The sequence below is a fragment of the Empedobacter sedimenti genome (assembly GCF_030005555.1).
In the GTDB taxonomy this organism is placed as follows: domain Bacteria; phylum Bacteroidota; class Bacteroidia; order Flavobacteriales; family Weeksellaceae; genus Empedobacter; species Empedobacter sedimenti.
Map to the genome: position 1 here is coordinate 57,247 of NZ_JASCQG010000004.1, position 183,568 is coordinate 240,814.

Here is a 183,568-nt window from a genome sequence, read left to right on the forward strand (position 1 = left end):
GAATCGTGAAACAGTTACAGAAGAAAATGTAGCGGAAGTTGTTTCGTTGATGTCCGGTGTTCCTGTGCATCGTGTAGCTGAAAAAGAATTGAAAAAATTAGCTCAGATGAATGAGTTAATGAAAGGAAAAGTAATTGGTCAGGACGAAGCGGTAACGAAAGTTGTGAAAGCAATTCAGCGTAATCGTGCTGGATTGAAAGATCCAAATAAGCCAATTGGTTCATTCATTTTCTTAGGAACTACGGGTGTTGGTAAAACACAATTAGCGAAAGTTTTGGCGAAAGAAATCTTTGATTCTAATGATGCGTTAATTCGTATCGATATGTCAGAATACATGGAGAAATTTGCCGTTTCTCGCTTGGTTGGAGCACCTCCGGGCTACGTTGGTTACGAAGAAGGTGGACAATTAACAGAAGCAGTTCGTCGCAAACCATATGCAGTAATTTTGTTAGATGAGATAGAAAAAGCACATCCAGATGTATTTAATATCTTATTACAAATTTTGGACGATGGTCATGTAACAGATAGTTTAGGTCGTAAAGTTGATTTCCGTAACACGATTATCATTTTAACATCTAACATTGGAACAAGACAACTGAAAGAGTTTGGAGATGGTGTTGGATTTGGAACTTCTTCTAAGAAAGATTCTGCTGATGAACGCGCAAAATCAACAATTGAAACTGCTTTGAAACGTGCCTTTGCTCCAGAATTCTTAAATCGTATTGATGATATTATTTTCTTTAATTCATTAACAAAAGAAGATATCATGAAAATCATTGATATTGAATTAGCAAGTTTATTTGATCGTTTAACTGCGTTAGATTATCATTTAGAATTAACTGAAGAAGCAAAGAATTTTATTGCAGACAAAGGTTTTGATAAAGATTATGGTGCTCGTCCATTAAAACGTGCTATCCAGAAATTTATTGAAGATCCAATGGCTGAGGAAATTATTAATGCAGAAATTAGTGAAGGAGATCATTTAATCTTAGATCTTAATGAAGCTAAAGATGGAGTTAAGATTTCTGTAAAAGGAAAAACCGAAGAAGAAAAATCTTAGTATTTTCTAAGTTTCTATAAATTAAAGGCTTGAACATTTTTGTTCGAGCCTTTTTTATTTCGTTAACTTTTGCCGTACATTTGCGCTCAGCAAGCCACTTTGTCGCTTCATGTATGTGAAGAGGAAAGTCCGGGCTCCAGAGAGTAAGCATAGCGGGTAACGCCCGCCCGTCGAGAGGCGAGGACAAGTGCAACAGAAAGTATGTACAGTTCGGCTGTAGTGAAACCAGGTAAACTCTATGCGGAGCAATGCCATGTATACCAGCAGTTAAGGGCTACTCGTCCGTTGCTGGGGGGTAGGCAGATTGATGTTTTGGGTGACTAAAATACTAGATAAATGACAAAGCATTTTAATTTATTAAGATGACAGAACCCGGCTTATCGGCTTGCTTTTTTTACTTTTTGAAGTAAAGACTAAACAATTCTGACGTATTAGAACAATCGTTCTTCTTCAAAATATTTCTACGATGTGTATCAATTGTATGTTTGCTCAAACCAATTGCATCAGCAATATCTTGACTCGTATAACCTTTGATAAGATATTCAATAATCTCAGTTTCTTTTTTAGTAAGTTGTAAAGACGAATTTGTCTTAGAATTAAGGAGATTATTTAGACCATCTTTGATACTATAAATATGCATAGATGGAGTTCCTCCAACTTTTATAGGAGTGATATCAGTTGCTAAACAAAAAACTCGATTTGGTAAAAGATTTTTACTCAATTCATAAAAAAAGTGCTGAAGATGAATTTGATGAATTTCTCCTTTTTTGTCAATGACACGAAAGTCGTAGTTAAATTTATAATTGACTCTTTCTTCAGGAACAATTTCCATACTGAAATTTGCAATTTTTTGCTGAATGTCAATTACATAATCTAAATCGTCAGGATGAACAATTTGGACACATAGCTCAGCTGTATATTCATCAGGATGATAACCTAAAATAGATTCACATTGTGGTGAAACATACTCAAAAATAGCCGAATTAGGATTAATAACATACATGAAATACTCGCCTACAGATAGGTTTCCGAATAATTGTAAAAACTCTTCAGTTGATTTAAAATTCTCTTTATCATCATCTGAGATTCTACTATCTGTATTCTCACTCCAAAGTTTTTTTACAATACTTGTGTATTCTTCAAAAGTTTTTTGATTTGATTTTTCCATTAAGCTATTTATTCTCGTTGGTAAAGAAACTGATTAATGAGTATTTTTTGAATTGACAATATAAACTAATTTTGCAAAAGACCTATAGGATTAAAACAGCTATGTTCTTAATCTACCAACCTAAGTAATATGATTGTCATATTCTATATTAAAAAAAGGAGCTTTATATAAAGCTCCTTTTTATTTATGAAGTGTTGATATTATAATAATGATTTTACTTTCTCGATAACTGCAGTAGAATCGATTCCGTATTTTTTCATTAAATCTGAAGGTGTACCAGATTCACCGAATTTATCATTAACTGCAACAAAAGCTTGTTTTGTTGGTAGTTTTTGCGCTAAAACTCTTGCAACAGATTCACCTAAACCACCTAAAATATTGTGTTCTTCAGCTGTTACAATTTTTCCTGTTTTCTTTACAGAGTTTAAGATAATTTCTTCATCCAATGGTTTGATTGTATGAATATTGATTACCTCACAAGAAATTCCTTCTTTTTCTAACTCAGCAGCAGCAACTAAAGATTCCCAAACTAAGTGACCAGTAGCAACAATAGTTACATCTGTACCTTCGTTCATTAAGATACCTTTACCAATTTCAAATTTTTGATCAGCAGGAGTAAAAACGGGTACAGCAGGACGTCCGAAACGCAAGTAAACAGGACCTTCATACTCTGCTGCAGCAATTGTAGCCGCTTTTGTTTGATTGTAATCACAAGGATTGATAACCACCATTCCTGGTAACATTTTCATCAAACCAATATCTTCTAACGTTTGGTGAGTTGCACCATCTTCTCCTAATGTTAAACCTGCGTGAGATGCAGCGATTTTTACATTTTTGTTAGAGTATGCGATAGATTGACGAATTTGATCGTAAACACGTGCAGTAGAAAACTCAGCGAAAGTTCCTGTAAAAGGAATTTTACCACCAATTGTTAAACCTGCAGCAATTCCCATCATGTTTGCTTCTGCAATACCAATTTGGAAAAAACGCTCTGGATTTTCTTTGATAAATTGATCCATTTTTAACGAACCAATCAAGTCAGCACATAATGCAACAACGTTAGGATTTGTTCTTCCTAGCTCTGTCAATCCGTCTCCGAATCCACTACGTGTATCTTTTTTTTCTGTGTATGTTAAGTCTATCATTGTTTTTGTTTGTTAAATGTTAATCTAAAGAATTAAGGAAAGTTGTTAACTTTTCTTTGTCTTCTTTTTTCAATTTTTCGTATTTATTATTAATTTCTAAAACACTTTTGCGTAGCGCATCAATTGTTCCATTTAAACTTACATTACCGCTATTGTAAATGTATAAGTCGCAAACTTGTCCTGCATAATTGTAAACTAAGTTTCCTAAATCTTTATCAGAGAAAGTTGGGATTTTTGTTTTCAAATCTTTACAATACTCTGGCGCTATTTTCATGTACGATTCTAAGTATTCATTATCTATTGCTAAACTTACAACACTAATATCAGATGTTTTGTAAGACGAGCTGTATGGTTCGTAAGCTTCAGCGTAATCTGTAACAGCTACGGCAGAATCTACTGCAACAGCCGCATAATCAACATCAGGATTTTCTTCTAGTTTGAACTCTTTAGCATCTTGATAATATTTTTTGAAAAGCTTATTTAATTCTTTTGTTTCCTCGCCATTTATCAAACCATTTTTTTTGTATTGTTTGATAATTTGTTTTGTTGATGCTTCAGCTGTTTTCAATGCTTTTGTACGATCGTAATCAAAAACACCATCATAATTATCATCTTTTTGTACCATATTATAACCCAAAGATGCAATTGTGTTAAATGCAGAATTTACATTTTCATTGTCAGAAGTTGCATAAGAATAATACGAAATTAAAGGATCGTTGTAACGATTATCAGCGTAAACAGCCTCTGCAGCAACGGCAGAATCAACTGTGCTACCAGCGTATAATTTTTCGTATTCTTCTTTTCTTTTTGTCGCTTCTTGCGTAAATCTTTCAATTTCTTTTTTCTCATCAAAACTTATTTTCGCACTAGAGTTAGAAATTTTATCAATCGTAAAACCATTGAAATCTCCAGCATCTAAGCGAACCAAAAGTCCTTTCAGATTTGATTTTGGAAGTAAGTAATTTACGTTACTGATTGCATTTTTTTCGTCAACACAAACTGTGATTGCTTTTTCTTCGTATTCATTTTTTGTAAGTATCTCAAATTCATTACACTTATAACCATTGATTGTTTGTGTGGAATTAAGATTTTTGATTGATGAAAAATCTCCTAAAAAACTATTATCGTAAGGTTGTAAGTATTTGTCACCTACACCTTCATAATAAGAAGGAATTTTTATACTCAATCTATTTTCTAATGAATTAGTAAAAACATCAAAAACACGATTGTTTTGAATAAAAAATGATTCTTGATTAAATGTATTTGCAGAAGAAGTATATTCGTTAACATAACCATCAAAAGTACCTAATAAAGCATCTTTTGAGATATAATTGATAAAATACATTTCTTTTGTACCTAAATAATCAGAATATTCGTCAGGAACACTGATTTTGTAGCTTACTTTTTTATCAAAAGAATAAGTTTTCTCTTGACCAAATGCAGTTACTGAACAAAGTGCGATTATAGAATAAAATAAGTTTTTCATAGTATAGCGGTTGTAATATTTATTGCGATTAATAATCTGTTAATTCAGTTTCAGGATTTTGCTCTAATGCAGAAGCTAATTGCTCATCGTTAGGTGCTTTTCCGTGCCAAGAGTGGCTTCCCATCATATAATCAACTCCGTTACCCATTTCTGTATGTAATAAAATTGAAACTGGTTTTCCGTTTCCTGTTAATGCTTTAGCTTCTTCTAAAATTGAAATTACTTTTTCTAAGTCATTTCCATCTTTTTCTTCTAAAACAATCCATCCAAAAGATTCTAATTTAGCTCTTAAATCGCCTAATGGTAAAACTTGGTCCGTATCACCATCAATTTGACGACCGTTATAGTCAATTGTTGCAATTACATTATCTACATTTTTACCTGCAGCGTACATAAAAGCTTCCCAAACTTGACCTTCTTGTAATTCACCATCACCATGTAATGTGTAAACTAATTTATCGTCATTGTTTAATTTTTTAGCTTGAGCAGCACCTAAAGCAACTGATAAACCTTGTCCTAAAGATCCAGAAGCTATACGAATACCTGGTAAACCTTCGTGTGTAGTTGGATGACCTTGTAAACGAGAGTCTAACTTTCTGAAAGTAGCCAATTCACTTACTGGGAAAAAACCAGAACGAGCTAATGTGCTGTAGAAAACAGGTGAAATGTGTCCGTTTGATAAGAAGAATAAATCTTCTCCTTTACCGTCCATAGAGAAATCTGAAGAATACGTCATTACTTTACCGTATAATGCAGCAAAGAATTCTGCACAACCTAATGATCCACCTGGGTGTCCACTATTTACGGCATGCACCATTCTCAAAATATCTCTCCTTGTTTGTTGTACTTGTGTTTGAAGTTCTTGAAGTGTCATTGTTTGTTTATAAAAATTTGAACAAAAATAATTCTTTTTTGTACGGCAAAAAAATCGTAGAACATAAATCACTACAAATAGGGAGGAGTTTTTTGTTGAGGATAAAAATAAAAAAAGACGAAGAAATTCTCCGTCTTTATATTTTATTCATTGTCTACGTGCCATTCGCCTCTATGAGGGATCAAAGCATCGCGAACTTGTATCATTTCCGATTCTACAACTACCAAATAAGCAACAGCATATTCAGGCTCAACTTCTACAAATTCGGCAAGTGTACTTTGTAGTTTTTCTTTCTCTGCATATTGTTTTAAATGAATCGCGTGATGCTTAGCAGTTGGTATAGCATCGGGACCATAAAAATCCCAGATTAATTTTAATTTCTTTTCCATTTCTTAAATTTTTTCAAATGAAGTTTTAATTCCTTTGATTAATGAAGAACTAAAACCTTGATGTTCCATTTCGTTTAATCCAGCAATTGTACAACCTTTTGGTGTTGTAACTTTATCAATTTCTTGTTCTGGATGCAAACCATTTTCTATTAACAATTCGGCTGCACCTTTTACAGTTTGCGTCACTATTTTTGAAGCAGTTTGCGCATCAAAACCGATTTCTATTCCTCCCTGAATCATAGCACGTATAAAGCGTAAAACATAAGCAATTCCGCAAGCACCAATCACAGTTGCTGCGTTCATTAATTCTTCGTTAATAACAACAGTTTCACCAATTGGATTGAAAATCGTTTTAATTTCCTCAATTATATTTTCATCTTTATTGTTACCACAAATACATGTTATTGATTCTTCTACAGCTGCAGCCGTATTAGGCATTCCTCTGAAAATTGTAATTCCTTTTGGTAAAATATTTTCATAGGTTTTAAGTGAAATACCTGTTGCAACCGAAATCAAAATTTTTGATGAAGTAAAATCAGCTTCTAATTCTTCTAAAACTTCGGTCACTTTGTAAGGTTTTACACAAAGTAAAATGTAATTCGCTTCTTTTACAGCAAAGTGATTGTCTGATGTAATTGTAACTCCTTGTGATTTTAGATGCTCTATTTTTTGCAGATTATTACGTGTTGCAATAATTTGTTCTGGTAAAAAAGCTTTATTTTTTATTAAACCTTCTGCGATTGCAATTCCTAAATTTCCTGCTCCAATTATGGCGATTTTTTTCATTTTGTGGCTTTAATTAAAGTGTTTTAAGCACTTAAGTTTACTTCTTTTTGTTTTGTAGAACTTACTAACCATAAACCTATAAATGTTAATAAACCATTTAAGATGATTAATTCAACCCCAATTTTGTAATCCGTAAAATTGATGACTAACTCATTGATAATATAGGTAAAAATAGGTGCCAAAATAGCAACTGCTATGATTGAATATTTTTTGTAAATGTTACGTTTAGTTAAAATTCCGAAAGCGAATAAACCTAACAATGGTCCGTATGTATAACCTGCAACCTCCATTACAAGATAAACAATCGATTTATTGTTGATTGCTTTGAAAACCATGATTAAGATAAAGAAAACAACTGTAAAAATTAAGTGAACACGAATACGGATTTTCTTTTTCTCTTTTTCAGATTTTTCTTTGTCTTCGTTGATGTTTAGTAAATCAACGCAATAAGAACTTGTAACAGCTGTTAAAGCACCATCGGCAGAAGGAAATAATGCTGAAATTAATCCAATAATAAAGATAATAGAGATAATCATTGGGAAATGACTTCCTGATAACGATAATGCCGGAAACATATCGTCACCCATAATACTTTGCCCATTTTGAGCCATTAGAAAGCCATCAGCAGTATAAAAACCACCTTCGCTCATTGCGTACAAATAAAGTAAACCTCCTAAGAAAAGGAAGGCTAAATTGACAATCAACAGCGTTCCGGCGAATGTCAACATATTCTTTTTAGAGTTGTGAAGATTATCAACTGAAATATTTTTTTGCATCATTTCTTGATCAAGACCTGTCATCGCAATTGTGATAAACATTCCACCCAAAATTGTTTTCAAGAAAAATGTTTTTGAGTTAGGATCAAGGTTAATGAAATGTGTATAATTTTTGGCTTGCATCAAATCATAAGCTTCACCAACAGACAGATTAAGATGTGATAGAATAAACCAAATACATGCAATCAAACTAATAATCATAAAAGAAGTTTGTAATGTATCTGTTACAACAATTGTTTTTACACCTCCTTCAAAAGTATATAATAATATCATTAATAGTAAGATAAACGTTGTAACCCAGAATGGAACGCCTAAATTATCTAACAAAAATATTTGTAAAACATTTACTACTAAATACAAACGTGCAGTTGCTCCAATTCCTCGCGAAATGATGAAGAAAACCGAACCTATTTTGTGCGCTTCGACATTAAAACGTTTTCCTAAATACGTATAAATCGAAGTCAAATTCATGCGATAATACAACGGAAGCAGAACTCCAGCTACAATAAAGTAACCAAGGAAAAATCCGATTACCATCATATAATACTCGAATCCCCCGTAAATGTATTCAGATCCAGTTAGTTTTCCGACAGTTCCCGGAACAGAAATAAATGTTACACCACTAAGACTTGTTCCAATCATCCCGAAAGCAACCAACCACCATTTACTTTTCTTATTCCCGTTAAAGAATGATTGATTATCCGAGTTTCTGCTGGTAAAGTAAGAGATAACTAATAGTCCTACAAAGTATACAATTACACAAAGCAGTAAAATTGTTGAGTTCATAATTTTTAGAGTAAATATGCCCAAATTTACTATTTTTGATGATACCAAGACATATAAATTTTGAGTAGATAAAAATCGTAATTTTGTTGTCCTTAATTTTTAGAAATGAATTACCCAAGCAAAGTGTTAGAGAAAGCTGTAGATGAAATGTCTAATTTACCAGGAATAGGTAAACGAACGGCTTTGCGTTTGGTTTTGCATATGCTAAATCGTCCAAAATCTCAAACTGTAGCTTTGTCCGAAGCACTTTCTCATTTGATGGAAGATGTAAAATATTGTCAACACTGTCATACAATTTCTGATCAAGATGTTTGTGAAATTTGTAATAATCCTTTGCGCGACGAATCGTTGATTTGTGTTGTAGAAGATGTTCGTGATGTGATGGCGATAGAAAATACAGGTCAATTTAAAGGGAAATATCACGTTTTGGGAGGTAAGATTTCGCCAATGGAAGGAATTGGTCCTGGACAATTAAATATTCAGACTTTGATAGATCGCGTAAAAACAGATGAGGTAAAAGAGATTATTTTTGCATTGAGTTCTACAATGGAAGGCGATACAACCGTATTTTATTTGTACAGACAATTAAAAGATGTTGATCTAATTTTTTCTACAATTGCGCGAGGACTTGGAGTAGGAGATGAGCTAGAATATGCTGACGAAGCAACTTTGGTACGATCTATACAATATCGTGTTCCTTACTCTGAAAACAAGTTCTAAATGAAGATTTCGATTGTTATCGTTAGTTATAATGCTCCAAAACATTTGGATATTTGTCTTGATTCTTGTCACGAAGCAATAAAAAATGTAAACGGAGAAATTATTGTGGTAGATAATAATTCGAGTGAAATTGTTTTTGAAGAATTAAAAAAAGTACATCCTAACATAAAGTTTCTACTTCAGAAAGATAATTTAGGCTTTGCAAAAGCAAACAATATTGGCGTTGAGAATGCTTTGGGCGAATATGTATTAATTCTCAATCCAGATACTATTATTCCAGAAAATATTGTTCAAGAATTAATTGACTTTCATCAATCTAAAGAAAAAATAGGATTTGTTGGAGTTCGGTTAATTGATACAAACGGTAATTTTCATCCCGAATCTAAACGAAATATTCCGACAGCAAAAAATTCTTTTTCAAAGTTATTTAAACGGAAACATTCTTCAAAATCAAATAATTATTATAAGTTAGAAGTTGATGAGTTTTCTACAGCTCCTTGCGAAATTTTGGTTGGTGCTTTTATGTTTACAACAAAGCAAATTTACCAAGATTTAGAAGGTTTTGATAACCGATATTTTATGTATGGCGAAGACATTGATCTAAGTTATAGTGCAGAATTAGCTGGATACAAAAATTATTACAAAGGCGATATTACGGTATTACATTATAAAGGAGAAAGTACGCATCGAGATAAAAAATATTATAATATGTTTTTTGAAGCAATGATGATTTTCTTGGCAAAATATTACAAAGAAAATAAATTAAATTATTTTGTTTTGAAAAGTGGAATTTTACTTAAATATTGGATTGAAATTATAAAGTATAACTTTTCAAGAGAAGTTAAAGTACCTATGATTGATGGTAATGAAACGAACTACATTCAGCTAAAAGATCAAATAGAATTGCGTAATTTATATAATCAAAATGTAGTTTTAAATGCCGAAAAATTCAGCTACAAAGAAATTTTAGAAATGATTTCGCAACATTCTAAACAATCAATATCATTTTACATTCAACCCAAAAAAAAGAAGTATTGGATAGGTGATAATAAAAAAATAATTGAAAAAAAATAAAGCTGGATTAATGTCCAGCTTTTGTTTTTATTGAATCTTTTACCTCTTTAGCAGGTGTTTCTACAGTTTTTGTAGAATCTTTAACTTCTTCATGTTTCTCTTCAGCTTTCTCTGCGTGTTCTGCATGCGCTCCATGAGCAGCTTCAGCTTTGTGATGCATTTCTTCTGCAGTTGCAGGTTCATGTACAACTGGAAGAACTCCGTGGTTTACACCAGCTTTAGAGTTACAAGAAGTAGCAAATGCTGCAACAGCTACTAAAAGAATTAATTTTTTCATGACGTACAATTTATTGTAAGGGTATATTATTAAATAATTATTTTGACAAAATTAGTTAAAAACATTGAGTTCAACTAACTGATTTATTTCAATTGTGCAATTTTTTGAATTCCACCTTTTGTTTTATCACCAACTTTTACGTTGATTTCAGTATCAAGAGGTAAAAAGATATCTACACGAGATCCAAATTTGATAAAACCATATTCTTTTCCAGCAACTGCAGCATCATTCTCTTTACTATAGCAAACAATTCTACGTGCAACTGCACCTGCAATTTGTCTGAATAAGATTTTTGTATGATCTGCATTTTCTACGACAACAGTTGTTCTTTCGTTCAATTCAGATGATTTTGGATGAAATGCAACCAAAAATTTACCTGGATGATATTTAGAATAAATTACTTTTCCATTTACAGGATAACGCGTCACGTGTACATTAAGTGGTGTCATGAAAATAGAAAGTTGAATACATTTCTGATTAAGAAATTCGCTTTCATAAACCTCTTCTAAAACAACAACTTTTCCATCAACTGGTGCTATTACACAGTTTTCAGAAGAATCAGATTCTCTGATTGGGTTTCTGAAAAACCAAACGATAAATCCATATAAAATCCATAATGGTAAGGCGAAATAAAACCCATAAACAGGAAAAAAGTAATGTAATACTCCTGTTGCGATTGCAAATAAAACTAAGCAACCGATTAAAATAGCTGTTCCTTCTCTGTGAAGTTTCATAAAGTGTATACTAATAAATAATATAAATAGACAAATGGTACGACAAATATAAAACTATCTAGTCGATCTAAAAAACCGCCGTGACCTGGAATTAGGTTAGAGCTATCTTTTACATTGAAAAATCGTTTTATTTTAGATTCTGTCAAATCTCCAAACGGACCTAAAGCTGCAACTATCAAACCGATAATCATCCAGTTACCGTGTAAGTTTTCGCCGTAATATTTTTGAATTAAAAATCCTGCTAAAAGTGTGAAAACTATTCCTCCAAGAAATCCTTCCCATGTTTTTGCACCAGAAATTTTTGGAGCAAATTTATGTTTTCCGATCAAATTTCCTGTTAAATAGGCAAATGTATCACTACACCAAAGTAACAAAAAGACAAAGAAAACTTCGTAATGCATTACTTTTTCTCCCAAAGCATAATCAAAGCTTGGTAGAGTTAAGGCAAGGGCAAATGGAGCAATAATGTAAGTTAAACCTAAAGTTGCTTTTCCGAAATCGTTTAACAATTCGTTTGTAGATTTAAATATGGTATAAATACTAAACAAGAAAAGTACTGGTACAATGAAAAAAGCACTTTTTAGGTAAAAGAAATAATGATTAGAAGTTTCAAATGCTTCTAAAAAATTTTTACTATAATATCCAAATATCAATAATGAGGCTAATAAAACACCTAATTGATAGATTTTTTTTGAAAGATTAGTAATTTTTAGAAATTCGTACAAACAAAACAGTCCAAAAACCATCATTAATACGATAAGTCCTTTTGGGTGAATGGTTGTTCCTAAAAATATGATGATGGCGTATACAAGCCCCGAAGAAGCTCTAACAACTAAATTTTTCATGGCTATTCTTCAACCAATAACAAATAAATATTCTTCGCATTCTGTATGTTAGGAAATTTGTGCATGTTTTTTCCTCGAATCGAAGTAATTTTAGATGGAAGATTGTCTTTTTTTAAAGTTCGTAATTTTTGCAATGCAGCTCCAACATTCTCTACAAGTTGAGAAGGACGAGCATAAATAATAAAGTTTGATGGGAAATCGTCGATATTTCTTCCACAAGTTTGATGAGCAGATAACATAATACTACCATCAAAAGCGATTAGAAATTCGCAATTCAAAAAACTTAGTGTATATCTAGAATCACTAGGATTTTCTACATATGGAATATTCACAGCTTGTAAAGCTTGTTGCAAACTAGGATCTAAACAGATTAATTCGCTTACATTTTCGTAGTTAACAATTTCTTTTAAGTTACGGAAAGCTTCTTCGTTATTATCACAAAATAAAAAATGCCCACCACCAGCGTTAAAGTTTGTTGCAAAAACTTCATCCATTGATAAGTTGTTCTCAGAATAATTTGGATGAAATAAATCAATTTGATTTTCCTCATCATTATTCTCAGTTTGGTGAGTGGCTTTTTTTAGTAGGTTTTTAATTGCTTTCCACATGAATACTCATGATTTAATGCGAAATTACATAATTTAACCCTAAAGGTAACAAAAATTGTCTATATAATAATATGTAAAAAAAAAATCGCCTATAAAAAGCGATTTTTTTTTAAGATTTATCTATTTTGATTAAATATCATTTCCTGATTCTGGTTGAATGACTTGCTGTGGACCAGCTTCAATAGCTTCTTCCTGCTTTTCTTCAACTTGATCTAACTCATTTGTAAATTTTCTTGGTCCAAAAATTTCTTCCAAATCTTCGCGGAAGATAACTTCTTTCTCAATTAATTTTTGAGCTAAAATATCTAATTTATCACGATTATTGCGTAAAATTTCTTTTGCTCTTTCGTATTCATTCTCAATTATTGCTTTTACTTCTTTGTCAATGACTTGAGCTGTTTGCTCTGAATAAGGTTTACCAAAACCATATTCGTTTTGTCCAGATGAATCGTAGTAAGAAACATTTCCTATTTCTTTATTCAGACCATAAATACTGATCATCGCAGAAGCTTGCTTTGTTACTTTTTCTAAATCACTTAAAGCTCCAGTCGAAATATTATTGAAAACAACTTCCTCTGCAGCACGACCTCCCATTGTCATACACATTTCGTCTAACATTTGTTCTGTCGTTGTGATTTGTCTTTCTTCTGGTAAATACCAGGCGGCACCTAACGAACGTCCACGTGGAACAATTGTAACTTTAACTAACGGAGCTGCGTGCTCTGTTAACCAACCAATTGTTGCGTGTCCAGCTTCGTGATAAGCAATACGTTTTTTCTCAGAAGGTTTAATCACTTTGCTTTTCTTCTCTAAACCACCAATAATACGATCTACAGCGTCTAAGAAATCTTGTTTTTCTACAACTTCTTTGTTTTTACGGGCAGCAACTAAGGCAGCTTCGTTACATACATTAAAGATATCAGCACCAGAGAAACCTGGGGTTTGTTTAGCTAAGAAATCAATTTCGACATCTTCTCCTAATTTAAGAGGACGTAAGTGTACAGCAAAGATTTCTTTACGTTCGTTTAATTCAGGTAAATCTACATGAATAATACGGTCAAAACGACCTGGACGCATTAAAGCTTTATCTAAAACATCTGCACGGTTTGTTGCAGCAATCACAATTACATTAGATTCTGTTCCAAAACCATCCATTTCTGTTAATAATTGGTTTAATGTATTTTCGCGCTCATCGTTTGATCCTGTGAAATTTGATTTTCCACGTGCGCGACCAATTGCATCAATCTCATCAATAAAGATAATTGAAGGAGATTTTTCTTTTGCATTTTTGAATAAATCTCGAACACGAGATGCACCAACACCAACAAACATTTCTACGAAATCTGATCCTGATAAAGAAAAGAATGGAACTTTAGCTTCTCCAGCTACAGCTTTTGCTAATAATGTTTTACCTGTACCTGGAGGTCCTACTAATAACGCTCCTTTTGGGATTCGTCCACCAAGTTTAGTAAATTTATCTGGGTGTTTTAAGAATTCTACAATTTCTTCAATTTCTTCTTTTGCACCTTCTAATCCAGCTACATCTTTGAAAGTAGTTTTGATGTGATCATCACCTTCAAATAATTTAGCTTTTGATTTTCCGACAGAAAAAATTCCACCACTTCCACCTGCAGATCCACCAGCACCCATTTTTCTGAATAATAGGAAATAGATTAATCCGAAGAAGAATAAAGTAATGAATAAGTTCATAAATAAACTTCCAAATCCACTTGATACGATTGTATTAAGTTTGGCTGTTTTATTTGGGCTCTTTTCTACGTTAGCATAAAAATCTTTCTCAAAATTACCTGCATCAGCAACATTGAAAGTGAAGTTTGGAGAACCAGTAGACAAAGGATTAATACTTTCAGATTTTTTGAATTTTTTGAATTCTTCAGTATTTAATGCAGCATCAGTCAAATAAACTGCTACTCGTCCTGTTTCTTTTTCTAAATCAGCCTCTTTTACGTAACCTTTTTCTACATATGACAGAAATGTTGTGCGATCAATATTCTTTGTCGCAGCTCCCATTCCGCCAATATTATCCGAAAATAATAAAAAGGCAATCAGCAATAATCCTATAATGGCATATATCCATGTAGGATTAAAACCAGATGGTTTAAAATTATTTTTTTTCAATTTTTTTTGGTTTCAGTTATGATTAATATTCCATTTCGATACGTGTTTCTATGGCATCACCCCATAAACTCTCGATATCGTAATATTCTCTGTATTCTTTTTGAAAAACATGGACAATAACATTTGTGTAGTCTAATAATATCCATTGATTATTTTGAGTTCCTTCTACATGAAATGGTCTTTCTCCCATCTCAGTTTTTACAGTTCTTTCTACAGAAGCAGCTATAGAACTAACTTGTGTATTAGAGTTTCCTGTACAAATTACAAAGTATTGGCAAAATGCATTTTCAATTTCTCTTAAATCTAAAATAGTAATTTCTTCTCCCTTAACGTTTGTTATTCCATCTACAATGCTATCTAGCAAGTCTTTTGTATATTGAGTATCTATCATCTTATATTTTGTAATTCGCAAATTTAGTGAATCCTAATTAAAGTTTGAACTTTTTAAAATAACTTTAACCACTAGATAAAAGTAATAAAAAAAATGTACTTAATTAGTTTTGATTCTTTACCTAATACGAATGAATTTTTAATGGATTTGTCCAAAAAAGATGCCAATAGTTGGACTGTCATACATGCTAAAAATCAAACAAAAGGAAAAGGTTACGCAGGAAATGAATGGAAAGTTGTTGCTGGAGAAAATTTAACCTTTAGTTTTTTGCTGAAAACAGATTATAGTTTTCAAGAATTAATTTATTTTAACGAATGGATTTCGAATGTTATTTGTCTATTTTTAAAACAATTTCATCCAAAATCTAACGTAAAATGGCCAAATGATATCATTTTAAATGATAAAAAGGTTTGCGGAATTTTAATCGAAAATCATCGTTCCAATGGAATAATGAATTCTGTAATTGGAATAGGAATTAATGTCAATCAAGCTGATTTTAATCACTTGCCAAAAGCAACTTCACTAAAAGTAGTGACTGACAAAACGTATGACATAGAGGAAATTTTGGCAGATTTGATGATTTACTTCGAAAAAGAATATACTATTTTAGAACAGAAAAATTTTGAACAAATTCATCAAACTTATTTAGATAATCTCTTCAGAAAAGATGAAATTTCACGTTTTAGATTGGATGGAGTAGAAGTGGACGGAATGATTAGAGATGTAAATGAAGCGGGAAATTTAGTGATTGAAATCAATCAAGAATTGAGAGAATTTAAGCACAAAGAAATCGAACTTCTTTTTTAATCCTACATAAATGGTTATTTTTGTTTTATGGAAGAATTTGTAGTTTTAGTTGATCAGGACGATCAAAAATTAGGATTGATGGAGAAGCAACAGGCTCATGTAGCTGGTTTGTTGCATCGTGCATTTTCTGTTTTTGTATTCAATTCCAAAGGAGAATTGATGATTCAGCAACGAGCTGCGAGCAAATACCATTCGCCAACGTTGTGGACGAATACATGTTGTAGTCATCCACGCGATAACGAAACTTACGAACAAGCGGCGCACAGACGTTTGGAAGAAGAAATGGGATTTGATTGCGAATTAGAATATAAATTTAATTTCATCTACAAAGCACATTTAGAAAATGATTTGATTGAACATGAATTAGACCATGTTTTTATTGGAACATTTGATGACGAACCAAAGCTAAATCCTGATGAAGTGATGGCTTATCGTTGGGTAGAGTTGGATGATTTGAAAAAAGATATGGAAAAAAATCCTCAGAATTATACAGCCTGGTTCAAAATAATTTTTGAACATTACGTTTCGTATATCGAAGAATAAAAATTTATACAAATGAAAGTTACTGTCAATAGAAAAGCACATTTTAACGCTGCGCACCGATTGTTTAACAAGAATTGGAGCGATGAACAAAATTTTGAAGTTTTCGGAAAATGTTCTTACCCAAATTATCATGGACATAATTATGAAATTATTGTGGCGGTAAAAGGTGAAGTTGATCCAGAAACTGGTTTTGTAATGAATTTGGACGAATTACGAAAAATTATCGAGGTTGAAGTGGAAGATTATTTGGATCATAAAAATCTGAATGTTGATATTGAAGAATTTCAAAATGTTAATCCAACTGCCGAAAATATTGTGATTTTGATTTGGAATAAAATTCGAGCAAAATTAGCGACCGATTTAGAATTAAAAGTAACCTTATACGAAACTCCACGTAACTTTGTAGAATACGCAGGCGAATGAAATTAGGCGATCACATACCAACTTTTTCGTTGGAAGATAACAAAGGAAATTGGTTTAATTCGGACGAATTTTTGTACAAAAAATATTTTGTCTTGTTCTTTTATCCGATGGATTTTACGCCAATGTGTACAAAAGAAGTTTGTCAATTTCGTGATGTAAATGCAGATTTTAATGCTTTAGATGCTGTGATTGTTGGAATAAATGGACAATCAACTTCTTCTCACGAAAAGTTTTATACAAAACATCAACTAAACTTTCCGTTGCTTTCTGATAAAGGAGCAAAGTTGTCGAAATTGTTGGGAATTAAAAAGAAATTTGGTTTAGTAACGCCGCGAGAAACTTTTGTATTCAATAAACAAGGGAAATTAATCAAACACATTGTTTCGAATGTTGCAGAAACACATATAGAAGAAGCAATGCAAGCAATAAAAAAAGACCAAGGAAATTAGTTTTCTTGGTCTTTTTGTTTGTATAATAATTTTCTTACAACAACGCGATAAATAAAAAAGATAACTGTTCCAATTGCCGAATAAACCAACATTGTTTGTACATCGCTTTTATCGAACAAATATTTTAGTCCAAATAACACGAAAAAGAAAATGATACTATAAATTATATTTTGTTTCATATTGTAAAAGTAGGGATTAATCCCATTTCATATTAGTTTTTTTCATATCGTCTGTTGGTTCATCAATTTCTATTATATTTACTGTTATCCAAATAGAATAATCACAATTTCTAAATATTTCATTTTCTTTCTGTTTTTCTTGGGTTATTACTTTCGCATTATCTAAATCTTCTTCATCTAAAGTTAAATGTATTGTTGATGAATTATCAGTAAAATAATATGATTCATTTTTGTCTTTTAAAACTTTACCATAATATATTTTTATGTCATCTTCTTTATTTGAATTTTCTAGGATTAGGCAGATAGATTTGTTTAGTAGTTTTTTACAATTTCTCATTTAATAATTTATGATGTTTAGGGTTGTCTTAAAACTTCAACTCTCTAATTAGAACTTCGAAACTTGTTTCTTTTGCGGTTAATGAAAAGTAAAGGTTAGAAACTAGATATTTGTTATTGCGTCATATTACTTTCTAATATAATACCCTTTTTCATTGGTTTGATTATTTTTTATAATTAAAATATATCCAAAACAATACTGAGTTTCATTGTTAGAAACATCTTTAGATTTATCTAAAATGTCTCCAATATAATACCCATTTCTATATTTCCAATTCTGATTATTTATATAATAATTAGAATTAAAATAGAGAGATGTGCAGCATATAATTAGAAATATAACTCCTATTATTTTTTTCTTTTTCATAAAATCACCTCCCCAACCTTAATTAATTTCTTAGAAGTTGCCAATTGATTTGGATTTGTTCCAGGTTCATCTTGCGGAACTTTTTTTCCTTTTTTACGATAAAAATCTATCCAAAAATCATCAATAATTCCGGTTTCTTTGTTTTTGAAATTCATCGGAATTAGTTCAAAAACTTTATCATCACGAAAGGCTCTTTCTATAAAATCGGAGCAATATAATTCGTCATCATTCAAAATATATAACCAATTATAAGGTTTTCCGAGCATTGTTTTAGCTTTTTTAATTGCATGAGGAATCGTTGATTGATATTCATTTTTGAGACGATAAATGACAATTTTATTGTTTTTTTCGGTTTGAGAAGTATAAAAATGATGAATTTCTTCTCGTTGTGATCCGCCCATTGGAGCGGCGTGTAAAACAAAAATAGAATCATCAGTTTTTTCAATCAATCCAACATGATCAAAATTTGTTTCATCATTTATTTTTGTTACTCTATTTATCGCGCCCGAAAGTTCTTCTGTTTGCGCACCAACAAAAATCAAATCTCCATTTTGGATATTTTTGAACGTAATAATTTTTCTTTCAGTTATACTTTTTGTTTGTGTACAGCTATTCATTGTCAATGTAAATAGGAGTAAAAAGATAGGAAATAAAACGAATATTTTTTTCATTCGGAATGAATTATTACTTTTAAACTACGAATTAACCAAAAAGATGGATTTTAAAAAAATTTTGACCCTATCAATTGTTATTTTATTGATATTAGTTGGTGTTGCGATTATCATTGGAAGCAATAAAGATCGACGTGTTTTTTTTATAGATGATTTTGATAAACCGATTGAAAATGTTATTAATTCTCGTTTGGATACAGATTATTCGTACGAAATTGTAAAAGTAAAAGGTGAAACAAATGACACCATTATTATAAAGGCTTGTGAAGATTGTCAGCCAACAAAACTTGTAGGGAAAATCAATGAAAAATTTCAGACCAAATTTATCAAAGGAAAATCAATCATGCGATTTGAGCCTTATAAAGCAACTCAAGGAAATCTAAAAATCATTCACAAAATTAGATAAACTAACTTCTACTCATTTTCTATTTATAAATTCCTTATTTTTGGGAGAATTATAAACTTATCAAAGCAAACAAACAATGAAAGTAACTGCATTAAACCAGAAGCACAAAGATTTAGGTGCAAAAATGGTTCCTTTTGCTGGATATGAAATGCCAGTACAATACGCAGGTGTTAACCAAGAACACTTTGTAGTAAGAGAAAAAGTTGGCGTTTTTGACGTTTCACATATGGGGCAATTCTTTTTGAAAGGAGAAAAAGCTACAGATTTATTACAATATTTATTGACGAATGATGTAACAAAAGTTGCTATTGGTCAAGCTCAATATAATGCAATGCCAAACGAAAAAGGAGGAATTGTAGATGATTTAATCATTTATAAAATATCTGATGACGAGTGGATGGCAGTTGTAAATGCATCTAACATCGATAAAGATTGGGATTGGATGAACAAACACAATACATTTGGAGCAGATTTAACAAACAAATCTGATGAGATGTCTTTGTTAGCAATTCAAGGTCCTAAAGCGATTGAAGCAATGCAATCTTTAACAGATGTTAATTTAGCTGAGATTCCATTCTATCACTTCGAAATTGGAACTTTTGCAGGGATGGAAAATGTAATTATTTCTGCAACTGGTTATACAGGTTCTGGAGGTTTTGAAATTTATTTCGCAAACGAACAAGCCGAAGAAATGTGGAAAAAAGTAATGGAAGCTGGTAAAGATTTCGGAATTGAGCCTTGCGGTTTAGCTGCTCGTGATACGTTACGTTTAGAGAAAGGTTACTGTTTATATGGAAATGACATTAACGATGACACAACTCCATTAGAAGCTGGTCTTGGTTGGGTAACAAAGTTGGATACAAATTTTATTTCTTCAGATATTTTAAAAGCACAAAAAGAGGCTGGAGTTGAGAAGAAATTAGTAGGTTTCAAAATGATCGAAAGAGGAATTCCTCGTCATGATTATAAAGTTGTTGATGATAACGAAAATACAATTGGTATTGTAACTTCTGGTACACAATCTCCAATGTTAAAAGAAGGAATCGGTTTAGCGTATGTACATACAGATTTTGCTAAAGTAGGAACAACAATCAGAATTCAGATTCGTGATAAAAATGTATTAGCAGAAGTTGTGAAAACTCCTTTTGTTTAAGATTAAAATAAATTTTCACAAAAAAGCTTCCAATTTTATTGGAAGCTTTTTTATTGAATTACTATTTATCCTGATTTTTTCAATCCAAAAATTAGAAATTCATTTATTTTATTTTGAATTTATTCGAATCTAATAAAAATGTTAAAAATTCTTAAAAAATGTTATCAAAATATTTGCAGAAATATGACAAATATTATATTTTTGAGATATCAATATTACTGATCAGTGATATTAATTAACACTAATTATGATTTTAAGGCTTCTACCAAGAAGCCTTTTTTATTTAAAACTTTTCTGAATCTGCACTAGGACCATAACTAGAAGGTAATGCAATATCAAGTAAGCGGTAAAATACACCTAATTGTGCACGGTGATGCGTAATCTGATTTAAAGCATGACGAATAGCTTCGTATTTTGTGTAATCTGCAAAAACCATTTCACCAGAAGTAATTTTCCAGTTTTTTGTTAAATCTTCTTCCGTAGCATTATTTAAAATTGAATTACCAGTTTGATAATCTTCGTCTAATTTTTTTAATAACTCTTCTGTTGTTTTAAAGTTGGTTGGCTTGTAGTCGCCTGCAGCAAAATCTAGTTTATCAGTTTGTAAAACTAATGCTGGCCAAGCAAAAATTTCAACGATATGATTGGATAATGTTGTAATATCCATGCTTTTTTCGTGAGGTTTATAATCTGTTTTGTTTTCAGGAAATTTTGCAATGAATTCTTTTGTAATTTGATATTCATTTTGCAATTCGTTTTGTAATAACTTGATGATATTCATATGTTTTGATTTTGTAGTTTCAAGGTACAATTTTTTGAATTAAATAATAAAAAAAACTGCTTTACTAAATTGTAAAGCAGTTTATATTTTTAGATTTCGTCTGTGTATAAATCGATCACAGGACGCGGATCTTTTCGTTTTATTTGCATTAACCAATAAATAAAAATGCCTAAACCATTACCAAAAATAATGGCAATAATCCAGATTAATCGATCATCACTTTTAATCAAATTAGGATTTTTTACAGCATGTACAACAAAGTATACAAATGAAATAACTCCTGTAAAAAAGCTCATCAAAACCAAAAAGATAAAGATGATCAAATTACCCAAAAGTGCACTAAGTAGCGATTTTGAACTTCCCATATGTCCTAATTGCGCATCGAGCGTACTAAACATAGAAAAGAAAATTCCAAAATAACTTAACAAGCCAAGTATAAATAATGTAATGGGAACAATGGCCAAAATGGCTTGTAACTTTGGATTGTTCAGTAGAGACGTTAAATCTCTATCAACGAGTAGATTTTTCATCAGAAAAATAGTCTTTTACTTTTTTTGCTTTAGATTGTCCTATAACATCTGTTAATTCTAACAAAGATGCATTTTTTATTCGTTCAACGGACTTAAAAATTGTTAATAATTCTTTAATTGTTTTCGGACCAATGCCTTCTATTTCTTCTAAAACAGAATTAAATGCATTGTTACTTCGACGATTTCTGTGACGCGTAATTCCAAATCGGTGCGATTCGTCTCGTACATGTTGAAGCACTTTTAACGTTTCCGAATTTTTGTCCAAATATAATGGATATGGATCGTCTGGATAATAAATTTCTTCCAAACGTTTTGCTATTCCAATCACCGAAATTTTTCCACGCAAACCTAATCGATCAATTGATTTTAAAGCCGAGCTTAATTGTCCTTTTCCTCCATCTATCAAAATTAGTTGTGGTAATTCTTCTCCTTCTGCTAAAACTCTGGTGTAGCGACGTTCAATCATTTCTTCCATTGTGGCAAAATCATTCGGACCTTCAACCGTTTTTACATTAAAAATGCGGTAATCTTTTTTACTTGGTTTACCATTTTTGAATACAACGCAAGCAGAAACAGGGTTAGTTCCTTGAATGTTAGAGTTGTCAAAACCTTCTATATGCCGAGGTTCTACAGGTAAACGTAAATCAATTTTCATCTGATTCATGATACGATTGGTATGACGATCAGGATCAACGATTTTGGTTTGTTTAAGTTGTTCTAAACGATAAATTCGCGTATTTTTTAGTGATAAATCAATAATATGTTTCTTTTCACCAATTTTCGGAACAGTAATTTTACGATTCGGAATTTCTAAGCTTAACTCGAACGGAACATAAATTTCTTTCGAAGTTAAATTAAATCGTTCCGAAAAATCAATAATCGCACGTTCTAACAAATCTTCGTCCGTTTCGTCTAATTTCTTTTTCCATTCTTCTGTATGTGACTGAATTATTGCACCTTGGTAAATTTTCAAAAAATTGACATACGCATATTCTTCATCAGACGAAATAGAAAAAACGTCTACGTTGCTGATTGTAGGAGAAACTACTGTCGAACGAGCTTGATAATTTTGTAAAGATTCAATTTTCTCTTTAACAATCTGCGCTTTTTCAAACATCATTTCCGAAGCATATTTCATCATTTTATTGACTAAATATTGTTTTGCTTCATTAAATTCTCCTTTAAAAATATTTCGAATTGCAGAAATTTGTTCTGCATATTCTTCTTCAGTTTGATAACCTTCACAAGGACCTTGACAATTTCCGATGTGATATTCTAAACAGACTTTAAATTTATTATTCTCAATATTTTTCTCGCTCAAATCGTAAGCACATGTTCTGATTTGGTACAATTCTTTGATTAAACCTAACAAAACACGCATCATTTTTACGTTAGAGTATGGACCAAAATATTCAGATCCATCTTTGATGATGTTTCGAGTAGAAAAAATACGAGGAAAACGTTCGTTTTTGATGCAAATCCATGGATAGGTTTTGTCATCTTTTAATAGAATATTGTAGCGTGGTTGATGTTCTTTAATTAGATTATTCTCCAGTAACAATGCGTCATATTCAGAATTAACGTTGATGGTTTCGATGTTGTCAATGTTGCTCACTAAAACGCGCAAACGTTTAGAGTCGTGTTGCTTATTGAAATAAGAATTTACACGACGTTTCAAGTTTTTTGCCTTACCTATATAAAGTAAATCACCTTTTTTGTTGTAATACTGATAAACGCCAGGCGTTTCGGGCAAACTTGCTAATTTTAGTTTTACATTTTCATTCATCAAAATACCTCTACCACATTAATTTTTTGCTGTTCGTCATCAATATAAATCAATATTTTGGATTGAATTTTATATCCCAAATTTTCAAAAAAATGTGCGTAACGATTTACTTGAAAATGATGATCTAAATCGGGTTGACCAGTTTTGTAATCTATAATTGTACAATTATTTTCTGTATCAATAACTACACGATCAGCTCTGAAAATTTGACTTTCTGAATCAATAAAATCACGCTCATTCAAAATTGTCAAACCTTCAGCAAAATATGGAACTAATTTAACATCTTGAAGCAAATTTTGCAAGATATTTTGAAGATGTTCTACATTTTCAGCCGAAATTGTTCCGCGTTGTTTTTCACTTTCTATAATTTTTGGTAAATCTTTTTCAGTAACAATTTGTGAAAGAATGGTATGAACTGTATTTCCAAATTCTGTATAAGCTAATTTTTGTTGCGCTTTTTCCGAGTTTGTGTTAATCACCAAACGTTCGTTCCAATCTGATGAATATATTTTTAGTTCTTCCGAAGTGTTTTCTACTTTTTTTGGATTAGAAATTCGTTCAGCCGAACCTTTTAAAATTACTTCGTCATCTGTAAATCCTTGTTGTATTACATAATCGTATAAATAATTTGCAATACTTTGTGTTTTTGACGATTCTTTCGGCTTTTCTGCAATCATATATAATTGCTCTTTTGCACGCGTTGTGGCTACATAAAGTGTATTAATATCGTCTAATTGAGAAAGATTCTCTTCTTCATCAATTTTTGATTTAATCGCTTCATTTTTGATTAATCTCAAATCATTGTTGATGCCAACATAAAATGTTTCGAACGGATTTTCTTCATCCTTTTGTAATGGAATCCAAATCTTAGAATTCTTCGTTTTCCAATCCAAAAAAGGTAAAATTACAACAGGAAATTCTAAACCTTTTGATTTGTGAATCGTCATAATTTGTATCGCATCTACACCTTTTGGTGTTTTGATACTTGCTTTATCTTTTGCTGTTGACCAATATTCTAAAAACGAATTTAAGTCTGATTCATTCTTCGATGAATAATCTAAAATAACATCCAAAAAGCTAAGAATATAAGCTGGAGAACGTTCTTGTAAATGTAAAGTTCGAATCGCTTTTTCTGTAAAATCATACAATGAGAGATTTTGATCTTGTATAAAATCTAATTCTAACCCAATCGAATTAGTTAAGCTTAAAAACTTATTCAATCCGCCTTTCAGCGCTTTTTCTACTGTAATGGTTAAATCATCTGTTGTGAATAAATTTAGCTCATAAGCGACCATCAAGAATCTGATTTTTGATTGTTCGTCTTGAGGATTAGAAGTGATTTTGAACAAATATTCAATTAATTGAATTTCGAAAGAATTTTTTAACAACAAAGCTTCGTTTGAGATGACAACCAAATTATTTTCGGTTAAATATTTTGCTAATAAAATTCCTTGTGCATTACTACGAACCAGAATTGCAATATCACTTAAGCTAAAACCATTCGTTAAACATTGATTGATGTAATCTAAAACCAGTTCGAGATTTTTTTCTTTGAATGGATCTTTTGATCGACCTTCTTGCTCAATAAAATTGATTTTGACAAAACCATTTTTTTGATCGTTTGTCAATTGTTTGTTCCCATTAATGTAGATATCTTGGTATTTTTCAAGATTTAATTGAGGCGCTATAAAAGAATACAATTCATTGTTAAATTGAATAATATTTTCGTGGCTTCGCCAGTTTTTTTCCAATTCTTCAACAATTATTTTTTCTTTCTCTTTTCGTTCAATCAAATCAATCATTTGCTCAGGATTTCCACCACGCCAACGATAAATAGATTGTTTTGCATCACCAACCAACATAATGGTATCAGATTGTGCACGAGCATTTTCTACTAACGGATTCAGATTATTCCATTGTAGAGTAGAAGTATCCTGAAATTCATCGATAAAATAATGATTGTAACGCGATCCAATTCTTTCGTAAATAAAATTGGCAGGTTGATTTTGTAGGTTTTTACTAATAATTGTATTAAACTCGTTAATCAACAAAACATTAGAATCTTTTTTGATCGAATCCAACGATTTTTCAACTTCGTTAATTAACGAAATCGATGATATGTTTTTCTGAATTGAAGTTAATAAAATTAAATTATCATTGATTTTTGCAGCTTGTGTAAATAATGATTTTATCTCAGAAAAAATAGATTCTGCTGTTGCATCTTTCACTTTCGAAAGGTAACCATCTTCCAAAATATCTTTTGTATTTGCATCGGTTGGTAAAATCAAACCAAAACCATCAAAGTTTTTTAATTTCTGGAAAAAAGCTGCAATTCCACGACTTTTTCCTGGTAATTCATTAACCGAAATTCCATTATTTGTAAGCAACTCGAAAAACTCATTTCCAATTGTAATCAAACCATCTTTCAAAGTTTTTATGTCATCAAAAATAACTTTTCGATAACGAATAAATTCGTCTAACGAAATGTTTTTTAATTTTTCTAAATCTTGTAAATGTCGATCATTCGAAATATCGTTTGTGTCAGAAGAAAGCGTTTTGCGAATATCCCACGATTTATTTTCGTCCATATTATCCAACGCAATACGAATCATGGTTTGCGTTAATTTTTCGTCTTCTCCAATTTTTGAATACAATAAATCAACCGATTCGTTTATGATTTCAGTTGTGTTCATTTCGACATCAAAATTCATAGACAAACCTAAATCTTGTGCAAATGATTTCATTAACCGAAGATTAAATTTATCAATTGTAGAAATTGAAAATTTGGAATAATTGTGCAGAATCGCAATCAGAATATTGTACGCTTTTGTCTTGATGACTTCTGGCTTCAAATTTAGTTCAGAAGCTAATTCAAGAATATATCGATCTTCTTCAGGATTTGGACTTTTGGCAATTTCTTCTAAAGTTTCGATGATACGTTCTTTCATTTCTCCAGCAGCTTTGTTGGTAAACGTAATGGCTAAAATATGCTCGAAATGATAATCACTTTCGTTTGTCAATAATAACGAAAGGAACTCCTTAACTAAAGTGTAAGTTTTACCTGCGCCGGCTGACGCATTGTAAATTTTGAAATCGCCTGTTTGTAACAAATTCTGAATTTTTAGGAAAGTTAAACAATCTTCTCAAAAGTATAAAATCAGAAAGACAAAATATGACGCAATAAAAAAAGGAAGCGATTAAAGCTTCCTTTTTTGTTATAAAATTTAAAAGAATTTGAGAATCTAAATTTTAGAAAGTGTATTTGATTCCGATTTTAACTCCGTTATCAACACCTGAATTTAATCCAAAGTTGAAAGAGTTAGCTGAATCTCCATCTTTTGGTTTTGTAGAACTCCATCCTAATAAACCGAAAGCTGCTTCTAAAGACCAGTTATCAGATAAATAGTAATCTAAACCTGTAGCAACTTGAACACCAATGTTAGTGTATTTTGCTTCACCAGTAGTTGTAGTGTTACCTAAAGAAGTTTCTGAAGTGTTTTTACCAAATCCTAAAGGAACAGATAATTCACCAAAAACGAATAAGTTTTTTGCTACACCCCAGTATTTTCTTGCGAAAGGTTTAACAACAAATAAGTTCTCTTTTTGAGTATTTGTAACATTGTTTACTTCGCTTTCGTTTTTGCTACCGATGTAACCGATACCTAAACCTAAAGCAACGTCTTCAGAAACAAAGTTTCCTACTTGTGGTACAATGCTGTAAGATTGTGTGTTACCTTCGTTAGAAGAGTTGTAACCAGCTTGTCCCATAATAAACCATCTTCCGTCTAAAGAAACTCCATTGTCGTTTTCTTGTGCAAATGCGTTAGCACCTAAGATAAGTAGTGATGCAGATAAGATTAATTTTTTCATATTTATAAGTTTAAATTTTTTCCAAAGATATATTGAGTTTTACATATATTACAATGATTATAAACATATATTAAACGTTTAAATTCGGTTGTCTTGAATAAAAAAAGGAAGCTAATGAGAAAACTTCCTTTTTAATATTAATGTTATAAAATTGTACTATTTAGAAAAAATAGATTTGATATAAAAACATTTTAAACACAAAAATATTGTATTGATTATGTTTAAATTAATGTTAATTATTTTTTTCTTGACGTTTTAGTTCACGTTGTTGTTTTTCTACTTCTTTCAACATTTTTTTAGTGTTTGCTTCTTGCAATTGTAACGATTTCTTTCTCAATTCCAGAGCGTTATTCAGACTTAAGTTGTTTTCATTGTAAGAAGATTCAACTCTAAATTTTTCAACTTTTTTTATTTCACTTTCGTTTTTAAAATCCTTTGGGTCTATTTTATAAGTACCAAGTGTTTTAATTTGATTTTTATTTGTTGGTTGTACAGTTATAGACCATGGATTTTTGTTCGATTTTACATCATTTAATGTAGCTTTTCCTACTTGTTTTACTAAATATCGATCATCGATTTCTACATTGAGTATTTTATGCTCAACTCCATTTTTATCAGTGTAAACAGAATAACCATCTTTTAACTCTACATTTTTTATGTCAACTCCATTAAAATTGATACTTTTAAGAGTTATATTATTTTTCTCTTTAAAAGTAGAAGTTACTTTAACATCTTTTGCTTTTGGTAAAGCACTATTCAGAATACGAACAACACCAGAATCTTTTTTTACAATCTCAATGTAACCATCTTCCTTGTTAACAAACATTTTTTCGATGTCTTTTGCATTAATTTGTTGTAAAATTTTACCATCATTATCATATAAAATGACAGGATTTGTAGCTTTTTTTAAGACAATATCTTTTATTTTGATCGAATCATTCAAAATAATATCACCAGCATCATTCAGAATAATTTTATTTTGAGGATTTTTTTTAAGAATTGTTTTTAACTCCTCCTTCGTCATTGTTCTACCTTCTTTAGATAGATTTTTGATGATAGTATCGGTATTAATTGTGTTAGTTTCTGGTCCAAAGATTCTATCTGCTTGAGATTTCACAGGTTTATCCAATGCCTTTTCTACTTTTTGAGCACTTTTTTCAACTTCTTGCGCAAACGATTTTTGACTAAAAAGAACAAAAGCACTCAATATAAAAGGCAACGAAGCAAAAGAAAGGATTTTTACTTTTCGTTTTGATGTATTTTTCGTCATCATAAGTAGGCGTTTTTTGGTTAGAATAAAATTGAAATTACTCGCCATCATCGACGGATTTTGTGTTGCAATACAATCCAAAATTTGATGTTGATAGGTTTTTAAATCAGAGTTTCTTTGTAAAACATATTCATCTGCCAAAAACTCATGATTTAGTTTGATTGATTTTTTATAGAAATAAATAAATGGATTGAACCAAAAAAGAATTTGAAAAATCTCTATCAACAAAATATCCAAACTATGCTTCTGAATACAATGTGCTTTTTCGTGATCAATTAAGTTTTGATGTAAACTTTTCAGTTGTTTTTTGGGAATGAAAATATAATTCCAAAAACTATATGGCTGAATAGATTCTAAATCAAGAATGTAAGTAATTTCTTGATCTTTAATTTTTTCTTCTGTTTTAATTTTAAAAATCAATTCGTATAAATTGTAAACGAATCTTGCCAAAAGTAAGAATCCAATTATATAATAGCTAAAATTTAGAATATCACCAAAATTGATTCCTTTTTCTTGTTGCAACAATTCAGGATTTTGCATTAAAAAAGCTAAAAGTTCGGGTGAAATATTTGTTTCTTGTGCTGTAATTGGTAAATTGATTTTATAAAAAGGTGCAACCAACGAAAATATCAACGAAAACAATAAATAAAATCGGTTGATTTTATACATACTTTCGCGTTCCAGAAAAAGTTTATAAAACGAATATAAAAATCCGGAACAAAGAATAAATTTTATAAAAAAAGCAATCATACGCTATTTCTTTTTACGATCTATTTCATTGTCAATTATATCACGTAATTTTTCTAATTCTTCGACTGACATATTATTTGATTTTGCAAAAAATGAAGCAAATTGTGTTGCCGAATTATTAAAGAAGTTAGAAATCATTCCTTTTACTTCTTTCGAAAAATAATCATCTTTTTTTACCAAAGCGAAATATCTACGCGAGTTTCCCATTTGTTCGTAATCAATATAACCTTTGTCGTGCATACGTTTCAGTAAGGTAGAAATTGTTGTGTTTGCAGGCTTTGGATCGTCATAAGAGTCGATAATATCTTTTGCAAAAACATTGTTTCCGCTCCAAATAACTTCCATTACTTCTTCTTCTTTTTTAGATAATCTTACTTTCATGTCTACAATTTTATTTTCTATTACTACAAATATAGAATAAAAATAAACTCAGCAAAATATTTTAGTGTTTTTTAACGATTAAACACAAAAAAAAGGAGCAAAAAGCTCCTTTATATATTTCGTATTAAAATGAATTACATTTCTGCTAATTTGTACGCTACACCTACACTAAAGTATGTGTTTGTAATTTTGTAGTTATCATTCATTCCGGCTGGAAAAACATTGTTAATGTTTGATAAACCTTTAGTAAAACGAGCGTTGATTTCTAATTCGTCCGTCACTTTATATCCAGCACCAAAGTTTAATCCAAAATCAAATGTTTTGAAATTGTCAGTTACTTTTACTTTTGTATCAGTTTTACCTTCTTCACTTTTCGCTTTCGCAGAAACTAAGAAACCTAATTGTGGACCAAATTCAACATTCAATCCTTCCATAATTTCATAACGTCCCATTAAAGGAATATTAATGTTATGCGTTACTATTTTTGTGTTAGTATTATCATTTGTTTTAACTCCTGCTCCTTGCTTAGAGTATAATAATTCTGGTTGAAAGCTAATTTGATCAGTTACTTTATAGTTTGCATAACCACCAACATAAAAATCTGTTCTAAATTTTGTTTGATCATCATACAATTTTTTAGAATCTCCTGATAAAGTAGAGAAATTAAGTCCACCTTTTACTCCTAAATCAATTTGAGCGTTTGCCGCACTTAATCCACCGAAAAGTGCTATTCCTAAAATAAGTTTTTTCATTGTACTAGTTTGTTTTATTATGATAGCTTAAGCTATATTTATTGCTAAAGTAGATATTTTCAATAGATTGATGATTTTATTAAAACACAATAATAGGTTTATTGTAACAATTTTTATGCCTTTTTGTTAAAATTCTGTGAATTAAAAGTAATTTAAAGAATTTTATTCAAATAATCTAAAATAATTTTAGTCGCATTTGGCGAATTCTGTACAAAATCTCCCGCTTTTTTTCCACTTTCTTTACGGTAATTTTCGTCGTTCATCAAGCGATTCATAATTGTATCAAATTCAGCTTGATTCGAGATTGTAAACCCTCCACCAATTTCAATTAAATCAACTGCTTCCTGAAATTTCTTGTATTTAGAACCAAAAACGACAGGATTTCCAAATGTTACCGCTTCCAAAGTATTGTGAATACCAGCTCCAAAACCTCCGCCAATGTAGGTGATGTCAGCATATGAATAAACTTTAGATAAAATACCAATTGTGTTGAGAATAAATATTTTCGAATCAATCAAATCTTGCTTCGATGTTTTTTCTAAATCAGAAAATTTAACAGCTTTTTGATTAATCTTACTTAGAAAAGAATTGATTTCAGCATCATTCAAATTATGCGGTGCAAAAACAATTTTCCAATCATCATTTAAATTTTGGTTGATTAAATTCACAAATAATTCTTCATCTTTTGGCCAAGAACTTCCAACCACAATTAATTTCGAATTTTGTTTAAAATCATTCATAAAATCCAACTGATTATCTTGATGAATGATCTGTTTTACTCGGTCAAAGCGTGTATCGCCCGCAATTGTGTTTTGAGTGATTTGAATAGAATCTAATAAATCTTTTGACTTTTGATTTTGAACAAAGAAATGATTCACTAAACTTAATTTTTTCGCAAACCAATTGTTTCCATCTTTCTTGAAAAAGTTTTGACTTTCTCTAAAAATAGAAGAAACCACAATTGTCGGAATGTTTTGCTGATGTAATTCGGTAATCAAATTGAACCAATATTCGTACTTCACCAAGATCAAAATCTCAGGATGAAGCACTTTTATTAACTTTTCTGCATTCGATTTTGTATCCAAAGGCAAATAAAAAATAACATCTGCTCCTTGATAATTCTTTCTAATTTCATAACCCGAAGGCGAAAAAAAAGAAACGGCTATTTTATGTGTCGGATAGTTTTCTTTCAACGCCTCAATAACAGGTCGACCTTGCTCAAACTCTCCTAAAGATGAACAATGTATCCACAAAACTTTATCGGTTTCAGAAATTTTAGAAGCTATTTTTTCTTCCCAATTTTTTCTTCCATCAATCCAAAGTTTTGCTTTTTCGTTAAAATTCGAAGCTAATTTTAGCGCCGTTCCGTACGCCTTAATCGATATGTTATAAAATCCTTGCACAATCTTGCAAAGTTAAAAATTTAGAATGAGCTTTTTTTGTACATTTGTCCGAATAAAATTAACTTTTTTAGTTGCTTGATTTATAGATTCATTAAGATATGAAAAAAATACAAATGGTTGACTTACAAAGTCAATATCAAAAAATAAAAGGAGACGTTGATGCAGCAATTTTGAATGTTTTAGATTCTGCCGCTTTTATTAATGGTCCAGAAGTAAAACAATTTGAAACTGAATTGCAAGACTACTTAAATGTAAAACATGTAATTCCTTGTGCGAACGGAACAGATGCATTACAAATTGCGTTGATGGCATTAGGTTTGGAGCCAGGTGATGAGGTTATTACAGCGGATTTTACATTTGCTGCAACAGTAGAAGTTGTTGATTTATTGAAATTAAATTCAATTTTAGTTGATGTTGATTATGATACATTTACAATTGATACAGAAAAATTGAAAGCGGCAATTACGCCAAAAACTAAAGCAATTATTCCAGTTCATTTATTTGGTCAATGTGCAAATATGGACGAGGTTATGGCTATTGCAAAAGAGCATAACTTATATGTTGTAGAAGATACTGCACAAGCAATTGGAGCGGATTATAAAGGTCAAAAAGCTGGAACAATTGGTCATATTGGTTGTACATCTTTCTTCCCTTCAAAAAACTTAGGTTGTTATGGTGATGGTGGAGCAATTTTTACAAATGATGATGATATTGCGCATCGTTTACGTGGAATTGTCAATCACGGAATGTACAAACGTTATTATCATGATGAAGTAGGTGTTAACTCTCGTCTAGATTCTGTTCAAGCAGCAGTTTTACGTCGTAAATTACCTTTATTGAATGATTATAACGATGCTCGTAATAAAGCTGCAGCTTATTATACAGCAGCTTTTGCAGATATTGACGAATTATTAACACCTGTTAAAGGAGAAGATACAACTCATGTATTTCACCAATATACACTACGTGTTACAAATGGAAAACGTAATGAATTACAAGCTTTCTTAACTGAGAAAGAGATTCCTGCGATGATTTATTATCCTGTTCCATTACGCAAACAAAAAGCGTATGATAACGGACATTATAATGATGCAGATTTCCCAAATACAAACAAATTGGTAGAAGAAGTAATGTCTTTACCAATGCACACAGAGTTAGATGAGGAGCAATTAGCTTATATCACTTCTGCTGTTCGCGAATTTTTTGGAAAATAATTTATCCTAAAAATAATACAAAAAGCTTCTGAATTGTTTCAGAAGCTTTTTTATTTTCCTAAATTTGAATTCACTATAAAAACTAAAAATAATATGAGTAAAATATTAGTAACTGGCGGTTTGGGCTACATTGGCTCTCATACAGTTGTAGCTTTACAAAATGCAGGTTATGAAGTTGTGATTATAGACGATTTATCGAATACAGAAATTAATGTATTGGATAAAATTACCTCTATTACTGGAATAAAGCCTTCATATTTCGAGATTGATTTAAAAGATCAAGAAAAAGTAAACGAATTTTTCAAAACAAATAAAATAGACGGAATTATCAATTTCGCAGCGCATAAAGCGGTTGGAGAATCTGTTGAAAAACCGTTGATGTATTACCGCAACAATCTTTTAGGTTTGATTAACCTTTTGGATGCGATGAAAGATTTTGATACAGATAATATTATTTTCAGTTCGTCTTGTACCGTTTACGGACAAGCGGATAAAATGCCTATTGATGAGCAAACTCCACTAAAAAAACCTGAATCGCCTTACGGAAAAACAAAACAAATGGGTGAGGAAATTTTAGAAGATTTCTCTGCAGCATTTGACAAAAATGTGATTTGTTTACGTTATTTCAATCCAGTTGGTGCGCATCCAACAGCTAAAATTGGCGAGTTACCAAAAGGAATTCCAAATAATCTAATTCCTTATGTAACGCAAACTGCGGCTGGAATTAGAGAAGCATTATCGGTTTGGGGAGATGATTATCCAACGCGTGATGGTACAGCGATTAGGGATTATATTGATGTAAATGATTTAGCTGATGCTCACGTAAAAGCTGTAACTCGTTTGATTGAAAATAAAAACAATTCAAAATTAGAGTTTTTCAATCTTGGAACAGGAACAGGATCTACTGTTTTAGAAGTTGTACATGCATTTGAAGAGGCAAATGATTTGAAATTGAAATACGAAATAAAAGAGCGTCGTGCAGGAGATATTATCGAAGCGTATGCAAATAACTCTTTAGCAGAAAAAGAATTGGGTTGGAAACCTGAAACAAAATTGTCAGAAAGTATGCGTACAGCTTGGGAATGGCAAAAAAGTTTAGATAAATAGAAATAAAATGATTCAATTACCAACTGCAGGTTTATTGGTTATTAAGAACAATAAACTGCTTTTGACATTTAGCAAAAATAAAAAAGCGTGGTATTTACCAGGTGGAAAAATTGATAAAGGCGAAAATTCTGAAACAGCTTTGGTAAGAGAAATAAAAGAAGAATTGAGTTTGGATTTGGTAAAAGAAGAGCTCAATTTTTATTGTCATATTACGGCTGAAGCGTTTGGAGAACAAAATCTTTTGATGGAACAAGATTGTTTTTTGTACGATTTGAAAGACGAAATAAAACCAACAAACGAAATTGAGGCTGTTAAATATTTCACTTTTGAAGAATATTTACAAGAAGAAATTCAAGTAATTGGTGTGATCAACGTTTTTGAAAACTTGATAAATGATCATTTATTGAACTAAAAATAATTTCAAAAATAAAAGGCAATCTGTTATCGAGATTGCCTTTTGTTTTTTATTATTTTAACTTTTTCAAGATGTATTTATCTTTTAAATTTCCTGTGATTTCTTTTCCTTCTTGGTCTAAAACTCTCAATCTATATTCTTCCACTTTCAATATCAATGGACTTACATTTGAGTTTAAATGTAAAACATTTCCAGAAGCATCCCATTTATAAAAACCTTCATCTTGGTAAACTGTTTCTTTTCCTAAATATTCTTGCTCCAAAGCAAAGTTTCCATCTTTTTGTAAAACAACAGAATATTTTATTCCTTCGCAATCTGCACAAGGTAAAGTACCTACATATTCTCCAGCCCAATCTAAAGAATTTTTAGAGTTATGATCTGACATTGCCACTACTGCAGGAATAGCTTTGTCAACACTTTGTGTTTTGTTCTCTTGTTGAACACCTTTTGATTGGCAAGAAAATAATATAAATGATGCGAAAACACTCGCGATGATCGATTTTTTCATAAATAAGTTTTATGATATTTTTAACAACAAATTTAATACCAAATTACGACTATATTTTAATAACTTTCAACTAAAATTTGATAAAATGTTTCACTCAAAAAAAATACAAACACCTCTTGGAGAAATGCTTGCAATAAAGTCGGAAAAAGGACTTTGTATGTTAGAGTTTTTTGATGGAAAATCGACCGAAAAACAACTCAAAGAAATAGAAAGTTTGGGCGAAATTTTGGAAAAAGATGATGATATTTTGAATCGTTTAGAAAATGAATTAAATAATTATTTTGAAGGAAATCAAAAAGAATTTACCATTCCGCTTGATTTGATTGGAACAGATTTTCAGAGAAAAGTTTGGAACGAATTAATCAAAATTCCGTTTGGAGAAACAAGATCATACAAAGATCAATCGATCGCCGTTGGAGATTTATTAGCGATACGAGCAGTTGCAAACGCCAATGGGAAAAACAAAATTGCAATCGTAGTGCCTTGTCATCGCGTAATTGGCTCGGATGGCTCATTGACAGGTTACGCAGGTGGAAAGAAACGCAAACAATTTTTGTTGGAATTAGAATCGCAACAATTGAATCTGTTTTAGAAAAAATAATCGTAAATTAGCCAATCAGAAAAGTAATGTATGAGTGTTGAGCTATTACCAGATGGAAGAGTAAAAAAACCCGAATGGTTGCGTGTAAAATTGCCTACAGGGAAAAAACATCGCGAATTAAGAGGTTTAGTTGATAAATATAAATTAAACACCATTTGCCAAAGTGGAAGCTGTCCTAATATGGGCGAATGTTGGGGTGAAGGAACTGCAACATTTATGATTTTGGGAAATGTGTGTACGCGTTCATGCGGTTTTTGTGGTGTAAAAACTGGTCGTCCAGAGCAAGTGGATTGGGCAGAACCAGAAAAAGTAGCGCGTTCTATCAAATTAATGCAAATAAAACATGCGGTTTTAACGTCTGTTGACCGTGATGATTTAAAAGATATGGGTTCTATTATTTGGACAGAAACAATACATGCTGTTCGTAGAATTAGCCCTGGAACAACGATGGAAACTTTGATTCCAGATTTTCAAGGAGTTGAAAAACATATCGATCGTATTATAGAAGCTGCGCCAGAAGTACTTTCTCATAATATGGAAACGGTTCGTCGATTAACGCGTGAAGTTCGTATTCAGGCAAAATATGATCGTTCGTTAGAAGTCTTACGTTATGCAAAAGAAGCAGGTCAACGTCGTACAAAGACAGGAATTATGCTTGGTTTGGGTGAGTTTGAAGACGAAGTTTTCGAAACAATTCAGGAAGTTGCTGATGCAAATGTAGATGTTATTACAATTGGTCAATATTTACAGCCAACGAAAAAACATTTACCTTTGAAAGAATTTATCACGCCAGAACAATTCAAGAAATACGAAGATTTCGCACGTGGATTAGGATTCCGTCATGTAGAATCTGGACCATTGGTTCGTTCTTCTTATCACGCGGAAAAACATATTTTATAAATAGATTATTTCATCATATTTTAAAAGAGACACAAGTTATTGTGTCTCTTTTTTATTATATTTAAATCTTAATCACTAAATATGAAAAAACTAATTGCACTAATCATTTTAATTTCAAGCTATGCAAATGCACAGGTTTATGAGGTACTTATCGAAACCAAGCATCATACAGAATATACACCAGAACAAATTGAAAAAAGTTTTGGTTATATTAAAGATCCTGAAGTAAGGAAATGGAATATTGATCAAAATACAAATCCAAAACCGCTTGAATTTAAAATTTATTCTTCAAAAACAGAATTAAATACAATTGAACAAGAAAAAATTGATAATCAACAAGGAGTGCAAGGTGGAGTGAAAAAGTCAGCTCCAGGATTACCATTTGGTCTTACTTATTCTAATTTCGCAAATGGAGAAAATTATAGACAAGTTGATGTTTACGGAAAAAATTATATTGTTATAACTCCTTTAGAAGAATTGGATTGGAAATTTACAGACGAGACAAAAGAAATTCTTGGCTATAAAGCTTACAAAGCAACTGCCAAATACGGAGAATTTAATGTTGAAGCGTGGTTTACTAAGGAAATTGATTTTAATTTCATGCCAATTACAGTAAAACCGATTGAAGGTTTTGTCTTAGAAATGAATATTTTTCTTGAAGCAGAAAATGTTGGTAAATTGAATAACTACGTTAAAGTACTTACGATTAACAAAAATGTTAAAAAGTATAACTTCAAAATTCCAATAAAGGAACCAGGTAAAAAAGTTAATGTTGTATCGCCTCAAGAATTAGACAAAATTTACGAAGAAGCAAACAAGAAAAGAAGTGAAATGTATAATCAAGAAGGTGTTGATAAAAAATAAACTACTATGAAAAAATTAATCGCTCTTATCATTTTAATTTCAAGTTTTGCAAATGCGCAGTTTTATGAAATTGATTATGAAGTACAACCTCAAATACGTCTTACTCCTAAAGCTATGGAATCTTTGAATAATCATTATAAAGATAAAAAAGACCGAGAAAAAGCATTAGAAAGTTTAGAAAAAATAGATACGTTGTTCTATACATTTTCTTATAATAATGAGTTAAGTCAATCAGCTATTATAGAGAAAATAGATAATTCGCAAAGTGATGATTTTGATAGATGGAGTATTTCCCCAAAAATAGGGGGAAAATCATATATAAATTATAACGAAAAGCGTTCTTATACAGAAAAAGATTACTTTGAAAAAGTTTTTAATGTTTATGACTCTGTATATAAAATAGATTTTGTTGATACAGGTAAAACAAAAACTATTCTGGGAATTGAAACAAAAGAAGCAAAAGGAAATTACAAAGATGTTGATATAATTGCTTGGTATGCACCATCAATACCTTACAACTATTCTCCAGATATATATTATGGTACAAAAGGTTTGATTTTAGAATTACATTATAAATACATTCATGAAAAAAGTGATGCAGAATTTATGATTTCTTGGATTGCAACAAAGAAAAAAGAATTGAGAAAAGAACCCATTTTTAAATTTAATAAAAAGTTAGAGACAATTTCTTTATCACAGTTAACAGAAATGCAAAATTTAAGTATTAAACAATATTGGGAGGATAAGAACCTGGGTGTAGATAAATCAAACTAATATGAAAAAACTAATCACACTAATTGTCTTAATTTCTAGTTTTGCGAATGCGCAGTATTTTGAAGTAGAATATGAAACGCAAGTTAAAACGAAATACAATGAAAAAGGATTGAAATGGTTTGAAGAAAAAATTGAAAATCCTTTAGAAAGAAGAGAAACGATAGAGGCAAATGTAAATCCGCCAAAGGAATACTATTTGTTTAAGTTTAATGATTCTGAAGCTAATATTTCTTATATAAAAAAAGTAAATAATTCGCAAGGAGCTATTCAGCGATTCATTGTAACACCTACAAACTTTGGAACGAATTATTTCTATTATGATTTTAAAAATAATTTGAGACTAGAAGAACGCGATTTATATGGACGTAAATTTATTATCAAAAATAACTTCAAAAATTTAAATTTTGTTGATAACAACGAGACAAAAGAAATCTTAGGATATAAAACTCAACAAGCTGTTGCAACGGATGGTACATTAAAAATTCTTGTTTGGTACACAAAAGAGATCAAAAATAACTTTTCGCCCGATATTTATTTAGGCGCAAATGGTTTTGTATTGAGAGAAGAAATAATTGAAAATCTTGAAGATAGGGAGAGAGTTACAGTTATAGAAGCAATAAAGATAAAGCCTTTAAAAAAAGTTCAGATTTCCATTCCTAAAAAAGGAGAAATTGTAACAGAAAATGAATTTAAAAAAATAAATCTTGAGGTTAATCGCCAAAGAGACGAAGCCTACGAACAATCTCAAGGAAATGGAATTGATAAAAAATAAATAAACAACATAAACTTGCTTAACTTTAAGCAAGTTTTTTTGTGTATGAAAATTAAAGCAACATTACTCACAATTGGTGATGAAATTCTTATCGGTCAAATTGTCGATACAAATTCGGCATTTATCGCTAAACAATTGAATACAATTGGAGTTGAAGTAGAAGAAATTATTTCTGTTCAAGACGAAATGAGTCATATTATTGAAGCTTTCGAACGAGGAATTTCTAAATCAGATATTGTAATTGTAACAGGTGGTTTAGGACCAACAAAAGATGATAAAACCAAAGCAGCTTTGTGTCAATTTTTGAATTGTGAATTAGTTCAAGAACCTCAAATTTTAGAGAATATTGTCCAATTATTTCAAGCAAGAGGTTACACAAAAGAGTTAAATAGTTTGAATCAAGATCAAGCGTTAATTCCAGAAAAATCTACATTTATTCAGAACAAATACGGAACAGCGCCTTGTCTTTGGACAGAAATAGAAGATAGAATTATCATTAATTTGCCAGGTGTTCCTTTCGAAATGAAAGGTTTGATGCGCGACGAGATAATTCTAAGATTACAAAACCAATTTCAATCAGAAACGATTGTTCATCGTGATATTTTGGTGAGTGGAATTCCTGAAAGTGATTTGGCTCTATTAGTTGAAGAATGGGAGAATAATTTGCCTGAATTTATTCATTTGGCTTATTTACCGAATCGAACATCGATTGATTTACGATTTTCAGCATTTGGAACAGATAAAGAATTTTTACAAAATGAAATTCAATATCAAATCAATCAATTCAAATTAATCGCTGGTGAATTTCTGATTTCCGAAAATTCAGGAAGTGCGCAACAAGTTTTGGGCGATGTTTTAAAAGAAAAAGGATTGACAATTTCGACTGCCGAAAGTTGTACAGGAGGGTATATTGCAAGTTTGATCACGTCTGTTTCGGGAAGTTCTGCTTATTATTTTGGAACAATTGTTTCGTACGATACTTCTGTAAAAGTGAATATGCTCAATGTAAATCAATCTGATATTGATGAATTTACAGTAGTTTCGGAGCGAGTCGCTGAACAAATGGCAAAAGGTGTTCGAAATCAATTAAAAACGGATATTAGTATTTCCACAACTGGTGTTGCAGGTCCAAACAAAGGTGAAGATGGAAGAGAGGTTGGAACAGTTTGGATTTCGGTTACAAATGGTCTTTCTACATGGAATAAAACATATTTTTATCCTTATTTAGATCGAGAAGATTTCATCAAAATTATTTCCAATAATGCACTTAATTTGTCAATTCAGTTTGTGAGAGAATATTGTTAAAATAATAACTCATGGACAAATCAGGGTGATATGAAAAGATTATAATTAATACAGCGGTCATTCTGAGCCTGTCGAAGAATAAAGCTTTGTTTATGAGAAAAGTATATTATGTCTATATTATAAAATGTTCAGATGATTCGTATTATGTAGGAGTGACAAATAATCTTCAAAAAAGAATTAATGAGCATAATGAGGGAATAAATCCTATGAGTTATACTTTTTCGAGAAGACCAACTGAACTTGTTTTTAATCAAGAATTTTTAGACGCAAACGATGCAATAATTCTTGAGAAGAAACTGAAAGGTTGGAGTAGAGTTAAAAAAGAAGCTTTAATTAATAATAGATTTGAAGATTTACCTTTATTATCAAAAAATAGAAAAGACTCTTCGACAGGCTCAGAGTGACAGTGCTCATTTATTTTGAACTTTTTTAGCGTCATATAATTTCGAGAAAAAATTAAATTTTTTCTAAAATATATTTAGTCTATTAAATTAATAGAGTTTATATTTGTCGCAAATTTTGTGTCAAATGTTAAAAAAGATTGTGAGCAATACATTATTTCGATTGCTTTTGGGTGTGATTGCCGGTTTGTTTTTAGGAAATTATCTGAACGAAAATTCAATTCAAGTTGTTTTATCTTTAAAGTATTTTACAGGACAATTAATCTTCTTTTTGGTTCCGTTAATTGTAATTGGTTTCATTGTTTCATCAATTACAAAATTGAACGAAGGTTCAGCTAGAATTGTAGGTTTTTCATTATTAATAGCCTATTTATCTTCAATAGGAGCAGGTTTATTTTCGATGATTGCCGGTTATCAAATTATTCCAAATTTATCTATTCCAACTTCTGTAGATTCGTTGCGAGAAGTTCCGAAAATTTTATTTCAATTAGATATTCCACCAATTTTTTCGGTGATGACAGCGTTGGTTATTTCGTTGATGTTGGGAATGGGAATTTTGATTACAAAAGCGAAAGAGTTAGAAAAGATTTTTGACCAATTCAAAGATATTGTAGTTCTTTTGGTAAACAAAGTTTTGATTCCGATTTTACCTTTTTTTATTGCAGCAAATTTTGCAATTTTAAGTTACGAAGGCTCTATCGAAAAGCAATTGCCAGTTTTCTTAAAAGTAATTTTAATCGTTATTGTCGGTCATTTTATTTGGATGACATTAATGTATACAATTGCAGGATTTTATCATAAAACAAATCCATTCAAACTATTAAAATATTATCCACCAGTTTATTTAACAGCAGTTGGAACAATGTCTTCGGCCGCGTCTTTGGGGGTTGCAGTAAAAGCGGTGAATGATAGTAAAGTGATCAAACCAACAATTTCTAACTTTACGATTCCATTTTTCTCGAATACACATTTATGTGGCTCAGTTTTGACAGAAGTTTTCTTTGTAATGACGGTTTCGCAAGTTTTATATGGTCATATTCCTGATCTAGGAACAATGGTAACTTTTGTCTTGCTTTTAGGCGTTTTTGCTGTTGGTGCACCAGGAGTACCAGGTGGAACAGTTGTTGCTTCTTTGGGATTAATATCAAATGTTTTAGGATTTGATGAAGCTGGAGTCGCTTTAATCTTGACTATTTTTGCATTACAAGATAGTTTCGGAACTGCATGTAATATTACAACTGATGGCGCATTGAGTATGATTGTAGATAAATATGCAGAGAAGAAATAATTTTTATCCATCATAAAACAAAAAAAATCACTTCGTTTCGAAGTGATTTTTTTATGAATTATTTTCTTCTTCCTCGATGAGGTTTCTTTGGTTTCGTATCTTTTTTAGGTTTAAAACCTGTATTATTTTTTTTGAAATTATTGTTACTATTTGTTTCGGGCAACTTATAAAATTCCTTTGGCGTTTTAACTACTGTCACATAATTACCAATTAATTTTTCAATATTTGCTAAATCACCTCTTTCGTCGGCAGCACAAAAAGAAATTGCTTTTCCTTCTCGCCCAGCACGCCCTGTACGCCCAATTCTATGTACATAAGTTTCAGGAACTGTTGGTAACTCGTAATTTACAACAAATGGTAATTGGTCAATATCTATTCCGCGAGCAGCAATATCTGTAGCGACTAAAACTTTTAATTTTTCTTCTTTAAATTCATTCAAAGCTCTTTGACGAGCATTTTGTGATTTGTCACCGTGGATAGCAGCAGACGGAATTCCAGCTTTTTCCAAATGTCTAACCAAACGATTTGCACCATGTTTTGTACGCGTAAAAATTAAGGTACGATCTTCTGGATGATCGTTTAAAATACTGACCAAAAGTTTTACTTTCATGTCTTTATCTACGTGATAAACGATTTGTTCAACTGTTTCTGCTGTCGAAGAAACTGGTGTTACGCTGACTTCTTTTGGACGTCGAAGAACTGAATGAGAAAATTTACGGATTGATTTTGGCATTGTTGCCGAAAAGAAAAGTGATTGTCTTTCTTTTGGAATGATTTCTAAAATCTTTTGTACTTCGTGTACAAATCCCATGTCCAACATTCGGTCTGCTTCATCTAAAACAAAAATCTCAATTTGATTGACTTTTAAATGTCCTTGTCCAATCAGATCCAATAAACGACCAGGCGTTGCAATTAAGATATCTACACCATTTTTGATTGCTTCAATCTGAGGATTTTGATTAACACCTCCAAAAATAGCTAAATGTTTTAAGGGTAAATTTTTACCATACAACTGAAAACTTTCGTTGATTTGAATAGCTAATTCACGAGTGGGAGTAAGAATCAAAGTTCTTACTTTTTGTCCTTTACTCGGAGAATTAGTTAAATTTTGTAGAATAGGAATAGCAAACGAAGCTGTTTTTCCTGTTCCTGTTTGTGCACAACCAATAATATCATTTCCTTCTAGTACTAGTGGAATAGATTGCTCTTGAATTTCTGTTGGTTCTGTATAACCAGCTTCTTCAATTGCTTTTAATATTGGTTCAATAATATTTAGTTCTGAAAAATTCATCTTATAAATTTAAAATTTAAATATAAAAAGCACTTCAATAGGAAGTGCTTTTTATATAAGTAAAATTATTATTCTAATTCTTTTGCGCTACGATCTATTTTTTCATCAGGCTCTATTGCATGAACAGAATTCTGTGTATAATTGCGCCATCTGTCTAATAAATCGACCATATCAGCTGGTAATGGCGATTCGAAAGACATTTTTTCTCCCGTCGTTGGGTGTATAAATCCTAAAGTACGTGCATGTAATGCTTGACGAGGACATGCTTTGAAGCAATTCTCGATAAACTGTTTGTATTTAGAGAATGTTGTTCCTTTCAAAATACGTTCGCCACCATAACGCTCATCATTAAACAAAGGATGTCCTTTGTGTTTGAAGTGAGCACGTATCTGATGTGTACGACCAGTTTCTAATTTACATTCAACCAATGTAACATAAGAAAAACGCTCCAAAACTTTATAATGTGTTACAGCGTGTTTACCTTCGCTACCATCTTCAAAGACGGCCATTTGCATACGATCTTTTACATGACGACCAATGTGTCCTGTAATTGTTCCTCCGTCTTCTTCAATAGAACCCCAAACTAGAGCATTGTACAAACGATCTGTTGTATGTTCAGCAAACTGTAAAGCCAAATGATTCATGGCGTGTTCAGTTTTAGCAATAACTAATAAACCACTTGTATCTTTATCAATACGATGTACTAAACCAGGTCGTTCTAACTCCGCTGACATAGACGGTAAATTATCAAAATGATATTTTAATGCATTTACCAAAGTACCTGTATAATTTCCGTGACCAGGATGAACAACCATTCCTGGATCTTTGTCTACTACTGCAACTTGATCGTCTTCGTAAACGATATTTAACGGGATATTTTCTGCAATTACGTCATTTTCTCTTGGAGGAGTAGATAACATAACTTGAATAAGATCGCCAGGTTTTACTTTATAATTAGATTTTACTGGTTCGTTATTAACTAAAATATTTCCGTTTTCGGCAGCTTGTTGAATTTTATTTCTCGTTGCGTTCTCAATTCTTACCATTAAGAATTTGTCTATACGCAATAACGATTGACCTTTGTCAACCGTTATTGAGAAATGCTCATATAATTTATTGTCGTCCTCCTCTTGTAAGAAGTCTTCTAAATCTTCTGTCATTTATATCTTTCTATTCTATTATCACCTCTTCAGCAGCTTTTGGTGCTTCTGTTGGTGGTTTTTGTTCTTGTTGTGTTGGCGCAGTTTGTTTTTGCAATTCATCAATCTGTTGTTGTGCTTGCTGCGTCACGATATCTTTGTATTGAGAGCCACTGATTGTGTCTTCTCCAAAGTTTTTGTATTGTATATCTAACTCGCGTAATTGAGTTCTAATTTTATCTCTTGGCTCTGTTGATAACCAAATATCAATAGGTTGTCCTTGATCATAAGTATCCGTTGCGAAAGGGAATTGATAAACAACTCTTGCATTAATTGTATCTGTAGATGTACCAATAAATTTAACTTGTCCAATTTCAAAGAAATTATCTTTGATTGATCTTTTCGCATCAGTCAAAGTCAAATTAATTAAGTTAGGCATTCTTACACCAGCTAACATTCCACGTCCTAAAACTAAATCGACAGTAGCAAAACGAGGCAATTGTTCACCAGCTTTTACAATTTTTCCGTTGTATAAAATTTTAAGTACAGCATCTTTGGCTAAATCTGGTTCGTAAATAATTTTACCAATCTTAAGTCCAGAAATCTCTAATTGAGTAAATGCTAAACGTTTTGATTTACCAATTAAGTCAGGTAATTCAACCGGACGATATGTTTTCGGGTTTGATTTGATAAAAATACGACGACCTTCTTTTACACGTGATTGTGCAGTTGGATAAAAATCCATTATAGCAAAAGGTTTTGTATTAGGATCAAAACGCGAACTGTCTACTTCGTACGTTAATCCAAGCTCCTCTAATTTAGCGGTCGCTTCATTTATTTTCATTTTTGATAAATCCGGAACTTCCACAAATTCGTTATGGTTGGTATATGAATCTAACCAAACGTTAAATATAAAATGGTAAAGCCCATAAGATAAAGCTAAAACGATTGCTACGTTAAGCAAAACTTGAATGATTGATTTTACTCCTTTCATTGAAATGATTAATTGTCGCACAAATATAGTTTAAAAATAATATTTATGATTGATGTCAAAGTTCTATATTTGAATAAATTTTAAAATAAACATGTTAAGAGTAGCAGTTGTAGCAGGTGGATACACGGACGAAAGCGTTATTTCGCTAAAAAGTTGCGAATTAATATTTGCAAGTTTAAATCCAGAAAAGTACGACAGAACAAGGGTTCGAATCTTAAAAGAAGGTTGGTATGCCGAAATTGATGGTGAAAAATACCCAATCAATAAAGGAGATTTTTCTTTTGATAAAAACGGAGAGAAAATTAATTTCGATGTCGTTTTTAACACAATTCATGGTACACCAGGCGAAGATGGTTATTTACAAGCCTACTTCGAAATGATTGGTATGCCTTACAATGGTTGCCCATTTTATCAATCTGCCTTAACATTCAATAAAAAAGATTGTATTGCAGTGTTGAGTAAATATGGAATTCCGCATGCAAAGTCTGTTTATATTAATAATGGAGAACACTATTCTGAAGATGAAATCATCGCAACAGTAGGTTTACCTTGTTTTGTAAAACCAAATCGTTCAGGATCTAGTTTAGGAATTTCTAAAGTTCATCAAAAAGAAGAGTTTGAAGCTGCGATGCAAAAAGCTTTTAAAGAAGATACAGAAGTTTTGATTGAATCTTTCTTAGATGGAACAGAAGTTTCGGTAGGAGTTTTGAACTACAAAGGAGAAACAACTGTTTTAGGAATTACAGAAATCGTTTCGCACACAGAGTTCTTTGATTATGATGCAAAATACAATGGTTTATCTGATGAAATTACGCCAGCTCGTTTAACACCAGAAGTTGAAGCAAGAGTAAGAGAAGTTGCTGCAAAAGCGTATAAATGTATCAATATGTCTGGTTTTTCTCGTTCAGAGTATATTATTGTAAATGGAGAACCTCATTTTATTGAAATGAATACATTACCAGGTTTTTCACCAGCAAGTATTTTTCCTCAGCAAGCTGCAATTGCAGGAATTGCATTAGAGGATTTGATGGATAGTGAAATAGAATTTGCCTTAAATAGACCTTCAGCATGGATAGAGTAGCCGTTTTTCCTGGATCTTTTGATCCAATTACATTAGGACATTTAGATATTATAGAACGTGCGGTTCCGTTGTTTGACAAGATTATTGTAGCAATAGGAACAAATTCTTCTAAAAATTATATGTTTTCGTTAGAGCAACGAATCAAGTTTATTGAAGATTCTGTTGCAAAATTTGAAAATGTTTCAGTGATGGCTTATAATGGTCTGACTGTTGATTTTTGTGATGAGGTAAATGCACAATTTATTTTACGAGGACTTCGTAATCCAGCAGATTTTGAATTTGAGAAAGCAATTGCCCATACAAACCGTGCAATTACAAATCATAATATCGAAACTATTTTCTTGTTAACATCTTCAGGAAAAGCCTATATCAGTTCAAGTATTGTGCGTGATGTAATGCGTAATGGAGGTAAATATGAAATTTTAGTTCCAGATACTGTGAGAATTTAATAAGCGATATATAATATTATATATAAAACAAAAAAAAGGATACATTAATTATAATGTATCCTTTTTTTTGTTACTATAAATCTAGCGTTAATTGATCTGGTAATAATTTAAATGTCATACGGTGATATTTTGTAGCACCAAATTCTTTTATTGCAGCTCGATGATCTTTTGTAGGATAACCTTTATTCTTTTTCCAATTGTACATTGGATATTCTTCATGAATTTTTTCCATGTACTCATCGCGATAAGTTTTGGCAAGTATAGAAGCAGCTGCAATATTCATATACTTAGCATCTCCTTTTACAATACACTCATGTGGAACATCTTTATAAGCATTAAATCGATTTCCGTCAACAACGATCATTTCTTTAGGGCAATCTAATTGATCAATTGCACGATGCATAGCCAAAAAACTAGCGTTAAGAATATTAATTTCATCAATTTCATTAGGCCAAACAATTCCAACAGCCCAAAAACGTGCGTTTTCTTCGATGAAGGCCCTAAGGGAATTTCGTTTCTTTTCTGTTAATTTTTTTGAATCATTGATTATTTCATTTTCAAAATCATTTCCTAAAATAACAGCAGCGGCAACAACAGGTCCACTTAAACATCCTCTTCCTGCTTCATCACACCCTACTTCATATTCCCAATTTGATAAAACTTTAAGCAATTTTTTATTTTTTTAACAAAGTTATTAAAATTTAGTAAAAAAAAGTTTTGTAAATGTTATAGAAATCTTAAGTTTATAAAAGTTTTAAAAATGTTTTAACAAATGAGGAGAAATTTAAAAAACTTGTTTGTATTAGGAGGGCTTCTTTTAGGAGCTTCATTATACGCTCAAGAAAAGACGGTTACAGGTACTGTAACTGACAAAGATGGTTTCGGAGTTGCAGATGCTGTTGTAAAAAGTTCTTCTGGTAAAGAAGTTTATACTGATGAAGAAGGGAAATTCAGTATAGAAGCTAACCAAGGAGATATTATTACAGTTGAGTCTGTAGGATTACCAACACAAACTTTTGTTGTAGGTACTTCTACATCTTACAATGTGTCTTTAAAACAATCTGAAGAAATTGAATTAGAGGGTGCTGTTGTAACTGCATTAGGAATTACACGTGAGAAAAAATCTTTAGGATATGCTTCTCAAGAAGTAAAAGGTGATGTTATTGCAGCTGCAAGAGGGAATAATCCATTAAATTCTTTATCGGGGAATGTAGCTGGTCTATCAATCTCTAATAACTCAGGTAACTTAGGAGGGTCGACTCGTATTGTATTAAGAGGTTTACGTTCTATTACTGGAGAAAATAGACCATTAATTGTTATTGATGGAATTCCTATGAGTAACAATAACGTTAACGGATCTGGAGCATCAAGTGGTGGTGGTGGCCGTGATTATGGTGATGGAGCATTTGATATGAATCCTGATGATGTAGAATCTATCAATGTATTGAAAGGTGGACCTGCTTCAGCATTATATGGTTCTCGTGGAGCGAATGGTGTAATCATGATTACGACTAAAAAAGGTAAAAAAGGGCGTGATGAAATTACTGTTAATACAGGAGTTTCATTTGATCAAGTTGCAATTAGTCCAAAGTTACAAAGACTTTATGGAGGTGGATCAAAAGATACATTTAATACAATTACTGTAGATGGAAAAAAATACAATATTGTAGAGTATCAAATGGATGAATCTTGGGGACCTAAATACAATGGTCAAATGGTATTGCATTGGAATGCATTCAATCCAGAAGATCCAAAAAATTACATGATTGCGAAAGAATGGAAAGCACCAGCTCATGATGTAGACTCATTCTATAATACAGGTATTACGTATACTAACTCTGCAACTTTTGCAAAGTCTTATGAAAATACGAATGCTAAACTAGCAATATCGAATGTTAATCAAACAGGTATTATACCTAATTCTTCTTTAAAAAGAACAACACTTAACTTGGGTGTTGATAATAAATTCAACGATAAATTTCAAGTTTCTGGAGATATCAATTATGTAAGAACTGACGGATTTAATCGTCCTGAGTTTGGATATGGAGATAACTCTGTAATTCAGAAGTTTTATCAATGGGGACAACGTTCGTTAGATTTTTCAGCACTTAAAAACTATAAAAATAGTAAAGGAGAGCAGCAATCTTGGAACAGAACTGCTTGGAATAATGCAACGCCATTATATTCTGATAACCCGTATTGGATTATAAATGAAAATACATCTGATGATAGACGTGATCGTTTCTATGGAAATGTGAAGTTAAGATATGATATCTTACCTGGTTTATATGCTACAGGTGCTATTTATGGAGATCACTATAATTTACAAATTCAAGAAAGAGTTGCAATTGGATCTCAAGCTACTTCAGGATATTCACTATTTACTCGTCAGTTTACAGAGATGAACTATGAAGGACGTTTAAATTATGAGAAAAAATGGACTGATTTAAGTTTAAATGCTTTTGCAGGTGTTAATAGACGTCATGAGACAAGATCTAATGTTAATGCTGCAACATCAGGAGGGTTAGTAGTTCCAGATTTATATTCATTATCTAATTCAATGGCATCTCCTACAGTATCTAATTATAGATCTAAGAAAAGAGTAAATTCTGTATTTGCAGGAGCCTCATTAGGTTTTTATGATATTTTCTATTTAGATGTAACTGCTCGTAATGACTGGTCATCAACTTTACCTGATGGAAATAACTCATATTTTTACCCTTCAGTTTCTGGAGCTTTTGTTTTCTCAAATATCCTTAAACAAGATTGGTTAACATTTGGTAAAATTAGAGGAGGATGGTCTCGTGTAGCAAATGATACAGATCCATTTAATTTAATTGATACATACGCTAACAATACTTTTACAGGTACAACTAACTTAGGAGATCCTTATTATTTATTACCTGGAGCTAAGGCAAATAGAAATCTTAAACCTGAGATGGTAGATTCTTGGGAAGTTGGATTAGAAATGCAATTCTTCAAAAATCGTTTTGGATTTGATGTAACTTACTATCAACAAAAAACAAATGATTTAATTGTTCAAAATACAACTCCACCAGAAACAGGATTTACTGCTAAATGGTATAACGCTGGGGTAATGGAAAACAAAGGTATTGAAGCAATGGTAAGAATTACACCAATTCAAACTGAAGAGTTCTCATGGGATTTTGCATGGAATTTTGCTAAAAACGACAACAAAATTGTAGAACTTTACGGAGACTTACAATCTATTACTTTAGCAACAGCACCATTCAAAGCTGGAGTTTACGCGATGTTAGGATCTAAATACGGTCAAATCCGTGGAACGGATTTTATTTATGATGATCAAGGAAACAAAGTAGTAGGAGCAAATGGATTATATATTTCATCAGGTGTTAAAAATTTAGGTTCAGTTTTACCAGATTATAACATGGGATTCCGTAATACATTTACTTACAAAGGAGTGTCTTTATCAGCTTTAATTGATGTTCAAAAAGGAGGTAAATATTTTGCATTAACAAATATGTGGGGTATGTACTCTGGTATGTTAGAAGCTACAGCTGCTAATGGAGTTCGTGAAAATGGGGTTATTTCTAAAGGAGTTACAGGAACAGTTAAATCTAATGGAGATGGTACTTACACAGTAACAAATACTGCAGAGAATAAAACTGTAGTAGATGCTTCTGATTACTTCGGAAATTATTATGCAGGACCAACTTCTCAAAACGTATTTGATTCTGATTATATTAAATTAAGAGAAGTTACATTATCGTATACTTTCCCTAAAAAATGGTCAGGACCATTCTCTAATGTTGTGGTTTCTGCCTTCGGAAGAAACTTAGCTACATGGGGATTAGATAACAAAGACTTTGATCCTGAAGTTGCTACAGGAGGTTCAGGAAATGTACAAGGTTTAGAAGGAGGTTCATTACCTTCAACAAGATCTTTTGGTATGAATCTTAAATTACAATTTTAATTTACAAAAAGAGTTATGAAAAAGAATATAGGAAAATATTTGTTAATGGCTACTTTGTTAGGTTCTACAGCAATGTTCACTTCTTGTGACAATGGATTAGCAGAACTTAATGAAAATCCAAATAGCCCTGAAATTGTACCTACGTATACTGTTTTTAATGGTGCTACAAGATATTTAATGTCTAGTGCTCGTGATGGATGGTGGTCAGCACGTTTGTCAATGCCTTGGATGCAATATACAGCGCAAATCAATTATACAGAAGAAGATAAGTATCAATACCGTGATACACAAACAACGAATTCATGGATTCAGTTATACAGATCAGCTTCTAACTTTAAAGATATTATTGATAAATGTAAGAACCCAGCTACAGCAGCTCAAATGGAGCAATATGGATATTTAGATAACCAAATTGCAATATCGAGAATTATGTTAGCTTATACGTTTGATCAATTAGTATCTAGCTATGGAGATGTACCTTATTGGTCTTATGGTAATAAGAATGCAGATTTTCAGGCATTACAAATTGATGATTTTGCTGCACCAAAATATGTTACTCAGCAAGTTATTTATGAAGACTTATTAAAAGAGTTAAAAGAAGCTTCTGAACAAATTAATGTTAAACAATCTGGATTTACTGCTGGAGATAACATTTATGGAGGAGATGCTGCAAAATGGAAAAAGTTTGCAAACTCTTTACGTTTAAGAATCGCTAATCGTGTAAAAGCTAAATTACCATCAGCAAATGCTCATATTACAGATGCTATTGCAAAAGGAGTTTTTACATCTAATGATGATAATGCGGCTCAAGCATTTGGAAATTCAACAGCTGAAGGATCTCCATTCTGGGCAACTTTCTTTACAGGAAGTATGCGTACTGACTTTGCGATGAATAAACAATTCATTAATTTATTAAAAGGTCAATCAACGAAAAACTTTGGATTAGATCCTCGTTTACAAGCTTATGCAGCTCCAACAGGTCTTAAAAAATCTGAAGTTTATCCAGCTTCTTATTCAGATTCTAATGATTTAACAAAATACGAAGGTATGCCTTATGGTTTACCAGATAAAATGTTATCATTAAACAATGATACTTCAACACTTTCGTTTGCATCTAAGTATGTAATGACTCCTACTTATGCAGAAGTTTTAATGGAATATGCTGAGGTAGAATTTATCTTATCAGAATTAAACGGATGGGATGCTACGCACTATAAAGCAGGAGTACAAGCTTCTATGGATAAATGGGGAGTAGATGCAGCTAAAGCAACAGCTTATGTAAATGCATTACCAGCGGCTAATCAAGAGAATGTTATTTCTCAAAAATATTTAGCTTTATTCATGCAAGGAGCTGAGGCTTGGAATGAGTATCGTAGAACTGGTTACCCTTCAGGTGGTATTTTATTATTACCAGGGCAAACAGCAAAAGATAATAATGGAGCAACTTATACATTTACTCCTTTAATGTCAGGTAATGTTGTTGCTAAAGACTTACCAGCTCGTGTACGTTATCCAATTACTCAACCATCATTAAATGGAGCTAACTATAAAGATGCTTCATCAAAATTAAGTAATGGCGATGAGATTAATTCAAAATTATTTTTCGCTAAATAATAAAATTAATTATCCTCAATAGTTTTTAAACCACTTCGAAAGAAGTGGTTTTTTCTTTTAGTTTATTTTTTGTAAATTCATCTCTAATGAAACATAGGTTATGAATTTTATAATAAAGACTTTTTTTATATTATTAAGCTTTACTAATTTAATTTTTGCTCAAAGTAATTTAAGAAAAGTAGAGATAAGTATTTGCTTAAATTATAATTTTGATTCTAACTTACTATTGGATACACCAGATGATTTGGGTGATATTCAAGATGAGTTTTATCGGCAGAATCCAGATTTAGATGATTCTAAGTATACTCACGATGGAGTTGTCTATAAGAACTTACTTACTACAATAAGATATTCTAATGTGAAAAGAACTTTTCTAATTGATGATGGAAATAAAGATAGAAAAGTTTTTTATTTGAAATTCATGGAGAATACAATGAATAACCCAAATTTTTTTCCTGTAGAAGTAACTTATATTAGAAGTAGAAATCCACCTTCTCTTAGTGGCGAAGTATTAGAAGGTTGTCTAGAAAATAATTTCGAAAAATATGATTTAACAAATATTTCTTTGATAAAAGCTTTTATTGATGTTCCTATAGATGAAAGAGTTTTACTTTTTAGTCTTTATAAAAGTAAAATTGATATGGAGTTAGATCAAAATAAAATAGAGGATTCAGAGTGGAGAAATTATATAATTAATCCAACAGACCATCATAAAGTTTATTTAAAAATATCATTTAAAGACTCAGATAAAAAATGTATATCATATTCAGCAATTGATTTAAAATTAAAAGACTATTCAACTCAATTGAAGCAGACTGAATTTGAGTTTTGTGGAACACCATTTACTATTGACGGACCAGATAATCAATCTAATTATGAATGGTATTATAATGGCGTTTTAAAATCAAAAAATAAGGATGTTACTATTGATGAATTAGGAGAGTGGATAGTTTATTTTGATAATGATTTGGGGTGTAAATCAAGTGTTAAAGTAAATGTTATTTCAGAAAAATTAAGATCAAGAATAGAAAAAGTTACTGCAACATCAAATAGTGTAACGATAATTCCTTTCCCTAATGCGAATCTTGAAATGTATTCATTAGATGGAATTAATTTTCAAAAAAGTCCAATTTTTTATAATCAAACAGCTGACTTTGTTAATATTTGGTATAAAACAAAATTAGGATGCGTTTTTGGTCCATTTCCATTTGATATTGCCAATGGTTTCAATTTTTTATCGCCTAATGGTGATGGTATTAATGATACATGGAATCTTAGAAATAAAGAGTTTTATAAGAATGCAATTATTCAAATTTTTGATAGATATGGAAAGATTGTCGAAGATGGTATTGTGAATGATATTCTCCCTTGGAATGGAAAAAGGAATAATTTGACTTTACCAACAGGTTCTTATTGGTTTATTATTAAAGACGAGAAAGAAACATTGAAATCAGGATATATTGTATTGAAATTAAAATAGCAAACCATTTGGTTTGCTATTTTTTTCTTTTTTTATAATACTTTTTACTAATTTGAATAATTAGGAGCTTCTTTTGTAATCACAACATCGTGTGGATGCGATTCGTGTAAGCCGGCACCTGTGATACGTACAAATTTTCCGTTTTCAATTAAATCTTGGATTGTTGCAGTTCCGCAGTATCCCATTCCGGCACGTAAACCACCACATAATTGATAAATAACATCAGCGATAGATCCTTTGTGAGGAACACGACCTTCAATTCCTTCTGGAACTAATTTCTTTGCATCAGCTTGGAAATAACGATCTTTAGAACCACGTTTCATCGCAGCTAAAGAACCCATTCCTTGATAAGCTTTAAATTTACGACCTTGGAAAATAATTTCTTCTCCTGGTGCTTCATCTGTTCCTGCAAATAAACTACCTAACATTACTAAGTTTGCTCCAGCAGCAACAGCTTTTACAATATCTCCTGATAATTTGATTCCACCATCACCGATGATTGAAACATTACGCGTTTTTGCATAATTGTAAACATCATGAATAGCAGAAAGTTGAGGAACACCAACACCAGCTACAACACGAGTTGTACAGATAGATCCTGGTCCAACACCAACTTTTAATGCATTTGCACCTGCATCAATCAATGCTTTTGCAGCTTCAGCAGTTACAATGTTTCCACCAACAATATCTAATTCTGGGAAAGCATTTCTAACTTCGGCAACTTTACTGATAACTCCAGCAGAATGTCCGTGAGCAGAATCTAAAGCAACAATGTCAACTCCTTTATTTACTAAAGCTTGAACGCGTTCTAATGTATCTGCACCAACTCCAACTCCTGCACCTACACGTAAACGACCTTTAGAGTCTTTACAAGCATTAGGGAATTCAGTTAAATTGTCAATATCTTTAATTGTGATTAAACCAATTAATTTATTGTGCTCATCAACGATTGGTAATTTTTCGATACGGTAACGAGAAAGAATTTCTTTTGCTTTTTTAAGATCTGTATCAATATCAGAAGTAATGATGTTTTCTTTTGTCATTACATCTTCTACTAATTGATCAAAGTTTTCTTGATAACGAATATCACGGTTTGTAATAATACCAACTAACGTTCTGTCTTCCTCAACAACTGGCAAACCAGAGATTTTATATTTCTCCATTAAGTTTACAGCATCTTGTAACTTGTGATGACGTGATAAAGTAATAGGGTCAGAAATCATTCCGTTTTCAGAACGTTTTACCATATCAATTTCATTCGCTTGTTCTTCGATTGACATGTTTTTGTGAATAAAAGATAATCCACCTTCACGTGCTAATGCAATCGCTAATCTTGCTTCGGATACAGTATCCATTGCAGCAGAAACAATCGGAATGTTAAGGGTAATATTGTCTGTGAATCTTGTTTGTAGAGATACTTGGTTCGGTAATATCTCTGAGTAGGCAGGCACTAATAACACATCGTCAAAAGTGAAGCCCGTTTGTAGAATTTTGTCTGTTAAAGGCATTGCTTTTTGCATTGCAAATTTAGATGATAAATGTATAGAATCAAAATTATTTTAAAAAATCTATCACTATTTTTTTGAATTTGATGTTTTGTTAATATGATAATTAAACGATTACAAATAGAAAAATATTAGATAAAATAATCTTTAAAACATTGTTGTATTCTATAAATCTAATCATAATTTAATCTTTTCAAGATTCAGCTATATCAAATATTTATCTTATTTTCGCAAGATAGTTTATTGAACAAGATGGAGTTAAATTTCAAAAAATGGAATAACATCTTAGGTGTAGCTATGTTCCTGATTTCGATAATTTTGTATTTATCGAGTATGGAGCGCTACCTAAGTTTATGGGATTGTGGAGAATACATTGTATCATCTGCAAAATTAGGAATTACGCATGCGCCTGGAGCGGCTTTGTTTCAAATTGTTGGAGCAGTTTGGTCTGGTTTAGCTTTTGGTGACGGAAGCAAATATGCAATTTTAATTAACAGTACTTCGGCATTTTATAGTGCAGTTACAATTATGCTGTTGTTTTGGACAATTACATATTTTGTGCGCAAAATGTTTGCAAATACACAAGATCCAATCAATGTAGATGCTATCGAAATGAATGCTACTCAAAAAATAATCGCTCTTGGAAGTGGATTAGTTGGTGCGGCGGCGTTTATGTTTAGTGATACATTCTGGTATTCAGCAGTAGAAGGAGAAGTTTATGCAATGGCATCATTGTTTACAGCTTTACTTTTTTGGTTAATTACTAAATGGGATCAGGTTGCAGATACTCCTCGTGGAAACAAATGGTTAGTTATTATCTCTCTGGTAATCGGACTTTCTATCGGTGTTCACCTAATGGCAATGTTATCTATACCAGCAGTTTGTTTCGTTTATTATGCTCGTAAATATAGATTTACAATCAAGAGTTTTATTATTGCCAATTTAATAACGTTAGCAATTTTAGCTTTTGTATTCAAAATAATTTTCCCAGTTGTGATGACTTTCTTTGGTAAAACAGAGATCTATGTTGTCAATAATTTGGGAATGCCTTTCAATTCAGGTACAATTATCGCGACAGTTATTTTAATCGCAATCTTCTATTTCGCAATCAAATTAACACAAAAGTATGGTTCAGCGTTATTGAATACGATTTCGTGGTGTGTGATTTTTATGTTAATTGGTTTCTCTTGTTGGTTAGTTATTCCGATCAGAGCCAATGCAAATCCTCACATGAATTTGAATGATCCTGATACAGCTTTAGGTGTTTTAGATTACTTTAATCGTGAACAATATGGTTCTTGGCCAGTAATGTACGGACCAGTTTTTACAGCTCATATCGCTAACGATGGTTTAAAACGTGATGCAAATGGAGCACCAGAAAGCACAGTTCGTAGTTCAGAATATATCAAAGATCAACGTACAGGGAAATATTTAAAAGTTTCGGATCGTTTAGATTATAAGTATGAAGATAAATATGTAAAATTCTTTCCTAAAATGTTCAGCCCAGATGCTTCTATTATGGAGAATTATGCGGCTGTTTATGCATTCCCAAAGTTTTCTTTAAACTCTAAGTATGCAGGTGATTCTGAAGCTCAGAAAATGTATGCGCAATTGGTTGAGAAACGTCAAAATCGTCAATTAAAAGTTGCTGAATTAAAAAAATACAATGAAATTTTAGATATCGAACCTCCAACATTTGGAGAACAATTTAATTACTTTGTAGATTATCAGATCAACTATATGTTTATCCGCTATTTTATGTGGAATTTCTCTGGTCGTCAAAATGATTTAGAAGGTAATTTTGAAATTACTAAAGGAAACTGGATTTCTGGAATTCCTTTCATAGATAATCCACGTTTGGGTGATCAATCAAAATTACCAGAAGAGTATAAAAATGATGGTACAAACGTTTACTTTATGTTGCCATTGATTTTAGGTTTAATCGGTCTATTTACGCAATTAAACAGAAATTTTGTTAATTGGTGGTCGCTATTATCGTTGTTTATTTTAACAAGTGTCGGAATTATATTTTACACATCTGTAAAACCTTTCGAGCCGCGCGAACGAGATTATGCTTTGGTAAGTAGTTTTTATGCCTTTTCTATTTGGATTGGTTTAGGAGTTCAAGGAGTTTATTTATTAATCAAGAAATTAATGAAGAAAGAATTGAGTCCATCTTTAGCATTAGGAACGACAGTTATTTTGGCTGGAATTCCAATTTTGATGGGTGCTCAAAACTGGGACGATCACGATCGTTCAGAACGTTCAGTAGCTTATTCTTTGGCATATAATTATTTGAATCCTTTAGAGAAAAACGCTATTCTTTTTGTATATGGTGATAATGATACTTATCCACTTTGGGGATTACAAGAAACGGAGAATTTCCGTGATGATGTAAAAATTGCCAATTTAACGTTAGCAGCTTCACCATGGAATTTAGAGCAATTGCTACGTAAAACATATAATGCAGCGCCACTTCCTAGTGATTTGAAGCCGAAAGATTATCAAACAGGAACAAATGATCAAATTTTTGTGGTAGGTAATTCAATCAAAGGGCTATTTGACCAATTAAATGGATTTATAAAACCAGGATCTAACCAAACGTTAGAATCATTGAGTCAATTACCAATTGAACAAGTTGGACAATATTTTGCTGATCCTGAAATTGATCCAAACCAAGTAATGTCAGTTTATAAAAACTTGAAACCATTACAAAAATACTTGACAACGGATAGTATGACAGCTAAAGAAGCGATGGCTTTTTTAATGAACAATAAATCGCCAGAAAAACAAGCTTTAGCAGATTATTTTGGTTATCCAATTGGTCAAGCAAACTATTTACCAGTTTCTAAAATTATCGTTCCAGTAAACAAAGCAAATGCTTTAAAATATGGAATTGTTAATCCAAAAGATGCAGATAAAATGGTAGATTCTATTGTTATTGATATTAAAGCATCAAGCTTATTCAAAAACAATTTATTGTTGTTATCAATGATGGCAAAATATAATTGGGATCGTCCTATATATTTCAGTGGAGGAGGAATTTCTGATCCAGAAAATACATTCTACATGAATGATTATTTGTTGAATGCTGGATTAAGTTATAAACTTGTTCCAATTCATACTCCATTTGGTAAAGGAGGAATTATTGGTGCTTCAGATAACGATATGTTATTAAGAACATTTAACTCTTACAAATGGTCTGGATACAATAATCCTGATGCTTCGTTTAGCTTAACTGAACGTAATTATACATCTTCTTATCGAAATGCGGCTGTTCGTTTAGCAGATGATTTATTGAATGCAGGACGTAAAAAAGAAGCGGTTCAAGTATTGGATAAAGTGATGTTAGAAATTCCGGCTTTAGCTCGTTACGACATTGGTTATGGTGTAAGTAGAATTGCAGGAATTTATTTGAAAGCCGGTGAGGATAAAAAAGCACAAGAGTTATTTGACCACGTTCGTAAACAAGCAAATGCTAAAATTGCGTTTTTTGAATCTTTACCGAATGGGAAAGGTTACTCGGTCGGAGCAGATTTAGCAACAGCTAAAAATGATTTGATGATGTCTTTATATAACGAAGCTTCTGCTTTAGGTGAAAGAGGAGACAAAGCAAAAGCGCTGAAAGTATTTGAAACAGGATATTCTCCAGTTTTGAAAAAATTTGAGGCAATGTATAAAGAAGTAATTGCAGATGGTAAAGTAGATGATGCCGAACAAACAAAAATTATGAATCAGTTTAATTATTTAGATGAAATGATTGGTGTTGCAGCAGAAATTGATACTAATTATGCCAAAACTCAACAAGATTTATTATATAAAATGGTCGGACAATAAGTCAAACTAATATAAATGTGAAAGCTCCAAAATAATTTTGGAGCTTTTTTTGTATGATAAACTTACTGAAAACGAATTTGATACTATTTCATAACTTAAGTTTAGCTTAAATTTTAGTGAGTTTGGCACATAAATTGAAATTATACAAATTGGTTTAACAAAATTGTAAATATTTTAAAACATTATAAAAATGAAAAAAGTATTATTGACAGCTGCTTTCGCAGTAGCAGGTATGGTAGGAGTTTCAGCACAAACTTCAGGAGTAGAAGGAACAGTTCATGTAGGTATTCCAGTTGGTGATGCATCAGACGTTTCGTCATTTAACTTAGGAGTAGATTTAGCTTATTTACACCCAATCTCAAGCAATTTCAAGTTAGGAGGTAAAGTTGGTTATGATCATTTTATTGCAAAAGACGATTATAAAAATGTAGGTGGTGAAGATTTTGGATTTATTCCATTAGCAGCAACTGCTAAATATGAATTTGGTAATAACTTATTCGTAGGTGCAGATTTAGGTTATGCATTCTCAACTAAAGATTATATCGAAGGAGGATTATTTTGGCAACCTAAATTTGGTTACTCTGGTGCTAACTTTGATGTATATGCAGGATACAAAGGTATTTCTATAGATAATGATAATTATTCTAATTTTAATGCCGATGCTGTTTCAGTAGGATTTGCATATAAATTTTAATCAGAATAATATTTGATATTAAAAGCTACATCGAAAGATGTAGCTTTTATTGTTTATATATGTTAAATTTTTGTAATTAAGTAATTGTTTATTAGTTAAATAAAAGTTGAAAAATGATTTTAACATCATTTGGCATATATGTTGAAATTATGCATACATCATAATTAGAAACTTAAAAATTATAAAAAAATGAAAAAGATATTTTTTATTGCTGCTGCAATGTTAGGAGTTGTTAGTTTGAGCGCACAAGAAAAAACGACATCTGCACAATTTGGTATTAAAGCTGGTGCTAACATGTCTTCATTTAATGGTAAAGATGTAGATGATAATGACTACAAAGTTGGTTTTGGAGCTGGTTTATATGGTCATTTTCCAATTACGGAACAATTTGCTGTTCAGCCAGAGGTTAATTTTACTCGAATGGGTGGAAGAGAAAAAACTGATGTAAGAGAAGCTGGGAATACAACAGTAAAAACGTACAATAAAACAACGTTAGATTATATTCAGGTTCCGGTAATGTTAAAGTATTATCCTGCAGGGACTCGAGTTAATGTAGAAGTTGGTCCACAGTTTGGGTACAATGTGTATGCGAGTAATAAAACGCAAGTAAGTACATACGCAAATAATACAGTTTACAACGTGGAAGCAAAAACAGATGAGAAAGATAATATTAAAGATTTCGATTTTGGTGTAAACTTCGGTGTAGGATATAATGTGACGGATAATATTAATGTAGGAGCGCGTTATTACATGGGATTAACTAAAATTGGAGATGATAAAAACAACAATAATGTAGAAGTTGGTGATGTGAAAAACCATTCATTTTCTTTAGGAGTTGGATATTCGTTCTAATCGAAAAGATTTAATTATAAATAAAAAAGGATTCTGAATTTTTCAGAATCCTTTTTGTGTTTTTATAGAGTTGAATTTTTAATCTTTCAAGGCAATTTTTTTGATCGATTGAGTCAAAATTATTTTATTAATGATGAATAAAATAATGACAATTATTAATCCAAAACCAATCACTTCCCAAACGTGAGAACTTTCTGTTGCCATAAATTTTCCGACTTTTTCTTTGATGATATCTAAAATAAAATAAACCAACGGAATCGAAATAATATAACTGATTAACATAAATATAATCGAAAATTTAAGATACGGATGAGCTAATTGATTGATGTTATATCCAATCAAAAATAAATCTTTCGTTTTGTGCTTGTTCTTTTCAATCATCAATTGGAAATTGATAATCATCAACCAAATTGCTGCAAAAACAATGATTAAACCAATAAATAAAACCAACGAAAAAGCTAATTTCAGATAATACGTCAATTCATTATTTTTCAATTCATCTTTGTTGATATCATAATTTTGTTGTTCAAAATAAGTTGAAGCATTTTCATCACCTTGCGACTTTGTTTCAACAACAATTCGCGAAGGTTTAGTATTTTTTTGAGGCGAATAAGTATGATTTGCCCATTCCAAAAAGTTTTTAGGAACTAAAATCGTATTAATTTTTGTGGTAAAATCTACAATTCTTGCTTGATATACTTTCTGATTTTCCCCTTTTCCTAAAATCAATTGAAAAGGAATTTTAGTAAATAATCCTTCCGAAACTTGCGGTAAACCTTGACTTGTTGCAAAACCGAAATTGTACAAATTCAAATAACTTTTCGGAATAATAATCGGAATGAAATCTTGTCCTTCTTGCCATTTCCAATCCGATTCTTTTACATCAATAAAATCTTCTGGAACAGATTCGAAAAATAAATCAGTCGAAAAACCACGAATTCCAGCAACGCCACCAACTTGCAATTTTACAGGAAATTGACTGCTTTTGAATGTTCCAACTTTTGCCACAAAACTTTGTGATTTCAATTCGTTGATTTCATCTTCGCTAAAATTTGGTTTCTCCCCAGTGAAAGTTTGTAATGACGATATTTTTTTGTTCAAAATCACATAATTTGCTTTCCAAACGGAACTATCTTCTCCAAAATTTTTGGCATAATCCAAATAAATTGTTCCAGCCAAAATCAAGATAAAAAATCCAATGATTGAGAAAAAACAAAAGGTTGTAATTCGCAAGAAACTTAGGTTTTTACGAACTAATTTTTCGATTAAAGTATTAGAGTTGAATGACATTTGCAAGGCGTTTATCGTGAATTTCGTGTAAGCTTGTAAAAATGATTCCAGCGTTATTTTTTGCAGCTTCTTTGGTAACCAAATCAATCAGAAGTTGTTGATTCACATCGTCCAAATGACTAAAAGGTTCGTCTAAAAGCAAGAAGTCAAACGGTTGACAAAGTGCGCGAATCACTGCAATTCGCTGACGTTGGCCATAAGAAAGATGAATCGCTTTTTGATGTAAATGACTTTTTAAACCAACTTTTTCTATCCATTCAATAATCTGGTTTTCGGATTGATGTTGCGTTAATACATTTTTTAATTGAATATTTTCCATCAAAGTCAATTCTTCAAACAAATGTAAACCTTGAAAAACATAGGCGATTTTTTCGCGTCTAATTTTTGTCCAATCATTCAAAGAATAATTCTTAATATTTTGTCCATCAAACAAAACTTCTCCGTCATAATCTTTTCTATCGCCGTATAAAATATTAATCAACGTTGATTTTCCAACACCAGAATGTGCAACGATTTGATAAATATTTCCGCTCGAAAAAGTGTATGTATTTTTCCAAATTTCAGATTGTTCGAACCCAAATTCTTTCAGAGGATGTGGAACAAGTTGACTGATTTTAATTTCCATTTTGTTGTGCAGCTTGATTGAAAAATAGAGAATAAGCCTCGTCCAAAAGCAATAAAATCACTTCCAAACTGTTTTTATCCGTTTTTTTCATGTGTATTTTTCCTGTTTTTGTGTATTCATCAGAAACGCGATAATCAATGTAATCAAAGTTGGATAAAACCGTTTGCATTTCTTTTGTGTTTCCGAAAGGTATTTGTTGGTAAATATAATTTTGAACTTCTTTTGGATATTGATCAAAATTTAGATTAACATAACCAAACATCGGATTTGAGGCATTTGTAGCGTATTCTGATGTGACAAAATTTGAAGAACTTACCATATTGTTCAAATATTGATTCATAATCGATTGATTATTTGTGATGTACATCAAATTGTTTTTGTACGTCATATAAATTTTCATGTTTGACGAAATGGGTAACATGTAATAAGGTCCAATTTTTTGAATATTTTCTTGATGTGCTTTGATAAATTCGTTGAAGAAAAGATTGTTTTTCATTTTTCCACCCAAAACAAATTGAGGATAAACAATACGCTGGATGAAAGCTTCTTTTTTACCGAAAAAATCGTTTGGATTGAATGCTTGTCCAATCTCAAAATCATAAACACTAAATAAAGCTTCGCCTTCAAAACTTTGCTCCAATTTGTTTAAGTCAATTTCATATTGTTCTAAAAAAGTAGTCAAGAAATTTTGATTTTCGAACACATAACGCGTGTTGGCAGGATGAATTCCAAGTCCAATGTTCATATAACTTTGCGAAGGGAAATACTTAAAAAAATCTGTATTAATTTTTGATTTCCACATTGGGCGTTTTTCTAATTCAACTTTTGTTATTGCGTCTGGGTGAAATTTTTGAGTAAAATTTATTCCATCCGAAGTAAAGGAAATAAAATTAACCCAAGAACTTTTTGTAAAATCAAGGTTTTTCTTTTCAGAACTTTCGTGTTTTGAGAAGTTTTTCAAAAAGTTTCCAGTGTACCAAATGTTGATATCCTGCGAGTTTTTAACAAAATCTCCAAAACTATTATTTTCCTTCGCAAGTGAATGTTTATCGTTTATAATTTTAGTAAAATAATCTTGAATCGCTTTTTCTTCAACGCCAAACTCAGAAACAATGACTAAGAATTGAGATTTATTCCAAGCCATAAATGGTTTATTGAATCCAGAAATAGTCGTAAAACCCTCTTTCTTTTCAAAAGAAATATCTTTTTTGTATAAACCCTTGTAAATAGTTGTTAGATGTTCTTCAAATTGATCTTTGTCGCGCATATTTGTAATTAATGCGACCATATTTTTTCCGTTAATTTTTTGTCCAAAAAGGTAAATCGGACTAATAATATCAATTCCTGCAGAAGTAGGATTGTCTTTTATTTCGTTTAATAATTGATCAAATGTAGGGTCTTGGTTTTTGATTTCGCCTTCTGCTAATTGATAGAATTTGTATTGATTTAATTTTTGAAAATTGCCCTTTTCAGCTATTGATTTTGGATTGATCAACGCAACAAAATCTGCATCAGTCGGAATTAAAATAGTATAATCATCATTTTTAGAACAACTTGCAAATAGCAAAATGATGGCTATAATAGAATAGTATTTAAAGACTTTTTTCATTTTCGTTATATTTAAAAAATCATTGATTTCGCATTTTTTCATCTTTCTGTAAATGCATAAATTAACCTAGAATTAATAACTCTCAAGATTGGGTTAAATTTAAGCAATTATTAATATGATTTTCGTTTCTATCGCTATAAAAATATCTAAAATTTGCTTATATTCGCACTCCTTGATTTAGAAGATTTAAAGAAAGAATTCGATGGCAAAAAAGTTTAAAGAATATAAGCACTTAGACTTGGTACAAGTCTCAAAAGAAACATTAGAAGATTGGAAACAAAATAATGTTTTCGAAAAAAGTATCACGTCTCGAGAAGGAAAAGATTCGTACGTTTTTTATGAAGGACCGCCTTCTGCAAACGGGAAGCCTGGTATTCACCACGTTTTAGCACGTTCTATCAAAGATATATTTTGTCGTTTTCAAACGTTGAAAGGAAAACAAGTTTTTCGTAAAGCGGGTTGGGATACGCACGGTTTACCAGTAGAATTGGGAACTGAGAAAGAATTAGGAATTACCAAAGAAGATATTGGAACGAAGATTTCAATTGAAGAATATAACGAAGCGTGTAAACGTACTGTAATGCGTTACACTGATTTGTGGAATGATTTGACTGAAAAAATGGGTTATTGGGTGGATATGGAAGATCCATACATCACGTATAAACCAAAATATATGGAGTCTGTTTGGTGGTTATTGAAGCAAATTTATGACAAAAACTTTTTGTATAAAGGTTATACAATTCAGCCATATTCTCCAAAAGCTGGTACAGGTTTATCTTCGCACGAGTTAAATCAACCAGGAACTTATCAAGATGTTACAGACACAACGATTGTTGCTCAATTCAAAGTAAAGAAAGATTCGACAGATTTATTCAATGATTTTGATGGAGATGTTTATTTCTTGGCTTGGACAACTACGCCTTGGACGTTGCCATCAAATACAGCGTTAACAGTTGGTCCAACTATTGACTATGTTGTAGTTGAAACATTCAATCAATATACATTTGAGCCAATTCGCGTAATTTTAGGAAAACCATTGGTTGCTAAACAATTCGGAAAACCATATTTCTTAGCAGAAACAGAAGAAGACTTCAAAGTTTACGCAGCAGGAAATAAACAAATTCCTTACAGAATTGTTGGTGAATACAAAGGTGCTGATTTAGTAGGAATTCGTTACGAACAATTATTACCTTGGGCGTTGCCTTACGAAAATGCAGAGAATGCTTTCCAAGTAATTCCTGGAGATTTCGTAACAACAGAAGATGGTACAGGTATCGTACACACTGCGCCTACTTTTGGTGCGGATGATGCGCGCGTTGCAAAAGATGCTGGTGTTCCTCCAATGTTGGTGTTAGATACGCATGGAAATGCTGTTCCTTTAGTGGATTTACAAGGTCGTTTTGTGGCTGATTTACCAGAAGGTTACGGAGGTAAATATGTGAAAAATGAATACTACGATGATGGAACTGCTCCTGAAAAATCAGTTGATGTAGAAATCGCGATTTTATTGAAAGAAGAGAACAAAGCCTTCAAAGTAGAGAAATATAAACACAGTTATCCACATTGTTGGAGAACGGACAAACCGATTTTATACTATCCATTAGATTCTTGGTTCATCAAAGTAACGGATGTAAAAGATCGTATGGTTGAATTGAACAAAGAAATCAATTGGAAACCAAAAGCGACTGGAGAAGGACGTTTCGGAAACTGGTTAGAAAATGCCAACGATTGGAACTTATCTCGTTCTCGTTATTGGGGAATTCCATTGCCAATTTGGAGAACTGAAGAAGGAGACGAAGTAACTGTAATTGGTTCTGTAGAAGAATTAGTTGCTGAAATTGAAAAATCAATTGCGGCAGGCGTAATGACTTCTAATCCTTTCCAAAATTTCGAAGTTGGAAACATGTCAGAAGAAAACTATGATTTGATCGACTTACACAAAAATGTGGTTGATGAAATTACATTAGTTTCTGCATCTGGAAAATCGATGAAACGCGAAGCGGATTTGATTGACGTTTGGTTTGATTCTGGTGCAATGCCTTATGCGCAAGTTCACTATCCATTCGAGAATAAAGAAGTAATCGATAATGGAACAATGTATCCAGCTGATTTTATTGCAGAAGGTGTCGATCAAACACGTGGATGGTTCTATACATTGCATGCAATCGGAACATTAGTTTTTGATTCGAAAGCATACAAAAATGTAATGTCAAACGGATTGGTTTTAGACAAAAATGGTCAAAAAATGTCAAAACGTTTGGGGAACGCTGTCGATCCATTTGATACATTGGCAACTTATGGTCCTGATGCTACGCGTTGGTACATGATTGCGAATGCGCAACCTTGGGAAAACTTGAAATTTGATATTGCTGGAGTGGACGAAGTTCGTCGTAAATTCTTCGGAACATTATACAATACCTATTCATTCTTCGCTTTATACGCGAATGTGGATGGATTTACATTTGAGGAAGAAGAAATTCCTGTAAATGAAAGAGCTGAATTAGATCAATGGATTATTTCTGAATTGAATACATTAACGAAAAAAGTTGATGCGTTCTTATCAGATTATGAACCTACAAAAGCGGCTCGTGCAATTCAAGAATTTGTGATTGATAATTTATCAAACTGGCACGTTCGTTTATCAAGAAGACGTTTCTGGAGAGGTGATTATTCGAAAGATAAAATTGCAGCTTACCAAACATTGTACAAAGTTTTAGAAACAGTTTCAATTTTAGGTTCGCCAATTGCGCCATTCTTCATGGATCGTTTATATAAAGATTTAAACGCTGCTACAGGTAAAAATGCAGCAGAATCTGTTCATTTAGCAGATTTCCCCGTTGTAGACGAATCATTGATCAAGCCTGAATTAGAAGAGCAAACGCATTTAGCACAAACGGCGACAAGTATGATTTTATCACTTCGTAAATTGAGTGATAACAAAGTACGTCAACCATTACAAAAAGTAATGATTCCTGTTTTGAATGAAGCAATGAAAGCTAATTTGGAAGCTGTATCAGAATTATTGAAACAAGAAGTTAACGTTAAAGAAATACAACTTTTAACAAACGAAGAAGCTTCAAATCTTTTAGTAAAATCTATTAAACCTAATTTCAAGACCTTAGGTCCGAAATATGGTAAAGAAATGAAAGCTATTTCGGCTGCTACAGCAGAGTTGACGAATGAAGAAATTGTTAAATTAGAGCAATCAGGTCAAATAGATTTGTTAATTGACAACAAAACATTAACTTTAGATTTAGAAGATTTTGAAATCGCTACAAAAGACATTCCAGGATGGACTGTAGCATCTAATTCTACCTTAACAGTAGCACTTGATTTACAATTAACGGAAGAGTTAATTAACGAAGGTGTGGCACGTGAATTGGTAAATAGAATTCAGAATCTTAGAAAAGAAACCGGACTAGAAGTAACCGACAAAATTATACTTAACTTAAAAAATGATGAATCAATCGTAAATGCAGTCGAGCAAAACAAAGATTACATTTGTTCTGAGACATTAGCCGAAGATCTTGTTTTACAAGACGAAGTTGCAAATGGAGCAGAGGTTGAAATTAATGGATTGATGACGCAAATTGCGATTACTAAATTGTAGGCGTATGGCAACAACAGATGAAAAAGTAAGGTACTCTGACGCAGAGTTGGAAGAGTTCAGAACAATAATTCAAGAAAAATTAGATCAAGCAATAAAAGATTACGAATTATTAAAAGAAGCTTACACAAACGATAGTAATAATGGTACAGACGATACGTCGCCAACGTTCAAAGCGTTTGAGGAAGGTTCTGAAACTATGTCGAAAGAACAAAATGCGCAATTAGCAGCACGTCAAGATAAATTTATCCGCGACCTGAAAAATGCATTGTTACGTATTTCGAACAAAACATACGGTATTTGCCGTGTAACAGGAAAATTAATTAACAAAGATCGTTTGAAATTAGTTCCGCATGCAACATTAAGCATCGAAGCTAAAAATATGCAACGTTAATCAAGTATTTTGAAGAAAGTAGTATTCATTACCATTTTGGTTTTAATCATAGACCAAATCTCAAAATTTTACGTAAAAACACACTTTTTTTTAGGTGAAGACGTAGATGTTTTGGGTTGGTTTAAAATAGCATTTGTAGAAAATCCTGGAATGGCATATGGAATGCATTTCGGAGGAGAAACTGGTAAAATTGTTTTATCACTTCTACGAATTGCTTTAATCGGAATGATTATCTACTATATTAATGCATGGTCGAAAAAACTAAAAAATAATTTCTTTATCATTCCAATTGCGCTTGTTTTGGCAGGTGCAATAGGGAATGTAATTGACGGCATTTTTTATGGTGTTATTTTCGATAAAGGAACTACTTACAATGAAATGTTTCAGGATTGGGTAGGATATCAAGGTGTCGCACAAGCAAACTTTGCTGGTTATTCTGGTTGGTTTACGGGGTGTGTCGTAGATATGCTTTATTTCCCAATTGTAGAGTTTGATTGGCCTACTTGGATTCCAATTATAGGCGGTCAACATTATAAGTTCTTTCAGCCTGTATTTAATATCGCAGATTCGGCTATTTTTATAGGAGGACTTACTTTGTTCCTTTTCCGTAAAAAAGCTTTTACAACCGATAATGGTGTAAGATTAAGATTTTAAAAAGATAATCCCTCAGTTCAAACACTGAGGGATTTTTTATTATATTTATTTGAACAAGAATTGATTTTTATGAATAGTTGGTTTAATCTTTTAACTGAAAGTTGTGACAAGAATGATTTGTCTAAATATGTCACGATTTATCATATCAAAAGCTGTTCTTATGATGAGAGCTTTATTGGTAATAGTATTTCTTTAGACGATATAATTTCGATCATAAATAAAGGTTTTATTAATATTCAAAATGATACTTTAGAAATATTTGTAGCAATGAAGGAAGATAATATGAGTGATTTAATTGTAATATATAATCCCTTCGAATTATTTGAGAATCCATATGTCTACAAAATAATTTCTACTATTAATGAAGAATTAAAAAATCAATTATTAATCAATTCGGTACAAATAAAATAATTATGAAAATATTTCATCTAATATTATTATTGCTTTTTACTTCATGTTATAAAATAGAATGTGACAAACTAATTATTAATGCAAAAAATAGAGAATGCTTAATAATAGTTAATGAATTTTCTACATCTCAGAAACAATATTTAAATATTAAAGGAATAAACCTTAATGATAAAACAGAGTGCACTTGTAAAGATGAAGGGAGATGGTGGGCTATTTATAGAAATGAAATAGAAATAGGGGATACTATAATAAAACGAAAGGGAGAATTAACTTTCAATATTTATAAAAAAGATACTATTATTTCTCATGAATGGGAGTGTGATGGTAAAACATATAATACAGATAGAACTTTAAAAAAGTTCTAAGAAAATAATTAAAAGAAAAGATGACGACGTCATCTAAATAAAAAAAAACCTCCTTTCAAGAAATTGAAAGGAGGTTTTTATGTGGTCCCTACTGGATTCGAACCAGTGACCCCCTGCTTGTAAGGCAGGTGCTCTGAACCAACTGAGCTAAGAGACCTTATTTAGAATTTTATTTGAAAGACTTTCTAATGTCTTTATGTGGTCCCTACTGGATTCGAACCAGTGACCCCCTGCTTGTAAGGCAGGTGCTCTGAACCAACTGAGCTAAGAGACCTTATTTAGAATTTTATTTGAAAGACTTTCTAATGTCTTTATGTGGTCCCTACTGGATTCGAACCAGTGACCCCCTGCTTGTAAGGCAGGTGCTCTGAACCAACTGAGCTAAGAGACCTTATTTAGAATTTTATTTGAAAGACTTTCTAATGTCTTTATGTGGTCCCTACTGGATTCGAACCAGTGACCCCCTGCTTGTAAGGCAGGTGCTCTGAACCAACTGAGCTAAGAGACCTTCGTAATTGGATTGCAAATATAGGGCTGTTTTTGAATAATCCAAATAGTTAAAATGAAAAAAATTAAATAAAATTTAATGTTAGGACTTAACTCTTTTCATTTCAAAGAAATAATTTTTCAGATTTTAAAAAGAAATATTCGTCTTTTTCTTTTTCTCTTCAATTTTAACGCCTTTAAACAGGTAAATGATTCCTATAAAAGAGATCGAAATGGTAATGATAGAGAAAATAAATGCCGCACTTGTCGCTAAAGTTTCATCAAAGTTGAAACGATGTGCAGCGTACATAAATACAGCTTCTCTAATTCCAAAACCACTAAACGAGATAATCGATAAAATTCCTGAAACTAAAAAGATCAATAAATAAATACTGAAATTCTCTGGATGAATATTTAATCCTTCCAAAACAAAATACAACATTCCGACTTGTATCAATTGTAAAACAATAGAATAAATCATCGAATTGTAAAATGTGCGTTTATGAATAGGGAAAATCATTCCTAAAATAAATGGAACAGCTACGAAACCGACCAAAGAAAGGATTAATGAGCCATATTGTATCCAAGGATAATCAGTCAGATTTGAGAAAAATATTAGAAAGATAATGATTAACAACATCGCACAAAGTCCAATAATTTTGTCAAGAAAAACAGCTTGCGAAATTTCTTTCAGACTGATTTTATAGTTTTTATTCAGCACATAAACTTTGTATGCATCACCGCCAATTCCGCCAGGAACAAAGGTGTTGTAAAACATTCCTAAAAAATACAAACGTGCATTTGATTTGTAAGATAAGTCGAGGTTAATATCTCTGAAATAATAATCTAATCGGAAAACAGACAAGGCTTGCGAAAGTACATAAAGGATAACAGCAATGAAAATATACGCCCAATTCGCATTTTTGTAATGACTGAAAATATCAAAAATATGTAATTTAACAAAGAAGATATAATAGATTAACGCAATACTAATCGTTAATTTAATTCCTGTTATAATATATTTTTTTGTTTTTGGATTCAATTGAAATCTTTTGATAATTAACGCACAAATTTAGAGAATCTTCTAATAACCCTTCAAAAAATTATTTATCTACCAATATTTGTCTGATATTATGTAGTTTTGCGGATAAATTAATCGAATCATGCAATCAAAAGTTATTGTAATTACAGGCTCTTCTTCGGGTGTAGGATTGACTTTGGCAAATTATTTTCACGATAGAGGACATCAAGTTTATGGTTTATCAAGAACAGCTAAAGGTCAAGAAAAATTTAAACATATTGCGACAGATGTTTCGGATAAAGAGAATGTAAAACGTAGTTTTCAACAGGTTTTTTCGGAAACAAATAATCAAATTGATGTGTTGATTAACAATGCTGGAATTGGAATGTTAGGTGCTGTAGAAGATGCTTCGAAAGCTGATATCGAAAAATTATTGGACGTTAATGTCTATGGTCCAATTTATACAATGCAAGAGGTTTTGCCTACAATGCGTGCTCAAAAAAACGGTTATATCCTGAATGTTTCGTCTATTGCGAGTAACAATGGTTTGCCGTTTAGAGGTTATTATTCGGCTTCGAAAGCGATGATTGATCGTTTGATTGAATCGGCTCGTTTGGAAAATCGTCACACAGGAGTAGAAATTGCTACGTTGAATTTTGGTGATATCAAAACCAATATTGCAGAAGGTCGTGTGAAAACTTTTGTTTCAAAATTTTATCAAAAAAGATACGATGCAATGGTTGCTGATATCGATCACGAAGTGCAAGATGGTACGCCAACAGAAGATTTGATTCCGATTATCGAAAATATTTTGGCTCAGAAGAATTTGAAACCGCATTATTATATTGGAAAATCGATGCAGAAATTTTCTGTAACCTTGAAAAATATTTTACCTCAAAAAATGTTCGAAAATATTATTGCAAAATATTCTAAATTAGATTAATCCATGGAAGAAATTATCTGGCATTATAAAACTTTTGATGATTTAACATCAAAAGAGCTATATAAAATAGTGCAATTGCGCAATGAGGTTTTTGTGATTGAGCAAGATTGTATTTACCAAGATTGCGATGATAAAGATTTGGTTTGTGGACATCTTTGGGCAACGATTAATGATGAGGTTGCAGCGTATTCTCGAATTGTTCCGAAAGGAATTTCGTATGAAAATGAACCTTCAATTGGTCGCGTAATTTCGAATCAAAAGTTTCGTCGTTATGGATTAGGAAAGCAATTGATGAAAAATTCGGTTCAAGTCATCGAAAATCAATTTAAAACATCTGAAATCCGAATTTCTGCTCAATCTTATTTGAAAGAGTTTTATTCTTCTTTTGGTTTTGAGCAAGTTTCGGAAGAATATTTAGAAGACGATATTCCGCATATCGAAATGTTGAGAAAATGAAATTCTTAAAATACTTTTTTATTACGCTATTTTCAGCTTTCATCGCATTGGTTTTGGTAGATATCTATTATTCGAATCAACTCAAAAAAATGGCTTTGTTTAGCGGAGAAGTGCAAGAATGGAATCAAATAAGAGAAGGAAAAACGAATGTTGAATTGGCTATTTTTGGTTCTTCTCGTGCTTTTATTCAAATTAATCCGAATATTTTAGAACAAGATTTAAAATTGACAACGCATAATTTTGGATTGAATGGAAGTAAATTCAAAATGCAATTGTATCGTTTCAATTTATATTTAAATCATAATCCAAAACCGAAAATTGTTGTTTGGAATTTAGATACTTTTTCGTTTTCGCATATTGATGAAGTTTTTCAGCCAAATCAATATACACCGTTTATGTTGTGGGATTTTAAACTTTATGATGCCTTAAAAGAATATAAAGACACAAAGTTGGTTAATTTTATTGTACCGCTTTATCGTTACAGAGATCAGATGTATTGGAAAGATGAAATTACGAAATCGAAGAAAGAGGAGTTACATAAAGATGGACTTTTCCGCGATGATGGTTTCAAATCATATAATAGAAAATGGGATGTTGATTGGGCGAAGATGAAAAAGAAAAACTCTGATTTTGACTTTTCAGATTATGCATTGTTAGAAGAATTAATTGCGAAATGTAAACAAGAAAAGATTCAACTAATTTTTACAATTGCACCCGAATTTTACAAAGGTCAAGATTATATGTTGAATAGAGAGGAAGTGATTAATCGTTATCAAACAACATTACAAAAACATCATCTTCCGTTATTAGATTATTCGAACGATTCAATCAGCTTCAATCAAAAATATTTTTACAATACAACGCACATGAATTACAAAGGTGCGGATGTTTTTACAAAAGAATTAGCAAAAGATTTAGTGAAATTAATTAACTAATTGTTGAGTTTTTTTATCAAGAACTTATTCGTAAGTTTGTGATTAATCAAAGTGTAAATGACAAATTTTGTATCCATATATAGAAATAACAACCAATTGTGGTTGTTTTTGTCATTGGCTTATTTACATGATGATACTTTTTTAAGAAGCTCAAAAGAGTTTATCAATTAATCCCTGTTAAAATCCAAGACAGGGAACCTCCGAATTATTTATCAAAATATTTATTACTGTAAAAATTGTTTAGCATTAAATGATACTTTTTGTATGCATTAGTGTTTGGATTTTTGGTAAACTATTTTTAGCAGAATAATTTCATTAAAAAAGATCAAAAAATGTCAACAAATATTATTTTAACAACAGGAACTTACGATTTAATCAAAGATCATATCAGAAGAAAAAAAGTAAACAAAGAGCAAGAAGAAATTTTAACTAATGAATTGAAACATGCTCAACAAGTATTAAGAAAAGATTTATCGGATGATATTGTTTCTGTCGGAAAAAAAGTGAAAGTAAAGAATCATGAATCTAATCAAGAAGAAACATATAATTTTGTAGGACCAGACTTCGCAAAACCTAAGAAGAATAGACATTCTATTTTGAGTGATGTTGGAGTGGCGATTGTAGGATATAAAGTAGGAGATACAATTAATTGGCCAAGTGATTTGGGTGAAATAAAATACGAAATTTTGAGTGTTGAAAACGCTTAATAAAAATTGAAAAACCGTAGCAAATACTACGGTTTTTTTTATTTTTTTTGAGTTAAATAAACTCCAGAAAGTATCATTGCGAAGCCTGCTAGATGTATCCATGTAATTTTTTCTCCAACTAAAAATCCCCAAAATACTGAAACTATAGGCATTAAGTAAGTTACCATTGATGAGAACATAGAGCCTGTAGCTTGTATTAGTCTATAAAATAAAATCATAGCCAAGGCAGTACCAACTAATCCTAAAATGGCAACATAGCCTAAACTATGGATTTGTTCGGTTGTTCCTTCAAAAGTTTGAAAAAATCCAGAAAAAATTAATATTGCAATTGCTGGTAAAAGCCATATTGTAAATAAGGCTGATGATAATTGAAATGATGGAACATCGTTTAGATATTCTGTCAAAATCAAGCTATTCAATCCGTATAAAGCAGTGGCTAATACAATTAATAAACAATGAAATAGACTGTTTTCTCCAGAAAAACCGTCGCCTCCAATTAATAAGACTGCACCAAAAAAACCAATAACTGCACCTAAGATTTGATTTTTTGTTCCTTTTCGACTAAAAAATAATGCGCCAAAAAGTAAAATAAATAGAGGAACCAATGAGTCTAAAATTCCAGCCATTGAGCTCGAAACATGAGTTTGCGCCATCGGAAATAAAAACATTGGAATAAAATTTCCACAAAAACCCGCTAAAGCAACGTATTTTAATTTGTTTTTAGGAATTTTGAATAGGCTCGGAATTCCCCAAATACTTAAAACTCCACCAGCAATTGTTAAGCGCAATGCGCCAACTTGATAGGGAGTGTAAGAAACAAGTCCTTGTTTGATGAGTATGAAAGAACTTCCCCATGTAAGTGCTAAAACACCAAGAATTAACCAGTATTTTAATTCGATTTTCATTATTTTCTAAGTTTGCGCAAAGATGCGAAAGTTCAGTTTAAATTAAAATTATTTATGACTTGCAGAAACAATCATTTGTATGATCATTTACCATTCCTGTCGCCTGCATATGTGCATAAATAGTGGTTGAACCAAAGAATTTGAATCCACGTTTTTTTAAATCTTTTGCAATTTGATCTGAAATTTCGGTTGTAGCAGGAACTTCTTTTATCGAATTCCAATTGTTAATAATTGGTTTGTTATCAACATATTTCCAGATGAAATCGGAAAAAGAACCAAATTCTTTCTGAATTTCTATAAACAATTTTGCATTATTAATTGCCGCCGAAATTTTTCCTCGATGACGAATAATTCCTTCATTTTGGATCAATTCATCTACTTTTTCTTCATCAAATTTGGCTACTTTTTTTACATCAAAGTCTGCAAATGCTTTTCTGAAATTTTCTCTCTTTTTCAGAATTGTAAACCAACTTAATCCAGCTTGAAAAGATTCGAGAATCAACAATTCGAATAAAGTTTTATCATCTTTTACAGGTTTTCCCCATTCGTTATCGTGATAATCAATGTAATCTTGGTCTTTATTTACCCAAGCGCAACGCGTTTTTTCCATGGTTTTTTATAATTTTTGTAAATCATTAATACATTCTTCAAGCCCTTTTACCCAATCAGGGTTTATGGTTTCGATATTTTTTGATTCTTCAAGTTCTTGTTGTAAAATAGGAATAAAATCTTTGTTTTCAGTTTCTAAAATAGCTTCAAATAACATAGAACCAAAATCATCTTTAATAATATCTTGTTTAATGACTTCAATAATTCGATTATCTTTTCTTTTAGCTAAACCAATTATAGCTTCCATTCTTGTCTCTTGGTGCTTGTCATTTATACGATTCCATAAGGCTTCTCTAATAGATTCGTTATCAAAATCAACTTGACCGATATAAAAAGTAGCCCAACTTCTTATGTGGTTTGCTTTATCTTTGGAGAATTTAATTAATACATCAATAGCTTTTTCATTTTCTATAAATCCAAGCGCGTTTACAATTCCTTGTTTGATTAAATCACTATTTGAATTTTGAAAAGAACAGATTTTATTAATTTGTTTTTTGTTTAATTCTTTCTCATTAAAACTGATTCCTGAAAGTATAGAAAATAGAACATTTTCATTTGTCTCAGAATTTAATAATTCAAAATAAATTTTTAGAGTTTCTTGTCGGAAAGGTCTTTTGCCTTTGCCTAATTGTGCTAAAATGTCAATCCCAATAATTTTCTTTTTTTGGTCGTTTGAATTAATAAGTTCAACACATTTTTCAAATAAATCTTGACTTGGTCGACTTCTTAAAATTCGAATTGTTTCCCAGCGGGATTTATCAGTTTTGTAGTTTATTGATCGAGAAATAAGTTTTTCGTCACTCCAATTTAGTTTACTCATGATGATAAATTTTTATAAGCCTCTTCAACCGAATAAACGGGTAATTGACAGGTGTAATTTTCGCAAATATGAATGGATGTTTTATTTTCGATGAATCGATTTTGAGTGATTTCTAAACTCTCGGTTTTTGAAGAAACAAAAATTGCATTCGGAACATAACATTGTTGAATTTGCTTTGAGAATTCTAAGGCATTTTCGCCAACAATTACAATTTCTTTGAAAGGATAAGCGAAATTTAGATATAATTGAATCCAATTTGCAAAACCAGTTGGATAATCGTAAATTTTTTCTTCGATATTGTTTAACATTTGTTTCGCTTGTTCAATGTATTTTTCGTGATTGAGAATCTTCCCTAATTTGAACAAATTATTTGCCATAACAGAATTTGAAGATGAAATAACATTGTCATAAATCTCAAATGTTTCATTAACCAAAGGCGTGTCATAATGCGATTTGTACGCAAACATTTTATTCTTGTGATTATAAAATTGATTGAAAACTTCTTCTGTTAAAGTTTGAGCAGTTTCTAAATAATGTATTTCCGAAGTAACTTCATAAAGCTTGATTAACGCTTCAATCATTAGGGCATAATCATCCAATAATCCTGGAATTGTTGTTTGGTTATCTTTATAATTTCTGAATAAAATTTCTCCATTCCATTGATTTTCTAAAATAAAATTGGTTGCATTTTTTGCTAAATCAAGATATTCATCATTTTCAAAAGTGATAAAAGCATCGCACAAACCTTTAATGGTTAAAGCATTCCAAGAAGTTAACACTTTTTCGTCGCGATGAGGTTTTATGCGTTTTTCACGAATTGGATTAAGGATTTTTTTCCATTCAGAAACTTTGGTTTGAAGCTCAGTTATTGTAATATTTTGTTTCGATGCAAAATCTTCGTCATCTGTCAATCGCATCAAAATATTATTCCCATGTTCCCATTCTCCAAATTCATCAACATTATAATATTTTTGAAATAAGTCGAAATCATCTTTCAAAATTGTCTTCAATTCATCTGATTTCCAAACATAATATTTACCTTCTTCACCTTCAGAATCGGCATCAATAGCAGAATAAAATACATTTTCAGGCGAAAATATTTCATCTTTCAACCAATTAATCGTTTCTTCGACAACTGTTTTATATTCCTTTTCTTCATAAATTTTATATGCATTCGAATAAAGCGAAAGCAATTGTCCGTTATCGTAAAGCATTTTTTCGAAATGTGGAACTTTCCAATACGGATCAACAGAATAGCGAGAAAAACCGCCTTTTAGTTGATCGTAAATTCCCCCAAAGGCCATTCTGTCCAATGTAATTTTGGTCTGAATTAAACAATTTTCATTCTTCGTTTGTACGCCATATCGTAAAATAGTTTCCCAAGCATTTGGCAACATAAATTTCGGCGCTCGATTAAATCCGCCCCATTCATCATCAAATTGTTGTTGCCAAAATTCAAATGTTTCATCAATTTTATCTTTTGAAAAAGTTGATGAAGATTTCAATTCGATCGTTTCCATTTTATTCAAACCATCCGCAATAGAATTGACATATTCCATTGTTTTAGTTTGATTGTGATGGTATAAATGATTGATGTTTTCTAATAATTCAATCCATTGAACTTTCGGGAAATATGTTCCGCCATAAAAAGGACGACCATCTGGCAAAGCAAAAACATTGAGTGGCCAACCACCAGATTGATGAATTAATTGCGAGACATTCATATACAAAGCATCTAAATCAGGGCGTTCTTCTCGATCAATTTTTATACAAACAAAATTTTTATTCATCACTTTTGCAACTTCATCGTCTTCAAAAGACTGATGTTCCATCACATGACACCAGTGACAAGCAGAATATCCAATTGAAATAAGCAAAGGTTTGTTGACTTTTTTTGCATGATTCAAAACTTCGTTACTCCAACTTTGCCACCAAACAGGATTGTTTTCGTGTTGTTTCAAATACGGACTTGTCGCTGATTTTAGATTATTTTGTTGAAAATTCATGATTCTTGTTTAGAAATTTAAAGTTCGTACAATTTTTGTGGATGAAAAATTATATTTTCGATAAAAATTAAAACACATGAACATTTACGAATACATTTCTATTGGCGCATATATGGCTCTGATGATTGGAATCGGGATTTATTCCTACCGAAAATCAACAAGTAATTCCGAAGATTTTTTGATTGGAGGAAGGAAGATGGGAGCGGCTGTAACGGCGCTTTCTGCTGGTGCTGCTGATATGAGTGGTTGGTTGTTAATGGGCGTTCCAGGAGCAATGTATTTTACAGGTTTGTCGAGTGCTTGGATTGCAATTGGATTGACAACAGGATGTTTTTTGAACTATATTTTTGTCGCACCGCGATTACGAATTTATACAGAAATTGCTCAAAATTCGATTACATTACCCGTATTTTTTGAAAATCGTTTCAAAGATAAATCGCGTTTATTGCGAATTGTTTCTTCAATATTAATCTTAGTCTTTTTTACATTATACACTTCTGCTGGAATGGTTTCTGGAGGAAAATTATTTGAATCTGCTTTTGGATTAGATTATATGACAGGACTTTGGATGACAAGTTTTGTAGTTGTATTATACACTTTTTTAGGAGGGTTTTTAGCGGTAAGTTTAACTGATTTCGTGCAAGGAACGATTATGGTTTTGGCTTTGGTTATTGTTCCGATTGTGGCTATTACAGAGATTGGTGGAGTAGGAGAAACATTTTCATTGATTAATGATAAAGGTGATAAATATTTGGATTTATTTAAAGGTACAACAACTATTAGTATTTTATCCTTGATGGCTTGGGGATTGGGATATTGTGGACAACCGCATATTTTGGTTCGTTTTATGGCAATTGGAAATCCGAAAGATTTAGCGAAAGCAAGAAATATTGGGATTACTTGGATGATTTTTACAGTTGGTGGAGCACTTTTAGTTGGATTGGTTGGAATTGCATATATGATGAAATTTGATCAAACAACGATGTTAAAATTTGATGGTTCTAAAACAGAAGCAGAAACAATTTTTATTTATTTTTCGCGTGTTTTATTTCATCCATTAGTTGGAGGTTTTTTATTATCTGCAATTTTAGCAACTGTAATGAGTACAATTTCTTCACAATTATTAGTAACATCAAGTTCGTTAACAGAAGACATTTACAAAGCATTTTTGAACAAAAAAGCAACACCAAAACAGTTATTAACAGCAAGTCGTTTATCGGTTTTGATTGTTGCAGTTATTGCAGTTTTATTATCCTTAACACCAAAAGATTCTATTCTAAACTTAGTTGGAAACGCTTGGGCAGGATTTGGATCTGCGTTTGGACCAATTATTGTTTTCTCGCTTTTTTGGAAAAAAACTTCTTGGCAAGGTGCTTTGGCAGGAATGTTAACAGGTGGAATTGTAGTGTTAACTTGGGTTTATACCAATCATGATTACAAAGATTGGTACGAAATGATTCCTGGGTTTATTTCTTCGGTTATCGCAATTTATGTCGTTTCGTTATTAACTCAAAAACCGAATCAAGAGATTGATAAAGAATTTGATGAAATGAAAGCTGTTTTGAAGAAATAATGAAAAAAGATTTAGAAACATGATTTATGATAAATATTGAAAAAGTAAACCACTACACAAGTATTGAATCATTGGATAAAATATTAGAAAGTAAAAAAATTAGATTTGGAAGATTTGATTTGATGGATGATCAAACTGAAAATCAAGGTGTTCCTGAGGTTTTGAAAAAGAATTACTTTATTTCTTGTTGGTCAAGTGAGTCTAGAGAAACGATCCCGCAATGGTCAATGTATGCACAAAATGGTATAAGAATAGAATTGCCCTTAAAATGGTATATTAAGCATGAAATACCTGTAAAAGATACCACATCGATTTTAGATTTTTCTAAAATTTTAGATGATAGTCACCCTGCAGTTAATATTTTCTTTCCTGTACCATTTTTAGAGGTTTTTAGCAATAATAATTATGCTATTTCTCCACCTATTAATGAAACAAATGGTTTTGTATTAGAGGTTGAATATTGTGAAGATTTTAAAGAAAAAAAACAAAAAAACTGGAACTATGATTCGTTAACAAAAAGTACTTATTTACAAGACTTACATTCGTTAATAAGATATAAAGATGAATATTGGGAGTTTCAAAAAGAAATTAGATATTATTTGACAACTATATGTAAAGATGGTATACAAGATTATTTGCCAGAATATTTATTTGTACCTATTAATCCTGAAGCATTATCTAAAATTGAAATTACGTTATATCCAAATTGCACTAAAGATGATGAATTAAAGGTAATAGAAATTTGTAAGAAACATTTGAGAAGTTACGAACCTGAAATTCATATTAAAAGAAGCCAATTAGATGGAAAATATTTACAAAAAAAATAAAATACTTCTCCTATCATTTTAATTAAATTGTTGATAAGTTTCACTTGTTCAGAATAAGGTAAAAAGGGAGATTTCTTTGTATATTTGTAAAGTTTGATTAAAAAAATAGTCAAAATTAAATCCAATTTATACGAAACGATGAGTGATATTATTCAATTACTGCCAGATCACGTAGCCAATCAAATTGCCGCAGGAGAAGTGGTGCAGCGACCAGCTTCTGTGATAAAAGAATTGATTGAAAATGCGGTGGATTCTGGAGCGACTTCTATTCAGGTAATTGTAAAAGATGCAGGGAGAAGTTTGATTCAAGTGATTGATAATGGATCGGGAATGAGTGTGACAGATGTCCGAATGGCTTTTGAGCGTCACGCAACTTCAAAAATTAGAACAACAGAAGATATTTACAATATTCATACAAAAGGTTTTCGTGGAGAAGCTTTAGCTTCTATTGCAGCTGTTGCGCAAGTTGAAACGAAAACACGAAAAGCAGATGACGAAATTGGTTCGCAATTGGTGATAGAAGGCGGAGAAGTTCGCAATCAAGATCCTGTTGTTTGTCCAGTTGGAACGTCAATTTCTGTTAAAAATCTTTTTTATAACGTTCCTGCTCGTCGCAATTTTTTAAAATCAAATCAGGTTGAATTTCGTCATATTCAAGATGAGTTTCAACGTGTTTCTATGGCACACGAAAACATTAGTTTCTTTTTGCATCACAATGATGCAGAAGTGTATCATCTTAAAGCTGGTAATTTAAAACAACGTATTACTCAAATTTTTGGTAAAAAGTTAAGTTCTCAGATTATTTCTGTAGAAGAAGATACCGAAATTGTAAAAGTAAAAGGTTTTGTAGGAAAGCCAGAAGTAGCCAAAAAATCGCGTGGAGAGCAGTTTTTCTTTGTCAATAATCGTTACATTCGTAGTGGATATTTACATAATGCAATTGCTGATGCTTTTGACAATTTATTACCTGCTGGTTATAGTCCTGTTTATTTTTTGTATTTAGAAATTGATCCTTCAAAAATTGATATTAATATTCATCCAACTAAAACAGAGATAAAATTTGAGGATGAAGCTTTAATTTTTACAATTCTTAGAGCGGCTGTAAAACATGCTTTAGGACAATTTAATGTAATTCCTTCGTTAGATTTTGAACAAGATCCGAACTGGGCATTTATTCCATCTGCGAGTGAAGAAAAGCAAATTAAAATGCCTGAGATTACAGTAGATTCAAGTTTTAATCCTTTTGAACATCATCAATCAAGAGCTCCAAAACCTTCTGATATAAAAGCAAATTTTGATTTTTATAACGATGCAGTTGAGTTGGAAATCGAAAATAATCATGCTCATCAATTATTTGAATCAGAAGAAATTCAGAACGATGCATTTGAAGTAATTCAGTGGTTAAATCAATATTTGGTTGTAGAATATCGTGGCGAATTGTTGATTATTGACCAACATAGAGCGCATCAAAAAATATTATTCGAAAAATTTGTACGATCAAACAACGGAAATGCTTTGGTACAACAAATGCTTTTCCCTATTGAATTGGAACTTTCACCAAATGATCGTCAGAAATTAATCAATGTAGAACATCAGTTATTGAGTTTTGGTTTTGATATTTCGTTAGATGAAGAAGCAATACAGATTAATGCAATTCCGGTCGATGTACAACAAGAAGATGTTGTGTCTGTATTTATGGATTTTATCGAGGAATTGGATTATCAAGAAGAAATTGAATTAGAAAATACTTTTGCGAAGATTTTAGCAAAAAATGCAGCCGTTAAAAAAGGTGTTGCATTAAAAGCTGAGCAAATGCAAACTTTGGTCGAAGAATTGCTAAGACTACCCAATCCGAATTATACGCCTTATGGAAGACCTATTTTTGTACAGATGAATACGTCGGATATTAAAAAAACGTTACAATAGTATGAGACAATCTATACCACCAATTACAAAGAATTTAATTATAATCAATGTTTTATTCTATTTTGCAACAATTGTTTTTAGTGTAAAAGGAATTAACTTAGATGTGTTTTTGGCAGCTTATTATCCAGAATCTCCAAACTTCAAACCTTGGCAAGTATTAACGCACATGTTTATGCATGCGAGCTTCCCAGAAATTACACATATTTTGTTTAATATGTTTGCTTTATGGATGTTTGGGTCTGTTGTGGAGAAAACTTTTGGTCCAAAAAAGTTTTTGATTTTATACTTTTTAGCTGGTTTTGGAGGGTTTATCTTATTTAATTTGGTCAATTATTTTCAGATTCAAGATTTAAAAGATACAATTCAAAATCAAGGAATTCCGTTTAGTGAAATTTATGAATATTCAAAATTAAATATTCAAGGAGCTTTATATAATGTTCCTGAAAATTTTAGAACAACACAAGAAGCAATCAATTTAATCAATGATTTTAGAACGCCAATGGTTGGTGCTTCTGGTGCGATTTATGGTTTGTTATTGGCTTTCGCAGTGTTGTATCCAGATGAAAAATTAATGTTAATCTTTTTCCCGGTTCCAATAAAAGCAAAATATTTTATTCCAATAATGGTTTTAATTGAGTTTTACATGGGATATAAAAATATCGGAAATGTAGCCCATTTTGCACATTTAGGCGGCGGATTGATCGGTTTCTTGTTAGCAAGAAGCTGGAAAAAGAATTTATATAGATGGAATTAAGAAATGGCAACTAACATTTTAGACGAATTAAAATTAAAATATTCATCAGGTAATAGTGCAACAAAGTTAATTTACATTAATGTAGTTGTATTCTTTACTTTGTTGATTGTGGATTTTGTATTCAAAACTACAGCACATTCTATTGTTACTACAACAGGTTTATTCGCTTTAACATCATTTGATGAATTAATAAGAATGCCTTGGCAAATCCTGACTTATTCTTGGTTACATGGAAATCTTTTTCATCTAATTATGAATATGGTTTTGTTGTATTTTGTAGGACAAATGTTTTTGCAGCAATTTCAGAACAGAAATTTAGTAACGTTTTATATTTTTGGAGGAATAGCAGGAGGAGTTTTTTTTCTATTGTTTCAGAATATTTTCAACTATTCACATCTATTAGTTGGTGCTTCTGCTTCTATTTATGCAGTTTTTTTTGGAATGATTTCGTATAATCCTAAAATGCCAGTTCGTTTGTTGTTAATTCCAACATCGTTTCCGTTATTATACGTTGGTTATGTGTTTATTGCATTTGATGTATATAATATTATTGCAGATCAGAATGCTGGCGGAAGTATTTCTCATTTAGGTGGTGCAATTTTTGGCTACCTTTATATGAAACAATTTGAGCGAGGAAATGATTTTTTAGGTAATTTTATTTTTCAAATAGGAAGTATATTTAAGAAGAAAGAGAAAACAACTTTTAAGACCTATAAAAATACATCGTCAACAAAACAAAATAATGTGCCAAGAGATGATTACGATTTTAATCATCAAAAAGTAGAAAAACAAAAGAAAATAGATACTATTTTAGACAAAATTTCTCGCTCCGGCTACGAAAGTTTATCTAAAGAAGAAAAAGATTTCCTTTTCAAAGAAGGTAGATAATAAAATGAGTACAATCAGTAAGTTTAAACTAAATTATTTCAATCGTTTAGTACTAATAATCAATATTGTGATATTATTAGTAGCTTACTGTGTATACTTAAATAAAATTTTTACACCAACCGAAATACCATATCTTAATTTTTTATCAATCGGGTTTCCAATCACATTTGTTATAGTTCTGCTATTTTTGGTGTATTGGTTGTTTTTTAGTTGGCGTCATTTCTTAGTGATGTTCACTTTGTCTCTTGGTTTAGTTTATCCAATTTATTTATCATATCCATTAATTCAATTTAATAAATTAGAGAATAAAACGTCTGATTTATCTGTTTTATCTTATAACGTGCATGGTTTTAAAGAAGAAGGAACAAAAGAGTTATTGATAGAAAATAAAGCGGACATAATGCTCTTACAAGAAGCATATCAAGGACAACAAAAAAAATTAAAGAATAACGAATTTAAACAATACTATTCAGAGTTTTATGGTTTATTGACTTTTTATAGTAAATATCCAATTATTGAAACGAATGAAATAAAAGTGGACGATCCAGATCTTAATGGTAAAGCTGCTTATGCAGATATTGATTTAGGAAAAGATACTGTTAGAGTTGTAAATATATACCTTGAACCAATGTATATTGATAAATCATTGGTAAAAGAAGTGATACAATCAGATAATACCCAAGCTGCAGAAGTTTCGAGTCGTAAAATAGAATTGAAACTAATTAATGGAATGAAAAAACATGAGAAGCAATTAGAGGCTATTGTTCCATTTATTAGTCGTTCTCCTCATCCCGTTATTGTTGGTACAGATCTTAATTCTACGCCACTTTCTTATGAGTACGAAAAGATTAATGAGTACTTGTACGATTCTTATATACAAGTAGGTAAAGGAAATGGAACTACATTTCATGGTTTCAAGTTTCCGATCCGAATTGATTATTTATTTCATTCAAAACACTTAAAACCAGTTGAAGGAAAAGTAATTCGTAAAAAGTTTTCAGATCATTATCCAGTAACTGTAAAATATAAGCTTGCAGAGTAATTTTTTTACTATATTTAAAAATATTAATCCAATCAACAATGAGCCAAAAAGATAGTTTTATTCAGGAGATACAAAGTCGCTATTCATATAAAAATGATAAAATAGTTTTAGGAAAAGCTAAATTAGATGGCGAAATTGTAGAAGAAGCTGAAATATCTATTGCTTTAAAAACAATGAACCGACATGGTTTAATTGGTGGTGCAACAGGAACAGGTAAAACAAAATCTTTGCAAATTATTGCAGAGCAATTATCCTTGAAAGGTGTTCCTACATTATTGATGGATATAAAAGGAGATTTATCTGGTATAGGAGCTCCTGCAAATGCAAATGATGCTAACGCAGCTGAGCGAATGAAATCGCTTAATTTACCATTCGAGCCTCAAGCATCTCCTGTCGAATTTCTTTCGATTTCTGACGAACCTGGAGCAAGATTAAGAGCTACTGTCGAAGATTTTGGACCAATTTTATTTAGTAAGATTTTAGAATTAAATGAAACGCAAGAAAGTATCATTTCAATTATTTTTAAGTATTGTGAAGATAAAAAACTTCCGTTAATTGATTTAGAAGATATTCGTCGTGTGTTGCAATACGTAACAGATTCTCCTGAAGGAAAATTAGAATTAAACTCAAATTACGGTACAATTGCGCCAGCTTCTTTAGGTGCTATTTTGCGTAAAATTGTAGGACTTGAGCAGCAAGGTGCTTCTAAGTTTTTTGGTGAACCAAGCTTTGATGTTCAAGATTTATTACAAACAAGAGACGGAAAAGGAATCGTAAATATTATTCGTTTGGTTGATGTACAAAATCAGCCCAATTTATTCTCGACATTTATGTTAAGTTTATTGAATAAAATTTATTCTCAATTCCCAGAAGCTGGAGATTCAGATAAACCAAAATTGGTTATTTTTATAGATGAAGCGCATTTGATTTTTAAAGAAGCAACAAAAGCTTTATTAAATCAAATAGAAACGATGGTTAAATTAATACGTTCAAAAGGAGTAGGATTGTATTTTGTAACGCAAGTTCCTGGCGATGTTCCTGATGCTGTTTTAAGTCAATTAGGATTAAAAGTTCAACACGCGCTTCGTGGTTTTACAGCAAAAGATCGTAAAGAAATTACAAAAGCAATAGAAAATTATCCAACAACAACATATTATAAAGCGGATGAGGTAATTACTCAGTTAGGGATAGGAGAGGCTTTTGTAACAGCATTAGACGAAAAAGGAATTCCAACACCTTTGGCTTACACCTATATGCGTGCGCCAAACTCAAGAATGGATATTTTAACTGATTCAGAAATTAAGACGATTTTATCAAATTCTGATTTAGTTTCTAAATATGATCAAGCAGTAGATCGACAATCTGCAAATGAGATTTTATCTCAGCAATTAGAACAACAAAAAAGTGTAGAGCAAACTACAACAAAAACAACTTCTACAAGAAGAGCTCCTCAAGAAAAAGATTGGACGGATAATAAAATGGTACGCGATGTAAGTCGTACTGCAACACGTAAATTGATTGATTGGGGAATGAAAATGTTAACAAATTTTTTAAAAGGAAAAAAATAAGCAAGTGTACGCGATTTTAGATATAGAAGCGACTGGCGGAAAATTAGGAGAAGAATCAATTATTGAAATTGCTATTTACAAGTTTGATGGTTTAGAAATAGTTGATCAGTTTATTTCTTTGGTTAATCCAGAGAAGAAAATCGATCAATTTGTTCAGAAACTAACGCATATTACGGATAAAATGGTGTTAACAGCGCCAAAGTTTCATGAAATAGCAAAGAGAATAGTTGAAATAACAGATGATTGTATTTTAGTTGGACATAATGTAATGTTTGACTATAGAATGTTAGTACAAGAATTTGAACGATTAGGATATAATTATAAAAAAGATTGGATAGATACTTTTGAATATAGTGAGAAACTTATTCCAGGGCTTCCGTCATATTCTTTAGGGAAATTATGTGCCTCTCTAGGAATTGTAGTTACAGACAGACATAGAGCTTCTGGTGATGCTCGTGCTACGATTTCTTTGTTTAAAATGTTATTAGATAAAGATTCTAAAAAAATTATAACGAAGAGAACAGGGTTAAAACAACCTAAAAAAGCACACTCTAAGTACCAAAAATTATTAGAAGGTTTGCCAAATACGATTGGTATTTTTTATCTGTACAATAGTAGAAAACAGCTTATTTATATTAGTCGAAGTAATAATATTGCACAGACTATTAATCAAATTTTTACTTCAAAAACTTTAAAATCGAATAAATTAAAACGTTATACACGTTCTATTAAGTTTGAAGAAACAGGAAGTGGTTTTCTTGCAGCTTTAAAAGAGAATAATGAAGTTTTAAAGAATCAACCAATGTATAATACTAAAATGGTTGAGAATAAGGTATATCCTTTTGGGTTATATTTTCTAGAATCTAAAAGAGGATATTCTCGTTTAGAGATTGGTAAAGTAAGAAAAGCAATTCCAATTTTAAAGTTTAAAACAAAAGAACGAGCGAAAGAAGTTCTGGATAAAATTGTGAACGATTATAATCTTTGCCAACAAGTGAATGCAGGAATAAAATCTGATGAACCATGTTTTCAATATGAAGTTGATAAATGTAAAGGAGCTTGTATTAAAGAAGAATCTAGAGAAGAATATAATCAACGTTTGAATGAGTTTATTAAAACAACAGAGTTTCCTTCAGAAACATTTATTGTAATTGATAAAGGACGTCATGGAATTGAAAAATCATTTTATTTGGTTGAGAATAACATTTTTAAAGGGTTTGGATATTATGAATACCATCATCAAATTAAAACTTTAGAAAAGATTCACAATATTTTGATCCCAATAGAAGAGACAGAAGAGGTGAAGAACATGTTAAAATACTTTTTATTTAAAAATTCTTATCGATCTAATCAAATCATCAATTTATAATAATTCTCAAGGCATAATAAAAAACTCGTTAAAGTTAACTTTAACGAGTTTTTTATTATAAGTTTTGCAAAAAAAAGGTCGATTATTAATCGACCTTTTTCATTTTATTTACTGAATTATTTTACTTCTTTAAAAATAACTCGTCTGTTTTCTAAGTTTTTCCAAGCTGGACAGTTTGTAACAGGATTACACTCTGGCCATTTAAGATCAGATTTACCTTTTCCAATTGGAGATAATTTAGTTGTATCTACTCCTTTATTAGCTAAGTAACGAACAACAGAAGCAGCACGTCTATCAGATAATTTTTGGTTGTAATCAACACCTCCAGCAGCATCAGTATGACCTTCTACTACGAATTTGAAATCAGGATTAGCTAATAATACTTCAGCAGCATGATTTAATTTTTCATAAGATTGCTCTCTAATACGATCAGAATCATAATCAAATTCAATACCTTCTAAGTATGCATTAATTCTTGTTGCAACATCTTCACCAGAAATACGAACTAATTTTTCAGGACAACCACCGTTTGTTGGAGGACCAGGAATTGTTGGACATTTATCTTCAGAATCAGGTAAACCATCTCCATCAGAATCTAATGAACAACCAGCTCCATCTACACGAACACCTTCTGGTGTACCAGGGCATTTATCCCATTGGTCACAAACTCCGTCTTTGTCTTCATCAATACATTCGAATGGAGTTTGTTCAATTGCTGGTTTAACATTTAAAGGAGATACCCATTGTAAAGCATCCTTATGTTTACCTATTTTATAATGTACACCTAATGATAAGGTAAACATGTTATCATCGCGACCTTCTTCAGTATCAGCTGCAGTAATTCCTCCTGAATTATGATAAGGCATTGGTTTACCTGATCCGTCAAATTCCTCATCTCCAGACATGTAATACATACCTCTTAATTCTAAATCAAATTTATCATTTAATTTATAACGTAGACCAGCTCCAACTTGAGAATATACTGATTTATCAGAAATATTCTGATCTGTAATTAGTGTGAATTCAGGACTTCCTCCTGGAGCATAATTATTTCTGTAGGCTTTGTATCCTTGGATACCAATACCAGCATATAAATGCATAGCCCATTTAAATTCAGTTCTGTTATCAACTCTTCTTAATAGGTTTGACGCATTAATGTCTGCTAAAACACCAATTGCTTGATATTTAGTTTTTCCATAAGCATATCCATGGAAACCACTTAATGCAGAATCATCAATATTACCTTTTTGTCTTGTTTTACCAAATTCATATTGTAAACTAAGTCCAAAAGCATGTGTAATTTGTTTGTTAACTTGAAATTGAAAGTCATAGCCTGGAGTGAAATATTTTCCCATCCATGATACTAAATCAGTATTTTGAAGAGCATTAAGACCAGCAAAAGCAGATACAGACCAATCGTTGTATTCTTTTTTACTGTTATTAAATGGTTTTTCATCATACGTTGCTTGCGAAAAGCCAAACGTTGATGCTCCTAAGATTAATAAAGATAAAATTTTTTTCATAGGTTAGAATTATTTATATAACGAATATAAAGCATTATAAAATTATTTTACAAAACTAAAGAATTAAAAATTAATATTTTAATAAAAAAATAAACTTTTGATAAATTCACGAGAGTAATTTTGGGGATGAGGTATTTTTAATCGATTAGAATCAATTATTATACTGTTAAAGTACAATATATCAATGTCTATGATACGATCTACATATTTTTCATTAATTAATGGTTGAGAATATGTTCGTCCCATGTTATTTTCAATGTCTTTTACTTTTTTTAGAACTTCAAATGGAGAAAATTTAGAAATAATTTCAATTTTTTGATTTAAAAAAGAATTTTCACTTGTAAAACCTTCAGCATTGTTTTCTAATACGTTAGATTCTTTTTTTATATCTCCAATATCAGAAATTATCTTCTTTTTTGCATTTTCTAAATTGTTAATTTTATTTCCAAGGTTAGTTCCGAGTAACAAAATGATAGTATTTGTCGACATATAGGCAAAAGTAATAATAATTTAGTAATGAAGAACTTTTTAGGGAGAGTATTCTCAACAATTATAGGAAACCTATTAACATTTGGTGTGTTATTTTGTATCATGTTGGTGTTAATTTTTGTGTCAGCACTTTCTACAACAAGTAAGAGTGTAAAAGATGGTTCTGTTTTGGAAATTTCGTTAGAAGATCCAATTCAAGAAAGTGAAATGGATCGATCGTCTTCAATTTTTGATTTTTCTGAAGAAACAAAATTTTATTTGCAAGACATTATTTATTCAATTTCGCAAGCAAAGAATGATGATAAAATAAAAGGAATAAGTCTTAAACTTGATCATTTTTCTGGTGGAGCTACACAAGCAGCAGATATTCGTGCAGCTTTAGAAGATTTTAAAAAGTCAGGTAAATTTATTTATGCATATTCTAACTCTGGTAGTCAATTGGCTTACTATATGAATAGTGTTGCAGATCAAATTTATCAAAACCCACTTGGAGGAACATTGTTACAAGGGTTAAGCTCAGATATTATGTTTTATAAAAATGCTGGAGATAAATATGGTGTAGATTTTCAAGTGATTCGTCATGGTAAATTTAAAAGTGCTGTAGAACCTTTTTTCAGAACAAACATGTCTGAGGAAAATAAACTTCAACTATCAGAATTATTGAATGATGTTTGGGGAAATGTTTCCGGAACGATTGCTAAGTCTAGAAAAATGACTCAAAATGAGTTAAATATAGCAACAGATAGTTTGTATTCTTTTATTCCTGAAGTTGGTAAACAACATAAATTTTATGATGTTATCGCACAAGAAAATGAATATCAACAAATGTTATTCAAAAAATTAGGTCTAGAAGTTGATAAATCAAAATCTAATTTTGAAGTTTTAACTAAACATACAATCAAGGTTGAAGATTATTATGAAACCTTAGAAGAAAAAGACGAGAAAGATAAAATTGCGGTTTTATATGCTTCTGGAACAATTACAGAAGGAGATGGTTTTGACGGAATACAGTCTAAAACTTACGTAGAAGCAATTCGTAAGATTGCGGAGAAAGATGATATTAAAGCGTTGGTTTTACGCGTGAATTCGCCTGGAGGAAGTGCAAATGCGTCGGACGAAATTTTATTTGAGTTAGCTCAATTAAAAACAAAAATGCCAATTATTGTTTCTTTTGGAGATGTTGCAGCTTCGGGAGGATATTATATAGCACAAGTTTCGGATAAAATTTATGCTCAACCAAATACAATTACAGGATCTATCGGAGTTTTCGGAATGATTCCAAACGCAAAGAAATTATTCAATAACGTTGGTTTAGATTTCGATGGTGTAAAAACAAATGCAAACGCAGATCAATTAAAATCGTTGACAACACCCTTGTCACCATCTGCACAAAATACAATGCAAAAATCGGTAGAATTAACTTACGCGAGATTTGTAAACCATGTTTCTAAAAATAGAAAAATGACTTTTCAGCAAGTTGATGAGATTGGAGGAGGAAGAGTTTGGTCTGGAACAAGAGCGAAACAAATCGGATTGATTGATGAATTTGGTAGTTTGAATGATGCGATAAAAGCAGCTGCAAAATTGGCTAAAGTTGATAAATATTCGACAGAAAGTTATCCAAAACGTAAAGATTCTTTTGAAGAATTTATGGAACAAATGCAAGGAAAAAGTGCACAAGCTAAAATTGCACAAGAATTAGGAACTGATGGTGTAAGAATTTACAAAGAAATAAAACAGATAAATGAGCAAAAAGGTATTCAATTAAGACTGCCTTATAACATACAAATTCAGTAGAAATCATAAAAAAGGGTTAAAATGTTTTTAACCCTTTTTTATTATAGATTTATTCCTAATTTAGCAAAAATTTAGGTAAAGAAATTTTTTTTTCATCTTTTCAAAAATCACCTAAATTTATCATACTTTTGTACATTCATTTTTAATAATACGAGACTTAATCAACGATGGGATTATTTGATTTTTTCACGCAAGAAATTGCGATTGACTTGGGGACAGCTAACACTTTAATTATTCATAATAATAAAGTTGTTGTTGATAGCCCGTCTATCGTCGCTATACATAGAAGAACAAATAAAGTTATTGCTGTTGGAGAACAAGCAAAACACATGCAAGGTAAAACGCATGATGATATAAAAACAATTCGACCATTGAAGGATGGTGTAATTGCAGATTTTGAAGCTTCTGAATTCATGTTGACTGAATTCATCAAAAAAATTCCTGGAATTCAAGGAAAATTATTTTCACCATCATTACGTATGGTTATTTGTATTCCGTCTGGTATTACTGAAGTTGAAAAACGTGCTGTAAAAGATTCTTGTGCACGCGTTAATGCAAAAGACGTTCGACTTATTTACGAACCAATGGCAGCTGCAATTGGAGTAGGAATTGATATCACTCAACCTAAAGGTAACATGATTATTGACATAGGTGGAGGTACTACAGAGATTGCTGTTGTAGCTTTAGGAGGTATTGTTTGCGACAAATCTGTGAAAATTGCAGGTGATGTCTTTACAAACGATATTGCATATTACTTAAGAACTCATCACAATTTATATATCGGAGAAAGAACTGCTGAGCGTGTTAAAATTGAAGTTGGAGCTGCTGTAGAAGAATTAGAGCATGCACCAGAGGATATGCCAGTACAAGGTCGTGATTTGATTACAGGAAAACCAAAAGAAATTACGGTTAATTACCGTGAAATTGCTCGTGCGTTAGACAAATCAATTTTGCGTATTGAAGATGGAGTGATGGAAACTTTATCTCAAACTCCTCCAGAATTAGCTGCAGATATCTACAATACAGGTATCTATATGGCTGGTGGTGGAGCTATGTTGAGAGGTTTAGATCAACGTATTTCTAAAAAAACAGGTTTACCAGTTTTCTTGGCTGATGATCCTTTACGCGCTGTTGTTCGTGGAACAGGTATAGCACTTAAAAATATTGATAAATTCACTTTCTTAATGAAATAGGAGTAAAGGGCAATGCAATATATTCTGAATGCGATTAGAAGAAATGGAATGCTATTAATTTTCGTCTTTTTAGAGTTAATTGCATTGTTTCTTGTCTTTAAGAAAAACATTTATCACGAAACCATCTTAGCTTCTGCAAGTACATCATTTACAGGTTATGTGGATGATAAAATAGCAAAAGTTACTAACTTTATTCACTTACCGCAAACGAATAAAGAATTGATGGATGAGAATGCTTCGTTGCGCGAGCGTTTAGTACATTTAGGGATTAAAGATGCTAAAACGAAGAAATTCTATAAAACTGATACTTTAGGTTATAAACAAACTTACTCATTTGTACCTGCAGAAATTGTAAACAATTCGATTATCAAAACGCAAAATCTTTTGACAATTGATAAAGGAACAAACGATGGAGTAGAGAAAGGCGATGGTATCATTACAAATAATGGTGTAATTGGTATAGTAACGTATGCAAGTAAAAATTATTCGCGTGCAATTTCGTTATTAAACAAAGACATCAATATTAATGCGCGTATAAAAGGAAATCAATATTTCGGAACAGTAAAATGGGACGGAAAAGATCCTCGTTATGTACAATTGCTAGAAATTCCGAAATATATTGCAGTTAAAAAAGGTGATGTTATCGAAACAGATGGTAAATCACCAGTTTTCCCAGAAGGGATTATCATTGGTACTGTCGTAAGTAAAGGAATTGACGAAACGGGAGAGTTGAGAATTCAAGTTAAACTAAAACAAGATTTTGGTAACCTAGCACAAGCTTATGTGGTTACTAATCTTAATAAAGTTGAAATCCAACAAGTTGAAAAATCAGATACAATAACAAACACAAACAATGTTCAATAAAGACTTTTTAATCAATCTTATCAAGATTATCATTTTGGCTTTGCTACAAGTTTTTGTGTTTAATCATATCAACTTTTTAGGAAGCTTTCAACCTTATATATACATTGTTTTTGTATTATTTTATCCACCTTCTCAAAATAAATACGCCCTATTAATCCTGTCATTCTTATTAGGATTAATGATTGATATTTTTGAGTACACTGGCGGAATACACACTTTTGCTATCACTTTTGTAGCTTTCTTAAGAACACCAATCATCAAATTATTGGCTGGTAAACAAGATTATGAAATGGAATTTTTCTCATTCCAATCATTTAGTTTTGCACAATGGGTTTTCTACATGGCTATTTTGATCTTAATTCATAGCGTATTGCTATTGTTGTTAGAGAATTTCAAACCAACAGGAATTGGTCCATTAATGCTAAAAGCATTGATTAATGCAGGAATTACATTTGTATTTGTCTTTATTTATAAAATTTTATTTAAAAATAAAGTTGGAGTATGAAAAAGTTAATGGTTGTTTATGCACTCATTCTATTTATAGTTTTTCTATTTATAGGACGTTTAGCCTATCTACAATTATTTACTGATCGCTATACGTTAAATGCGTTTAATACTTCAATCAAACAAGAAATTATTTACCCCAATCGTGGTGATATTTTAGATCGCAATGGAAAATTATTAGTGAGTAACACTTATTCGTACGAATTAGATGTTATTCCAGGTAAAGTTGTTGATGATTCCGGAGAATTTATTAATGATTTTGATAAGAATAAATTTTCGAGAATGGTTGGTATCTCTACAAAACAATTTGATTCTATCATGAATAAAATTGTTTCTGCAAAAGATTATAAAAGACTTTCACCTTATCCATTTATAAAGAATATTTCGCGAGAAAATTTTGCACGTATGCAAGAGCAATTGTATTTGTATCCTGCATTTAGTATTATTAAACGTCCCGAACGTAAGTATATGGTTAGTTCTGCCGGAAATATATTAGGTTATATTAACGAGGCTGGACCAGCTTACATCAAAACAGATTCTACCTATTATCAACCAGGTGATTTAGTAGGAATTGCAGGTGTAGAAAAATCGTATGAAAAAGATTTACGTGGTGTAAAAGGTGTAAAAAACTGGATTGTTGATAGAACCATGAATGTTGTAGGACCGTATAAAAACGGGGAATACGATCGTCCAGTTAAAAGTGGGAAAACTGTAAATCTTACGATTGATTATCGTTTGCAAGAATTAGCCGAACAGATGTTGAAAAATAAACGTGGAGCTATTGTAGCAATTGATCCAAATAATGGTGAAATACTAGCTTTGGCATCTGCGCCAACAATTAATCCAAATGATTATCTGAATTCTAAGTTAAGAAATGCGTTAATCAACGATTCTATTTCTCGTCCAACTTTTGATCGTGCTTTGCAAGGAACTTATCCTCCTGGTTCAACATTCAAAATGGTAACAGCTTTGGCTGCGTTACAAATGGGAACAATGACGGAGCAAACAACATATGTTTGTAAACACGGTTTTCGTTACGGACGTATGCATATTGGTTGCCACTGCGGATTGTATTATGCGCCGCAAGGTTTAGAAAGAGCAATAGGAAAATCGTGTAATAATTTTTTCTCAGAAGCTTATCGTGACATTGTTCGTAAAGATCCAAATGATTATAGCGTTGGGATTAACGAATGGGCAGCGATTATGAATAGTTTTGGTTTAGGAAAATTTATGGGAACAGATTTGCCTGTTGGTAGTAAAGGTCTTATTCCGACAGCCGAATTTTATAACGATCGTTTTGGAGAAGGTGTTTGGAATCCTTATCGTATTATTTTTAATGGTATGGGACAAGGAGATATCAATACAACTCCTTTGCAAATGGCAAATTATACTGCGATTATAGCTAATAAAGGATTTTTCTATACACCACACATTGTACATCAGATTGATGGAAAACCATTGACAGATTCTACTTATATGGTAAAGAAAAACACATTAGTAGATCCAAAACATTTTGATATTATTCATAGAGGAATGCGAAATGTATTTACAATGGGGACAGCACGTAGTTTTGATACAAGTACATTTATTCAATTAGGTAAAACAGGAACTTCTCAGAATTCTCATGGGCAAGATCACTCGTTATTCGTGCTATTTGCTCCAGCAGATAAACCGAAAATTGCAATTGCTGCAATTGTAGAAAATGGATCTTGGGGAACAACCTATGCTGGACCAATGGCTAGTTTAATAGCGGAATTGTATGTTACAGATACAATAAAACGTCCAGGACTTGTTGATAGAATGAAAGCTGGTAATCTACAAGGAGAGTATCGTCGTCAGTGGATAGATTATTTAAAAAGAAAAGGACTTTATATAGAACCAATTAAAAAGGATTCCTTAGTAGGTAAAACGGATTCTTTAAAATTTAAAAAAGATTCTTCTAAACTAAAAAATGAGTCAAAACAGATTACTAAAAGGCATTGATTGGACTGTACTAATCCTAGGGTTTCTTATAGTAACTTTTGGGATTATGAACGTGTATAGTGTCAATCCAGATTTAGGTGTAAAACAGCTAATTTGGTTTGGACTAGGAATGGTCATGATTTTAGGTTTGATCATTGCAAGTGGTAATAATCGCAATTTCTTTGAGATTTATAGTCCTGTTTTTTATATTGTTTCCCTCGTTTTACTCGTCGGAGTTTTAATTGTTGGTAAAGAAATTAATGGAGCTAAAGCTTGGTATAGATTTGGACCATTAAGTTTGCAACCTGCCGAATTTGCTAAGATTGGAACTGCATTATTGATTGCCAATTTTATTAATCATTCTAATGCAAATCTAAAAGATCTTACTTTTATTGGTAAGATTTTATTGGTAATCGCTCTTCCTGTTGTGTTAATTTTATTACAACCAGATTTAGGTTCGGTAATCATATTTTGTTCGCTTAGTATTGCATTGTACAGAGAAGGACTAAATCCTTGGATAATCATAGCGCCAATTATTGGATTGATAGTTTTTTTGATTTCAATTGTTCAAATTCCATTTTACGTATTATTGTTTTTTGGATTCATTGTTCTAACAATTACATTATTAATATTAGCATTTAATTATAATCAAAATGTAGTTGATGCAATGCATGGTGTATTAATAGGACTTTCTTTCTTCTTTTTATTATTGATTGGGATTTGTTATTTCGTTCAAAATTTATCTGAAGAAACGAGAGAATCTTTTGGATATTTATTTCCTATGCGTTCACTATTCTTTGCTGAGCCAATATTTTTTAATACAGTATTATTTGGTTTGATAGGTTTTTTCTTATCAATTATACCAGTATTGATTTTAAAATTAACAGAACAGAAAGAAATTAATAATTCGCCATTCAAAACGCAATCTGGTTTAGCTGCAAATGTTTTAAATTTTAGTATTATAGCTTCGATTGTTCTCTTATTATTGACTAGTACAATCAGTTTTATTTCGCCAATCATTTTCGAGAAATTACCAAAACACCAAAAAGAGCGTGTAATGGTTTTGTACGAAGGAGAAGCAAAATACCGTGATACATCTGGATATAATTTATTGTATGCTAAAACGGCGATTGGCTCGGGCGAATTATACGGAAAAGGTTACAATCAAGGAACAATCAAAAAAGGACGTTTTGTACCAGAACAACAAACCGATTATATTTTTACAACTGTAGGAGAAGAGTGGGGATTTTTAGGAAGTACATTCTTGGTAATTATTTACGCTCTATTTGTAGGCCGAATATTTTATTTAGCCGAACATCAAAAGAATCGATTTGCACGATTTTATGGCTATTGCGTAGGTTCAATATTATTTTTCCATTTCTTTATCAATATCGCCATGGTAATTGGCTTATTTCCTACCGTAGGTATTCCTTTGCCCTTCTTTAGTTATGGAGGAAGTTCATTATGGGGATTCACAATTCTGATTGGTATATTTCTAATCATTCATTACAAAAACAACCAAGGTTTAATATAAAACAAAAGCTATACTGCAAAGTATAGCTTTTTATTTTGTATCGTTTTCTAAGACTATAAGTCAGAAACGTGATTAACTTTTTTAATTACTTTATTGTCTTTATCAACTAAAAATAAAGTGGGAGTAGAATTAACATTGTATTCTGCTGCAATAGGAGAATCCCAACGCATTAAATCAGTATAATTAAACCAAGGAAGTTCTTTTGTAGCTTTGTTGTATTCAGCTTCATCATAATCTAAAGAAATAGCAACAATTTCGCCACCTTTCGCTTTGAAATTTTTGTAATATTCTTTTATATGAGGAATTTCTTGCTGACAAGCAGGACACCAAGACGCCCAAAATACAATCAATTTTTGATCAGCTTTAATGTCATACAATGATTTCTTTCCATTTATAGGTTGATCAAAAGTGATATTAGGTACTTTACTTCCAATCTCTACATTAGCTGTTTGACCAATTTGTTTTTTTAATTGCTCCGTAACATTTCCTGTTAAAGCTTTTGCTTGATCGATGTATTTTTTATGAAAAGCTGGATATTGATCTTTTGGAACAAAATTTAATAACGCATTCAAAATATTTTGTCCACGTGATGTCGTAAGTTTTGTTCTACTTAAAATTTCATCAGTAGCAGCAATTATTTTATTTTCGATATTATCTTGCTGATTTCCGTTGCTCAATTTTAGATTGATGTAAGCGAACACTAAATCATTAAACATTCCAGATTGCTCTAAACGTACATCATCATTTACAAAGTGAGCTACAATTTGCTCAATAACTTTAGTATCTTTTGAATTTTGAGCTTCAGCTTTTAAATCTGTCAGATTTTTTTCATATTGTACTAAACCAGAAAATTTAGTTGCACTACTCAAGTTTTTAATACGATTTTGTTCTTTTATAATTGCTTGATAAAATTCATCAGATTGATTATAAACTTGCATCAAATAAGGAAAAACTTGGTTCTGAACTTCATTTAGAGGTTGCATCGCCAAAACTTTATTAAATTCTTTTTGCGCATTTCCTTCTAATACTTCAAGTTTATTCATAAATTCTTGTCCAGTAACGGTTTTGAATTTGATATTTTTATTATCTGTTAACAATGAAATGTTTTCGCCTGTTGGTAAATCTACACGTACAAAACCATTGTATTCTTTCGGAATGTTTGTACTAAAATTACCTTGCGCATCTGTTTTTGTATTTTTAACTAATTTTAGTTCTGCATTATCATACATTTTTACTAAAACAGGTTTGTTTGCATAATTCTCTAATTGTCCAGATACTGTAAATTGTCCGAATACAGATCCTCCTAAAACAACTATTGGTAGTATAAATTTATTTTTCATAATTTTTCGTAATATAAAAAAACCTCAATCAAAAAGATTGAGGTTTAAAAGTATGATTAATATTGATTAAATCAAAGATTTTTTGTATTTCTTAACAGCAAAGTAAGTTACTGCAATTAAGATAGCAAAACCAATTAAATAGATTGTATAATCATCTATTGGAGTTGCTTGTCCTCCAGTTCCTTGACCAGGTGTAGGAGGATTTCCACCACCACCACAATCACCTGTGTCACAATCCCATTGTGCATTTACGGTACTAACAAAACTAAAGAATAGTACTAGTAAGTAAAATTTAAATTTTAAAAATATTTTCATAGGTTAGGTTTATTTATTAATGGTTTTTTTGGTAACAACTTTTCCGTCTTTATAACTAATTTTTACTAAGTAAACTCCAGCTGCAACTAAATTTAATTGATGATCGTTATTAGTCGAAACGTTTGTTTTATAAGAAATTTGTCTTCCAGCTAAATCGTAAATAGCAATATCTGCTGTTGTATTATTTTGTTCAAATTTGATATATTGATTACCATTGTTACTATATAAATAAGTAATATTTTTTGAAGTTAGATTATCATTAGTTGATAAACTTTCAGGTAATGCATTCCAATAAAATTCATAACGATCGTTAATTGTATTATCAGCTACAAAAGTGATTTTTGTATTAGCATCAACTACTTCAGTTTTATTTGTTTTCTTATCTAAAATGTAATATTTACCAAGACCTAATTTATCTACTTGATTTAAAATAGAATATTCATACAAGTTCATGTTAATTGTATATTCTTGACCATTCTCAAGATCATTGAAACCTAATCGGATCGGTTTAGCAATATAATCAACAGAATTAAAAGAATTAGATAATGTTTGTGCCGTTTTTATAACCTCTCCATTACTATTTTCTTCGTAAAAGAATATAGGATTTGTTATTGTATTGTTGTTAGTAGCATTTCCACTTACCATGAAGTTTGCATTTAATAAATAAGCTGCAGTTCCTTCAAATTTATTGTTTTTACTTAAAAATAATTCAACTTGTGTAAAATCAAAATCTGTTACTAAACCTTTTTGTTTTAACCTATCATCATTCAACAATGCCTGTTTTGTAGAATTTGTTTCATTTTGAGTTTTAGCAAAAGTTCCGTTAGGGAATCCGTTTGCATTAGGATTTTTAGAACTAAAGTTATAATCAAAAGTTTTATGATAATCAGTTAATTTAACGTTTGCGCTTACAATTCTAGTTCCTCCGTTACCAGCACTATTAATTGCATGATAATCTATGTAAAAAGATTCGTATGGTTTTACAATTAAAGCTTGTGGATTACCTGTCCAAATATATGTTGGTGTAGCAGCTCCATCTGAAGTAAGATATGCACTAATAGGAGTAGACGAACTTGTTGTTACGTTACCTGAATTTGCATTCCACTTAATTGTAAAATCATTAGCAATTTTAGTTACTCTAAAACGAAGTGCTCCCGCAAAAACCTCTGTTGGTGCAGTACCACCTGTAGCTCCGGTAAATCTAATCCATGTATTTACTTTACCAATATCAGATAAATCAATGTTTGAAGTAAACGGATTTGATAAACGGTGTTGATTTTTGCCATAGATTTGGCTTGCATCGTATAATGTACCAGTCTTATTTCCTATGTAAGAATCGTAAGTCTCGTTGTAGTTATTAATTTTACCTTTCCAATCTTTCCAAGTAAGATTAGCAAAATCTTGTGAACCACCTTTTAAACCACTTTTTAAGGCAAAATCAGTACTATTATTATTAGGAATTCCAGCAAATTTAATAGGATTCGCAGTACCTAATGAAATAATTGCATTATCTACAGCTGTTCCAGCTCTTAAATTTAATAAATATCTGAATTTTGGATCGATTATGAATGCATCATCAATTGCATCATATTCAGTTTCATTTACATCCCAAAAAAGGATAGATTGTAGATATCTTGAGTTACCACAGTTTGTATTTAACTTACAATCTCCCTTAAAAAAGTTACCACCTGTCAAAGAGTTAACAACTTCTTTAGCCGTAACATTCTTGAATGGTAATGAGATTACATATTCGTCATTATTTACATCAGGAATTGATCTTTCAATAGCTACTCTACCTGTAACAGTTGTAGCATTTTGAATAATTAATTGACCAAAAGAATTATCATTTGTGTATTTATTAACAAAGTTTTTACCATTAGTATTGGTATTTGTAAAACCTCCTTTAATTTGAATATTTCCTTGATTAATAATCTTCTCTGTTGTTGCGCTTGTTGCATCAGTTGTTACATTAACATTTCCTCCATTATAGAAAAGAGTATTAGGGTTAATTTTAACAATTACTGCATCTTTTATGTTAGTATCTTGTGCATATGCACTATATATCGCTCCTAATGCGAATAAAGCAAGTAGATTCTTTTTCATAATTTATGTTATTTTGGTAGGTTTTTTTTAAAATTAAAAAATAATTTCATTACAAATATAAAAACTTTTATTAAAAAGTTACTATACAATAGTTTATATTGTTACTTTTTCTGGTAAATCTTTTATGTCGTACATCAAATCTGTAAAGATTTCTTCAGTCACAGCTCTTAATCCACGAGCTCCCAACCCTAAATCATTCGCTCGATCTACTATCTTGCTTAGAGTTTCGTCCGTCACTTCAAGCTCTTTGCCATCTAAAGCAAAAAGTTTTGTATATTGTTTGATAAGCGCATTTTTAGGTTCTGTTAAAATCGCTCTCATCGCTTCTTTGTCTAATGGTTTTAAGAAGGTAATGATTGGTAAACGTCCAATTAATTCTGGTATAATTCCAAAATTTTTCAAATCTTGTGCATTTACTTCATCCAAAAGATGTTCAATTACTTTTTCGTCTTCATTTTTGAAACCAATTACATGTTTCTTCAAACGATCTGCAATGTGTTTTTCTATTCCAGAAAAAGCACCACCTGCAATAAATAAGATATCTTTTGTATTAACTTCTATAAATTTTTGATCTGGATGCTTACGTCCTCCTTTTGGTGGAACGTTAACAACAGTTCCTTCCAAAATTTTAAGTAAAGCCTGTTGTACACCTTCTCCAGAAACATCTCTTGTGATTGATGGATTGTCACTTTTACGTGCAATTTTGTCCATTTCATCAATAAAAACAATTCCTTTCTCTGCTAATTCTACATTATAATCTGCAGCTTGTAGAAGGCGAGTTAATATACTTTCTACGTCTTCACCTACATATCCTGCTTCCGTTAATACAGTTGCATCTACAATTGCAAACGGAACGTTTAGTAATTTGGCGATTGTTTTGGCTAGTAATGTTTTTCCACTTCCTGTTTCTCCTACTAAGATTACATTAGATTTGTCAATTTCAACATCGTTGTCTTTGTCTAATAATATTCTTTTGTAGTGGTTGTATACAGCAACAGATAATATTTTTTTGGCTTGATCTTGACCGATTACATATTCGTCCAAAAATTCTTTAATTTCTTTTGGAGATTTTAAAGTCAAAGGCTTGATTAAATCATTACTTTCGTTAAATTTTGATTCCTCTAGAACAATACCATGAGCTTGTTCTATACAGTTATCACAAATATTACCGTCAATTCCTGATACTAAAATATTAACTTCGTTTCTGCTTTTTCCACAAAAAGAGCATTTGTTTTCTTCCAATTTTTTCTGCTTAAATAATGTGCAAAGGTATTTATTTTCTTTTACATAGAAAATATTTCTTTGTTAATTTATTTAATACTAAATCTTTTACAAAGATAATGATATTAATTCTTAATTTACATTGTTGTGAAAAATTGCTTTTTTGCTAATTGCCTAGATTATGAGGAATAAAAAAGGATACTCAAAACTGAGTATCCTTTTTTATTATTTTGTTACAGAAATTATTTTGCGCGAGGTGCTAACACTTCGTCAATCATTCCGTATTCTTTTGCTTCTGTCGAAGTCATCCAGTAATCACGTTCTCCATCTTTTTCGATTTGCTCGAAAGTTTGTCCAGAATGTGTTGCAAGAATATCATATAATTCTTTTTTCAATTTCAAGATTTCCTTCAATGTAATTTCCATATCAGTTGCTTGTCCTTGCGCTCCACCTAATGGTTGGTGAATCATCACGCGAGAGTGTTTAAGAGCCGAACGTTTTCCTGCAGCACCCGCACATAATAAAACTGCTCCCATAGAAGCTGCCATTCCTGTACAAATTGTTGCCACATCTGGTTTTACTAACTGCATCGTATCGTAAATACCTAATCCTGCATAAACACCACCACCTGGTGAGTTAACGTAAATTTGAATATCTTTTGTAGAATCTACACTTTCTAAGAATAATAATTGCGCCTGAATGATATTGGCAATTTGATCATCGATCGCTGTTCCTAAAAAGATAATTCTATCCATCATTAAGCGAGAGAAAACGTCCATTTGTGCAACGTTCAATTTTCTTTCTTCAACAATGTAAGGTGTTGTATTTTGGATATAGCTTTCCATATGTAATGAGCTAATTCCTTTGTCTAACAACGCGTATTTTTTAAATTCTTCTCCTACGTTTTTCATTATTAATTTAGATTTTAATGAAAGTTATAAAGAATTTTTTAGATGCTTGTATTAAGCTTCAGCTAATTCTTTATTTTTTTCTGTAATAATGTCTACAAACTCGTCAAAAGTAACTTCTTTCTCGTTTAATTTTACATTGTCTTTGAAGATTGCTAACATTTTATCTGTAAACACTTGGTAAGATAAACGGTTGTATTCTTCTTGATTTTGTAATGCAGACATTGCAATTTGTTGTAAAGTTTCTTCTGGAATAGAAGTTTGACCGTACATTTTTAATTGATCTTTGATTGCAGTAAAAGCAGCTTCTTTTACTTCTTCAGCATTTACTTCTACATTATTTTTCTCTGCAATTTTAGCTTCGATTAATTGGTAACGTAAACCTTTATCCATTTTAGCTAACTCTTCTTTCGCTTGCTCCTCTGTAGAAACATTTTCGTTAGAAGAAATTAACCATTTTGTTAAAAATTCTGTTGGTAAATCAAATTTTACAGTATCTAATAATTTTGATACTACATCATTGATAATTTGTTTGTCAGATTCTTTGTTGTACATGTTTTCTGACTCTTCTTTGATTTTGTTACGGAAAGCTTCTTCTGAATCTACAGAACCTTCTCCATAAACTTTATCAAATAATTCTTGGTTAACTTCTGCTTTTTCAGCTTTGTTAATTTCTTTGATTGTATATGTAACGTTTACTCCGCCTTCAGCAACTTCTGTGTTTAACTGTTGTGTAGCTTCTTCTACAGTGTCAAAAATATCGTTAGAATTAACTTCTACAACATCACCTACTTTTTTACCAATGAAAGCAGCAGTATCTTTTAAATCTTCTAAACGAACAAATGTAGGTTTAGCTTCTTCTCCTTCTACTTGTGCATCAACTTTCAATACAGCTTCAGCCTCAGCTTCAGCTAAAGATTTTAATGATCCGAAACGAGCAGCAAAGTTATCAACGTATTTTTGAATTTCTTCGTCTTCAACTTTTACTTTGTAGCTTTCTACATCTACTTTAGATAGATCAACATCAAATTCTGGAGCTAATCCTAATTCGAAATCAAATGATAATTGATCAGCATCCCAATCAACATCTTTCATAACAGGAACTGGATTTCCTAAGATTGATAATTTTTCTGTGTTGATGTATTCAGATACACTTTTTTGTAAAAGTTCGTTAACTGTATCAAAAACAACTGCTTGTTCGTATTGTTTTTTTACAAAACTCATAGGTACTTGCCCTTTACGGAAACCTTTGATGTTAGCTGTTTTTCTGTATTGGTTTAATACGTCAACTACTTTTTCTTGATAATCTGCTTTGTCAACAGTTACAGTTAATACTGCATTTAAATTGTCTGTTGTATTTTTAGTAATATTCATCTACCTTAAATTTGGAGTGCAAATGTATAAATTATTAATCATTTTTAATAGTAAAAAGTAACATTACAATCAATTCATTCACTATAAATTAACAATTATGATCGAATCTTATCAAATCGATTTGAAAGGATTGAATTAAATGACTTTTTAAAATTAATTTTTAGTACCATTTCAAATATTAAACCATTTCATTTTTACTGACAGATTGACATTTTTGTAATTCATGAACACAAAAAAAATCCAGCACATTAATGTACTGGATTTGTAATATTTTGAAATTTAATTTCTTAAAATTCTCCGTAATTTGCGTAAGATTCGTCAAAAACAAAATCTTCCATAAACTTAGTTGTGTAGTTACCTGCAATAAAATCAGGGTGATCCATCAACTGTAAGTGGAAAGGAATTGTTGTTTTGATTCCTTCAATATAAAACTCTCCTAAAGCACGTTTCATTTTTGCAATTGCTTCTTCACGTGTTTGTGCTGTTACAATTAATTTTGCAATCATAGAATCGTAGTTTGGTGGAATTGTATATCCTGCATAAACGTGTGTATCTACACGAACACCATTACCACCAGGAATATTAATATTCGTAATTTTTCCTGGAGAAGGGCGGAAGTCGTTATAAGGATCTTCTGCATTGATACGACATTCGATAGAATGTCCTTGTGGATAATAGTTTTTACCAGAGATTGGTTCACCAGCAGCTAACATAATTTGTTCGCGAACTAAATCGAAACCTGTTACTTGCTCTGTAATTGGGTGCTCTACTTGGATACGAGTATTCATTTCCATAAAGTAGAAATCTCCGTGTTTGTCAACTAAGAACTCAATAGTACCAACACCTTCATAACCGATATATTCACAAGCCTTAACAGCAGCCTCACCCATACGTTGACGTAACTCGTCAGTCATAATAGGAGAAGGAGTTTCTTCAGCTAATTTTTGATTACGACGTTGAATAGAACAGTCACGCTCAGATAAGTGACAAGCTTTACCGTTTTGGTCACTTGCTACTTGAATTTCGATATGACGAGGTTCTTCAATCAATTTTTCCATGTACATTCCGTCGTTTCCAAAAGCTGCTGCAGCTTCTGTACGAGCAGATTCCCATGCATGTAATAAATCTTCTTCTTTCCAGATTGCACGCATACCTTTACCACCACCACCGGCAGTAGCTTTCATCATTACAGGGTATTTAATTTCGCGCGCAACTTCTACAGCTTGTTCGTAGCTTTCTAATAATCCATCAGATCCAGGAACAACAGGAACACCTGCTTCTTTCATTGTAGCTTTTGCATTTGCTTTATCTCCCATACGGTCGATATTGTCAGCAGGAGCACCAATGAATTTGATTCCGTTTGATTGACAAATTTTAGAGAAAGTAGAATTTTCAGATAAGAATCCATAACCTGGGTGAATAGCATCCGCGTCTGTAATTTCAGCAGCCGCGATGATGTTAGCCATTTTTAGGTATGAATCTTTACTTGGAGCAGGGCCAATACACACCGCTTCGTCTGCGAAACGCACGTGTAAAGATGTTTCGTCTGCTTTAGAGTAAACAGCAACCGTTTTGATTCCCATTTCTTTTGCTGTACGTATAATACGCATAGCGATTTCACCTCTATTAGCGATTAATATCTTTTTAAACATATGTTTTTATTCTAAGAAAAAATAAAATTAAGCTGGATCAACTAAGAATAATGGTTGATCATACTCAACTGGACTAGCGTCATCAACTAAGATTTTAACGATTTTTCCAGAAACTTCAGATTCAATTTCGTTGAATAATTTCATTGCTTCAACAATACATAATACTTTTCCAGGAGCTATAGAATCACCAACACCTACGAAAGGCTCTTTACCTGGTCCAGCAGAACGGTAGAAAGTACCAATCATTGGAGATTTAACTGTAATTAAATTACTGTTTTCTTCTTCTGTTTGAGATGTAGAGTTATTTGCTGGTGCAGCTGCTGACGCTTGAGGAGCGGCAACTTGTGCTACAGGAGCTTGTGGTACATAAATTTGTTGAGATGCAACTTGTGCAGGAACGCTTGCTAAAGTTTTGATTTTGATTTCAATGTCATCTTGTTTGATGCTTACTTCAGCAACTTCTGCTTTTGATACGAATCTAATTAAATTTTGAATGTCTTTAATGTCCATATAATGCGGTTTTTTATTTGACCTTTTCGTTACTTTTTTGTTAAACGAAATCAAAGGTATTGAAAAAAAAATAAAAAAGCTGTCTCTTTTTTTAGAAACAGCTTCAAAATCTTTCGAAGATTATATTATTCAGTAACTTCTTGTACTTTTTCTAATACTACTTTTCCTTTGTAGTATAATTTTCCGTCAGACCAGTGTGCTCTGTGGTATAAATGTGCTTCACCAGTTGTTTTATCGATAGCTAATTGTGGAGCTTCGATTTTGTAGTGCGTTCTACGTTTATCTCTTCTTGTTGACGACTGTCTTCTCTTAGGATGTGCCATATCTAACTACTTTTTTTCTTTATTTCTATATGTTATTTTAACTAAAAAAACCGATTAAGGTTTTAAATCTTTTAATTTTGCCCAACGTGGATCGATTTCGTTATCATCGTCATCATCACCATTGTTGTTTTCGTTTTCATCATCATTTTCAGATTCCGAATCTTCACTTAATTCGTAAATACTGTACTGGTCTAATAATTCAATCATTTCTGAACTACTTTTCCCATTGATGACATCTGGATGAATTCGTTTTGTTGGTACTGATAAAATTGCTAATTCGTAAAGAACTTGTGCAACGTTAATTTGGTATTCCTCTCTCGGAATAACCCACATCTCAAAATCAGTATCGTCAAACTCTTCGCCAAATTTAACAATTAATTCTGCATTATTCGAAATTTCTTGCTGAAACAATTCTCCAGTTAAATCACAAGGAACCGTTATGTTACCTTTTAAGCTGATTTCTAACTCAAGCATTGTAGATTTCTTGTCTAAAATGATTTTAACAATCAAGTTAGGATTTTCAAAATCTTGTTCAATTTCAAATAAATCAAAGAACGATTGTGATAATTCGAATGTAAAATCACTCTTACCTAAAGGCAAGCTTGTAAATACAATATTATAATTTTTTAACTTGTCCATACCACAAAAAGGTGTGCAAAGATAATCTAATTTATTTAAAATTAATAGCTCTTTGCAACTTATTTTAATTTTTTATTCTTTATTATCTCCTTTCTCTAATTTTAGAGGAATATGTTGTAAAACATTTTTTGTAAGCTCTTTGTATTCCAAACGATTTTTGTGCAAATCTATTGCAGTAAAAATAGCTTCTTTGAATGATTCCTCGTTTGCAATTCCTTTTCCAGCAATGTCATAAGCTACACCATGATCTGGAGAAGTTCGTACAAATTTTAAACCTGCTGTATAATTAACACCTTCATCAAAACTAATTGTTTTGAAAGCAACTAATCCTTGGTCGTGATACATGGCTAAAACAGCGTCAAAAGCGTTTAAATTAGATGGATTGAAAAAGCTGTCAGCAGGATAAGGTCCAAAGACTAATTGATTGTCATTGATACAACGTTCAATAACAGGTGTGATGATTTCTTTCTCCTCAGAACCCAATAAACCATTGTCCCCTGCATGTGGATTAAGTCCTAAAACAGCAATTTTTGGTTTGCTGATTGCATAATCTTCTACTAAACTTTTATGAATTTGTTGAATTTTAGCATAAACAGATTTTGGATTGATTTGTTGTGCAATTTCACTAACCGGAATATGTTGTGTTACTAAGCCAACTCTCAATTTTTCTGAAACCAAGAACATTAAAGGTTTTCCTCCCCAAACTTCACCTAAAAATTCTGTGTGACCAGGAAAATGAAACTCTTCGGACTGTATATTGTCTTTGTTAATTGGAGCTGTAACCAAAACGTCAGTAAAACCATCTGAGACCGATTGCGCAGCTGCTTTTAATGATTGGTAAGCGTGTTCGCCTGCTTCTTTGGTTACTTTACCAAAATGTACATCGATTTGATCTTTCCAAAGATTGACAACATTTATTTTACCATCAACAATTTGACTTGCATCATGAATCCCTTGGAAATTAATACGATCAAATTTTAATCGATCTTTTTGATAGGATAATAGTTTTGTAGAACCGAAAATAACAGGTGTAAAAAAATCTGTTATTTCTTTTTCTTGTAAGGTTTTCAGAATAACTTCTATTCCGATTCCGTTATAATCACCAATTGAAATGGCTACTCTTATTTTACGATCTTTTTCAGACATAATTTTTGATTAATAAGATTGGCTTAAAGGTTTTTGTTTTTTGATGAATTTTTTATAGATTAAATCTACAAATAAACCTCCAATCCAAGAAGAAAAGAATAAAACTGGACAAATAGCAATTTCGTACCACGTTGGGTGATAAGGAGTAATTAATACGTCGCCCAGAGCAACAATTAACACAACAAAACCTACAAACATGGTGTACGCTTGTTTTGCTCTTTTTACAATAAGTGCTGTGATTACACCTCCAACTAAGGCTGCGATTCCACTAATAGCAAGCATTGATCCGAAAAATTGGACTTCATGTTTTTTTCCTTCTCCGTGCGAAAAGTATTTGATGATATGTCTCCATTCCGGAAAAATTTTGTCATCCCATCCTAATCTGTTCGCATTGTATATAAGACCAAATTGTATGATTAAAAAGATGATGGCTAATCCTATAATCACAGCAATTGTGTTTCTTAATACAGTTTTGTCTTTCAGCATAATATTATTTTAGTCTGCAATCGCAATAACTGAAATTTCTACGTTTACATCACGTGGTAAACGAGCAACTTCTACACACTCGCGCGCAGGGTAATTTGTGTCATTAAAATATGAAGCATATACTTCGTTAACGGCATTAAAGTCGTTTAAATCTTTTACAAAAATAGTTGTTTTTACAACGTTATCAATAGATGTTCCGCCAGCTTCTAAAATTGCAATAACATTTTTCATTACTTGATGAACTTCATCTTGAATACTAGTAGTTACCAATTCGTTTTTCTCTACATTAAAAGGAATTTGTCCTGATGTATAAAGAAAACCATTGTATTTTACTCCTTGCGAATATGGTCCTATTGCTTGTGGTGCTTTGCCTGTATGAATAATTTGTTTTTTCATTACTCTATTTTTTGTGATTAATAATTAAGTCTTGATCTGTCGTTGTATTTTAAATCTTGTAAGATCGAAGCTTTGATTCCGATAAAGAAATCATAACTTTTATACGTTCCCATCGGAGTCCAACCAAAAGATAATGTAAAGCTTCGTAAGTCTCTCTCAAAGCCAAAACGTACATAAGTAATTTCGTTTTTAATGAAATCGTATGTTGCATTAGCAGAAATTGCCCAATAAGGAGTAGGAGAAATTTTTCCATTCATAGATAAAGACCCCGTTCCGTTTCCTTTTCGTTCCACACTTTTGGTATAGTTATAACTAATATTAGCTGTTAAACTCCATGGAATAGCAAACTGAGCATAATTGTCGTTGTCGTAATAAAAATTCTCATCACGTACAGTTCCTTTCTTTTTATAGTTCTTTGCATCAAAACGTTTTCCTCCGAAAGTGCTATTGTCAAATGTATAGCCTGTTCCTAAAGACATATTAGAGATTCTAAACTCTCCAAGTTTGTCAATATATTCAGCTCTCTCCGATCCGCTTGCGTCCATATAACGTCTAATTTTATATGGATTAACTGTAGAAGCGAATTGTACATTTACTTTACGGTCAAACAAGGAAGTCATACCGTTAATACTAATAGGTGAAAGTTTAAATTCTTCTGCTGAAAAATTATAAGATGAACCAACTCGTAAATATTCGAAGATTTTAATCTTCTTGAAACCTTTCGGATCACTTTCATCCTTTATTTTCATCTCTAAGTTATTCGAGATTCCAAAATTTAATGAATTTGTTAAACCAGAAATTCCAACACCATACAACATGTCTTGGTATTGGTTGTACCAAATTTCTTCTTGGTTTTGATTTTGGTAAGATTTATAGTAACCCCAAGACTGACTTTGAAAATCTGGTGAATAGCTATATCCAATAGAAGGTGAAACAACATGTTGTATACCTAATATTTTTGCATCTTTGTTTGGGTTAAGATATAAACCGTAAATATTAGTAGAAACCGAAGCGTTAAAATTAAATGTACGATAAGCATTAAAGCCTTTTGTTCTGATATCTTCTGTTTTTCCATTGACAGAGTTGTAACTTCTTGTAATGCGATTATCTCCCCAAACTTCATTATAGTCCGATGAAAGCGTTAATGGGAAATAATTGGCTAAAGTAATACCAGTTTGCAAACCAACTTTGTGATTGGCACCCATTCGCATTTGATCTTTCCACATTTTATCTGTAAAAATATCATTGTCAGTTGTGTTTACTTCGTTTCCGGCCTGAAAAGCGTATGTTAAACCAAGATTCTGTATTAAACCTTCTTTTGGTGTATTTTTCTTTGCAAAAGGAAAAACACGTGACATAGTTACATTTAATCTTGGAAAAGCAATATTAATTAAACCTGTATTATAGTTTTGAGAATGCGACATACTTAACTGAGCTGTTAAAGGAGCATTCTCGAAATTTTTAGTTAAATTGATCGAAGAGTTGACATTGTTTGTGAAAACTTGACCAGAGTTGATATAAGTGTTACGAACAGATTCGCGGTAATATTTAGAACTCGAAAAGTTAACGTTTGCATTAAATAACCAATATGGATTTGCTTTTGGATCTTGGTTATGAGACCACATTACGCCAAATAAACTTTGCTTCGAAAATGCATTTACTCCGTCCGAAATACCTTTTATACCTGTTAATCTATTTTCTACGTTAGCAGAAAAACGACCGTTGTATTTGTATCTTTTTTTATAGGTAGATTCTGCACGAGCAGCCCAACTACCTTTGGTGTAAATATCTCCAGAAAGTTTTAGGTCAAAATTATCTCCAAATGGAACATAGAAACCTAAATCTTCTATAAAGAAACCAAGGTTAGAGCGTTCTCCTGGACGTGGCATCAAAATACCAGCTGCACGTTTTTCACCCATTGCCGGAATATATCCAAATGGTAAAGCTAATGGTGTAGGAACATCATAAATCCATAAATTGGTAGCACCCATAATTAAGGTTTTCTTACCATTTTTATCGATCATTTTACCTTCTTTAGCTCTAATAAAATAATCAGGACGTGTATCTTTACCTTCTTTAAAATAAGTATCAGTTGTAAAATCGGCACGTTTTAGTAACATGATAGAGTCGTTAACGCGTTTAGCTTTGTCTGCAACTATAATTCCGTCTTCTTGCGACATTCTGATATTGTAGGCAATACCAACTTTTGTTTTGAAGTTAACTTTAAAAGCGTCTTGTAAGATTTCTTGCTGACCTTGTAAAAACTTCGTTTTTTCAATAATATTTCCAACAGAATCCCGCTTACCTTCGGCATATACATCACCTGTATCCCAGTTTAGCTCAATGTAATCAGCATCAATAGTCATATCTCCATAAACCACGTGTGCTTTACGTAATAAATACGTCATACGTTTTTTACGGTTATGAATTTCGTCCTCAGAGCTATGTTCTACCACGAACTCTAATTTCTCTTTTACTGGGATAATTGTATCTAATTTTACTGAGTCAGATACAACCTTAGAGTTATTTTTATCAATTTTATTTTGTTTAACTTGTCCAAAAGAAATGGTGCAAACCATAACTGGACTAAAAAATAAAATCGATTTAATTGCCTTTGTAAACAAATTGAAAAACTTATTTTTTATAAATTGCGTCAAAATTAATCAAAAAAACAAACCTAGAGTATGAGTTTAAAAATGATTAACATACAAAAGTATTTATTTTTTGCGATGATGATGATATTTTCTATCATTTCATTTGCACAAAAAAAACAAAATTTTGTAATAGTTATAGATGCAGGGCATGGTGGTCATGATGCTGGAGCAAGGGGAGTAGCTGATTATGAAAAGAATATCACCTTAGATGTTTCGAAAAGATTGGCTGAAGTAATTAAGAAAAATCATAAAGATGTTAAAGTTGTTTTAACAAGAGATACAGATGTGTTTTTAGAATTATGGGAGCGTACACGTATCTCAAATGATAATCATGCAAATTTATTTGTATCGATTCACTGTAATTCAGCTGCTAATACAAGTGCAACAGGAACAGAGACATTTGTAATGGGACTAAAAAGATCGAATGAGACAGATGAAGTTTCTAAACGAGAAAACTCGGTTGTGTTTTTAGAAAAAGATCAAGAAAAATACGAAAAATTTAATCCAAATGATCCAGAAGCTGTGATTGCTTTCGAGATTATGAATGCAGCTTATAAAGAACAATCAATTCGTTTTGCCGATTTAGTAGAAAAAGGGTTTGTTAACCGTGATTTCAGAAAAAGTAGAGGAGTTAAACAAGCTAATTTCCACGTATTGAGAGGAAATGCATCACCATCTGTATTGGTAGAGTTAGGGTTTATTTCTAACTATGACGAAGGTACTTTTTTAGCTTCGGACGAAGGAAAGGAAAAAACAACGACTACTATTTATGAAGCTTTTAAACAATTCAAGAAAGAATATGATCGTAGAAGTGGAATAGAAGAAGAAGTTGAAAAACCACAACCTGTCAAAAAAGTTGAAAAACCAGTTGAAGGGAAAAAATTGAAGGTTAAGGTAATGGAGTCTAAAATGAAATTTTCTGCAACTTCGCCCCAATTAAGAGGTTTAACAGACTTGGATGTTATACAAGAAGGTAATAATTATGTTTACTATTATGGTGAAACAGATTTGCAATCTCGTGCAGATGATTTATTAGCGACTGTAAAACGTAAAGGATTCTCTGGAGCTAAAATTGTTGAATTTGAAACGAATAAAAGATTAGAAGGAGGTAAAAATTACCGTGTTCAGTTTATGACTTCTAACAAAAAATACCGTGATAAAGATGATAAATTTAATGGATTGTCAAACGTATTGCGTGTAAAAACTGGAAGTTTACAAATCTATTATTACGGAACAGATAAAACAATGGAACAAGCTCAGCGAACACTGAAATTTGTTCAAGATAAAGGATTTAGAAACGCCTTTATCGTTACGTTTAATGGTGAAGAACCATTATAATGTAAGATTTGAATGTTTCTTAATAAATTAAGTTTTATTTTTGCATAAAATCATAACAAGTGAAATTATCTAAAGAATTAAAAATTGGAATTATTACAATCATTACCCTGATTGGTTTTTTCATGTTATTCAATTTCTTAAAAGGTCAAAATATCTTTTCTTCAGGACGTTTATTTACGGTGAAATTTGAAAATGTAAATGGTCTTGCTCCTTCAAAACCTGTTTCTATAAACGGTTTGAGAGTTGGTCAAGTAAAAGAAATTAAAATTATTGATACAGCAAAACCAATTTATTTTGAAGTGGTTATTTCTGTAGAAAAAAATATACAGTTTTCTAAACAAACTGTAGCGGAAATCTATGAACCTGGAATTATGTCAGGACCAGAAATTAGATTATTATTAGATTACGGACCAGATGTAGCCAAAGACGGTGACTTTTTACCAGGTCGTATTGCGGGAGGAATGTTAGATGGTTTTACAAAACAATTAACACCAACTCAAGCTAAGTTAGACAGTGTTTTATTAAGTTTTAATCAAACATTAGGAAGTGTAAACAATGTATTAGATCCATCAACTCAACAAGACATAAAATTGATGTTGAGAAACTTGAATCATACAATTGATTCGTTTGACAAAACAGCGCAATCGTTGACTGCAACATCAAATAGTGCAAATAATTTGATCAAAACAAACGAGAAAACATTGAACACAACGCTTAACAACGCAAGTGCTACAATGGCTTCTGCAAAAGCTACGGTTGACAAATTTGGAAAAACTGCGGATAAATTAAATGCGTTAGAATTGGATCAAGTGATTAAGAATTTCGAAAATGCATCTAAAAACTTAAATACATTGTTAGAAGATATGAACAATGGAAAAGGTTCTTTAGGAAAATTAGCGAAAGATGAAACGCTTGCTAACGAGCTTGAAGCAACAATCAAAAATATGAATGAATTGGTGTCAGACTTAAAGAAAAACCCAAGCCGTTATGTTAATATTTCTGTTTTCGGAAAAAAACAACCCGTACAACCATAAGAATATAGAAATTATATAATACTCAAAAACTCACAAAAAAAAGACGAATTAAAATGATGAAGTACATTCCAAATGTAATCTTTCTCTTGATTATGATCGGGAGTATTTGGTTTTTTGCGCAAAACGTAAAACGCCTTATACGTAACATCAAATTAGGAAAAGAAATCGATCGTTTCGACCATCCAGCGGAAAGGTGGAAAACGATGGCTCGTGTCGCGTTAGGACAAGGTAAAATGACGGTTCGTCCGTTAGCAGGAATACTACATATTTTTGTGTATGTAGGTTTTGTTTTAATCAATATCGAAGTTTTAGAAATCATGATTGACGGTGTATTCGGAACACATCGTGTATTAAGTTTCATGGGAGGCTTCTATAACGGAATGATTGGTTTCTTCGAGATTCTTGCCTTTTTAGTAATGGTTTCTTGTATCATTTTTTGGTGCAGAAGAAACATTGTAAAATTAACTCGTTTCTGGAAACCAGAAATGAATGGTTGGCCAAAGGATGATGCAAACTATATTTTATTTATGGAAGTTGCATTTATGATGGCTCTATTTACAATGAACGGAGCCGACCAAGTTTTACAACAAATGGGAGCAGAGCATTATGCAAAAGCAGGATCTTTCCCTATTTCTTCTTGGTTAACAGCACCTATTATTCGTCAATTTAACGACATCACATTTATTACAATTATTGAAAGAGGAGCTTGGTGGTTTCATATCATCGGAATTTTCTTTTTCCTAAATTATTTATATTATTCAAAACACTTACACATCATTTTGGCTTTTCCAAATACATGGTTTTCTAAGTTAGAACCAAAAGGAGAATTCAATAATTTACAATCTGTAACAGATGAGGTAAAAATGATGATGGATCCAAATGCAGATCCTTACGCAGCACCTGCCGAACCACAGGGAGAGCCGGAAACATTTGGAGCAAAAGATATTTTTGATTTAAACAGAGTACAATTACTAAATGCTTACACGTGTACAGAGTGTGGACGTTGTACATCTGAATGTCCAGCAAATTTGACAGGAAAAAAATTATCTCCTCGTAAAATTATGATGGATACTCGCGATCGTTTAGAAGAAGTAAGTAAAAACATTGATACTAACGGAAGTTTTGTGGACGATGGTAAAATGCTTGTCAATGATTACATTACACCAGAAGAATTGTGGGCGTGTACTTCTTGTAACGCATGTACACAAGCTTGTCCAGTGAATATCGATCCTTTATCAATTATTGTTGATTTGCGTCGCTATTTAGTAATGGAACAATCTGCTGCGCCAAACGAGTTAAACATGATGATGACAAATGTCGAAAACAATGGAGCTCCTTGGCAATTTAATAATGCAGATAGATTAAACTGGGCAAACGACTAAAATTGTAAAATACAATTACTCATTCTCGAAGAACTATTAATTTATACATAACACACAAACACAACACACATGGAAAATTTCTTAGAGGAGAAGATTGAAAACGGAGAAAGAGTAAGTCCTATTTTACCAGAAGAAATCAAGAATTATTTGATTGATATTGATGGAACAATTTGCGATGATATTCCAAACGAAGAACCAGAACGTATGCTAACAGCAGCGGTTTATCCAGATGCTTTAGAAACATTAAACAAATGGTACGACGAAGGACATGTTATCACCTTTTTTACATCAAGAACAGAAGAACATCGTGAATACACTGAAATTTGGTTGAAAAAACATGGTTTCAAATATCATGGACTTTTAATGGGAAAACCTCGCGGAGGTAATTATCATTGGGTTGACAACCATTTAGTAAAAGCGACACGATACAATGGTAAATTTACAGATTTGGTAGAAAAAAATGTTTCGATTCAAGTTTTTGATGATGGAAAACATTAAACCAAATCCATTCAAATAACACAAAGACTACAAAAAATATGTCAAATATTACAGTTAAAACAATGGCTCAATATATGGCCGAAGGCAAACAACCAGAAGTTTTGTTTTGGGTTGGATGTGCTGGAAGTTTTGATGATAGAGCAAAAAAAATAACACGTGCATTCGTTAAGATTTTAAATAATATTGGAGTTGAATTCGCCGTTTTAGGAACAGAAGAATCGTGTACAGGTGATCCTGCAAAACGTGCCGGAAACGAATTTGTTTTTCAAATGCAAGCCATGATGAACATCGAAGTTTTGAATGCTTACGAAGTAAAGAAAATCGTTACAACTTGTCCACATTGTTTCAATACCTTAAAAAATGAATACCCAAGTTTAGGTGGAGAGTATGAAGTTTTGCATCATTCTCAATATTTACAACAGTTAATCAACGAAGGCAAATTGAAATTAGAAGGTTCTGAAGCGTTCAAAGGAAGACGAATTACTTTCCACGATCCTTGTTATTTAGGACGTGGTAACGATGTGTACGAAGCGCCTCGCGAATTAATCGAAAAATTAGATGCCGAGTTAGTCGAAATGAAACGTTGTAAAACACGTGGATTATGTTGTGGTGCTGGTGGTGCGCAGATGTTCAAAGAACCAGAAAAAGGTAACAAAGACATCAATGTAGAGCGTACAGAAGAGGCTTTAGAGAAAGAGCCGCACATTATTGCAACAGGTTGTCCATTTTGTAATACAATGATGACTGACGGTGTAAAACACTTCGAAAAAGAATCAACGGTTATGGTAAAAGACTTAGCTGAGTTGATTATGGAAGCGAAAGATTTATAATCGAATTTTTTAAAATAATATAGAAAAATCCATCTCATTGAGATGGATTTTTTTGTACTAAAATTTTAACTTTCTAACATCTAACATCTAACATCTAACATCTAACATCTAACATCTAACATCTAACATCTAACATCTAACATCTAACATCTAACATCTAACATCTAACATCTAACATCTAAAATTTCCGTATCTTTGAAACACAAATTTTAAATAAAGAGAAAATGAATTTAGCAGACGATTCAAGAATTTGGATTTTTCAAGCCAATCGTAAATTCTCAACAGAAGAAAAGCAAGCTATTACAGCAAAACTAAATACTTTTATAGCGGATTGGAATGCGCATGGCGCTGAACTTTTAGCGGATTTTGATTTACCTTACGATCAATTTATTGTCGTTGGTGTAGACGAAAATCAAGCCACTGCAAGTGGTTGTTCTATCGATAAATTAACGAAAATCGTGCGCGAAATTGATGCAGATTATTCGTACGATTTATTGAACAGAATGTTAGTTTCGTATGAAAATGAGAAAGAAGTTTTTATCGAAAAACTACCAACATTCAAACAAAAAGTAAAAGAAGGACAAATCAAAAATGTAAAAGTTTTCAATAACGGAATTTCTTCTTTGAATGATTTTAAGCAAAATTGGTTGTTACCAATCGAAGAAAGTTGGGCGAAAACTTTGTTAAATTAAGTTTTTGTAATCCACAAAATAGCATTGCCGAGTTTAGAAATAAGCTCGGCTTTATTTTTGATATAATATTGTTGAAAAAACACTATTTTTACGTAATAATAAATTAAAAAAAACTATGAAAAACAAAGGATGTCTTATTGGTGGAGTGATTCTTTTATTACTTGCTGGAATTGTTTTCTGGGGTATCGGAAAATCAAACACAATGAAAACTACAGATCAAGAAGTTCAAAAACAATGGTCGAATGTAGAAAATACTTATCAAAAACGATCAGATTTAGTTAATCAATTAGTTGGAACTGTAAAAGGAGCTGCTAATTACGAAAAAGAAACATTAACAGCAGTAATAGATGCTCGTGCAAAAGCGACTTCTAATCAAATTAAAATTGATGATCCTAGTCAATTAACACAAGAAAATATCGCTAAATTTCAAGCTGCACAAGATCAATTAGGTTCTACTTTGAGTCGTTTATTAGTTTCTGTAGAAAAATACCCAGAATTAAAAGCAACTGCTAACTTCTCAAGTTTACAAGCATCTATCGAAAGTATGGAACAAGAAGTATTATTCGAAAGAAAAAAATACAATGATGCAGCAGAAAAATTTAATAAAATGGTTGTGACTTTCCCTAATAGTTTGATTGCAGGTTTTACAGGAATTACACAAAAAGGATATTTCAAAGCTACAGCAGGAACAGAAAATGCACCAACTGTAGATTTTTCTAAATAATAAACATCTTTCTTATGGGAAAAAAGAAACATAAATTTCTTTCTTCAAAAGATGAAAAAAAAATAATCGAAGCTATTCAGAAAGCAGAGAAAAATACAAGTGGAGAGATTCGAATTCATATTGAGTTCGAATCTTCTTCTAATCATTTTGACAAAGCTTTAGAAGTTTTCGAGCAATTAGAAATGCACAAAACCAAAGACAGAAATGGTGTGTTGTTTCATGTTTCGCCAACCGATCACAATTTTACGATTATTGGCGATGAAGGGATTGACAATGCAACGCCTGATGATTTTTGGGACGATATAAAAGAAGATGTTGTCAAGCATTTCAAAAAAGAACATTATGTAAAAGGGCTTTGTAAGGGAATCAAGAAAACAGGCAAAGCACTTAAGAAATATTTTCCTTATCAAAAGGATGATACAAACGAATTACCAGATGAAATTAGCTACAGTTAAATATTTTTTTCTAACTTTTTTTCTTTCCATTTTAACCGTTTTTGGGCAAACGCCTGAAGAATTGGTTAATATGAAAAATCCTCCAAAAAAGCTTGTGCAAGATTACGCGAATGTTTTCGACGCAATGAAATTGGATGAATTAGAACGAAAATTAGTAGCCTATGATGATTCAACTTCTACTCAAATTTTGGTGTTAACAGTAGAATCTTTGGATGGTTATCCGTTAGAAACTTTTGCAAATGATATTGGTCAAAATTGGGGCGTTGGTACACAAGGAAAAGATAATGGAATTGTAATAGTTTTGAGTGAACAAGATCGTAAGATTACAATAAGAACAGGATATTCGGCTCAGATTTATCTACCTCCAAGTGTCAACAAATCGATTATTGACAATGTTATTATTCCGTATTTCAAACAAGGCGATTACGCTGGCGGAATAAATGCTGGAGTGAATTCTATTTTTCAAGCTTTTGCAGGAAAGTATAAGCAAGACAAACCAAAATCGCAAGAACCAGAAATGGATTGGTTTGCATTGATTTTTGCCATAGGATTCTTCATTTTTATCTTCATTATTATTTCGAAAGGTAGAGGTGGTAATAATGGTGGAAACGGAGGTAGACGAAGAAGTTTGTTAGACGATATTATCATCATGAATACAGGAAGTTCTGTTTTCGGTGGCGGAGGTTTCGGCTCAGGAGGAAGTTCTTGGGGAGGAGGATCATCTGGCGGCGGCGGCGGCTTTGGTGGCTTCGGAGGCGGAAGCTTCGGAGGCGGTGGTGCTTCTGGTAGTTGGTAGAAATACTATTTTGATTAATGAATTTTAAAATTGTCACAAATATTGAAACTGATATTTTTTATTTAATTATTAATGAATTAGTAAAAGATAAATGGAAAATTATTTGTGAATATGATGATGAAATTTTTGATAAATCAATTGATTTCGACTTTTACAAATTAGCTAAAAATGAAAAAATAATTTTATTTGCTTGGGATAACTGGTTTGAAGGAGAGATAAAAGCTGAAATTGAAATTCTAAAAGAATTAGCTGTTCAATATAAGTTTGATGTAAACTTTAATGAACCAAATTTTCTTCAAGATGAATATATTATAGAAAGAATGAAAAATCTTTTAAAATTTTACGAATAAAACCAAAAATCCGAACGAAACCGTTCGGATTTTTTTATGACTGAACATTATTCGTTAAATTCGTTTTCTAAATCAGTTTATGGAACTTCTAAATCATATTTATATCAATCAACGCAGTAATACAAACGATACGTCGGATGCTAGATCAGAATATCAGCGCGATTATGATCGTATTATTTTTTCGTCTGCCTTTCGTCGTTTGCAGAACAAAACGCAAGTTTTTCCTTTGCCAGGAAGTGTATTTGTCCACAATCGATTGACGCATTCGTTGGAAGTTTCGTCTGTTGGACGCTCGATGGGAAATTTGGTTGGAACATTTATTTCCGAGAATTATAAATTGACAAAAGAATCACAAGAGTTTTATAACTATAGTATTCATGATGTGATTTCAGCAGCATGTTTGTGCCACGATATCGGAAATCCAGCTTTTGGACATTCGGGCGAAGATGCGATTGCATCTTATTTTGATCGTCACGAAACAGATTTGAAACAATATTTTACTGAAGCCGAATGGGCTGATTTAATCAATTTTGAAGGAAATGCGAATGCAATCCGAATTTTAACGCAACAACAAAACGGAAAATCGGAAGGAGGTTTACGTTTGACATATTCTACGTTGGCTGCGATTGCAAAGTATCCGTGCGAATCGGTTGCGAAAGATAAAAGTCAATTGCATCGAAAGAAGTTTGGATTTTTTCAGGCACAAAAAGATGCATTCCGAACAATTGCTGAAAAAACGAATATGATTTTGGAACAAGATTCACCAATTATTTACAAACGACATCCGTTTGTGTGGTTGGTAGAAGCGGCGGATGATATTTGTTATTCGATTATCGATGTCGAAGATTCGCAACGTTTAGGAATTATTGATCATGATAAATGCCGAAAATTATTCTTGAATTTAGTAGAATCTTTAGATCCATCTCAGATTGATAAAACAAAAAATACGTTGAAATCAATTTCAGATAAGAATGATAGAATTGCGTATTTACGTGCCAAATCAATTAATTTATTGACTCAAAAATCGGTTGAAGTTTACCAAAATAATTTTGATCAAATTGTAAAAGGAGAATTTAAAACGGCGTTATTAGATGTCATCAAAAACGAAACAGAACAAGTAACAAAAAGAGTTTTAGATGAAATTCAGCGTTTCTCGATTGAGAATATTTACAATCATCGTTCTGTTCTCGAAATTGAAAATGCAGGTTATAATGTAATGTCTGAATTACTTTCGCAATTTATTCCACCAATTTTGAAAGATGAAAGAGAACGTAAAACCTTTGAGAAAAAAGCGTTACGTTTGGTTCCATCTCAATTTTTATACGAGAAAGGAACAAAGTATCAAAAAGTTATGGGAATCTTGGATTATGTTTCGGGAATGACGGATAATTACGCAACCGAATTGTATCGCCGTATCAAAGGAATCGAAATTGGAATGACGATCTAAGTACGAAATTAGAGGTTAGAAATACGAAGCTCGAATTTAGTCATGCTGAACTCGTTTTAACATCTCACCAAAAGTATTAAACAGACAAATTATTTCAAAAATAAGGTTAGATAAATTGTCATTCCGACGAATGGAGGAATCTATAGATTCTTCATTTTATTTCGCTGAAGCTACATTCAGAATGACAAAAAGTAATGAATTTTATGATTTGTTAACTAAATAACTAATTTCGATTTTCGTAAAACGAATAACTAAATAACATCACACAATAATGAAAAATGTAACAATACGAGAAGCAAGAAAAGAAGATTGCCCTCGAATTTTGGAATTGATTAAAGAATTAGCTTTATACGAAAAAGCACCAGACGAAGTAACGGTAACCTTAGAAGAAATGGAAGAATGCGGTTTTGGAGAAAAACCAGTTTGGGGTTCTTTGGTAGCAGAAGTGGACGGAAATGTAGAAGGAATTGCGTTACATTACGATCGTTATTCAACTTGGAAAGGACGCAGATTATATTTGGAAGATTTAATCGTAACCGAAAAAATGCGCGGTTCTGGAATTGGTAAATTATTATTGGATGAATTAATTATTTACGGAAAAGCAAATAATTATCACGGAATGGTTTGGCAAGTTTTGGATTGGAATGAGCCTGCAATTAATTTCTACAAAAAATATAACGCCGATTTTGATCCAGAATGGATTAATGTTTCGGTGAATTTTTAACAATGATTTGTTCAATATAATCTGAAGGGGAAATTCCTTCAATTTGTTTGAAACTTTTCGTAAAAGAACTATGACTTTGAAATCCTGATTCTTCAGCCAAAATAGCAATTTTATATTGGCGATGCTTAGGGCTGTCATTGAGTTTCTTTTTTACAAGTTGAATACGCAATTCATTTATATACATATTGAAATTTTTATGTTTATATGTATTAATAATTTCGGATAAATATTGAGAATTAATATTGAACTCAGAAGCTAATGAAGCAAGAGAGAGGTTGGGATTGGTATATTTTGTACTTTTTTCAAATAACTCTAACTTTAATAAAGTGTCTTGAATGATAGTATCAGATATTTTTCTTTTTTCTTTGTGGGATAAAGTAATTGGATTATTTGTAATGTTTTTCTTTCTTTTTTTATAGAAATAGAAAAGTGTAACTAATCCAATTGCTAATATTCCAATGATAGAAATACTCCACCAAAATTGTTTTTTCAAATTTGATTGATATTCTTTTTCAATATTATTTAGGACAAGATAAACACCTTTTTTCTCATTTTCGCTTAGCTGATTGAGTAATTTTCTCTCTTTTTGATAATAATAACCTGCCTTTTTGTGTTCCTTTTGATTAGAATAGATTAGACCTAGAATATGATAATTTTCAATTAATTCATTAATGAAATCATTTTCTTCTAAGACAGGAACAGATTGTTCAAAATAGTTTAAAGCAAGTTTATAATCATTGTTTTGATAGGCTAATATTCCTAAATTTCCTTTCAAAATTGCAAATATTATATCATCTTTAATGATTGATTGTAGATGAAGTCCTTTCTCGTATGTTTTTTGAGATAGATTAAATTCTTTCATCAAGAAATAATTGTATCCAAGATCATTGTATAGACGCAATTCTACATCAGGTTTTTTTACTTTTATAGCTTCATCAATTGCTTTTACGTAATATTTATTTGCGTCGAGATATTTTTTTTGAAATGTGTAGGAATTTGCTTGTACATGATGAATTTTGATTTGTAACTCCGATTGTATATCTTGATCTTTAACACGAATAATATTATTCTGTGCCTGTTCTAAAGCTTTATCACCTTGATCATACATGTTTAAAGCAAAATAATTTTTTGCAGAAGCAATGTAAGTGTATATCAATGGCTCGGCAAACTTGTTTTTTTCTGCAATTTTAATTGCTCGATTGTTTAGTTCAATTACTTTTTCGACATTTCCTTCGTCCAAATAAACATTTGAAGTTAGGGTAAGTATTTTTATTTTGTATTCATCTTCTTCTAATTTCAAATATTCTTTTTCCCAAACATTTAAGTAGCTTTTGTAATTTACATTGAATAGCTCTGTTAATTGTTTAGTAATAATAGAATCTTGTGCCAATCCCGATATGGAAATGGATAAAAAAAATAGGTAAGTTGTTAAGCGAATCATCTTATATTCAATACAATATATTTGTTAAAATTAAGTAGAAGATTTTATCTTTTAATAGCAATTTAATAAAAATTTTGTTAATTGGTTAAATTGCTTAAAATAATTATGTTACGTTTTATTATTTCAGTAATTTTTTTGTGATATTAATTGATTTGACAAGAATGTTTTCTTGTTAAGTAATTAATAATTATATATTTGCTGCTAATATTAAAATTTAACTTTAAATGTTAAAAACCAGCCTAAGTTTAATATTAATTGTTTTACTTTCTAACCCTAATTATGCTCAAACGACAGGTGTTGGTGTAGATACGCCGAACCCAGATAAAACAGCATTGTTAGAATTGAGTTCTAAACCAGTTAATTCATTAACAACAAAAGAAAGAGGATTTTTACCACCAAGAGTATCTTTGTCTAGCACAACAGATGTAACTACAATAGCTAATCCTGTCCCAGGTTTACTTGTGTTTAATTTAGCAAATGCAGGTAAGTATCCAAATGAAGTTTCAGCCAACAGTTTTTATTATTGGAATGGTACTAATTGGGATAAGTTAGTATACAAATCTACGGTAGAAGAGGCGGTGAAACCAAGAATTTTTTACATTGAAGCTACAGATCGACAAAATTTTACTAGTTCAGATATGAATGCTGCTACTGGTACACCGAAAGATAATGTTGTTACATTTACTTCATCAACAGCCATGTTGAATACAATGAATATTATTTTGTTTAATAATACTACTTCGTATTTTACTGCAAATGTATCGGGTATTTATGAGTTTTCGGGATATGTAAATTATAATCCAATGGCGAATGTTCTATCTGAAGCAAATAATAAAAGAGCATTTCTTAATTTGAAGATACAATTATCTACAGATGGAGGTGCAAGTTGGAATAGTTCTATCGGAACAAGATCTAACTGGGGAAATGAAGGTGCAGCTACTTTAAAAACTGCTATATTATTGCCAACACCCATCAAGTTAAATAAAGGTGATATGGTTAGACTCGTTATAGCAAACCCATTTGGGGCTATTGCTAATAATGATCATTGTGGAGGTGGAAATTGTTATATCGGGAATGATATAGCGAACAATATTCCAACTTCAAAAGGTTTGAAAATTCAGTTGTTAGATTATAATATTCAGTAAGTTGAGTTATGAAAAAGTTTATATTATTTTTTACCATTATATTTCAATTTAGCTTTTTATTAGGGCAGGTAGGTATAGGTACATCAACTCCTAATGCATCTTCAGTTTTAGATATAGATGTCTCAGGTATTAATCCTAAAAAAGGTTTTTTACTTCCAAGATTACAATTACTAAATAATACAGATAATACTACAGTAGATAAACCAGCTGTAGGTCTATTAGTATATAATATAGCAGATAGCGGATCTGGAACAAATAAAGTTTTTGCTAATATGTACTATTTCTGGAATGGAACAGAATGGTTGAGTTTAACAGATATTGAAGAAGTAAAAAGGGAATTACTACCTCAAGTTTTTTTTATAGCCGAACCAAATAATGGTATTACTACACCTCAAAATACAATTATTGGAACGGATAATATAAATACTGCACCTGTTTTATTAAAATATACTTCATCTTCTATTATGTTGAATAGTGGAAACAACGTACAATTAATTGGTGATAATTCTTTTAAAATTAATAATACAGGGATTTATGAAATTTCTGGTTTTATTAATTATAATCCATCTATATCATTAACTAATTCTACAAATCTTGAATTTACGCTTGAAGTTTCAACAGATAATGGTGCCACTTGGATACAAGAAGCCAAAACGTATGGTGTTTGGGGATATGGAACAGGGCTAAATAATCGAAGTAATAATATTGCCCCAACTGTTGTTAGTTTACCAATGAATGCGTTGATTCGTTGTACAGTTTTTAAATCGGTAGGCGTTAATCACGGTAATACAAGCGCAATTAGCGCGCCAACAGGTTTGACTTATGGGAAGGTCTTTAAAATTCAAAAAATAGGATAATTATGCAAAAAATAGGATAATTATGCAAAAAAGTAAATTTATATTCTGCTTATTAATGGGAATATGCATTAATGCACAGGTTTCTGTAGGGAATGTTATTCCAGATCAATCCTCAATTTTAGAGTTAAATACAGCTAATATTTCTCCCAAAAAAGGATTTTTACCACCAAGAGTTCAGTTGCTTAATAATAAAGATATAACTACAATTCAAAATCCAGTTATAGGCATGACAGCTTATAATAAATTAGCTTCAGGATCAAGTCCAAATATTATTGAAGCAAATTCGTTTGTTGTATGGGATGGAAGTACATGGCAAAAAATAAGCAACTTACCAGAGATTAGATCGTTAAAGTTACCTGAAGATTTCGCTGCAGTGTCTACAACTACCCAAAACTTTACTACAACAAACCAATTAAGTACAGTAAATTCTCCTACTCCGGTTGAGATTTATTGGAATAATGGGGATGTTAAAATAGCTAATCCGACAGATGTTCAATTAGGAACGAATAGGTTTAAATTTTTAAAAAGTTCTTACTTTCAAATTTCAGGGATGGTGACTTTTAAAGCAAATACAGTATTGGCAAGTAGTGATACTCAGATAGTACTGGTTGTTCAAAAATCTATAAATGGAGGTTCTACTTGGATCAATATTTTTTCGAATACTCTTCCTATTGAACAGAATGCAAGTGGAATGTCACAAACTTTAACAATTCCTAATATAATACATCAATTTAATGTAAATGATGAAGTAAGAATTGTGATATTTAAACCAGCTGGAAAAACTAATTATAGTACAGATTCTGGTATAATTGGAAGAAATACAACTGATATCGTTAAGTCTTTAAGAATTTTAAGAATTAATCAATAACAAAAAACTCCAACTTGATGAAAAGTTGGAGTTTTTATTTTTGCTTACCGCTATTTCATAAATCCTTCATACCATTTCCACAAAATAATTCCTGTACAAACAGAAACATTTAACGAATGTTTTGTTCCTGATTGTGGAATTTCGATACACGTATCACATTGGTCGATAATTGATTGTTGAACACCATCTACTTCATTTCCCATTACAATAGCATATTTCTGAGATTGGTCAACTTCAAATTCATTTAACAAAACAGAACCTTCCGTTTGTTCAATCGTTACAATTTGGTAACCTTCTTCTTTCAGTTTTGCAACCAATTCATTCGAATCTTTTATATATTCCCAATCAACAGAATTTTCTGCACCAATGGCTGTTTTATGAATTTCTTTATGAGGTGGAGTTGCTGTAATTCCACACAAATAAATTTTATCAATTAAAAATGCATCCGAAGTTCTAAAAACCGCACCAACATTATGCATACTTCTCACATTATCTAACACCACAACAATCGGATGTTTTTCAATAGCTTTATATTCTTCCGCAGAAACGCGACCTAATTCGTCTAATTTTAGTTTTCTCATCACTTCGTTTTTAACTAACTTAGCTGTTCAAAATTTATAATAATTTGACAAAAGTAGTAAAGAATAAGGAAACTCCTCTAATGAAACAATATAACACGATTAAGGCGAAATATCCTGATGCAATGTTGTTGTTCCGTGTGGGAGATTTTTACGAAACATTTGGAGAAGATGCTGTGCGAGCTTCTCGCATTTTAGATATAGTTTTAACGAAACGCGCCAATGGCTCTGATAATAGTGCTTTGGCAGGTTTTCCTCATCATAGTTTGAATACTTATTTACCAAAATTGGTGAAAGCTGGTTTGCGTGTTGCAATTTGCGATCAGCTCGAAGATCCAAAGATGGTAAAAGGTATCGTAAAACGTGGTGTAACAGAGTTGGTTACGCCTGGTGTTGCGTTGCAAGATGAGGTTTTATCGTCAAAATCGAATAACTTTTTGATGGCTGTTCATCAAGGTGATAAAGCATTTGGAATAGCTTTGTTAGATGTTTCGACGGGAGAATTTTTAGTTTCTGAAGGACAAGAAGATCAAGTAGCAAAAATTATTCAATCGTTTCGTCCAAGTGAAGTGATTTACCAGAAACGTGTCAAATATAATTTTTCTGATGTCAAAAGTAAATTTTTGTTGGATGATTGGGCTTTTCAATATGATTTTGCAATTGATAAATTAACCAATCTTTTCAAAACTAAGAATCTGAAAGGTTTTGGAATAGAGGATTTAAAAGATGGAATTATTTCTGCTGGTGCTATTTTAGCTTACTTGGACGATACGCATCATTTCGAAATTCAGCACTTAACATCTATTCAGCGTCTTAATCAAGATAGTTTTGTTTGGATGGATCCATTTACGATTCGCAATCTCGAATTGGTTTATTCGCCGCATCCAAAAGGTGTTACGTTATTAAATGTTTTAGATGATACCAAAACTCCGATGGGTGCTCGTTTGCTGAATCGTTGGATGGTGATGGTATTGAAAGATTTGAAATCAATTCAACGTCGTCAAAATATTGTCGAATATTTCTACAAATTTGGAGATTTACGTTACGATTTGCGAGAAAAATTAGGTCAATTAACCGATTTAGAACGTTTGGCTGGAAAAGTTTCGACAGGTAAAATTACACCTCGTCAATTACAACAATTAGCACAAAGTCTTAAAATTTCGGAAGAAATAAAAGAAGTTGCTGAACAATCAAATATCAAAGAAGTTGCAGATTTATTTTCTAGAATCGAACCAATTGATGATTTAACGCAAAAGATTTTTGATACACTTTCTGATGAACCTCCGCATCAAATTGTAAAAGGAAATGTGATTAGAGAAGGTGTTTCTGAAGAATTGGATCGATTACGAAAAATTCAGTTTTCTGGGAAAGATTATTTGGATCAAATGTGTCAGCGCGAAACTGAACGAACTGGAATTTCTTCCTTGAAAGTTGCATTCAATAATGTGTTTGGTTATTATATTGAAGTTCGAAATACGCACAAAGATAAAGTGCCAGAAGAATGGATTCGTAAACAAACTTTGGTGAATGCAGAACGTTATATTACCGAAGAATTAAAGGAATACGAAACGCAAATTCTTGGTGCAGAAGAAAAAATTCTTGCAATAGAAAATCAATTATTTATTGAATTATTACAAGAAATTATCACTAAACTTTTACCGATTCAACAAACGGCAAAAGCAATTGCATTTTTGGATGTTTTGTCAACTTTTGCGGAAATAGCTGAGAAAAATAATTTCACTAAACCTTCTCTTAATGATGGTTTTGAGTTAAATATAAAAGAAGGTCGCCATGCTGTAATTGAACAACAATTACCAATTGGCGAACAATATGTGTCGAATAATGTTGAGTTAAATTCGGATCATCAGCAAATTATTATGATTACTGGACCAAATATGTCTGGTAAATCAGCACTTTTACGTCAAACTGCTTTGATTGTTTTGATGGCGCAAATGGGAAGTTTTGTTCCAGCTCAAGCAGCTGAATTAGGAATTATTGATAAAGTTTTTACACGAGTTGGTGCTTCGGATAATATTTCTTCAGGCGAATCGACGTTTATGGTCGAAATGAATGAGACAGCAAGTATTCTAAATAACATTTCGGAACGAAGTTTGATTTTGTTGGATGAAATTGGTCGAGGAACTTCGACATACGATGGAATTTCGATTGCGTGGGCAATTGCGGAATTTTTGCATCAAAGTGCTTTGAAACCAAAAACATTGTTTGCAACGCATTATCATGAATTAAATGAAATGTCAAAATCAATGGAGCGAATCAAAAATTTTAATGTCAGTATCAAAGAAACAAAAGATACAATATTATTTTTGAGAAAATTAGTTCCAGGAGGTAGTGAGCATAGTTTTGGTATACATGTTGCTAAAATGGCAGGAATGCCAAAGCGAGTGGTGGACAGAGCGAATGATGTGTTGAAAGTTTTGGAAGCGACGAAAACTGATGAAGGAATCTCAAATAAAACCGAAAAAATAACGCAAGATAATATGCAATTGAGTTTCTTTCAGTTAGATGATCCAATTTTAGATTCGATAAGAGAAGAAATTCTGAATACTGATATCAATACGTTAACACCTGTTGAAGCATTGATGAAACTGAATGAAATCAAAAAGAAACTTGGTAAATAAACTTAAAAATATGAAGAAAATAATTTTAACCGTAGCAGGAGCTTTAGTCTTAGCTTCTTGTGCTACAAACCCTGTTACAGGACGTAAATCGCTGTCATTAGTTTCTAATGCAGATTTATTTCCTACAGCTTATAATCAATATTCTCAGGTTCTTAAACAAGGGAAAGTAATTACAGGTACAGCTGATGCAAAGATGGTGCAGACAGTTGGTGAACGTTTAAAATACGCAGCTGAAAAATATTATCAAGAAAAAGGAATCTCCTCTCAATTACAAGGTTACCAATGGCAGTTTACGTTGTTAAATGCAAACGAAGTAAACGCATGGTGTATGCCAGGAGGTAAGGTTGCTGTTTATTCGGGTATTTTACCAATAACAAAAGATGCTACAGGTTTATCTGTGGTTTTAGGACACGAAATTGGTCACGCGTTAGCTGGACATAGTGCCGAGCAAGCTTCTCAACAAATGGCTGCGCAAGGTATTGGTCAAATTGTTGGAGGATCTATTGGTAATGCTGAATATGCAAAAGTTTTTGAACAATTGTATCCTGTTGGAGCTCAAGTTGGATTGCTAAACTATTCTCGTAAAATGGAATTAGATGCAGATGTAACAGGATTGTATTTGATGGCGATGGCTGGTTATGATCCTTCACAAGCAATTCCTTTCTGGGAACGTATGGCAGCAAAAGGTGGTAATGCAGGTGTTTCTGAGTTTTTAAGCACTCACCCTTCTGATGCTACTCGTATAGCAAAAATAAAAGAGGCTTTACCTACTGCTATTGCTTATTATAATGCAAGTCCGTATAAAGGAAAATAGAATAGATTTTATTCATTTTAAAATTATTAGCGAGTTAATTTGATAAATTGACTCGCTTTTTTTATATTTAGTATTCAAAACCACAAAATAAGTAATCAATGAAAAATGATTTTAGAATCAATTCGTTTTCAGAATACAAGAAAACGTATAAAAAGAGTGTAAAAGATCCAGAAAAATTTTGGGATAAAATTGCGGATAACTTTTTATGGCATAAGAAATGGGATAAAACACTAGAATATGATTTTGAAAAAGCAGATTTCAAATGGTTTCAAGGTGGTCAATTAAATATTACAGAGAATGTTTTAGATAGACATTTAGAGAAAAGCGGAAACAAAACTGCGCTGATTTGGGAACCGAATAATCCTTTAGAAGAATCTAGAATTATCACTTATCGTCAATTGCATTCTAAAGTTTGTCAGTTTGCAAATGTTCTTAAAAACAATGGCGTGCAAAAAGGAGATCGTGTATGTATTTATATGCCAATGATTCCTGAATTAGCTATCGCAATGCTTGCTTGTGCTCGTATAGGAGCCGTACATTCTATTGTTTTTGCAGGTTTTTCTTCTTCTGCAATCGCTTCTCGTATCAATGATTCGCAATGTAAAGTTTTAGTTACTGCGAATGAAGTTTTTAGAGGGACTAAATCAATCAACTTAAAAGCAATTTGTGACGAAGCGTTAAAAGATTGCCCATCTATTCAGACTTGTATTGTTTATCGTCGTGCAATTGAGCCAACTTCGATGGTTGGTGGACGAGATAAATTTTGGATTGATGAAATGCACAAAGTAGATGATAATTGTCCTGCCGAAATTATGGATGCAGAAGATCCTTTATTTATTCTATATACATCAGGTTCTACAGGGAAACCGAAAGGAATGGTGCATACATGTGGAGGATATTTGGTCGAAACAGCATATTCGTTTGACAATATTTTCCAGATGGATCCAAATGATATTTATTGGTGTACAGCAGATATCGGCTGGATTACAGGACATAGTTACATTATTTATGGTCCACTAGCTTGTGGTGCAACATCGGTAATGTTTGAAGGTATTCCGAGTTTTCCAGATTTTGGACGTTTTTGGGAAATTGTCGAAAAATTAAAAGTGACACATTTCTATACAGCTCCAACAGCGGTTCGTTCGTTAGCGCGCGAATCGTTAGAGTATGTCGAAAAATATGATTTATCAACGTTAAAAGTTTTAGGATCAGTTGGAGAACCAATTAATGAAGAAGCTTGGCACTGGTTAAATGATTATGTAGGTAAAGGAAATTGCCCGATTGTAGATACATGGTGGCAAACCGAAACTGGTTCAATCATGATTTCGCCAATGGCAGGTATTACACCACTTCGTCCAACGTTTGCAACTTTACCGCTTCCAGGTATTCAGCCTGTTTTGATGGATGAAAATGGAAAAGAAGTGGAAACAATTAATGAAAAAGCAGAAGGTCGTTTAGCTATTAAGTTCCCTTGGCCATCTATGGCAAGAACGATTTATGGTGATCACAAACGTTATATCGAAACCTATTTCTCTACTTTTCCAGGTTACTATTTTACAGGAGATGGAGCGTATCGCGATGCAATGGATAATTACAGAATTACAGGTCGTGTAGATGATGTGGTAATTGTTTCGGGACATAATTTAGGTACTGCGCCAGTAGAGAATGCAATCAATGAGAATGAAGCTGTTGCAGAAAGTGCAGTTGTAGGTTTTCCGCATGATATCAAAGGAAATGCATTGTATGCTTTTGTGATTTTACAAGATGGAATCGAAGGCTCTTCAGAATTAGAAGCAGAAATAAAAAATGGAGTTTCTAAGTTAATTGGAGCAATTGCAAAACCGGATAAAATACAGTTTGTTTCAGGTTTACCAAAAACACGAAGCGGAAAAATTATGCGTCGTATTTTGAGAAAAATTGCAAGTGACGAAACTGATTTTGGCGATACATCAACATTGTTAGATCCAGATATTGTAGCTGTAATTCAGAAAGGAAAAGTTTAACGAACAGACACAAAATAATTTTCAAAACAAAAAGCATTACCCAAAAAGTAATGCTTTTTTGGTTTGATTATTTTGTAGAATTTTTCTCATCTAAATTCCCTTTATATAGCCTATATTCAATGCATTTTTTGTATTTTTGTAGACTTTTTAGAGGTATGATAAACATTTCACCAATATTAGAATCGTATTTGGATCATCACGTAGATCAAGAACCAGAAATCTTGAGTCGTTTACGTGTTGAAACGTATCAATGTACAACGCAACCACATATGATTTCGGGCGAATATCAAGGTCGTTTGTTAAGCATTTTGTCGAAGATTTTAGCACCTAAAACTATTTTAGAGTTAGGAACTTTTACAGGTTACGCAACATTGTGTTTGGCGGAAGGTTTAACGTCTGATGGAAAAATCATTACGATGGATAAAAATGATGAGTTAGAATATCTTTGTAGAAAGTATTTTGATGAATCAGAATTTGCTCAAAAAATAGATTTCAGAATCAATGATGCGCGCGAAGAATTGAATACAATTGAGAAAAATTCAGTAGATTTAGCTTTTATTGATGCCGATAAAGAGAGTTATCCTTATTATTTTGAGAAAGTTTTAGAACTTTTGCGTCCGGGAGGAGCAATGTTGGTTGACAATGTGTTGTGGTACGGAAAAGTGATGATGGAAGAGGAAGATAAGAAAGATCCTTCGACAAAAATCTTGAAAGAATTTAATGAGATGGTAACAAAAGATGAACGTGTCGAATCGATCATTTTACCAATTCGTGATGGAATTACGTTAATTCGAAAAAAATAATGAAATACGCCTTTTGTCAAGTAAGTGTTGCGCCATTGCGCTCCGAAGCAAGAGATTCATCAGAAATGGTGAGTCAGGTTTTGTTTGGAGAAAAGTTGATTATTTTAGAAGAATTAGAAAAATGGACGAAAGTTCAATTAGCTTTTGATGGTTACGAAGGTTGGCTTGATCCGAAACAAATTGTAGAAATTTCTGAAGAAGAATACAACAAAGATTCAATAGAGAAATTTGCCATCAATCCGTACAATCATGCGATGGAAAATGGGTTGCCAATGACTTTGACAATTGGTGCTGAGGTTAGAGCTTTGAACGAAAGTAAAATCAAAATAGGACAAAAATGTTTCGAATATTTTGGTGTATATACTTCTGGTAAAAAATCGAAAGAACAATTGGTCGAGATTGCAAAAGCCTATTTAAATGTGCCTTATTTATGGGGCGGAAAATCTTCTTTTGGAATTGATTGTTCAGGATTAACGCAACAAGTGTACAAAATAGGAGGTTACAAAATTCCGAGAGATGCTTATCAACAAGCGGAAATGGGTGATGTCTTGAGTTTTGTTGAAGAAGCAGAACCTGGAGATTTAGCTTTTTTTGATAATGCAGATGGTCGAATTATTCATGTCGGAATTATGTGTGGTAACGGAAAAATTTTGCACGCACACGGAAAAGTTCGCATTGATCCAATCGATACAAACGGAATTTTCAATACAGATTCTCAGAAATATTCGCATAAATTAAGATGTATTCGTAAGATTATATAAAGTAAAATCGCCCGAAAAAGGCGATTTTTTTTATTTAAAGAGAATTGATAAACTCAACTGTTTTAGCCAAAGTTGGTGTTTTATTTTCCTTGTAAGGCGTATGTTTTGCATTCGGAACAAGATAACTTTCTTTTCTTCCTTTTACATTATTGATAATTCCATTTACTTGTTCAATCGTTCCAAATTCATCATCAACTCCTTGAATAACCAACGTTGAACATTCGATATTTTGCAACTCTTCACGAATATCAAAATCAATAAAATCTGGACGTAACCAAGTTTCTGTCCACATCTCAAAAACTTTCTGCGTATTATTACCATGATATTTTGTCAAACGTTCTTTCAAGTTCGTTTCTGCGTAAGCAATTTTTGCCTCTCTAATACCATCTAGCGTCACATCTTCCACAATTACATGCGAACCAACAACTATAATTCCTTTTAAGCTTTGGTGATATTTCGCTGCATAAAGCAACGCAATTGTTCCGCCATCGCTGTGCCCAAATAAAATAATGTCTTTGAAGTTAAATTGTTGAACTATATCATTCAGAAAATCGGCTTCGTCGTGCATATACGTTAATTCACGACGATTTGTTGTAAAAGGAGAAGATTTTCCATAACCTTTTCTATCGTAGATAAATAAATTACAATTCGTTTTTTCGGCAACTTCTTTCGGGAAATCTCTCCAAAGCTGTGTACAACCTAAAGAATCGTGTAAGAAAATAAGTGTAGGTCTTTCGGGATTTATCTCGTTATGGTAATAATAAATATTGGCGTTGTTGATTTCTAAACTATTTTGGCTTTCCATTTTAATTGTAATTTTTTCTGAATTTAAAGATTACAAAAATGCCTCGATTTTATTTATTCGAGGCATTTGTATATTTTTTTTGAAATTTTACTTGATGAAATCTGTAATAATTTCTAAGGTTTTTTCTTTTGCAGTTTCCAAATCGTCGTTCAATAAAATAATATCAAAGTCTTTGGCTTTTTCCATTTCAATTCCCGCTTTGTCCAAACGTTGTTTCAATTTGTCTTCGCTTTCTGTGTTGCGAGAAATCAAACGTTCTTTCAAAATTTCTAAAGATGGAGGATTTACAAATACCGTTAAACATTGATCTCCGTACAATTTTTTGATATTCAATGCACCAATTACATCAATATCAAAAATCACAGAATTACCTTCAGATGTAATGCGATCAACTTCTGATTTTAAAGTACCATAAAAATTATCGCGGTAAACTTCTTCGTGTTCTACGAATTCGTCGTTTGCAATTTTTGTTTTAAATTCTTCTGGAGTTAAGAAATAATAGTCTTTTGCGTGAATTTCACCTTCGCGTTTATCTCTAGTTGTACAAGAAATAGAAAATTTGATATTCTCCAATTGTTCTAAAGCGTAACGAACCAAAGTTGTTTTTCCTGCGCCTGATGGAGCTGAAAAGACAATTAATTTTCCTTTTTTCATTATAAAATGTTTAACGATTGTTCTTTAATTTTTTCTAATTCATCTTTCATCTGAACAACAATTTTTTGCATTTCAGAATGATTTGATTTTGAACCTAATGTATTGATTTCACGACCAATTTCTTGCGAAATAAATCCAAGTTTTTTCCCATTTGATTCAGTTCCAGCTAATTCTTTCAAAAAATATTCGCAATGGTTTTTTAATCGAACTTTTTCTTCTGTAATGTCCAATTTCTCTAAATAGAAAATTAATTCTTGCTCAAAACGATTTTGATCAATCTCCACTTTTACTTCTTCTAAACGTTTAGAAAAACGTTCTTTGATTGTTTCGATACGCTCTTTTTCAAAAGGTACAACTTGCGTTAAAAGCTCAAGAATATTAGTTAAGTTTAATGTCAAATATTTCTCTAAAACGCTTCCTTCGTCTAATCTAAATTGATTTAAAGCGTTAATTGCATCAATAATAGTTGCGCGAATTTGATTCCACTCGTCTTCACCCAAATCATCTTGTGTGTACGAAATAACATCAGGAAGTCGCATTACCACAGGCAACAATTCTCCATCAGTCACATTTGGCGTGATTGATTTGAATTCTGCCATATAACTTTTGATTAATTCAGCATTTATATTTTGATTTCTTGCAGCAGGATTTAATTCAACCATCATCGAAAAATCGACTTTTCCACGTTGAACTTTTTCTGAAATAAGGTTTCTGATTTCTAATTCTTTTTCACGATAAAAAGAAGGTATTCTTGTATTTAAATCTAGTGTTTTACTATTTAAAGAACGGATTTCAATCGTTACTTTTTTTTCAGGTAATTCTAATACGGCTTTACCGTAACCTGTCATAGATGCTATCATAATTGTAAAATTATGCGAACAAAATTACAATAAATAAACGTAACGTTAACTGAATTATCAGCTTTAATGATTTTAAAGTTTAACATTTTGCTAAAATTTTAATGAACTTAAAACATTTATCTTTAACAAAAATCAAACTAAAATTATACTATGACAAATCAAGAATTGTACAAAGGAATTGCAGAAGAAGGATTGAGTTTACCTTCTACAATGGGAATTTTTCCTTCGTCGAAAGATTTTGTATTCTCGAAAGAATCAATCGAAAATAGTCTAAAATCAACCGATTATTTTCAATTAATCAATTTTGATCTTATCGAGATTGATAAAGACGAAAATGGAGCTGTAAAGCAAGAATATCAGCTTGTAGTGTCTTATTTGGAAGAAGAATTTGATGTGAATTTGTATGTTGTAGATGCGAGAAGTAACGATTATTCTGAATTTGGTTTCGGAAATATGATTTCAGATGAAGAAATGGAAATTGCAACGCAACAAGATTTTTATTTAGAATCTGTCATGTATTTCGGAAATGACGCGTTGGATAGTTTTCATTTGCAACTAAAAATTATGCAAGCCATTGTCGAGAATCCGTCTATTGTTGTCGATTTTATGCCTTATCGTTTGCTTTCTGGGAAATGGGCTAAAGTAACAGCAGAGTCAGAAATTCCGCCTGCGCCTTCGTATTTATATGTGATACATGGCGTTTATGATGAGGACGAAAATGGTGATCGCGTGTATTGGATGCATACGCATGGTTTGCATCGTTGTGGTTCTGTGGAATTGGAAATGTTGAACATCAAAGATGGAGTAGAGCAGATGAATTCGGCTTTGGATATGATTGTAAATGCGTTTATCAAACCAGATTTTCGTTCGCCAGAAAATGAAGAATTTAATATTGGTTATGATGGTTTGGACATTACATTTTGTTGGAAACGTTGGGAAGATGTGGTAAAAGATTATCCTGCAAAAATTCCAGGAGGTTACAATGAGCGTCAGCCAGAAAACGAAAATTACGAACCTTGTGGCGTTTTGTTAGCGGTACAAGAAGGACATACATTGACGCCAGAAGTTTATGCAGCAACAATTGCAGATAATCCGATTTTCTTTATCAGCGATCAGGAAACGGAAAGAATGTCAGCTTTGGCTTATCAACGTTTTGAATCGTATAAAAAAGCATTTAACACGTATTTTAATCCAGAAGCAGGTGAAGAAAATTATTATCGATTTTTAATCAAATTAGGATTTGATGTTGATCATGAAATGAATAAGGAACATATTTGGTTTGATGTGTACGGAATCAATGAAAACAACGAAATTTTTGGTGTTTGCTTGAATCGTCCTTATGCTGTAGAAGGTTTGAATGAAGGAGATGAAGGTCTTTATCCGCAAGAAATGATTACCGATTGGTTAATTTACACGCCGACAAACACCATCACTCCTGATAATATTTACACTATTGATTAATCAACTCGCCATTTTTCCAAACGAAAGTTGGTTGTAATTGTCCTTGTTGATAAATAATATTACGATAATCAAAAGTAGAGAAGCTGATAAAATCGGCTTTTTTACCTTTTTCTATTGTTCCACGATCAGTTAAATTTAATGCTTTTGCAGCACGAAAAGTAATTGCAGCTAAAACTTCCGCCATTGATAATTTTTCGAAAGTTGCTAAAATAGAAGCTTGAGTTAAAAGATTTCCCATTGGTGCAGAACCAGGATTCCAGTCAGAAGCAATAGAAACGCAACAACCAGCATCTAACAATTTTCGAGCTGGCGCATATTGCATTCCCAAACCGATTGAAGCGCCTGGTAAAACTGTCGCAACAACATCAGAATTGGCAAGATTTTTCACTTCTTCATCACTAGAAAATTCTAAATGATCTGCACTCAACGCATTATATTTTGTCGCTAAATAACTTCCTCCAGCTGTAAATTGATCAGCGTGAATCGTAATTTCAAATCCTTGATTTTTTGCTTCATTCAAGAAATAATCGCCTTCTTCAACCGAAAAAGCAGATTGTTCCACAAAAATATCGACACGATTTGCTAAATCATCAGCTTTCAGTTTTGGAAAAACTTCTTTTACCAAAAGTTCTAAATATTCTTGGTTTGATCCTTCAAAATCTTTTGGTTTCATATGTGCGCCCAAAAAAGTTGGTACCAAATCAATTTCACTTTCTTGATTTGCCATATTTATTGCTTCCAACATCTTAATTTCGCCATCAACAGAAAGTGCATAACCAGATTTTACTTCGGCAGTTGTAATTCCTTGCTTCTCTAACTGATCGATATGTTTTAGTGTAATATCTTTCAGTTCATCAACAGTTTTATTACGAGTTTGTGTTACGGTAGACCAAATTCCACCACCACTTTCGGCAATTTCTAAGTAGGTTTTTCCATCCAAGCGCATGGCAAAATCTTTGGCACGATTTCCTCCAAAACAAATATGCGTATGAGAATCTACAAAACCAGGAAGAAGAATTTGCTCCGTTTCAATTTGTTCAATTTCGATGGTTGGATGTTGTTGAGAAAGCGTTTCGAAATCTCCAATTTCTACAATTGTTTCATTATTAATTATAATTCCACCATTTTCGATAATTTGAAGTTGTTCTTCGTTAATTTTTCCTTTTAGAGGTAGATTGGCAAGTGTAACGATTTGTTTGAATGGACCGATTAATTTCATTTTGTTGTTTTATAACACAAGTTTACGAAATTTAAGGGAGATTGTATTCGAATTTCGAAACTCGTTTACCGAACTTCGAAGTTTTTATTTTAACGAGATGTGATTCCAGAACGAGTTTGGAATGACTTAATTTTTATCGTAAGTCAGTCGATAAAATAGCGTAACCATAATTATCTGCCCAACCAGATTTTAGAGGAAGTAATTGTCTTGTATGCGCTTCTCGTATCATGCCAACTTTTTCAAGAACTTTGTAAGAACCAATATTGTCTACTGCGCATCCAGCTTCGATTCGATGTAAATTAAGCGTGTTAAATCCAAACGAAATAATTTCTCTTAAAGCTTCTGTTGCAATTCCTTTGTTCCAAAAATTGGGATGCAATTTGAACCAGATTTCTGCATTTTTGTATTTAGTTCGACCTAAATTTAGAGAAATTAATCCAGCAAATTGATGATTATTTTCGATAACAAAAGTATAAGCTTTACGAGGTTCAGTTTGATTAGAATTTACTAAATCTTTTACATGAAGAATGGTAACCTCTATATTTTCTGGTATTCCTAAAGTGTTGTATTGATCAACTTCTTCAATCAAATGTAATTGATGAATAACTTCTGTATCATCAATTGTTACTGGTCTTAGCGTTAATCGTTCCGTTTTAAGAATCAGATTCATATAAATTACTTTTTCTTTAAGTATGTGGGATCGTTAGGATATTTGATCACTTTAACGAATGTAATAATAGCGAAAATAACAAAAACTAGGATTGCTAAAGAACTGAAGAATATTTTGGAATTTTTATCAAGCGTTAAACCTAAATAAAGTTCGTATGCAGCCCAAATAATAATTAAAACTTGTGGTAGTAGTGCGCCAAAAATATTTCTTGTCATTTTATTTTTCTATTGAGTTGTAAAAATAAGAAAAATAAAAAACCTGCTTGTTATAAGCAGGTTTAAAAATTTATTGAGTAACTAATTTTGTTTCATTAAGAATTGGTTCTCTTCGTAATACATTTGTCGCAATAGTTAATGTATCTTTCTTTTCTTCAAAAATTGGAGCTTCTTGCATAAAAGCTGTCGTTGGAGCTTCTTCAACTTTTGGTGGTGTGTTATCAAATTTATAATTAAATCCGATTCCAAGGGTTTGTTTTATTTGTGTTTTCTTGATTTGATCTTCGTCATACAATAAGTTTAAACTTACTTGTGCTGAAACAAATTTGTTTACTTTCATATCCAAAATTCCTTGATAAGCAACGTCCATATTTCCAACATTTTTTAGGTAATCTGCATAAATTCCTAAACGATTATCATACGAAATTCCTTCCATAATTTGTAGTTTGTAGCGTGCACCTAAATATGCACCAAACTCGAATAAAGTTGTGTCTCCATCATTTTTAAGACCAAAATTTCCTTTTTTCTGTAAATCTTTATCCAATACAAAAGTCATTCTTGGTGTAAGAGGATGAATATTAACTTGGAAATTTTCGTTTGGTTTATAATCAACACCTAAACCTAAACTTAAATAACCTGGCGCCATTAAGTTTGAAATCTTTGTTTTTGGATCTGTTCCATAATCAAAACCTTCTGTAAATTGTGTGCGGAAATTCATAGCAGCAGCTAAATACCAATGATTTCCGATACTGTATCCATAAGACGAAGTAAGGTCGATCACATCATTTGTTTTACGAGAACTTTCTCCTTTATTGGTTTGGATTCCGTAGCCCAAAACAACTCGATTATCCCAAATATGTTTTTCTCTTGTTAAATTAAATTCATAATCTAAACTACCATTTAAGGCGAAAGAGTTTACACCTCCGGCAACCCAGTTAGAGAATGCACTTTGAGAAAATAAAAGTGAGTTATTACCAGAAACAAACCAGCCTGGTTGACGACCATCAAATTTTTGATCTTTTAAATAACGTTTGCTGTCTGTTGCAACTTTTCCGTCTTTTACCGTTTGGGCGAAAGATGTTGTTGTACTAATTATAGCTAATGCAAATAAGAGTTTTTTCATATTATAGATTGTTTTTTATTAAGTTATTCTAGTAAAATAGATTCGGATTTTATATAAGTTGATTTTTCATCAATCGTATTTTTTTCGAAAACACGATCATAATTTTGTTTATTGATTTTGAACTTTGGAATATTGATTGGCGAAATGCCAGAAGTATCAAAATAAGGAAGAATCTCTTTCTTACGTCTTTTCTTTTTTTCCTTTTTCTTCGTACTATCAATTTTATAGGTTAATCCAATTCCTAAAGCTTGTTTAAACTGGGTTTGCTTTACTTGATCTTCATCATAAATTAGATTAATCGTAAGTTGAGTAGACATAAAATTATTAATTTTCATGTCCAATAAACCAGCGTAAACGATGTCTACATTGTAAAATTTGTGCGAGTAGTTAGAAAAGAAACCAAAGTTATTATCGTAGGTTACATTATCAAATAATTTCAATTTATAGCGTCCTCCTAAGTAAGCACCAACTTCAAATAAGAATGTGTCACCATCATTTTTAAGACCATAAGTTCCTTTTTTTTGTAAATCTGTATCTGCAACAATAGTTGTGCGTGATGTGATAGGATGAAAACTTAACGAGAAGTTAGAATTTGGTGTATAATTAGCACCAATCCCTATTGTAATATAGGCAGGAGCAAATAGATTGGATAGTTTTGTTTTTGGCTTTGTACTATAATTGTAACCAGCGGCAAATTGCGAACGAATATTAAGTGATGAAGTTAAATACCATTTTTCTTTCAGCAAATACCCATACGAAGTAGTGATGTTTATATTATCGGCTGTTTTACGAGTTCCGTTGGTTTTGTTATCTAAAAAACCGTATTCAAGTATAAAACGATTATCCCAAAAATGTTTTTTCTTTCGGAAGTTGAATTCATAATCAACTTTACCATTCATAGAAACCGAGTTTTCACCTCCAGCCATCCAATTAGAAAAGGTATTCTGATTAACAGTTAAGGTATTTGCTCCATAAATTTCCCAACCCGATTTTCGACCAGTTGTATCAACCTTAGATTTAAGATATTTACGACCATCAATAATTAGATTACCACTTGTATCTAAGAATTGAGCTGATGTAAATAAAGACAATACTAAAAAAATGATTGAGAAAATTAGTCTCATTATAAAAAATATCTTTGTTCGAAATGGATAATTTCAAACAAAGATATTTAATTTATTTTGTACAGATAAGTGCTTTCTAATTATTTTGCCACCCTTTTAGCCATTTTACCAATACATCAACCCAATCTTGACGATCATTAAGGCAAGGAATGTAGGTAAATTGTTCTCCTCCGGCTTTCAAAAATTCTTCGCGACCTTCCATCGAAATTTCTTCTAAAGTCTCTAAACAATCAGAAACGAATGCAGGAGTACAAATTGCTAAATTTTTGACATCTTGTCCCGGAAAATCTTCTAACATATGGTCTGTATAAGGCTTAATCCAAGGGTCACGACCTAAACGAGACTGAAAAGAAGTGGTGTATTTATCTTCCGGTAATTGTAAATATTCGGTTACCAAACGTGTCGTCTCAAAACACTGATTGCGATAAGTTTCAATCGGTAATTTACTCACTTTTGCAGCACGAAGTGCTTTGTTGTCGTGACGTTCTGGAATACCATGATAAGAAAATAATAATTTATCAAAATTTTCTGGTAATTTTTCTTTGATTGAATCTCCCAAAACTTTTATATAATCAGGATGATTGTAAAAAGCTTTCAAGAAATTGATATTGGTATCTTTATATTTCTTCTTTTGGATTTCAAGAATTTTATCAGCAACAGTTTCAGTAGAAGACATGGTATATTGCGGATACAATGGCACAACCAAAATATCACGAACTCCTTTGTTATATAATTCTTCTAAACCAGCTTCTATAGATGGATTTTTGTAGCGCATCGCTAAAACAACAGGTACATCCATTTGTTTTTGTACCATGTCTCTCAAAATTTTAGAGTAAACAATTAAAGGAGATCCTTCTTTTGTCCAAATTTTTCGGTAAGCTTCTGCAGATTTTTCAGGTCTTTTTGGTAAAATAAATAATTCAACAACAGTTTTACGAATAATCCAAGGAGAATCTAAAACTTTTTTATCCATTAAAAATTCGCGTAAATAAGTTCTTACATCTTCAACATTCGTAGAATCTGGCGAACCTAAATTCACTAATAATATTCCTTTGCTCATAATTCTTTTTATCTAAAAAAATATTGCGTTCTTTGTAATTGCAAAAGTACGGCGGATAATTTAAATTGTCCTTCGTAATGTTATCATTATAATTTATATCATAATTTTATGTCAGATTTGTTAAATCCTGATAAAGAATTTTATCCAGATGACGATTTAAATAACGAAAATACTGTTCGTCCGCAAAGCTTTGATGATTTTGCTGGACAAGCGCATATTCTCGAGAATTTAGAAGTTTTCGTAAAAGCGTCTAAACTTCGTGGCGAAGCCTTGGATCACGTTTTATTGCACGGACCTCCAGGTTTGGGAAAAACGACGTTGGCGAATATTATTGCGAATGAATTAGGCGTTGGAATCAAAATTACTTCTGGTCCAGTTCTCGATAAACCAAGTGATTTAGCTGGTTTGTTAACGAATTTGGAAGAAAATGATGTACTTTTTATTGATGAAATCCATCGTATGTCGCCCGTTATCGAAGAATATTTGTATTCGGCAATGGAAGATTTTAAGATTGATATTATGATTGAATCTGGACCAAATGCACGTTCGGTTCAAATTGGTCTTAATCCTTTTACATTAATCGGAGCAACAACACGTTCTGGCTTATTAACAGCTCCACTTCGTGCTCGTTTCGGAATCAATTTTAGATTCGAATATTATAATGTCGAATTATTAAGTTCGATTGTTGAGCGATCTTCTCGTATTTTAGATACACCAATTGACGAAAGAGCGGCGATAGAAATTGCAGGTCGTAGTCGTGGAACACCTCGTATTGCAAATGCATTATTGAGAAGAACAAGAGATTTTGCTCAAATAAAAGGAAATGGAAAAATTGATTTATCAATTGCTGATTTTTCTCTAAAAGCCTTGAAAGTTGATGATAATGGTTTAGATGAAATGGATAATCGAATTTTATCAACTATTATTGAAAAATTCAAAGGAGGACCGGTCGGAATTACAACTTTAGCAACAGCTGTTGGAGAAAATGGTGGAACATTAGAAGAAGTTTACGAACCGTATCTCATTCAAGAAGGTTATTTGATGCGTACCGCGCGTGGGCGTGTTGCAACTGAAAAAGCTTTCAAACATATTGGCGTAAAATATCGCGGAGAAAATTCTCCTCAAACCGATTTGTTTGATTTGTAGCCTACAAAAATGAGAACGTTAATTTATTTTTTATTTATCTTTTTTCATGGATTTTTTATATTAGGATTACCTGTATTATATCCTCGTAAAAAATATTTACTTTTTTTAGGATTTGGTCTTTTAGGAAGTTTTGTATTTTTTATTCTTTTTGTAATGATATTAAACTATATGAATTTTAACGTAGAAGGAGAATTTCACACAAACGTAGCTTTTGGCATAATAGGATTATTTTTTTTAAGTTTTTTTGCTGTTCTAATTCCTAGTTTAGTAGTAAAGAATGTTTTAAAATTTCATTTAACAAATAACATTGAAAATATAAATAAACAACCATTAAAATTTTTTTTGAATAATACAAACTCTATAGAATTTGGTTATAGATTATTCTTTTTTCTAGGAGGTTTTATTATCTATTATGGTATATGTTTTGGGGATTTAAACACAAAATAACAAATGCTCCTTCAAACTGAAGAACATATCAAAATAAAATGGTCCCATCGCATCAAAGAAAAAGCTGAAGCGTTGGGATTTATTTCTTGTGGTATAGCCAAAGCAGATTTTTTGGAAGAAGAAGCTCCTCATTTAGAAGCTTGGTTGAAGAATGATTTTCATGGCGAAATGCAGTATATGGAAAATCATTTCGATATGCGATTGGATCCTCGAATTTTGGTCGAAGGAGCAAAATCTGTAATTTCATTGGCGTATAATTATTACCAAGATTTAGATCGAAATCCAGACTCATACAAAGTTGCAATGTACGCACAAGGCGAAGATTATCATTTTGTCGTGAAGGAAAAAGTGCGCGAATTGTTAGATTTTATTCAAGACGAAATAGGAGAGGTGAGCGGAAGAGCTTTTACCGATTCAGCACCAGTTTTGGAACATGCTTGGGCAAAAAAAGCTGGAATTGGTTGGGTTGGAAAAAATTCGTTGACGTTGTCCAAACAAAAAGGTTCGTTTTTCTTTTTATCCGAATTAATTATTGATTTGGATTTAGCTTATGATTTTCCAATCGAAACTGATCATTGTGGAAATTGTGCACGTTGCATAGATGCTTGCCCAACAGATGCTATTTTACCAAATAAAACGGTGAATGGAAGTCAATGTATTTCATATTTTACAATTGAATTGAAAGACCAAATTCCGACCGAAATGAAAGGTAAATTTGACGATTGGATTTTTGGCTGTGATGTTTGCCAAGAAGTTTGTCCGTGGAATCGTTTTTCGTTGCCAACGAAAGAAACTCGTTTTGTTGGTCATGAGAAAATTAATCAATTCTCGAAAAAAGATTGGGAAGAAATTACGGAAGATGTTTTTCGAGAAATTTTTAAGAAATCACCTGTCAAACGTACAAAATATGATGGTTTGAAAAGAAATATCGATTTTGTAAAATCACTATAATTCGTGAATAATTTTGGTGCAGATTTTGCTAGTTTTACTTCGAAGAAATCGCATCAGAAAAATGAAGAAAAGTCTACTTTTTAGCACATTAATTTTATCTTATTTTGCGCAAGCACAATTTGGAATTGTACAGGATAAAGATGGTTTTGTTAATGTGAGAGATGAAAAAAATACAACATCTACTATTTTAGCTAAAGTTAACTCGAACACTATTTTACCAATAGACAATGATGAAGAAAATTCTAAATGGTATTTAGCAGAGTTTCAGACTGAAAAATCAGGTTATATTTTTCATGATAGAATCAAGAAATTAGAAGATTTTGAATCAATTGCTCCAATTTCAAAAAACGATAATAAAGTGGAATTTTCTACTTCAGATTATAAAATTGAGCTAGAAACGCAACAGTTTAATTCGAAAAAGCATAAAATTTTCAAAGAAGGTGATTTTGTTTATGCAATAGATGAAAAAGATTTCTTTGGCTCGGATGGAATGGTTCCTCAAACAGAATTCAAGTCGTTCAAAATTTCGTTCAAAGGAAAAGAAATTAGTTTTCCGAAATACTATTTTACCAATTTATACAATGCTAATTTATCAGCAACAAAACTTACTTACAATAAAGAGTTAAATCAATATTATTTGTTTGGTACTTATAGTGATGGAGCGGGTGTTTATGATGCACTTTGGGTTTTGGAGAATGGTAAAATAGTGAAACATATTGCTCAAATTAATTATTATGTGTAGAAAATTAAAATACATTGTTCCTGCATTATTGATGTTTTCGACTTCTATTTTTGCTCAGAAAATATCAACAGCTAAATTTGGAGATATTGCCTATAATATGTCGCAAAGAGAAGTTGCGTTATTATCAAATAAATTGGCGCTTTATGATACAACGAATGAGCAAATGCCAGAACAAGATATTGTAATAAATGGAGTTAAATACCATGTTTCGTATTATAATAATCTGAAAACAAAGCAATTTGAGGTTTATATGGTTTCTTCTACAAATCCATCACTTTCTACTTTATCAGGCATAAAAATTGGAAGTACATTAAGTGATTTGTGGAAAATTTACAAAAAATATGATATTTCGGTACAAAATATTTTTGAAGATGAGGAAACAAAATCGACGCGTGTTTTTACAATAAATGATTTAGACAATGGATGTAATCTTGATTTTTATTTGAAAAATAATAAAGTGGTTAAAATTGCACTGATGAATGAGTCGGGATATTTAAATAATAATATTTATGAAAACTAAATACATTACCTATTTACTGTTTTGCTTTTCAACGTTTTGTTTTGCTCAAATTTCGACAACAAAAATGAATGAGCTGAAAATTGGTATGCGACCAGCTCAAATCATGAAATTATTAGGAAATAAGCCAGCAGCAATAGCAGATAATAACGAGACAAATATAAAAGTTAACGGAATTAATTATACGATTTATATTCAAGAAGGATATTTGAGCAAGGGAGAAGGAGATACGTATCTTGGATCGATTTCGACAACGAGTAAAGCGATTAAAACTTTATCTGGTGTTGGAGTAGGAAATACGGTAGAAGATTTATGGAATGCTTATTCATCTAAATACAATGTATTTTTGAGTAAATCTGAAAATAATTTCCGAGAATTTAGAATTCAAGATGAAGAAAATGGAACGATGTTGATTTTTGAATTGAAAAATGAAATTGTGACAAAAATTAATATAAATTCATATAACCCAGAAGAATGTACTTTATAATAAAACCTTTTAAATAAAAACTAAAAACTATGAGAAAAATATTTTTTATTGCAGCTTTCGTAGCTGGAATCGCTTTACAAGCACAAGTTTCTACAACACGTATTAACGATATAAAACTTGGAATGAAATTGTCTGAATTAGAAAAGTTAACTGGACAAAAATTTAAGTTGAAATTAAATGAATATGGTTATCCAGAAGGAGATTTAACAATCGTTTCTAAAGGAGTGACATACAAAGTTGGATTGACATCAAATGGAGATGGAAATGGAACAAACAATTTAACTGTTTACAGTGTAAAATCGACAGATTCAAGTTTAAAAACACTTTCTGGCATCAAAATAGGATCTACTTTAGATGAATTAATTTCTAAGTATAAAAATTTGAATATCTCTATTTATGATGGTTATGATGATGTAAGCGGAAATAGAACAAAATCATTTAGATATTTTAATGTTGATGATTATGACACAGGATCTATGTTGCAATTTAAGTTAGTCAACGGAAAGGTTACTTCTTTTGATGTGATGTATAATGAAGGTTGTTAAGAATCAAACATAAAAAAAAAACCAACTCTTAAGAGTTGGTTTTTTTTTTATTGAGATTTATTTTTTAATAATTTTTTTAGTTACAATGTTTCCATCTTCTAGGTGAATGGCTAGTATATAAACACCAGCAGGAAATTGAGAAAGACTGATTTCTTTCGTTAATTGTGTTGCTAGCAATTGTCCATTTAGATCATACAAACTTGCATCAATAAAGTTTTTAGCATCAATTTTTACTTTATCTGTTGCAGGATTTGGTGAAACGGTAACCGAAATAGCCTGAAAATCATAATTAATCGTACTTAATTCGCTCCAAGTATTTTCAGCAATATCTCCACCCCAAATTAATGTTGCTAAATATGGATTGTCAATAAACGGATTTCTACTTCCTTGTTTTTCGGCAATAATTTCGTTTCGAACTTTTTCAAACTCAGAAACTTTATCCATCATATTCCATTTCAGAAACATATCTGGCATTCCATCATTATTACTTGTTTTTTTATTGATAGCAACTTGTTGCGGATCAGTTTCTAATCCGTAATGCACGTACATATACATAATAATACGCGAAACATCACCAATCCATTCATCGCCAGGATAAAAACCTCCATTGATTAATTTTGCTTGACCAGTAATATCTTGATCCCATTTTTCACGGTATGGATTATTACTTCTTGTAGAGTTTATTTGACGATCAACAGCTCTTAAGTTGTGTGCATCTGTACCTGTTCCTGGACGATCAGTATCAAGTTTAGGAACCGCTAATGATTTAGGAAAAACATGTTCACGTTCCCATTTTCCATTTGCGTTTCCTCCTGTGTTGTTCTTGTTGTTTACATCTCTTGTACGTTGCTCAGAATAAGTTGTAGAATTATCTGTAAAACCATAAATCAATAAGACTTTTCCTTGCGAATTAAGATCTAAATCAGATTTATCTAAAATATTCCAAACACCAGGTGTATAGCTAACAGCTTGATGTGTTGCCGTAATTAAATCGTGTAACTCCTCTTTTATTGTTTTTCCATCTTTCTTAAAATCAAGTCCTTCATAATAATCAGGAATTTGAGCAGATAATGATAAAGGAAGTAAAAAGAGTATAAATTTCTTCATAAATACCTAAAATTTGGTGCGAAATTAAGTATTTATAAGTGATAATAATTAATTAGTAAATGAAATTTAATCTAAAATTTTACTGAAATTGTTTGATGTATTGTTTCGGTGTTAAGCCGTATTTTTTCTTAAATGCTGATATAAAATGAGATGGGTTTTCGTAGCCAATTTCAAATGAAATATCCTTTACCATTTGTTGATTTTCTTCTAATTTATGCAACGCAAACTCTAGTTTTTTATCCAATAAATAGCCATAAACTGTTGTTCCATAAAGTTCTTTAAAACCTTCTTTCAGATGATATTCTGAGATCGAAAATTTTTCACAAAGTTGTTTGATGGTTGGAGGATTTTTAAAATCAGCTAACAAATAATCTTTGATCTCTTTGATTCGCTTTCCTTCATTTTCGTCATTCAAGAAAGGACAATGTTCGGTTTGACTTTCGATTTCAGAAAAGTAAAGTGTAAACAATTCGTACATTTTTCCAATCAAAAATAAATTTTGAAATTGAGGAGAAAGTTTCATCTGCTCAATTTGATTCAGAACCAATTTTATCGAAGAACCAATTTCGCGTTCGATATAAAATTTTTCTTGCGTCATACTCGAAATCAAATCATTCTGAATTTGATATTCTGCAAACAATTGATGCAATTTCTGAATCGATAAAACAATAATATAAACCTTACTTTCAGCATTAATGTTTAATGAAAGCGGAATATCCAAAGTTGGATAATAAAACAAAAAACTTTTGCCTTCGTTTAGATTGATTTTGTAAATACCATTATTAAAATTAAATGTTACAGAGCCTTTCGTACAAAAATAGAATTGTATATAACGTTTGTCAATACCTTTCAGAATGGTGTCTGTAGAAGCCGTAAAGTTGTCAATTTGAGCGATAAATACGTCTGTTGACAATTTATATTCGTTAATTTTACTTTTATGGGTATTTTTTAAATCCATTTCGAATGATGAGGTTTGTCATATAAAAAACGTGACATTTGTCAATTGCGCTCTTTATAATGGTTTACATACAAATATAAACCTTTAATTTATAATTATTCTAAAAAAGCAAACTTTAATTTTTAGCGTTATTTTTTCTTTTTAAAGTTATTTTCTGAAGAGTTTTGAAACTACTTTTGTATCAGTATTTGAGGAAATGACAATTAGAGGTAATAAAACGGAAGAAAAATTTTACGTAATCGGAATCAGTTATGAAAAAGCTGACGCCATTACACGTGGTAAATTTACTTTTTTCCCGGAACAAGTTGAAACGTTTGCACAAGATTCTAAAACGAATGGTTTAGAAAACTTTTTTATTGTATCAACTTGTAATCGTACTGAATTTTATGGTTTTGCAGAAAACGAAGATCAAATCGTTGAGCAATATTGTAAATACACAGAAGGTAATGCAGAGGAATTCCGTCAATTTATGATGGTAAAAGAAGGAGAAGAAGCGATTACACATTTATTCCGCGTTTCGTCGGGATTAGAAAGTCAGATTTTAGGTGATTTTGATATCATCGGACAAATCAAAATTTGGTTTTCTCGTTTCAAAAAACAAGGCGCATCAAATGCTTTTTTAGAGCGTTTGGTAAATACTGCGATCCAAATTAGTAAAAAAGTAAAGAACGAAACTTTCTTAAGTAACGGCTCTGCTTCGGTTGCATATTCTGCGGTTAATTTTATTCAAGCAACACAAGGAAACTTGGTCGACAAAAATATTTTGTTGTACGGAATTGGTAAAATTGGTCGTAATACATGCGCTAATTTGGTCAAACATTATCCAAATACAAACATTACGTTAATCAATCGTACAAAAGAAAAGGCAGAAGTTCTTGGATTGAAATATGATATTACCGTAAAAGATCACAGCGAATTAAAAGAAGAATTACAAAAAACAGATATTCTTATTGTTGCAACGGGAGCAAGTAATTACACAATTACAGAAGAAATGATTCCGTTCGACAAGGAAATGACGATTATTGATATGTCAGTTCCAGAAAATGTAATTCATACGTTGGCTTCTCGCGAATCTATTCAATTGGTAAATGTGGACGGATTATCTAAAATGGTAGATGATACAATTGCGCAACGTCGCAATGCAATTCCAGAAGCTTTGGCAATTATAGAGGAGCATTCTACAGAGTTTTACGAATGGTTAGAAACCAGAGAATTGGTTCCAGCTATTCAATCTTTCAAAGATAGATTAGACTTTTTTCAGAGTTTTGCTTTAAATAATTTGAAAAAAGATAATGTAAACATTGACGAAAATGAAACGATTTTAACTGAAAAAGTAATTCAGAAAATTACCAATCAGTTTGCTTCTTATTTAATCGAAAATAAGGAAAATGCAGACGAAACAATTCAGTTAATCGAAAAAATGTTTCATTTAAAACAAGCTTAATACAATCATGAAAACAATAAAAATTGGTACACGTCAAAGTCCTTTAGCGCTTTGGCAAGCCAATAAAGTTGCTTCTATTCTTGAGGCAAAAGGTCATCCAACAGAAATCGTTCCGATTACTTCTGAAGGTGATGCAAATCTAAAACAACCCATTTATTCATTAGGTTTAACAGGTGTTTTTACGCGTTCATTGGACATTGCTTTGTTGAATGATCAAGTAGATATTGCGGTTCATTCGTTGAAAGATGTGCCAACTGTTTTACCAGAAACATTAGAGTTGATTGCATATCCAGAGCGTGCAAGTTCTGCGGATATTTTGGTGTACAAATCGGAAGATATTTTCGAGAAAGAACACCGAATTATTGCAACAGGATCTTTGCGTCGTAAAGCATTTTGGAATCATAAATATCCAAATGATACGATTGTAGATTTACGTGGAAATGTGCAATTACGTCTAAAAAAATTGCAAGATAATGCAGATTGGGACGGAGCTGTATTTGCTTTTGCAGGTTTGGATCGTTCAGAAATTTTAGATGAATTGGCAGAAAAAGGTCTTCATTACAAAGTGATTGATTGGATGATTGCTGCGCCATCACAAGGAATTTTGGGAATTGTTGCCAAAGAAGGTTTTGATTTGAGTGATATTAATAATCCGCAATGTGAACTTTTTGCAACAGTAGAACGTCAATTCTTGAATGTTTTAGAAGGTGGTTGTACAGCGCCAATTGGTGCGTTAGTTGAGAAAATTGATGAAGAAAATTACTCGTTCAAAGGAGCTATTTTATCAATTGATGGACAAGAAATGATTTCAATCGAAAGACAATTCAAAGCAGATGAATATTTGACGAAAGGTCTCGAATTTGCTGAAGAATGTATTGCGCAAGGTGCAGCAAAAATGATTGAAGAAATTAAAAAAGAAATCGGAACGAAATAGTGCGAACAAGAGTTTTATTCACGAAGTTAATTTCTCCTGAATTGCTTGGAAAAGAATTTGGAGCTGATGTTGAGGTGGTTTGTAAACCAACTTTACAAATCGAATTGACTTCAAAGAATAAAATTTCTGCACAGATTGATGAATCCGTTCATCAATTTATCGTGACGAGTCAAAATACAGTAAGTGCCATTCAAGGATTGGAATTGAGTGGTCATTTTTTTGTTGTTGGAAAAAAAACGGCAGAAAAACTAAAAGCGCAGAACAGAGAGGTTGTGTTGATTGAAGATTATGCAGAAGATTTAGCTCCGAAATTGATTTCAGGAAATTATTCTCTGAAATGGAATTTTTTATGCGGTTCTTCGCGCCGAGATTTGTTGGTAAACGAATTGTCAAAATCAAATCACGAAGTCAATCAAATCATCACCTATCAATCAGAACAAATTGTTTATCAATTAAATGAAACATTTGATATGTATGCTTTTTTTAGTCCGTTATCATTCAAAGCGTTTCATCAACAAAATAAAATATCGGAAAGTTCGCGTATTTTTACAATCGGAAATACAACAACTTCTGCGATACAAGAAGTTTATCCAAATCATGAAATTATAACTGCGCAAACACCTTTGGTGGAAGTGGTTATCAAAAATATAAAAAAATACATCAATGATAAAAAATGATTTGCTTTTAAAAGCATTGAGAGGTGAGGAGGTAGAACGTCCGCCAGTGTGGATGATGCGTCAAGCAGGACGTTATTTACCAGAATTTATCGAATTGAGAGATAAATATGATTTCTTTACACGTTGTCAAACGCCAGAATTAGCGGCTGAAATTACAGTTCAACCAATTCGTCGTTTTCCGTTGGATGCAGCTATTATCTTTTCGGATATTTTGGTTGTACCACAAGCAATGGGAATGAATTTCGAGATGAAACCTGGTGTAGGTCCGTGGTTAGAGAATCCTATTCGTACAGCTCAAGATGTAGAAAAAGTTTATATTCCTGATGTTGAAGAAGAATTAGGTTATGTTTATGCAGCGATGGATATTACAAAGAAAGAGTTGGACAATAAAATTCCATTGATTGGTTTTGCTGGTTCTCCTTGGACGTTGTTGTGTTATGCTGTAGAAGGGCAAGGCTCTAAATCTTTTGATAAAGCGAAAGGTTTTTGTTTTCAAAATCCAGTTGCAGCGCACCAATTGTTAGAAAAAATCACTCAAACTACGATTCAATACTTGTTGAAAAAAGTGGAACACGGAGCTAATGTGATTCAGATTTTTGATTCTTGGGGTGGAATGTTATCGCCAAAAGATTATGATGAATTTTCTTGGAAATACATCGAGCAAATTGTAAACGAAGTTTCTAAAGTGGTTCCTGTAACAGTTTTTGCAAAAGGTTGTTGGTTCGCTTTAGAGAAAATGGCCGATTCTAAAGCTTCTGCTTTGGGTGTTGATTGGACAATTACGCCACAATTAGCGCGTGAGTTTACAGGTTTCAAAAAGACGTTACAAGGTAATTTTGATCCTTCTCGTTTGTTATCGCCACCAGAAACAATACAAGCAATGGTAAAAGAAATGATTGACGATTTTGGTCCGTATAAATACATTGCCAATTTAGGTCACGGAATTTTACCAAATATTCCAGTTGAAAATGCGCAAGCTTTTATAGAAGCTGTTGTAAATTATAAGAGAGATTAAGATACTCGATATAACAAGAAAACCTTCCGTAATGGAAGGTTTTTTTATTGAAATTAAAATTTGTTTAATTCTATAAATTCAAATTCCTTTATTATTTTTTGTACATCTTTTTCTTCAAAAAATATCCAAATATCATCACCTAATTCAAACTTTGGAATAAAATCATTTTCATAGTAAAAATTTCCTATAGATAAACTTTTACTTTCTTCAAAATTCAACTTTACTAAATGTGGTTCTTTTTTAGATTCAATAATAACACCATAGATTTCAAATGAAATAAATTTTTTATTAAATAAATCATTCCAAAATTTCGATTGATAGTTATATGTGAAATCTGAATTATTAAATGAAGTTTTATCAAATATATTAATTACATATTGTCTTAGATTTTCAGGATAATCCCATGAAAAAAATATGTTATTATCGTTCTCAAAAATTAATAGAACTTCTAAAGGAATTATATCAATATTTTGATTAGTCGTTAGTTCATTAAAATCTGTAATATCTTTGTATTTAAAATCAATTAATTTTTTATTTATCAATTTTTCTAAAGAATTATTGATATTAAATAAAATAGGTTCAAAGTTCATAAATGTAAAATTCCATTAAATATACAAACAAATAACCTTTATTGATTTAGATATTAAAGACCATTTTAACAGAAAATTAAAAGAAATCAATTTTATATTCGGCAGTTTTGGTCTATTTTAGTAGAATATTATACAGATAAATTTAAAACTACGTAAAAATAATATGAAAAAGGGTATATTATTGATGTCTGTAATAGGTGTATTATTTTTTGCACAATCGTGTGATGCGAAGAAAGATGCGGCTACTACGACAACAAGTGAAACAGTAAAAAATGATACTGTAAAGTCTGAAGAGCCAGTAGGAAATCCGACTGATGTAAAAGCTGATCCAGGTACTTTTCAAATCAAACCATTAAAGTACGGTTACGATGAATTGAACCAATACATTGATGCAAAAACAATGGAAATTCACTATTCTAAACACTATTTAGGATATATCAATAAGTTGAATGCTGCTTTGAAAGAAGCAAATAATAAATCGAATGATATTGTAGACATTTTGAAAAAAATGGATATGAAAAACGGAGCGTTACGCAACAATGCAGGAGGTTACTACAATCATATGCTATATTTCGATATCATGTCTCCAACGCCTCAAAAAGCGCCAACAGGAGAGTTAAAAGCTAAGATTGATTCTACTTTTGGTTCGGTTGATGAATTAATTAAGCAATTAGATGATGCAGGTGCAAAACGTTTTGGTTCTGGTTGGGCTTGGTTGGTTGTAAAAGCAGATGGTAGTTTAGCTGTTACAAGTACAGCAAATCAAGATAATCCATTGATGCCAGAAGCAGAAGTTGCTGGAACACCAATTTTAGGAATTGATGTTTGGGAACATGCTTATTACTTGAAATACCAAAATAAACGTGATGAGTATTTAAAAGCTTTCACAAACGTTTTGGATTGGAAACAAGTTGAAGATAATTATAAGAAAGCAAAATAATCTTTCGATCAATAAACAAAAAAGCTTCTCAATACAATTGAGAAGCTTTTTTTATGTTTTAGTTTTATCTTAATTCTTAATCAATGATTGAGTTTCTGTAGAACCATCATCATTAAAAACGCGAACAATATATTTACCACGTTTTAAGCTCTGGACATTGAAATTTGCCTTGGCAGTTCCGTCAGTCTTTTTTGTCATGACTTCATTTCCTATAATCGAATAGATGACAACTGTATTTACTTTTGATGGATTGTCAAATTTTATCGTAAACATTGAAGTTGCCGGATTAGGATACAAACTTATTGTCGCTTTGTCTTGATCTAATCTCGACTGTGCGGAAGCTGTATTAAAAGTGAATAAAAAAAGAGATATAATAAGTATAATGTTTTTCATAAGCGCCTCGTTCTAACAAATATAGAAATAAATATTGATAATCCAAACAATTCAAAACTTGTACCAAATAAAAAATGATGCTAAAATTTAGCATCATTTTATGATATATAATATAGTGATTAACTTATTATAAACCGTAACGGATAAATCCAATTACTTTTAAGTCAGCGCTAACAGCTTTAACTACGTCTTGAACAGAAGTTTTTCCGTCTTTAATAGAAGCTTGGTGAACTAAAGTATTCTCTTTGAAGAATTTTTGTAATTTACCTTGAGCGATGTTCTCGATCATGTTTTCTGGTTTACCTTCAGCAGCTAAAGTTTCTTTAGCGATTGCTAATTCAGTATCGATAACAGATTGAGAAACTTGAGTTTCATCTAAAGCTACTGGGTTCATAGCAGCAACTTGCATTGCAACGTCACGAGCAACTTCAGAAGCTCCTTCTACGTTAGCAGATAAAGCAACTACAGCACCAATTTTGTTACCAGCGTGGATGTAAGAATTTACGATAGCACCTTCGATAGATTGGAATGTTCCAATTTCGATTTTTTCTCCGATAACTCCAGTTTGCTCGATTAATTTCTCACCAACTGTAATACCAGCGTATGGTAAAGCTAATAATTCTTCTTTAGAGTTAACTGTTAAAGCTAAGTCAGCGATTTCATTAGCCATAGCAACGAATGCTTCGTTTTTAGCTACGAAGTCAGTTTCACAGTTTAAAGCGATGATGATACCTTTAGTTTGCTCACCATTGATTTTAGCGATAACCGCACCTTCAGTAGAATCACGGTCAGCTCTTTTAGCAGCAACTTTTTGACCTTGTTTACGTAAAACCTCTACAGCTTTATCAAAATCTCCTCCAGCTTCTTCTAAAGCTTTTTTAGAATCCATCATTCCCGCACCAGTTGCGTTTCTTAATTTACTTACCTCAGCGGCTGTTGCTTTATAGCTCATAGTAATATTTTTATTTTGTTTCTTAATATTTTAAATAAAAGTAGCTCGTACACCACATAGTGGTATAGGAGCTACAATGTATATTATATCGATGAATTGATCATCAAGTTAATGTTAAGCTTCTTTAGTTTCAGCTCCTTCTTCTTTATCTTCTTTCGCTTTTTCTTTTTCTGCTTTACGTGTTGATAAACCAGCTTTGATAGAATCAGCTACTGTAGTTAAGATAATGTCGATTGATTTAGAAGCATCATCATTTGCAGGGATTGGGAAATCTACTTGACGTGGGTCAGTATTTGTATCCACCATTGCAAAGATTGGAATACCTAATTTTTGAGCTTCAGCAACCGCGATGTGCTCACGTACAATATCTACAATAAATACTGCAGATGGTAAACGTGTCATATCAGCGATAGAACCTAAGTTTTTCTCTAAAGATGCTCTTTGACGATCAACTTGTAATCTTTCTTTTTTTGATAGTGTTTCAAACGTACCGTCTTTTTTCATACGATCGATTGAATTCATTTTTTTAACTGCTTTACGAATAGTAACAAAGTTTGTTAACATTCCACCAGGCCAACGTTCTGTAATATAAGGCATGTTAATTTCTTCAGCATGCTTAGCTACAACATCTTTTGCTTGTTTTTTAGTTGCAACGAAAAGAACTTTACGTCCAGATGCAGCAATTTTTCCTAAAGCTTCAGATGCTTCATCTAATTTCACTGCAGTTTTGTGAAGGTCGATGATGTGGATTCCGTTTTTCTCCATAAAAATATAAGGAGCCATAGCCGGATTCCATTTTCTTGTTAAGTGACCAAAGTGCACACCTGCACCTAATAAGTCCTTTACATTTACTTTTGCCATTTTCTTTTTTTTAGTTTACGTTCCGTTATCTCAACAAGCAACAAACAAGTGGTCGAATAAATCTTGCCTTATTTGTTTAGATGCTAAACCAACGGAAAATGGATTTTTTAATGAATTGAATAAATTAACGTTTAGAGAATTGGAATTTCTTACGCGCTTTCTTTTGACCGAATTTTTTACGTTCAACCATACGTGGATCACGTGTTAATAATCCTTCTGGTTTTAATTGTAAACGAAAATCTGCGTCAACTTCACATAAAGCTCTAGAAATTGCTAAACGAATTGCTTCAGCTTGACCAGTGATTCCTCCACCAAATACTTTGATATCTACATTGTATTTATCTTTTGTACCTGTTAATAAGAATGCTTGTTCTACTTTGTATTGTAATACTGCTGTAGGGAAGTAGTTTGCTAACTCGCGTCCGTTAATGAAGATCTCTCCATTTCCTTCTTGTAAATATACACGAGCAACAGATGTTTTTCTACGTCCGATTTTATGAACTATTGCCATTGAATTAGATTATAAATATTCGTTAATATCGATTTGTTTTGGTTGTTGAGCTTCGTGATTGTGCTCTGTACCAACAAATACATGTAAATTAGTCAATAATTTACTACCTAATTTGTTTTTAGGTAACATTCCTTTTACTGACTTTTCGATTAAGCGTACAGGATCTTTAGCAAAAACTTCTTTTGCAGTTAAAGATCTTTGTCCACCTGGGTAACCTGTGTGACGAATGTATAATTTGTCATCCCATTTGCTACCTGTTAATTGAATTTTGTCAGCGTTTAAAACAATAACATAATCTCCACAATCTGCATGAGGAGTAAAGTTTGTTTTGTGCTTCCCTCTAATTAGCTTCGCAACACCTGAAGCTAAACGACCTAATGATAAGTCAGAAGCGTCCACAACTACCCATTCTTTCTGAGCAGTTTCTTTGTTGGCTGATGTAGTTTTGTAACTTAACGTGTCCACTATCTTGATTTTTAATATTTTATAAATTACCGACAATCCGATCGGGGTGCAAATGTACAAAATGATTCTGTTTTCCCAAAAGATTTTCAGGAATTATTCATCATTTCGTTTATTTTAAATCCTCCGATTTATTGTCAAACGTCTGCAAAATTAAGTTAATTAATTGAAATAGACAATTAATTTTTCTCGAATGGTAAGATTGTTTGCGTTGTAGAGCCTAATCCTTCGATTCCGTACTCTATAACATCACCAGGTTGTAACCATCTTTGAGGTGTTTTTCCCATTCCAGATCCTGCAGGAGAACCTGTCGAAATAATATCTCCAGGTAAGAAAGACATAAATTGTGACAAGTAAGAGATTAATTTTGGTATACGATAAATAAAATCGCTCGTATTACCGTCTTGCATTAATTCTCCGTTCAATTTTAACCAAACACGTAGATTATCTACATCTTCAATTTCGTCTTGTGTCGCAATGTATGGTCCAATTGGAGCAAAAGTATCACAACCTTTTCCTTTGTCCCATGTTCCACCGCGTTCTGTTTGGAAAGCGCGCTCTGAAATATCATTGATTAAGGCATAACCATAAACATGGTTCATAGCCTCTTCTTCTGTAACGTTGTTCGCTTTTTTACCAATTACGATACATAATTCTGTTTCCCAGTCCATTTTTGTCGAACCGTTTGGCTGCATAATTCCATCTTCTGGACCGTTGAATGATTGATTCGCTTTGATAAACATGATAGGCTCTGCTTGTTGCTCTAAACCTGTTTCTTTTACGTGATCATCAAAGTTTAATCCTACACAAACAATTTTGCCAGGACGAGTTAAAGGCGCACCAGTACGTACATTATCTTCAACTAATGGTAAAGTGTTGATGTTTTGATCTATATATTGTTGTAAAGTTTCTTGTTTTTCGGTATTTCCAAAAAAGTCTTCGTCGTATACTATTCCAGATGCTGAAACATCAAATTTTTTATCATCAATGATGATTCCTGATTTTTCTTGTCCTTTAGGACCGAATCTAAAAATTTTCATCTTCTTTATATTTTTTCCGCCACAAATATACGACGATTAGTTTTTTGATGAACTAAATAAAAAAAGACATCTGTCATTAACAGATGTCTTAAGAAGATAAATATTTATTATATTTATTTAAATTTTACTTTGCAATTCCTCTTGAAATGACAATTTTCTGAATTTCAGAAGTTCCTTCATAAATTTGAGTAATTTTTGCATCACGCATCATACGCTCTACATGATATTCGCGAACATAACCATTTCCTCCGTGAATTTGTACAGCTTCTGAAGCAACTTCATTTGCTGTTTTAGAAGCAAATAGTTTTGCCATTGCACCAGAAATAGAAATATCTTTTCCTTCATCTTTCTCAACCGCAGCTTTGAAACATAACATACGAGCAGCTGTAATATTAGTTGCCATATCTGCTAATTTGAATGCAACAGCTTGGTGATTAATAATTTCTGTTTTGAACGCTTTACGAATTTTAGCATAATCTAACGCTAATTCGTAAGCTCCTTGTGCAATACCTAAAGCCTGAGAAGCAATACCGATACGACCACCGTTTAATACATTCATTGCGAAAGCGAAACCAAATCCATCTTCACCGATACGGTTTTCTTTTGGTACTTTTACATCATTAAAGAATAATGAATGTGTATCAGAACCACGGATTCCCATTTTTTGTTCTTTTGGTCCGACTTCGAAACCAGCCCATCCTTTTTCTACGATGAAAGCATTGATTCCTTTGTGACCTTTTTCTGGATCAGTTTGTGCAATTACTAAATATGTAGAAGCTGTTCCACCATTCGTAATCCAGTTTTTTGTTCCGTTTAATAAGTAATAGTCTCCCATATCTACCGCAGTAGTTTTTTGAGAAGTTGCATCAGAACCAGCATCTGGCTCAGATAAACAGAATGCTCCAATTACTTGACCAGAAGCTAATGGAGTTAAATATTTTTGTTTTTGTTCTTCGTTACAATATTTTTCCATACCAGCACAAACCAACGAGTTGTTTACTGACATGACAACAGCAGCAGAAGCATCAACTTTTGCAATTTCTTCCATTGCAATAACGTAAGAAACGCTATCTAAACCAGATCCTCCGTATTTTGGATCAACCATCATTCCTAAGAATCCTAGTTCGCCCATTTTTTTAACAGCGTCTGTTGGGAAAGTAGATGTTTCGTCACGTTCGATTACACCTGGTAACAATTCTGCTTTTGCAAAATCGCGCGCAGCTTGTTGAATCATTAATTGTTCTTCCGATAATTGAAAATTCATTGTGATTATTTATTTATGGTTTTTTATTATTTATATTTTGACTTTTTATTCAAATTTAAGAGAAAAAACGAATGCTCTTGTCGATAAAGAATTTAAGCTTCCTGTCCAATACGGCTCAGTCGCTTCTTTATCTGGAACTAATTCGTTGTTAAAGAAAAACATTCCTTTCAGCGCTGGTGTTAGTTTAAATCGTTTGAAATAGATTTCAATTCCGATTTCAGCTTGCCAGTTAAAGTTATTGGTAGTTGTTCTAAAAACTCCTGCATTATTATCATCCTCTTTATCTTCGTTAGATTGTAGATTCATTAAGTAACCTAATCCTCCTTGAATGTAAGGACGTGTATTGAACCAGCGATCTCCATGAAAATTAAGTAACAAAGGAATTTCGACATACGTTGATTTTACTTCTCTAGTTACTTTAGATGGATCTTCTATTGTTTCTCCTGTAGTAGAATCTAAATAGTTATTGAAATGTAAAGTACGTTGAGAGAAGTGTAGTCCTGGCTCTACTTTCATGTCAATGTAATCATTAACTCGCATTTTAGCTATCAAACCAACAGAAAATCCTGGTTTGGTTTCTTGATCCAAATAAACCATTCCGTATTGATTTACTCCATCATCATTTGGTGTTTGTGGAGTTCCTGGTAATGGATTTGTTTGCGCCTTTGGAACAATCTTATAGCTCATCATATTTGTACCCAAAAAATATCCAAAACTAAACTTTTTTTGATCAGTTTCAGTTCTGTTTTCACTTCTATCGTTATTAGGACGAAACTGTGCGTTAGCTATGCTAGCAACAGTTAATGATAATGCAATGATAAGATTCTTTCTCATAGACTTTCAACGAAAAACAAGCGGTTTTATTTTACACTTTTATAAATGCTCGCAATACCAAAAGTAAGTTTTTTATCAATAGGTTGATTAAAATTTACGCTTTTTAAGATACTTTTCATTTCTTCACCGTGTGGAAAAGCACGAACAGAATCTGGAAGATAGGTATATGCACTCTGATCTTTTGATACCATTTTACCAATTGCAGGTAATATATTTTTTGAATAGAATGTATACAATTGCTTCATAGGGAATGACGTAGGATACGAGAATTCTAAGATAACAAAAGTTCCTCCAGGTCTTAAAACGCGGTTAATTTCGGCTAAACCTTTTTCTAAATTTTCAAAATTACGAACACCAAAAGATACCGTTATACAATCAAATGTATTATCAGGGAAAGGAAGATTCTCAGAATCGCCTTGTACCATTTCGATACGATTTTCTAAACCAGCTTCTTTTACTTTTTTACGACCAACTTCTAACATTCCGTTAGATAAATCTAATCCAGTAATTTTTGCATCTGTATTTTTACCCATCATAATAGCTAAATCTCCCGTACCTGTTGCAATATCTAATATTGTCTTAGGATTAGAAGCTTTCACCATTTTGATGACGTCTTTTCTCCATTGTATATCAATTCCCATTGATAAAACACGATTTAATAAATCGTATTTAGGCGAAATATTGTCGAACATTTGCTCAACTTGTTTCTTTTTATTTAAATCTGAAGATTCGTAAGGTGTTACGCTATCGTGTTGATGATTTGTCATTGTGTAAAGTTATAAAAATCTAATTTTATTCGTAATTCTCGAAATAAAATTGTTTAAAATCTTCTTTGTTAAATATTTTTGATAAATCGGTTGCTTTTTCGCTACTCGCACTTTTGATGAACATTTTTGGATAATCCTGATCAATGTTGTAATAGAAGTTTTCGATATATAATTGAGAAGATTTTTCGATAATTCCGTGAAATACCTTGTTGTCAATGGCACTATTATTAGACAAAAAGATAGAATCTTTGTTTTTTCTTACACCATAAGGACGTGTAAAAGTGATGTATTCTTCGCGAAAAGGATTGATCATTCCAGAAGCACGTGTAATATCAACCACCGTATCTACTTTTTTGTTATTAAAAGAATATGCGATTTTTGTCTTACCTTTAGGTAATTCAATTCGCGCATTTTGTTGCGGTGCTACTGTAAAATCTTTACCATTAATTTTGATAGAAAGTGTTTTGTTAGACGGATTATCAATTACATAACCATCTTTTTTACTTAAAAAGGTATTGTAAATAATTAAGATTAAAACGGCTAAACCACAAACGACTAAAAGTCCAATTAATGACGGATTCTTTTTCATTCGGCTAAATTAATTATAGTTTATCAATTTCGGTATGAGTTAATGCATATTTTTATCGACTATTTTAATGAAATGATTAACTTTGCCGGTATTATTTTTTAATAAAGTTGAACAATATTAATATGATAAACTCTGTAATTACAGGTTCTGGACATTACCTGCCTAATAAAATTGTTACAAATGAACAGTTTGTTAACTACGAATTTTTTGATGATAACGGAAATCGCTTAGATAAAAGTGGTGAAGAAATCACTCGTAAATTTGAAGAAATTACAGAAATTAGAGAGAGACGATATGTAGAAGACGATTTATTGAATTCTGATATCGCAACAGAAGCTGCAAAAATTGCTATAGAAAGAGCAGGAATTGATCCTGAAGAATTAGATTATGTTATTTGTGCGCATAACTTTGGAGATATAGATCCAGTTGCGCGTCAAATAGATATTATGCCTTCTATTTCTGCCAAAGTGAAACATAAATTAGGAATCAAAAACCTAAAATGTAAACCTTATGATATGACATTTGGTTGCCCAGGCTGGATAGAGTCTTTGATTTTAGCACATCAATTTATACAAGCCAAAATAGCGAAGAAAATCTTAGTGATTGGTTCTGATACGTTATCTCGCGCAGTAGATCCGCACGATCGTACAGCGATGATTTTTGCTGATGGTGCTGGTGCTGTTGTTTTAGAGGCAAAAGAAGCAGATTATCAATACGGAATTATCAATCATGCTACGTTGTCATATAATGGTGATGAGATGAATTATTTGGTAAACGGAACGTCTCTTAATCCTGATTATGTTGGATCGATCAAAAATATCAATATGAAAGGACGTAAAGTGTATGAGTTTGTATTGAAAAATGTTCCGCCAGCGATTAAGGAATTGTTAGACGAAACAAATTTATCTATTACAGATATTGATAAAATATTATTACATCAAGCAAATGCAAAGATGGATCATGCGATGATTGAGCGTTTGTATAAACTATATGGTATCGAAATTCCAGAAAATGTAGACCCAATGACGGTTCAATTCTTAGGAAACACATCTGTCGCTACAGTTCCTACAATGTTTGATTTAATCAACGAAAATAATTTAGCACCACATCAATTCCGTGCAAATGATAAAATTATCATGGCTTCTGTTGGAGCAAGCATGAATATTAATGCGGTAATTTACCAATTCGAAAAATAACAAAAACTCTTATACTATTGTGAATACATTCGGAAGATTATTTAAAATTTCAACTTTTGGCGAAAGTCATGGTGTAGCAATTGGAGGTGTAATTGATGGCGTTCCAAGCGGAATCGAATTAGATTTTGATTGGATTCAAGCGCAATTAGATCGTCGTAAACCAGGACAATCTGCAATTGTAACACAACGAAAAGAACCAGATACAGTTCAATTTCTTTCAGGAATTTTTGAAGGAAAAACAACAGGGGCTTCTATCGGGTTTATTATTCCGAATGATAACCAAAAATCACATGATTACGATCATATCAAAGGTGTTTTTCGTCCTTCTCATGCCGATTTTACGTACGAAACCAAATATGGTGTACGCGATCATAGAGGTGGAGGAAGAACTTCTGCGCGCGAAACTGCGAATTGGGTTGTAGGTGGTGCGGTTGCGAAACATGTGATTCCTAACATTAATATTACAGCTTATGTAAGTGGTGTTGGTGAATTGAAGTTGGATAATGATTACTCTAAATTAGATTTTTCTAAAATTGAAGAAACAGCAGTTCGCTGTCCAGATTTGGAAATGGCAGAAAAAATGATTGATCGTATCAAAGAAATTCGCAAAGAAGGAGATACAATTGGTGGTGAAGTAACCTGTGTTATACAGAATGTGCCAGTTGGCTTAGGTGAACCAATTTTCGATAAATTACATGCACGTTTAGGACAAGCAATGATGTCGATAAATGCGGTAAAAGGTTTTGAATATGGCGAAGGTTTTGCTTCAACATCGATGAAAGGATCTGAAATGAATGATCAATTTAACCAAGATGGAACTACAAAAACCAATTATTCTGGCGGAATACAAGGTGGAGTTTCGAATGGAATGGATATTTATTTCAAGGTCGCTTTCAAGCCAGTTGCGACGCTAATGCAAGAACAAACTACATTGAATGCAGATGGAGAAATGGTAGAAATGCACGGAAAAGGTCGTCACGATCCTTGTGTGGTTCCAAGAGCCGTTCCTATTGTGGAGAGTTTAGCTGCAATGGTTTTGGCTGATATGTTGCTAATACAACGAACAAGAAATATATAAAATAAAAAATCCGTTCTGAAAAGAGCGGATTTTTTATTGTTGTCATTCTGAGCTTGTCGAAGAATTTTTATCTTCATATTATATAATCAGATTTCTTGACAAGCTCGAATTGACAACTTAGTTTATGTTTTATTATTTCTTAACCAAAATCTTTAATCTCCTTTCTGTATGTTTCTCCTATTGGAATTATTTTCTGATTGAGATAAACAGAATTTCCATCAATTGAAGTTAAAAAATCAAGGTTGATGATATACGAACGATGAATTCTTTTGAAATGATTTGGTAATTTTTCTTCAAAAGATTTCATGGTTTCTAAAACTAAAATTTTTTCGGTTTTGGTATGAATTCGGATATAATCTTTCAAGCCTTCGATGTAAATTAAATCCGAAAAGTTAACTTTTACTTGCTTTCCATCTGCTTTTACAAACAAATACGTTGATTGACTTTTAGTTGATTTTGCCTGAAAAAAATCAATGTACTTTTTTACTGAAGCATCAAAGCGTTCTTTCGTAATGGGTTTCAATAAATAATCAACTACATGAAAATTAAAACTTTCTAAAGCATAATTTGGATAAGCTGTTGTAACAATAAATTTCTGTGAATAATCAAGTATTTTCATTAACTGAATTCCTGTTAATTCGGGCATTTGAATGTCTGTAAAAATAAGTTCGACTTTATTATTTTTTAGGAAATCTATAGCTTCAAAAACTTCGGTTGTCGCAAGAGAAATGGTTAAATTATCGTTTTCAGAAGCGTGTTTTTTTAGTAATTCGACAGCTAATGGTTCGTCATCCAAAATAATACAATTAATTTTTGGCATCAATCGGGAATTTTAAATAAATATAAAAAGTATCTGAATTGTTATTAATCTCGAATGTATAATTATTTCCAAAATAATGATGCAATCTTCGTTTCAAATTTGTTAAACCAATTCCGGAAGTTTCATCTTTTTGATGTTGATTAATTTTATTTTCGACTGAAATTTCGACAAAAGTTGAAGTCGATTTGATTATAATTTTGATAGGCGTTTCTTTTATTTTTACAATTCCGTGTTTGATTGCATTTTCAATTAATGGCGATAAAATATAGGGATGAATTTGCGTTGAGTTATTTTCTATTTCAATTGTTTTATCAATATAAAATTTATCTCCAAAACGAATTTGTTCTAAGGCTAAATATTGATCGATATAATCAACTTCTTTCTTGATTTCAATTTTATCTTTATTGGTTTCGTAAGTTGTAAATCGCATGATTGAACTCAAATTTTCGATTGCTTTTAGCGATTTATCCGAGTTTACACTTACTAAGCTGTAAATGTTATTGAGCGTATTGAACAAAAAATGAGGATTAATCTGTGCTTTTAGAAAATTAATTTCTGCTTCGTTTTTTTCTTGTTCTATTGCGTTGTTTTGTTGTAATGTTTTGATTAAGTGAATGATTGACCATATGAAAATCGTGGTAAAAATATTACCACTTCCATAATATAAATTCTCGAAAGCGTATTCCCATAAAGGTGTTTTTTCGTGGTAGTTGACGATTCCAAATAACAAATCTGTTATTACTTGCTCTATTAAATAACGAACCAGTATGAATGTTAAGAATGAAAAGAAGATAAGTAACAAAGTTTTTTTCCAATTTCTGAAGTTAAAAAGCTTTGGAAGAATGAAAAAATAAATAATAGAAAACGTAATCATTTCGACAAAAAACATTGTAATCCCAAATAACTGATTGTTCTCTTTTACAAAAACAATAGGTATGCTGGTTTCTTTGCTGTACTTTATTCTAATAAAATAAAACAAGGAGTAAACGATCCAATAAATAATCAGTATAACCAATTCTTTTGTTTTGGAAAGTGATGGTAATTGATCTTTTTGGTTCATTGAAATTAGTTTTTGTAAAAGTAGTACGATTATTTTTTCGGTTAGTTAAGTTTCGTCGATTATTAGAGCGTGTTCGTCGATTAATAATCGCTAAAAATGTCAGATTGATAGAAATTTGAATTAAAATTAAACAATAACAAATGAAAAATTTATTTATCACAATCGTTGCCGTTCTTAGTTCTATCAATCTATCAGCGCAAACAAAGTATAATTTTCAAACAAAGTTTGATGATGCTGTGCCAGTTCTTAATATGGGAACGTTTCATATGGGGTATACACCAGATGCAAGTACGACTGAATTTGATGAGAATAATCAAGATAATGTTCGCCAAATACATGAAATTGCAAAGCAGATTGCAGCTTTTAAACCTACAATTATTTTGGTCGAACAAAATCCTTCTCGTAATAAAATGTTGAATAAACTTTTTCAAGATTATTTACTTGATCCTAAAATGAAATTTGAAAATCCAAACGAAGTTGAATTATTGGCTTATGAAGTTGGTCGATTAAGCGGGGCGAAGAAAATTTACGGCATCAATTATCAAGAAGATTATTTATATATGTTGGGCGATTTGTTGAAAGATCAAGATGATCCGACAGCATTTAAGAAATACATCGAATTGATGAGAAGTAATGAAACAAAAAATGGAGTTGCAAAGAAAGAAGTAAAACTGAAAGAGTTATTGCAATATTATAATCAACCAGAGTTTTTAGATTTTTCTGTAGCTGTTAATGCAGATATGTTAACAACGGTTTCGTACAGAAAATATCCAATAGGAGCAGAGCAAGCAGCGAAGTATTACCACAGAAATTTGGCTATGTTTTCTAATATGAATAATGTGTCAATTACAAAAGATGACCGCATTTTTGTATTGATGGGAGCGACGCATACAGCTTTCTTCAAAGATTTTTTGAGACGCTCACCAAAGTTTAAAGAAGTTAATACATTAGATTACCTAAAATAAAGACATAAAAAAACCTCGCAAACTGCGAGGTTTTTTTGTATATAGTTGAATAATAATTATTCTTCTGTAGATGGAGTTTCTTCTGTAGCAACTTCTTCAGTGATTTCCTCTTTTTTCGCTTTCTTGTCGTTAGCGTAAATTGGGTTATCGAAGTTAAAGAAAGAACCTTCTTCTGTATTAGCTTTAGCAGCTTTTTCAGCGTCTAATTTAGCTAATTCTGCTCTAGTTTTAGCAGCTTCTTCAGCAGCTTTGATAGATGCAGCATCTGGTACAATTTCGAATCCGAAATCTACTTCAACCTCTCTGTGGAAACGAACTTTTGCTTCGTATTTTCCTAAACGTTTGATAGTATTTCCAGGGATTCTAATATTTTTCTTCTCGATTTCAACACCAGCTTTTACTAAAGCTTCAGCTAAATCACCATTGTTAACAGATCCAAATAATTTGTCTCCAGCACCAACTTTAGCTTCAATTTTAACAACTAAACCGTCTAATTTAGACGCTTTTTCTTTAGCTGTAGCAATTAAAGTTGCTTCTTCAGCTTTACGAGCTTCTAAAACTTCGTTTAATTCTTTTACATTTTTTGGTGTAGCAACAGAAACTAATCCACGTGGGATTAAAAAGTTACGTGCGTATCCAGGTTTTACTGAAACAACTTCAAATTCAAAACCTAAACCTTCTACATCTTGTCTTAAAATTACGTTCATGATATTTTAATCTTTAGGTTATTATTTTAATTGATCTCCAATAAATGGCATTAATGCTAAGTGACGAGCTCTTTTAATCGCTTTAGAAACTTTTCTTTGGTATTTTAAAGAAGTTCCTGTGTAACGACGAGGTAAAATTTTACCTTGCTCATTCACGAATTGAATTAAGAAATCAGCATCTTTATAATCAACATACTTGATTCCAAATTTTTTGAAACGACAATATTTTGAATTTGATTGTGTTTCGATATCTAATGGAGATAAATAACGGATTTCTGATTCGTTACCACCTGCCGCTTTTTTTGCTAAATCGTCAATTGCCATGGCTTAATTACTTGTTAGAGTTAGACTTTAATTTTGTTCTGCGTTTTTCAGCCCAGTCCATACCGTGCTTATCTAATTTCACAGTTAAGAAACGTAGTACACGCTCATCACGTTTGTAAGCTACTTCTAATTGAGATACTAATTCAGCATTCTCAGTTTTAAATTCTACTAAGTGGTAAAATCCGTTTCTTTTGTTTTGAATTGAGTAAGCTAATTTTTTTAAGCCCCAATTTTCTTTTGCAACGATTTCTCCTCCGTTAGCAGTAACAAAGTCATTAAATTTATTAACTGCTTCCTCTACCTGAGATTCAGATAGAACGGGAGTCAAAATGAAAACAGTTTCGTAATGTGTCATTTTTAACTTCTTTAAGTTATTATTATACTAAAATTCGAGGTGCAAATATATAAATAATAATTTGATTAACACAAATGAATGTTTATTGAATATTTATAAAGTGTTTAAATATTGATATAGATAGGGTTGTTGTTTTATTTTGAATTTTTACTCGATTTTTTTTAAAATAAATTTGCAGATTAAAAAAAGTAACTTATATTTGTCAACATAAAAGGCTAATGGCTTTTTCATAGGTTTAGGTTGGTTAAGGTTAAAACCCTCGTTTCTGCGAGGGTTTTCCTTTTTTATATAAAAACATCTTCTTAAATTTGGTCATATTAATTAATGTAAATTTTTATGACAACAAAATACAATCCTATTCCAAGCGAGCTATTTGTGAAGAATAGAGCGAAATTTGTAAAAGCAATGAAACCTCATTCAATTGCGATTTTTAATTCAAACGATATTTATCCAATTTCTTCTGATTCTACTTTACCATTTGCACAGCATCGTGATATTTTTTATTTATCTGGTGTAGATCAAGAAGAATCTGTCTTGGTTCTTTTTCCTGATGCTTATGATCCAAAGTATAGAGAGATTTTATTTGTTCGCGAAACAAATGATCATATTGCTGTTTGGGAAGGCGAAAAGTTATCGAAAGCACAAGGGACTGAAGTTTCTGGAATAAAAACAGTTCTTTGGTTACAAGATTTACCAGGTGTTTTGCGTAAACTAATGGTAGAAGCAGAGAATGTTTATGTAAACAAGAACGAACATTATCGTGTAACAGAAGCGCCGCAAGTAGAAACACGAGAAGATCGTTTTGTAAAACAATTGAAACAAGATTATCCAGGACATACTTATTTACGTTCTAATCCTATTTTGCAACGAATTCGTTCTGTAAAAGAAACAGAAGAAATTCAATTAATTCAACATGCGTGTGATATTACTGAAAAAGGATTTCGTCGTGTTTTAAATTTTATTCAACCAGGTGTTTGGGAATTTGAGATAGAAGCAGAATTTGTTCACGAATTTATTCGTAATCGTTCAAAAGGGTTTGCATATACACCAATTATTGCATCTGGTAACAATGCAAATGTGTTACATTATATTCAGAATAATCAACAATGTCAAGATGGCGATTTGATTTTATTTGATGTTGCAGCAGAATATGCTAATTATTCATCAGATATGTCGCGTACAGTTCCAGTTAATGGAAAATATACTGCTCGTCAACGCGAAGTATATGACGCTGTTTTACGTTGTAAAAAAGAAGCAGAAACAATGTTGGTTCCTGGAAATAACTGGTACAAATACCATGAAGAATTAGGAAAAGTGTATACATCTGAATTGTTAGGTTTAGGATTATTGGATAAAGCTGATGTACAAAACGAAGATCCAGCTTGGCCAGCTTATAAAAAATACATGATGCACGGAACATCTCATCACATGGGATTAGATACACATGATTATGGTTTATTGACTGATGATTTTGTTGCTGGAATGGTTTTTACAAACGAACCAGGTTTCTATATTCCTGCAGAAGGTTTCGGAATTCGTCTAGAGGATGATTATGTAATTCAGAATGAAGGAAAACCTTTCAATTTGATGCAGAATATTCCGTTGGAAGCAGAAGAAATCGAAGATTTAATGAATAAATAGTCTTTTTAGATTTTTCATAACATAAAAAGGAACTCAATATTGAGTTCCTTTTTTATTTATAGAATAATTGTTTGTTTTAACTACAGCTCATGACTTGGAATATCATCAAGACCAAGCATTTCTTTTGCTAATTCTATCATTCGAGGAGTACCTGTGTGTTTGTTTTTTTCGTCCGAAAGTTTTACAACACCAGTCCAAGGAATGTCAATAGAAGAAATTTCAGTTAACTTCATCACAATATTCATTGGGCGAAGATCTGTATCATTGGTCAAATCTGTACCAATACCAAAAGATAAACCAATTCTTCCTTTGAAAGCTTTGGTGATCATTTCTACTTTTTCAGAATTTAATCCATCCGAGAAAATAATCGTTTTGAACAACGGATTGATTCCCATTTTTTCGTAGTGCGCAATTGTTTTTTCTCCAAATTCGATCGGATCTCCCGAATCGTGGCGAACTCCATCAAATAATTTTGATAATTTTTTATCAAACTGACCAAAGAAAACATCAGAAGTATAAGTGTCTGTTAAAGCAATACCTAAATCGCCATAATATACTTTTACCCATCTGTCTAAGCTCATAGAGTTTGCTACTTTGAAACCATAACGAGCTCCGTGAAACATAAACCATTCGTGCGCGTGTGTGCCAATTGGTTTTACACCATATTTATGTGCAAAATGTACATTAGATGTTCCGACGAAACTTTTTCCTTTGTGATTAGTTAATTCTTTTACAACTTCGTCTTGTACTTCGTAACTATGACGACGACGCGTACCAAATTCGGCAACTGTAACTTCTAAACGATTGTATAAATCAACTTTGTCACTGGTGCGTTTGGTAATTTCTTCGTTAGATACGCGATTTGCATTAGTTAATTTATAATATAATTCACTGATTAAACATAGGATAGGAACTTCCCATAAAATTGTTCTGTACCAATATCCTTCTACATAAACTTCTACGTCTGATCCGTTTTGAACGATTTTTACTTCAGAAGAATCGTAGCGATAACCTTGTAAAAAGTCTAAATAGGCAGGACTTAAGTATGGACAGCTTTTTGTAAAAAAATCTTTTTCAGCTTTTGTTAAAGCAAGACTTTCCATTGCTTTAATTTCATTTTGTAAAGCTTCAGCAAAGCCTTCCGGAAATTCGTGTTTTCCTCTATTGATAAATTTGTAGCGTGCAATTACATCTGGGTATAGTTTTGTTACGCCAAATTGCATGGTAAACTTATAAAAGTCGTTATCTATGATTGATTTTATTATACTCATTTTATTGGTTTAGTTATAAAAATTCGAAAAATAAAGATATAAAAAAACCATCATTTTACTGATGGTTTTCTGTTTTTTGTATTGAAACAACTTATTTTGTTGTCGTTGTTCTTTCTTCTGTTTTAACTAACTCGATATTATAGATAAAACTTGCATCTCTGTATTGAGAGTATTCTGTTAACGCATTTCCAGTGTAAAATTTGTTACGACCATATGCTAAGCGAGATGGTAAAATAATTACACCTTGAAAATTATATCCGTCTTGTACAGAACGATCAGTAGATTTAAAATGTTTTAAAGCTTCTGTAAAGTTTTTTAATTCTACATTTAATCTTGTAACCCCATTTTTAGCTTCTATTTCTGATGGAATAAAATAATAAAATGAAGGATCTGTTAATGCAGAACCATCTCCAGCATCAATAGATGATCCATTGTTACCTAAAGATAAAGCTCCATAATGCTTTTGTAATGGGTTATTAACTTTATCCATATCATTCGTAGCTCTAAAAGATGTACTTAAATAACTCAAATGAATTTTAGTTTTATCATTTGACTCAATTGTACTCCCTTTTCCGATATGGTTAGGATTTTCAGCATACCAATAACCTATAGGATCTTGTTTAGCTATTTTTTTTAAAGCTGGATAAGCATCATCTTCATTTCCTTTAATTGTATCAAACTTTGTTAGTTTACCATTTTTAGGTGAAAAATAGTAGTCTTCAAGTATTTCATTAATAGCTTTATCATCTAATGCATTTCTTTCTTCTACCGGAATTTTAGTTTCTTTATCAACTCCATTATCATCATCATTATTACAGCTAACTAAAAAAGCAGAACTCGCAATTAAAGTAACAAAGAATTTCTTTATCATGTTATTTCGATTTATATTGCGAATTTAGAAAAAATATTATTCTAACCTAGCAAATAATGATTTTTATATGAGATTAGATAAATTTCTGTGGAGTGTGAGATATTACAAAACAAGATCTTTGGCTACAGATGCTTGCAAAAAGAATCGAATAAAAGTAAATGGAGCAGTAGCAAAAGCGTCGAGAGAAATTATAGCAAGTGATACACTTGAGGTGAAAAAAGATCAAATTAATTTATCTTTTAAAGTAATTCAAGTACCAAAAAATAGAATAGGAGCTAAATTATTAACCTTACATATTGTTGATACAACACCTAAAGAGGAATATGAAGTGCTAGAGCTTCGTAAATTATCTCAAGATTATTATCGCGAGAAAGGGGAGGGAAGACCTACGAAGAAAGATCGTCGCGATTTAGAAGATTATATTGAAGATAATAATGAGGAAAATATTATTATAGCAGAAGATCTGGATTAACTCCAGATCTTCTCTGTTTTTAGATGATTCATTATCTGATCCAAAATCTCTAAAGTACTTTGAGTCGAGATATTGATCGTATATTTTGCCTTTTCGTAATATTGATTACGTTCAAATAAATGTTTTGCAATAAACTCGGTTAACTCTTCATTATTTAAATGAGCAATTAACGGACGATTTTCTTTCTTGTTTTCTAATCGTTTTACCAATTGGGGTAATTGTACTCGCATAAAGACTGAAACAGAATTTTTGACAATTTCGTCCATATTATCATAATAAACTGGTGTTCCACCACCTAAAGAAAGAACAATGTTAGTTGTCGTTAAAACTTCTTTCAAAGCTTCACGTTCCTTTTTACGAAAGCCTAATTCGCCTTCCTTTTCAAATATTTCAGCTATTTTTAATTGATATTTATCTTCGATGAAATCATCTAAATCAATAAATTGATAACCTAATGCTTTTGCCAAATCTTTGCCAGTAGTCGATTTTCCACTACCCATATAGCCAACTAAAGAAACTATCATAATTTAATCTACTGGTAAATCTTCAGAATAAAAAATAGTCAATCTCGCATAACCATCATTTGTGTCAATTTGGTACGAATAGGTGTTCTCCAAACGACGTGCGTCATAACGCTCAACATTATACGTAACCTTGTAATCTTCGTTTGTTACAGTTGCATTAGAATGATGATATTTAGATTCTGGCGCATTTTTTTTGATCTCAGCGCGATATTGATTCAAGAATTTAATTGGGAAGGTATACGTTAATTTATAAACAATCTCTTGAGAAATTTGTAGAGCTGTAACTTTATTAATAAAAAAAGTTCCTTGGGTTAGTTTTTTAATTTTAAGAGAATCTACACGATCATTGTTCTGAATGTATAGGTTTTTACCAAGTTTAGATACTTTAAAACATTTATCATTCATTCTTTGATGAATTACTTGAGGATTTTCTTTGATTAAATCTTTTAATTCTTTCAAAGTAAAATTACCTAAATGTGCATCTTTTGTTTCTTGATTACAATTGTTGGCATACTCAGAATCCGGAACATCTGCTTCAGGATTATCAGATTTTTTGCACGACACAACTAAAAATAATACAATAACTATATAAAAAATCTTCTTCTTCATTTTCTAAATTCAATCTAAAATTAGCTTTTTCTATTTATTTTAGGCTAATAACACAGATTTGTTGGTTGACAAATATACTATTTATATCATTTAACAAGTCTAAAAAAATAACTTTCTCATCATTAATTTTACAGTTTTTGAACCTCAATTTAACACATTGTAATTTTTTTTTAAAAATTACGTAATTTTAAGTTCTTAAAACCGAAATGTTTAATTAATAATTTAGAAAAAATATCTAAAAACGTTTGTTAAATTAGTATTAAACGTTCTATATTTGCAGTCGATTTAAGGAACCGACCTGGTAGCTCAGTTGGTAGAGCACAACACTTTTAATGTTGGGGTCCTGGGTTCGAGCCCCAGCCCGGTCACTTAGTCAAAACGTTCTTTTATTTTACCGAAATAAATAAAAAACATTATTCGTTTTGAAAATTCAGATATAGTCGTATATTTGCAGTCCAAAAAAACGGAGACCTGGTAGCTCAGTTGGTAGAGCACAACACTTTTAATGTTGGGGTCCTGGGTTCGAGCCCCAGCCCGGTCACAAACTTCATGTTATTGAGAAGTCTAAAAACAATAACACTCCAAAAACGGAGACCTGGTAGCTCAGTTGGTAGAGCACAACACTTTTAATGTTGGGGTCCTGGGTTCGAGCCCCAGCCCGGTCACAAACTTCATGTTATTGAGAAGTCTAAAAACAATAACACTCCAAAACGGAGACCTGGTAGCTCAGTTGGTAGAGCACAACACTTTTAATGTTGGGGTCCTGGGTTCGAGCCCCAGCCCGGTCACAAGAAGCCAAGCAGTAATGCTTGGCTTTTTTTATGGAAAAAAATGATGGTATTTTATTGATTTTATTTCGTAATAAAAATGTATTTTTAGATTCAAAATCAACCAAATCTGAAACTTACAACTTCTATAAAAAATACCTCGTGGTGGAAAATACTACTTTTCCTTGTTTGGCTTTATTTCTTCGGATTAATGCTACAAATCACGTTGCGTTATATTCCGATTTCGTCGGATGTTTCATTTTTAGCCATCAAACAAGATGAGGTGACAACGATTCCAAGTTATTTAACCATCTTTTACATTCACGTTTATTCGGCAATATTTACATTGTTTTTTGGTATTGTTCAATTCATTAAAATTACCAATCCACAAATCAGAAAAATACATCGACTTTTCGGTAAATTCTATTTTTATATCACTGTTTTATTAGCTGCTCCGAGTGGAATTTACATTGGTTTTTATGCAAACGGAGAATTAATAGCGCAATCAGCTTTTGTGATTTTAGGTGTTCTTTGGTGGATTTTTACAGTAATTGCAGTTGTTAAAATTAAGCAAGGAAATATTCAATCGCACCGAAATTTTATGCTTCGTAGTTATGCATTGGCTATTTCTGCGCTTACGTTACGCGCTTGGAAAGTGATTTTGGTTTATCTTTTTCATCCAGCACCAATGGATGTTTATCAAATTATAGCTTGGTTGGGATTTGTTCCTAATTTATTACTCGTAGAATATTATATTTATAAAACTAAACAATCTAAAATATGAAAAAATTAGTACTACTTATTTGTACAACATTTGTTGTTTTTAGCTGTAAAGATGACAAAAAAGATGCTGTGAAAAATGATTCATCTAATGATACTGTTTCATCTATTCATATCGAGCCAACACAAGAAGATGTTGGGCTTTGGTCTGGAATTTTTGAGGCAGATTCAGTTGATTATGATAAAGGAGATAATTGGTCGCTTCGAAACCGAATAAGTATCGTTATTCAGAAAATAAATAGCGATAATACTGTCGAGGGATACAGTGTTTCGGCCGGAAATATAAGACCATTTAAAGGCGATTTGGTGAAGGAAGGTAATTCGCGTTATGTGATGGCGAATGAGCCTGGAGATCAAAAATATGATGGAACGTTTAAGTTTAATATTTCTGAAAAAGATGATTCTATCTATGGAACTTGGATTTCGAAGCGAAAAGATTTACCTGTACTTTCTCGAAAATTTAGTTTGAAAAAAACAGCGTTTAACTATAATCCTAAAAATATTTTAATTCAACCAAAATACGGCGTAGGTGAAGAATATGCGGATGAATATGATAATGTAGATTGGGTGAATTCTAAAAAGGAAAAGTATGATGTTGGAGAGGATGGTGAAGAGTATTTTTATGATGTACAGCGTTCGGCATCAGATGAAATTTATAAGATAAATGGATCAACGCAAAAGTTGACGGAGAAACAATTGAAAAATCTTCATAAATTAGATTTAGAGATTATTCGCAATACAATTTATGCGCGTCATGGGTATTCGTTTGCGAATCGTGGTGCTCGTCAGTTTTTTGATTACGTAGATTGGTATGTGCCTTTGTACACAAATGTTGAAGATAAATTATCGCCAACGGAGAAAGAAAATATTGCATTGTTGAAGCGTTTTGAGAAATATGCAACCGATAATTACCAACAATACGGACGATAATCATTGAATTATTATATCAGGGAATCTGCTATACTTTAGTGTAGCAGATTTTTTTATATCAATAATATAGGAAGAAACAAATTAATTTGTCAAAGCTTATTTTTGGGATTATTTTAAGCTGAAAATAAATCAGTTAAAACAATAAAAGTATAGCTTCAAAACTTAAAATGAGAAGAAAACACTTTTTAAAGAAATCCTTTTTCATTAATCAATCTGTAAATAAATAGTGTTTTTAGTAAATAATCTTCATTAAAATTAAATTTATCTAAACTAATTGTTTGCTAAATTAAATTAAATCAAAAGTATAGTAATAAAAAATAAATTTGTCGTAAATTTGCACCCATAATTTTCAAGGATGCAAAACATTAGAAATATTGCGATTATCGCACACGTTGACCACGGTAAAACAACATTGGTTGACAAAATTCTTCACAGTGGAAACGTTTTCAGAGAAAACCAAGATTCTGGTGAATTAATCATGGATAACAATGATATCGAGCGTGAAAGAGGGATTACGATCTTCTCTAAAAATGCTTCGGTAGAGTACAAAGGTGTAAAAATCAATGTGATCGATACTCCTGGCCACGCGGATTTCGGTGGAGAGGTTGAGCGCGTATTGAAAATGGCTGATGGTGTAATCTTATTAGTTGATGCTTTTGAGGGACCAATGCCTCAAACACGTTTCGTTTTAGGAAAAGCATTAGAGTTAGGTTTAAAACCATTAGTAGTAATTAATAAAGTTGATAAAGAAAACTGTCGTCCTGATGAGGTTTATGACAAAGTTTTCGAATTATTCTTCAACTTAGATGCTACAGAAGATCAATTAGATTTCCCTGCATTCTACGGTTCTTCTAAACAAGGATGGTTTAATACAGAGAATGTACGTACAGAAAATATTTTACCATTAATGGATGGTATTTTAGAGCACGTTCCAGCTCCAGAAGCTCACGAAGGAGATTTACAAATGCAAATTACATCTTTAGATTACTCTAAATTCTTAGGACGTATTGCTGTAGGTAAAGTAACTCGTGGAGTTTTAAAAGAAGGTGATTGGGTTGCGTTAGCAAAACCTGATGGATCTTTCAAAAAGAATAAAATCAAAGAATTATATACTTTTACAGGTTTAGGAAAAGTAAAAGCGACTGAAGTAAAAGCAGGAGATATTTGTGCTGTTGTTGGTATTGATGGTTTCCAGATTGGTGATACAATTGCTGATCCAGAAAATCCAGAGGCATTACCAGTTATGCACATTGATGAGCCTACGATGAACATGTCTTTCGGAATTAACAACTCACCATTCTTTGGTAAAGATGGTAAATTTGTAACATCTCGTCACTTAGTAGATCGTTTAACAGATGAGTTAGAGCGTAACTTAGCGTTACGTGTAGAGCCTACAGAAGATTCTAATACACAATTAGTTTACGGACGTGGTATTATGCACTTATCTGTATTAATTGAGACAATGCGTCGCGAAGGTTATGAGTTAACAGTTGGACAACCACAAGTTATCTTCAAAGAAATTGATGGTGTTAAATGTGAACCATACGAAACATTAGTAATTGATGTTCCAGATGATTATTCTTCTAAAGCAATTGATTTAGTAACTCAACGTAAAGGAGATTTATTAGTGATGGAAGCGAAAGAAGGTATGCAACACTTAGAATTCGAAATTCCTTCTCGTGGTTTAATTGGTTTACGTTCGTTAATGTTAACTAATACTGCTGGTGAGGCTGTAATGGCGCACAATTTCTTAGCATACAAACCTTTCAAAGGTGCTATTGCTGGGCGTTCTGCAGGAGTTATTATCTCTAAAGATCAAGGAACTTCGACACCATATTCTATTGATAAATTACAAGATCGTGGTAAATTCTTTATCGCTCCAGGTGAAGAGGTTTACGAAGGTATGATTGTAGGAGAGCACTCTCGTAACAATGATTTAGTTGTAAATGTTGTTGAGGCTAAGAAATTAAATAACATTCGTGCAGCTGGTAAAGATGATTCATCTTCTATCGCTCCTAAAATCGAAATGACTTTAGAAGAATGTATGGAGTATATCCAAGGTGATGAGTGTATCGAAGTTACACCAAACTTTATTCGTTTACGTAAAATTCACTTAAAAGAGAATGATCGTAAGCGTTTTGAAAAATCAATGAGCTAATCATTTATTGAAATTATAGAAAAAACCAGAAGTTTAACTTCTGGTTTTTTTATGGGTAATATTTTGAATAGTAAAATATCACTAGAAATAGTGATGTTTTAATTTAATGTGCTGAATTACATTTGCTTATTAATCACTCTTTAATTATTTACCTATGAAAAAAGTTTATCTTTTAGCAAGTATGATTACATTGCTACTATCTACAAATTCATTTGCTCAGGTTGGAATAAGTTCTGCAACTTCATTTACACCAGATACAAATTCTATCTTAGACGCAAGTTCAACTACAAAAGGAGTTTTATTACCAAGAGTAGCTTTAACATCAACAACTACACTGGCTCCAATTACTGGGACATCAACAGCTCCCGAATCATTGTTTGTTTATAATACATCAACAGCTGGAACTTCTCCAAATAATGTAACGCCAGGTTTCTATTTTTGGACAGGTTCACTTTGGAAAAGAGTATTAAATACTGATAATGAGGCTAAACCAATGGTTTTTTATGCACCTAGTATAGCTTTAGATACAACTACTGGTACACATACTGTAGATTTGTATTTGGAATATAAGAACCAATTTGGAGCACCAAAATATTCATCAAATGTTGATACGCCTTTAACTACCTATACGGTTGGTCAATTAGCTTATTTTATTACTTATATAGATGAAACAGTATTTACTTCTCCAAGTTTGTCTATTGATGGTAAATTAACGTACACTGTTCCTGCAACACCTACTATTACAGAGAAGACGTTTATTAATGTAGTTTTCAAGGTTAGAAATTAATAAATAGGATATGAAAAAAATCTATTTATTTTTTGTTTTCGTACTAAGTATTTTCGGTACGAAGGCATTTGCTGCAGATTTTTATTGGACAGGAAAAGGACCAAATAGTAATTACAATTCATTGCAAAACTGGGCTTTAGGTAGTGTAAGTGGAGGAATGCCCACTGTAGTTCCTGGAGCTAGTGATAATGTCTTTTTTACAGATGGAGCAACAAAGTATAATGTTGATTTTAGTCAATCAAATATTGTATTTAATAACTTTACATCTAATTCTACTACTAATGATTTTGTATTTAGATTAACGGCTCCTAGCGGATCTGCAAAAACGTTAACCATTAATGGAGTAATGAATTTGTCATCTCGCGCTAGTTTTTATAGTAGTTCTTCAGGTGATATTAATTATGTTGGATCTTTAATTCTTAAGAATAGTCCTATTTTAAATAATAATGAACTTGCTGTTTATTTGGTATTTAATTCAGGGACTAATATTGCTATCGCAAATAATTTTAATGCAATGTCTATTGTTGTAGATAATGGGACAACGTTAGACTTGTCTAATAGAACAGTTTATTTAAAGAAATACACGAATCTTGATAGTGAAGCTGGAATGTTGAAACTAATGAATAGTGCTAGTGGAATTAAGTTAAACTCAACAACAATACATACAGAGACAATATGGTTTTTGGATTTAAATTTATCAAAATCTGATTTTGTAATCTTCCCCTTGTTAGGAACATTTAAAAGTATAGTTTTTATTTAATATTATTGTATTATTATTTTGATTAATTTGAAATGTAGGAAAATCATTAGGATTTTTGACCTTACCATATTT

The 183,568-nt window shown here is 31.7% G+C and carries 180 protein-coding genes, 8 tRNA genes, 1 other RNA gene and 1 pseudogene (1 of these 190 cut by a window edge); 99 read left to right on the top strand and 91 right to left on the bottom strand.

All coding sequences use genetic code 11. From position 1 onward, the window contains the following. Nucleotides 1-1,060, top strand: the end of a protein-coding gene (locus QHG34_RS05440; RefSeq protein ID WP_282629191.1) for an ATP-dependent Clp protease ATP-binding subunit. Its footprint begins 1,463 nt before the window's first position; the window shows 1,060 of its 2,523 coding nt (coding positions 1,464-2,523); the start codon falls outside the window, past its left edge; the stop codon is at nt 1,058-1,060. A gap of 86 nt (nt 1,061-1,146) precedes the next feature. Next, an RNA gene (gene rnpB / locus QHG34_RS05445) (RNase P RNA component class A) lies at nt 1,147-1,456 on the top strand. Here rnpB and QHG34_RS05450 read toward each other — a convergent pair. The 7 genes from QHG34_RS05450 to QHG34_RS05480 all read right to left on the bottom strand — a co-directional run bounded on the left by QHG34_RS05450 (nt 1,455) and on the right by QHG34_RS05480 (nt 8,470). After that, the gene (locus QHG34_RS05450; RefSeq protein WP_282629192.1) at nt 1,455-2,228 is read right to left on the bottom strand and encodes a LuxR C-terminal-related transcriptional regulator; all 774 of its coding nucleotides are present in this window, start codon (nt 2,226-2,228) and stop codon (nt 1,455-1,457) included. The genes rnpB and QHG34_RS05450 overlap by 2 nt on opposite strands. 200 nt (nt 2,229-2,428) lie before the next feature. Next, the gene (locus tag QHG34_RS05455) at nt 2,429-3,370 is read right to left on the bottom strand and encodes a transketolase family protein (RefSeq protein WP_282629367.1); all 942 of its coding nucleotides are present in this window, start codon (nt 3,368-3,370) and stop codon (nt 2,429-2,431) included. Nucleotides 3,371-3,392: 22 nt separating this feature from the next. Next, nucleotides 3,393-4,859 (bottom strand): hypothetical protein, encoded by a 1,467-nt coding sequence (locus tag QHG34_RS05460; protein ID WP_282629193.1) that lies wholly within the window; start codon nt 4,857-4,859, stop codon nt 3,393-3,395. A 28-nt stretch (nt 4,860-4,887) separates the two neighbouring features. After that, nucleotides 4,888-5,733, bottom strand: coding sequence for a transketolase (locus QHG34_RS05465; RefSeq protein ID WP_282629194.1), 846 nt, complete (start codon nt 5,731-5,733; stop codon nt 4,888-4,890). 143 nt (nt 5,734-5,876) lie between these two features. Next, nucleotides 5,877-6,122, bottom strand: coding sequence for a hypothetical protein (locus tag QHG34_RS05470; protein WP_282629195.1), 246 nt, complete (start codon nt 6,120-6,122; stop codon nt 5,877-5,879). Nucleotides 6,123-6,125: 3 nt separating this feature from the next. Continuing rightward, a complete protein-coding gene (gene proC, locus QHG34_RS05475) occupies nt 6,126-6,908 on the bottom strand; it encodes a pyrroline-5-carboxylate reductase (RefSeq protein WP_282629196.1) in 783 nt (260 codons plus the stop codon). 23 nt (nt 6,909-6,931) lie between these two features. Beyond that, the gene (locus QHG34_RS05480; RefSeq protein WP_282629197.1) at nt 6,932-8,470 is read right to left on the bottom strand and encodes a sodium:solute symporter; all 1,539 of its coding nucleotides are present in this window, start codon (nt 8,468-8,470) and stop codon (nt 6,932-6,934) included. Between the two features lie 105 nt (nt 8,471-8,575). Between QHG34_RS05480 and recR the strand changes: the two genes are divergently transcribed. Together recR and QHG34_RS05490 are read left to right on the top strand one after the other, a co-directional pair. After that, nucleotides 8,576-9,190, top strand: coding sequence for a recombination mediator RecR (gene recR, locus QHG34_RS05485; protein ID WP_282629198.1), 615 nt, complete (start codon nt 8,576-8,578; stop codon nt 9,188-9,190). Continuing rightward, entirely contained in the window at nt 9,191-10,264 is a 1,074-nt protein-coding gene (locus tag QHG34_RS05490; RefSeq protein WP_282629199.1) for a glycosyltransferase family 2 protein, read from the top strand. It abuts the gene before it with no gap. A 7-nt stretch (nt 10,265-10,271) separates the two neighbouring features. Here QHG34_RS05490 and QHG34_RS05495 read toward each other — a convergent pair whose 3' ends face one another. The 6 genes from QHG34_RS05495 to rsfS all read right to left on the bottom strand — a co-directional run bounded on the left by QHG34_RS05495 (nt 10,272) and on the right by rsfS (nt 15,258). Beyond that, nucleotides 10,272-10,541, bottom strand: a complete 270-nt coding sequence (locus QHG34_RS05495) for a hypothetical protein (RefSeq protein WP_282629200.1) — start codon at nt 10,539-10,541, stop codon at nt 10,272-10,274. 83 nt (nt 10,542-10,624) lie between these two features. Beyond that, nucleotides 10,625-11,275: a phosphatidylserine decarboxylase family protein gene (locus QHG34_RS05500; protein ID WP_282629201.1), complete on the bottom strand. Its 651-nt coding sequence runs from the start codon at nt 11,273-11,275 to the stop codon at nt 10,625-10,627. Further along, nucleotides 11,272-12,120 carry a phosphatidate cytidylyltransferase gene (locus tag QHG34_RS05505; RefSeq protein WP_282629202.1) on the bottom strand — a complete coding sequence of 283 codons (849 nt, stop codon included), beginning with the start codon at nt 12,118-12,120 and terminating at the stop codon, nt 11,272-11,274. The genes QHG34_RS05500 and QHG34_RS05505 overlap by 4 nt, the downstream gene beginning before the upstream one ends. A 2-nt stretch (nt 12,121-12,122) precedes the next feature. Next, nucleotides 12,123-12,728, bottom strand: coding sequence for a hypothetical protein (locus QHG34_RS05510; protein WP_282629204.1), 606 nt, complete (start codon nt 12,726-12,728; stop codon nt 12,123-12,125). A gap of 129 nt (nt 12,729-12,857) precedes the next feature. Beyond that, nucleotides 12,858-14,867, bottom strand: a complete 2,010-nt coding sequence (gene ftsH / locus QHG34_RS05515) for an ATP-dependent zinc metalloprotease FtsH (protein ID WP_282629205.1) — start codon at nt 14,865-14,867, stop codon at nt 12,858-12,860. A gap of 22 nt (nt 14,868-14,889) precedes the next feature. Beyond that, nucleotides 14,890-15,258 carry a ribosome silencing factor gene (rsfS, locus tag QHG34_RS05520; RefSeq protein WP_282629206.1) on the bottom strand — a complete coding sequence of 123 codons (369 nt, stop codon included), beginning with the start codon at nt 15,256-15,258 and terminating at the stop codon, nt 14,890-14,892. A gap of 93 nt (nt 15,259-15,351) precedes the next feature. Between rsfS and QHG34_RS05525 the strand changes: the two genes are divergently transcribed. Genes QHG34_RS05525 through QHG34_RS05540 form a run of 4 tightly spaced genes read left to right on the top strand, consistent with a single transcriptional unit; the run spans nt 15,352 to nt 17,480 of the window. Beyond that, the gene (locus QHG34_RS05525) at nt 15,352-16,065 is read left to right on the top strand and encodes a biotin--[acetyl-CoA-carboxylase] ligase (RefSeq protein WP_282629207.1); all 714 of its coding nucleotides are present in this window, start codon (nt 15,352-15,354) and stop codon (nt 16,063-16,065) included. A 27-nt stretch (nt 16,066-16,092) separates the two neighbouring features. Next, complete coding sequence (gene idi, locus QHG34_RS05530) at nt 16,093-16,608, top strand: isopentenyl-diphosphate Delta-isomerase (RefSeq protein WP_115001587.1); 516 nt, start codon at nt 16,093-16,095, stop codon at nt 16,606-16,608. A gap of 12 nt (nt 16,609-16,620) precedes the next feature. Continuing rightward, the gene (locus QHG34_RS05535; protein ID WP_180905065.1) at nt 16,621-17,031 is read left to right on the top strand and encodes a 6-pyruvoyl trahydropterin synthase family protein; all 411 of its coding nucleotides are present in this window, start codon (nt 16,621-16,623) and stop codon (nt 17,029-17,031) included. Then, entirely contained in the window at nt 17,028-17,480 is a 453-nt protein-coding gene (locus tag QHG34_RS05540) for a peroxiredoxin (protein ID WP_282629209.1), read from the top strand. The genes QHG34_RS05535 and QHG34_RS05540 overlap by 4 nt, the downstream gene beginning before the upstream one ends. Here the strand turns inward: QHG34_RS05540 and QHG34_RS05545 are convergent. The 3 genes from QHG34_RS05545 to QHG34_RS05555 all read right to left on the bottom strand — a co-directional run bounded on the left by QHG34_RS05545 (nt 17,477) and on the right by QHG34_RS05555 (nt 19,033). After that, nucleotides 17,477-17,659: a hypothetical protein gene (locus QHG34_RS05545; protein WP_282629211.1), complete on the bottom strand. Its 183-nt coding sequence runs from the start codon at nt 17,657-17,659 to the stop codon at nt 17,477-17,479. The genes QHG34_RS05540 and QHG34_RS05545 overlap by 4 nt on opposite strands. A gap of 16 nt (nt 17,660-17,675) precedes the next feature. Continuing rightward, nucleotides 17,676-17,996 carry a hypothetical protein gene (locus tag QHG34_RS05550; RefSeq protein ID WP_135833952.1) on the bottom strand — a complete coding sequence of 107 codons (321 nt, stop codon included), beginning with the start codon at nt 17,994-17,996 and terminating at the stop codon, nt 17,676-17,678. A 362-nt stretch (nt 17,997-18,358) separates the two neighbouring features. Next, nucleotides 18,359-19,033: a YiiX/YebB-like N1pC/P60 family cysteine hydrolase gene (locus QHG34_RS05555; RefSeq protein ID WP_282629212.1), complete on the bottom strand. Its 675-nt coding sequence runs from the start codon at nt 19,031-19,033 to the stop codon at nt 18,359-18,361. Nucleotides 19,034-19,076: 43 nt separating this feature from the next. Between QHG34_RS05555 and QHG34_RS05560 the strand changes: the two genes are divergently transcribed. Together QHG34_RS05560 and gcvT are read left to right on the top strand one after the other, a co-directional pair. After that, nucleotides 19,077-19,439 (top strand): hypothetical protein, encoded by a 363-nt coding sequence (locus QHG34_RS05560; protein WP_282629213.1) that lies wholly within the window; start codon nt 19,077-19,079, stop codon nt 19,437-19,439. 76 nt (nt 19,440-19,515) lie between these two features. Beyond that, the gene (gcvT, locus tag QHG34_RS05565) at nt 19,516-20,592 is read left to right on the top strand and encodes a glycine cleavage system aminomethyltransferase GcvT (RefSeq protein ID WP_282629214.1); all 1,077 of its coding nucleotides are present in this window, start codon (nt 19,516-19,518) and stop codon (nt 20,590-20,592) included. Nucleotides 20,593-20,875: 283 nt separating this feature from the next. On the opposite strand, the gene QHG34_RS05570 is transcribed toward gcvT, so the two are convergent. From QHG34_RS05570 to QHG34_RS05610, 9 genes are all read right to left on the bottom strand, one after another. Then, complete coding sequence (locus QHG34_RS05570; protein WP_282629215.1) at nt 20,876-21,373, bottom strand: DinB family protein; 498 nt, start codon at nt 21,371-21,373, stop codon at nt 20,876-20,878. An 89-nt stretch (nt 21,374-21,462) separates the two neighbouring features. Continuing rightward, nucleotides 21,463-21,903, bottom strand: coding sequence for a hypothetical protein (locus tag QHG34_RS05575; protein WP_282629216.1), 441 nt, complete (start codon nt 21,901-21,903; stop codon nt 21,463-21,465). Beyond that, nucleotides 21,884-23,689: an excinuclease ABC subunit UvrC gene (gene uvrC / locus QHG34_RS05580; RefSeq protein WP_282629217.1), complete on the bottom strand. Its 1,806-nt coding sequence runs from the start codon at nt 23,687-23,689 to the stop codon at nt 21,884-21,886. The genes QHG34_RS05575 and uvrC overlap by 20 nt, the downstream gene beginning before the upstream one ends. Next, nucleotides 23,689-26,799 (bottom strand): UvrD-helicase domain-containing protein, encoded by a 3,111-nt coding sequence (locus tag QHG34_RS05585; RefSeq protein ID WP_282629218.1) that lies wholly within the window; start codon nt 26,797-26,799, stop codon nt 23,689-23,691. Before QHG34_RS05585 ends, uvrC begins: the two co-directional genes overlap by 1 nt. 139 nt (nt 26,800-26,938) lie before the next feature. Next, the gene (locus QHG34_RS05590) at nt 26,939-27,559 is read right to left on the bottom strand and encodes an outer membrane beta-barrel protein (RefSeq protein ID WP_282629219.1); all 621 of its coding nucleotides are present in this window, start codon (nt 27,557-27,559) and stop codon (nt 26,939-26,941) included. Between the two features lie 232 nt (nt 27,560-27,791). After that, nucleotides 27,792-29,498, bottom strand: a complete 1,707-nt coding sequence (locus tag QHG34_RS05595; RefSeq protein WP_282629220.1) for a M56 family metallopeptidase — start codon at nt 29,496-29,498, stop codon at nt 27,792-27,794. A gap of 84 nt (nt 29,499-29,582) precedes the next feature. Further along, entirely contained in the window at nt 29,583-29,960 is a 378-nt protein-coding gene (locus tag QHG34_RS05600) for a BlaI/MecI/CopY family transcriptional regulator (protein ID WP_282629221.1), read from the bottom strand. A 134-nt stretch (nt 29,961-30,094) separates the two neighbouring features. Next, nucleotides 30,095-30,712 carry a porin family protein gene (locus QHG34_RS05605; protein WP_282629222.1) on the bottom strand — a complete coding sequence of 206 codons (618 nt, stop codon included), beginning with the start codon at nt 30,710-30,712 and terminating at the stop codon, nt 30,095-30,097. 152 nt (nt 30,713-30,864) lie between these two features. Then, the gene (locus tag QHG34_RS05610; RefSeq protein WP_282629223.1) at nt 30,865-32,115 is read right to left on the bottom strand and encodes a 3-deoxy-D-manno-octulosonic acid transferase; all 1,251 of its coding nucleotides are present in this window, start codon (nt 32,113-32,115) and stop codon (nt 30,865-30,867) included. A gap of 98 nt (nt 32,116-32,213) precedes the next feature. Between QHG34_RS05610 and QHG34_RS05615 the strand changes: the two genes are divergently transcribed. The 3 genes from QHG34_RS05615 (at nt 32,214) to QHG34_RS05625 (ending at nt 34,848) form a co-directional block, all read left to right on the top strand. Continuing rightward, nucleotides 32,214-33,329: a DegT/DnrJ/EryC1/StrS family aminotransferase gene (locus QHG34_RS05615; RefSeq protein WP_282629224.1), complete on the top strand. Its 1,116-nt coding sequence runs from the start codon at nt 32,214-32,216 to the stop codon at nt 33,327-33,329. A gap of 93 nt (nt 33,330-33,422) precedes the next feature. After that, complete coding sequence (galE, locus tag QHG34_RS05620; RefSeq protein WP_282629225.1) at nt 33,423-34,436, top strand: UDP-glucose 4-epimerase GalE; 1,014 nt, start codon at nt 33,423-33,425, stop codon at nt 34,434-34,436. 7 nt (nt 34,437-34,443) lie between these two features. Next, nucleotides 34,444-34,848 carry an NUDIX hydrolase gene (locus tag QHG34_RS05625; protein WP_282629226.1) on the top strand — a complete coding sequence of 135 codons (405 nt, stop codon included), beginning with the start codon at nt 34,444-34,446 and terminating at the stop codon, nt 34,846-34,848. 55 nt (nt 34,849-34,903) lie between these two features. Here QHG34_RS05625 and QHG34_RS05630 read toward each other — a convergent pair whose 3' ends face one another. Beyond that, a complete protein-coding gene (locus QHG34_RS05630) occupies nt 34,904-35,359 on the bottom strand; it encodes a copper resistance protein NlpE (protein ID WP_282629227.1) in 456 nt (151 codons plus the stop codon). Between the two features lie 85 nt (nt 35,360-35,444). Here QHG34_RS05630 and QHG34_RS05635 point away from each other — a divergent pair, with 85 nt between their 5' ends. The 8 genes from QHG34_RS05635 to QHG34_RS05670 all read left to right on the top strand — a co-directional run bounded on the left by QHG34_RS05635 (nt 35,445) and on the right by QHG34_RS05670 (nt 42,264). Beyond that, nucleotides 35,445-35,951: a methylated-DNA--[protein]-cysteine S-methyltransferase gene (locus QHG34_RS05635; RefSeq protein ID WP_282629228.1), complete on the top strand. Its 507-nt coding sequence runs from the start codon at nt 35,445-35,447 to the stop codon at nt 35,949-35,951. Between the two features lie 39 nt (nt 35,952-35,990). Further along, on the top strand, nt 35,991-36,860 hold the full coding sequence (gene lipA / locus QHG34_RS05640) for a lipoyl synthase (protein WP_282629229.1): 870 nt from the start codon (nt 35,991-35,993) through the stop codon (nt 36,858-36,860). Between the two features lie 81 nt (nt 36,861-36,941). Next, complete coding sequence (locus QHG34_RS05645) at nt 36,942-37,724, top strand: GLPGLI family protein (RefSeq protein ID WP_282629230.1); 783 nt, start codon at nt 36,942-36,944, stop codon at nt 37,722-37,724. Between the two features lie 6 nt (nt 37,725-37,730). Beyond that, the gene (locus QHG34_RS05650; protein WP_282629231.1) at nt 37,731-38,498 is read left to right on the top strand and encodes a GLPGLI family protein; all 768 of its coding nucleotides are present in this window, start codon (nt 37,731-37,733) and stop codon (nt 38,496-38,498) included. A gap of 1 nt (nt 38,499) precedes the next feature. Next, nucleotides 38,500-39,270: a GLPGLI family protein gene (locus QHG34_RS05655; RefSeq protein ID WP_282629232.1), complete on the top strand. Its 771-nt coding sequence runs from the start codon at nt 38,500-38,502 to the stop codon at nt 39,268-39,270. A gap of 45 nt (nt 39,271-39,315) precedes the next feature. Further along, nucleotides 39,316-40,575, top strand: coding sequence for a CinA family nicotinamide mononucleotide deamidase-related protein (locus QHG34_RS05660; RefSeq protein ID WP_282629233.1), 1,260 nt, complete (start codon nt 39,316-39,318; stop codon nt 40,573-40,575). 92 nt (nt 40,576-40,667) lie between these two features. Beyond that, the gene (locus tag QHG34_RS05665; protein ID WP_282629234.1) at nt 40,668-40,979 is read left to right on the top strand and encodes a GIY-YIG nuclease family protein; all 312 of its coding nucleotides are present in this window, start codon (nt 40,668-40,670) and stop codon (nt 40,977-40,979) included. Between the two features lie 124 nt (nt 40,980-41,103). Then, nucleotides 41,104-42,264: a dicarboxylate/amino acid:cation symporter gene (locus QHG34_RS05670; RefSeq protein ID WP_282629235.1), complete on the top strand. Its 1,161-nt coding sequence runs from the start codon at nt 41,104-41,106 to the stop codon at nt 42,262-42,264. Between the two features lie 58 nt (nt 42,265-42,322). Here QHG34_RS05670 and QHG34_RS05675 read toward each other — a convergent pair whose 3' ends face one another. From QHG34_RS05675 to QHG34_RS05685, 3 genes are all read right to left on the bottom strand, one after another. Next, complete coding sequence (locus QHG34_RS05675) at nt 42,323-43,555, bottom strand: DEAD/DEAH box helicase (protein WP_282629236.1); 1,233 nt, start codon at nt 43,553-43,555, stop codon at nt 42,323-42,325. A gap of 68 nt (nt 43,556-43,623) precedes the next feature. Beyond that, nucleotides 43,624-44,715, bottom strand: coding sequence for an RluA family pseudouridine synthase (locus QHG34_RS05680; protein ID WP_282629237.1), 1,092 nt, complete (start codon nt 44,713-44,715; stop codon nt 43,624-43,626). Nucleotides 44,716-44,725: 10 nt separating this feature from the next. Then, nucleotides 44,726-45,688: a PASTA domain-containing protein gene (locus QHG34_RS05685; RefSeq protein WP_282629238.1), complete on the bottom strand. Its 963-nt coding sequence runs from the start codon at nt 45,686-45,688 to the stop codon at nt 44,726-44,728. Nucleotides 45,689-45,779: 91 nt separating this feature from the next. Between QHG34_RS05685 and QHG34_RS05690 the strand changes: the two genes are divergently transcribed. Together QHG34_RS05690 and coaD are read left to right on the top strand one after the other, a co-directional pair. Then, nucleotides 45,780-46,769: a D-alanine--D-alanine ligase gene (locus QHG34_RS05690; protein WP_282629239.1), complete on the top strand. Its 990-nt coding sequence runs from the start codon at nt 45,780-45,782 to the stop codon at nt 46,767-46,769. Next, nucleotides 46,757-47,218 carry a pantetheine-phosphate adenylyltransferase gene (gene coaD / locus QHG34_RS05695; RefSeq protein ID WP_282629240.1) on the top strand — a complete coding sequence of 154 codons (462 nt, stop codon included), beginning with the start codon at nt 46,757-46,759 and terminating at the stop codon, nt 47,216-47,218. Before QHG34_RS05690 ends, coaD begins: the two co-directional genes overlap by 13 nt. A 73-nt stretch (nt 47,219-47,291) precedes the next feature. Here the strand turns inward: coaD and QHG34_RS05700 are convergent, their stop codons facing one another. Then, entirely contained in the window at nt 47,292-47,888 is a 597-nt protein-coding gene (locus QHG34_RS05700; protein WP_282629241.1) for a ribonuclease HII, read from the bottom strand. Nucleotides 47,889-47,990: 102 nt separating this feature from the next. Here QHG34_RS05700 and QHG34_RS05705 point away from each other — a divergent pair, with 102 nt between their 5' ends. The 3 genes from QHG34_RS05705 (at nt 47,991) to QHG34_RS05715 (ending at nt 54,267) form a co-directional block, all read left to right on the top strand. Further along, nucleotides 47,991-51,173, top strand: a complete 3,183-nt coding sequence (locus QHG34_RS05705) for a SusC/RagA family TonB-linked outer membrane protein (RefSeq protein ID WP_282629242.1) — start codon at nt 47,991-47,993, stop codon at nt 51,171-51,173. Between the two features lie 15 nt (nt 51,174-51,188). After that, nucleotides 51,189-52,787 (top strand): SusD/RagB family nutrient-binding outer membrane lipoprotein, encoded by a 1,599-nt coding sequence (locus tag QHG34_RS05710; protein WP_282629243.1) that lies wholly within the window; start codon nt 51,189-51,191, stop codon nt 52,785-52,787. 100 nt (nt 52,788-52,887) lie between these two features. Further along, entirely contained in the window at nt 52,888-54,267 is a 1,380-nt protein-coding gene (locus QHG34_RS05715) for a T9SS type B sorting domain-containing protein (RefSeq protein ID WP_282629244.1), read from the top strand. A gap of 47 nt (nt 54,268-54,314) precedes the next feature. Here the strand turns inward: QHG34_RS05715 and guaB are convergent, their stop codons facing one another. Further along, nucleotides 54,315-55,775, bottom strand: coding sequence for an IMP dehydrogenase (guaB, locus tag QHG34_RS05720; protein WP_282629368.1), 1,461 nt, complete (start codon nt 55,773-55,775; stop codon nt 54,315-54,317). Between the two features lie 249 nt (nt 55,776-56,024). Here guaB and QHG34_RS05725 point away from each other — a divergent pair, with 249 nt between their 5' ends. From QHG34_RS05725 to QHG34_RS05735, 3 genes are all read left to right on the top strand, one after another. Continuing rightward, nucleotides 56,025-59,609 (top strand): glycosyltransferase family 117 protein, encoded by a 3,585-nt coding sequence (locus QHG34_RS05725; RefSeq protein WP_282629245.1) that lies wholly within the window; start codon nt 56,025-56,027, stop codon nt 59,607-59,609. Between the two features lie 190 nt (nt 59,610-59,799). Then, on the top strand, nt 59,800-60,303 hold the full coding sequence (locus QHG34_RS05730) for a hypothetical protein (protein WP_282629246.1): 504 nt from the start codon (nt 59,800-59,802) through the stop codon (nt 60,301-60,303). A gap of 189 nt (nt 60,304-60,492) precedes the next feature. Beyond that, nucleotides 60,493-61,155 (top strand): porin family protein, encoded by a 663-nt coding sequence (locus tag QHG34_RS05735; protein ID WP_282629247.1) that lies wholly within the window; start codon nt 60,493-60,495, stop codon nt 61,153-61,155. Between the two features lie 78 nt (nt 61,156-61,233). Here the strand turns inward: QHG34_RS05735 and QHG34_RS05740 are convergent, their stop codons facing one another. Genes QHG34_RS05740 through QHG34_RS05750 form a run of 3 tightly spaced genes read right to left on the bottom strand, consistent with a single transcriptional unit; the run spans nt 61,234 to nt 64,679 of the window. Continuing rightward, nucleotides 61,234-62,445, bottom strand: a complete 1,212-nt coding sequence (locus QHG34_RS05740; protein ID WP_282629248.1) for an ABC transporter permease — start codon at nt 62,443-62,445, stop codon at nt 61,234-61,236. Then, entirely contained in the window at nt 62,429-63,070 is a 642-nt protein-coding gene (locus QHG34_RS05745) for an ATP-binding cassette domain-containing protein (protein ID WP_282629249.1), read from the bottom strand. Before QHG34_RS05745 ends, QHG34_RS05740 begins: the two co-directional genes overlap by 17 nt. Beyond that, nucleotides 63,060-64,679, bottom strand: coding sequence for a DUF4836 family protein (locus QHG34_RS05750; RefSeq protein ID WP_282629250.1), 1,620 nt, complete (start codon nt 64,677-64,679; stop codon nt 63,060-63,062). The genes QHG34_RS05745 and QHG34_RS05750 overlap by 11 nt, the downstream gene beginning before the upstream one ends. A 202-nt stretch (nt 64,680-64,881) precedes the next feature. Here QHG34_RS05750 and ileS point away from each other — a divergent pair, with 202 nt between their 5' ends. The 5 genes from ileS to QHG34_RS05775 all read left to right on the top strand — a co-directional run bounded on the left by ileS (nt 64,882) and on the right by QHG34_RS05775 (nt 70,110). Next, complete coding sequence (gene ileS, locus QHG34_RS05755; RefSeq protein WP_282629251.1) at nt 64,882-68,289, top strand: isoleucine--tRNA ligase; 3,408 nt, start codon at nt 64,882-64,884, stop codon at nt 68,287-68,289. A gap of 4 nt (nt 68,290-68,293) precedes the next feature. Continuing rightward, the gene (locus QHG34_RS05760) at nt 68,294-68,680 is read left to right on the top strand and encodes a TraR/DksA family transcriptional regulator (RefSeq protein ID WP_282629252.1); all 387 of its coding nucleotides are present in this window, start codon (nt 68,294-68,296) and stop codon (nt 68,678-68,680) included. Between the two features lie 9 nt (nt 68,681-68,689). After that, nucleotides 68,690-69,334, top strand: coding sequence for a lipoprotein signal peptidase (locus QHG34_RS05765; RefSeq protein WP_282629253.1), 645 nt, complete (start codon nt 68,690-68,692; stop codon nt 69,332-69,334). Between the two features lie 69 nt (nt 69,335-69,403). Continuing rightward, complete coding sequence (locus tag QHG34_RS05770) at nt 69,404-69,745, top strand: hypothetical protein (protein WP_282629254.1); 342 nt, start codon at nt 69,404-69,406, stop codon at nt 69,743-69,745. 2 nt (nt 69,746-69,747) lie between these two features. Further along, entirely contained in the window at nt 69,748-70,110 is a 363-nt protein-coding gene (locus QHG34_RS05775) for a hypothetical protein (protein WP_282629255.1), read from the top strand. A gap of 82 nt (nt 70,111-70,192) precedes the next feature. On the opposite strand, the gene QHG34_RS05780 is transcribed toward QHG34_RS05775, so the two are convergent. From QHG34_RS05780 to QHG34_RS05800, 5 genes are all read right to left on the bottom strand, one after another. Continuing rightward, nucleotides 70,193-70,267, bottom strand: a tRNA-Val gene (locus QHG34_RS05780). Nucleotides 70,268-70,309: 42 nt separating this feature from the next. After that, nucleotides 70,310-70,384 (bottom strand) — tRNA-Val (locus QHG34_RS05785). A 42-nt stretch (nt 70,385-70,426) separates the two neighbouring features. Continuing rightward, nucleotides 70,427-70,501, bottom strand: a tRNA-Val gene (locus QHG34_RS05790). Nucleotides 70,502-70,543: 42 nt separating this feature from the next. Further along, a tRNA-Val gene (locus QHG34_RS05795) sits at nt 70,544-70,618 on the bottom strand. A 126-nt stretch (nt 70,619-70,744) separates the two neighbouring features. Continuing rightward, nucleotides 70,745-71,638 (bottom strand): lysylphosphatidylglycerol synthase transmembrane domain-containing protein, encoded by an 894-nt coding sequence (locus tag QHG34_RS05800; RefSeq protein ID WP_282629256.1) that lies wholly within the window; start codon nt 71,636-71,638, stop codon nt 70,745-70,747. 121 nt (nt 71,639-71,759) lie between these two features. Between QHG34_RS05800 and QHG34_RS05805 the strand changes: the two genes are divergently transcribed. The 4 genes from QHG34_RS05805 to QHG34_RS05820 all read left to right on the top strand — a co-directional run bounded on the left by QHG34_RS05805 (nt 71,760) and on the right by QHG34_RS05820 (nt 74,658). Then, nucleotides 71,760-72,560 (top strand): SDR family NAD(P)-dependent oxidoreductase, encoded by an 801-nt coding sequence (locus tag QHG34_RS05805; RefSeq protein ID WP_282629257.1) that lies wholly within the window; start codon nt 71,760-71,762, stop codon nt 72,558-72,560. A gap of 3 nt (nt 72,561-72,563) precedes the next feature. Further along, nucleotides 72,564-73,016, top strand: coding sequence for a GNAT family N-acetyltransferase (locus tag QHG34_RS05810; RefSeq protein WP_282629258.1), 453 nt, complete (start codon nt 72,564-72,566; stop codon nt 73,014-73,016). Next, complete coding sequence (locus QHG34_RS05815; protein ID WP_282629259.1) at nt 73,013-73,951, top strand: hypothetical protein; 939 nt, start codon at nt 73,013-73,015, stop codon at nt 73,949-73,951. The genes QHG34_RS05810 and QHG34_RS05815 overlap by 4 nt, the downstream gene beginning before the upstream one ends. Before the next feature lie 332 nt (nt 73,952-74,283). Continuing rightward, nucleotides 74,284-74,658 carry a GreA/GreB family elongation factor gene (locus QHG34_RS05820; protein ID WP_282629260.1) on the top strand — a complete coding sequence of 125 codons (375 nt, stop codon included), beginning with the start codon at nt 74,284-74,286 and terminating at the stop codon, nt 74,656-74,658. Nucleotides 74,659-74,696: 38 nt separating this feature from the next. Here the strand turns inward: QHG34_RS05820 and QHG34_RS05825 are convergent, their stop codons facing one another. Genes QHG34_RS05825 through QHG34_RS05840 form a run of 4 tightly spaced genes read right to left on the bottom strand, consistent with a single transcriptional unit; the run spans nt 74,697 to nt 78,998 of the window. Beyond that, on the bottom strand, nt 74,697-75,563 hold the full coding sequence (locus QHG34_RS05825; RefSeq protein ID WP_282629261.1) for a DMT family transporter: 867 nt from the start codon (nt 75,561-75,563) through the stop codon (nt 74,697-74,699). 52 nt (nt 75,564-75,615) lie between these two features. Beyond that, nucleotides 75,616-76,173 carry a DNA-3-methyladenine glycosylase I gene (locus QHG34_RS05830; RefSeq protein ID WP_282629263.1) on the bottom strand — a complete coding sequence of 186 codons (558 nt, stop codon included), beginning with the start codon at nt 76,171-76,173 and terminating at the stop codon, nt 75,616-75,618. A gap of 6 nt (nt 76,174-76,179) precedes the next feature. Continuing rightward, complete coding sequence (locus tag QHG34_RS05835; RefSeq protein WP_282629264.1) at nt 76,180-76,992, bottom strand: DUF5724 domain-containing protein; 813 nt, start codon at nt 76,990-76,992, stop codon at nt 76,180-76,182. Next, nucleotides 76,989-78,998, bottom strand: a complete 2,010-nt coding sequence (locus QHG34_RS05840; RefSeq protein ID WP_282629265.1) for a thioredoxin domain-containing protein — start codon at nt 78,996-78,998, stop codon at nt 76,989-76,991. Before QHG34_RS05840 ends, QHG34_RS05835 begins: the two co-directional genes overlap by 4 nt. Nucleotides 78,999-79,074: 76 nt before the next feature. Here QHG34_RS05840 and putP point away from each other — a divergent pair, with 76 nt between their 5' ends. The 8 genes from putP (at nt 79,075) to QHG34_RS05880 (ending at nt 88,945) form a co-directional block, all read left to right on the top strand. Further along, on the top strand, nt 79,075-80,571 hold the full coding sequence (gene putP / locus QHG34_RS05845) for a sodium/proline symporter PutP (protein ID WP_282629266.1): 1,497 nt from the start codon (nt 79,075-79,077) through the stop codon (nt 80,569-80,571). Between the two features lie 26 nt (nt 80,572-80,597). Further along, the gene (locus tag QHG34_RS05850; RefSeq protein ID WP_282629267.1) at nt 80,598-81,398 is read left to right on the top strand and encodes a DUF2971 domain-containing protein; all 801 of its coding nucleotides are present in this window, start codon (nt 80,598-80,600) and stop codon (nt 81,396-81,398) included. A gap of 138 nt (nt 81,399-81,536) precedes the next feature. After that, entirely contained in the window at nt 81,537-83,324 is a 1,788-nt protein-coding gene (gene mutL, locus QHG34_RS05855) for a DNA mismatch repair endonuclease MutL (protein ID WP_282629268.1), read from the top strand. A gap of 1 nt (nt 83,325) precedes the next feature. Further along, a complete protein-coding gene (locus QHG34_RS05860; RefSeq protein WP_282629269.1) occupies nt 83,326-84,078 on the top strand; it encodes a rhomboid family intramembrane serine protease in 753 nt (250 codons plus the stop codon). Nucleotides 84,079-84,081: 3 nt separating this feature from the next. Further along, a complete protein-coding gene (locus QHG34_RS05865; protein ID WP_282629270.1) occupies nt 84,082-84,966 on the top strand; it encodes a rhomboid family intramembrane serine protease in 885 nt (294 codons plus the stop codon). Nucleotides 84,967-84,970: 4 nt separating this feature from the next. Continuing rightward, nucleotides 84,971-86,008 (top strand): endonuclease/exonuclease/phosphatase family protein, encoded by a 1,038-nt coding sequence (locus QHG34_RS05870; protein ID WP_282629271.1) that lies wholly within the window; start codon nt 84,971-84,973, stop codon nt 86,006-86,008. Nucleotides 86,009-86,046: 38 nt separating this feature from the next. Then, nucleotides 86,047-87,576, top strand: coding sequence for a helicase HerA-like domain-containing protein (locus QHG34_RS05875; RefSeq protein WP_282629272.1), 1,530 nt, complete (start codon nt 86,047-86,049; stop codon nt 87,574-87,576). Nucleotides 87,577-87,580: 4 nt separating this feature from the next. Then, the gene (locus tag QHG34_RS05880) at nt 87,581-88,945 is read left to right on the top strand and encodes an exonuclease domain-containing protein (RefSeq protein ID WP_282629273.1); all 1,365 of its coding nucleotides are present in this window, start codon (nt 87,581-87,583) and stop codon (nt 88,943-88,945) included. 116 nt (nt 88,946-89,061) lie between these two features. Here the strand turns inward: QHG34_RS05880 and QHG34_RS05885 are convergent, their stop codons facing one another. Then, the gene (locus tag QHG34_RS05885) at nt 89,062-90,468 is read right to left on the bottom strand and encodes an OmpA family protein (RefSeq protein ID WP_282629274.1); all 1,407 of its coding nucleotides are present in this window, start codon (nt 90,466-90,468) and stop codon (nt 89,062-89,064) included. A gap of 78 nt (nt 90,469-90,546) precedes the next feature. Further along, nucleotides 90,547-90,957, bottom strand: a complete 411-nt coding sequence (gene folK / locus QHG34_RS05890) for a 2-amino-4-hydroxy-6-hydroxymethyldihydropteridine diphosphokinase (protein ID WP_282629275.1) — start codon at nt 90,955-90,957, stop codon at nt 90,547-90,549. A gap of 27 nt (nt 90,958-90,984) precedes the next feature. Between folK and sppA the strand changes: the two genes are divergently transcribed. From sppA to rodA, 6 genes are all read left to right on the top strand, one after another. Beyond that, nucleotides 90,985-92,754: a signal peptide peptidase SppA gene (gene sppA, locus QHG34_RS05895; protein WP_282629276.1), complete on the top strand. Its 1,770-nt coding sequence runs from the start codon at nt 90,985-90,987 to the stop codon at nt 92,752-92,754. 167 nt (nt 92,755-92,921) lie between these two features. Next, the gene (locus QHG34_RS05900) at nt 92,922-93,947 is read left to right on the top strand and encodes a rod shape-determining protein (RefSeq protein WP_019975837.1); all 1,026 of its coding nucleotides are present in this window, start codon (nt 92,922-92,924) and stop codon (nt 93,945-93,947) included. A 12-nt stretch (nt 93,948-93,959) separates the two neighbouring features. Beyond that, a complete protein-coding gene (gene mreC / locus QHG34_RS05905; RefSeq protein WP_282629277.1) occupies nt 93,960-94,811 on the top strand; it encodes a rod shape-determining protein MreC in 852 nt (283 codons plus the stop codon). After that, a complete protein-coding gene (mreD, locus tag QHG34_RS05910; protein ID WP_282629278.1) occupies nt 94,801-95,316 on the top strand; it encodes a rod shape-determining protein MreD in 516 nt (171 codons plus the stop codon). The genes mreC and mreD overlap by 11 nt, the downstream gene beginning before the upstream one ends. Continuing rightward, nucleotides 95,313-97,298: a peptidoglycan D,D-transpeptidase FtsI family protein gene (locus QHG34_RS05915; protein ID WP_282629279.1), complete on the top strand. Its 1,986-nt coding sequence runs from the start codon at nt 95,313-95,315 to the stop codon at nt 97,296-97,298. The genes mreD and QHG34_RS05915 overlap by 4 nt, the downstream gene beginning before the upstream one ends. Continuing rightward, nucleotides 97,267-98,811, top strand: a complete 1,545-nt coding sequence (gene rodA / locus QHG34_RS05920) for a rod shape-determining protein RodA (protein WP_282629280.1) — start codon at nt 97,267-97,269, stop codon at nt 98,809-98,811. Before QHG34_RS05915 ends, rodA begins: the two co-directional genes overlap by 32 nt. A gap of 53 nt (nt 98,812-98,864) precedes the next feature. Here the strand turns inward: rodA and QHG34_RS05925 are convergent, their stop codons facing one another. The 14 genes from QHG34_RS05925 to QHG34_RS05990 form a co-directional block, all read right to left on the bottom strand. Beyond that, nucleotides 98,865-100,151: a TlpA family protein disulfide reductase gene (locus QHG34_RS05925; RefSeq protein ID WP_282629281.1), complete on the bottom strand. Its 1,287-nt coding sequence runs from the start codon at nt 100,149-100,151 to the stop codon at nt 98,865-98,867. Nucleotides 100,152-100,217: 66 nt separating this feature from the next. Continuing rightward, nucleotides 100,218-100,466: a hypothetical protein gene (locus QHG34_RS05930; RefSeq protein ID WP_282629282.1), complete on the bottom strand. Its 249-nt coding sequence runs from the start codon at nt 100,464-100,466 to the stop codon at nt 100,218-100,220. A 9-nt stretch (nt 100,467-100,475) separates the two neighbouring features. Then, nucleotides 100,476-102,569, bottom strand: coding sequence for a T9SS type A sorting domain-containing protein (locus QHG34_RS05935; RefSeq protein WP_282629283.1), 2,094 nt, complete (start codon nt 102,567-102,569; stop codon nt 100,476-100,478). 93 nt (nt 102,570-102,662) lie between these two features. Further along, the gene (gene clpX, locus QHG34_RS05940) at nt 102,663-103,811 is read right to left on the bottom strand and encodes an ATP-dependent Clp protease ATP-binding subunit ClpX (RefSeq protein WP_282629284.1); all 1,149 of its coding nucleotides are present in this window, start codon (nt 103,809-103,811) and stop codon (nt 102,663-102,665) included. Nucleotides 103,812-104,032: 221 nt separating this feature from the next. Continuing rightward, on the bottom strand, nt 104,033-104,701 hold the full coding sequence (gene clpP / locus QHG34_RS05945; RefSeq protein WP_282629285.1) for an ATP-dependent Clp endopeptidase proteolytic subunit ClpP: 669 nt from the start codon (nt 104,699-104,701) through the stop codon (nt 104,033-104,035). Between the two features lie 51 nt (nt 104,702-104,752). Further along, nucleotides 104,753-106,072 carry a trigger factor gene (tig, locus tag QHG34_RS05950; protein ID WP_282629286.1) on the bottom strand — a complete coding sequence of 440 codons (1,320 nt, stop codon included), beginning with the start codon at nt 106,070-106,072 and terminating at the stop codon, nt 104,753-104,755. Nucleotides 106,073-106,359: 287 nt separating this feature from the next. Further along, the gene (accC, locus tag QHG34_RS05955; RefSeq protein ID WP_282629287.1) at nt 106,360-107,724 is read right to left on the bottom strand and encodes an acetyl-CoA carboxylase biotin carboxylase subunit; all 1,365 of its coding nucleotides are present in this window, start codon (nt 107,722-107,724) and stop codon (nt 106,360-106,362) included. Nucleotides 107,725-107,751: 27 nt separating this feature from the next. Then, complete coding sequence (gene accB / locus QHG34_RS05960; RefSeq protein WP_282629288.1) at nt 107,752-108,234, bottom strand: acetyl-CoA carboxylase biotin carboxyl carrier protein; 483 nt, start codon at nt 108,232-108,234, stop codon at nt 107,752-107,754. A gap of 125 nt (nt 108,235-108,359) precedes the next feature. Beyond that, nucleotides 108,360-108,557 carry a 50S ribosomal protein L32 gene (gene rpmF / locus QHG34_RS05965; protein WP_019975824.1) on the bottom strand — a complete coding sequence of 66 codons (198 nt, stop codon included), beginning with the start codon at nt 108,555-108,557 and terminating at the stop codon, nt 108,360-108,362. 54 nt (nt 108,558-108,611) lie between these two features. After that, a complete protein-coding gene (locus QHG34_RS05970; protein WP_282629289.1) occupies nt 108,612-109,196 on the bottom strand; it encodes a YceD family protein in 585 nt (194 codons plus the stop codon). Between the two features lie 72 nt (nt 109,197-109,268). Continuing rightward, nucleotides 109,269-110,342, bottom strand: a complete 1,074-nt coding sequence (gene pdxA / locus QHG34_RS05975) for a 4-hydroxythreonine-4-phosphate dehydrogenase PdxA (RefSeq protein ID WP_282629290.1) — start codon at nt 110,340-110,342, stop codon at nt 109,269-109,271. A 9-nt stretch (nt 110,343-110,351) separates the two neighbouring features. Further along, the gene (locus QHG34_RS05980) at nt 110,352-110,828 is read right to left on the bottom strand and encodes a hypothetical protein (protein ID WP_282629291.1); all 477 of its coding nucleotides are present in this window, start codon (nt 110,826-110,828) and stop codon (nt 110,352-110,354) included. 9 nt (nt 110,829-110,837) lie between these two features. Continuing rightward, nucleotides 110,838-111,224, bottom strand: coding sequence for a RidA family protein (locus QHG34_RS05985; protein WP_282629292.1), 387 nt, complete (start codon nt 111,222-111,224; stop codon nt 110,838-110,840). A gap of 17 nt (nt 111,225-111,241) precedes the next feature. Further along, on the bottom strand, nt 111,242-113,848 hold the full coding sequence (locus tag QHG34_RS05990) for a putative LPS assembly protein LptD (protein WP_282629293.1): 2,607 nt from the start codon (nt 113,846-113,848) through the stop codon (nt 111,242-111,244). A 72-nt stretch (nt 113,849-113,920) separates the two neighbouring features. Between QHG34_RS05990 and QHG34_RS05995 the strand changes: the two genes are divergently transcribed. The 12 genes from QHG34_RS05995 (at nt 113,921) to QHG34_RS06050 (ending at nt 124,148) form a co-directional block, all read left to right on the top strand. Then, nucleotides 113,921-115,216, top strand: coding sequence for an N-acetylmuramoyl-L-alanine amidase family protein (locus QHG34_RS05995; RefSeq protein ID WP_282629294.1), 1,296 nt, complete (start codon nt 113,921-113,923; stop codon nt 115,214-115,216). A 59-nt stretch (nt 115,217-115,275) separates the two neighbouring features. Beyond that, on the top strand, nt 115,276-116,250 hold the full coding sequence (locus QHG34_RS06000) for an MlaD family protein (RefSeq protein WP_282629295.1): 975 nt from the start codon (nt 115,276-115,278) through the stop codon (nt 116,248-116,250). A gap of 56 nt (nt 116,251-116,306) precedes the next feature. Continuing rightward, nucleotides 116,307-117,632, top strand: a complete 1,326-nt coding sequence (locus tag QHG34_RS06005; protein WP_282629369.1) for a (Fe-S)-binding protein — start codon at nt 116,307-116,309, stop codon at nt 117,630-117,632. Between the two features lie 69 nt (nt 117,633-117,701). Then, nucleotides 117,702-118,130, top strand: coding sequence for an LNS2 domain-containing protein (locus QHG34_RS06010; protein ID WP_282629296.1), 429 nt, complete (start codon nt 117,702-117,704; stop codon nt 118,128-118,130). A 38-nt stretch (nt 118,131-118,168) separates the two neighbouring features. Then, a complete protein-coding gene (locus QHG34_RS06015) occupies nt 118,169-118,960 on the top strand; it encodes a (Fe-S)-binding protein (protein WP_282629297.1) in 792 nt (263 codons plus the stop codon). Between the two features lie 224 nt (nt 118,961-119,184). Further along, on the top strand, nt 119,185-119,652 hold the full coding sequence (locus tag QHG34_RS06020; RefSeq protein WP_282629298.1) for an ABC transporter ATPase: 468 nt from the start codon (nt 119,185-119,187) through the stop codon (nt 119,650-119,652). A 115-nt stretch (nt 119,653-119,767) separates the two neighbouring features. Beyond that, nucleotides 119,768-120,376: a LemA family protein gene (locus QHG34_RS06025; RefSeq protein ID WP_282629299.1), complete on the top strand. Its 609-nt coding sequence runs from the start codon at nt 119,768-119,770 to the stop codon at nt 120,374-120,376. A gap of 14 nt (nt 120,377-120,390) precedes the next feature. Further along, entirely contained in the window at nt 120,391-120,831 is a 441-nt protein-coding gene (locus QHG34_RS06030) for a TPM domain-containing protein (protein WP_282629300.1), read from the top strand. Further along, on the top strand, nt 120,812-121,627 hold the full coding sequence (locus QHG34_RS06035) for a TPM domain-containing protein (RefSeq protein ID WP_282629301.1): 816 nt from the start codon (nt 120,812-120,814) through the stop codon (nt 121,625-121,627). The genes QHG34_RS06030 and QHG34_RS06035 overlap by 20 nt, the downstream gene beginning before the upstream one ends. A gap of 17 nt (nt 121,628-121,644) precedes the next feature. Next, nucleotides 121,645-121,977 (top strand): hypothetical protein, encoded by a 333-nt coding sequence (locus tag QHG34_RS06040; protein WP_282629302.1) that lies wholly within the window; start codon nt 121,645-121,647, stop codon nt 121,975-121,977. Nucleotides 121,978-122,056: 79 nt separating this feature from the next. Continuing rightward, nucleotides 122,057-123,424, top strand: a complete 1,368-nt coding sequence (locus QHG34_RS06045) for a deoxyguanosinetriphosphate triphosphohydrolase (RefSeq protein WP_282629303.1) — start codon at nt 122,057-122,059, stop codon at nt 123,422-123,424. 271 nt (nt 123,425-123,695) lie between these two features. Continuing rightward, nucleotides 123,696-124,148, top strand: a complete 453-nt coding sequence (locus tag QHG34_RS06050; RefSeq protein WP_282629304.1) for a GNAT family N-acetyltransferase — start codon at nt 123,696-123,698, stop codon at nt 124,146-124,148. Here QHG34_RS06050 and QHG34_RS06055 read toward each other — a convergent pair. Further along, the gene (locus QHG34_RS06055) at nt 124,126-125,538 is read right to left on the bottom strand and encodes a helix-turn-helix domain-containing protein (protein WP_282629305.1); all 1,413 of its coding nucleotides are present in this window, start codon (nt 125,536-125,538) and stop codon (nt 124,126-124,128) included. The genes QHG34_RS06050 and QHG34_RS06055 overlap by 23 nt on opposite strands. 275 nt (nt 125,539-125,813) lie before the next feature. Here QHG34_RS06055 and QHG34_RS06060 point away from each other — a divergent pair, with 275 nt between their 5' ends. From QHG34_RS06060 to QHG34_RS06070, 3 genes are read left to right on the top strand one after another with little or no spacing between them, the layout of a single operon-like run. Beyond that, on the top strand, nt 125,814-126,734 hold the full coding sequence (locus tag QHG34_RS06060; RefSeq protein WP_282629306.1) for a hypothetical protein: 921 nt from the start codon (nt 125,814-125,816) through the stop codon (nt 126,732-126,734). A gap of 8 nt (nt 126,735-126,742) precedes the next feature. Next, on the top strand, nt 126,743-127,591 hold the full coding sequence (locus QHG34_RS06065) for a hypothetical protein (protein ID WP_282629307.1): 849 nt from the start codon (nt 126,743-126,745) through the stop codon (nt 127,589-127,591). Between the two features lie 22 nt (nt 127,592-127,613). Continuing rightward, the gene (locus tag QHG34_RS06070; RefSeq protein ID WP_282629308.1) at nt 127,614-128,459 is read left to right on the top strand and encodes a hypothetical protein; all 846 of its coding nucleotides are present in this window, start codon (nt 127,614-127,616) and stop codon (nt 128,457-128,459) included. A gap of 50 nt (nt 128,460-128,509) precedes the next feature. On the opposite strand, the gene QHG34_RS06075 is transcribed toward QHG34_RS06070, so the two are convergent. Beyond that, nucleotides 128,510-129,040 carry an RNA methyltransferase gene (locus QHG34_RS06075; protein WP_282629309.1) on the bottom strand — a complete coding sequence of 177 codons (531 nt, stop codon included), beginning with the start codon at nt 129,038-129,040 and terminating at the stop codon, nt 128,510-128,512. 80 nt (nt 129,041-129,120) lie between these two features. Here QHG34_RS06075 and mutS point away from each other — a divergent pair, with 80 nt between their 5' ends. The 5 genes from mutS (at nt 129,121) to QHG34_RS06100 (ending at nt 136,057) form a co-directional block, all read left to right on the top strand. Beyond that, a complete protein-coding gene (gene mutS / locus QHG34_RS06080) occupies nt 129,121-131,676 on the top strand; it encodes a DNA mismatch repair protein MutS (RefSeq protein ID WP_282629310.1) in 2,556 nt (851 codons plus the stop codon). A gap of 10 nt (nt 131,677-131,686) precedes the next feature. Continuing rightward, nucleotides 131,687-132,490, top strand: a complete 804-nt coding sequence (locus QHG34_RS06085; protein ID WP_282629311.1) for a M48 family metallopeptidase — start codon at nt 131,687-131,689, stop codon at nt 132,488-132,490. A gap of 98 nt (nt 132,491-132,588) precedes the next feature. Beyond that, the gene (gene acs, locus QHG34_RS06090; RefSeq protein WP_282629312.1) at nt 132,589-134,493 is read left to right on the top strand and encodes an acetate--CoA ligase; all 1,905 of its coding nucleotides are present in this window, start codon (nt 132,589-132,591) and stop codon (nt 134,491-134,493) included. A 155-nt stretch (nt 134,494-134,648) separates the two neighbouring features. Then, nucleotides 134,649-135,296, top strand: coding sequence for an O-methyltransferase (locus QHG34_RS06095; protein WP_282629313.1), 648 nt, complete (start codon nt 134,649-134,651; stop codon nt 135,294-135,296). Beyond that, complete coding sequence (locus QHG34_RS06100; protein WP_282629314.1) at nt 135,296-136,057, top strand: C40 family peptidase; 762 nt, start codon at nt 135,296-135,298, stop codon at nt 136,055-136,057. The genes QHG34_RS06095 and QHG34_RS06100 overlap by 1 nt, the downstream gene beginning before the upstream one ends. Before the next feature lie 34 nt (nt 136,058-136,091). Here QHG34_RS06100 and QHG34_RS06105 read toward each other — a convergent pair whose 3' ends face one another. From QHG34_RS06105 to QHG34_RS06115, 3 genes are all read right to left on the bottom strand, one after another. Continuing rightward, on the bottom strand, nt 136,092-136,862 hold the full coding sequence (locus QHG34_RS06105; RefSeq protein ID WP_282629315.1) for an alpha/beta fold hydrolase: 771 nt from the start codon (nt 136,860-136,862) through the stop codon (nt 136,092-136,094). An 87-nt stretch (nt 136,863-136,949) separates the two neighbouring features. Then, complete coding sequence (gene gmk, locus QHG34_RS06110; protein ID WP_282629316.1) at nt 136,950-137,516, bottom strand: guanylate kinase; 567 nt, start codon at nt 137,514-137,516, stop codon at nt 136,950-136,952. Next, the gene (locus QHG34_RS06115) at nt 137,516-138,376 is read right to left on the bottom strand and encodes a YicC/YloC family endoribonuclease (protein WP_282629317.1); all 861 of its coding nucleotides are present in this window, start codon (nt 138,374-138,376) and stop codon (nt 137,516-137,518) included. Before QHG34_RS06115 ends, gmk begins: the two co-directional genes overlap by 1 nt. 150 nt (nt 138,377-138,526) lie before the next feature. On the opposite strand from QHG34_RS06115, the gene QHG34_RS06120 reads away from it, so the two are divergent. Then, complete coding sequence (locus QHG34_RS06120; RefSeq protein WP_282629318.1) at nt 138,527-139,837, top strand: DUF4026 domain-containing protein; 1,311 nt, start codon at nt 138,527-138,529, stop codon at nt 139,835-139,837. Here the strand turns inward: QHG34_RS06120 and hutI are convergent. The 5 genes from hutI to hemH all read right to left on the bottom strand — a co-directional run bounded on the left by hutI (nt 139,827) and on the right by hemH (nt 145,248). After that, nucleotides 139,827-141,056 (bottom strand): imidazolonepropionase, encoded by a 1,230-nt coding sequence (hutI, locus tag QHG34_RS06125; protein WP_282629319.1) that lies wholly within the window; start codon nt 141,054-141,056, stop codon nt 139,827-139,829. The genes QHG34_RS06120 and hutI overlap by 11 nt on opposite strands. Before the next feature lie 133 nt (nt 141,057-141,189). Continuing rightward, nucleotides 141,190-141,726: a GNAT family N-acetyltransferase gene (locus QHG34_RS06130; protein WP_282629320.1), complete on the bottom strand. Its 537-nt coding sequence runs from the start codon at nt 141,724-141,726 to the stop codon at nt 141,190-141,192. A 285-nt stretch (nt 141,727-142,011) separates the two neighbouring features. Further along, nucleotides 142,012-143,064, bottom strand: a complete 1,053-nt coding sequence (locus tag QHG34_RS06135; RefSeq protein ID WP_282629321.1) for a DUF3078 domain-containing protein — start codon at nt 143,062-143,064, stop codon at nt 142,012-142,014. Between the two features lie 23 nt (nt 143,065-143,087). Further along, on the bottom strand, nt 143,088-144,188 hold the full coding sequence (locus tag QHG34_RS06140; protein WP_282629322.1) for a DUF3078 domain-containing protein: 1,101 nt from the start codon (nt 144,186-144,188) through the stop codon (nt 143,088-143,090). 76 nt (nt 144,189-144,264) lie between these two features. Beyond that, nucleotides 144,265-145,248 (bottom strand): ferrochelatase, encoded by a 984-nt coding sequence (gene hemH / locus QHG34_RS06145; protein WP_282629323.1) that lies wholly within the window; start codon nt 145,246-145,248, stop codon nt 144,265-144,267. Nucleotides 145,249-145,356: 108 nt separating this feature from the next. On the opposite strand from hemH, the gene ruvB reads away from it, so the two are divergent. The 7 genes from ruvB to QHG34_RS06180 all read left to right on the top strand — a co-directional run bounded on the left by ruvB (nt 145,357) and on the right by QHG34_RS06180 (nt 150,083). After that, entirely contained in the window at nt 145,357-146,394 is a 1,038-nt protein-coding gene (ruvB, locus tag QHG34_RS06150; protein WP_282629324.1) for a Holliday junction branch migration DNA helicase RuvB, read from the top strand. A gap of 9 nt (nt 146,395-146,403) precedes the next feature. Further along, nucleotides 146,404-146,841 (top strand): hypothetical protein, encoded by a 438-nt coding sequence (locus tag QHG34_RS06155; protein WP_282629325.1) that lies wholly within the window; start codon nt 146,404-146,406, stop codon nt 146,839-146,841. A gap of 3 nt (nt 146,842-146,844) precedes the next feature. Next, nucleotides 146,845-147,792: a tRNA epoxyqueuosine(34) reductase QueG gene (queG, locus tag QHG34_RS06160; RefSeq protein ID WP_282629326.1), complete on the top strand. Its 948-nt coding sequence runs from the start codon at nt 146,845-146,847 to the stop codon at nt 147,790-147,792. A gap of 61 nt (nt 147,793-147,853) precedes the next feature. Beyond that, entirely contained in the window at nt 147,854-148,534 is a 681-nt protein-coding gene (locus QHG34_RS06165; RefSeq protein WP_282629327.1) for an SH3 domain-containing protein, read from the top strand. Further along, nucleotides 148,527-149,054 carry a hypothetical protein gene (locus tag QHG34_RS06170; RefSeq protein WP_282629328.1) on the top strand — a complete coding sequence of 176 codons (528 nt, stop codon included), beginning with the start codon at nt 148,527-148,529 and terminating at the stop codon, nt 149,052-149,054. The genes QHG34_RS06165 and QHG34_RS06170 overlap by 8 nt, the downstream gene beginning before the upstream one ends. Before the next feature lie 64 nt (nt 149,055-149,118). Beyond that, the gene (locus tag QHG34_RS06175) at nt 149,119-149,538 is read left to right on the top strand and encodes a hypothetical protein (protein WP_282629329.1); all 420 of its coding nucleotides are present in this window, start codon (nt 149,119-149,121) and stop codon (nt 149,536-149,538) included. 29 nt (nt 149,539-149,567) lie between these two features. Next, nucleotides 149,568-150,083 carry a hypothetical protein gene (locus tag QHG34_RS06180; RefSeq protein ID WP_282629330.1) on the top strand — a complete coding sequence of 172 codons (516 nt, stop codon included), beginning with the start codon at nt 149,568-149,570 and terminating at the stop codon, nt 150,081-150,083. A 57-nt stretch (nt 150,084-150,140) separates the two neighbouring features. Here the strand turns inward: QHG34_RS06180 and QHG34_RS06185 are convergent, their stop codons facing one another. Both QHG34_RS06185 and QHG34_RS06190 read right to left on the bottom strand, forming a co-directional pair. Then, the gene (locus QHG34_RS06185) at nt 150,141-151,190 is read right to left on the bottom strand and encodes an endonuclease (protein ID WP_282629331.1); all 1,050 of its coding nucleotides are present in this window, start codon (nt 151,188-151,190) and stop codon (nt 150,141-150,143) included. A gap of 79 nt (nt 151,191-151,269) precedes the next feature. Beyond that, nucleotides 151,270-152,148 carry an AraC family transcriptional regulator gene (locus tag QHG34_RS06190; protein ID WP_282629332.1) on the bottom strand — a complete coding sequence of 293 codons (879 nt, stop codon included), beginning with the start codon at nt 152,146-152,148 and terminating at the stop codon, nt 151,270-151,272. Between the two features lie 196 nt (nt 152,149-152,344). Here QHG34_RS06190 and hemA point away from each other — a divergent pair, with 196 nt between their 5' ends. The 4 genes from hemA to hemE are packed head-to-tail and all read left to right on the top strand — an operon-like array spanning nt 152,345 to nt 156,218. Next, a complete protein-coding gene (hemA, locus tag QHG34_RS06195; protein WP_282629333.1) occupies nt 152,345-153,592 on the top strand; it encodes a glutamyl-tRNA reductase in 1,248 nt (415 codons plus the stop codon). A gap of 7 nt (nt 153,593-153,599) precedes the next feature. Next, nucleotides 153,600-154,526, top strand: a complete 927-nt coding sequence (gene hemC / locus QHG34_RS06200) for a hydroxymethylbilane synthase (protein ID WP_282629334.1) — start codon at nt 153,600-153,602, stop codon at nt 154,524-154,526. Then, complete coding sequence (locus QHG34_RS06205) at nt 154,526-155,203, top strand: uroporphyrinogen-III synthase (RefSeq protein ID WP_282629335.1); 678 nt, start codon at nt 154,526-154,528, stop codon at nt 155,201-155,203. The genes hemC and QHG34_RS06205 overlap by 1 nt, the downstream gene beginning before the upstream one ends. Beyond that, on the top strand, nt 155,190-156,218 hold the full coding sequence (gene hemE / locus QHG34_RS06210) for a uroporphyrinogen decarboxylase (RefSeq protein ID WP_282629336.1): 1,029 nt from the start codon (nt 155,190-155,192) through the stop codon (nt 156,216-156,218). Before QHG34_RS06205 ends, hemE begins: the two co-directional genes overlap by 14 nt. A gap of 53 nt (nt 156,219-156,271) precedes the next feature. On the opposite strand, the gene QHG34_RS06215 is transcribed toward hemE, so the two are convergent. After that, on the bottom strand, nt 156,272-156,760 hold the full coding sequence (locus QHG34_RS06215; RefSeq protein ID WP_282629337.1) for a hypothetical protein: 489 nt from the start codon (nt 156,758-156,760) through the stop codon (nt 156,272-156,274). Nucleotides 156,761-156,971: 211 nt separating this feature from the next. On the opposite strand from QHG34_RS06215, the gene QHG34_RS06220 reads away from it, so the two are divergent. Beyond that, the gene (locus QHG34_RS06220) at nt 156,972-157,748 is read left to right on the top strand and encodes a superoxide dismutase (protein ID WP_282629338.1); all 777 of its coding nucleotides are present in this window, start codon (nt 156,972-156,974) and stop codon (nt 157,746-157,748) included. A gap of 69 nt (nt 157,749-157,817) precedes the next feature. Here the strand turns inward: QHG34_RS06220 and QHG34_RS06225 are convergent, their stop codons facing one another. The 10 genes from QHG34_RS06225 to QHG34_RS06270 all read right to left on the bottom strand — a co-directional run bounded on the left by QHG34_RS06225 (nt 157,818) and on the right by QHG34_RS06270 (nt 165,421). Next, entirely contained in the window at nt 157,818-158,141 is a 324-nt protein-coding gene (locus tag QHG34_RS06225) for a T9SS type A sorting domain-containing protein (protein ID WP_282629339.1), read from the bottom strand. A 127-nt stretch (nt 158,142-158,268) separates the two neighbouring features. Further along, a complete protein-coding gene (tsf, locus tag QHG34_RS06230; protein WP_282629340.1) occupies nt 158,269-159,093 on the bottom strand; it encodes a translation elongation factor Ts in 825 nt (274 codons plus the stop codon). A 114-nt stretch (nt 159,094-159,207) separates the two neighbouring features. Further along, entirely contained in the window at nt 159,208-159,954 is a 747-nt protein-coding gene (gene rpsB / locus QHG34_RS06235) for a 30S ribosomal protein S2 (RefSeq protein WP_282629341.1), read from the bottom strand. A gap of 124 nt (nt 159,955-160,078) precedes the next feature. Then, complete coding sequence (rpsI, locus tag QHG34_RS06240; protein WP_282629342.1) at nt 160,079-160,465, bottom strand: 30S ribosomal protein S9; 387 nt, start codon at nt 160,463-160,465, stop codon at nt 160,079-160,081. Nucleotides 160,466-160,474: 9 nt separating this feature from the next. Continuing rightward, a complete protein-coding gene (gene rplM, locus QHG34_RS06245) occupies nt 160,475-160,930 on the bottom strand; it encodes a 50S ribosomal protein L13 (RefSeq protein ID WP_282629343.1) in 456 nt (151 codons plus the stop codon). A gap of 176 nt (nt 160,931-161,106) precedes the next feature. Continuing rightward, nucleotides 161,107-161,967, bottom strand: a complete 861-nt coding sequence (locus tag QHG34_RS06250) for a fumarylacetoacetate hydrolase family protein (RefSeq protein ID WP_282629344.1) — start codon at nt 161,965-161,967, stop codon at nt 161,107-161,109. A 124-nt stretch (nt 161,968-162,091) separates the two neighbouring features. Then, nucleotides 162,092-163,231 (bottom strand): acyl-CoA dehydrogenase family protein, encoded by a 1,140-nt coding sequence (locus tag QHG34_RS06255; protein ID WP_282629345.1) that lies wholly within the window; start codon nt 163,229-163,231, stop codon nt 162,092-162,094. Nucleotides 163,232-163,276: 45 nt separating this feature from the next. Further along, nucleotides 163,277-164,065 (bottom strand): type IX secretion/gliding motility protein PorT/SprT, encoded by a 789-nt coding sequence (gene porT, locus QHG34_RS06260; protein WP_282629346.1) that lies wholly within the window; start codon nt 164,063-164,065, stop codon nt 163,277-163,279. A 26-nt stretch (nt 164,066-164,091) separates the two neighbouring features. Further along, entirely contained in the window at nt 164,092-164,832 is a 741-nt protein-coding gene (gene ubiE / locus QHG34_RS06265) for a bifunctional demethylmenaquinone methyltransferase/2-methoxy-6-polyprenyl-1,4-benzoquinol methylase UbiE (RefSeq protein WP_282629347.1), read from the bottom strand. Between the two features lie 25 nt (nt 164,833-164,857). After that, complete coding sequence (locus tag QHG34_RS06270) at nt 164,858-165,421, bottom strand: hypothetical protein (RefSeq protein WP_282629348.1); 564 nt, start codon at nt 165,419-165,421, stop codon at nt 164,858-164,860. A gap of 122 nt (nt 165,422-165,543) precedes the next feature. Here QHG34_RS06270 and QHG34_RS06275 point away from each other — a divergent pair, with 122 nt between their 5' ends. Then, entirely contained in the window at nt 165,544-166,617 is a 1,074-nt protein-coding gene (locus QHG34_RS06275) for a 3-oxoacyl-ACP synthase III family protein (protein WP_282629349.1), read from the top strand. Nucleotides 166,618-166,636: 19 nt separating this feature from the next. Beyond that, the gene (aroC, locus tag QHG34_RS06280; protein ID WP_282629350.1) at nt 166,637-167,695 is read left to right on the top strand and encodes a chorismate synthase; all 1,059 of its coding nucleotides are present in this window, start codon (nt 166,637-166,639) and stop codon (nt 167,693-167,695) included. Between the two features lie 139 nt (nt 167,696-167,834). On the opposite strand, the gene QHG34_RS06285 is transcribed toward aroC, so the two are convergent. Continuing rightward, entirely contained in the window at nt 167,835-168,515 is a 681-nt protein-coding gene (locus tag QHG34_RS06285) for a LytR/AlgR family response regulator transcription factor (RefSeq protein WP_282629351.1), read from the bottom strand. After that, complete coding sequence (locus QHG34_RS06290; RefSeq protein ID WP_282629352.1) at nt 168,502-169,575, bottom strand: sensor histidine kinase; 1,074 nt, start codon at nt 169,573-169,575, stop codon at nt 168,502-168,504. The genes QHG34_RS06285 and QHG34_RS06290 overlap by 14 nt, the downstream gene beginning before the upstream one ends. Nucleotides 169,576-169,715: 140 nt before the next feature. On the opposite strand from QHG34_RS06290, the gene QHG34_RS06295 reads away from it, so the two are divergent. Continuing rightward, nucleotides 169,716-170,540: a DUF5694 domain-containing protein gene (locus QHG34_RS06295; protein ID WP_282629353.1), complete on the top strand. Its 825-nt coding sequence runs from the start codon at nt 169,716-169,718 to the stop codon at nt 170,538-170,540. A 209-nt stretch (nt 170,541-170,749) separates the two neighbouring features. Here the strand turns inward: QHG34_RS06295 and rplI are convergent. The 3 genes and pseudogenes from rplI to rpsF all read right to left on the bottom strand — a co-directional run. After that, nucleotides 170,750-171,247 (bottom strand): annotated as a pseudogene (rplI, locus tag QHG34_RS06300) (50S ribosomal protein L9); the annotation flags it as partial. 21 nt (nt 171,248-171,268) lie between these two features. After that, entirely contained in the window at nt 171,269-171,571 is a 303-nt protein-coding gene (rpsR, locus tag QHG34_RS06305) for a 30S ribosomal protein S18 (RefSeq protein ID WP_282629354.1), read from the bottom strand. Between the two features lie 7 nt (nt 171,572-171,578). After that, nucleotides 171,579-171,926 carry a 30S ribosomal protein S6 gene (gene rpsF, locus QHG34_RS06310; protein WP_282629355.1) on the bottom strand — a complete coding sequence of 116 codons (348 nt, stop codon included), beginning with the start codon at nt 171,924-171,926 and terminating at the stop codon, nt 171,579-171,581. 336 nt (nt 171,927-172,262) lie between these two features. Here rpsF and QHG34_RS06315 point away from each other — a divergent pair, with 336 nt between their 5' ends. After that, nucleotides 172,263-173,567: an aminopeptidase P family protein gene (locus tag QHG34_RS06315; protein ID WP_282629356.1), complete on the top strand. Its 1,305-nt coding sequence runs from the start codon at nt 172,263-172,265 to the stop codon at nt 173,565-173,567. Nucleotides 173,568-173,647: 80 nt separating this feature from the next. On the opposite strand, the gene pncB is transcribed toward QHG34_RS06315, so the two are convergent. Together pncB and QHG34_RS06325 are read right to left on the bottom strand one after the other, a co-directional pair. Continuing rightward, nucleotides 173,648-174,838 (bottom strand): nicotinate phosphoribosyltransferase, encoded by a 1,191-nt coding sequence (gene pncB / locus QHG34_RS06320; protein WP_282629357.1) that lies wholly within the window; start codon nt 174,836-174,838, stop codon nt 173,648-173,650. Nucleotides 174,839-174,929: 91 nt separating this feature from the next. Next, the gene (locus QHG34_RS06325) at nt 174,930-175,709 is read right to left on the bottom strand and encodes a hypothetical protein (RefSeq protein ID WP_282629358.1); all 780 of its coding nucleotides are present in this window, start codon (nt 175,707-175,709) and stop codon (nt 174,930-174,932) included. 67 nt (nt 175,710-175,776) lie between these two features. Here QHG34_RS06325 and QHG34_RS06330 point away from each other — a divergent pair, with 67 nt between their 5' ends. Next, nucleotides 175,777-176,181 carry an RNA-binding S4 domain-containing protein gene (locus QHG34_RS06330; RefSeq protein ID WP_282629359.1) on the top strand — a complete coding sequence of 135 codons (405 nt, stop codon included), beginning with the start codon at nt 175,777-175,779 and terminating at the stop codon, nt 176,179-176,181. Here the strand turns inward: QHG34_RS06330 and QHG34_RS06335 are convergent. After that, a complete protein-coding gene (locus QHG34_RS06335; RefSeq protein WP_282629360.1) occupies nt 176,178-176,705 on the bottom strand; it encodes a shikimate kinase in 528 nt (175 codons plus the stop codon). The genes QHG34_RS06330 and QHG34_RS06335 overlap by 4 nt on opposite strands. A 3-nt stretch (nt 176,706-176,708) precedes the next feature. Further along, the gene (locus QHG34_RS06340; RefSeq protein ID WP_282629361.1) at nt 176,709-177,314 is read right to left on the bottom strand and encodes a hypothetical protein; all 606 of its coding nucleotides are present in this window, start codon (nt 177,312-177,314) and stop codon (nt 176,709-176,711) included. 295 nt (nt 177,315-177,609) lie between these two features. On the opposite strand from QHG34_RS06340, the gene QHG34_RS06345 reads away from it, so the two are divergent. The 9 genes from QHG34_RS06345 to QHG34_RS06385 all read left to right on the top strand — a co-directional run bounded on the left by QHG34_RS06345 (nt 177,610) and on the right by QHG34_RS06385 (nt 183,496). Beyond that, nucleotides 177,610-177,682 (top strand) — tRNA-Lys (locus QHG34_RS06345). 100 nt (nt 177,683-177,782) lie between these two features. Continuing rightward, a tRNA-Lys gene (locus QHG34_RS06350) sits at nt 177,783-177,855 on the top strand. A gap of 51 nt (nt 177,856-177,906) precedes the next feature. Next, a tRNA-Lys gene (locus QHG34_RS06355) sits at nt 177,907-177,979 on the top strand. Between the two features lie 50 nt (nt 177,980-178,029). After that, nucleotides 178,030-178,102 (top strand) — tRNA-Lys (locus QHG34_RS06360). Between the two features lie 190 nt (nt 178,103-178,292). Further along, complete coding sequence (locus QHG34_RS06365) at nt 178,293-178,865, top strand: DUF2306 domain-containing protein (protein ID WP_282629362.1); 573 nt, start codon at nt 178,293-178,295, stop codon at nt 178,863-178,865. After that, nucleotides 178,862-179,791, top strand: coding sequence for a YARHG domain-containing protein (locus tag QHG34_RS06370; protein WP_282629363.1), 930 nt, complete (start codon nt 178,862-178,864; stop codon nt 179,789-179,791). Before QHG34_RS06365 ends, QHG34_RS06370 begins: the two co-directional genes overlap by 4 nt. Nucleotides 179,792-180,146: 355 nt before the next feature. Next, nucleotides 180,147-181,949, top strand: a complete 1,803-nt coding sequence (typA, locus tag QHG34_RS06375; protein WP_282629364.1) for a translational GTPase TypA — start codon at nt 180,147-180,149, stop codon at nt 181,947-181,949. A gap of 154 nt (nt 181,950-182,103) precedes the next feature. Beyond that, a complete protein-coding gene (locus tag QHG34_RS06380; protein WP_282629365.1) occupies nt 182,104-182,736 on the top strand; it encodes a hypothetical protein in 633 nt (210 codons plus the stop codon). A gap of 10 nt (nt 182,737-182,746) precedes the next feature. Beyond that, a complete protein-coding gene (locus tag QHG34_RS06385) occupies nt 182,747-183,496 on the top strand; it encodes a hypothetical protein (RefSeq protein ID WP_282629366.1) in 750 nt (249 codons plus the stop codon). The last annotated feature ends 72 nt before the right edge of the window (nt 183,497-183,568 follow it).

Excerpts from the sequence above, each read along its gene's own strand:
- tig (WP_282629286.1), bottom strand. The coding sequence starts at position 106,072 with ATGAATATTACTAAAAATACAACAGACAATTTAAATGCAGTATTAACT.
- QHG34_RS05705 (WP_282629242.1), top strand. The coding sequence starts at position 47,991 with ATGAGGAGAAATTTAAAAAACTTGTTTGTATTAGGAGGGCTTCTTTTA.
- hemE (WP_282629336.1), top strand. The coding sequence starts at position 155,190 with ATGATAAAAAATGATTTGCTTTTAAAAGCATTGAGAGGTGAGGAGGTA.
- QHG34_RS05495 (WP_282629200.1), bottom strand. The coding sequence starts at position 10,541 with ATGAAAAAATTAATTCTTTTAGTAGCTGTTGCAGCATTTGCTACTTCT.
- QHG34_RS05470 (WP_282629195.1), bottom strand. The coding sequence starts at position 6,122 with ATGGAAAAGAAATTAAAATTAATCTGGGATTTTTATGGTCCCGATGCT.
- QHG34_RS06045 (WP_282629303.1), top strand. The coding sequence starts at position 122,057 with ATGGAACTTCTAAATCATATTTATATCAATCAACGCAGTAATACAAAC.
- ileS (WP_282629251.1), top strand. The coding sequence starts at position 64,882 with ATGGCAAAAAAGTTTAAAGAATATAAGCACTTAGACTTGGTACAAGTC.
- QHG34_RS05575 (WP_282629216.1), bottom strand. The coding sequence starts at position 21,903 with ATGAAAAATCTACTCGTTGATAGAGATTTAACGTCTCTACTGAACAAT.
- QHG34_RS06015 (WP_282629297.1), top strand. The coding sequence starts at position 118,169 with ATGTCAAATATTACAGTTAAAACAATGGCTCAATATATGGCCGAAGGC.
- QHG34_RS05745 (WP_282629249.1), bottom strand. The coding sequence starts at position 63,070 with ATGGAAATTAAAATCAGTCAACTTGTTCCACATCCTCTGAAAGAATTT.
- QHG34_RS06060 (WP_282629306.1), top strand. The coding sequence starts at position 125,814 with ATGTTAAAAACCAGCCTAAGTTTAATATTAATTGTTTTACTTTCTAAC.
- QHG34_RS06040 (WP_282629302.1), top strand. The coding sequence starts at position 121,645 with ATGAATTTTAAAATTGTCACAAATATTGAAACTGATATTTTTTATTTA.
- putP (WP_282629266.1), top strand. The coding sequence starts at position 79,075 with ATGAACATTTACGAATACATTTCTATTGGCGCATATATGGCTCTGATG.
- QHG34_RS06010 (WP_282629296.1), top strand. The coding sequence starts at position 117,702 with ATGGAAAATTTCTTAGAGGAGAAGATTGAAAACGGAGAAAGAGTAAGT.
- QHG34_RS06225 (WP_282629339.1), bottom strand. The coding sequence starts at position 158,141 with ATGAAAAACATTATACTTATTATATCTCTTTTTTTATTCACTTTTAAT.
- QHG34_RS06285 (WP_282629351.1), bottom strand. The coding sequence starts at position 168,515 with ATGCCAAAAATTAATTGTATTATTTTGGATGACGAACCATTAGCTGTC.
- QHG34_RS05865 (WP_282629270.1), top strand. The coding sequence starts at position 84,082 with ATGGCAACTAACATTTTAGACGAATTAAAATTAAAATATTCATCAGGT.
- lipA (WP_282629229.1), top strand. The coding sequence starts at position 35,991 with ATGAGTGTTGAGCTATTACCAGATGGAAGAGTAAAAAAACCCGAATGG.
- clpP (WP_282629285.1), bottom strand. The coding sequence starts at position 104,701 with ATGAAAAACGTAGGAGAAGAATTTAAAAAATACGCGTTGTTAGACAAA.
- QHG34_RS05505 (WP_282629202.1), bottom strand. The coding sequence starts at position 12,120 with ATGAAAAATTTAGTTGTTAGAGCTTCTTCGGGGCTTGTATACGCCATC.
- QHG34_RS05550 (WP_135833952.1), bottom strand. The coding sequence starts at position 17,996 with ATGAGAAATTGTAAAAAACTACTAAACAAATCTATCTGCCTAATCCTA.
- QHG34_RS06315 (WP_282629356.1), top strand. The coding sequence starts at position 172,263 with ATGACAACAAAATACAATCCTATTCCAAGCGAGCTATTTGTGAAGAAT.
- QHG34_RS05460 (WP_282629193.1), bottom strand. The coding sequence starts at position 4,859 with ATGAAAAACTTATTTTATTCTATAATCGCACTTTGTTCAGTAACTGCA.
- QHG34_RS05980 (WP_282629291.1), bottom strand. The coding sequence starts at position 110,828 with ATGCTGAAAGACAAAACTGTATTAAGAAACACAATTGCTGTGATTATA.
- QHG34_RS06250 (WP_282629344.1), bottom strand. The coding sequence starts at position 161,967 with ATGAAAATTTTTAGATTCGGTCCTAAAGGACAAGAAAAATCAGGAATC.
- hemC (WP_282629334.1), top strand. The coding sequence starts at position 153,600 with ATGAAAACAATAAAAATTGGTACACGTCAAAGTCCTTTAGCGCTTTGG.
- QHG34_RS05775 (WP_282629255.1), top strand. The coding sequence starts at position 69,748 with ATGAAAATATTTCATCTAATATTATTATTGCTTTTTACTTCATGTTAT.
- QHG34_RS05715 (WP_282629244.1), top strand. The coding sequence starts at position 52,888 with ATGAATTTTATAATAAAGACTTTTTTTATATTATTAAGCTTTACTAAT.
- rpmF (WP_019975824.1), bottom strand. The coding sequence starts at position 108,557 with ATGGCACATCCTAAGAGAAGACAGTCGTCAACAAGAAGAGATAAACGT.
- pncB (WP_282629357.1), bottom strand. The coding sequence starts at position 174,838 with ATGAGTATAATAAAATCAATCATAGATAACGACTTTTATAAGTTTACC.
- rpsF (WP_282629355.1), bottom strand. The coding sequence starts at position 171,926 with ATGACACATTACGAAACTGTTTTCATTTTGACTCCCGTTCTATCTGAA.
- QHG34_RS06030 (WP_282629300.1), top strand. The coding sequence starts at position 120,391 with ATGGGAAAAAAGAAACATAAATTTCTTTCTTCAAAAGATGAAAAAAAA.
- QHG34_RS06175 (WP_282629329.1), top strand. The coding sequence starts at position 149,119 with ATGAATGAGCTGAAAATTGGTATGCGACCAGCTCAAATCATGAAATTA.
- QHG34_RS05615 (WP_282629224.1), top strand. The coding sequence starts at position 32,214 with ATGAAAAAAATACAAATGGTTGACTTACAAAGTCAATATCAAAAAATA.
- QHG34_RS05710 (WP_282629243.1), top strand. The coding sequence starts at position 51,189 with ATGAAAAAGAATATAGGAAAATATTTGTTAATGGCTACTTTGTTAGGT.
- QHG34_RS05770 (WP_282629254.1), top strand. The coding sequence starts at position 69,404 with ATGAATAGTTGGTTTAATCTTTTAACTGAAAGTTGTGACAAGAATGAT.
- QHG34_RS06185 (WP_282629331.1), bottom strand. The coding sequence starts at position 151,190 with ATGAAGAAATTTATACTCTTTTTACTTCCTTTATCATTATCTGCTCAA.
- QHG34_RS06180 (WP_282629330.1), top strand. The coding sequence starts at position 149,568 with ATGAGAAAAATATTTTTTATTGCAGCTTTCGTAGCTGGAATCGCTTTA.
- QHG34_RS06385 (WP_282629366.1), top strand. The coding sequence starts at position 182,747 with ATGAAAAAAATCTATTTATTTTTTGTTTTCGTACTAAGTATTTTCGGT.
- QHG34_RS05675 (WP_282629236.1), bottom strand. The coding sequence starts at position 43,555 with ATGAATTTTTCAGAACTAAATATTATTGAACCAATATTAAAAGCAATT.
- QHG34_RS06330 (WP_282629359.1), top strand. The coding sequence starts at position 175,777 with ATGAGATTAGATAAATTTCTGTGGAGTGTGAGATATTACAAAACAAGA.
- mreD (WP_282629278.1), top strand. The coding sequence starts at position 94,801 with ATGTTCAATAAAGACTTTTTAATCAATCTTATCAAGATTATCATTTTG.
- QHG34_RS05525 (WP_282629207.1), top strand. The coding sequence starts at position 15,352 with ATGTACTTAATTAGTTTTGATTCTTTACCTAATACGAATGAATTTTTA.
- galE (WP_282629225.1), top strand. The coding sequence starts at position 33,423 with ATGAGTAAAATATTAGTAACTGGCGGTTTGGGCTACATTGGCTCTCAT.
- QHG34_RS06105 (WP_282629315.1), bottom strand. The coding sequence starts at position 136,862 with ATGGAAAGCCAAAATAGTTTAGAAATCAACAACGCCAATATTTATTAT.
- QHG34_RS06295 (WP_282629353.1), top strand. The coding sequence starts at position 169,716 with ATGAAAAATTTATTTATCACAATCGTTGCCGTTCTTAGTTCTATCAAT.
- QHG34_RS06255 (WP_282629345.1), bottom strand. The coding sequence starts at position 163,231 with ATGAATTTTCAATTATCGGAAGAACAATTAATGATTCAACAAGCTGCG.
- QHG34_RS06335 (WP_282629360.1), bottom strand. The coding sequence starts at position 176,705 with ATGATAGTTTCTTTAGTTGGCTATATGGGTAGTGGAAAATCGACTACT.
- QHG34_RS05875 (WP_282629272.1), top strand. The coding sequence starts at position 86,047 with ATGAGCCAAAAAGATAGTTTTATTCAGGAGATACAAAGTCGCTATTCA.
- QHG34_RS05645 (WP_282629230.1), top strand. The coding sequence starts at position 36,942 with ATGAAAAAACTAATTGCACTAATCATTTTAATTTCAAGCTATGCAAAT.
- QHG34_RS05815 (WP_282629259.1), top strand. The coding sequence starts at position 73,013 with ATGAAATTCTTAAAATACTTTTTTATTACGCTATTTTCAGCTTTCATC.
- QHG34_RS05490 (WP_282629199.1), top strand. The coding sequence starts at position 9,191 with ATGAAGATTTCGATTGTTATCGTTAGTTATAATGCTCCAAAACATTTG.
- QHG34_RS06170 (WP_282629328.1), top strand. The coding sequence starts at position 148,527 with ATGTGTAGAAAATTAAAATACATTGTTCCTGCATTATTGATGTTTTCG.
- QHG34_RS05555 (WP_282629212.1), bottom strand. The coding sequence starts at position 19,033 with ATGAAAAAAATATTCGTTTTATTTCCTATCTTTTTACTCCTATTTACA.
- porT (WP_282629346.1), bottom strand. The coding sequence starts at position 164,065 with ATGAGAAAGAATCTTATCATTGCATTATCATTAACTGTTGCTAGCATA.
- QHG34_RS06035 (WP_282629301.1), top strand. The coding sequence starts at position 120,812 with ATGAAATTAGCTACAGTTAAATATTTTTTTCTAACTTTTTTTCTTTCC.
- rpsR (WP_282629354.1), bottom strand. The coding sequence starts at position 171,571 with ATGGCAATTGACGATTTAGCAAAAAAAGCGGCAGGTGGTAACGAATCA.
- QHG34_RS06220 (WP_282629338.1), top strand. The coding sequence starts at position 156,972 with ATGAAAAAGGGTATATTATTGATGTCTGTAATAGGTGTATTATTTTTT.
- QHG34_RS05570 (WP_282629215.1), bottom strand. The coding sequence starts at position 21,373 with ATGAATATCATCAAGTTATTACAAAACGAATTGCAAAATGAATATCAA.
- QHG34_RS05660 (WP_282629233.1), top strand. The coding sequence starts at position 39,316 with ATGAAAATTAAAGCAACATTACTCACAATTGGTGATGAAATTCTTATC.
- QHG34_RS06275 (WP_282629349.1), top strand. The coding sequence starts at position 165,544 with ATGATAAACTCTGTAATTACAGGTTCTGGACATTACCTGCCTAATAAA.
- QHG34_RS05970 (WP_282629289.1), bottom strand. The coding sequence starts at position 109,196 with ATGGACAAGTTAAAAAATTATAATATTGTATTTACAAGCTTGCCTTTA.
- mutS (WP_282629310.1), top strand. The coding sequence starts at position 129,121 with ATGAAACAATATAACACGATTAAGGCGAAATATCCTGATGCAATGTTG.
- QHG34_RS05595 (WP_282629220.1), bottom strand. The coding sequence starts at position 29,498 with ATGTATAAAATCAACCGATTTTATTTATTGTTTTCGTTGATATTTTCG.
- QHG34_RS05535 (WP_180905065.1), top strand. The coding sequence starts at position 16,621 with ATGAAAGTTACTGTCAATAGAAAAGCACATTTTAACGCTGCGCACCGA.
- rodA (WP_282629280.1), top strand. The coding sequence starts at position 97,267 with ATGAGTCAAAACAGATTACTAAAAGGCATTGATTGGACTGTACTAATC.
- QHG34_RS05670 (WP_282629235.1), top strand. The coding sequence starts at position 41,104 with ATGTTAAAAAAGATTGTGAGCAATACATTATTTCGATTGCTTTTGGGT.
- QHG34_RS05935 (WP_282629283.1), bottom strand. The coding sequence starts at position 102,569 with ATGAAAAAGAATCTACTTGCTTTATTCGCATTAGGAGCGATATATAGT.
- QHG34_RS05900 (WP_019975837.1), top strand. The coding sequence starts at position 92,922 with ATGGGATTATTTGATTTTTTCACGCAAGAAATTGCGATTGACTTGGGG.
- hemA (WP_282629333.1), top strand. The coding sequence starts at position 152,345 with ATGACAATTAGAGGTAATAAAACGGAAGAAAAATTTTACGTAATCGGA.
- coaD (WP_282629240.1), top strand. The coding sequence starts at position 46,757 with ATGGATAGAGTAGCCGTTTTTCCTGGATCTTTTGATCCAATTACATTA.
- QHG34_RS05885 (WP_282629274.1), bottom strand. The coding sequence starts at position 90,468 with ATGAAAAAAATTTTATCTTTATTAATCTTAGGAGCATCAACGTTTGGC.
- rpsI (WP_282629342.1), bottom strand. The coding sequence starts at position 160,465 with ATGGCAATAGTTCATAAAATCGGACGTAGAAAAACATCTGTTGCTCGT.
- QHG34_RS05685 (WP_282629238.1), bottom strand. The coding sequence starts at position 45,688 with ATGAAAGGAGTAAAATCAATCATTCAAGTTTTGCTTAACGTAGCAATC.
- QHG34_RS05600 (WP_282629221.1), bottom strand. The coding sequence starts at position 29,960 with ATGAAAGTAAGATTATCTAAAAAAGAAGAAGAAGTAATGGAAGTTATT.
- QHG34_RS05680 (WP_282629237.1), bottom strand. The coding sequence starts at position 44,715 with ATGACAGAAGATTTAGAAGACTTCTTACAAGAGGAGGACGACAATAAA.
- QHG34_RS05650 (WP_282629231.1), top strand. The coding sequence starts at position 37,731 with ATGAAAAAATTAATCGCTCTTATCATTTTAATTTCAAGTTTTGCAAAT.
- QHG34_RS05500 (WP_282629201.1), bottom strand. The coding sequence starts at position 11,275 with ATGAAACTTCACAGAGAAGGAACAGCTATTTTAATCGGTTGCTTAGTT.
- QHG34_RS05735 (WP_282629247.1), top strand. The coding sequence starts at position 60,493 with ATGAAAAAGATATTTTTTATTGCTGCTGCAATGTTAGGAGTTGTTAGT.
- QHG34_RS05825 (WP_282629261.1), bottom strand. The coding sequence starts at position 75,563 with ATGAAAATCGAATTAAAATACTGGTTAATTCTTGGTGTTTTAGCACTT.
- QHG34_RS05985 (WP_282629292.1), bottom strand. The coding sequence starts at position 111,224 with ATGAAAAAACAAATTATTCATACAGGCAAAGCACCACAAGCAATAGGA.
- uvrC (WP_282629217.1), bottom strand. The coding sequence starts at position 23,689 with ATGAATGAAAATGTAAAACTAAAATTAGCAAGTTTGCCCGAAACGCCT.
- QHG34_RS05830 (WP_282629263.1), bottom strand. The coding sequence starts at position 76,173 with ATGGAAAAAACGCGTTGCGCTTGGGTAAATAAAGACCAAGATTACATT.
- acs (WP_282629312.1), top strand. The coding sequence starts at position 132,589 with ATGAAAAATGATTTTAGAATCAATTCGTTTTCAGAATACAAGAAAACG.
- QHG34_RS06005 (WP_282629369.1), top strand. The coding sequence starts at position 116,307 with ATGAAGTACATTCCAAATGTAATCTTTCTCTTGATTATGATCGGGAGT.
- QHG34_RS06325 (WP_282629358.1), bottom strand. The coding sequence starts at position 175,709 with ATGATAAAGAAATTCTTTGTTACTTTAATTGCGAGTTCTGCTTTTTTA.
- gcvT (WP_282629214.1), top strand. The coding sequence starts at position 19,516 with ATGAAAGTAACTGCATTAAACCAGAAGCACAAAGATTTAGGTGCAAAA.
- QHG34_RS05625 (WP_282629226.1), top strand. The coding sequence starts at position 34,444 with ATGATTCAATTACCAACTGCAGGTTTATTGGTTATTAAGAACAATAAA.
- ruvB (WP_282629324.1), top strand. The coding sequence starts at position 145,357 with ATGTCAGATTTGTTAAATCCTGATAAAGAATTTTATCCAGATGACGAT.
- idi (WP_115001587.1), top strand. The coding sequence starts at position 16,093 with ATGGAAGAATTTGTAGTTTTAGTTGATCAGGACGATCAAAAATTAGGA.
- QHG34_RS06370 (WP_282629363.1), top strand. The coding sequence starts at position 178,862 with ATGAAAAAATTAGTACTACTTATTTGTACAACATTTGTTGTTTTTAGC.
- QHG34_RS05635 (WP_282629228.1), top strand. The coding sequence starts at position 35,445 with ATGTTTCACTCAAAAAAAATACAAACACCTCTTGGAGAAATGCTTGCA.
- QHG34_RS05860 (WP_282629269.1), top strand. The coding sequence starts at position 83,326 with ATGAGACAATCTATACCACCAATTACAAAGAATTTAATTATAATCAAT.
- QHG34_RS05730 (WP_282629246.1), top strand. The coding sequence starts at position 59,800 with ATGAAAAAAGTATTATTGACAGCTGCTTTCGCAGTAGCAGGTATGGTA.
- accB (WP_282629288.1), bottom strand. The coding sequence starts at position 108,234 with ATGGACATTAAAGACATTCAAAATTTAATTAGATTCGTATCAAAAGCA.
- QHG34_RS05605 (WP_282629222.1), bottom strand. The coding sequence starts at position 30,712 with ATGAAAAAACTTATTTTAGGAATAGCACTTTTCGGTGGATTAAGTGCG.
- QHG34_RS05560 (WP_282629213.1), top strand. The coding sequence starts at position 19,077 with ATGGATTTTAAAAAAATTTTGACCCTATCAATTGTTATTTTATTGATA.
- QHG34_RS06135 (WP_282629321.1), bottom strand. The coding sequence starts at position 143,064 with ATGAAAAAACTCTTATTTGCATTAGCTATAATTAGTACAACAACATCT.
- QHG34_RS05995 (WP_282629294.1), top strand. The coding sequence starts at position 113,921 with ATGATTAACATACAAAAGTATTTATTTTTTGCGATGATGATGATATTT.
- QHG34_RS05835 (WP_282629264.1), bottom strand. The coding sequence starts at position 76,992 with ATGAGTAAACTAAATTGGAGTGACGAAAAACTTATTTCTCGATCAATA.
- QHG34_RS06270 (WP_282629348.1), bottom strand. The coding sequence starts at position 165,421 with ATGAAAAAGAATCCGTCATTAATTGGACTTTTAGTCGTTTGTGGTTTA.
- queG (WP_282629326.1), top strand. The coding sequence starts at position 146,845 with ATGCTCCTTCAAACTGAAGAACATATCAAAATAAAATGGTCCCATCGC.
- QHG34_RS06140 (WP_282629322.1), bottom strand. The coding sequence starts at position 144,188 with ATGAGACTAATTTTCTCAATCATTTTTTTAGTATTGTCTTTATTTACA.
- QHG34_RS05805 (WP_282629257.1), top strand. The coding sequence starts at position 71,760 with ATGCAATCAAAAGTTATTGTAATTACAGGCTCTTCTTCGGGTGTAGGA.
- hemH (WP_282629323.1), bottom strand. The coding sequence starts at position 145,248 with ATGAGCAAAGGAATATTATTAGTGAATTTAGGTTCGCCAGATTCTACG.
- rpsB (WP_282629341.1), bottom strand. The coding sequence starts at position 159,954 with ATGGCAAAAGTAAATGTAAAGGACTTATTAGGTGCAGGTGTGCACTTT.
- QHG34_RS06290 (WP_282629352.1), bottom strand. The coding sequence starts at position 169,575 with ATGAACCAAAAAGATCAATTACCATCACTTTCCAAAACAAAAGAATTG.
- accC (WP_282629287.1), bottom strand. The coding sequence starts at position 107,724 with ATGTTTAAAAAGATATTAATCGCTAATAGAGGTGAAATCGCTATGCGT.
- QHG34_RS05850 (WP_282629267.1), top strand. The coding sequence starts at position 80,598 with ATGATAAATATTGAAAAAGTAAACCACTACACAAGTATTGAATCATTG.
- QHG34_RS06075 (WP_282629309.1), bottom strand. The coding sequence starts at position 129,040 with ATGAGAAAACTAAAATTAGACGAATTAGGTCGCGTTTCTGCGGAAGAA.
- QHG34_RS06165 (WP_282629327.1), top strand. The coding sequence starts at position 147,854 with ATGAAGAAAAGTCTACTTTTTAGCACATTAATTTTATCTTATTTTGCG.
- tsf (WP_282629340.1), bottom strand. The coding sequence starts at position 159,093 with ATGAGCTATAAAGCAACAGCCGCTGAGGTAAGTAAATTAAGAAACGCA.
- QHG34_RS06130 (WP_282629320.1), bottom strand. The coding sequence starts at position 141,726 with ATGAATCTGATTCTTAAAACGGAACGATTAACGCTAAGACCAGTAACA.
- QHG34_RS06380 (WP_282629365.1), top strand. The coding sequence starts at position 182,104 with ATGAAAAAAGTTTATCTTTTAGCAAGTATGATTACATTGCTACTATCT.
- QHG34_RS05545 (WP_282629211.1), bottom strand. The coding sequence starts at position 17,659 with ATGAAACAAAATATAATTTATAGTATCATTTTCTTTTTCGTGTTATTT.
- QHG34_RS05820 (WP_282629260.1), top strand. The coding sequence starts at position 74,284 with ATGTCAACAAATATTATTTTAACAACAGGAACTTACGATTTAATCAAA.
- QHG34_RS06340 (WP_282629361.1), bottom strand. The coding sequence starts at position 177,314 with ATGAAGAAGAAGATTTTTTATATAGTTATTGTATTATTTTTAGTTGTG.
- guaB (WP_282629368.1), bottom strand. The coding sequence starts at position 55,775 with ATGCCTTTAACAGACAAAATTCTACAAACGGGCTTCACTTTTGACGAT.
- QHG34_RS06365 (WP_282629362.1), top strand. The coding sequence starts at position 178,293 with ATGCTACAAATCACGTTGCGTTATATTCCGATTTCGTCGGATGTTTCA.
- QHG34_RS05480 (WP_282629197.1), bottom strand. The coding sequence starts at position 8,470 with ATGAACTCAACAATTTTACTGCTTTGTGTAATTGTATACTTTGTAGGA.
- QHG34_RS05510 (WP_282629204.1), bottom strand. The coding sequence starts at position 12,728 with ATGTGGAAAGCAATTAAAAACCTACTAAAAAAAGCCACTCACCAAACT.
- sppA (WP_282629276.1), top strand. The coding sequence starts at position 90,985 with ATGAAGAACTTTTTAGGGAGAGTATTCTCAACAATTATAGGAAACCTA.
- QHG34_RS05725 (WP_282629245.1), top strand. The coding sequence starts at position 56,025 with ATGGAGTTAAATTTCAAAAAATGGAATAACATCTTAGGTGTAGCTATG.
- QHG34_RS05450 (WP_282629192.1), bottom strand. The coding sequence starts at position 2,228 with ATGGAAAAATCAAATCAAAAAACTTTTGAAGAATACACAAGTATTGTA.
- QHG34_RS05930 (WP_282629282.1), bottom strand. The coding sequence starts at position 100,466 with ATGAAAATATTTTTAAAATTTAAATTTTACTTACTAGTACTATTCTTT.
- QHG34_RS05630 (WP_282629227.1), bottom strand. The coding sequence starts at position 35,359 with ATGAAAAAATCGATCATCGCGAGTGTTTTCGCATCATTTATATTATTT.
- mutL (WP_282629268.1), top strand. The coding sequence starts at position 81,537 with ATGAGTGATATTATTCAATTACTGCCAGATCACGTAGCCAATCAAATT.
- QHG34_RS06120 (WP_282629318.1), top strand. The coding sequence starts at position 138,527 with ATGACAAATCAAGAATTGTACAAAGGAATTGCAGAAGAAGGATTGAGT.
- QHG34_RS06025 (WP_282629299.1), top strand. The coding sequence starts at position 119,768 with ATGAAAAACAAAGGATGTCTTATTGGTGGAGTGATTCTTTTATTACTT.
- QHG34_RS05870 (WP_282629271.1), top strand. The coding sequence starts at position 84,971 with ATGAGTACAATCAGTAAGTTTAAACTAAATTATTTCAATCGTTTAGTA.
- QHG34_RS05655 (WP_282629232.1), top strand. The coding sequence starts at position 38,500 with ATGAAAAAACTAATCACACTAATTGTCTTAATTTCTAGTTTTGCGAAT.
- QHG34_RS05665 (WP_282629234.1), top strand. The coding sequence starts at position 40,668 with ATGAGAAAAGTATATTATGTCTATATTATAAAATGTTCAGATGATTCG.
- QHG34_RS05750 (WP_282629250.1), bottom strand. The coding sequence starts at position 64,679 with ATGAAAAAAGTCTTTAAATACTATTCTATTATAGCCATCATTTTGCTA.
- QHG34_RS06085 (WP_282629311.1), top strand. The coding sequence starts at position 131,687 with ATGAAGAAAATAATTTTAACCGTAGCAGGAGCTTTAGTCTTAGCTTCT.
- QHG34_RS05925 (WP_282629281.1), bottom strand. The coding sequence starts at position 100,151 with ATGAAAAATAAATTTATACTACCAATAGTTGTTTTAGGAGGATCTGTA.
- QHG34_RS05915 (WP_282629279.1), top strand. The coding sequence starts at position 95,313 with ATGAAAAAGTTAATGGTTGTTTATGCACTCATTCTATTTATAGTTTTT.
- QHG34_RS06115 (WP_282629317.1), bottom strand. The coding sequence starts at position 138,376 with ATGATAGCATCTATGACAGGTTACGGTAAAGCCGTATTAGAATTACCT.
- pdxA (WP_282629290.1), bottom strand. The coding sequence starts at position 110,342 with ATGTCTGAAAAAGATCGTAAAATAAGAGTAGCCATTTCAATTGGTGAT.
- QHG34_RS05840 (WP_282629265.1), bottom strand. The coding sequence starts at position 78,998 with ATGAATTTTCAACAAAATAATCTAAAATCAGCGACAAGTCCGTATTTG.
- folK (WP_282629275.1), bottom strand. The coding sequence starts at position 90,957 with ATGTCGACAAATACTATCATTTTGTTACTCGGAACTAACCTTGGAAAT.
- QHG34_RS06190 (WP_282629332.1), bottom strand. The coding sequence starts at position 152,148 with ATGGATTTAAAAAATACCCATAAAAGTAAAATTAACGAATATAAATTG.
- QHG34_RS05760 (WP_282629252.1), top strand. The coding sequence starts at position 68,294 with ATGGCAACAACAGATGAAAAAGTAAGGTACTCTGACGCAGAGTTGGAA.
- QHG34_RS05590 (WP_282629219.1), bottom strand. The coding sequence starts at position 27,559 with ATGAAAAAATTAATCTTATCTGCATCACTACTTATCTTAGGTGCTAAC.
- QHG34_RS06155 (WP_282629325.1), top strand. The coding sequence starts at position 146,404 with ATGAGAACGTTAATTTATTTTTTATTTATCTTTTTTCATGGATTTTTT.
- rsfS (WP_282629206.1), bottom strand. The coding sequence starts at position 15,258 with ATGATAGATACTCAATATACAAAAGACTTGCTAGATAGCATTGTAGAT.
- QHG34_RS06095 (WP_282629313.1), top strand. The coding sequence starts at position 134,649 with ATGATAAACATTTCACCAATATTAGAATCGTATTTGGATCATCACGTA.
- QHG34_RS05810 (WP_282629258.1), top strand. The coding sequence starts at position 72,564 with ATGGAAGAAATTATCTGGCATTATAAAACTTTTGATGATTTAACATCA.
- QHG34_RS06070 (WP_282629308.1), top strand. The coding sequence starts at position 127,614 with ATGCAAAAAAGTAAATTTATATTCTGCTTATTAATGGGAATATGCATT.
- QHG34_RS05465 (WP_282629194.1), bottom strand. The coding sequence starts at position 5,733 with ATGACACTTCAAGAACTTCAAACACAAGTACAACAAACAAGGAGAGAT.
- proC (WP_282629196.1), bottom strand. The coding sequence starts at position 6,908 with ATGAAAAAAATCGCCATAATTGGAGCAGGAAATTTAGGAATTGCAATC.
- QHG34_RS06065 (WP_282629307.1), top strand. The coding sequence starts at position 126,743 with ATGAAAAAGTTTATATTATTTTTTACCATTATATTTCAATTTAGCTTT.
- QHG34_RS06020 (WP_282629298.1), top strand. The coding sequence starts at position 119,185 with ATGAATTTAGCAGACGATTCAAGAATTTGGATTTTTCAAGCCAATCGT.
- recR (WP_282629198.1), top strand. The coding sequence starts at position 8,576 with ATGAATTACCCAAGCAAAGTGTTAGAGAAAGCTGTAGATGAAATGTCT.
- QHG34_RS06100 (WP_282629314.1), top strand. The coding sequence starts at position 135,296 with ATGAAATACGCCTTTTGTCAAGTAAGTGTTGCGCCATTGCGCTCCGAA.
- QHG34_RS06050 (WP_282629304.1), top strand. The coding sequence starts at position 123,696 with ATGAAAAATGTAACAATACGAGAAGCAAGAAAAGAAGATTGCCCTCGA.
- gmk (WP_282629316.1), bottom strand. The coding sequence starts at position 137,516 with ATGAAAAAAGGAAAATTAATTGTCTTTTCAGCTCCATCAGGCGCAGGA.
- QHG34_RS05740 (WP_282629248.1), bottom strand. The coding sequence starts at position 62,445 with ATGTCATTCAACTCTAATACTTTAATCGAAAAATTAGTTCGTAAAAAC.
- QHG34_RS05540 (WP_282629209.1), top strand. The coding sequence starts at position 17,028 with ATGAAATTAGGCGATCACATACCAACTTTTTCGTTGGAAGATAACAAA.
- typA (WP_282629364.1), top strand. The coding sequence starts at position 180,147 with ATGCAAAACATTAGAAATATTGCGATTATCGCACACGTTGACCACGGT.
- mreC (WP_282629277.1), top strand. The coding sequence starts at position 93,960 with ATGCAATATATTCTGAATGCGATTAGAAGAAATGGAATGCTATTAATT.
- QHG34_RS05690 (WP_282629239.1), top strand. The coding sequence starts at position 45,780 with ATGTTAAGAGTAGCAGTTGTAGCAGGTGGATACACGGACGAAAGCGTT.
- ubiE (WP_282629347.1), bottom strand. The coding sequence starts at position 164,832 with ATGACAAATCATCAACACGATAGCGTAACACCTTACGAATCTTCAGAT.
- hutI (WP_282629319.1), bottom strand. The coding sequence starts at position 141,056 with ATGAAATTAATCGGTCCATTCAAACAAATCGTTACACTTGCCAATCTA.